Annotated in this window: 180 protein-coding genes and 22 pseudogenes (2 of these 202 cut by a window edge); 103 read left to right on the top strand and 99 right to left on the bottom strand. The window is 69.3% G+C overall.

All coding sequences use genetic code 11. The features are described 5' to 3' along the window. The 9 genes in view from STRVI_RS22250 to STRVI_RS22210 are tightly spaced (at most 37 nt apart) and all read right to left on the bottom strand, a layout consistent with a single transcriptional unit that may run on beyond the window. Nucleotides 1-1,333, bottom strand: the 5' portion of a protein-coding gene (locus STRVI_RS22250; RefSeq protein WP_014057886.1) for a dihydroorotase. 137 nt of this gene lie to the left of the window's left edge; the window shows 1,333 of its 1,470 coding nt (coding positions 1-1,333); it begins with the start codon at nt 1,331-1,333; its stop codon lies off the left edge, out of view. A 32-nt stretch (nt 1,334-1,365) separates the two neighbouring features. After that, entirely contained in the window at nt 1,366-2,175 is an 810-nt protein-coding gene (locus tag STRVI_RS22245; protein ID WP_014057885.1) for an ABC transporter permease, read from the bottom strand. Continuing rightward, nucleotides 2,172-2,954, bottom strand: coding sequence for an ABC transporter ATP-binding protein (locus STRVI_RS22240; protein ID WP_014057884.1), 783 nt, complete (start codon nt 2,952-2,954; stop codon nt 2,172-2,174). Before STRVI_RS22240 ends, STRVI_RS22245 begins: the two co-directional genes overlap by 4 nt. 37 nt (nt 2,955-2,991) lie before the next feature. Further along, the gene (locus tag STRVI_RS22235; RefSeq protein WP_014057883.1) at nt 2,992-4,098 is read right to left on the bottom strand and encodes an ABC transporter substrate-binding protein; all 1,107 of its coding nucleotides are present in this window, start codon (nt 4,096-4,098) and stop codon (nt 2,992-2,994) included. After that, nucleotides 4,095-5,393, bottom strand: coding sequence for a glycosyltransferase (locus STRVI_RS54695; RefSeq protein ID WP_014057882.1), 1,299 nt, complete (start codon nt 5,391-5,393; stop codon nt 4,095-4,097). Before STRVI_RS54695 ends, STRVI_RS22235 begins: the two co-directional genes overlap by 4 nt. Next, entirely contained in the window at nt 5,390-6,433 is a 1,044-nt protein-coding gene (locus STRVI_RS22225; protein WP_014057881.1) for an ABC transporter ATP-binding protein, read from the bottom strand. Before STRVI_RS22225 ends, STRVI_RS54695 begins: the two co-directional genes overlap by 4 nt. Further along, nucleotides 6,430-7,167, bottom strand: coding sequence for an ABC transporter permease (locus STRVI_RS22220; RefSeq protein ID WP_251982713.1), 738 nt, complete (start codon nt 7,165-7,167; stop codon nt 6,430-6,432). The genes STRVI_RS22225 and STRVI_RS22220 overlap by 4 nt, the downstream gene beginning before the upstream one ends. 29 nt (nt 7,168-7,196) lie before the next feature. Beyond that, nucleotides 7,197-8,036 carry an ABC transporter permease gene (locus tag STRVI_RS22215; RefSeq protein ID WP_251982712.1) on the bottom strand — a complete coding sequence of 280 codons (840 nt, stop codon included), beginning with the start codon at nt 8,034-8,036 and terminating at the stop codon, nt 7,197-7,199. 35 nt (nt 8,037-8,071) lie between these two features. Beyond that, nucleotides 8,072-9,154 carry a polyamine ABC transporter substrate-binding protein gene (locus tag STRVI_RS22210; RefSeq protein ID WP_014057878.1) on the bottom strand — a complete coding sequence of 361 codons (1,083 nt, stop codon included), beginning with the start codon at nt 9,152-9,154 and terminating at the stop codon, nt 8,072-8,074. Nucleotides 9,155-9,509: 355 nt separating this feature from the next. Here STRVI_RS22210 and STRVI_RS22205 point away from each other — a divergent pair, with 355 nt between their 5' ends. Together STRVI_RS22205 and STRVI_RS22200 are read left to right on the top strand one after the other, a co-directional pair. Continuing rightward, on the top strand, nt 9,510-10,676 hold the full coding sequence (locus tag STRVI_RS22205; RefSeq protein WP_014057877.1) for a DSD1 family PLP-dependent enzyme: 1,167 nt from the start codon (nt 9,510-9,512) through the stop codon (nt 10,674-10,676). A 324-nt stretch (nt 10,677-11,000) separates the two neighbouring features. After that, entirely contained in the window at nt 11,001-11,375 is a 375-nt protein-coding gene (locus STRVI_RS22200) for a hypothetical protein (protein ID WP_014057876.1), read from the top strand. 48 nt (nt 11,376-11,423) lie between these two features. On the opposite strand, the gene STRVI_RS22195 is transcribed toward STRVI_RS22200, so the two are convergent. Further along, nucleotides 11,424-12,161: an SDR family oxidoreductase gene (locus tag STRVI_RS22195; RefSeq protein WP_014057875.1), complete on the bottom strand. Its 738-nt coding sequence runs from the start codon at nt 12,159-12,161 to the stop codon at nt 11,424-11,426. 147 nt (nt 12,162-12,308) lie between these two features. On the opposite strand from STRVI_RS22195, the gene STRVI_RS22190 reads away from it, so the two are divergent. Together STRVI_RS22190 and STRVI_RS22185 are read left to right on the top strand one after the other, a co-directional pair. After that, nucleotides 12,309-12,881: a TetR/AcrR family transcriptional regulator gene (locus tag STRVI_RS22190; RefSeq protein ID WP_014057874.1), complete on the top strand. Its 573-nt coding sequence runs from the start codon at nt 12,309-12,311 to the stop codon at nt 12,879-12,881. 237 nt (nt 12,882-13,118) lie between these two features. Continuing rightward, on the top strand, nt 13,119-13,457 hold the full coding sequence (locus STRVI_RS22185) for a hypothetical protein (RefSeq protein WP_014057873.1): 339 nt from the start codon (nt 13,119-13,121) through the stop codon (nt 13,455-13,457). Nucleotides 13,458-13,552: 95 nt separating this feature from the next. Here STRVI_RS22185 and STRVI_RS22180 read toward each other — a convergent pair whose 3' ends face one another. Then, entirely contained in the window at nt 13,553-13,954 is a 402-nt protein-coding gene (locus STRVI_RS22180) for a RidA family protein (RefSeq protein WP_014057872.1), read from the bottom strand. Nucleotides 13,955-14,057: 103 nt separating this feature from the next. On the opposite strand from STRVI_RS22180, the gene STRVI_RS22175 reads away from it, so the two are divergent. Next, a complete protein-coding gene (locus STRVI_RS22175) occupies nt 14,058-14,441 on the top strand; it encodes a winged helix-turn-helix transcriptional regulator (RefSeq protein WP_014057871.1) in 384 nt (127 codons plus the stop codon). A 262-nt stretch (nt 14,442-14,703) separates the two neighbouring features. Then, nucleotides 14,704-15,339, top strand: a complete 636-nt coding sequence (locus STRVI_RS22170; protein WP_251982711.1) for a GDSL-type esterase/lipase family protein — start codon at nt 14,704-14,706, stop codon at nt 15,337-15,339. A 50-nt stretch (nt 15,340-15,389) separates the two neighbouring features. Here the strand turns inward: STRVI_RS22170 and STRVI_RS22165 are convergent, their stop codons facing one another. The 4 genes from STRVI_RS22165 to STRVI_RS22150 all read right to left on the bottom strand — a co-directional run bounded on the left by STRVI_RS22165 (nt 15,390) and on the right by STRVI_RS22150 (nt 19,712). Continuing rightward, nucleotides 15,390-16,298 carry a class I SAM-dependent methyltransferase gene (locus STRVI_RS22165; RefSeq protein WP_014057869.1) on the bottom strand — a complete coding sequence of 303 codons (909 nt, stop codon included), beginning with the start codon at nt 16,296-16,298 and terminating at the stop codon, nt 15,390-15,392. Nucleotides 16,299-16,417: 119 nt separating this feature from the next. After that, nucleotides 16,418-17,527, bottom strand: a complete 1,110-nt coding sequence (locus STRVI_RS22160; protein WP_014057868.1) for an NAD(P)-dependent alcohol dehydrogenase — start codon at nt 17,525-17,527, stop codon at nt 16,418-16,420. Further along, entirely contained in the window at nt 17,524-18,927 is a 1,404-nt protein-coding gene (locus tag STRVI_RS22155) for an aldehyde dehydrogenase family protein (RefSeq protein WP_014057867.1), read from the bottom strand. Before STRVI_RS22155 ends, STRVI_RS22160 begins: the two co-directional genes overlap by 4 nt. An 8-nt stretch (nt 18,928-18,935) precedes the next feature. Beyond that, on the bottom strand, nt 18,936-19,712 hold the full coding sequence (locus STRVI_RS22150; protein WP_014057866.1) for a (5-formylfuran-3-yl)methyl phosphate synthase: 777 nt from the start codon (nt 19,710-19,712) through the stop codon (nt 18,936-18,938). Nucleotides 19,713-20,247: 535 nt separating this feature from the next. On the opposite strand from STRVI_RS22150, the gene STRVI_RS22145 reads away from it, so the two are divergent. Further along, nucleotides 20,248-20,580 carry a hypothetical protein gene (locus STRVI_RS22145; protein ID WP_043236327.1) on the top strand — a complete coding sequence of 111 codons (333 nt, stop codon included), beginning with the start codon at nt 20,248-20,250 and terminating at the stop codon, nt 20,578-20,580. Beyond that, entirely contained in the window at nt 20,534-21,106 is a 573-nt protein-coding gene (locus tag STRVI_RS22140; protein ID WP_014057865.1) for a hypothetical protein, read from the top strand. The genes STRVI_RS22145 and STRVI_RS22140 overlap by 47 nt, the downstream gene beginning before the upstream one ends. A gap of 6 nt (nt 21,107-21,112) precedes the next feature. On the opposite strand, the gene STRVI_RS22135 is transcribed toward STRVI_RS22140, so the two are convergent. Then, nucleotides 21,113-22,306 carry a right-handed parallel beta-helix repeat-containing protein gene (locus STRVI_RS22135; protein WP_014057864.1) on the bottom strand — a complete coding sequence of 398 codons (1,194 nt, stop codon included), beginning with the start codon at nt 22,304-22,306 and terminating at the stop codon, nt 21,113-21,115. A 271-nt stretch (nt 22,307-22,577) separates the two neighbouring features. Between STRVI_RS22135 and STRVI_RS48350 the strand changes: the two are divergent. Next, nucleotides 22,578-22,769, top strand: a pseudogene (locus STRVI_RS48350) (hydrolase); the annotation flags it as partial. 111 nt (nt 22,770-22,880) lie between these two features. On the opposite strand, the gene STRVI_RS22125 reads toward STRVI_RS48350, so the two are convergent. The 5 genes and pseudogenes from STRVI_RS22125 to STRVI_RS56425 form a co-directional block, all read right to left on the bottom strand. Continuing rightward, nucleotides 22,881-25,808, bottom strand: a complete 2,928-nt coding sequence (locus tag STRVI_RS22125) for an alpha-glucuronidase family glycosyl hydrolase (RefSeq protein WP_014057863.1) — start codon at nt 25,806-25,808, stop codon at nt 22,881-22,883. Between the two features lie 266 nt (nt 25,809-26,074). Further along, nucleotides 26,075-27,214, bottom strand: coding sequence for a serine hydrolase domain-containing protein (locus STRVI_RS22120; RefSeq protein ID WP_014057862.1), 1,140 nt, complete (start codon nt 27,212-27,214; stop codon nt 26,075-26,077). Further along, the gene (locus STRVI_RS22115; RefSeq protein WP_014057861.1) at nt 27,211-28,044 is read right to left on the bottom strand and encodes an IclR family transcriptional regulator; all 834 of its coding nucleotides are present in this window, start codon (nt 28,042-28,044) and stop codon (nt 27,211-27,213) included. The genes STRVI_RS22120 and STRVI_RS22115 overlap by 4 nt, the downstream gene beginning before the upstream one ends. Nucleotides 28,045-28,095: 51 nt before the next feature. Continuing rightward, nucleotides 28,096-28,452: a RidA family protein gene (locus STRVI_RS56430; RefSeq protein WP_435532619.1), complete on the bottom strand. Its 357-nt coding sequence runs from the start codon at nt 28,450-28,452 to the stop codon at nt 28,096-28,098. After that, nucleotides 28,435-29,325, bottom strand: a pseudogene (locus tag STRVI_RS56425) (ABC transporter substrate-binding protein); the annotation flags it as partial. The gene STRVI_RS56430 and the pseudogene STRVI_RS56425, both read right to left, overlap by 18 nt. Before the next feature lie 15 nt (nt 29,326-29,340). Here STRVI_RS56425 and STRVI_RS22105 point away from each other — a divergent pair. Beyond that, a pseudogene (locus STRVI_RS22105) lies at nt 29,341-29,724 on the top strand (helix-turn-helix domain-containing protein); the annotation flags it as partial. A gap of 202 nt (nt 29,725-29,926) precedes the next feature. Further along, nucleotides 29,927-30,367: a VOC family protein gene (locus tag STRVI_RS22100; RefSeq protein ID WP_014057859.1), complete on the top strand. Its 441-nt coding sequence runs from the start codon at nt 29,927-29,929 to the stop codon at nt 30,365-30,367. Here STRVI_RS22100 and STRVI_RS55615 read toward each other — a convergent pair. From STRVI_RS55615 to STRVI_RS22085, 4 genes are all read right to left on the bottom strand, one after another. After that, the gene (locus STRVI_RS55615) at nt 30,336-30,671 is read right to left on the bottom strand and encodes a DUF6192 family protein (protein WP_286012059.1); all 336 of its coding nucleotides are present in this window, start codon (nt 30,669-30,671) and stop codon (nt 30,336-30,338) included. The genes STRVI_RS22100 and STRVI_RS55615 overlap by 32 nt on opposite strands. 117 nt (nt 30,672-30,788) lie before the next feature. After that, entirely contained in the window at nt 30,789-32,036 is a 1,248-nt protein-coding gene (locus STRVI_RS22095) for an alginate lyase family protein (RefSeq protein ID WP_014057856.1), read from the bottom strand. Between the two features lie 29 nt (nt 32,037-32,065). Beyond that, nucleotides 32,066-35,398, bottom strand: a complete 3,333-nt coding sequence (locus tag STRVI_RS22090; RefSeq protein ID WP_014057855.1) for an alginate lyase family protein — start codon at nt 35,396-35,398, stop codon at nt 32,066-32,068. After that, nucleotides 35,395-36,924: a glycosyl hydrolase family 28 protein gene (locus STRVI_RS22085; protein WP_014057854.1), complete on the bottom strand. Its 1,530-nt coding sequence runs from the start codon at nt 36,922-36,924 to the stop codon at nt 35,395-35,397. The genes STRVI_RS22090 and STRVI_RS22085 overlap by 4 nt, the downstream gene beginning before the upstream one ends. Before the next feature lie 687 nt (nt 36,925-37,611). Here STRVI_RS22085 and STRVI_RS22080 point away from each other — a divergent pair. The 6 genes and pseudogenes from STRVI_RS22080 to STRVI_RS48340 all read left to right on the top strand — a co-directional run. Continuing rightward, a complete protein-coding gene (locus tag STRVI_RS22080) occupies nt 37,612-38,625 on the top strand; it encodes a hydroxyacid dehydrogenase (protein ID WP_014057853.1) in 1,014 nt (337 codons plus the stop codon). A gap of 140 nt (nt 38,626-38,765) precedes the next feature. After that, nucleotides 38,766-39,851 (top strand): LacI family DNA-binding transcriptional regulator, encoded by a 1,086-nt coding sequence (locus STRVI_RS22075; RefSeq protein ID WP_014057852.1) that lies wholly within the window; start codon nt 38,766-38,768, stop codon nt 39,849-39,851. A gap of 442 nt (nt 39,852-40,293) precedes the next feature. Then, on the top strand, nt 40,294-41,634 hold the full coding sequence (locus tag STRVI_RS22070) for an ABC transporter substrate-binding protein (RefSeq protein WP_014057851.1): 1,341 nt from the start codon (nt 40,294-40,296) through the stop codon (nt 41,632-41,634). Nucleotides 41,635-41,644: 10 nt separating this feature from the next. Then, a complete protein-coding gene (locus tag STRVI_RS22065; RefSeq protein ID WP_014057850.1) occupies nt 41,645-42,529 on the top strand; it encodes a carbohydrate ABC transporter permease in 885 nt (294 codons plus the stop codon). Further along, on the top strand, nt 42,529-43,455 hold the full coding sequence (locus STRVI_RS22060; RefSeq protein ID WP_014057849.1) for a carbohydrate ABC transporter permease: 927 nt from the start codon (nt 42,529-42,531) through the stop codon (nt 43,453-43,455). Before STRVI_RS22065 ends, STRVI_RS22060 begins: the two co-directional genes overlap by 1 nt. Continuing rightward, a pseudogene (locus STRVI_RS48340) lies at nt 43,452-44,630 on the top strand (family 43 glycosylhydrolase); the annotation flags it as partial. The gene STRVI_RS22060 and the pseudogene STRVI_RS48340, both read left to right, overlap by 4 nt. 129 nt (nt 44,631-44,759) lie before the next feature. Here the strand turns inward: STRVI_RS48340 and STRVI_RS22050 are convergent. The 3 genes from STRVI_RS22050 to STRVI_RS22040 are packed head-to-tail and all read right to left on the bottom strand — an operon-like array spanning nt 44,760 to nt 47,444. Then, entirely contained in the window at nt 44,760-45,236 is a 477-nt protein-coding gene (locus tag STRVI_RS22050; RefSeq protein ID WP_014057848.1) for a winged helix-turn-helix transcriptional regulator, read from the bottom strand. Further along, nucleotides 45,220-46,275 carry an LLM class F420-dependent oxidoreductase gene (locus STRVI_RS22045; protein WP_014057847.1) on the bottom strand — a complete coding sequence of 352 codons (1,056 nt, stop codon included), beginning with the start codon at nt 46,273-46,275 and terminating at the stop codon, nt 45,220-45,222. The genes STRVI_RS22050 and STRVI_RS22045 overlap by 17 nt, the downstream gene beginning before the upstream one ends. Beyond that, nucleotides 46,272-47,444 carry an acyl-CoA dehydrogenase family protein gene (locus STRVI_RS22040; RefSeq protein ID WP_014057846.1) on the bottom strand — a complete coding sequence of 391 codons (1,173 nt, stop codon included), beginning with the start codon at nt 47,442-47,444 and terminating at the stop codon, nt 46,272-46,274. Before STRVI_RS22040 ends, STRVI_RS22045 begins: the two co-directional genes overlap by 4 nt. Nucleotides 47,445-47,569: 125 nt before the next feature. Between STRVI_RS22040 and STRVI_RS22035 the strand changes: the two genes are divergently transcribed. Continuing rightward, nucleotides 47,570-48,610, top strand: a complete 1,041-nt coding sequence (locus STRVI_RS22035) for an NADP-dependent oxidoreductase (RefSeq protein WP_251982709.1) — start codon at nt 47,570-47,572, stop codon at nt 48,608-48,610. Nucleotides 48,611-48,706: 96 nt separating this feature from the next. Continuing rightward, nucleotides 48,707-49,201, top strand: a complete 495-nt coding sequence (locus tag STRVI_RS22030) for a flavin reductase family protein (protein WP_014057844.1) — start codon at nt 48,707-48,709, stop codon at nt 49,199-49,201. Nucleotides 49,202-49,380: 179 nt separating this feature from the next. Here the strand turns inward: STRVI_RS22030 and STRVI_RS48335 are convergent. From STRVI_RS48335 to STRVI_RS21990, 8 genes and pseudogenes are all read right to left on the bottom strand, one after another. Beyond that, a protein-coding gene (locus STRVI_RS48335) for an IS5 family transposase (RefSeq protein WP_251982923.1) occupies nt 49,381-50,177 on the bottom strand; the annotation gives its coding sequence in 2 pieces (ribosomal slippage) (nt 49,381-49,841 and nt 49,841-50,177; 798 coding nt in all). 65 nt (nt 50,178-50,242) lie between these two features. Then, nucleotides 50,243-50,412 (bottom strand): annotated as a pseudogene (locus STRVI_RS54690) (IS5/IS1182 family transposase); the annotation flags it as partial. A gap of 228 nt (nt 50,413-50,640) precedes the next feature. Continuing rightward, nucleotides 50,641-51,471: an alpha/beta fold hydrolase gene (locus tag STRVI_RS22015; protein ID WP_014057841.1), complete on the bottom strand. Its 831-nt coding sequence runs from the start codon at nt 51,469-51,471 to the stop codon at nt 50,641-50,643. A 66-nt stretch (nt 51,472-51,537) separates the two neighbouring features. Next, on the bottom strand, nt 51,538-53,088 hold the full coding sequence (locus STRVI_RS22010; RefSeq protein WP_014057840.1) for a bifunctional 3-(3-hydroxy-phenyl)propionate/3-hydroxycinnamic acid hydroxylase: 1,551 nt from the start codon (nt 53,086-53,088) through the stop codon (nt 51,538-51,540). A 51-nt stretch (nt 53,089-53,139) separates the two neighbouring features. After that, complete coding sequence (locus STRVI_RS22005; RefSeq protein ID WP_014057839.1) at nt 53,140-54,072, bottom strand: NADP-dependent oxidoreductase; 933 nt, start codon at nt 54,070-54,072, stop codon at nt 53,140-53,142. A gap of 54 nt (nt 54,073-54,126) precedes the next feature. Then, the gene (locus STRVI_RS22000) at nt 54,127-55,209 is read right to left on the bottom strand and encodes an alpha/beta hydrolase (protein ID WP_014057838.1); all 1,083 of its coding nucleotides are present in this window, start codon (nt 55,207-55,209) and stop codon (nt 54,127-54,129) included. Then, complete coding sequence (locus STRVI_RS21995; protein WP_208949161.1) at nt 55,209-56,198, bottom strand: fumarylacetoacetate hydrolase family protein; 990 nt, start codon at nt 56,196-56,198, stop codon at nt 55,209-55,211. Before STRVI_RS21995 ends, STRVI_RS22000 begins: the two co-directional genes overlap by 1 nt. Continuing rightward, the gene (locus STRVI_RS21990; protein WP_014057836.1) at nt 56,189-56,767 is read right to left on the bottom strand and encodes a VOC family protein; all 579 of its coding nucleotides are present in this window, start codon (nt 56,765-56,767) and stop codon (nt 56,189-56,191) included. The genes STRVI_RS21995 and STRVI_RS21990 overlap by 10 nt, the downstream gene beginning before the upstream one ends. Nucleotides 56,768-57,152: 385 nt before the next feature. Between STRVI_RS21990 and STRVI_RS21985 the strand changes: the two genes are divergently transcribed. The 4 genes and pseudogenes from STRVI_RS21985 to STRVI_RS21975 all read left to right on the top strand — a co-directional run bounded on the left by STRVI_RS21985 (nt 57,153) and on the right by STRVI_RS21975 (nt 60,867). After that, nucleotides 57,153-57,911, top strand: a complete 759-nt coding sequence (locus STRVI_RS21985; RefSeq protein WP_014057835.1) for an IclR family transcriptional regulator — start codon at nt 57,153-57,155, stop codon at nt 57,909-57,911. A gap of 104 nt (nt 57,912-58,015) precedes the next feature. Then, nucleotides 58,016-58,227 (top strand): annotated as a pseudogene (locus STRVI_RS48325) (transposase family protein); the annotation flags it as partial. A gap of 103 nt (nt 58,228-58,330) precedes the next feature. Further along, nucleotides 58,331-58,762, top strand: a complete 432-nt coding sequence (locus STRVI_RS53570; protein ID WP_208949160.1) for a hypothetical protein — start codon at nt 58,331-58,333, stop codon at nt 58,760-58,762. A gap of 485 nt (nt 58,763-59,247) precedes the next feature. Next, nucleotides 59,248-60,867, top strand: coding sequence for an amidohydrolase (locus STRVI_RS21975; protein ID WP_014057833.1), 1,620 nt, complete (start codon nt 59,248-59,250; stop codon nt 60,865-60,867). Nucleotides 60,868-61,153: 286 nt separating this feature from the next. Here STRVI_RS21975 and STRVI_RS51775 read toward each other — a convergent pair whose 3' ends face one another. Then, nucleotides 61,154-61,321: an Lrp/AsnC ligand binding domain-containing protein gene (locus STRVI_RS51775; protein ID WP_435532586.1), complete on the bottom strand. Its 168-nt coding sequence runs from the start codon at nt 61,319-61,321 to the stop codon at nt 61,154-61,156. Nucleotides 61,322-61,507: 186 nt separating this feature from the next. Continuing rightward, nucleotides 61,508-62,407, bottom strand: a complete 900-nt coding sequence (locus STRVI_RS21970; protein ID WP_014057832.1) for a LysR family transcriptional regulator — start codon at nt 62,405-62,407, stop codon at nt 61,508-61,510. A gap of 83 nt (nt 62,408-62,490) precedes the next feature. On the opposite strand from STRVI_RS21970, the gene STRVI_RS21965 reads away from it, so the two are divergent. Then, entirely contained in the window at nt 62,491-63,414 is a 924-nt protein-coding gene (locus STRVI_RS21965) for an EamA family transporter (RefSeq protein WP_208949159.1), read from the top strand. Nucleotides 63,415-63,444: 30 nt separating this feature from the next. Here STRVI_RS21965 and STRVI_RS21960 read toward each other — a convergent pair whose 3' ends face one another. Continuing rightward, nucleotides 63,445-64,218 carry a TIGR03084 family metal-binding protein gene (locus STRVI_RS21960; protein ID WP_014057830.1) on the bottom strand — a complete coding sequence of 258 codons (774 nt, stop codon included), beginning with the start codon at nt 64,216-64,218 and terminating at the stop codon, nt 63,445-63,447. Between the two features lie 135 nt (nt 64,219-64,353). On the opposite strand from STRVI_RS21960, the gene STRVI_RS21955 reads away from it, so the two are divergent. Then, nucleotides 64,354-64,827 (top strand): nuclear transport factor 2 family protein, encoded by a 474-nt coding sequence (locus tag STRVI_RS21955; protein WP_014057829.1) that lies wholly within the window; start codon nt 64,354-64,356, stop codon nt 64,825-64,827. Nucleotides 64,828-64,915: 88 nt separating this feature from the next. Here STRVI_RS21955 and STRVI_RS21950 read toward each other — a convergent pair whose 3' ends face one another. Both STRVI_RS21950 and STRVI_RS21945 read right to left on the bottom strand, forming a co-directional pair. Then, entirely contained in the window at nt 64,916-65,956 is a 1,041-nt protein-coding gene (locus tag STRVI_RS21950; protein WP_014057828.1) for a vWA domain-containing protein, read from the bottom strand. Nucleotides 65,957-66,256: 300 nt separating this feature from the next. Then, entirely contained in the window at nt 66,257-67,219 is a 963-nt protein-coding gene (locus tag STRVI_RS21945; RefSeq protein WP_014057827.1) for an SDR family NAD(P)-dependent oxidoreductase, read from the bottom strand. Nucleotides 67,220-67,350: 131 nt separating this feature from the next. Between STRVI_RS21945 and STRVI_RS21940 the strand changes: the two genes are divergently transcribed. The 3 genes from STRVI_RS21940 (at nt 67,351) to STRVI_RS21930 (ending at nt 71,655) form a co-directional block, all read left to right on the top strand. Beyond that, a complete protein-coding gene (locus STRVI_RS21940; RefSeq protein WP_251982708.1) occupies nt 67,351-68,544 on the top strand; it encodes a sensor histidine kinase in 1,194 nt (397 codons plus the stop codon). Next, nucleotides 68,541-69,194, top strand: a complete 654-nt coding sequence (locus tag STRVI_RS21935; RefSeq protein ID WP_014057825.1) for a response regulator — start codon at nt 68,541-68,543, stop codon at nt 69,192-69,194. The genes STRVI_RS21940 and STRVI_RS21935 overlap by 4 nt, the downstream gene beginning before the upstream one ends. A gap of 328 nt (nt 69,195-69,522) precedes the next feature. After that, on the top strand, nt 69,523-71,655 hold the full coding sequence (locus STRVI_RS21930; protein WP_014057824.1) for a glycoside hydrolase family 31 protein: 2,133 nt from the start codon (nt 69,523-69,525) through the stop codon (nt 71,653-71,655). 84 nt (nt 71,656-71,739) lie between these two features. On the opposite strand, the gene STRVI_RS21925 is transcribed toward STRVI_RS21930, so the two are convergent. From STRVI_RS21925 to STRVI_RS21910, 4 genes are all read right to left on the bottom strand, one after another. Continuing rightward, nucleotides 71,740-71,991, bottom strand: a complete 252-nt coding sequence (locus STRVI_RS21925) for a transporter (RefSeq protein WP_014057823.1) — start codon at nt 71,989-71,991, stop codon at nt 71,740-71,742. A 6-nt stretch (nt 71,992-71,997) separates the two neighbouring features. Further along, nucleotides 71,998-74,790 (bottom strand): hypothetical protein, encoded by a 2,793-nt coding sequence (locus tag STRVI_RS21920; protein WP_014057822.1) that lies wholly within the window; start codon nt 74,788-74,790, stop codon nt 71,998-72,000. 58 nt (nt 74,791-74,848) lie between these two features. Beyond that, nucleotides 74,849-76,420, bottom strand: a complete 1,572-nt coding sequence (locus STRVI_RS21915) for a purine-cytosine permease family protein (protein ID WP_014057821.1) — start codon at nt 76,418-76,420, stop codon at nt 74,849-74,851. A 178-nt stretch (nt 76,421-76,598) separates the two neighbouring features. Then, nucleotides 76,599-76,844 carry a hypothetical protein gene (locus STRVI_RS21910; RefSeq protein ID WP_014057820.1) on the bottom strand — a complete coding sequence of 82 codons (246 nt, stop codon included), beginning with the start codon at nt 76,842-76,844 and terminating at the stop codon, nt 76,599-76,601. A 157-nt stretch (nt 76,845-77,001) separates the two neighbouring features. Here STRVI_RS21910 and STRVI_RS21905 point away from each other — a divergent pair, with 157 nt between their 5' ends. The 12 genes from STRVI_RS21905 to STRVI_RS21850 all read left to right on the top strand — a co-directional run bounded on the left by STRVI_RS21905 (nt 77,002) and on the right by STRVI_RS21850 (nt 89,886). After that, complete coding sequence (locus tag STRVI_RS21905; protein WP_014057819.1) at nt 77,002-77,973, top strand: LacI family DNA-binding transcriptional regulator; 972 nt, start codon at nt 77,002-77,004, stop codon at nt 77,971-77,973. Nucleotides 77,974-78,503: 530 nt separating this feature from the next. Next, complete coding sequence (locus tag STRVI_RS21900; protein WP_014057818.1) at nt 78,504-79,535, top strand: hypothetical protein; 1,032 nt, start codon at nt 78,504-78,506, stop codon at nt 79,533-79,535. A gap of 73 nt (nt 79,536-79,608) precedes the next feature. Next, nucleotides 79,609-80,877 carry an FAD-dependent monooxygenase gene (locus STRVI_RS21895; RefSeq protein ID WP_014057817.1) on the top strand — a complete coding sequence of 423 codons (1,269 nt, stop codon included), beginning with the start codon at nt 79,609-79,611 and terminating at the stop codon, nt 80,875-80,877. 115 nt (nt 80,878-80,992) lie between these two features. Continuing rightward, nucleotides 80,993-82,390 carry an MFS transporter gene (locus STRVI_RS21890; RefSeq protein ID WP_014057816.1) on the top strand — a complete coding sequence of 466 codons (1,398 nt, stop codon included), beginning with the start codon at nt 80,993-80,995 and terminating at the stop codon, nt 82,388-82,390. Nucleotides 82,391-82,453: 63 nt separating this feature from the next. Beyond that, nucleotides 82,454-83,302, top strand: a complete 849-nt coding sequence (locus STRVI_RS21885; protein WP_014057815.1) for an FAD binding domain-containing protein — start codon at nt 82,454-82,456, stop codon at nt 83,300-83,302. Beyond that, the gene (locus STRVI_RS21880; protein WP_014057814.1) at nt 83,299-85,671 is read left to right on the top strand and encodes a xanthine dehydrogenase family protein molybdopterin-binding subunit; all 2,373 of its coding nucleotides are present in this window, start codon (nt 83,299-83,301) and stop codon (nt 85,669-85,671) included. Before STRVI_RS21885 ends, STRVI_RS21880 begins: the two co-directional genes overlap by 4 nt. Continuing rightward, entirely contained in the window at nt 85,668-86,201 is a 534-nt protein-coding gene (locus tag STRVI_RS21875; protein ID WP_014057813.1) for a (2Fe-2S)-binding protein, read from the top strand. Before STRVI_RS21880 ends, STRVI_RS21875 begins: the two co-directional genes overlap by 4 nt. A gap of 3 nt (nt 86,202-86,204) precedes the next feature. After that, on the top strand, nt 86,205-86,912 hold the full coding sequence (locus STRVI_RS21870; protein ID WP_014057812.1) for an SRPBCC family protein: 708 nt from the start codon (nt 86,205-86,207) through the stop codon (nt 86,910-86,912). Continuing rightward, complete coding sequence (locus STRVI_RS21865) at nt 86,909-87,571, top strand: isochorismatase family protein (protein WP_014057811.1); 663 nt, start codon at nt 86,909-86,911, stop codon at nt 87,569-87,571. Before STRVI_RS21870 ends, STRVI_RS21865 begins: the two co-directional genes overlap by 4 nt. A 37-nt stretch (nt 87,572-87,608) precedes the next feature. After that, nucleotides 87,609-88,469, top strand: coding sequence for an alpha/beta fold hydrolase (locus STRVI_RS21860; protein ID WP_014057810.1), 861 nt, complete (start codon nt 87,609-87,611; stop codon nt 88,467-88,469). A 74-nt stretch (nt 88,470-88,543) separates the two neighbouring features. Further along, nucleotides 88,544-89,026 carry a MarR family winged helix-turn-helix transcriptional regulator gene (locus STRVI_RS21855; protein WP_014057809.1) on the top strand — a complete coding sequence of 161 codons (483 nt, stop codon included), beginning with the start codon at nt 88,544-88,546 and terminating at the stop codon, nt 89,024-89,026. A gap of 80 nt (nt 89,027-89,106) precedes the next feature. Further along, a complete protein-coding gene (locus STRVI_RS21850; protein ID WP_014057808.1) occupies nt 89,107-89,886 on the top strand; it encodes a maleate cis-trans isomerase family protein in 780 nt (259 codons plus the stop codon). 101 nt (nt 89,887-89,987) lie between these two features. Here the strand turns inward: STRVI_RS21850 and STRVI_RS21845 are convergent, their stop codons facing one another. Continuing rightward, nucleotides 89,988-90,497 (bottom strand): SRPBCC family protein, encoded by a 510-nt coding sequence (locus STRVI_RS21845; protein WP_014057807.1) that lies wholly within the window; start codon nt 90,495-90,497, stop codon nt 89,988-89,990. A gap of 139 nt (nt 90,498-90,636) precedes the next feature. On the opposite strand from STRVI_RS21845, the gene STRVI_RS21840 reads away from it, so the two are divergent. Then, nucleotides 90,637-91,548, top strand: a complete 912-nt coding sequence (locus tag STRVI_RS21840) for a helix-turn-helix domain-containing protein (protein WP_014057806.1) — start codon at nt 90,637-90,639, stop codon at nt 91,546-91,548. 191 nt (nt 91,549-91,739) lie between these two features. Then, complete coding sequence (locus tag STRVI_RS21835) at nt 91,740-92,705, top strand: hypothetical protein (protein ID WP_014057805.1); 966 nt, start codon at nt 91,740-91,742, stop codon at nt 92,703-92,705. Between the two features lie 195 nt (nt 92,706-92,900). Here STRVI_RS21835 and STRVI_RS21830 read toward each other — a convergent pair whose 3' ends face one another. The 3 genes and pseudogenes from STRVI_RS21830 to STRVI_RS21820 all read right to left on the bottom strand — a co-directional run bounded on the left by STRVI_RS21830 (nt 92,901) and on the right by STRVI_RS21820 (nt 111,861). Further along, nucleotides 92,901-94,145 carry an ATP-grasp domain-containing protein gene (locus tag STRVI_RS21830; protein WP_043236316.1) on the bottom strand — a complete coding sequence of 415 codons (1,245 nt, stop codon included), beginning with the start codon at nt 94,143-94,145 and terminating at the stop codon, nt 92,901-92,903. 56 nt (nt 94,146-94,201) lie between these two features. Continuing rightward, nucleotides 94,202-105,328 (bottom strand): annotated as a pseudogene (locus STRVI_RS21825) (SDR family NAD(P)-dependent oxidoreductase); the annotation flags it as partial. Nucleotides 105,329-105,447: 119 nt separating this feature from the next. After that, nucleotides 105,448-111,861 carry a type I polyketide synthase gene (locus STRVI_RS21820; protein WP_078505343.1) on the bottom strand — a complete coding sequence of 2,138 codons (6,414 nt, stop codon included), beginning with the start codon at nt 111,859-111,861 and terminating at the stop codon, nt 105,448-105,450. Between the two features lie 132 nt (nt 111,862-111,993). On the opposite strand from STRVI_RS21820, the pseudogene STRVI_RS48320 reads away from it, so the two are divergent. Beyond that, nucleotides 111,994-112,359 (top strand): annotated as a pseudogene (locus STRVI_RS48320) (transposase); the annotation flags it as partial. Nucleotides 112,360-112,388: 29 nt separating this feature from the next. Here the strand turns inward: STRVI_RS48320 and STRVI_RS21810 are convergent. After that, nucleotides 112,389-113,000, bottom strand: a complete 612-nt coding sequence (locus STRVI_RS21810) for a TetR/AcrR family transcriptional regulator (RefSeq protein ID WP_014057801.1) — start codon at nt 112,998-113,000, stop codon at nt 112,389-112,391. 110 nt (nt 113,001-113,110) lie between these two features. Here STRVI_RS21810 and STRVI_RS21805 point away from each other — a divergent pair, with 110 nt between their 5' ends. The 3 genes and pseudogenes from STRVI_RS21805 to STRVI_RS53545 all read left to right on the top strand — a co-directional run bounded on the left by STRVI_RS21805 (nt 113,111) and on the right by STRVI_RS53545 (nt 123,310). Further along, nucleotides 113,111-113,779 carry a peroxiredoxin-like family protein gene (locus STRVI_RS21805; RefSeq protein WP_014057800.1) on the top strand — a complete coding sequence of 223 codons (669 nt, stop codon included), beginning with the start codon at nt 113,111-113,113 and terminating at the stop codon, nt 113,777-113,779. Between the two features lie 1,063 nt (nt 113,780-114,842). Then, nucleotides 114,843-121,826, top strand: a pseudogene (locus STRVI_RS54680) (amino acid adenylation domain-containing protein); the annotation flags it as partial. Between the two features lie 77 nt (nt 121,827-121,903). Continuing rightward, nucleotides 121,904-123,310, top strand: coding sequence for a condensation domain-containing protein (locus tag STRVI_RS53545; RefSeq protein WP_078505339.1), 1,407 nt, complete (start codon nt 121,904-121,906; stop codon nt 123,308-123,310). Between the two features lie 276 nt (nt 123,311-123,586). On the opposite strand, the gene STRVI_RS21785 is transcribed toward STRVI_RS53545, so the two are convergent. Together STRVI_RS21785 and STRVI_RS21780 are read right to left on the bottom strand one after the other, a co-directional pair. After that, entirely contained in the window at nt 123,587-123,871 is a 285-nt protein-coding gene (locus STRVI_RS21785; protein ID WP_014057797.1) for a hypothetical protein, read from the bottom strand. A gap of 86 nt (nt 123,872-123,957) precedes the next feature. After that, nucleotides 123,958-124,851: a Ku protein gene (locus STRVI_RS21780; RefSeq protein WP_014057796.1), complete on the bottom strand. Its 894-nt coding sequence runs from the start codon at nt 124,849-124,851 to the stop codon at nt 123,958-123,960. Between the two features lie 102 nt (nt 124,852-124,953). On the opposite strand from STRVI_RS21780, the gene STRVI_RS21775 reads away from it, so the two are divergent. Continuing rightward, on the top strand, nt 124,954-125,424 hold the full coding sequence (locus STRVI_RS21775; RefSeq protein ID WP_043236309.1) for a DUF6233 domain-containing protein: 471 nt from the start codon (nt 124,954-124,956) through the stop codon (nt 125,422-125,424). A 62-nt stretch (nt 125,425-125,486) separates the two neighbouring features. Beyond that, a pseudogene (locus tag STRVI_RS48310) lies at nt 125,487-125,621 on the top strand (IS21-like element helper ATPase IstB); the annotation flags it as partial. 52 nt (nt 125,622-125,673) lie between these two features. Here the strand turns inward: STRVI_RS48310 and STRVI_RS50800 are convergent. Then, entirely contained in the window at nt 125,674-125,856 is a 183-nt protein-coding gene (locus STRVI_RS50800) for a hypothetical protein (RefSeq protein WP_150112907.1), read from the bottom strand. Between the two features lie 436 nt (nt 125,857-126,292). Beyond that, the gene (locus STRVI_RS21765; RefSeq protein ID WP_251982706.1) at nt 126,293-126,874 is read right to left on the bottom strand and encodes a LysR family substrate-binding domain-containing protein; all 582 of its coding nucleotides are present in this window, start codon (nt 126,872-126,874) and stop codon (nt 126,293-126,295) included. A 125-nt stretch (nt 126,875-126,999) separates the two neighbouring features. On the opposite strand from STRVI_RS21765, the gene STRVI_RS52830 reads away from it, so the two are divergent. The 8 genes and pseudogenes from STRVI_RS52830 to STRVI_RS54675 form a co-directional block, all read left to right on the top strand. Beyond that, the gene (locus STRVI_RS52830) at nt 127,000-127,152 is read left to right on the top strand and encodes a hypothetical protein (RefSeq protein ID WP_162953233.1); all 153 of its coding nucleotides are present in this window, start codon (nt 127,000-127,002) and stop codon (nt 127,150-127,152) included. Nucleotides 127,153-127,358: 206 nt separating this feature from the next. After that, nucleotides 127,359-128,837, top strand: coding sequence for a UDP-N-acetylmuramoyl-L-alanyl-D-glutamate--2,6-diaminopimelate ligase (locus tag STRVI_RS21760; protein ID WP_014057794.1), 1,479 nt, complete (start codon nt 127,359-127,361; stop codon nt 128,835-128,837). A 279-nt stretch (nt 128,838-129,116) separates the two neighbouring features. Further along, nucleotides 129,117-129,703 (top strand): annotated as a pseudogene (locus STRVI_RS21755) (DUF4232 domain-containing protein). 426 nt (nt 129,704-130,129) lie between these two features. Next, a complete protein-coding gene (locus STRVI_RS21750) occupies nt 130,130-131,212 on the top strand; it encodes a S1 family peptidase (RefSeq protein ID WP_043236303.1) in 1,083 nt (360 codons plus the stop codon). 36 nt (nt 131,213-131,248) lie between these two features. After that, a complete protein-coding gene (locus STRVI_RS21745) occupies nt 131,249-132,295 on the top strand; it encodes an IS630 family transposase (RefSeq protein ID WP_167543197.1) in 1,047 nt (348 codons plus the stop codon). Between the two features lie 366 nt (nt 132,296-132,661). Further along, nucleotides 132,662-133,105 carry a MarR family winged helix-turn-helix transcriptional regulator gene (locus tag STRVI_RS21740; protein ID WP_043236301.1) on the top strand — a complete coding sequence of 148 codons (444 nt, stop codon included), beginning with the start codon at nt 132,662-132,664 and terminating at the stop codon, nt 133,103-133,105. A gap of 25 nt (nt 133,106-133,130) precedes the next feature. Further along, complete coding sequence (locus tag STRVI_RS21735) at nt 133,131-134,012, top strand: SDR family NAD(P)-dependent oxidoreductase (protein ID WP_014057791.1); 882 nt, start codon at nt 133,131-133,133, stop codon at nt 134,010-134,012. Nucleotides 134,013-134,117: 105 nt separating this feature from the next. Continuing rightward, nucleotides 134,118-134,420: pseudogene (locus STRVI_RS54675) on the top strand (MMPL family transporter); the annotation flags it as partial. Nucleotides 134,421-135,773: 1,353 nt separating this feature from the next. On the opposite strand, the gene STRVI_RS21725 reads toward STRVI_RS54675, so the two are convergent. Continuing rightward, nucleotides 135,774-136,619, bottom strand: a complete 846-nt coding sequence (locus STRVI_RS21725) for an oxidoreductase (protein WP_014057790.1) — start codon at nt 136,617-136,619, stop codon at nt 135,774-135,776. Between the two features lie 107 nt (nt 136,620-136,726). On the opposite strand from STRVI_RS21725, the gene STRVI_RS21720 reads away from it, so the two are divergent. Together STRVI_RS21720 and STRVI_RS56420 are read left to right on the top strand one after the other, a co-directional pair. Then, a complete protein-coding gene (locus tag STRVI_RS21720; RefSeq protein ID WP_014057789.1) occupies nt 136,727-137,641 on the top strand; it encodes a LysR family transcriptional regulator in 915 nt (304 codons plus the stop codon). Nucleotides 137,642-137,824: 183 nt separating this feature from the next. Further along, nucleotides 137,825-138,034: pseudogene (locus tag STRVI_RS56420) on the top strand (hypothetical protein); the annotation flags it as partial. A 121-nt stretch (nt 138,035-138,155) separates the two neighbouring features. On the opposite strand, the gene STRVI_RS55610 reads toward STRVI_RS56420, so the two are convergent. Further along, entirely contained in the window at nt 138,156-138,284 is a 129-nt protein-coding gene (locus STRVI_RS55610; RefSeq protein WP_286012092.1) for a hypothetical protein, read from the bottom strand. 119 nt (nt 138,285-138,403) lie between these two features. After that, nucleotides 138,404-138,820 carry an IS200/IS605 family transposase gene (tnpA, locus tag STRVI_RS21710; RefSeq protein ID WP_014057787.1) on the bottom strand — a complete coding sequence of 139 codons (417 nt, stop codon included), beginning with the start codon at nt 138,818-138,820 and terminating at the stop codon, nt 138,404-138,406. Nucleotides 138,821-138,848: 28 nt separating this feature from the next. On the opposite strand from tnpA, the gene STRVI_RS21705 reads away from it, so the two are divergent. The 6 genes from STRVI_RS21705 (at nt 138,849) to STRVI_RS21685 (ending at nt 144,728) form a co-directional block, all read left to right on the top strand. Beyond that, nucleotides 138,849-140,198 carry an RNA-guided endonuclease InsQ/TnpB family protein gene (locus tag STRVI_RS21705; protein WP_014057786.1) on the top strand — a complete coding sequence of 450 codons (1,350 nt, stop codon included), beginning with the start codon at nt 138,849-138,851 and terminating at the stop codon, nt 140,196-140,198. Continuing rightward, nucleotides 140,173-142,509: an amino acid adenylation domain-containing protein gene (locus STRVI_RS21700; protein WP_014057785.1), complete on the top strand. Its 2,337-nt coding sequence runs from the start codon at nt 140,173-140,175 to the stop codon at nt 142,507-142,509. The genes STRVI_RS21705 and STRVI_RS21700 overlap by 26 nt, the downstream gene beginning before the upstream one ends. Beyond that, nucleotides 142,467-142,964, top strand: a complete 498-nt coding sequence (locus STRVI_RS21695; RefSeq protein ID WP_014057784.1) for a phosphopantetheine-binding protein — start codon at nt 142,467-142,469, stop codon at nt 142,962-142,964. Before STRVI_RS21700 ends, STRVI_RS21695 begins: the two co-directional genes overlap by 43 nt. Then, complete coding sequence (locus STRVI_RS54665; RefSeq protein ID WP_251982705.1) at nt 142,957-143,553, top strand: hypothetical protein; 597 nt, start codon at nt 142,957-142,959, stop codon at nt 143,551-143,553. Before STRVI_RS21695 ends, STRVI_RS54665 begins: the two co-directional genes overlap by 8 nt. An 80-nt stretch (nt 143,554-143,633) precedes the next feature. Further along, the gene (locus tag STRVI_RS54660) at nt 143,634-143,969 is read left to right on the top strand and encodes a TauD/TfdA family dioxygenase (RefSeq protein WP_251982704.1); all 336 of its coding nucleotides are present in this window, start codon (nt 143,634-143,636) and stop codon (nt 143,967-143,969) included. Nucleotides 143,970-144,002: 33 nt separating this feature from the next. Further along, entirely contained in the window at nt 144,003-144,728 is a 726-nt protein-coding gene (locus STRVI_RS21685) for a thioesterase II family protein (protein ID WP_251982703.1), read from the top strand. Here the strand turns inward: STRVI_RS21685 and STRVI_RS51770 are convergent. Further along, a complete protein-coding gene (locus STRVI_RS51770; protein ID WP_123060288.1) occupies nt 144,708-144,959 on the bottom strand; it encodes a condensation domain-containing protein in 252 nt (83 codons plus the stop codon). The genes STRVI_RS21685 and STRVI_RS51770 overlap by 21 nt on opposite strands. A gap of 190 nt (nt 144,960-145,149) precedes the next feature. After that, nucleotides 145,150-145,311, bottom strand: a complete 162-nt coding sequence (locus STRVI_RS54655; protein WP_251982702.1) for a hypothetical protein — start codon at nt 145,309-145,311, stop codon at nt 145,150-145,152. 134 nt (nt 145,312-145,445) lie between these two features. Here STRVI_RS54655 and STRVI_RS54650 point away from each other — a divergent pair, with 134 nt between their 5' ends. After that, entirely contained in the window at nt 145,446-145,628 is a 183-nt protein-coding gene (locus STRVI_RS54650) for a hypothetical protein (RefSeq protein WP_251982701.1), read from the top strand. Nucleotides 145,629-145,705: 77 nt separating this feature from the next. Here the strand turns inward: STRVI_RS54650 and STRVI_RS46485 are convergent, their stop codons facing one another. The 5 genes and pseudogenes from STRVI_RS46485 to STRVI_RS21665 form a co-directional block, all read right to left on the bottom strand. Continuing rightward, nucleotides 145,706-145,912, bottom strand: a complete 207-nt coding sequence (locus STRVI_RS46485) for a hypothetical protein (RefSeq protein ID WP_050993723.1) — start codon at nt 145,910-145,912, stop codon at nt 145,706-145,708. Further along, the gene (locus tag STRVI_RS21675; protein ID WP_050993722.1) at nt 145,897-146,280 is read right to left on the bottom strand and encodes a cytochrome P450; all 384 of its coding nucleotides are present in this window, start codon (nt 146,278-146,280) and stop codon (nt 145,897-145,899) included. Before STRVI_RS21675 ends, STRVI_RS46485 begins: the two co-directional genes overlap by 16 nt. A 187-nt stretch (nt 146,281-146,467) precedes the next feature. Beyond that, nucleotides 146,468-147,382, bottom strand: coding sequence for an NADP-dependent oxidoreductase (locus STRVI_RS21670; protein WP_014057782.1), 915 nt, complete (start codon nt 147,380-147,382; stop codon nt 146,468-146,470). 219 nt (nt 147,383-147,601) lie between these two features. Then, nucleotides 147,602-147,748 (bottom strand): annotated as a pseudogene (locus tag STRVI_RS53540) (IS5/IS1182 family transposase); the annotation flags it as partial. 216 nt (nt 147,749-147,964) lie between these two features. Further along, entirely contained in the window at nt 147,965-148,567 is a 603-nt protein-coding gene (locus STRVI_RS21665) for a 2'-5' RNA ligase family protein (protein ID WP_043236291.1), read from the bottom strand. A 268-nt stretch (nt 148,568-148,835) separates the two neighbouring features. Between STRVI_RS21665 and STRVI_RS21660 the strand changes: the two genes are divergently transcribed. Beyond that, a complete protein-coding gene (locus tag STRVI_RS21660) occupies nt 148,836-149,795 on the top strand; it encodes an alpha/beta hydrolase family protein (protein WP_014057780.1) in 960 nt (319 codons plus the stop codon). Between the two features lie 222 nt (nt 149,796-150,017). Here the strand turns inward: STRVI_RS21660 and STRVI_RS21655 are convergent. After that, a pseudogene (locus tag STRVI_RS21655) lies at nt 150,018-150,766 on the bottom strand (transposase family protein). Nucleotides 150,767-151,011: 245 nt separating this feature from the next. Further along, a complete protein-coding gene (locus STRVI_RS21650) occupies nt 151,012-151,878 on the bottom strand; it encodes a helix-turn-helix transcriptional regulator (RefSeq protein ID WP_014057778.1) in 867 nt (288 codons plus the stop codon). 221 nt (nt 151,879-152,099) lie between these two features. On the opposite strand from STRVI_RS21650, the gene STRVI_RS21645 reads away from it, so the two are divergent. Both STRVI_RS21645 and STRVI_RS21640 read left to right on the top strand, forming a co-directional pair. Next, entirely contained in the window at nt 152,100-152,981 is an 882-nt protein-coding gene (locus tag STRVI_RS21645; RefSeq protein ID WP_014057777.1) for an SDR family NAD(P)-dependent oxidoreductase, read from the top strand. Between the two features lie 326 nt (nt 152,982-153,307). After that, nucleotides 153,308-154,056: pseudogene (locus STRVI_RS21640) on the top strand (transposase family protein). A gap of 213 nt (nt 154,057-154,269) precedes the next feature. Here the strand turns inward: STRVI_RS21640 and STRVI_RS48285 are convergent. Together STRVI_RS48285 and STRVI_RS56040 are read right to left on the bottom strand one after the other, a co-directional pair. Next, a protein-coding gene (locus STRVI_RS48285; protein WP_251982700.1) for an IS5 family transposase occupies nt 154,270-155,099 on the bottom strand; the annotation gives its coding sequence in 2 pieces (ribosomal slippage) (nt 154,270-154,799 and nt 154,799-155,099; 831 coding nt in all). Between the two features lie 197 nt (nt 155,100-155,296). Further along, nucleotides 155,297-155,746, bottom strand: a complete 450-nt coding sequence (locus STRVI_RS56040; RefSeq protein WP_167543219.1) for a DUF6192 family protein — start codon at nt 155,744-155,746, stop codon at nt 155,297-155,299. A 216-nt stretch (nt 155,747-155,962) separates the two neighbouring features. On the opposite strand from STRVI_RS56040, the gene STRVI_RS21615 reads away from it, so the two are divergent. Beyond that, on the top strand, nt 155,963-157,153 hold the full coding sequence (locus STRVI_RS21615) for an alginate lyase family protein (protein WP_014057775.1): 1,191 nt from the start codon (nt 155,963-155,965) through the stop codon (nt 157,151-157,153). A gap of 64 nt (nt 157,154-157,217) precedes the next feature. On the opposite strand, the pseudogene STRVI_RS21610 reads toward STRVI_RS21615, so the two are convergent. From STRVI_RS21610 to STRVI_RS52815, 5 genes and pseudogenes are all read right to left on the bottom strand, one after another. After that, a pseudogene (locus STRVI_RS21610) lies at nt 157,218-158,489 on the bottom strand (IS256 family transposase). Between the two features lie 77 nt (nt 158,490-158,566). After that, entirely contained in the window at nt 158,567-158,704 is a 138-nt protein-coding gene (locus STRVI_RS52820; RefSeq protein ID WP_167543218.1) for a hypothetical protein, read from the bottom strand. A 227-nt stretch (nt 158,705-158,931) separates the two neighbouring features. After that, on the bottom strand, nt 158,932-159,573 hold the full coding sequence (locus STRVI_RS21605) for an FMN-dependent NADH-azoreductase (RefSeq protein ID WP_014057772.1): 642 nt from the start codon (nt 159,571-159,573) through the stop codon (nt 158,932-158,934). A 263-nt stretch (nt 159,574-159,836) separates the two neighbouring features. Further along, nucleotides 159,837-160,514, bottom strand: a complete 678-nt coding sequence (locus STRVI_RS21600; RefSeq protein ID WP_251982699.1) for a DsbA family oxidoreductase — start codon at nt 160,512-160,514, stop codon at nt 159,837-159,839. Further along, on the bottom strand, nt 160,502-160,654 hold the full coding sequence (locus STRVI_RS52815) for a hypothetical protein (RefSeq protein ID WP_014057770.1): 153 nt from the start codon (nt 160,652-160,654) through the stop codon (nt 160,502-160,504). The genes STRVI_RS21600 and STRVI_RS52815 overlap by 13 nt, the downstream gene beginning before the upstream one ends. Before the next feature lie 77 nt (nt 160,655-160,731). Here STRVI_RS52815 and STRVI_RS21595 point away from each other — a divergent pair, with 77 nt between their 5' ends. Continuing rightward, nucleotides 160,732-161,112, top strand: coding sequence for a winged helix-turn-helix transcriptional regulator (locus STRVI_RS21595; RefSeq protein WP_014057769.1), 381 nt, complete (start codon nt 160,732-160,734; stop codon nt 161,110-161,112). 437 nt (nt 161,113-161,549) lie between these two features. Here STRVI_RS21595 and STRVI_RS50040 read toward each other — a convergent pair whose 3' ends face one another. Then, the gene (locus tag STRVI_RS50040; RefSeq protein ID WP_043236283.1) at nt 161,550-161,909 is read right to left on the bottom strand and encodes a hypothetical protein; all 360 of its coding nucleotides are present in this window, start codon (nt 161,907-161,909) and stop codon (nt 161,550-161,552) included. A 413-nt stretch (nt 161,910-162,322) separates the two neighbouring features. Next, nucleotides 162,323-162,706 (bottom strand): peptidoglycan-binding domain-containing protein, encoded by a 384-nt coding sequence (locus tag STRVI_RS21585; RefSeq protein ID WP_014057767.1) that lies wholly within the window; start codon nt 162,704-162,706, stop codon nt 162,323-162,325. Between the two features lie 329 nt (nt 162,707-163,035). Between STRVI_RS21585 and STRVI_RS21580 the strand changes: the two genes are divergently transcribed. The 4 genes from STRVI_RS21580 (at nt 163,036) to STRVI_RS54640 (ending at nt 166,642) form a co-directional block, all read left to right on the top strand. After that, the gene (locus STRVI_RS21580; RefSeq protein ID WP_251982698.1) at nt 163,036-163,764 is read left to right on the top strand and encodes a peptidoglycan-binding protein; all 729 of its coding nucleotides are present in this window, start codon (nt 163,036-163,038) and stop codon (nt 163,762-163,764) included. Continuing rightward, complete coding sequence (locus tag STRVI_RS21575; protein ID WP_014057765.1) at nt 163,761-164,636, top strand: helix-turn-helix domain-containing protein; 876 nt, start codon at nt 163,761-163,763, stop codon at nt 164,634-164,636. Before STRVI_RS21580 ends, STRVI_RS21575 begins: the two co-directional genes overlap by 4 nt. A 636-nt stretch (nt 164,637-165,272) precedes the next feature. After that, on the top strand, nt 165,273-166,325 hold the full coding sequence (locus tag STRVI_RS21570) for a fatty acid desaturase family protein (RefSeq protein WP_014057693.1): 1,053 nt from the start codon (nt 165,273-165,275) through the stop codon (nt 166,323-166,325). A 152-nt stretch (nt 166,326-166,477) separates the two neighbouring features. Continuing rightward, nucleotides 166,478-166,642: a hypothetical protein gene (locus STRVI_RS54640; protein WP_251982691.1), complete on the top strand. Its 165-nt coding sequence runs from the start codon at nt 166,478-166,480 to the stop codon at nt 166,640-166,642. A 199-nt stretch (nt 166,643-166,841) separates the two neighbouring features. On the opposite strand, the gene STRVI_RS54635 is transcribed toward STRVI_RS54640, so the two are convergent. Next, complete coding sequence (locus STRVI_RS54635; RefSeq protein WP_251982692.1) at nt 166,842-167,405, bottom strand: hypothetical protein; 564 nt, start codon at nt 167,403-167,405, stop codon at nt 166,842-166,844. A gap of 1,312 nt (nt 167,406-168,717) precedes the next feature. On the opposite strand from STRVI_RS54635, the gene STRVI_RS52810 reads away from it, so the two are divergent. Beyond that, the gene (locus tag STRVI_RS52810; RefSeq protein WP_014057694.1) at nt 168,718-168,864 is read left to right on the top strand and encodes a hypothetical protein; all 147 of its coding nucleotides are present in this window, start codon (nt 168,718-168,720) and stop codon (nt 168,862-168,864) included. A 12-nt stretch (nt 168,865-168,876) separates the two neighbouring features. On the opposite strand, the gene STRVI_RS21560 is transcribed toward STRVI_RS52810, so the two are convergent. The 3 genes from STRVI_RS21560 to STRVI_RS21550 are packed head-to-tail and all read right to left on the bottom strand — an operon-like array spanning nt 168,877 to nt 171,442. Continuing rightward, nucleotides 168,877-170,040, bottom strand: coding sequence for a hypothetical protein (locus STRVI_RS21560; RefSeq protein WP_014057695.1), 1,164 nt, complete (start codon nt 170,038-170,040; stop codon nt 168,877-168,879). After that, complete coding sequence (locus STRVI_RS21555; RefSeq protein ID WP_014057696.1) at nt 170,037-170,366, bottom strand: helix-turn-helix domain-containing protein; 330 nt, start codon at nt 170,364-170,366, stop codon at nt 170,037-170,039. The genes STRVI_RS21560 and STRVI_RS21555 overlap by 4 nt, the downstream gene beginning before the upstream one ends. Continuing rightward, the gene (locus STRVI_RS21550; RefSeq protein WP_014057697.1) at nt 170,363-171,442 is read right to left on the bottom strand and encodes a tyrosine-type recombinase/integrase; all 1,080 of its coding nucleotides are present in this window, start codon (nt 171,440-171,442) and stop codon (nt 170,363-170,365) included. Before STRVI_RS21550 ends, STRVI_RS21555 begins: the two co-directional genes overlap by 4 nt. A 160-nt stretch (nt 171,443-171,602) precedes the next feature. Here STRVI_RS21550 and STRVI_RS56035 point away from each other — a divergent pair. The 7 genes and pseudogenes from STRVI_RS56035 to STRVI_RS50770 form a co-directional block, all read left to right on the top strand. Beyond that, nucleotides 171,603-171,776: pseudogene (locus tag STRVI_RS56035) on the top strand (DUF6245 family protein); the annotation flags it as partial. A 124-nt stretch (nt 171,777-171,900) separates the two neighbouring features. Further along, nucleotides 171,901-172,284: an effector-associated constant component EACC1 gene (locus STRVI_RS52125; RefSeq protein WP_014057698.1), complete on the top strand. Its 384-nt coding sequence runs from the start codon at nt 171,901-171,903 to the stop codon at nt 172,282-172,284. Further along, the gene (locus STRVI_RS46475) at nt 172,284-173,723 is read left to right on the top strand and encodes a caspase family protein (RefSeq protein WP_014057699.1); all 1,440 of its coding nucleotides are present in this window, start codon (nt 172,284-172,286) and stop codon (nt 173,721-173,723) included. The genes STRVI_RS52125 and STRVI_RS46475 overlap by 1 nt, the downstream gene beginning before the upstream one ends. A gap of 641 nt (nt 173,724-174,364) precedes the next feature. Next, nucleotides 174,365-174,475: a transposase gene (locus tag STRVI_RS48260; RefSeq protein WP_078505316.1), complete on the top strand. Its 111-nt coding sequence runs from the start codon at nt 174,365-174,367 to the stop codon at nt 174,473-174,475. After that, complete coding sequence (locus STRVI_RS48255) at nt 174,472-174,663, top strand: hypothetical protein (RefSeq protein ID WP_078505319.1); 192 nt, start codon at nt 174,472-174,474, stop codon at nt 174,661-174,663. The genes STRVI_RS48260 and STRVI_RS48255 overlap by 4 nt, the downstream gene beginning before the upstream one ends. 70 nt (nt 174,664-174,733) lie before the next feature. Further along, complete coding sequence (locus STRVI_RS50775; RefSeq protein ID WP_150112905.1) at nt 174,734-175,231, top strand: IS3 family transposase; 498 nt, start codon at nt 174,734-174,736, stop codon at nt 175,229-175,231. A gap of 72 nt (nt 175,232-175,303) precedes the next feature. Next, entirely contained in the window at nt 175,304-175,558 is a 255-nt protein-coding gene (locus STRVI_RS50770; protein WP_167543214.1) for an integrase core domain-containing protein, read from the top strand. 243 nt (nt 175,559-175,801) lie between these two features. On the opposite strand, the gene STRVI_RS21520 is transcribed toward STRVI_RS50770, so the two are convergent. Continuing rightward, nucleotides 175,802-178,279: a DEAD/DEAH box helicase gene (locus STRVI_RS21520; RefSeq protein WP_014057763.1), complete on the bottom strand. Its 2,478-nt coding sequence runs from the start codon at nt 178,277-178,279 to the stop codon at nt 175,802-175,804. A gap of 510 nt (nt 178,280-178,789) precedes the next feature. Between STRVI_RS21520 and STRVI_RS48245 the strand changes: the two are divergent. From STRVI_RS48245 to STRVI_RS21480, 7 genes and pseudogenes are all read left to right on the top strand, one after another. Then, nucleotides 178,790-179,793, top strand: a pseudogene (locus tag STRVI_RS48245) (IS5 family transposase). Nucleotides 179,794-179,863: 70 nt separating this feature from the next. Beyond that, nucleotides 179,864-180,154: a hypothetical protein gene (locus STRVI_RS21505; RefSeq protein WP_208949157.1), complete on the top strand. Its 291-nt coding sequence runs from the start codon at nt 179,864-179,866 to the stop codon at nt 180,152-180,154. Beyond that, a complete protein-coding gene (locus STRVI_RS21500) occupies nt 180,151-180,831 on the top strand; it encodes an ATP-binding protein (protein ID WP_014057760.1) in 681 nt (226 codons plus the stop codon). The genes STRVI_RS21505 and STRVI_RS21500 overlap by 4 nt, the downstream gene beginning before the upstream one ends. Before the next feature lie 232 nt (nt 180,832-181,063). Continuing rightward, nucleotides 181,064-181,690: a hypothetical protein gene (locus STRVI_RS46470; protein ID WP_014057759.1), complete on the top strand. Its 627-nt coding sequence runs from the start codon at nt 181,064-181,066 to the stop codon at nt 181,688-181,690. A 13-nt stretch (nt 181,691-181,703) separates the two neighbouring features. Then, nucleotides 181,704-182,060: a hypothetical protein gene (locus tag STRVI_RS21490; RefSeq protein WP_014057758.1), complete on the top strand. Its 357-nt coding sequence runs from the start codon at nt 181,704-181,706 to the stop codon at nt 182,058-182,060. Between the two features lie 228 nt (nt 182,061-182,288). Further along, nucleotides 182,289-182,654 (top strand): hypothetical protein, encoded by a 366-nt coding sequence (locus STRVI_RS21485; protein ID WP_014057757.1) that lies wholly within the window; start codon nt 182,289-182,291, stop codon nt 182,652-182,654. Between the two features lie 698 nt (nt 182,655-183,352). Further along, nucleotides 183,353-184,216, top strand: a complete 864-nt coding sequence (locus tag STRVI_RS21480) for a hypothetical protein (protein ID WP_043236276.1) — start codon at nt 183,353-183,355, stop codon at nt 184,214-184,216. 96 nt (nt 184,217-184,312) lie between these two features. Here STRVI_RS21480 and STRVI_RS48240 read toward each other — a convergent pair. Beyond that, nucleotides 184,313-185,244, bottom strand: a protein-coding gene (locus tag STRVI_RS48240; protein WP_435532578.1) for an IS5 family transposase whose coding sequence is annotated in 2 segments (ribosomal slippage) — nt 184,313-184,864 and nt 184,867-185,244 — 930 coding nt in all. Because the reading frame shifts where the segments join, the coding sequence is not laid out codon by codon here. Between the two features lie 199 nt (nt 185,245-185,443). On the opposite strand from STRVI_RS48240, the gene STRVI_RS21465 reads away from it, so the two are divergent. Then, nucleotides 185,444-185,848 carry a YunG family protein gene (locus tag STRVI_RS21465; protein WP_014057755.1) on the top strand — a complete coding sequence of 135 codons (405 nt, stop codon included), beginning with the start codon at nt 185,444-185,446 and terminating at the stop codon, nt 185,846-185,848. An 11-nt stretch (nt 185,849-185,859) separates the two neighbouring features. On the opposite strand, the gene istB is transcribed toward STRVI_RS21465, so the two are convergent. Next, the gene (istB, locus tag STRVI_RS21460; RefSeq protein WP_014057754.1) at nt 185,860-186,699 is read right to left on the bottom strand and encodes an IS21-like element helper ATPase IstB; all 840 of its coding nucleotides are present in this window, start codon (nt 186,697-186,699) and stop codon (nt 185,860-185,862) included. A 74-nt stretch (nt 186,700-186,773) separates the two neighbouring features. Beyond that, complete coding sequence (gene istA / locus STRVI_RS21455) at nt 186,774-188,315, bottom strand: IS21 family transposase (RefSeq protein WP_043236273.1); 1,542 nt, start codon at nt 188,313-188,315, stop codon at nt 186,774-186,776. A 585-nt stretch (nt 188,316-188,900) separates the two neighbouring features. Between istA and STRVI_RS46465 the strand changes: the two genes are divergently transcribed. Next, nucleotides 188,901-189,524, top strand: coding sequence for a GIY-YIG nuclease family protein (locus tag STRVI_RS46465; RefSeq protein ID WP_106685927.1), 624 nt, complete (start codon nt 188,901-188,903; stop codon nt 189,522-189,524). A 222-nt stretch (nt 189,525-189,746) separates the two neighbouring features. Here the strand turns inward: STRVI_RS46465 and STRVI_RS48235 are convergent, their stop codons facing one another. Together STRVI_RS48235 and STRVI_RS52805 are read right to left on the bottom strand one after the other, a co-directional pair. Beyond that, nucleotides 189,747-190,316, bottom strand: coding sequence for a transposase (locus STRVI_RS48235; protein ID WP_014057751.1), 570 nt, complete (start codon nt 190,314-190,316; stop codon nt 189,747-189,749). A 38-nt stretch (nt 190,317-190,354) separates the two neighbouring features. Then, entirely contained in the window at nt 190,355-190,525 is a 171-nt protein-coding gene (locus tag STRVI_RS52805; RefSeq protein WP_167543217.1) for a metallophosphoesterase family protein, read from the bottom strand. Between the two features lie 589 nt (nt 190,526-191,114). On the opposite strand from STRVI_RS52805, the pseudogene STRVI_RS56030 reads away from it, so the two are divergent. Next, nucleotides 191,115-191,447 (top strand): annotated as a pseudogene (locus tag STRVI_RS56030) (transposase); the annotation flags it as partial. 39 nt (nt 191,448-191,486) lie between these two features. On the opposite strand, the gene STRVI_RS21440 reads toward STRVI_RS56030, so the two are convergent. Together STRVI_RS21440 and STRVI_RS21435 are read right to left on the bottom strand one after the other, a co-directional pair. Further along, on the bottom strand, nt 191,487-192,830 hold the full coding sequence (locus tag STRVI_RS21440; protein ID WP_014057749.1) for a hypothetical protein: 1,344 nt from the start codon (nt 192,828-192,830) through the stop codon (nt 191,487-191,489). Then, nucleotides 192,827-204,088 (bottom strand): type I polyketide synthase, encoded by an 11,262-nt coding sequence (locus STRVI_RS21435; protein WP_106685696.1) that lies wholly within the window; start codon nt 204,086-204,088, stop codon nt 192,827-192,829. The genes STRVI_RS21440 and STRVI_RS21435 overlap by 4 nt, the downstream gene beginning before the upstream one ends. Nucleotides 204,089-204,709: 621 nt before the next feature. Between STRVI_RS21435 and STRVI_RS54620 the strand changes: the two are divergent. The 8 genes and pseudogenes from STRVI_RS54620 to STRVI_RS52120 all read left to right on the top strand — a co-directional run. Further along, a pseudogene (locus STRVI_RS54620) lies at nt 204,710-204,901 on the top strand (IS5/IS1182 family transposase); the annotation flags it as partial. Between the two features lie 232 nt (nt 204,902-205,133). After that, the gene (locus STRVI_RS54615) at nt 205,134-205,286 is read left to right on the top strand and encodes a hypothetical protein (protein ID WP_014057747.1); all 153 of its coding nucleotides are present in this window, start codon (nt 205,134-205,136) and stop codon (nt 205,284-205,286) included. 518 nt (nt 205,287-205,804) lie between these two features. Beyond that, nucleotides 205,805-207,769 carry an FAD/NAD(P)-binding protein gene (locus tag STRVI_RS21430; protein ID WP_014057746.1) on the top strand — a complete coding sequence of 655 codons (1,965 nt, stop codon included), beginning with the start codon at nt 205,805-205,807 and terminating at the stop codon, nt 207,767-207,769. Next, nucleotides 207,766-209,055 carry an MFS transporter gene (locus STRVI_RS21425; protein ID WP_014057745.1) on the top strand — a complete coding sequence of 430 codons (1,290 nt, stop codon included), beginning with the start codon at nt 207,766-207,768 and terminating at the stop codon, nt 209,053-209,055. The genes STRVI_RS21430 and STRVI_RS21425 overlap by 4 nt, the downstream gene beginning before the upstream one ends. Nucleotides 209,056-209,265: 210 nt before the next feature. After that, the gene (locus STRVI_RS21420; RefSeq protein ID WP_043236271.1) at nt 209,266-209,553 is read left to right on the top strand and encodes a hypothetical protein; all 288 of its coding nucleotides are present in this window, start codon (nt 209,266-209,268) and stop codon (nt 209,551-209,553) included. Further along, on the top strand, nt 209,544-211,049 hold the full coding sequence (locus STRVI_RS21415) for an MFS transporter (RefSeq protein WP_050993718.1): 1,506 nt from the start codon (nt 209,544-209,546) through the stop codon (nt 211,047-211,049). The genes STRVI_RS21420 and STRVI_RS21415 overlap by 10 nt, the downstream gene beginning before the upstream one ends. A 262-nt stretch (nt 211,050-211,311) precedes the next feature. Beyond that, nucleotides 211,312-212,049 carry a 2OG-Fe dioxygenase family protein gene (locus STRVI_RS21410; RefSeq protein ID WP_014057742.1) on the top strand — a complete coding sequence of 246 codons (738 nt, stop codon included), beginning with the start codon at nt 211,312-211,314 and terminating at the stop codon, nt 212,047-212,049. Between the two features lie 856 nt (nt 212,050-212,905). Further along, complete coding sequence (locus STRVI_RS52120; protein WP_014057741.1) at nt 212,906-213,190, top strand: Lrp/AsnC ligand binding domain-containing protein; 285 nt, start codon at nt 212,906-212,908, stop codon at nt 213,188-213,190. A gap of 211 nt (nt 213,191-213,401) precedes the next feature. Here STRVI_RS52120 and dxs read toward each other — a convergent pair whose 3' ends face one another. Further along, on the bottom strand, nt 213,402-215,300 hold the full coding sequence (gene dxs, locus STRVI_RS21405) for a 1-deoxy-D-xylulose-5-phosphate synthase (RefSeq protein WP_014057740.1): 1,899 nt from the start codon (nt 215,298-215,300) through the stop codon (nt 213,402-213,404). Nucleotides 215,301-215,679: 379 nt separating this feature from the next. Between dxs and STRVI_RS53535 the strand changes: the two are divergent. Continuing rightward, a pseudogene (locus STRVI_RS53535) lies at nt 215,680-215,919 on the top strand (transposase); the annotation flags it as partial. A 120-nt stretch (nt 215,920-216,039) separates the two neighbouring features. After that, nucleotides 216,040-216,687, top strand: coding sequence for a peroxiredoxin-like family protein (locus tag STRVI_RS21400; protein WP_014057739.1), 648 nt, complete (start codon nt 216,040-216,042; stop codon nt 216,685-216,687). Nucleotides 216,688-216,740: 53 nt separating this feature from the next. Here the strand turns inward: STRVI_RS21400 and STRVI_RS21395 are convergent, their stop codons facing one another. The 3 genes from STRVI_RS21395 to STRVI_RS21385 are packed head-to-tail and all read right to left on the bottom strand — an operon-like array spanning nt 216,741 to nt 219,993. Beyond that, nucleotides 216,741-218,258 carry an FGGY family carbohydrate kinase gene (locus tag STRVI_RS21395; RefSeq protein ID WP_014057738.1) on the bottom strand — a complete coding sequence of 506 codons (1,518 nt, stop codon included), beginning with the start codon at nt 218,256-218,258 and terminating at the stop codon, nt 216,741-216,743. Between the two features lie 5 nt (nt 218,259-218,263). Continuing rightward, a complete protein-coding gene (locus STRVI_RS21390) occupies nt 218,264-219,640 on the bottom strand; it encodes a cation:proton antiporter (RefSeq protein WP_014057737.1) in 1,377 nt (458 codons plus the stop codon). Further along, complete coding sequence (locus STRVI_RS21385; RefSeq protein ID WP_014057736.1) at nt 219,637-219,993, bottom strand: antibiotic biosynthesis monooxygenase family protein; 357 nt, start codon at nt 219,991-219,993, stop codon at nt 219,637-219,639. Before STRVI_RS21385 ends, STRVI_RS21390 begins: the two co-directional genes overlap by 4 nt. A 488-nt stretch (nt 219,994-220,481) precedes the next feature. Here STRVI_RS21385 and STRVI_RS21380 point away from each other — a divergent pair, with 488 nt between their 5' ends. Then, nucleotides 220,482-221,543 (top strand): AraC family transcriptional regulator, encoded by a 1,062-nt coding sequence (locus STRVI_RS21380; protein WP_014057735.1) that lies wholly within the window; start codon nt 220,482-220,484, stop codon nt 221,541-221,543. Here STRVI_RS21380 and STRVI_RS21375 read toward each other — a convergent pair. From STRVI_RS21375 to STRVI_RS21340, 8 genes are all read right to left on the bottom strand, one after another. Further along, a complete protein-coding gene (locus STRVI_RS21375; RefSeq protein WP_106685926.1) occupies nt 221,491-222,813 on the bottom strand; it encodes a cation:proton antiporter in 1,323 nt (440 codons plus the stop codon). The two genes, STRVI_RS21380 and STRVI_RS21375, sit on opposite strands and share 53 nt — an antisense overlap. 11 nt (nt 222,814-222,824) lie before the next feature. After that, nucleotides 222,825-224,396: an FGGY family carbohydrate kinase gene (locus tag STRVI_RS21370; protein WP_014057733.1), complete on the bottom strand. Its 1,572-nt coding sequence runs from the start codon at nt 224,394-224,396 to the stop codon at nt 222,825-222,827. A gap of 118 nt (nt 224,397-224,514) precedes the next feature. Further along, a complete protein-coding gene (locus tag STRVI_RS21365) occupies nt 224,515-225,279 on the bottom strand; it encodes a pyridoxamine 5'-phosphate oxidase family protein (protein WP_014057732.1) in 765 nt (254 codons plus the stop codon). A 36-nt stretch (nt 225,280-225,315) separates the two neighbouring features. Continuing rightward, nucleotides 225,316-226,704 (bottom strand): NAD(P)/FAD-dependent oxidoreductase, encoded by a 1,389-nt coding sequence (locus STRVI_RS21360; RefSeq protein WP_014057731.1) that lies wholly within the window; start codon nt 226,702-226,704, stop codon nt 225,316-225,318. 42 nt (nt 226,705-226,746) lie between these two features. Further along, a complete protein-coding gene (locus STRVI_RS21355; protein WP_014057730.1) occupies nt 226,747-227,940 on the bottom strand; it encodes an alpha-hydroxy-acid oxidizing protein in 1,194 nt (397 codons plus the stop codon). Next, nucleotides 227,933-229,447, bottom strand: a complete 1,515-nt coding sequence (locus tag STRVI_RS46455) for an FAD/NAD(P)-binding protein (protein ID WP_014057729.1) — start codon at nt 229,445-229,447, stop codon at nt 227,933-227,935. Before STRVI_RS46455 ends, STRVI_RS21355 begins: the two co-directional genes overlap by 8 nt. Nucleotides 229,448-229,475: 28 nt before the next feature. Continuing rightward, nucleotides 229,476-230,528, bottom strand: coding sequence for an iron-containing redox enzyme family protein (locus tag STRVI_RS21345; protein ID WP_014057728.1), 1,053 nt, complete (start codon nt 230,526-230,528; stop codon nt 229,476-229,478). A gap of 24 nt (nt 230,529-230,552) precedes the next feature. Next, nucleotides 230,553-230,686, bottom strand: partial view of a HalD/BesD family halogenase gene (locus tag STRVI_RS21340; RefSeq protein ID WP_014057727.1) — the 3' end only. It continues 631 nt past the right edge of the window; the window shows 134 of its 765 coding nt (coding positions 632-765); its start codon lies off the right edge, out of view — the gene reads right to left on this strand; its stop codon occupies nt 230,553-230,555.

Genomic DNA, 230,686 nt, shown 5'->3' with positions numbered 1-230,686 from the left:
ACTGCTGCGTCGATTCCGATTCGGCGGCGCGCACGGTCCAGGTTCGGCCCGGGTCGACCAGGGCGATGTCGGCGTCGAAGCCGGGGGCGAGGCTGCCCTTGGTGCGCAGTCCGTAGCGCCGGGCCGGGTTCCAGGAGGTCAGCGCGGCGATCCGGCCCAGTGGCAGGCCGCGTTTCGTTCCCTCGGTGAGCAGGCCGGGGAGGAGGTACTCGGCGCCGCCGAAGCCCGCCTTGGCGAGGAAGACGTCGTCCTCGGGCACGCCGAATTTCACCTCCTCGCGGCAGCACGCGTGGTCGCTGACGACCCAGTCGACGGTGCCGTCGAGCATGTACTCCCAGAGCGCCTCGACGTCGTCGCGGGGCCGCAGCGGCGGGTTGACCTTGCCGCCGAGGCCGTGTGCGGTGGTGATGTCGGCGAGCAGATGCCCGACGGTCACCTCACGGCGGAAGTCGATGTGCGGGAACGCCCGGCTCATCCGCACGGCCGCGTCGACCGCCTTGCGGGACGACAGGTGCAGCAGGTTGATCGTGGGCAGCCCGGTCTCGTGCGCCAGGTAGGAGGCGACGGCGACCGCGAGGCCCTCGGAGTGCTGCGGCCGGGAGGCGCTGTAGGCGGCGAGCCCGGTCAGGTCTCCCGCCTCCTCGACCAGCCTGGTGTACGCGGTCATGATCTCGGCGGTCTCGCAGTGCAGGGAGAGGGAGATCTCGTCGGCGAGGTCGGGGAACCGCTCGCGGGCGGCCTGCACCCCGCGCATGACGAACTCGAAGTGCGCGTAGTCGTACCGCTCGTCCTCGGGGAGCATCAGGAACGCGTTCTGGTCGGCCGACCTGCCGTGGAGGCCGTGGCTGCCGTAGAACATGAAGACCTTGAACGAGGTGACGCCGAACCGCTCGATCAGGTCGGGAATCTCGCCGATGTGAGCGCGCGAGATGGGCGCGAGGTGGAAGCCGTAGTCGACGTGGGCGCGGCCGGAAGCGGCGGCCAGCACCTCGGGGAAGAAGTCGGCGTACGCACCGGCCTTGTTGAGGTAGTAGCGGCCGGTCCGGGTGTAGGTCAGGGCGCTGGTGACGCCTCCCTGTGCGCACGCGCGGCTCTCGCTGGCCGCGTCCTCGGGCAGTGGGTGGTAGATCCCCCAATGCTGGTGGGCGTCGACGACACCGGGGAACGCCAGCCTGCCGTCGGCGTCGACCACCCGACGGGCGCCTTCCGTGGCGATGCCGGAGGCTACGGCGGCGATCCGGCCTCCGCTGACGGCGATGTCCGCAGGGCGCGCGTCATCGTGGTCGTGTGCGACGACACGGGCGTTCTTCACCACCAGGTCGTATCCGGTCATGCGGGCCTCCTTCCTCTGCTGTCCTCAGCTCGTCATGCGCCGATCACCCGGTTCTCCTCGGCCCAGAAGACGAGCCGCTTCTGGGCGAACCGGATGATGAAGTGGGCGATCAGCCCCAGTACGGAGAGCACCACCAGCACGGCGAACATCCCGGCGATATCGAAGTTGTAGTTGGTCTGCAGCAGGAGGTATCCCAGGCCCTCCTTCGCGCCGATGAACTCGCCGACGACGGCGCCGAGGATCGCGAAGACGATCCCGATGTCCAGGCCGGCGAAGAGGAAGGGGAGCGCGCTCGGCAGCCGCACCATCCGGAACACCTGGAACCTGCCGGCGCCGAACACCGTGAGCATCTGGATCCGGTCGGCGTCGGCCGAGCGCAGCCCCTCGATGACATTGATCAGCACGGGGAAGAACGAGATCACCGCCGCCATCACGACCTTGCTCGTCATGCCGAAGCCGAACCAGACGACGAACAGCGGCGCGAGCGCCACTTTGGGCACCGTCTGGAAGGCGACGACATACGGCATGAAGGTGCGCTCGATCAGCCGCACCTGGGAGATCGCGGTGCCCAGCACCAGCGCCGCCGCCACTCCGAGCAGAAAGCCGTACAGCGACTCCAGGACCGTCACCTTCAGATGTCCCCAGAACAACGGGTCCGCCAGCTGCGTGCGGAGGGCGTCGAAGATCTGCGAGGGGCGCGGCAGCACGTAATCGTCGATACCGAAGGCGGGGACCGCGAACTCCCAGGCCAGCATGGTGACGACGAAGACGGCGGGAGCGAGCAGCAGTTCGGGGCGCGCTCGCAGGTCCACGCGGAGCCGCCGCTTGCCGAGCCGCCTCATGAGTCGATCACCCAGGCGGCGTGGAAATGCCTGCGGATCCGCTCGACGAAGACCCCGGCGCGGTCCGAGGCCATCGCGCCGAGTGTGCGCGGGCGCTCGAGCTCGATGTCGACGATCTCGGCTATGCGGCCCGGGCGGGGGCTGAGCACCACGACCCGGTCGGAGAGGAAGACCGCCTCGGGGATGGAGTGGGTGACGAACACGATGGTCTGGCCGCTGTTCCGCCAGATCCTCAGCAACTCGACGTTCAACGACTCGCGGGTCAGGGCGTCGAGCGCGCCGAAGGGCTCGTCCATCAGCAGCACGGCCGGGTCGTGCACCAGGGCCCGGCAGATTCCGGCGCGCTGCTGCATCCCGCCGCTCAGCTCATGCGGATGTCTGCTCTCGAAGCCGTCGAGGCCGACCATGGCGAGCAGCCGCTCGGCCCGCTTCCGGTACACCGAGGCGTCGAGCTTCTGTACCTCCACGGGCACCATCACGTTCTGCAACACGGTGCGCCAGGGCAGGAGGGTCGGCGTCTGGAAGACCATGCCCACCTCGGGCAGCGGCCCCGTCACATCGCGACCGGCGACGCGGACCGCCCCCTGGCTCCTGGAGACGATCCCGGCGAGGATCGTGAGCAGGGTGGTCTTGCCGCACCCCGACGGGCCGACGACCGACAGGAACTCGCCGCGTCGGACCGTGAAGGTGACGTCCGAGAGCGCGTGGGTCGGCTCGGACCTGCGCGGCCGGTAGGTCTTGTGCAGTCCGGTGACCTCGATCCAGCGGTCTTCGTCCACGGTCTCCCCGCTCTCCTGTTCTCCTCGCCTTCCCGCGTCACCCGGCGGCCTTCGCCTTCGCGATCACGGCCGCCGGGTCGAAGTCGTTCGCGCCCCCCAGCAGGCTGCCGTCCCATAGCTCCGGGAGGGGGACGTCCTTGGTGATCTGGCCGGCCGTCCTGGTGTAGGCGACCGTCTTGTCCCACTCCACGTCGCTGATCGCACCCCAGTCCTCGAAGTTCTCGGGCTCACCGGTGGCGGGGACCGCGGTCTCGATCCACGCCTTGAGGGTCCTGGTGTCGTCGGCGATGCGGTCGTCGGCCTTCTTGCCGGTCAGCAGCTTGGGGAAGGTCTGGTACCCGTCGCGCATCGCGGCATCGGGATTGACGGCGGAGAAGAGCAGTGCCTTGTAGGAGGCGCGCAAGTAACGCGTCAGAACCTCCTTCTTCTCCTTCAGGGTCTTCTCGGTCACCGTGTAGGTCAGGGAGCGGATGCCGTCGAACGCCTCGGAGTTGTCGAGATAGCGCAGCTCGGTGCCCGTGTTCTCGATGGTGGTGTATGCCTGGGTGTACAGGGCGAGCACATCGACCCTGCCGTCCTCCAGAGCGGCCAGGGCCTGCGCCCCCACGCCGACCGGCAGCAGGTCGACGTCCTTGGCCGCGTCCAGCCCGGCGTCGCTCGCGTACGCACGGGCGTAGATGGCCGAGCCGGAGGCGAGGCTGATGACCCCGATCTTCTTGCCCTTGAGGTCGGCCGGGCTGCTGACCTCACTGCCGGGCCGGACGGCCATGCGCCACGGCCAGTTCCGTACCAGGCCCCCGATGACCTTCACCGGGACGCCCTTCTCCCGTGCGGCGAGGATGGCTCCCGCGTCGGCCGGCGCGATGTCGGCGCTGCCCGAGGCGACGGCCTGGACCGCTGCCACCGACCCGTCGGTGTTGATCACCTCGACTCTCAGCTTCTCCTCGGCCAGATAGCCCTCGGCGTCGCCCACCGCGTGGGTGGCGACCTCTTCCTTGGGGGCGATCACGGCCGAGGGAACGGCGAGTTGGAGCGTGGCCCGGGCGCCCGAGTCACCGTCGGAGGACGACGAGGGCCCGTCCGCGCAGGCGGAGAGCGCCGCGAGGACGGCGACGCCGAGGCCGAGCCGTAAGGACAGCTTCATGTTTCCTGCCTTTCGTGGCCGTGCCGCTCGATGAGGTCGGCGGCGGTGCGCAGCCCGTCCCGGGCCCGGATGGTCCTGGAGGCTTCCGTCAGCCTGTTCCGCAGGCGGATGTCGTCGAGCAACTCCGCCATCGCGCCGTGCAGTTGAGCGTCGGTGAAGCGGTACGGGTCGAGACGGACGCCGTAGCCGAGTTCGGCGATCCGCTGTGCGTTGTCGTACTGGTCCCAGAACAGCGGGAGCACGATCATGGGCTTGCCGAAGTGGAGGCTTTCGGTGGTCGTGTTGTTGCCGCCGTGGGTGATGACGAGGTCGACGAGCGGGAGGATCCGCGTCTGCGGGAGGAACTCCGCGCCCCACATGGTGGGAGGCAGCTCGATCTCATCGTGCAGCGGCCCCTTGGAGACGATGTAGCGGTGCGGGGTGCGCGCCAGGGAGGCGATGATCCGGCGCATGAGGCCGACGTCGGCGGAGCCGAGGGAGCCAAGGCTGAAGTAGATCAGCGCGCTGCCCTCGGGCCGTTCGGCCCACTCCGGCGGCAGGGTGAACTCCTCGTCGGTCTCGCGGACCGAGGAGTCCAGCCGGTGCCAGGCAGGGCCCAGCGGGCGGGCTTCGGCGTAGTCGGCGATCTCCGGGTAGACGTACAGGTTCAGCTCGCCGTCGTGGATGAACTCCAGGTCGGGCAGCGGCCGCGCGCCCTGGTCCACGACCCAGGCGTTGAACTCGGCCCACAGCTCGCGGTGCGTGCGGTCGTACTCGGCACGGAACTCGTCCCAGCCGGCGCGGTCACCGGCCGGGTACCCGGAGAAGGGCGGGGGAATGTGTTCGCCCTTCACTTCCAGCGGGTTGCAGGAGACGATCCGCACGAAGGGCACGTCCGCCGTGGTCAGCGCGGGGAAGCAGACGACGTTGTCCTCGACGATCACGTCCGGCCGGACCCGGCCGACGATTTCCTTGAGCCGAGGTTCGCAGTACCGGGCGCCGGCGACCAGCTCCTCCCAGACCGGCCTGACCCACGTGCCCAGCTGCTCGATCGTGGGCTTTTGGAACTCGGGGGCGGTGTCCCGTACGAAGTCCTTCCAGAACTGGCCCGCCTCCTGGGGCTTTTCGGGCGGCGGGGCGAGGTCGACCAGGTCCTCCTCGAAGCCGAGCGGGGCGAGCCTGCCCTTCCAGGACGCCTCCGCCGCGAACACCACGCGGTGGCCCCGTCGGCGCAGTACGTCGCCTATGCCGACGCAGTTGTTGGTCGGGCCGTAGGCGCTCTCCGGCGCGAAGAGGATGGTCAGGGGTCCGCTCAAGGGGGGTCTCCCGTCGTCTCGATCAGTACCGTGCTCTCCGGGTCCCACGACAGCGCGACGCGGGCCCCGGAGGTCACCGTGGCCGGGCCCGCGACGGTCAGCAGGACCGGCGGGTCCAGACCGGGGACCGTGACCGCGATCCTCGAGGAGCCGCCGAAGTAACTGATGTCCAACACCGTGCCGTGCAAGGAAGCGTCCGCGTCCCCGGCGGCGAGCCGTATGCTCTCCGGGCGTACGCCGACCAGCCCCGCCGTGTCACCGGCCGGGGCGGGCAGAACGCCGACGCCGGGTACGTCGAGTCCGCCGGAGGGCAGCAGCCGTCCGCAGAAGACGTTGTTGGCGCCGACGAAGCCCGCGACGAACCGGCCCCGAGGGTGCCGGTAGAGCTCGACGGGGGTGTCGACCTGCTGGACGCGCCCCCGGTCCAGGACGGCGATCCGGTCGGCGAGCGACATGGCCTCCTCCTGGTCGTGGGTGACGACGAGGAAGGTGATGCCCACCTGGTGCTGGAGGCGCTTGAGCTCCAGCTGCATTTCGGCGCGGACCTGTTTGTCGAGCGCCGACAGCGGCTCGTCGAGCAGCAGCACACGGGGGCGTTTGACGATGGCACGGGCGAGGGCGACCCGCTGCCGCTGCCCGCCGGACAGCTGGTGCGGCCGTCTGCGGGCCTGCGCGGCCAGCCCGACGGTGGCAAGGACGGCCGCGACCCGTTCGCCGATCTCCGCCCGGGCGAGCCCTTCCCGCGCCAGCCCGTACGCGATGTTCCTCTCCACGTTCATGTGCGGGAACAGCGCGTACGACTGGAACATGAGGTTGACCGGCCGCCGGTGCGCGGGCACGCCCAGCAGGTCCCGGCCGTCCAGGGTGACCGTGCCGCTGTCCGGGGCCTCGAATCCGGCGAGGACGCGCAGCAGGGTCGTCTTCCCGCAGCCGCTCGGCCCGAGGAGGGCGAAAAACTGGCCCTCCTCGATCTCCAGGCTCACCCCGTCCAGGGCGGTGACCTGGCCGAACCGCCGGGTGACGGCATGGATACGGATCACAGCGCCTCCGTCAGCCGGCTGACGCGCTGGGCGGCGATCACCACGGTGAAGCTGACCGCGAGCAGCAGGGTGGCGAGCGCGTTGATCTCCGGGGTCACACCGAACCTGATCATCGAGTAGATGACGATCGGCAGAGTGGGATCCTTCGGCCCCGCGGTGAAGAAGGCGATGACGAACTCGTCGAGCGAGAGCGTGAACGTCAGCAGCGCGCCCGCCACGATGCCGGGGGCGAGGGTCGGCAGGGTGATGCGGAGGAACGTGGTGACCTCGCCCGCGCCGAGGTCGCGTGAGGCCTCCTCCAAAGAGGGGTCGACATGGGCGATCCGGGTGCGCACGACGGCCGTGACGAAGGCGAGGCCGAAGACGGTATGGGCGAGCAGCACCGAGTGCAGGCCGAGGGTGGCCGAGACGAGCGAGTAGAAGGCGAGCAGGTCGATCGCGAGCACGATGTCCGGCAGGACGGCGGGCAGCACCGACAGGGCGGGCAGCAGCCGCGACCGGCTCGCGTGGCGGGCGAGCCCCACGGCGAGCAGTGTGCCGAGGACGGTGGACAGGGCGGTCGCGCCCGCGGCCACGATCAGTGTGTTGGCCAGGCCCCGCAGGACCTCGTCGTCGCCGGCCAGCGTGCCGTACCAGGCGGTGCTGAACCCGGACCACTCGTAGGGGCTGTCCGAGCGGTTGAAGGACATCACCACGAGCACCACGACGGGCGTGTAGAGGAACGTGTACGTCAACCACAGCGGGAGGAGCGTCGCCCGGCGCATCAGCGGCCGCCCAGCCGGCGCCCGGCCCAGGCCTGCGCCATGAGCAGCAGGACCAGGAACGCCATGAGGGCGAGGGCGAGCACCGAGCCGAACGGCCAGTCCCGTGCCGTGAGGAACTGGTCTCTGATCAGGTTGCCGACCATGACCGTGTGCCCGCCGCCCAGCAGTTCGGGGACGACGAAGTTGCCGAGGCTGGGGACGAAGACGAAGACGCAGCCGGTCAGCACGCCGGGCAGGGTGTGGGGGAGGGTCACGCTCCAGAAGGTGCGGGCCGGGCGGGCGCCCAGATCGGCCGAGGCTTCGAGCAGCCGGCGGTCGACCCGCTCGATCGCCGAGTACAGCGGCAGCACCATCAGCGGGAGATAGGCGTAGAGCAGTCCGAGGACGACGGCGGGTTCCGTGTAGAGGAGCTTCAGCGGCCGGTCGATCACCCCGATGCCGGTGAGGGCCGAGTTGACCACACCTCGGCTGGACAGCAGCACGATCCAGGCGTAGGTCCGGATCAGGAAGTTGGTCCAGAACGGCAGCACGACCAGGACCAGGGCGACCGTGCGCCATCTGCCGGGCAGCCGGCTGATCGCGTACGCGGTCGGGTAGCCGAGGAGGAGCGCCAGCAGCGTGGTGACGGCGGCGATGCGCAGCGAGTCGGTGAGGACACCGACGTAGAGGGGGTCGGTGAGCCGCGCGAAGTTCTCGCCGGTACGTCCGTCCTCGTACGCGATCCCGCCGAAGCGGCCGCGCCGGAAGACCGTATAGCCGATCAGCAGGGCCAGCGGCAGCAGGAGCAGGACGGCCAGGTAGGACAGGCCCGGGCCGAGCAGGACGAGACGGGCTCGCACGTGTGGTGCTCCGGCCGCCTTCCCCCGGCGGGCCATCAGCCCGCGGTGACTTCCGTGACGATCCGGGTGTACGCCGTCGCGGCGTCCCCGAGGTCGACGACGGACTCACCCTTGAGCAGTTGCTCGGGGGGCATGGCGAGTGCGGGGTAGCTCTTCAGCAGGGCCGGATCGAGTTCGGCCATGGCGGCGGTGTTGGGGACCTTGTAGAAGATGTTCGAGGCGACCCAGGAGTGCACCTTCGCGTCGAGGACGTAGTCGATGAAGGCGTGCGCCGCCTCCTTGTTCTTCGACGATTTGAGGATGACCATCGTGTCGGTCCAGAGGTCGCTGCCCTCCTTGGGTACGACGAAGCCGATCCTCTTGTCGTCGGTCGGGCACCAGCCGTCCCAGGCCTCCGCCAGTACGGCCTCCCCGGACGTGAGCCGGTCGCCGAACGTGGTGTCGTCGTAGGCGAGGAGCCCGTCCTTCGCGGTGAGTAGCAACTCCTTGACTTGGGCGAGCTGTTGCTTGTCGGTGGTGTTCACCGAGTAGCCGAGTGCCTTCTGCGCGGGGAGGAAGAGCCAGCGTTCGGTCTTCAGCATGGTGGCCTTGCCCTTGACCGCGGCGCGCGGCTTCAGCAGGTCGTTCCAGCTGTCGGGGGTGTAGCCGACGAGGTCCTTGCGGTAGCAGAGCCCGGTGGTGCCCCAGGTGTACGGGACGGAAATGACGTTGCCCTTGTCATGGGCGAGCCGGGCGGCGAGCGGGTCCAGGTTCTTGAGGTGCGGGACCAGATCGTGGTGGATGGGTTCGAGCAGCCCCTGCGCCGCGAGCGCCTGCGCGTACTGGCCCGATACGAACGCCACGTCGATGCCGCTGTCGGCGGAGGCGGTCAGTTTGGCGACGATCTCCTCGTTGGTGCTGTGCTTGGCGACCGTCATGGGCGTGCCGACGGCCGACTTGAACCGGGCGGGGAGGTCCTTCGGCATATAGCCGTCCCAGTTCGAGACGGTGAGCCGCTGCTTGCTCAGATCCGCCTCGGGGTCGAGCGACGCGGAGGCGGCGGGGCCGCTTCCGCCCGGTTGGCCGTCGCCGCCGCATGCGGGGAGAAGGAGCGCGAGGACGGCCGCCGTCGCCGCCATGGACACGTGCCTGAACCTCAGTGCGCCTAACACGCCACTCCCTTGCTGTCGCTTGCTGTCGAGATCAGCCGGCTGAGCGTGGGTCGTGCCCGGTGCGCCGAACGGCTCGCGGGCAGGCATCGGTTTCCGGAGTTTCGCACTATTGGCATGCACCGGGCAAGACGGCCGTTTCGTCCGGCCTCGTTCTTGTCCTGTGCGGACGGAGGAACCGCACTCGGGCGCGCAAGCTAGCGCTATTGTCTAGAAGTGGAATTTTAGTTGATGATGTGAGCGCGGGACGCGGGCCATGCCCCAGGGCGACGGTGTGCATGCGATCCGGGCGACGAACAACCTTCGAGAAAACGGACCTCACCCCATGACCACCAACCCCTCCACCACTACCGGGACGCTCGCCGACCCCGACACCCCCTTCGCGGTCGTGGACGTACACAAGGCGCTGCGCAACATCGACCGCCTCGCGGCCAGGGCCGACCACCTCGGCGTCGCCTTGCGGCCGCACGTCAAGACGGCCAAGAGCCTTGAGGTCGCCGCCCTTGTGCACGGCGGCTCGCCCCACCCCGTCACCGTCTCCACGCTCGCTGAAGCCGAGGCATTCGCCGACGGCGGCTACACCGACATCACCTACGCCGTCGGCATCGCCCCCCACAAACTCCCCCGTGTGATCGCCCTGTTGCGCCGCGGCGTCACCCTCCGCGTCCTGCTGGACAGCACCGAGCAGGCCGACTGCGTCGCGGAAGCCTCCCGCCGGGAGGGCATCAGCATTCCCACCCAGATCGAGATCGACTGCGACGGCCACCGTGGCGGCCTCAAGACCGACGCCCCCGCCCTCGTCGACATCGCTCGCACCCTGCACGACGCCGGATGCCTGGACGGTGTGCTGACCCACGCGGGCGAGTCCTACTTCGCCTACTCCGCGGAGGAGCAGCGGCTGGCGGCGAAGAACGAACGCGACACAGCCGTCGCCGCCGCCGAGAAGCTGCGCGCCGCCGGGCTGCCGGTGACCACCGTCAGCGTCGGCTCGACGCCCACCGCGCACGCCGCCGAGGACCTTACCGGCGTCACCGAACTGCGTGCGGGCAACTACGTCTTCTTCGACCTGGTGATGGCCGGTCTCGGAGTGTGCCAGGTCGACGACCTCGCGCTGTCGGTCGTCGTCACCGTCATCGGACAACGCCCCGAGTACGGCTGGATCGTCACCGACGGCGGCTGGATGGCGATGTCCCGCGACCGCGGCACGGCGGCCCAGCCGCGGGACCAGGGGTACGGCCTGGTCACCGACCTGGCGGGGCATCTGATCTCGGGTCTGGTCATGAGCGCCGCCAGCCAGGAACACGGCACCATCATCGCCCGCGACGGCGCCACCCTGCCCGATCTGCCCGTCGGCACCCGTCTGCGCGTCCTGCCCAACCATGCCTGCGCCACAGCCGCCCAACACCGCGGCTACCACGTCATCGACAGCGGCCCGACGGCGACGGACGCACCCGCCGTCCAAGCCGTCTGGCACCGCATCAGCGGCTGGTGACCCGTCGGCAGCCGGGCGCGAGACCGAGGGATCAGCGGCGGGCGAGGTCGGGGGAGCGGTGGCGGACGGGACTGACCGACTCGAGTGCCGCACCCAGCCGCAGGACGGTCGTCTCGTCGAACCAGCGGGAGACGGTGGGCAGAGCGACGAGCGCGGGAGCCTGGATGGCAGGGCGGGGGCGAGCATCGCGGGGTGCTCAAGCTTCCCTCTCCGTCGTCCCCTCTCAAGTCCTGGTGCTCCAGCGGAAGTTCTGTAATCAAGATCGAATAGCTGCTTTAATTGGGGTAGCTGATCGTGAGTCCCGGCCCTCGGAAGGCAGCGTTGATGTCCCCCGTCCTCTACCAGTCCCGCTCCCGTTCCGATGTCCTGTTCGAGGCTGCTGCCGACGCGGGCGTTCTCCGCGTCATGTCCGATTCCCGTACTCCGGTGTTTCTCACCGTGCATGCGCGTGGACGACGCCGGTACGGCTACTGGCAGCCGTACGACCGCGTCTCCGGCAGGGGAGGCTGCTACGTCGCTCTGCCCACCTCCGTATGCGACAGGCTCTACTCCCAGGGGCGGATCGCCCTCGGTGATCCCCTCGTGGACCCGGGCAAGACCACGTACCGCGTCTGGCTCGCCTCTGACCCGGTCGCGCCGGTACGCATCCCGGTGGCACCCCTGCCCGCGGTGGCGGCGGCACAGACGCTTGCTGCGTGAAACGCCAGCGTCTTCCCTGTCGGCCCGCCCGGTCGGAAACGTTGGTCGTCAGGCTTGCACGGTGGGCCGGACGACGATTTCGCTGATGTCGACGCCGGCGGGCTGCTGGATGGCGTAACAGATCGCCGACGCGATGGCGGAGGGTGGGATGGCAATCTCGTCGCGCTGTCGGGCTGCCGCCGCCGCTGCCTCGGGACTCGCCCCCTTGCCCACGCCCTCGGTGTTGGTGAACCCGGGCGAGACCAGGGTGACCCGCAGGTGGGGTCCCGACTCCTGCCGCAGTCCCTCGGTCAGCACCTTCACTGCCGTCTTGGTGGCGGCGTAGACGGCCTGCGGGGATTTCACGACGTAGGCCGCGGTGGAGGCGATGTTGACGAACTGACCGGAGCGCTGCCGCCTGAAGACGGGAAGTGCCGCCCCGATACCGTTCAGCAGGCCGGTGATGTGCGTCGCGACCATCGCGTCCCAGTCGTCCTGGCGCAGCTCGTCAAAGGGTGACACCGCCATCGTGCCGGCGTTGGACACCAGGACGTCGAGCCGGCCGAACCGGGCGACCGCCGTGTCCGTCAGGCGCTCGAGGTCCTCGCGGCGCGTCACGTCGATGACCGTCCCGACGGCCGAGCCGCCCCGCGCCGTGATCTGGTCCACTACCGCGTGCAACCGGTCTTCCCGTCGGGCCCCGAGCACGAGCCGGGCGCCCTTCTCGGCGAGGTAGATCGCCGTCGCCGCTCCGATGCCGCTGCTGGCACCTGTGATCGCCACGACCTTGCCTTCGACACCTGACATGATCAACGTCCTTCCAAGGGGGATGTGTACCGGTCGGACCATGGCCTACAGTGGAACTGGGGATGTCCCCACTTACGGGACGAGAGGCTAAGTGGGCGGCCCTCCGTTTAGCAAGTGAAGGGGACCGAAGGGGAATGGGGACCGCTGATGGCCGACAGTGCACAACGCCCCTTGCGAGCTGACGCGCGGCGTAACAGAGACAAGATTCTCGCGACTGCGGTGCGCGTGTTCGCCGAGGAGGGGCTGGACACGCACCTGGAGCGCATCGCCAAGGAGGCGGGCGTGGGCAGCGCGACGCTGTACCGAAACTTCGCCACCCGTGAGGCTCTGATCGAGGCGGTCTACCGCAACGAGGTGGCTCAGCTGTGCGATGCCGTCCCCGACCTGCTCGAGCAGAAGCCGCCCTACGAAGCCCTGCGCGCTTGGACACGCCTCTTCCTGGACTACGTCACCGCGAAATTCGGCATGGTCGACGCTCTGCGTGCCATCGCCGCCGCGGGAAACAACCCCTACGGCCACAGTCGGGAGATGATCCAGGCGGCCATCACCGCCCTGATGGACAAGTGCGTAGCCGCCGGGACGATCCGCACCGACATCAGCCCCACCGACATGGGCGCCGCCCTCGAAGGCATCGCCGTCACCTCGGGCATGCCCGAACACCGGGAACGGGCCGAACGACTGCTCGACCTCACGCTGGACGGGCTGCGGGCCCGTTCGTGACGCCGCGGCTTGGAGTCGGCCCCGCACGCGCCAACGGAGATGATCGTCGGCCGAACGACTGGAAAGACGCTCGTCAGCCTCGGCTGACTCGATGCGCCGGCGGTTCGGGAGGCACCACGCCGTCCCCGCCCAGTCCGAATGTGCACGAGTTTCGACAGCACAGATCCATGCCCTAGGGTGCAACGCGCTGCGCCCTGGCGCGAATATCTTTCCGACCCACCATCACGGGGATCTCTCATGCGTTTGGCAACCACACTCCTCCTGATCGGCACCCTGCTCGGGGTGGCACCCGCCGCGGCCCACGCGGCGCCGGCGCGTGACTCCGTCTCGTACGTCGCGCTGTCGTCGAAGCGAGGCGGTGGCACCAGCGGCGGCGGTGGCGTCAGCAAGGTCGGCGGCAATAAGAAGTCGAAAGGCGGCGGCTACTCCTCCCGCAGCAACGGCGGCCGCTCGTCCAGCGGAAAGAAGAAGATGCCCCTGTGGCAGGCGATCCTGTTCCTGCTCCTCCTGGGAGCCCTCATCGTCTGGGCCGTCGTCAAGCTCGTACGCAAATTCCGGAAGTTCGTCAGCGCCTGACGGTCATTCGGCGGGCCGCTCCTTTGGGCGAGGACTGGACGTCCGCTGGACACGGCCGCGCACCGGCGCGCGATGTGCGGCCGTGATGGACAAGCTCAGGCGGGCAGCTTCGTGTCGACGACGAAGCTGATCTCGATGACCTGGCCGGGGAAAGTCAGCTCGGTGACGCCGAGGACCGTGCTGGTTGGGCGGTGGTCGCCGAAGTACGCCAGGTTGCCCTCCGCTGTCGCCGCGGCACGCTGCAGCAGGTTCACCACGTACAGGGTCTGCGAGACGACCTGGTTGCGGGTGACGCCGTAGTGGTCCAGAACCTTGTCCATGTTGACGTAGGTCTGCTCGAGCTGGGCGGCGAAGTCGTCCGCGTAGAGGAACTCACCCGCCTTGTCGAGCGAGAGCTGTCCGGAGACATGGATGAGATCGCCGGATCTGATCGCCTGCGAGTAGCCGAAGTCGCTCTCGGCCGGCACGTTGTGGTTGAAGACGTCGATGGTGGCCAATGCTGTTCGCCCTTTCTGCCTTGCTCTCTTGTAGTTACTGGGGAACTGTAGGAGAGTGGCAGCCAACCTGGAAGAACGCACTTTTCGGTGACTGGGGAACCTGATGGTGACCAAGCAGCTACTCACGGGCCTGCCCGAGGACGCGGACCTGAGGCGCGCGGACTCTCTGGCGCGGGAGATCTTCTCGGACGTCGCCAATAAGTGGGCGTTCCTGATCATCGAGGCGCTCGGTGACCGCACCCTGCGCTTCAGCGAGTTGCGGAATGACGTCGAGGGCATCAGCCATAAGATGCTCACCCAGAACCTGCGCATGCTGGAGCGCAACGGTCTGGTCGAGCGGAAGGTGCACCCCACCGTGCCGCCCCGGGTCGAGTACACCCTCACCGAGCCGGGCCAGGCCCTGCGCGCGACGGTCGATGGCATGTGCGGCTGGACCCACCAGTACCTCGGTCGCATCGAGGACGCGCGCCGTCGCTTCGGCGCCTGACGGGCGCCCAGCGCCATGCCCCCGGTGGCGTAGTGGCAAAGCTCTGCTTCGAATTCGCCCAGGGGTGATCGGGTGGCGGGGCCGTGGTGTCGGTGGCGCATCGGGGACTTGTCGGTCCGACGTCGGTGGGGTCCGACACCTTTCGAGAGGTTCTGGCGGGTGCTCATATCGCCGGGATATCACCGTTCGCATTCGGTTTCCTCTCCTCACCCGAGTTCAAGGAGCGCGCATGACGATCACTCTCCGACCGGGAAGCACCGTGATGTTCACCGGTGATTCGATCACCGACTGCCAACGGCTGGAGAGTGAAGACGGTCTGGGGTTCGGCTATCCGCTGCGCGTCGCGGGCGAGTGGGGACTCCGGCACCCGGACCGGCCCGTGACCTGGCTGAACACCGGGATCGGGGGCAACAAGGTGATGGACCTCGAGGCCCGCTGGCAGACAGACGTACTCGACGCGCGCCCGGACATCGTGTCCATCCTCGTCGGAGTCAACGACATGGGCTGGCACACGCTGGACCCGAAGGGCTACGTGATTCCCGTGAAGGAGTTCGAAGCGGGTTATGACTGCCTGCTCGCGCCGCTCGCCGAGGCGGGCACGAAGCTGATCCTCATCGAGCCGTTCCTCCTGTCGATCCACGGCGTCGTCGAAGCCGGTGCCGGTGTCGTGCGCATCGGAGCGGAAGAGCGCAAGGAATGGCGCACCGACCTGGACCCGAAGATCCAGGTCGTGCGCGGGCTCGCCCGCAAGTACGGCGCGCGGCTGCTCGCCGCCGACGGCATGTTCGCCGAGCTCGCCGCGACGACCGGGCCGGAGTACTGGGCCGCGGACGGCGTACACCCGACGCCGGCCGGTCACGCCGCGCTCGCGGCGGCCTGGCTGCGCCTGGTCGCGTGACCGGGCCGCGGGATCACCCGCGACACCGGCGATCGCGAGGAGCGGCAGCCTTACGGCCGTGGCTTGTTCGCGAACACCCACCGGTTGCCCGCCAGCGCGTCGTTCTGCTCGGGCAGCGGGCCGCGCCCGTGGCGGCGGGTGAAGTCGAAGGGAGTGTGGACCGATGTGGACCAGCCCTTGCCCGCCAGATCACCCGCGGAGTCGGGCCGCGGCTCGCTGTCGAACAGGTTGAGCAGGTCGATGCCGATCTGGTGTTTCGTAGAGGTGTAGAGCGGGCTGTCGCGGTATGCCAGCAAGTCCTTCTCGAGCTTGACCTCGAACGCCAGGGCACTGCCACCCGTGCTCAACAGGTCCACCGTGTCGATGAGATACCTCTCTAAGGCGCCTGGCAGGTAGAACAGCAGCCCCTCGGCCAGCCAGACGCTCGGTGCGGCCTTGTCGAAGCCGGCGTCGGTGAGCGCTCCGACCCAGTCGGCGCGCAGATCGATCGGGATCGGTACGCGCGCCGCCTTCGGGGTGGCCGACAGTCCGCCGAGCACCTGGTGCTTGAAGGCCAGCACGCCTTCCCTGTCGATCTCGAAGATCACACAGCCGGAAGGCCAATCGAGCCGGAACGCCCGCGTATCCAACCCGGCCCCGAGCAGGACCACTTGGCGGGCGCCTCCCGCCTGCACCGACCGGAGGAGAAAGTCGTCGAGGACCCTCGTCCGCAGCCCGAAGTAGCGCGCGAATCGCCCCCACAGCGGATCCGCGTCTCCCTCCGGAACTTGTTGTATGCGGACCGGCCAGCCCGTGGACGCCGGTGCGGCGAGCACGAAGTGCTCCGCGAAGACGTCCCGTGCCAGGCTGTCGTGGCGGTGGGTCTCGATCGCCCGTGCCGCGGCGACCAAGAGAGCGGTCAGGCCCACACCCCCTTCCACGCCTTCCACACCGGCGCTCCGATGCGCTGTGCCGACCATGTGTCCTCCCTTGGTGCGAGCAGAGACTACGAACAGCGAGGAATACGAGCGATACGAGGAGTACGAAGTACGAATGATGTGGCGGTCGATCGGATGGGCAGTGGCGCTGAACGCCTCGCTCATCGGCCCGTCCCCGCCGGAACCAGGACGGGTTTGACCACGCGGCCCGCGTCGCAGTCGCGTTCGGCCTCGTTGATATCGGCGAGCGGGTACGTACGGATCAGCCGGTCGAAGGGAAACCGCTCGGCCTGCCACAGCCCGGTCAGCCGCGGAATCAGCAGCCCCGGCACCGCGTCCCCCTCGCAGATGTGGGAGATCCTCCGGCCCCGGTCCAGCGTGCCCGGTTCGAGTGGCAGCGCCGTGTGGAGCCGTGCCACCAGGCCGAGGTGGCCGGTCGGGCGCAGGGCCCGGAGCGCGTCGTTGATCAGTTGGGCGGAGCCCGTGGTGTCCAGCGCGTACTGCGCGCCACCGTCGGTGAGTTTCCGAATGCGCTCAGGGAGACCGGCGGATGCGGCGTGCAGCGGGCTCGCGCCGAGCCGCTCGGCGAGGGCCAGCCGTTCGGGGTGCCGGTCGACGGCCACGGTCACCGCCCCGGCGACGGTGGCCGCCATCACCGCGGCCAGGCCCACCGCTCCCGCGCCGAAGACCGCGATGGTGTCGCCGGGACCGGCACCGAAGGAGTTGAAGACCGCTCCGGCGCCGGTGAGGAAGCCGCAGCCGAGCGGTCCGAGCAGTTCGATGGGCAGCGAGGAATCGACCCGGACGGCGTTGCGGGCCGGGACCATCGCGTACTCGGCGAACGAGGACTGGCCGAACCACCGGGGGGCCAAGGCGACTCCGGCCGCGTCGGTGAACCGTGCCGCGTTCTCCGTGCGCCCTCCGAAGAGGTTGAGCGAGGCGAAGGAGTCGCAGTAGGCGGGGGCCGCGCCCAGACAGTTCCGGCAGTGTCCGCAGGAGTCGAAGCTCAGCACGACATGGTCGCCGACGCCGAGGCCGGTGTCCGGGCCGCCCGTCTCCATCACGACCCCGGCCCCCTCGTGGCCGAGCACCGCCGGCAGCGGTGAGCGGCCCGCCGAACGACGGACCGCGAGATCGGTCCGGCACATCCCGCAGCCCGCGATCCTGACCAGGATCTCGCCGTCGGCCGGCCTCGCGTTCAGGATCACCTCCTCGACGGCGAATGGGCTCTCGTACGAGCGCAGTACCGCCGCACCGAACCTCTTCGTCACGCCTCCTCCGGACGGTGCACGACAAACGGCCTGAGGTTTCCGTAGAACCCCCACGGGCCGCCCGCGACGCCGACACCGCTGTCCTTGATGCCCGCGAAGGGCTGGGCGAGGGACAGTTCGGCGTGGTGGTTGATCCACGCCGTCCCGCACTCCAGCCGGTCGGCCACCGCCTCGGCCCGGTCGAGGTCGGTCCCCCATACCGAGCCGCCCAGCCCGAAGCCGGTGCCGTTGGCCGCCTCGACGGCTTCGTCCAGGCGCCCGTACGGCAGCACCGGCAGGACCGGACCGAACTGCTCCTCCGTCACCACTGGGCTGCCGGAGGGGGCATCGGCCAGGATCGTCGGGGCGAAGAAGTAGCCCGGCCCCTCCAGCCGGTGACCACCGGCCGCGGCTCTGGCACCGTCGGCCAGCGCCTGGGCCGTGCAGCGCTCGACCCGGTCCAGCTGGGGGGCGTTGCTGACCGGCCCCAACTGCGTGCCCGGGTCGATGCCGGGTCCGACGACGACGGTCTTCGCGCGCTCCGCGAGGGCCTCGACCACCTGGGAGTAGAGCCGGGCGGGGGCGTAGACGCGCTTGACCGCCATGCAGACCTGCCCGCAGTTGCGGAACGCCGCCCAGAACAACCGGTCCGCGATCCGCTCCACCTCCACATCCTCCAGCAGGATGGCGGCGTCGTTGCCGCCCAGCTCCAGGGTGACCCGGGCGAGCGAGGCCGCCGCGCCCTTGGCGACGGCCCGTCCGGTGGCAATCGAACCGGTGAAGGTCACATGGCGGATCCCCGGATGGGACGCGAGGCGGGCACCGAGGGGCTCGCGACCGGTGACGATCGTCAGCACGTCCTGGGGGAGGGCGGCGGAGAGGACGGACCCCAGCACCCGCGTGGCGAGGGGCGTGAACGGGGAGGGCTTGAGCACCATCGTGTTGCCCGCGGCGAGCGCGGGCGCGAACTTCGCCGACGCGAGCTGGAGGGGAAAGTTCCACGGGACGATCGCGGCGACGGGCCCGAGCGGTCGCCAGCGGAGCTCGGTGCGTACCGGCCTGCCGTCTGTGATCGGCTGGGGCGCCGGGTCCAGTTCGGCGAAGTAGCGCAGGCGGGCCGCCGTGCGGGCGATCTCCGCGTACGACTCGGCCAGGGGCTTGCCCTGCTCACGGGTGAGCAGCGGAGCGAGATCGGCCCCGGCCGCCTCCACGGCGTCGGCCGCCGCGAACAGCGCCGTGGTGCGGGCGACGGGGTCGGCCCGCCAGTCGCGCCAGGCATCGTGGGCCCGGTCGACGATGGCATCCAACTCGTCCGGCCGCTGGTCGGGAGCCTCGTCGAAGGCCTCGCCGGTCGCCGGATCGAGGACGGCGAAGGGCTCGCCGCGGGGCCCCGGCGTGCGACGGGGCTGAGGTGTCGGCATGCCCGCGGTCAGCTCGCGGTGGCGACGGTGGCCGCGTATTCCTGGGCGTGCCGGTCCATCTCCGCCTTGAAGGCGGCCACCAGCCGCGGCTGAATCCTTCCGGCGTTGCGGTCGCCCCCCTCGCAGACCGCCCCGCGCACCCCCACGATGTCCGTGCCGATGCCGGTCAGTTCACCGAGGTCGCCGACTTTGACGCTGCCCGCGAGGGCGGCGAGCAGATCCGCTTCGTGGGCCAGCCGGACGAACTCCGCGCAGACGTCCGGCGGAACGTGGTCGAACAGCCGTGTTCCGTCCTTGATCGCGGTGTCGAGCATGGCCGCGTCGGAGCCGGAGCGGCGGGCGATGTCGGGCAGCGCGAGCGGGTTGACACAGCCGATCCGGTGGGCGTCGGCATAGCCCGAGGCGACGACGAACGCGTCCGGCCGGTAGTCCTTCACCGCCCGGACAACCCCGCGCATGACATCGATGGCCTGTTCGGGCGTCGTGCATCCGTAGAGGCCGACCTTGATGTATGTGGCTCCGGAGACGGCCGCACCGAGCGCCGCCTGGGCCACCGTGCCGGGCTTGTACGGCACGTCTCCCACGGTGGCGGACACCGGCTTGTCCGCCGGGACCGCGTCGCGGATCTCCCTGATGACCCACGGGAAGTTCGCACCGAGCGAGCCCTCGTCGGGCTTTTTGACATCGACGATGTCGAGGTGCTCGGCAGCCTTCGCGCAGTCGAGGGCCTCGTCGACGCTGTCCGGGGAGATGAGAAGCAACAACGTACATTCCTTCCACCGCATGTCCACCCGCCACAGGGCAGGTGTGCGGAGTCGTGGATTACGTGCGGTCCGCTCATCATTGCCGCGGCCCGTGGTCACCGGCAGGGCGCGCGGAGTCCGAACGGGTCATTGCATGACGCACTCGCGCCCCCAAGGCACGGTCCACGCCGTTTCGAACCAGCCGTGCGCGGATGCCCCGTGGTCCGGTGACCTCGCCGATCGACGTCGTCCGCACGGGTAACGCGGCCGGTATGCGCGAGAGTCCGCCAACCGCGAGCGGGGTCGGGACGGTTGTGTCCTCGTGAGCCTCGGCCGGTTGTGAGATGACGCACTGGCGGCCGCCTCGCCTGAGAAGATCTTCAGAATTTACGCGATGTTCCCCGAGTGGATAAAGCCGGTGGGCCACCGGAACGACAGATGTCCGACCGTCATGTCCACGGGCGGGATCGGGCGTTGGCGGTGGGAAGCGGTACGGCGGAATGATGGTAAATCGGATATCCCACCGGGATCTCGCTCCCTCATCACTTACCGTTGATCAGTAAATTACCGACCGGTATTGGGTCGCGGGCCGGACGTCGGACAGGCCCTGGTGCGCGCCTTCGCCAAGGGCTATCTCGATGTGCCGTACTGTCTGCACTCCGACAACCACGGACGCTCCCGCGGCTATATCGACGAGGCGGGGCGGCTGCGCTGGGCATCCGTCGGCTCGATGCCCATCCGGGGCATCACCGGCGGCACACGCGAACACACCGTCGGCAGCTCGGAGTTGCTGTCGGCGCTGTCGTACGTGGAACGCACACACGATCTGCTGGCCCTGCGGAGCCAGGACACGAGGACAAGCGATGCACTGGACGCTGGAACGACTGCTGCCGACCTTCGACAAGCGTGAACACCACAACCGCCGGAGCGACGCCCCGCCGGAGCGGGTCTGGCGGGAACTCATGGACCTGCGGGTCGGCGAACTCGCCGTCACCCTCGGCCTGATGCGGGTGCGCGGCGGCCCCAAAACCTGGGTGAGCGGTGTCGACACCGGCGCCCACCAGGGCATGGACCTGCGGGTCCTGGAGTCCATGGCACCCCGGGAGATGGCTGCCGACCCGCCCCATGAGGTGGTGCTCGGCGACATCGCCCGCTACACCGCGCTGCGCCCCACGCGCCCGGACATCGAACGCGGCGATCCGGAGGCGTTCGCACACTTCGACGAGGCGGGCTGGTCCAAGGTGGTGATGAACTTCCGCCTCACCCCCGAGGGCGACGGCACCCTGCTGTCCACCGAGACCCGGGTCCTGAACACCGATCCCGCCACCCGCCGCGCCTTCGCCCTGTACTGGGGCTTCATGCGGGCGGGCAGCGGCATGATCCGCCATGACCTCCTCCGGGCCATCGCGAAGAAGGTGGCCACCACCGCGGGCTAGGACGGCCTAGCCGCCGAAGGACACGCGGAGGCTGCCGTCCGCGGCGAAGGACCACTTCAGCGCGCCGGTGTACGACGAGCACCGGGATCCGTTCGTACCGGACCAGAACTGGTTCGAATCGTCGGCGTCACCGATGATGCGGTCCTTCGTGCCGCTGCTGCCGCCGCGGCACGACACATTGTCCCGGAACACCGAAGTGCCGCCGTCGAACGAGAAGTTGCGCTGCCCATTGTCGATGCCGACGTTGCCCGACACCGACATATGGCCGGGATTGCTGTTGTAGGTGAACCCGTGCTTGCCATTGTGGTACGCGATGCTGCGCCGGATGACGTGGTCGACGGTGATGTCCGAGCCGCCGAGCTTGTAGCCGTTGCGGTCGCCGTTGGAGTTCTGGGTGCCGTCCGAGAGGGTGCCGTTGCCGTAGGAGAGGGAGTCCTCGATGGTCACCGGGCCGATGGGGCCGGTGTCCTTCTTGGTGTAGAGGTCCCAGCCGTCGTCGATGTTGTGGTGGGACACGTCGTAGCGGAACACGTTCCCGGGGCCGACCGTGAGCTTCGCCGCGAATCCGTCGGCGTCCTCGCCGTCGGAGTCGGCGTTGTCGTGCGACTCCGAGCTCAGGACGAGGTTGTTCGACGGCCACTGGTCGTGGGGAGTACTGGAGGCGATGCGCGAGACCTGGAGCCCCGTGTCACGGTTGAAGCGAGTCACCGTGCGCTCGATGACGTTGTTGCTGCCACCGACGAAGATCCCGTTGTCACCGGCCCGTTCGACGGTGAGGCCGGACAGGTGCCAGAACGACCCGTTGAGGGCGAGCCCGCGGTTCGCCGGATCCTCGCTCATGGCCGAGAAGTTCAGCACCGGGGCCTCGCCGGGGTAGGCGATCAGCTCCTTGCGGGCGCTCGACGTGCCGTTGTTGCCCGGTGCGATGGTGACCGTCTGCGAGAGGCTGTAGGCCCCGCCGCGCACGTAGATCGTGCCGCCCGGGGTGATGCGGGTGATCGCCGAGGCGAGTGTGGTCGGAGAGGACTCCGTTCCGGGGGCGTCGGCACTGCCCTTCGGTGACACGAACAAGTCATCGGCGTCGAAGGCCGCGGACTGCGCCCGCGAGACGGGCGGATGGACGGCGAGCAGACCCGCTGACGCGACCACGGCCGCCGCCGCGGCGACGAGGGCGCGGGGGAATGTCCGAGAGTGCTTCATGGCGCTGAGACCTCCTGATGTGGGGGAGCTGCCGTGGAGTCGACAGACAGCACATGAGAGCGATTGCTGAATGTCTCTCATCAACAAAGACCAGGGATACATGGACCTGATGTGTGACGGAGCGTCATGCGAATCGGCAAGCTAGCAAGCGCTTGCGGTGGCGTCAACGCCCCTCGTGCCCCACGCCCGCGGCTCCCTCATCCGAGACGGCGTCCGGCCTTCCGGGTTTGTCATGCGTGGGCTACAGTGCCGAGTGGGAGCGCTCCCAAGCCCCGACATCAACGACAACGGCATGGACCTGCACATGGGTGGTCAGAACAAGGCGTTGCAGTGGAACCGCGAGTCGGACGACGCCACCCTCCCCGCCCAGAGCCCGGCGGGCGTCGCGCTCAGCACCCCGCTGTCCGTCAACATCTGGAGGTGTCCGGAGTTCCGCCTCGACCGCACCGCGGGCCGCCTGGAAGGCGCACACCCGGCGCGGCGGCCGGCGCTCAACCGGCCCAGGCTCCGAGAGGCCGGCGACACGCGCCAAAGGGCCCGTCAGCAAGCCGACGGGCCCCTGTGAGCAGCGAGGCTAGGACGGCCGCTGGTCGTCCGCCACTACCACGCAGGCGCTGAGATGCCAGGTCTCGTCCTCCTTCGCGGACAGCTCCAGGTCCACCTCGCGTCCGGAGGACCCGCCGTCCAGCGGGATCCGGAGCCAGGCGAACTCCCGGCCGTCGAGCTGCTCGCTCCGGGCCTTCTCGCTGCCGTCCACCCGGACGATCAGCGACCTGTTGAGGGTGTTGGGGTCGCCGGTGAGCAGATGGGCGGTGCAGCGTCCGGCGGGCAGCTTCAGCCGCAGCACGGTCGGGGCGCTGTCGCGGACGTAGTCCCGGCGGACGACATCGAAGAGCCCGGTGTCCGTGGCGTCGGGCGTGTTGCCGACCCAGCCGAAGCCGGCGCCCTCGTGCCAACTGCTCGACGGTGAGAGCCGCGTGTAGTCCTTCAGCAGCGGCGCCGAGTCGGGCCCGGCGTCCAGTGCGTGTACGCATCGGGCGGCGGGCGGCACGACGACGGCCCTGGCCAGGCTGCGCAGCGAGGAGTCGAGCACCGGCACCACGCCCGACCTCGGGCGCGCGTGCAGGGTGGCGAGCGCGGGCGTCGGCGGCGGCACGACGGGCATCTTCACCGTCGCGCCCTCCCGCGAGGCCACGTAAGCGGTAGCCTCCTCGGACCGCCAGCCCTCGGGCACATCCAGTGTGGTGACCGTGCGCAGCCCGGCGCCCGTCGCGTTGAGGACCTGCACCGGAAGCTCGTTGCGCTCCCCGCCCAGCAGCACGGTGTCGGCCGGGGCGACGATCGCCTGGAGCCAGGCGCGGCGCTCGTCGCGGATCCGGCTCAGGTCGAACCAGTAGGCCACCAGCGTGTCCCGCCACTTGGCGGCCTCGGTGATCTGCTCCCCGAACCGGCGGTGCACAGCGGTGAACCGGCGGTGGTCGACGCGGCGGCGCAGCCCCTCCCAGTCCGTGCGCATGTCCGCCACCCGCGCAGCGCCGGAGAAGTGCGTGTCGTAGATGTGCTGGATCACGGTCGTGCCGCTGTCCAGCCGGTGGGTGTACGGGACATGGTGGAGGAAGAGGAGCAGCTCCTCGGGGCAGTTCTCCAGCGACTCGTAGGTGTCCCGTGTCGCCTGCGCGTACAGCTCGGTGTAGCCGTTGCCGGTGGCGGCGGTGCGGTCGTAGCCGATGCCCGCGCGGTCCGACTTGTGGAACTGGGAGGTCGTCGTCGGGCTGGGGTCGAAGTGCCCGGTCACCGAGGCGTCCGGCGGATGAGTGAGGTATCCCGTGCCCAGCGGCGAGGTGTAGTCCTCATAGGTGTGCCAGGAGTCCAGCAGCAGGGTGGAGACCGTCTCGATGACGTGCGGGTCGTTGCCGAAGGTCATCCGGGTCCACTCGGCGGCCAGGTCCTGCGCGGACAGGTCCGGGTTCCAGGCCAGCCGTCCGTAGCCGTGGGTGTTGGCGGCGGCCAGGTGTGAGCCGGTCCAGTTCCTGGCATCGCCGAAGTTCATCACCCCGGCGAATCCGAAGTGCGTGTAGGAGTGCACCCGGCCGGTCACGACATGGGCCACGGTGCTGCCCTCGCCGGCCTTCAGCGTGTCGAAGTCCAGGACTTCCTTCCACTGCGGAACCAGATAGCACAGATGGGTGGCGTGCCCCGTGTACTCCTGTGTCACCTGGAGTTCGATCATCGAGTTGGTACGTGGCAGCGAGCCGAAGAGCGGGTGGGCGGGTTCGCGGACCTGGAAGTCGATCGGCCCGTTCTTGATCTGCACCACGGCGTTGTCCGCGAACTTCCCGTCCAGCGGCGTGAAGTCGAGGTAGGCCTGCCGGTCCCACTTCTCGTCAGTGTCGTGCACGAACGCCCGCCACATCACGATCCCGCCGTACGGTCTCAGCGCGCCCGCCAGCAGGTTGGCCCCGTCGGCGTGGGTGCGTCCGTAGTCCAGCGGCCCGGGGCGGCCCTCGGAGTTGGCCTTCACCAGGAAGCCGCCGAAGTCCTCGATCTTGCCGTAGATCTCCTCGGCCTTCTTCGTCCACCAGCCGCGCACTCCGGGGTCGAAGGGGTCGGCGGTGTTCAGCCCGCCCAGGTCGATGGGGGCGGCGAAGTTCGCCGTGACGTACAGCGCCACGCCGTAGCGGCGCAGCACCCCGGCGAGGGCGGCCAGCTTGGTCAGGAACGGCTCGGCGAGGTAGTCCGCCGGCGTGTTGACATTGTTGATCACGGCGCCGTTGATGCCGAGCGAGGCCAGGACCCGTGCGTAGTCCGTGTACCGGGTGTCGAGTTGCGGCAGCTTCTTCCAGTCGAAGAAGGACCGGCCCGCATAGCCGCGCTCGATCGAACCGTCGTCGTTGTCCCAGTGGTCGGCCATGCGCAGCGGGGCGGCCGGGCGCTCCGTGAGATCGACGTGCTCCAGCGGCCGTCGGGTCTGTACGAGCCGCAGCAGGTGGAACGCACCGTAGAGCACACCGCGGTCGGCGTGGGCCGCCACCACGGTGAAGTCCCTGCCGCGCCGGGTGACCCGGCGGACGACATAGCCCTCGTCGCCGAGCTCGGCCACGTCGGCCGCGGGGACGAGCTCTCGGATCAGGGGGGAACTCGTCGGAGTGCCCACCACAAGTGCCGCGTGCAAGGGGGCGCTGGTGCGTGGCGCCACCCGGGTACCGAGCAGCCCGCTGAGCCCGCGGACCAACTCCTCCACCGCCGACTGCTGGAGCGGGCCGCCTCCCTGCCGGACCAGGGTCCCCAACGCGGCCCGGTATCGCTTGAGTTGACCGGGATCCTCCACCCGCCGGTAGCGCAGCCACAGGTCGTACCCGTCCTCGGCGGGCAACGTGGCCGCGGACGGTTCGGCGCCGAGGACCGGCTGTGCCGACGCCGGGACCAAGAGACCGAGCGAACCGGCTGTGCTTCCCAGAGCGGCCGCGGACAGAAGGCTGCGGCGCCGTATTCCTGAGCTCATGCGTCTCACTTCCGTTGAAGAACGAACAGTGCACATCCAGGCCAGGACCAAGCTCCGCCACCGTCACACTCATCACGACATGTGTCAACACAACGAACCACAAAGCCACATGGTGCTCCGGGGTATTCAGCCGCCGTGGTTCATGGCTGTATTGATCACGCCGTGCCTACGAGCGGGTTCAGTACGGTTGTGAGGCAGACAGCTCTACGTACATGAACGCCAGGCGCGTATGTCACCTATCAAAATCCAACAAACCTGAGCCTGAGTCAGAGCGTGTCCATTGCGCAGGCGAGCGCCGCAGCGTGGTGGTGGAAGGCGCGGCGGACCGCCGGGAAGCGGCGGGGCTCGCGGCTGGGGTGGACGCGGTTGGTGAGGAGGACGTAGTAGCGGCCTTCCGCCCCGTCCGCCCCCGGCTCCACCCACAGGCTCGTCCCCGTAAAGCCCGTGTGGCCGTACGAGGACGGGCCCATCGCCGTACCGACCGGCGAGCCCACCGCGTCCTGCCCCTGCCAGCCGAGGCAGCGGCGCAGCGGGAGACCCTCCGTATGGCAGGCGGTCATCCGGGCGAAGCCGGGCGCGCTCAGCAGACCGCCACCGCCCGCCGCGAGCGCCCGGCCCAGCCGGTCCACGTCGGACAGTGACGCGAACAGGCCGGCGTGGCCACAGACTCCGCCGAGCACCACCGCGTTCTCGTCGTGCACCTGGCCGGTCACCAGGCGGCCGCGCCAGGTGCACAGCTCCGTGGAGACCGCGCGCTCGCGGGCCGCCGGGCCGGGCGCGAACACCGTCTCGCGCATGCCCAGCGGCGCGCACACCTGTTGTGCGACCAGCTCGTCCAGACCGGTGGCGGCGGCCCGTTCGAGGATCAGGCCGAGCAGGATGAACCCCGCGGACGAGTACTCCACCACCGTGCCCGGCGCCCCGCGCATCGGCAGCTCACGGAGGGCCGCCAGCAGCCCGTCCCGGTCGGAGTGCGCACGCCACAGCGGGGTACCGCCGGGCAGTCCTGAGGTGTGGGCGAGCAACTGGGTGAGGGTGATGTCCGCCTTGCCGGGCACGCGGCGGTACTCCGGCAGATACGCGCCGACCGTGTCGTCGAGGCGCAGCGCTCCCGCCTCCGCCAGCCGCAGTGCGGCCAGACCCACGATCGGCTTCGTCACCGAGGCCAGGTCCCACAGCTCGGTGCCGTTCAGCTCCGCCCCGCCCCAACTGCGGGTCCCCAGATGCCCGTGGACCGTCCGCCCGGCCGCGGTGCCGACCGACCAGGCGGCCGCGGAGTAGATCCCGGTCCGGCGGCCTGCTGCCAGGAGTCCTTCGAGCAGCGCGGGTTCGTCTGGTGGGCGCGGTCCGGCTGTTCCCGTCCGGTCCGCCCCCGGGGTGGTCCGACCGCTAGCGGCCCCGCTCACTCCCGCCCCCGCACGATCCCCAGCGTCCCCGCGCCGCCGCGCAGCGCCGCCGACACCGCCCCGGCGGCGGCGCGCACCATCGGTCCCAGCATCGCCACGCTCCCCTCATCCAGCGTGAACGTCAGCCCGACAATGCCGACCGCGCCGGCGACCTGCCCGCCCGGTCCCAGCACCGGGGCGGCGATGGCGCGGACGTCCTGCTCCGCGTATTCGTCGTCGACCGCGTAGCCCTGTTCGCGCACGGCGGGCAGAGCCGCGAGCACGGTCCCCGGATCCGTCGCCGTCCGCGGCGTACGGGCCGGGAGAGGCTCGCTGCCCAGAAGCTCCGCCGCCATCGGCGACGGAAGGGCCGACAGCATCGCCCATCCCACCGCCGAGCAGTACAGCGGGACTTCGCCGCCCGCGGTCGGCGCCATGTGGTACGCGGACGACGGCTCCGAGTGCGTCACATGCACCGCCACGGCCCCGTCCCGCACCGAGAAGTGGGCCAGATGGCCGGTGCGCTGCCGCAGGTCGTCCAGGACCGGGCGGGCCAGCCGCAGCTCGCGGCTGGACGCCATCGTCGTGGCGGCGAGCCCGAGCAGACGCGGTCCGGCCTGGTAGCTGCCGCCGGGGCCCGGGATCGCGTATCCGGCGTCGGCGAAGGTCTGCAGCAGACGGTGGACGGTCGGCTTCGGCAGCCCCGTGCGGGCGGCGAGGTCGGCCAGGCGATGCGGGGCATCGGGCTGGACCAGTGCGTCCAGCACCTCGAGTGCCTTGTCCACAGGGCCCTTTGCGGCGGCACGCGGATCCTCGCGGTGGCTCGCGGGGGTATTGACCGGCTTCGGCATGTCACTCAGCTTAACCCATCACCGTTCCATTATCCGGAACGAATAGACGATTCAATGGAACGTCCCGCCCGTGTCCGGTACGACGGCCACGACGTCGATCTCCACCAGGATGTCCATCAGATCCGACCCGACGGTGGTGCGCACCGGACAGGGCTCGCTGAAGAACTCGCGGTAGGCGGCGTCGTACCCGGCGAAGTCCCGCTTCAGATGCTGCAGATGTGTCGTCACCTTCACCACGTCCCGCAGGGTCAGCCCCTGTTCGGCGAGCACGGCGGCGACATTGCGCAGTACCTGTGCGGTCTGTGCCCCGACGCCTTCCGGAATCTCGCCCGTCACCGGGTCCTGCGGGCCGAAGCCCGCCGTGTACAGGAACCCGCCCGCCACCACGCCCAGGGTGTTCAGGGACAGATAGGACGTGCGGATCCCCGTGTAGCCGTCCAGCGTGACACCGGAGTAGCCGTCGAGCTGCTGAGCGGCGTCCGGGGTGAGTCCGGCGACGAGGTCGACGCCGCCGCTCTGGAGGGCGGCGAGGGAGGACGAGGCGTTGGGCGCGGGGCTGAAGACGAGACCGTCGACGCCCGGCCGTCCGTTCCAGTGGTCGGCGTAGGCGCGCATGCGCAGTTCGTGGTCGCGCCGCCAGCCGACGAAGGTGAAGGGGCCGGTGCCGACGGGGTGTTCGGCGAACGCGGCGTCGCCCGCCTCCGCAAGGTGGCGGGGCGGCAGGACCACTCCGCCGAACAGGGAGAGCTTGGCGGGCAGGATCGGGTCGTGCACGGTGGTGTGCACGTCCACGGTGAGCCGGTCGACCACGGTGACGCCCTTGACGTAGCGCAGTTCGACGATCGGTGACTTGGTGGCGGGGTCGAGCAGCCGCTCGATGCTGAACGCGACGGCCCGCGCGTCGCACGCCTCACCGTTGTGGAAGGTCACCCCGGGGCGGAGCGCGAAGCGCCAGGTGCGCGCGTCGGTGGCCTTCCAGGAGAGGGCGAGCCTGGGGTGGAGCTGGTTGTCGCGGCCCCGGGTGGTGAGTGTGTCGAACATGTTGATCAGGACGTTCATGGACACCATGTCGCCCTGTTTCTGCGGGTCCAGCGTCTTGGGGTCGCCGGGCTGGGAAACCCGCAGGACGTTGCCGGCCCCGTCCGCGGCGGCCGTCGTGCCGCACGCGCTCAGGAGCGCCGGAGCGCCGAGGGCTCCGAGCAGCAGACCACCGGTCCGCAGGACGTCGCGTCGAGTGGGACGGCCGCGGTCCACCGTGCGCCCCTGACGAATTCGTTCCATTGAACAACAAGCGACATGGTGGAGGCGGTCAACACCCGGTCGGTCAGCCAGGAACTCGTGAAGGGCCCCGTCGACAAGGCCATGGAGGTCCTCGAAGCGCTCGTCCAGCCCGGCGGCCCCCATCGGCTGGGAGCCGTCGCGCGCCGCACAGGGGTGACCACACCCACCGTCCACCGGAGTCTGCGGGCGATGGCGGAGCACGCCGGACACGTCGCGTCCTGCGCCGTGCGCCACGCGTCCGAGGCCGTGTACCTGGAGCAGTCAGAGCCGGCCCGCGAGTACCGAGTGAGCACGCGACCGGGCCACTGATCGCCCCTGTACGCCTGCGGCGTGGGGCTCGCCATGCTCTCGGTACTGCCCCTGAAGGAAGCCACCGCCGCCCTCGACGCGTCGAACCTCAGTGAGTGTTTGAATACCTCGGAAGGCCAGGTCAGAGGGGGTGCGTGAAGTGGGGTGGGAGTTACCGTTCCGAGAAAGCGTCACGGTGACGGAAGCTCTTTCGGAGTTCGGCGGTCTGCGGATGTCGAGAACGTGCCACCGGCTCCGTCCCAGGGACATCAGCGGCCACCACCGGCCGCACGAGGAATAGGGAGAAACCAGCATGGCGATTCAGCGGATGGACAACGTCGGCATCGTCGTCGAGGACATGGATGCCGCTGTCGCGTTCTTCGTGGAACTCGGTATGGAGCTGGAGGGCAGGGCGGAGGTCGAGGGCCTCTTCGCCGACCAGTGCACCGGACTCGACGGCGTCCGCTGTGACATCGCGATGGTCCGGACCCCGGACGGTCACAGCCGGCTCGAGCTGGCGAAGTACCGCAGCCCCGCGGTGATCAGCGCCGGGCCGCGCAACCGGCCGCACAACACTCTGGGCACGCACCGCGTCATGTTTGCCGTCGACGACATCGAGGACACCGTTGCCCGCCTGCGCTCTCACGGCGCCGAACTCGTCGGCGAGATCGCCCGGTTCGAGGACAGCTATCTGCTCTGCTACCTCCGCGGCCCGGAGGGCATCATCGTCGGACTGGCCGAGCAACTGCGCTGAGTGTTTGCTGAGAACCCAGGTATTCGATGGTGTGCTCGATCTTGCGGACCGCCGGGACGCGGTCGCGGATCTTTTCGCGGGTCTCCTCGGAGTTGTCGAACTGAGCCCGGTTGACGGTGAAACGGGTGTCGTCGTTGCGCATGGCCTGCCGTGATGCCGCCCAGCCCGCTGTAGCGGGGGCCCGGGACAAGGCCCCCGCTACAGCGGTGTGTTGCCGACGCCGAGTACGCGTACCGGTGTTCACCCCCGGCCATGCGGGCCTGCCGTTCGAGGTCTGTGCGCACGATCGGCTCCGCTCTCGCATCCGCGCCTCGCACGTGCTTGTGCATGGCGCCGACGAGCCCGTCTTCGTCGGCAATTCGATTGCGGGGTATGCGGTGCGGAACTGGCGGGGGAGAGGCAGCACCCTTCGCCTCGGCGCCTACTTGGCGTACATCAGCGTGCCGAAACCGAGCTGGTCGTAGCCGCCGCTGTCAGTGCCGTAGTCACCTCCTCCTCCCTCCGGAGCGACTGAGAAGCACATCTGCGAGATGTACTTGTCGTCCAGGTTGACGCGCCGGTTGTAGTGGTAGTGGAGCATGGCCCACACCGGGCGTGCCTGGCCGCGGGACGCGGAGGAGATGACTGTCTGTGCGGACTGGGAGCAGTTCTGCCCGGTGCCCCAGGTATAGGTGGTGAAGGGCACGTCGTTGCCCAGGTTGTACTTGGCGACGTACTGGGCGGCCTTCATGAAGCGGCGGTTGTCGTAGGAGTACAGGTCTTCGCCCTGGTTCCAGGCCATCTCGCAGAACGCGCCCATCTGACCCATGCCCATCAGGGTGTGGCCCTGGTCGCGTCCGGACTCCTGCCACTGGCCGAGGCCGTATCCGTCGGAGTCGGTGTACAGGTACGGCACCGCGTGCGCGATCGAGCCGTTGCCCCCACCCGACGTGAAGTAGGTGACGGCCTGCTCGTACTTGGCGCTGTCCTCGTTGAGGATCCCGATGGCCAGGATCGAGGCCATGTTGCACAGGTCCCAGTTGGCCCAGTAGTTGGTGATGCAGGCGTCGTTGTGGTTGTTGAGGAACTGGTTGTTGAGCGGATAGAAGATGTTGGCCATCATCTCCTGGAAGCGGCCGAGGTCGAACGCGGGGTAGCCCCGCATGAGTTCCGCCGCGTTGGCGAACTGCCAGCCGTAGAGGCCGGCCGCGAGGAACCGGTCCGCGTTGCCGGTGACGGTCCTGAGGGTCGACGACCAGGCGTTGAGGATGTTGGCGGCGCACTGAGCGTTCGCCTCGGTGCCGCCAACCCGCCAGCGCAGTGCGTTCTGGTAGGCGGCTGCGATGTCGTTGTAGAGGAGGCTGTAGTTCTGCCCGGTGCCTCCGCGGATGATCGTTGCCGTTGCCCTGGGCGTCCAGGTCGGCTGGGAGTGGGAGTTGGCGGTCAGCCTGTTCCAGCCGGACAGCCAGGGGTCCGTGCCCGCGGCGACCCTGACCTTGGCGCGGTTGATGTCACCCGCGTTGTGCAGCATGCCCGGGTGGGTGAAGGCCGCGGGGGCTCCGTTCGCGCTGACAGCGGCGAACGTGGAGCCCAGCGCCACGGCGGCGGTGAGGCCACCGCCCGCCTTCAGCAGACCCCGGCGGCTGAGCACACCGCTTCGGTCTTGCCTGTGGGAGGAAGTACGGCTCATGCTGTGCTTCTCCAATCGGTGTGGGGGGATCAGCTCTGGGTGGTGCTCACCTCGTCGAACTCGGAGGTGCTGCGGGTCAGGGGGTCGCGGGAGCAGACCACGAGGCCCACGTAGTAGGGGGCGTCGCCGAAGCCGGGGATGTCGCCAGAGGCGAGGGAGGTCCAGCTGACGCCGTCATCGGTGGAGGCGTATGCGGTGAAGGCGGTCCCGGTGCGCTTCAGCCGCAGGTGACAGGGGGTGGTGACGGGAGCGGAGCCGGAGAAGGCAGAGACGCCGGCCACCTTTGTTCGGAGCATGAGCCGCGCCTCGGTCCCACCGGAGACGATGGCGCCCGCCGCCTGGTCGAAGGGGTTCAGGGACTTGGCCATCAGCAGGCCCACATGGTCGGCGGGGGCTCCGGTGCGGGAGAGGAGCCGTGCGGTCACCTCGCAGTCGCCGGTAACGGGCCGGCGGACGAACTGCCCGGTCATGCCCTGACCGTTGACGTTGAGGTCGGTGCCCGAACCGCGCACGGCGAACGTTCCGCCGTCGTACGCCGTGCTGCCGGGTGTACGGATCGACACCACTCCGAACGTGCCGTAGGCGCGCGGGGCCTGGATCACGTCGCCGAGGTCGCCGTAGGTCCACGGCTTGGGCGGGGGAGTGCCGACGGTGAGCTTCAGAGAGCCGCGCGCGGTGCCCGCCGCGTTGCCCGCGGTGGTGGTGACGGTGAACTCCCCCGTCTGTCTTGGCGTTCCATGAACGAGCCCGGTGCGAAAGTCGGTCGTCAGGCCCTTGGGCAGGCCGTGGGCGGTATAGCGCACGGGTTCGTGGGAGGCGTCCAGAAGCAGCCGGAAAGGCTCACCTCGGTTGGCGAACGCGGCCCCGTCGGCGGTGAGTTCCGGTTTGTGGGGTCTCGGCATGGTGGCGCTCGCGGGCTTCGCGCGGGGGCCGCTTCCGCTGCTGTTGGTCTTCGCGACGGTGTAGTGGTAGGTCCGGCCGGGCTTGCCCGTGGCATCGGTGTACCGGACGCGCGTGCCGAAGCCGACGGAACCGACGTCGGTGGCGAGTGTGCGGTAGGGGCCGTGGGCGGTCTCGGCGCGCAGCACTGTATACCGTGCAGAGAGGTCCAAGTCTGTCCAGGACAGCTCGATCGCGTCGGCGCCGGTGACCGCACGCAGGTCGGCGGCGGCCCGGATGGGGCGCGGCACGGCCCACACGGCACCGGACCCGGAGGTCACGCGGACGTTGTCGAAGGCGCCGGTGCCGGTCTCCGCGTACTCCTCCTCGACGCCCAGACACGAGGTGAGGACGAGCCCCGCGTACACGGTGTCGCTCAGCCGCACCTCGCTGGAGCCGACCTCGGTCCAGCGGATGCCGTCCGGGGAGATCGCCCCGGTGCAGCGCCGGCCCTTGCGGGTGACGCTTACCCAGTACGGTGCCCGCAGTCGGTAGCCGTCGCCCGCGCCCTCGACGTACGGGGCTTCCAGCGGGGTCGCGGACTCGGGCAGGGCACCGAGATCGGAGATCGGGAACGACGCCGCGGTGGTGATCGCCTGCTGCTGTGAGGGCGGCACCGGAGTGCCGCCCGAGGCCGACACCTCCGCCCCGGTCGACGGGCGTACCGTCCACACACCGCTCCAGGTATGCAGCGGCAACCCCTGGATCACCATGGCGGCGTGCGCGGCATCCGCGTCGGGGGAGTCGCGGAGGGTTACCCCGATTTTGGCGTACTGGGAGCTGAGCGGAAACACGATCCGCGCGGTGACGGTGCCGTCGCCGCGCAGAGGCAGGTAAACCAGCTGACCGGTGTCGGACGTGCCGCTCGCCTCCAGAACGAAGCGCTCGCCGTCGAAGACCGCCGCGCCGGGGATGCGTACGTCCCCCACGTCCTGGGACCTCCAGGGCCCGGGAAGCCCCGCGACCGCGGTGGCTTCGGCCGAGGTGTCGCTGCGACCCGTGGAGTTGGCCGCGCTGACGCGGTAGTGATAGGTGCGGCCCCGGTGCACCTCCCGGTCGATGTACCCGACGGACTCGACGCTGGAGGTGAGCGGTGTGTACGGTCCCTCGGGCCGGGTGGCGCGGTGAACGGTGTAGCTGGTCGCCCATGCGGACGCCAGCCAGGAGACGGTGACGGCATGGTTGTCGCCGACCGCGGTGACCGTGGCCGGGACGGATGGCACCGTCGCCTCCGGCGCCGTGGTGTCGGCGTAGGTGAAGGTGCCGAAGCCCGGCAGGTCGTCGTTGCTGCCCTCCACCACGCGGGCCCCGCCGGTGCCGCGGAAGACGGCGTCCCTGGTGTACGGAGCCTGGAGACCGTGGACACCCGCGTAGTGCGCGTACGCCATCTCGTAGATAGGCGGGAGGGTGCCACGCTGCTTGTCGGAGACGGCCGTCTTGAGGTACTTGCCGGTGCGGTCCAGGTCGGGCACGAACGGTACGTCGCCGCCGAGGTTGTAGCGCGCGGCGTACTCGAAGTTCGCCAGGATGCGGTTCCCGTCGAATCCCCACAGATCGACGCCCTGGTTCCAGGCGACCTGGGCGGTGTCGGCGAGGAGACCGGCCGCGAGCTGTTCGTGGCCCTGATCGCGGCCGCTCTCCTGGCCCTGGCCGACGTCAGTGACGATGCGGTGTGCGACGCTGCCGTTGCCCGCGCCGACCGCCGTGAAGCGCAGGGCGTCCTCGAAGAGGGTGCGTTCCTCGCAGAACACGCCGATGGCGGCGATGGTCTGGACGGAGGTGAGGTCCCAGTTGCCGTTGGCGTACAGCGAGTAGCCGGAGACCGCCGGATACCAGACGGTGAGAAAGGACTCCTCGCAGCGTGCGATGTCCGCGTTCGTCCAGCCTTCGTAGTCGCTGTAGCGCAGAAGCTCGGCGGCGTTGACGAACTTGAACCCCTGGAGCCCCGCGCCGAGTGGACCGTCCGCACCGGTGATGCCGGTCAGCGAGGCGGACCAGACGTTGAGGATGTCGCGAGCTTTGTCGGCGTGGGCGCGGTCGCCGGTCACGCACCACATCAGGGCGTTCTGGTAGGCGGCGGCCGAGTCGGCGACGGCCTCGCTCATGTGGTTGCCGGGGCCGCGGCCCCAGGTGGTGATCTGGCCGGTGTTGCGGACGGCGTACGTCGCCTGGGAGCGTGAGTGGGCCGCGAAGGACAGGTAGCCGTCGTGGACGGGCGGCTCCTCGGCGGCGACTGCAGCCTTCATGCGGGCGAGGTCGGCCGCGGTGTGCAGGAGTCCGGGGTGCGTGAAGGAGCGGGACCCCGTCTTGTCGCCGGCGGCCCGGGCTGAGCCGGGCGCGAGCAGTCCGCTCGCTCCCGACGCCAGCAGCAGGGCCGCCGTGCCGCCGAGGAATCCTCGGCGGCTGGGGGCAGGTGCGGTCATGACGCGGTGGCCGCCTCGGCCTCGGCGGTGGTGAGGAACCGCAGGTTCGTCACGTGCTCGTTGGCGTGCATCGGGACGAAGTCGGTGGTGAGATACCAGCTCGGCTTCTTCATCGAGTCCGCGATGACCGTGCCGTTCACGACAAGATTCTCGAACGTGACGTCCTTGACCGGGTGGTCGGCGTCGTAGCCCAGCACCATGCAGGTCGCGAGCGGCTTGCCGCTGTAGGAGACGTCCTTGACGTACACGTTCTCGATGCCGCGGCCGACGGAGGTGTTGTACTTCCTGTTGTACATGACCCGCATGTGGATGAGCTGGCCCCAGCGGAAGTCCTCGACCCGGACGCTGTCGACCCGCACGTTCCTGATCAGGTTGCTGTCACCGGCGTTGAGGGCGATACAGCCCTGGTAGCCCATCTGGGGCTCGCGGTGGTCGCAGATGTCGAGATTCTCGAAGACGAGGTTCTCCACGACCTCGGGATTGTCGGTGTTGCCATGTGTGCCCACGTTGACGGGGTGGGCGACGTCCGCCCAGAGGGTGGAGTCGCGCACGGTGATGTTCTTGGTGTCGCCGTAGTACTCCCAGCGGTGGGCGTAGATGGCGATGCAGTCGTCGGAGTTACGCATGAAGACGCCGTCGATCGTGACGTCGGTGCTGGAGAAGACGTCGATACCGTCGCCCCAGCCCTTGGAGCTGAAGGCCGCCATGTCCTTGATGGAGACGTCGGAGGACTGGCCGACCTGGACGGCATAGCCGTTCGGGTTGAGCATGGTGACGCCGCCGACGGAGATGCCGCTCGACCCCTCCACGAGTACCCCGCCCGCGGTGGTCCCGGCGAGCACCCCGCGGCCGGCGAGTCCGGCGTCCCGTACGTCCTTGAAACGGACTGTCGCCTTGAGGACCGCGCCGCCGTGCACGTAGACCGTCTTGCCGGAGGGTACGTCGAGGTAGCCGTCGGCAGTGGTGTGTACGCCGGGGCCGAAGTAGAGCACGTCGGGGTCGTGCTCCTTCGGCCGGCGCCGCTCGATCTCGCGGGCGAACAGATGGAGGCAGTCGAAGAGGTCGTCGTTGACCTGGATGACGACCTTGCGCGGTCTGTCCAGCGTGAACCGCAGCGTGTCGCCGCGGACCTCCGGCTCGATGCCGTAGGAGTCCGGCCGCACCCGCACCGGCTTCACACCGCCCTTGATGTACGTCACCTCGACCTCCACCTCGCCCGAGAAGTCGAAGCAGGCGAGGGAGGAGTTGAACTGCTTCTTGCTGCCGGTGGTGGGGTTGATCTCGGCGAGGGTGGGCCGGTAGACGCCGAGGGTCTGCCAACTGCCTCTGGCAGTACGTACCTTGACAGCAAAACTGTCCGTTTTGACCGGGGCTCCGGCCGGTACGGGATAGGTGACCAGCCGGGCCCGGCCGCCCGCGGGTTCCTGCGCCCCGGCCGCTGTGGCAGTGAGCTGGGTGAGCCCCGCCGCGAGGGCGGTGGCGCCGGCCGCTTGGAGGACGGCACGGCGGGACTGGGGCGTGTTCATGCGGAACTCCGATCCGAGAAAGGGCAAGAGGTGGTGGCGGCACCACGGCCGGCAGGTGGAGCAGGACGGGTTCAGAGGGCGAGCGAGGTCGTCGGGCTCGGCCATCAGCGTGACGGTTTCGCCGGGCCCACCGACGCCCTGTGGACACCTGCACCGCGCAACCGCTCAGGGCCGCAGCCCCCGCTGCGGCCCCGTCAGCCGACAGCGCGGGGAACTTGCGGCGGCTGCGAGGGATACCGGTGTGGGCGCGCATGGGTGTCTCACCTTCGTTCAGGGAGCGGCGCAAGACCGGGGGAGGGCTCGTCCATCCAGATGTTTGGGTAGCAAACGATTTCTACGAACGACGGCCCAGAGCATCCAGCCGTGAGTCGGCGACGTCAAGGCTTCCGGTCAACTTTCCGGGAACCTGTGAGAAGCGGGCGGTCCTTGGTTCGAGGGCGGGCCGGCGCACTGAAATGCGCTGATTACGCAGGTCGAAGAGGGCGCGGGCCGAGTCGGACGGCCGAGTCGGACGGCCGGGGCGGCGGTGGGCGTGAGGGTATGGGGCGGGCCGGCAGTTCAAGAGGAGTCGGCGCGTGGACAAGGCGGCGTAGCTGCCCGCCCAAGATTGACCGACACGCGGGCACGGATCTACGGTGGAATGCGCTTTCAGAAAGGGTTTCTTGCCCGTTACGCGTCAGGAGCCTCATGCCCAGTGCCCAGCCACTCAGGGCCGTCTTCGCCATGGACCCCGTACACCTTCCCCTGCTGTTTCCGCCGCCGTTGATGGACCGGCTGCGACAGTCCGCGCTGATTGACACGCAGCTCGTCGTACGAGACTTCGCCGATCCCGTCGCGGCCCCGGCTCTGGCGCAGGCCGAAGTCCTGATCACCGGTTGGGGCTGCCTCCCTCTCGACGAGGGCGTCCTGGCAGCCGCCCCCCGGCTGCGTGCCGTGCTGCACGCCGCCGGCTCCGTCCGATCCTTGGTCGGCGAGGCGCTGTGGCAGCGCGGGGTCGCTGTCTCCAGCGCCGTGGCCGCCAACGCGCTGCCGGTGGCGGAGTACACGCTGGCCATGATCCTTCTCACCGGCAAGGACGTCCTCGGTCACCGGGAACGATTCCGCGCCGTTCGGCTGCCGCCCTCGTCCGGCCAGACCGCCGGAGTCGGCAACCTCGGTCGCCGGGTGGGCGTCATCGGCGCCTCGCGCGTGGGCCGGCGTCTGTTGGAGTTGCTGCGGCCGTTCGACTTCGCGGTCTCCCTGTACGACCCGTACGTGGACGCCGCCGAGGCCGCCACCCTGGGTGCCCGATCGATGGAGCTGGAGGAGCTTCTGCGGCACAGCGACATCGTCAGTCTCCACGCACCCGACATCCCCGAGACCCACCACATGCTCGACCGCGCCCGGCTCGCACTCATCCCGGACGGCGGTGTGCTGATCAATACGTCCCGGGGGGCTCTGGTGGACCACGACGCACTCACCGACCAGTTGATCTCCGGCCGGATAGGGGCGGTTCTGGACGTCACCGACCCCGAGCCGCTGCCCGTACAGTCACCGCTGTACACGCTGCCCAACGTGTTCCTGACACCGCACGTCGCCGGCTCGCTCGGCAATGAGCTGGAGCGCCTTGGCCGGACGGTCGTCGAAGAGCTGGAACGGCTGGTCGCGGGCGTCCCCACGGTCTGCGAGGTGCGTCGGTCGGACCTGGCACGGGTCGCCTGAGTCGGACCTGGCACGAGTCGCCTGAGCCGCCGGTCGACCGGTCGGGCGTGAGGAAGCAATGGGATACGGTTTCAGCGCAGGCGGGGCCCGGGCCGAGGCCCGTCCGGAGAAGGAACCGCTACGGTGAAGGAGCTCACCAAGTGAGTCAGCGCAGGACGTCGGCGGACGCCGGACCGGCCACGATTCGGGACGTCGCGGAGCGGGCGGGCGTTTCGGTCGCCAGCGTCTCGCGCGTACTGTCCGGCAACTATCCGGTTTCCGACGACCTGCGCCGCCGGGTGATGAAGGTCGTCCGTGAACTGGACTATGTCACCAACGCGCACGCTCGGTCTCTGGCCGGCGGAGGCACACCGACAGTGGCCATCCTCATCAACCACATCACTGGCGCCGCCTTCGCCCACGTGGCCAAGGGCGTCGAAGGCGCCGCCTCCCTGCGCGGCTGGCTGACACTGGTCGGCACCACTGGCGATGACCCCGAACGGGAACTCGCACTGGTCAACCTCATGCGTCGGCAAGGAGTCACTGCGGTCGTCCTGCTCGGGGGAGCCTACGACTTCGAGGAGTACCAGCTGCGCATGGCCCGGTTCGCCCGTTCCCTCGACTCGGCGGGCTCTCACCTGGTCCTCGTGGGCCGACCCGCCCTGAAGGGAGACGCCCCGGCGACGACAGTCGACTACGACAACGAGGGCGGAGCCTACGCAATGGCCAGCCATCTGCTGTCGGCGGGCCACCGGCACGTCCTCGTACTTCCCGGACCTGCGGAACTCACCACCGCACAGGGGCGGTTGAACGGGGCGCACCGGGCCTTCGAGGCGTACGGCGTGCCGTTCCGGCAGGACATGGTGCACCACGGACCGTACGACTTCGAGCACGGCCTCCGGGCGGTCGAGCACAGCCTGGAGCAGGGGCCGCCCTTCACGGCGATCCTCGCGGGCACCGACGTGGTCGCCGCCGGCGCCATGCAAGCACTGCGCTCGGCCGGGCTGCGGGTGCCCGAGGACATCTCCGTCGTCGGCTACGACGATATTCCGCTGGCTTCCCAGCTGACCCCGAAGCTGACCACTGTGCACGTGCCGTACGAAGAGATGGGCCGCGTCGCACTGCGCGCGGTGGCCGACCGGCGTGAGGGCGGCGCCGGTCGCCGGGGCGGCGACGGTGACCAATTCGTGCTGGGCACACACGTGGTCGTACGGCAGTCCGTACGTCCACCAGAGCGGCAGGGATGACTCCGGGGCAAGGCCCCCTTCGGAAGGGCGCGAGGTCCCGAGCGGTCGGAAGGGACGGCCGCTCGGGCCAGGAAGCTTTGTTTCGGAAACGATTTCTACCCCCTTGCGATTCACTTCTGTCGCCGTGTCAGGCGCCTGGACGGCCTTGGCTCTTCTCCCTGTAGATCGCTCTCGTCTGGGCAAATGTGGTCCGAGAGACCGCGACTTCGGACATCCGCAACTCACTCTGCCGACAGGCCGGCGTAACAAACTCATCGATGCCTCTTGCTCGGCGTTCCCGTACCGCCTACCGTCTCACGACAACCGGTTACTACAGCTTGAGCCTGGCCATCTCCACCGCTGCGAGCAGCCGACGGTTCTCCGGCCGCCGCTTCAGGCCAGCACCTTCCGAGCCTCTGTCCTCTCGTTCTGAGAACGCCTATTTCCAAAGGATCACGGTCAGATGAACTCGCACAGCACCCGGAGAAGGTTCGCCTCTGCCGCCGTCGCGGGCATCGCGCTGGCAGGCTTGCTCACCGCCTGCGGTGGCTCGGATCCTGGAGACGATGGGCCCTCTGGCGCCTCTGGCCCGGTCACCCTTCCCTTCTGGGGCTGGGCGAACGGCCAGGAGGCCGTCGTGAAGGCATTCAACGGCTCCCACAAGGACGTCCGGCTGAAGTACACGAAGGTCACCGATCAGCTGACCATGCAGAAGCAGCTGACCAACGCGGTCAAGGCCGGGAACGCGCCGTGCCTGGTACAGAACACCGCCGAGTATGTGACCAGTTGGGTCTCGCAGGGCGCGCTGGCCGACATCACCAAGTACGTCGATGCCGACAAGGACAAGTTCAACCCGGGTTCCTGGCCGGGCGCCCAGGTGCAGGGCAAGCTGTACGGGGTCCCCACCGGCTCGGCGCCGCAGTTCACGATCTACCGCACCGATGTCTTCGAGAAGTACGGGCTGAAGCCCCCCGTGACCTGGGGCGAGTTCGTCACCGCGGGCAAAGAGCTGAAGAAGCACGGCATCAAGATCACCAACTTCGCTGGTGAGGACCCGAGCACCCTTGAGGTGCTCGCCATGCAGGCCGGGGCACACTGGTACGCCGTCGACGGCGACTCCTGGAAGATCGACTTCCAGGACGAGGGCAGTCTGAAGGCCGCCGAGGTGATTCAGAAGATCATCGACAACGATCTCAACGCCAAGCTGTCCTTCGCCGACTACGCGGCCGTGCAGCGCAGCTACGACAACGGCGACACCGTGACCCGGCAGATCTCCACCTGGCAGATGGCCGGCATGGTGCAGAACTTCAGCAAGTCGTTCGGTGACTGGAATGTGGCTCCGTGGCCGACCTTCCAGGGCGAGGCGCCGAAGACGCCGGCGGGCACCAACCTGACCGGGGGCGTCACGCTGGTGACCAAGGGCTGTGCGCATCAGGAGCGGGCGGCCGAGGCAGCCCTGTGGATGTCCACCAACGCTGACGCGGTCAAGACGATGGCGAGTCCGGAAACAGGCAACGGTGTGATGCCGGCGCTGGCCGACGGCGACGCGTACGTCGGCGAGTCGATCTCCCAGAAGCTGCTGGGCGAGAACTACGAGCCCGCGCAGAAGGTCGTCTCGGACAGCCTGGGGACCGTCACCACCGACTGGACCTTCGGCCCGAACTGGACCGCCATGTTCACGGAACTGCAGGCCGGCTGGGCCAAGGTGGTCAACAAGGAGCAGAAGGCCACCGATCTGCTGGCGCACATGCAGAAGTGGACGGTCGACGACCTGAAGTCCCGCGGCATCAGCGTCAAGGGCTGAGGCACCACTCATGACTCGTTCTCTGCGCTGGAAGGGCGCCGCCTTCACGTTGCCCTTCCAGCTCGGCTTCGCTTTCCTGTACCTGCTGCCGATCGGCTACGCGATCCACCAGTCGCTGTTCCTGGAGAAGCAGTCCGGGCTCGGCCTCGGGGGCGGGACCACGGAGTTCGTCGGCCTCGACAACTACGCACAGGGCCTGACCGACTCCGCGTTCATGAACTCCGTCCTGCGGGTGGTGGTCTTCGCCTGCGTCCAGATTCCGGTGATGCTTGTCGTCAGCCTGGTGCTGGCACTGCTTTTGGACGCGGTCACCTCCCGAGCGGCCGGCCGGTTCCGGATCCTGCTGCTGGTCCCCTACATGATCCCCGGCGTGGTGGCCGCGATCGTGTGGATCAACCTCTACAGTCCCCGGGTCGGCCCGCTCACCCCGCTCGGCGAGTTCTTCGGCCTCGGCTGGAACTTCTTCGCGCCGTCGATGGTGTGGCCGTCCATCGGCAACCTGCTCACCTGGCACGGTATCGGCTACAACATGGTGATCATCTACTCCGCACTGCAGGGCGTGCCCCGCGAGCTGTTCGAGGCGGCCCGGCTGGACGGCGCCTCCGAGATCCGCATCGCCCGCAGCATCAAGATCCCGTACGTGCGCGGTGCCCTGGTCCTGACCGGGCTGCTGTCGATCATCCAGATGCTGCAGATCTTCAATGAGCCCGCGTTGTTCCGCAATGTCACCCCGCAGACGGTCAGCGACAGCTTCACCCCGATCATGATCATCTACAACCAGGCGTTCAACGCCGGCAACTACAACTACGCCGCCGCCCTGTCGGTACTGCTCGCCCTGATCCTTGGCGTGGCCTCCTTCCTCTTCTACCGGTTCACTTCGAAGGAGGCCGACTGATGGCGCTGACCGACGACCGCAAGGACACCACCACCAGGCGGATTGCCGCCCGGGGTGTGCGGCGCATGACCCGTCCGGACGCGGCCTCCCGTGGGCGGGGCGGTCAACGCTTCCTGCTGATCGGCCTGGTGCTGGCCAGTGTCTACAGCCTGTTCCCGGTATGGTGGCTGGTCGTCGCCGCGACCAAGGACCGCACCGGGCTGTACCAGAGCACCGGTCTCTGGTTCTCCGGCTGGCACTTGTGGGACAACGTGCGGCAGCTGTTCACCTACGAGGACGGCATCTTTCTGCGCTGGACGGCCAACTCGTTGCTGTACGCGGGCGTCGGCTCCCTCGGTGGCACTCTGATCGCACTGGCCACCGGCTATGGCCTGGCACGGTTCGACTTCCCCGGCCGCAATGCGGTGTTCGCGTGCGTGGTGGGCTCGTTCCTGATCCCGATCGCCCTTCTCACTCTCCCGCTGTACCTGCTCTTCTCGGCCATCGGCATGGTCGACACCCCGTGGGCGATGCTGATCCCCTGCCTGATCAACCCCTTCAGCGTCTATCTGGCAAAGGTGTACACCGAGGCGGTCGTTCCCTTCGAGCTGCTGGAAGCGGCCCGCATCGACGGTGCCGGCGAGCTGAGAATCTTCTTCAGCATCGTGCTGCGCATGATGACGACGGGTGGCGCGACGGTGTTTCTGCTGGCCTTCGTCAACACCTGGAACGCCTTCTTCCTTCCGCTCACCGTACTGCGCGGCGAGGAGAACTGGACCCTGAACCTGGGCCTGTACAACTGGTCCGGCAAGCGCCTGGAGTCCGGAGTCGACCTGACGAGTCTGGTGCTGACCGGAGCGCTGCTGTCCATCCTCCCGATGGCGATCATGATGGTCGCGATGCGCCGCTACTGGCGCACCGGAGTCACACTGGGGGCCCTCAAATGAGTGAGAGGGCACAGCGGGCGGTGGCCCGCAACCCCGTGATCCGCGGCTTCGCGCCGGACCCCTCGCTGGTGCGTGCCGGTGACTGGTACTACGTGGCCACCAGTTCCTTCGAGTGGTTTCCGACCATTCCCCTCCACCGGTCGCGTGACCTTGCGCACTGGGAGTACGCCGGTCATGTTCGCGGGGCGGCCCCCGGCGACTCGCTCGCCGGAGTTCCTGACTCGGGCGGAATCTGGGCGCCGTCGCTGAGCTGGGACGGAACGCGGTTCTGGGTCGTCTACTCGATCGTGCGCTCAGTGGGCACCCCGTACTTCGACCTCGATACCTACGTCACCACCGCAACGGATGTGGCCGGACCGTGGACGCCGCCGCGGCGCCTGCCCAGCCACGGCTTCGACCCGGCGCTCTTCCACGACGATGGCCGGCTGTGGCTCTTGAATCTGCAGAACGACCACCGCCCGGGCGGACAGCGCTTCGCCGGGATCGTGGCGACGGAACTGGACCGTGACACACTCGCCCCGGTCGGCGACACCATGCTGCTGCTTCAGCACGACCGACTCGTCGAGGGGCCGAAGATGCTGAAGCGGGACGGCTGGTACTACCTCGTGCTCGCCGATGGCGGCACGGGGTTCGAGCACGGGGTGTTGACAGCGCGCAGCCACCAGGTGAGCGGCCCGTACGTGATGGACGACCGCCCCCTGCTCACCTCTCGCGACGACCCCTCGCTGCCGCTCCAGAAGGCGGGACACGCCGAATTGGTCCGGACCGGCCAGGGCCAGTGGTTCCTCAGCCACTTGGCGTCACGCCCGCTGCACACTCCGCACGGTCCGCGCTGCACCCTCGGACGTGAGACGGCGATCCAAGCTGTGACGTGGGATGCCGACGGCTGGCCACGGTTGCGGCACGGAGGGTGGCACCCCGCTGTGGACGTCGAGACACAGCGGGCTGACTCCCTGGAGCCGCTGACCGGCTTCCCTGCCTCCGACGCGTTCCCATATCCCTGGAGTTCGCCACGCGGTTACCCCACACGGGACTGGGCCGACACCGGCAGCCGCCCGGGCTGGATCCGCCTGCGCGGTCGGCACGGTCCGGAGTCACGCTGGGCGCACAGCCTGCTCGCCCAGCGCATCACCGAGCATGCGGCCGAGGCCGAGGTCACCCTTGAGGCCCGTCCGCGTCCACGCGGCAGCCCGCGCCCGCCAGGCGGATACGCTCCGGACCGCATACGCTCGCCCGGCCCTGGGCGGGCCGGTCGGGCCGGCCCCGTACCCGGACGCAGAGGTTGCCGCTGCGGCGAGGTCACCTCACGGCGTATCGCCCGTGAGATGCACATTGTGTGCGGTGACCGGTTCCCCGCATTGGTCGCAGGTCAGCCTCGGGTGTGTGGGCGATCCGCACACGTCGTGCGTCCAGGCCACCGTGGATCCGCTGCCCGCCGGGTCGTCCGGGAGGTAGGTGTTGCCCCATTCCATCAAGATCTGGATCGCCGGGAAGAGATCGAGGCCGGCCTGGGTGAGGCGGTATTCGTAGTCGCTGCGGATCGGGCCGCCCGCGTAGCGCTCCCGGATCAGCAGGCCGACGTCGACGAGCTTGCCGAGCCGGTTCGACAGGGTGGGGCGCGGAATGCCCAGGTTCTGGGCGAACTGTCCGTAACGCTGCACACCGAAGAACGCTTCGCGGAGGATCAGCATCGTCCATCGCTCGCCGACCAGGTTGAGTGTCCGCGTGACCGAGTCGTCGCCGCGCGAATCCGGTGGCTGCGCCTCAGGGGTGTCCGTCACCGAGTGATCGTATCCCGTCTCCGTTGACCGGCTGCTTCGCCCCGATCGGCCCTGAGACGAGGTCCGGGGCGTGTTCCCTGATGAAGCCCAAGGTCTTGGCGCCGTCGGGGTCGTCCGCCGTCGTGGGGACCAGCCCGATGTGGTCGGCGCCGGCGTTGAAGTAGCTCTCGATACGTCGCAGTACTTCAGGTCCTGAGCCGATCGCGCCGACGGCCGCCGGAAGCTCGGGGGGAATCTCTGGGACGAGCGTATGGCGTCCAGCGGTGGAACGCGCCTGGCGGACGAGGCTGCCGAAGCCCAGTTCGGTGAACATCTCGCCGTATCCCGGTGGGCGGAGGTAGACGGCCAATTGCGAGGCGAGCTGATGGTGGGTGGCCGGATGCGGCTCGACGGAACAGGTGACCCACACCGCGAGCCGTGGTGAGGGCAGCCCGCGGGCCTCGGCGGAGGCGTCGATCGACGCGCGGACCTCGGCGATGTGTTCCGGCGGCACCAGGTTCAGCACGACCTCGTCCGCGGTCTCCGCCGCGACGCGCGTCATGCGGGGTCCGAACGCCGCGACGCTGATCGTGGAGTCCGGCTGCGGCTGGCGGAGCCGGAAGCCCCGCGTGCGGATGTGCCGGCCGGAAAATGCGGCCCGCCCTCCACCGAGGAGTTCACGCAGCACCGTGACCGATTCCCTGGTGCGCTGCGGGTTGCCGCTCCAACTGCGGTCGTGCCAGTCGGAGACGATGTGCGGGCTGGAGGCTCCCAGTGCCACATCCACGTGTGTGCCCGTCAGCGTTGCGACGCTGGCGGCCCCCATGGCGATGGCGACGGGGGAGCGCACACCGACGGCGAGCGGGCCGACCGTCAGCCGGGGGATCGAGGTGCTGTTGGCGACCGCGGTGGCGAGGGCGAACACGTCGAAGGTGGCCATCTCGCCGAGCCACAGCCGCTCGAAGCCGCATTCACTCGCCTGGTGGGCGATCCCGAGGGCTTCCAGGTCGGGCCGGTCCAGCCAGTACGGAAGCACCACGCCGAGCGATCGCCGCCTCACAGCGCCGCCACGTTCGTCGGGAGGCCGAGCAGGATGCGGCCGGTCGTCTCCCAGGTGGCCGGGCTCACCTGGAGGTGGGCGGTGGCGGTGGTCGCGTCCCGGAAGCGGCGCTGGAGCGGCGAGCTTTCGTAGACCGCCGATCCGCCGCCGAGGTCGTACATGGCGCGGACAACCTCCGCCGAGGTGCGAGCGGCGTGGGCCGCTGCCAGGCGCAACCCGGTGCGAAGGCCGAGCGCCACCTCGTCCGCGGTGCACGCCGCCTGCCAGGCGTCGTCGATGGCGGAGTAGAAGAAGGCGCGCGCGGCGCGCAAGGCGGCCTCCGCCTGTCCCACGGCGGCCTGCGTGGTCGCCTTCTCCGCCAGGGTTCGCCGCGAGCCGGTGGCGACCTTGTGGCCCGCGAGGTCCATGAGGTCATCGATGGCCCCGCGTGCGTTGCCCAGCGCGGCCGCGGCGATGGACAGCGCGAAGTATCCGTAGATCGGAAAGCGGTACAGCGGAGCGTCGATCAGCGGACCGTCGTCCAGCGCCAGTACGCGGTGCGCGGGAACGAACACCTCCTCGGCCACGACGTCATGGCTGCCCGTCGCGCGCAGGCCTGACGTGTGCCAGGTGTCGACTATCCGCAGCTCCTCGGCCGGGATCCCGACCGCGCGGAGCGTCGGCGCACCGTCCTTGTCGCCACGGCCGTCGTCCAGGACGCAGCCGCCGAAGAAGTAGTCCGCATGCGTGATCCCGCTGCAGAACGACCAGCGGCCGGAGACGACCACGCCTCCGTCGACCGGGCGGGCCTTGGCCCGCGGCGCCCATACGCCCGCCGCGATCGCGCGCGGGTCACCGAAAGTCTCGGCGGCGCCCTTCTCCGGAAGGTACGCCGCGAGCAGGCTGCTGGTGAGAGCGATCGAGACGCACCAGCCGGTGGCGGCGTCGCCGCGTGCGATCGTCTCGGCGCATTCAAGTGACACAGCGGGCGGGGCCTGCGCGGCTCCGAGAGCCTCGGGCGCTCCGCAGCGCATCAGCCCGGAGTCACGGAGCGCATCGATCAGCCCCGGCCCCAGCCGGCGCTCCCGTTCGCTGTCGGCGGCCATGGCCTGCGCTTGGAGACGGATGCGATCCGCCGCCTCCCTGAGGCTTTCCTGGTTCGGGTCCGCCTCGTGAAGCGTGTGGGGCATGGGAGACCTCTCTTCGGCGCAAGTGCTTGGGCTGCGTCCACGTGCGGCTCAAGTAGTTCATTTGCTTTACTAGTTCAGTCGTTATACTTTCGCTCCGTGCCGCAGCCGTCAAGTCGGGGGGCATCATGCGGTCGGCGGACGTGACAGACCATCACCGAAGGGAAACCATGGACATCAATCACCAGATGGTGCTCGCCGCACGCCCCGAAGGCGATGTGAAGGACACCGACTTCACTCTCACCACCGCTGAGATACCCGAACCGGGCGAGGGGCAGGTCGTCGTCAAGGTCGATCTCATCTCCATCGACCCGGCGATGCGGAGCTGGATGAACCCGGGCGCCTCCTACGTGCCACCCGTGGACCTCGGCGCCGTCATGAGGGCCGGCGGGATCGGCACGGTGATCGCGTCCCGGCATCCCGGATACGCGGTCGGCGACGAGCTCTACGGAGCCTTCGGCGTTCAGGAATACGCGCTGTCCGACGGCACGGGCCTCCACAAGATCGACACCTCGATCGCACCGAAGACCACGTACCTCGGTGCGCTCGGCATCACCGGCCTCACCGCCTACTTCGGCCTCTTCGACGTCGCCCGCATACAGCAGGGCGACACCGTTGTGGTGTCGGGCGCGGGGGGCGCCGTCGGCAGCATGGTGGGTCAGATCGCCAAGATCACCGGCTGCCGCGCCATCGGTATCGCGGGCGGCCCGGAGAAATGCCGGACCCTGGTCGAAACGATCGGCTTCGACGCGGCCATCGACTACAAGAATGACGACGTGCGGAAAGCCTTGCGCGAGTACGCCCCCGGTGGCGTGGATGTGTACTTCGACAACGTCGGCGGCCCGATCCTGGACGCGGTGCTGACCAGGCTTGCGCGCGGGGCACGCGTCGTCATCAGCGGCGCGATGTCCCAGTACAACGACCAGCGCCCGATGGGTCCGGCGAACTACATGTCGCTGCTCGTGAACCGGGCATCGATGACCGGCATGGTCGTATTCGACTACGAGGACCGCTACCCCGAGGCGACCCGACAACTTGCCCAGTGGCTTGCGGAAGCCAAGTTGACCTCGGCCGAGCACGTAGTGGAAGGCAGCCTCGGGGACTTTCCGAGCCTGCTTCGCGGCATGTTCACCGGAGCCAATACCGGAAAGCTGATCCTTCAGCTGTAGGACCAGCGGAACACCGAAGATTCCTGTCTGTCGGCGGACAGAATGTGTCGCCCAGCGCCTCTGTGCACACCGCCATTTTCCATCCAGGGAGCTGCGATGGCCGAATCCGAGAATGCGCTGCTGATGTCTTCCTTCCGCGAGGTGATGGCCGGTGTGGCCACGCCGGTGACCGTCGTCACCGCGATGGACGGAGGACGGCCGCACGGCACCACGGTCAGTGCTTTCGCGTCGTTGTCGATGCAGCCGCCCATGGTTCTGATCGCCCTCGACCGCCGTTCGGAGCTCTTGGCGTTGATCAAGTCGTCGCTGCGGTTCGGGGTCAATGTCCTGGGACACGGGCAATCCGCGCTGGCGCTGGCCTTTGCGCGCAAGGAGGGCGCCGGAAGGTTCACCGGCGTGTCCTGGGAGGTGGATCGGGACGTCCCCCGGCTATCCGCCGCCCTCGGCTGGCTGGCCTGTGAGGTTGCGGAAGTGGTCGAGGGAGGAGACCACGTGATCGCCCTGGGCAACGTCCTGGCGACCCAAGCCGCCAAGGGTGCCCCGCTCACCTACCACGCCCGGGCCTTCGGCACCCATGTCGCGCTGGCATGAGACCTCGGTGGCGGCCGCATCACACCGAACCCTGGACCTGGCGCCATGTCAGTTGTCGGCACCACGGAAGCTGGTGCTCCGCCGGGCACCGCTCGGCATCGTCCGGTGAGAAGGCCTGATGAGGTGTGGGGCAGCGGCGGGTCGGGCAGGGGCCCGGGGTGACGCCGCTTGAAGTCATCTCATTTGGCGAGTCTGCGGTAGCAGATGAGGGTGCAGGCGATGCTGGTGAAGGCGAGGAAGTGCTCGCCTTTGTGCTCGTAGCGGCGGTGTAGTCGGCGGCATCCGGCGAGCCAGGGCATCGTGCGTTCGATGGTCCAGCGGTGGCGGCTCAGGCGGGTCGAGGACTCGATGCCCTTGCGGGCGATGCGGTGCCTGCTGCCGCGCCCGCGTAACCATCGCCGCAGGTGGTCGTAGTCGTATCCCTTGTCGGCGTGGAACTTTCCCGGCCTGCGTCGTCGGCGTCCGCGCCGGGAGCGGATCGGCGGGATGCCCTTCACTAGCGGGATCAGCGCCTGGCTGTCGTGCAGGTTCGCCCCCGAAATGCCGACGGACAGGGGCAGACCGGTCCGCTCCGTGATCAGATGGATCTTCGAGCCGTACTTGCCGCGGTCGACAGGATTCGGACCTGTCAGGTCCCCCTTTTCAGGGCCCGCATGTTCACCGAGTCGATCGCGCAGCGGGACCAGTCCAGCTCGCGGCGGGCGCCGAGCTCGTCGAGGACCAGGCGGTGGAGCTTGGCCCACACCCTGGCCTTTGTCCACTCGGCAAAGCGCCGGTGAGCCGTCGCTCCCGACGGCCCGAATGACGCGGATGGCAACTGCTGCCACGTGCAGCCCGACGTGGCCACGAACACGATCGCAGCCAGCACCTCCCGGTCACCGTGCCGACGTCGGCCGCCTCCCTGAGGTCGCGACGGAGCCTCCGGGACCGCCCGCTGGAACAGCTCCCACAACTCATCCGGCACCAGCCGCTCCACGATCGAAACCACGACCGACAGCCTACCGATCCAAATGAGATAACGTCTTATCCGGCCGCCCCAGGCCGGGTGTAGGTGTCGCCGCAGCGTAGAGGGGCGAGGGCAAGGAGGGCCTGCCGTCCCGGCGTCAGGCGCCGCCGCGGCCGCCGATCCGGGGCCGGTGGACGGCGAGTTGGCGGGCGAGGAAGCGTAAGGCCGAGCTGGACAGGTCGATCGCTGACGGGTACACAAGCACCGAGGCTTCTGGTGTTGCGGTTGCTCTTGGTCGACAACCCGTCTACCAGGAGCCTCGCCACGTCCACCAGCCGGCCCTCGAGCCTCACCCACCGCCAGGACGGAGGGCTCAGTGCGACCAAAATGCGCGAGATCCCCACCTTCCGCGCAGTCGCGGAGTCGTGCGGCGGATCTCCTCCGATACCTTGCGGTGGGCATGCCCGTGGGGGTGAAGCAGCGAAAGGCGTCTCTATCTGATCGGCCGTGCGCTGGTCGAGGATCTAGGCGCGGAACCCGCGCCCGGCGACGGCGTGTTCGCGTAGCGGCTGACGAACTCGCGGATCTCCCGGGCGACGAGCTCGGGAGACTCGTAAGGGGCGAGGTGTCCCGCGTCCGACAGGAAGACCAGCCGGCCTCCGGGCATCGCACGGACGTCGGCGATCAACTTGTCCTGTGGGGCGATGGTGTCTCTGCCGCCGATGACGTAGCACGCCGGCACGGCGATCCCGGACAGCTCCTCGAACATGCTCGTGTAAGCACCGCCACCGGTTCCGAGCCAGCTGCGCCAGAACTGCTCTGTGACAGCACTCGTCATCGTGCGCACGACATCGGTCGTCTTGCTCGGCTCCAGCGAGATGGCCCCAATGGCCTGCGTTATGGCTTCGACGTCACGGAAGGACTTGTAAAACCCTTCGATGACTGGATCGCCCGCCTCGGTACCCCCCGCGTTCCACGGCATGAGCGCCATGACCGCGCACACCTGGCCGGGCCGGTTCAGAGCGATCCGCACACTGAGCGCGCCACCGAAGGAGAGACCGACGAGGGCGAAGCGTTCGAGGCCGAGCTGATCACAAGCATCGATCACCGTTTCGGCGATCCGGGCGAGGCTCGATCCGTCGGCAGGCGCATGGATGGAGCCCGCGTGGCCCGGCAGGTCCATGAGAACGAGGCGATAGCCGTCGAGTAGGGGTGCCACCTCGGACCAGCACTTGAGTGAGCACCCGAGTCCGGGCAGCAGAACGATCGCGTCCGGCCCGTTTCCCCGCTCCTCGTAGTGGATACCGTTGTTCGTCTTCGGCATGAGGTTCCTCCGTGTGTCAGGTGATCCGGGCTGTCGTCGGTCGCCGCGCGAGCGGGTGTGACGTCGCTACACCAGCGACAGGCACGCGCGAAGTGAGGCGAGCAGACCCACCACCTCGGAGAGCCCGGTAGCAGTGCCGAAGACGTAGAAGTCCGGGCGAACCAGCACGGCCACGACACCGGACTCCTTGAGCCAGTCATTCAGCGCCTCGCCCTCTTCCTGGACCCCCTCGGCGCCGACCACCACGGACCGCAGCCCAATCGCGCGCTCGAGGTCCGAGACGGCCGCGGTCGTCGCCGCGTCCGGTTCGACCAAGCTGAAGAGGGTGAACCCGTGGCCAAGCACGTCGTCGGACCGCTCGGTCTTCCCGCCGCTCGTACGCAGAAAGGGCTGTACGGCCAAGTGGCCGGCCAGTGGTTGTCCGTCTCGGAAGCCTGCGCCGACAGGCGGCTCGAACGGTGGCGGAAGCTCGGTCGCCGACCGCATCTCCTCACGACGTTGCGCCGCACGAACGGGGTCGGTCTCGCAGACGACGGTCCCGACCCGCACCGACTCTTCGATGTAGTCGATGACCTGTGGCCTTCTCGAGAGCGTGTACAGGTCCAGCAGCTTCGGGTCCGCGGCGCCGGTCAGCACGAGGTCGAGCATCCAGCCGAGGGTTGCGGCGTCTCGGATGCCGGAGCTCATGCCCTGTCCGAGGAATGGCGGCATGACGTGAGCAGCGTCACCGGCAAGCAGAACCGACCGGTGGCGGAACGTATCGGCCACGATGGATCGGAACTGGTAGACAGTCTGCCGGATCACCTCCCCCTCCTGTGGGCCGATCCAGGGCCTGAGCAACTCCCAGACGCGTTCCGGCTTCACCATCTCGGTGGGATCGTCGCCCTCGACGAGCATGAACTCCCAGCGGAAGTACCGCTGAGCCACCCGGCCCATGTGGTTCGGCCTCGCGGGGTCGAGTACCTGGCCGGTGTCCGGGATGTCCAGGGTCGGGGCGCCAGGCCGAGGCCGGACGTCAACGACCAGCCAGTCGCCCCGGAAACCGAGATCTTCCGTCGGAATGCCGCAGAGCGTGCGTACCGCGCTGTTGGCGCCGTCTGCCCCGACCACATAGCGAGCGGTGACGACGTCGCCGTCTGCCAACGTCACCACCACGTGGTCGGCCCCCTGGCGCAGGTCGACCAGCTCCGCACCGAAACGAACGTCCGCAGTGGATGCTCCGCGGACTGCCGCGTCCAGGGCATCCTCGAGTTCCGGCTGGTAGAAGTGGTACGACGCGTCCCAGCCGGAGGGAGCGCTCCATTCCCTCGGCAGCCGAGAGATCACGCCTCCGTCGGGATCGAGGAATTCATACACACGAGCTGGTTCGGCAATGCGCCTTACATCGTCGGCAACGCCCAAAGACTGAAAGACGCGCATGATTTCGTGATCGAAGTGTCCGGCCCGCGGCGTCTCGTAGCGCCCGACCCGCCGTTCGCACACCAGCACGCGGTGCCCCGACGCCCCCAGTAGAGCAGCCAGGGTCTGACCGACCGGGCCGTACCCGATGATGAGGACATCCGCATCCACGGCATCCGGCGTGGTCGTGGATGTGCGGGGTTCATCTGCAAGCTTCATGTGTCCCAACCCTTCGCTTACACCGGAGCGTGTGCGTGCCGGAAGATCACCTCAGGTGGCGTCGATGTCCAGTACGATCCGGCCGCGGGCGCGGCTGTCCGCGTGGAGCATCCGCCAGGCGTCGGCGGCCTGCTCCAGCGGGAAGGAGCGATTCACGGGGACGGACAACTTCCCGGACTCGGCGAGCGCAGCCACCTCCGTCAGTTCGTCGGCGTTCGCGCGTGCCCACACCAATTGGCCACCCTGTTCGGGAGCGGTGATGTCGGCCACGGAGGCGACCCGGGCGGGATCCTTCAAGACCTTCCGCGAGACGGCCACCGCGTCCCCGCCGTAGAAGTCGAGCGCCGCGTCGACGCCCTCTGGCGCGAGCTCGCGCACCCGGTCGGCCAGTCCTTCTCCGTAGGTGATCGGTGTGGCGCCGAGTTCACGCAGGTAGTCGTGGTTGCGCTCGCTGGCGGTGCCGATGACGTGTGCGCCCCGGATGGCGGCGATCTGCACGGCGAGCGAGCCGACCCCACCTGCGGCCCCGTGGATCAGGACGGTGTCGCCCTCGCTGATGTTGATGCGTTTGATGGCCTGGTAAGCCGTCAGCCCGTTCAGTGGCAGACACGCCGCATGCAGCCAGTCCCAGGACTCCGGCTTGCGTGCCAGCGTGCGGACCGGGGCTGAAACCAGTTCGGCGTAGGCGCCGTTCTGCGCCCAGTCCTTGAGGACGAAGCCGATCACCTCGTCGCCGATCTCGAACTCGGTGGCGCCGAAACCGCGAGCCTCGACGACGCCGGCCATCTCGAAGCCCGGGATGAGGGGAAAGTGGGTCACCATGATGCCGTCGAGATTGCCCACGGCGATCTTTTCGTCGGCCGGGTTCACTCCGGCTGCCTTGACCCGGACCAGGAATTCCCCGGGCGCGACCGCCGGTGTCGGCTGTTCCGTGAGCTCCAGGTCGTCCGCGCCGCCGTAACGCGGGAGTGCAATAGCTTTCATGGTCACCTCAATGGTCTTGTGAGCTGTTGGGAGTCGGATGTGTGGTCGCCTGGGTCACGCGCGGCCGAGCTGGGCACGGAACCAGTCACAGACAAACTCCGTGCGCTCGGCCGAGTGGTTGTACATGGTGTGGTCGCCGTCGTCCCAAACCCGCAGGGTGGGATGCGCCGACAGGTCGAGGAACACCTTCTGCTGATCCAGGCTGACCAGCGGGTCGTTGCCGCCGTGCAGCACGAGCATCGCGGCGCTCGTGCGCTCGACCGCCGGGTCGAGCCACAAAGTGCGGAAGACGGCCGCGGCTTCGTCGTCGGTGTCGACGCCCAGGAGCGCCCGCGATTGTTCGCGTGCGGTCCGGAACGGCAGTGGCTCCGGCTTCGCGTCGGCCCCGTTGACGCAGCACGCGCCGAAACGGCTGTCGTGCACCGCGGCACGGGCGGCGAGCAGTCCACCGAAGCTGTTTCCCCACACCCCGTACCGGCCGTCGTAGCCGGTACGGGCACGCACGGCGTCGAGGGCAGCGCTGAAGGCTCGGTCGACGTTCCCGTCGAGGTGGAGTCCGCCGGCCATGCGCGTATCACCCTGGCCCGGTGTCTCGAGCAGGACAGCGGACAGTCCCCGCCGGGCCAGGGCTTCGGCCTGCCGATGGAAGGCCGGGCCCCAACCGCTCTGCCCGCCGACAATGACCACCGTGGGGCCAGGGCGAGCGCCGGAGCGACTCACGAACCAGGCGGTGCAGTGGCTCTGCCGGAACGGGATCGACAGCCGTTCCACGCGCAACTCGGTGTCGAGCTCGGCCGCGGCCTGGTAGGCCCGGGTGAGCCGGACGTAGAGCGCGCGTTTGGCCGGGTGGTCGGTGTTGAAGGCCATCTGCGCGAAGATCAGGGAGGCCGTTGCCCGGCGATAGCACGCGACCGCGGTCTCGACATCACCGCGGTCGGCGGCCGCCTCAGCGCGGGTCAACTGCGCCTCGGCCAGGCGAGTCGCGACTTCGTGCCACGGTTCCGAGACTGCCGCATTGGCCAGGTGGACGGCGTCCCCGTGGTCCATGCCGTAATCGAGCATTCGGGACAACGGCATGGCACGCAGCAACGCGGCCCGAAGCTTGGCCGGGTCCTCCGCCGATATGGGAGCGTCCATCAGCGCGCGACTCCGTCGGTGAATCGCGGTCGTGTTCCGTGCTCCTGCCCTGTCGCGCCGCGGGTTCGCAACGGAATGACCGGTGCCGCCCCGGTGACGGTATTGCGCAACTCGCCGAGACCTTCGATCGCCGCGACGACCTCGTCGCCCGGCTGCAACCAGGGGTAGGTCGCCGAGTCGTGAGTGCGGGAGAGCTCCAGGATGCAGCCGGTGCCGCAGGTGCCGGAGCCGATCACATCGCCCGGCCTCACTTCGGCGCCGCGGGAGGCGTAGGCGATCATCTCGCCGAACGACCAGTGGATGTCTGACCACAGGGCGCGGGAGTAGGGGGCACCGTTGACCGTGCAGGTCATTTCGAGACGGTATCCGTTGCTCTCGCGGAAGTCGGCGATCTCGTCGGGGGTCACGAAGTACGGGCCGAGGCTCGTCGCGGTGTCCTTGCCTTTCACCGGCCCCATCGACAGCTTCATCTCGCGCTGCTGAACGTCCCGGCCGCTCCAGTCGTTGAGCACACAGTAACCGGCGATGGCGTGTTCGGCGTCCTGGGCGGTCAGGTCGCGGCCGCCGTGCCCCACCACCGCGGCGACCTCCAGCTCGAAGTCGAAACGCTCCGCACCCGGCGTCATCGGCACCGGCCCGCAGCCCATCACGGCGTAGGGGCTGGAGAAGTAGAAGACGGGCAGCTCATACCAGTCCGGTTCCATCTCGAGGCCCCGCCAGGCGCGCCCTGCCCGGACATGCTGTTCGAAGGCGTAGAAGTCGCGGACGGTCGGAGGCGTCGCGATCGGCGACAGGGGAACGATGTCCGGAAGCGGCACGGTCGCGCCACGCCGCAGCGCGGTCCGTCCGGCAGCGAGCAACTCGGCCTCGCCGGCCTCGATGAGAGGCAGCAGGTCCGCCAGACCGTCGACGACCCGGAGCAGGTCACCGTCCACCACGCCGACGCGTGAGGACGTGCCGTCCGCGTAGCGCACGAACTTCACTGCCATACCTCCTTGGCTGCGGCGCCATCGGCTGGCATCGCTTGTTCGCGCGTCCAGGCGCGATAACTCTCCTCGGTGAAACCCGTCGCGCCGTGGCGCTCGACCGAAGCCCGGATGGCGTCCAGAAGCTCCTCAAGATCGGTCTCGATGTCGATGTGCTCGACGAAGGGCTGTCGTGCCACGAACCCGGTCTGCCAGTAGACCTCACACCGGTTGCCCTCCGGATCGTAGAAGTAGACGCCGACGGCATTGCCGTGCGAGACGATCATGTCGAGCCGGACGTCGTGCTCCCGGAAACGCCGATGGAAGCCGAGGACGTCCTCGAAGCGCGCGCACCGGAACGACACCTGCTGGATGAGTTTGATGCCGACCGGCGCGTCCCGCCCCTCGGCCAGGAGCAGCTCGTGATGTTCGGTGTCCGGCCGGGCGGACAGGAACCAGATGCCCAGCCGCTCGTCGTGGTCGGTGACCGTCAGTCCGAGGACTTCGGTGTAGAACGCGAGTTGCCTGCTCACGTCGTGACAGCGCAGGCCGACATGGCCGAGTTCCGCGACGGACGGTGTCGGAGTCGTCACGGCGCTCCTCCGTGGCAGCGTTCTGCAAGACAGATCATGTTCTGCACAGTAACCCGACCCCCGTACGTGGTCAACGGTGATGTTCTCCTGGACGGCAGGCGCTCTGCCCAGCAGAACAAGATGAGGTGGTACATCGGCGGGATGGCGGCCACGGCGGTGACGCCGACCGGCGGAAAGGACCCGCTGCAACCCGCTCGCGGAAGTTGCTCGAAGGCGGCTCCGGCGCCTCCGGCGGCGCCGTGACGCACCACCAACACGGCTGCGGACTGATTCGCGAGATCCGCCGAGACGTCGAGGGGGGACTGCGGTTATTCTGGCAGGCGAAATCCAAATTCTGATCACCAGAACAGCCGCGCCGCAGTGACGACGGCGAGATGGAGGGGTTGTGGCAGTGCCGGCCGCTTACCCGGTGGAATCGATCGACAACGCCGCGCGGATCCTGCTGATGCTGGTGGACAACCCGTCGTTGCGAGTTGCCGACGTGTCCGCCGAGCTCGGAGTGGCCAGGTCGACCGCTCATCGGATGCTGACCACCCTGCAGGCCCGCGACCTGCTCCGCCAGGACGCCCAGACCAAGGGTTACGGACCTGGGCCCGCCCTGGCCAGGCTCGGCATCGCCGTGATGGGAGCAGTCTCCCTCCGCGACGAAGCACGTCTCCTGCTGGAAAAGCTCGTCGAAGACACCTCCGAGACCGCGCATCTGCTCGTACTGGAAGGCACAGAGACCGTCTTCATCGAAGGCGTGGAGAGCCAGCAGGTGATCCGTGCAGGGCTGCGTACCGGGCAGCGAGGACCGGCGCACGCGTCTGCCGCAGGGAAAGCTCTGCTCGCCGAGCTTTCCCGCGAAGAGCTGCGGCGCCGCTATCCGGGCGCGCGGCTGCGAGGCGGAACCGAGCGCGCGGTGAGCACCCGCCGGGCGCTTGAGGCCGAGCTCCAGAAGGTAAGGGAGACCGGCTACGCCACCAACATGGAGGAAAGCGAATGGGACCTCTGCGCGGTGGCCGCCCCGGTACGGAACCGGCAGGGCGTGGCCTGCGGTGCGCTGTCCGTATCCGGCCCGGCGAGGCGGGCCGACGCCAAACTCGCCCTCCTCAGCGGCGCTGTCACCGCCGCCGCCACCGAACTCGGCGCGCGGCTCGGTTAGGGAGCAGACTGAGCCCTCCGCCCTGGCGGTGGGTGAGGCTCGAGGGCCGGCTGGTGGACGTGGCGAGGCTCCTGGTAGACGGGTCCGCAACACCAGGAGCCTCGGTGCTTGTGTACCCGTCAGCGATCGACCTGTCCAGCTCGGCCTTACGCTTCCTCGCCCGCCAACTCGCCGTCCACCGGCAGCGGATCGGCAGCCGCGGCTGCGCCTGACGCCGGGACGGCAGGCCCTCCTTGCCCTCGCCCCGCTACGCTGCGGCGACACCTACACCCGGCTCGCCGCCGGGTTCGGCATCGGCCTGGCAACCGTGTGCCGCTCTCCGCCAGCTGCCCGAACGGCATCGTCTGTGCCCCGAGCGCGGACAGCACCTGGTCCCTCATACCGAGCAGATCCCGCGCGGGCCGGCGGCGCGACGACAGGTGATCCAGCACGCTGAAGACGTGCTGGCGCCAGCCGGTCACCACCCAATAGCGCCATCCGCAGGCAGCCGCCGTCTCCCGGGCCGCCGCGAACTTCAACGCATCGCTCGCCTTGACCAGACGAGCCGGACGCACGTCCAACAGCAACATCCGGCCATCAACCACCGCCAGGAAATCCGGGACATGCCAGGACTTTCCGTCGACATGCTCGAAGTCCAGGCGGAACAGCTGCGACAGCACCTCCGACGCCTTGAGGAAGTCGAGCGCGACCAGCAGACGGGACTCCTCGATCGACTCGAAACCATGAGCCCGCCCGGTCGTGACCATGTACTGCAGTCCCGGGTGATGCCGCTGAGCCCGCCGCCAGGTGAAACCGTGGGCCGGCTGCGTCGACAGCACTGGAACGTGAGCCATGTCCCGCACTGGCCATGAGACTTCGCCGCCGTCGATCCGCCACGTCGTACTCCACCGGCGCGGCCACTCCGAACCGAGCCGGAGCCGTGCCCGCGTCTCCGCATCTTCGTTGAACTGCGCGATCAGATCCTCCAGCCCACACAGATCCGACGCGATCAGCACCTCCGCCGTTGCCCTCACACACCCACGGCAGCAGAACGGGCTACCGGAACGGGCTCAATCTCCGAACTTGACCGCAACTCAGCGTCACTCGATCGAGATCCGCAACGTATGGATCCCATCCGCAAGGTAGAAATCCCGGTCACAGCGACCAGGGCGGCCGCAATCCGCCGATCGGTTACATCGAGCACCTGTCGCATATCTGCACGATAGGCCGTTGCACTGGCGTATTTTCTGCGCACATGCCGTCAGCTTGGCGGTGAATGACGGCACGGCTCATACAAAAGTCTCGTCCCCGAACGACACGTTCGGGATCCGACACCTGCGACAAGAGGGAGAAGACGATGACTGATCACGGAGCCGACCTGCTGATCCGCGCCGGCGCGGTGCACACCCTGGTGCCCGGTCAGGCCCCACAGCGGGCACTGGCCGTGCGAGGCGACCGTATCGCGGCCGTGTCTGCCGACCCCAACGGCCTTGACCACCTGGTGAGCGTGGACACGCAAGTCCATGACCTGCCCGGTGCCACCGTGCTGCCCGCCTTCGACGACACGCACACCCACCTGATCTTCGCGGCGCTCGGTGCCCATGACGTCCCCGTCCACCGGGCCCGGAACATCCCCGAGTTCCTTGACCTGATCCGGCAGCGGGCCGCCGTCACCCCCGACGGCGAGTGGATTCGCACCACCACCAACTGGCAGGAACTCAACCTGGCCGAGCGCCGCATGCCCAGCGCGGCCGAACTGGACCGGGCCACCGACCGGCACCCGGTCCTGGTCAAGCGCGGCGGCCACAACGACGTCGTCAACACCTACGCGCTGCGCCTGGCGGGCATCACCGAGGACACCCCCGTACCGCCTGGCGGCACCATCGGCCGCGGAGCCGACGGCAAGCCGGACGGCCGGCTGATCGACAACGCCCTGTACCTGGTGGAGCACCTGGTCCCGGCCCCGGACCGGGCCGAACGCATCGACGGACTGCGCCTGGCCAGCCGCGACTACGCCGCCACGGGCATCGGGACCGTACGCGACTGCGCGGTCACGCCTGAGGACTACGCGGTGCTCCTGGCCGCCCGTGAGGCGGGGGCGCTCAGCACCCGGGTACGGGCGCTGATCTCGGCGCTCGGACTGACCAGCGCGGCCCAGGTGGAGGACCTGCTCGACGTCATGGAGGAGTGGCGTGACGACTTTGACCCGTGGCTGTCGGTGTGGGGTGTGAAGTTCGGCCTCGACGGCGGCCTGGAGGCCGGGGCCACCGAGGAGCCGTACGCCTGCGACCACTCCTTCTCCGGGATGCTGATCTGGGAGAAGGACGCCCTGGTCGACGCGGTCGAGGCGGTGGTCCGGCGCGGCTGGCGGGTCGGCACGCACGCCTACGGCGACCGCGCGGTCCGCACCCTCCTGGATGTCTACGAACGCGTCCTCGACCGCAATCCCGGGCTGCCCGCCGGCACGCTGGTGATGGAGCACGGCGGCCTGGCCGGCCCCGAACAGCACGCCCGCGCCGTCGCGTTGGGTGTTCCCATCACCATCCAGCAGCCGCTGCTGCACGACACCGCCGAGGTGGAGGAGGGCTTCTGGGGCCCGGAGCGCGTCGCGCGGCTCTTCCCCGCCCGCGGCTGGGTCGACTTGGGCGCCCAGGTCAGTGCCGGGTCCGACTTCCCCGTCGGCCAGTTCGGGGCTATGCGCTCCGTGTGGGGCATGACCACTCGGCAGACCGTCATCGGCGTCAAGGGCCCCGAGCACGCCATCACCTACGACGAGGCCCTCACTCTGCACACCACCAACGCCGCCCGCCTCACCGGCGAGGAGCACCTGCGCGGCACCCTCACCCCCGGCCGTCTCGCCGACATCACCGTCTGGGAGCGGGACCCTGCCCGCTGCCCCGGCGACACCCTGCGCGACTTCAACCCCACGCTCACCTTCGTCGGCGGCCGCCTGGTCACATCCACCGGCACGCGGTAAGCCGGACGGTGCGGGTGTCGGGACCGAACGCGTGGCTACCGTGGGCGCGAGCGCCTGTGGTAGTCGGCCGAAACGCCTTGTCCTGGACCACTGCCGATGTACGCCGCTTCCTCATGTCCCGGCCGGTCAGTCCACATTTTTGTTACTGGCCCTGTCCTGGCCGCGCGGGCGTCGGTTGCGATGGACCTGCTTACGCCGACGGGTGGGACTCGCAGAATCAGCCGCAGCTGCTGCCGAACGGTTGTCGATGAACAGGCCACGTACCCGCCGGGGTGGCGCGGCCCGGTCAGACGGGGTCGGCGGAGAGCGTCTTCAAGGTGACGTAGCTGGTCACCGTGGCCACGCCGGGCAGGCTGGCCAACTGGTGGGCGTGGAAGTCCTCGTAGGCGGACAGGTCGGCCACCTCGACCCGGTCGCGGATGAACGGCCGCGCCGACTGCCTCGACGCGCACACCAGGGCGGCCCCGCGCGGGGGCGAGTCGGCGCAGCGGCTGGGAGTGCCGGGCGCCTGGCGGGAGGGCGGCGGCCGGTCTCACCGGCAAGGTGAGCTCTCGGAGAGGCCCTGGAACAGGCGTTCCAGGCGGAGGGACAGGCAGCAGCCGCCGACGCGGCCGAGGCGTCGCCGTACTGCACGTCGAGACTATGCGCTCTGCGCTGACTGCCGAAAGATCAGGTCGGTCAGCAGGGCCAGCGGAGGCCAGCCGTCGCGACCCCGGCGGGCGACGGCGAAGGCGCGCAGGACAACGTCCGGCGCGGTGAGCGGCACCAGGTGGACACCGGGCAGCGTGGAGGTGCCCATCGGCAGCAGCCCCACGCCCATCCCTGCCGCGATCATGCCCTGTACGAGGTCGAGGCTGTCCGCCTGGTGAGTGAGGTGGGGGGTGAAGCCGGCCATGGAGGCGAGTGTCCGGATGACGGTCTCGTCGCCGGTGTTGCGCGAGTTGCCGATCCAATCCGCCGTGCGGAACCAGCGGAAGACCTCCGGGGTGCCCGGTGCCGAGGGACGGGCGACGTTGTCAGGAATGCCCAGACCCCAGGGAGCGGTCCACAGCGGGGTGATCGCGACCGCGGGGTCCGGCTCGGCCGGTGCCAGGTTGTAGTCGTAGGTGAGCGCGAGGTCGGCCTCGTCGTTGGCCAGCAGCTGGAGTGCTTCTGCGGGTTCGTGCTCACGGACCAGGATGCTGAGCTGGGGATGGCTGGTGGACAGACCGCTGATGATGGGCAGCAGTTGGGCTCGGATGGCCGTGGCGAAGCCTGCGACGCGCACTGTGCCGGTCGGCGGGGCGTCGGGACTCAAGTCCCGCTGTGCGGCCTCGACTGCCGCAAGGATCGTCACGGCGTGTTCCGCCAGACGGCGGCCCGCCGACGTGAGCCTGACCCTGCGTCCATGCGGCTCGATCAGTGCCGTGCCCATGTCCTGAGCCAAAGCGGCGACCTGCTGAGAAACCGTCGAGGTGGTGGTGCCGGTGGCCTCGGCCACGGCGCGCATCGAGCCTCGCCGGGCCAGCTCGGCCAGCATCTGCAGGCGGCGTGTTTCCATCCCTCCATTGTTTATGAACGTCGAACGAATCATTCAGGATCGACACGTGGACGTGAACAGTGTCGAGGATCTGTACTGAGCCCATGAACGTTCCCGAACCGCCTGAGGCATTTCCTTCCCCTCGCGCGCGCCATCCTGGCGCCGCGGCCGGTGTGCTCATGGCTGCCACCTCGATGTGTACCGTGCAGCTCGGATCGGCTCTGACGGTTCCGCTGTTCGGACAGCTCGGCGCGCTGGGAACCGCAGGGCTGCGCCTGGGCTGCACGGGGCTGATTCTGCTGGTCGCCATCCGCCCCCGGCCTCGTGACTTCAGCTCCCGGGATCTTCTTGCCTGCATGGTGCTCGGTCTCGTGACCGCCGGAATGATGGTCTTCTTCATGCTGGCCATCGCCCGTCTCCCGCTGGGGACCGCAAGCGCACTGGAATTCCTGGGACCGCTCACCGTCTCCCTCTTCGGCCCGAGGAAGGGACGCCTCGTCTGGGCGGCCGCGGCGGCGACGGGCGTCGTGCTGCTGACCGAACCCTGGCATGGCGGCGCCGACCCGGTGGGGGTAGGGAGCGCGCTGCTCGCTGCGGGGTGCTGGGCCGCGTACATTCTGCTGACCCAACGGGTCGGTGATCGCGTCACCGGGCTGAACGGACTGGCTGTCTCCATGCCGGTCGCAGCGGTGCTGGGGCTAACCCTCGCCGCCCCGGATCTCGCCGAACGTCACACGTGGTCAGCGCTGTGGACCATGCTGGTTCTGGCGGTGCTCAGTCCCGTCATCCCCTTCGCTCTCGAGTTTCTCGCCCTGCGTCGTCTGACCGCATCCGCGTTCGGCACTCTGATGAGCCTTGAACCCGCCATCGCCCTCATGGTCGGTCTGCTCGTTCTCGGCCAGCGCCCCGGGACGGCTGCGACACTTGGCCTGGTTCTCGTGGTCGTGGCCAGCGTCGGCGCCACCCGCTCCGGTGCCCGTCCCGCGCCATCCTCCAAAGAGGCATTGGCTTCCTCATCCTGCGCTTGATCACACAGCCGGGAACATGCTCTTGTCCCTTCAGAGGAAAACGCGAGCAATATCAAGCCACTTCTGCGCATCCTTGCCGACCGCCGTGAGGTCGGTCTCGGCTCGGGACCTGCGCTGGGTGACGCGAAGGCAGAAGTCGAGGGCACTGCCCCGAACCCGCTGCATGGCGTCTTCCGGACCCCACGCCCAGGTCTGGCCGTCGGGACCAGTCAGCTCGACACGGAAAGGCTCTTCCGGCACAGGCAACTGGGCAGCATAGAAGGATAGCTCTCGCCCTATCACTCCCAACGAGGCCACATGCCGGAGCCGCCCCGTGGGACGGCGTGAGACACCCAGCGCATCGAAAATGTCCTGCCCGTGGGCCCACGTTTCCATGAGTCGAAGCGGCACCATGAGCGCCGCGGTCAGCTGCGAGCCGTACCACGGAAACCCATGGTCCAGTGGAATGTCACGCAGCGCCGCCGCCACCTCGGTTCGGCCGGCGCGCCATTGTTCCAGCAGCGCTGATCGCGGTTTGGCCGCTCCGGCGGCAGCGTCGATATCGGCGTATTGGCTGCCTGCGGCCTCTGCCTGCTTCAGCACGGCGTCGAACGCATCCGGGGTCCGTATGGCGATGAGAACGTTCGCATCCGCTGAAGCAAGATGAGCGATCTGGTGGGCGATCGTCCACCCCGCTGCCGGTGTGGGCTTCGTCCAGTCGGTCTGCCCTGATACCAGCGCGTCGAGTTCATCTCCTTCAGCCACCAAGTCGGGCAGAGCAAGGTCGTGCTCTATGCTGGACATGTCAAGGCCGTAGTCCAACATCAGTGTCACCTTCACACATTGACGACAACGGGTCTGTCCCGTTGGGAGGGCGAAGTTGATCTCGTGTGATCAGGCTACCTGAGGTTGATTCATATCAACTTCTGTCTGTCATCCGCTGTTCGCTTGGAGGGGACCATGTCCACATCCATCGGCATGCCCGCCGATCCGAGGTTGAGCTACCGGGCTATCGAGAACTTGATCGCACGTTACGCCGAACTCGTGGACGACGGTGATTTCGCCGGACTCGGAGTACTTCTCGCCGAAGCCACCTTCACGGGCGTTGGCGAGCCGGTCAGCGGGCGCGACGCGATCGAGAAGATGTTCCAGGACACTCTGATCGTCTACGCCGACGGCACGCCGCGAACCCAGCATGTCACCACCAACGTGGCCATCGAGGTCGACGAACAGGCGGGCACGGCGGTCTCGCGTTCGTACGTCACCGTGTTCCAGGCGCTGCCCCATCTGCCGCTGCAACCCATCGCCGCCGGTCGGTACCGTGACCGCTTCGAGCGCCGTGAGGGGCAGTGGCGCTTCGTGGAGCGACGGGTCCGCATCAACCTGATCGGCGATGTGAGTCGCCATGCGCACCAGGCTGCCGCACAGCGGTAGTCGCTTGGAGGGGCCGCGCCCCCGACAACGGGGTCGCGGCCCCTCGCTCACCTCGATGGGCCGGGCTCGATTCCCAGCCCGCGTCGCCTCAGATCATGAGCAGCAGCCGCGTGTGCGGTACCAGCTTCCGGTTCACGCTGGTGCTCTGCACGAATATCGTGAAGTCGTCGTTGTGGTCCGGCTTCACGCGAACTTCCGTGTCCGGCAGGCCGAGCAGGGATCGGGCCTCCGGCCCCGCGTACACCCGGTCCGTCTTCTTCTCCAGCACCGCGATCTGCTTCCGCGCCTGGATCTTCTCCGATTTACTGAGCTGATAAAACGCACCACCGGTACGGTAGGTGTGCCCGCATTCGATGACCCATTCCCGGATCGCCGCTTCGCGAGCCACCGGAATCAGCTGGTACTCCGACGCATTCACCGGAGTGAGACCGGCCGCCTTGATGGTGTCCTTGTTGACCGCCTCCGCACCGGTGGAGAACACCGCCCGCGATCCCCGGATTCCCTGGGCCCGACCCATCATAAAGTTCTCGGTGGCCTGCTGGATAACCTGCCCTGCCTCCTCCAGGCCCTGTGTGCTCGTGGCGTCCCAAATGGCGATGTTGTCCTTCGGGAAGCCGCACTGCATGGCCTCGCGCTTGCCCATCTGGTCCGGCACAAGGACGGCCAGCGTCCAGTTGTCCTCCTGCGTCTGCATCAGCTTGGCCACGGCCTGCACGAGTTCGCGTGGGTTTTTGGTAGGGGCATCCGGGCAGCGATGACTTGCGTTCTCCTGGCCGTCGGTCAGTACGAACGTCAGGAAGCTGTGGTCGCCGTACAGTTGAGCGGTCTGCGCAAGCTCCCGCTGCGACTTCAGTGTGGCCGCCAGCAGAGCCGTCATTCCACCGACTCGGTAAAGCTGCTTCAGGGACGGCATACGCAGCACGTCCTTGTCGTAGATGACGCACTCCACCTTGTCCGCGAAGACGTAGACCGTGACGCGGGTTTCCTGGTCCAGTTCCTTCGATCGTCGGGCCAGATACGCAATCTGCTGGTCGGCGACTTCGACGACCTTGCCGCTCAAATGTGACATGGACGAACTCGCATCCAGCACAAGAGCAACGTGATTGATGTAGTTCTGGGTTCCGGACATGGACGCTCCCCCTTTTTCCTTTTCGATGCTCCTACCTTCTCACCCACCACTGACAATCGATGTGGCCAGCATGCCCCGTGCAGACGATCCGCCCCGCGAGCTCGCCGCCCCTCGAGCAACCCCGCCGACGACCCGGAACAACAGGGCCCCAGGAACCGCTCGGAATGGGGTCGCACCGCCGAGCTACCAGGAGGCCCTGCCTTCATGCGCGCACCGCCGGAAGATCACCCCAGGGATTTCCGTTTAATCTGCACGTTCCAAGATCGGTTGAGATATGGCTTCTCAGCCAGGCAACGGACGTCAGGCGCCGCTCGGCTGGATCATCTTCCGGCCGGCGGTGGCTCCTCCGTCCACGGCGACCGACGCTCCCGTCATGTACGGAAAGTCGTCGGAGGCCAGCCCGAGCACCGCGTGTGCGATCTCCTCGGCCTGGGCCATCCGCTCGAGACCGTCGATGTTCAGTGGCCCGAACGCCTGCTTGTACTTCGCCCAGTCCGCGTCCGGGATGTCCGGCGGGCGGACGAAGGGGGTGTCGGTGGTGCCGGGCAGCAGAGCGTTGACTCTGATTCCCTTGGGCCCGTAGGCGAGCGCTGCTGACTTCACGATGCCCTGCACCGCCCGCTTGCTCGCGGAGTAGGCGGCACCGTTCGGCCGCGCCTGTTCGGCCGCCGACGACGAGGTGCAGATGATGACGCCGCCTGCCGCCCTGAGCATGTGCGGAATCTCGTACTTGATCGCCAGGAACACGCCTCGGGCATTGGTGGCCTGGACGTCATCCCACTCCTCGACGCTCATCTCATGGGGCAGCTTTCCGCTGCCGATGCCGGCGTTGTTGAAGGCCACGTCGATGCTGCCGTAGCGGCTCGCGACCTGGTTCACAAAACTCTCCACCTGGGCGGCTATCCTCACATCAGCCTGGATGTAGCTGGCTTCGCCACCCGCCTCCCGGATCTCCCGTTCCACCTGGCGCCCCAAACCCTCTCGCCTGCCACAGAAACCGACCCGGGCGCCCGCCGCGGCGAACGCCTTCGCCGTCGCCCTGCCGATACCCGAGGTGGCACCCGTGATAAGCACCGCCTTTCCCTCGAAGCGGCCGCGATGGGTGCGGGAACCGGACTGAGCGCCGGCCGCGTGGGCGGTGGTACCGAAGGCCGCGCCCGCCACGCCCAGGGCGATCGCACCGCCGAGGAGGGACCTCCGTCCCGTGGCCGCGACCTTCGTATGCGCGTTGGTACCCGTGTCCGTGTTCGCGTTCGTATCCATGCCGATCACACTCGCAGCCCGCCTTGGCGCCCGACTCCGTCCGCAGGCCGGACATCGCGGCCGGTGGAAGGACTTGTCCTCCTCCCACGGCAGGACCCCCGGCACACCAGCGTCCGTCTATCGTGGGCCGCGTGAACCGATCTTGGATCGAGCTTGCCTTCGACAGGAGATTCGCCGTCATACGCGTCCTGGTGATCACGGGCGTCCTGCTCGGTGACTTCCTGCTGGTGCAGCGGCCATCCGGGGCGCGGGACTGGGGCCTGGCCACGGCCGGGCTCGTGCTGTGCCTGGCCTCGGGCAAGTGGACGTTCAGCGCGCTCCTTGCGCAGTCGGGTCTGCTCGTCGCCGCACACGCGCTGGGCACGGGCGTCGTTTCCTCGTTGAAGGCGCTGGCCGCCGTGACTCTCTTCGAGCTGGCGGTACGGCAGTCCGCGCGCCGCCTCGCTGCCGGGGCGGTGGCACTGGCACTCGCCGTCGCCGCGAACCGCCTTGCCGATCTGCCCGGCGACCTCCTTTCAGTGCTCTACAAGATGGGCATCGTCGCAGGCTTGCCGCTGCTCATGGGCGCGTACGTGCGAGTGACCCGCAACGCCGCACGCCACGCCCGCGAGCACGCGGAACAGCAGGAGCTCCGCGCGGAGCAACAGCTGTTGGCCGCCCGCGCGGCGGAGCGCACCGCCATCGCGCGCGAGCTGCACGACCTTGTGGCCCACCACGTCTCCTCCATGGTGCTGCGGGTCGGAGTCGCCCGACATGTCGTCGCCGCCACGAGCAACACCGACCCGCGGATCACCGATGTCCTCGACGACCTGCACTCCAGTGGCAACACGGCACTGGCCGATCTGCGCCGCCTGGTGGCCGTACTACGCATCCCGGACGGTACCGGCCCCGACACCGGCTCCCTGGTCACGCCCGGGGCACTGCCGGCCGCTCTGGAGTCGGTCGTTGAGCGCAGCCGCCGAACCGGTCTGGCCGTCACCGCTTCCGTGGACCCCGGTGTCGGGCGGCTCGACGCGGTACGCGGCCTGGCCGTGCTCCGCCTGGCCCAGGAGGGCCTGGCCAACGCGGTCAAGCACGCCGGGCCGGGCGCACACGCCGAGTTCGCCGTTCGGGTGGCCGACGACGTCATACACATGACGGTCCACGACGATGGGGCCGGAAGGGCCCGACCACCGGCCCCGGGCCCTTCCGGACATGGGTTGACCGGCATGCGTGAACGTGTGGACCTGCTCGGCGGCCGACTCGATGCGGGACCCACGGCCCGGGGCTGGCGGCTCACAGCCGAACTGCCCGCCATCGCATCCACCTTGGAGCCCCAGCCGTGATCCGCGTCCTCGTCGTCGACGACCAGCAGCTTGTCCGCATGGGGCTGCGCATGCTGTTCGAGCAGGCTGCGGACATCGAGATCCTGGGCGAGGCAGACAACGGCGCGGAGGCGGTACGACTGGCTGAACGCCTCGCTCCGGACGTCGTCCTCATGGACCTGAGAATGCCCGGCATGGACGGCATCACGGCCACCCGCCGGATCCTGGCCGCTCGCCCCGCTGCCCGGGTCGTCGCTCTCACCACGTTCGACGACGACGATCACCTGTATCCGGTGCTTGGCGCCGGAGCTTGCGGTTTCCTCGTCAAGGACACCCCACCCGCCGAACTCCTCAACGCCGTACGCCGGGCCGCTGACGGGGAGGCGCCCTTCAGCCGGGACACCCTGGACCGCATCGTCGCCCAAGCGGTTCACACCCGTTCCGCCTCCGACGCCGGACCGGACATCCCGGCGCCGGCCATCACCCCGCGCGAGCGGGAGGTACTCGGCCTGCTCGGCGTGGGCCTGTCCAACAAGGAGATCGCCGACCGGCTGCACCTGGGGGTCACCACGGTGAAGACACACGTGGCGAGCCTGATGACGAAGACGGGCCGAGACAACCGCATCCGCCTCGCCGTCCTCGCCGTCCGGGCCGGCATCACTCCGGACTGACCCTCCCGCTCACGACGCTTTCAGGAGGCCAGCAGGTCTGAACCCGGTCCGCCCCGCGCGCTTGACTCGCTGAGGGAGCGAAACCGCTTGTAACGGGCGTGGTTCACGCAGAATTTACCATTGCCCCTTCCCAGTTCGCGGCCTGGTGAAGGGGTTCGCAGCCTCGGAGAGTCCCCTGTCACCAGGGGGGACGGGGACCGATGGTGAAGCCGGGAAATCATGGAGGCGAGTGTTGACAGATGATGGTTGTCGCTCGAACATGAGCTGAAATAATCAAGATTTTGCAGTGCAGCCCCACGACGTCATGCTCGCCCGCAGGAGGACGTGAGTGCGCACCCACCCGCGCAGACCGCGCAACACCCGTAAACTTGTCATGTTCCCGGCCGTTGCTCTCGCTCTGACGCTCATGCCGTCCGTGGCCGGCCCTCTCGCCACACCGGCGCGGGCGGACCCCGCTGCCCGGGTGACGGTGACCCATGACCCAGGTGTCCTCGCCGTGTCCGTGCCGGCCACCAGGAAGACCCCCGGCTACACCGTCGATATCGCCACCGATGAGCTCGCCCTCACCACCCAGCGCGCCGGTGAAGTTGCGCTCAGCACCGCGCGCGGTGACACGGGGGGCCTGCGCTTCCGGTCCGGAGGCCACTGGCAGCACGCGACCGAGGTCACCGACTGGACATGGAAGGACGGCGTCCTCACCCTCACCGCGGACACCACGCTCGACGGCGCCACCGTCAGGGCGCGGCTGACGCCCACCGTGGACCGCTACCAGCTCGACTGGGATGTCGAGGGAGGCAGCCCCGACCAACTCGGCCTCGCCTACGACCTGTCATCGGGCGGCCACTGGTACGGTCACGGCCAGGCGGAGACCCCGCAGGGCGGCCCCGGTGTCAACCAGCCCTGGCCGCTGGACACCGGCGAGGTCGACCACGAAACCTTCGGCCCGGCCTCGTACAACATGATCGACCCGTTCTGGTACACCTCCAAGTCGACCGGCCTCCACGTCGACACCGGGGACGTCATGGACGTGGCGCTCAACAAGGGCGGGGACGGCCTTGGCACCTTCACCGTCGAATCGCCCGGCACCTACAAGGCCACCGTGTTCGTCGAGTCGACCCCGCTGGAGGTCTACCGCGACTACATCGGCATCGTCGGCAAGCCGAGCAAGAGCGATGCCACGTACCAGCAGTACGCCAAGCCGCTGTGGAATTCGTGGGCGCAGTTCTACACCAAGGTCGACCAGGAGAAACTGCTCGACTACGCCACCGATCTCCACGACAACGGCCTGGACGGGCACACCATCCAGCTCGACGACAAGTGGGAGTCGAACTACGGCAATCTGACCTGGGACCCCACGACCTTCCCCGATCCCAAGGGCATGTCCGACAAGATCCACGACATGGGGTTCGACTTCGGTCTCTGGGTCACTCTGTGGATCAACCTCGACTCCACCAACTACCAGTACGCGGCCGACCACGGCTATCTGCTCATGGACGCCAAGGACACGAGCAAGCCGTGCGAGGTGACCTGGTGGAACGGCCAGGCCGGGATCATCGACCTGGCGAACCCCGACGCCAAGGCCTGGTACGAGGGCAACCTCAAGAAGCTCATGGACACCTATGATGTCGACGGGCTGAAGTTCGACACCCGCTTCTTCGACGAGAAGTGCGCGCCGCGCGAGGGGCACCAGGCCACGGACTACCAGGAGCTCGGCACACGGCTCGCCGACGAGTTCGACCTCCAGGGCGCGGGCATCCGGGTGCACTGGAACCGGACGGCCCACGAGGCCGGCTTCGTCACCCGACAGGTCGACAAGGGGACCGGCTGGGACTCCCTGCGGGCGGCCACCACCCAGAACCTGGCGATCTCCACGATCGGCTACCCGTTCGTCGAGTCCGACATGATCGGCGGCTCGGGCGGCCAGCCCCCACCGTCCAAGGACGTACTGGTGCGATGGGCGCAGTCCGCCTCGCTGATGCCGCTGATGTACGCCTCGACATCACCGGTGGACACCAATGACACCACCACCCGCCAGAAGGTGGACTACGACCAGGAGACGGTCGACCTGTACCGGCAGGCGATCGAGACGCACGAGAAGCTCGCCCCGTACATCTGGGATCAGGTCCGGAGCACTCTGAGGACCGGCGACCCGATCATGCGTCCCCTGTTCTTCGAGTTCCCGAAGGACAAGCAGAGTTACACCGTCACCGATGAGTGGATGCTCGGTCCGGCCGTACTCGCCGCACCCAAGCTGAGCACCGGCGCCACCCGCACCGTCCATCTGCCACCCGGCACCTGGTACGACGTCAACCACGGCACGGTGATCCACGGCCCGAAGAACCTCAAGGGGTACGCGGCGCCGCTCGGCGTCACCCCGGCGTTCGTCAACCTCGAGGCCAAGGGCGCCGCCAAGGCCGTCAAGGCCCTGAAGCGCGCCGACGTCCCGGCCCCTCCCTCCTGATCAGCCCCGACGTCCCGGCCACGGGCTCCGGCATGCCTTTCGAGGTGACCACCGAGGTGACCAACTGGTCCATGGGGACCGGGTTCATGCCGGGGGCCGTGGTGACGGGCAGAGGGTGCTGCTGTCCGGCTCGGGTTCCCGGCCGACCCTCCTCGGCACCAGCGGGCACTGCCGGCCCGCCGAGACGACGTCGGTGCCGTCCAGCCGAATCACACGGTCGTTCAGGGGGTGCGCGGGGAAGTTCCTGTCGACGATGGCGATCGTGTCTCCGTGCCCCATCCGCGCGAGCGCGTACAGCAGGTCCGGGGTCAGGAGCGGGTCGAGTCCTTTGAGCAAGGTGGATCAGCCTTCCGGGATCGAGGATGAGCGGGGACCGGAGTCGAAACCGTCCGGGGGCGCACCCAGGTTCGCGGCCGCGAGCGCGTGGCGCAGCAGCGGCGGCGCGAGCAGCCCGCACGGCTCGGGCCCGGCGCGGAGCCCGGTCCCGGCGTAGTAGCGGTTGGCGGCAGACGGCGCGACCCGGACGCGGAGTTCGTTCCCCCCGGGCCGCAGGGCTTCGGCGGGGATCGTGACGCGGTACGGCGCCCAGGCGCGCGCACCCGCACGCACGCCGTTCACGGACACGATGACAGCTCCGGCGACAGCCGGGAGCGTCAGCTCCAGGGGGACCGGCGCGTCGAGCTCGATCTGCCGCACATAGTCGGCGGTGCCCGCGAACGCCGGCAGGCCCTGGCGCTCCCAGCCGCACGTCACCGCGATGTCACGGCGGGTGCCCGCCTCCTCGTACGAGTCCTCGGCGACCTCGAGCAGCCAGCCGGACTCAAGCGCCTCCGGCGCCGACCATTCCGGTGCGCCGTGACCGCCCGCCGCCTCGGAGTCCTCCGTGACATCCGCCCAGCCCGAAGCGGGCTCTGCGCCCCGGTACACACGCAACAGGCGCAAGGCGTTCTGCTCCAGCCGCAGCGCGACCGGGTTCTCGGCTGCTTCGAGGGTGCGCACGGTACCGTCGGCGGCCTCCCACTCCTCGATATGCCAGGGCCCGTCGGGCAGCAGGAGTTCCACTGTGCCCTCGGTCTCGGTGAAGCACGCGAAACGGAAGCCGTCGGCCGCGTCCGGGCCGCCGCGCCAGCGCACCGCCGAGCCGGCGGGCACGCGCAGTGTCGGTTCGGCCCGCCCACGCTGCGCGACGAGCCCGCGCAGGACCGCCTCCTCGGGGACGGCAGCGAACACCTCCGCGGCGGGGGCGAGGTCCGCCCAGTCCTCGGCGGCGGTCTGTGGGCCCTCCTGGTAGACGGTGGGCGTCGCACCGCCGGCCAGCACCCGTACCCCCGATTCGGCCAGCCGGCGAAGTCGGCGCAGCGACGCGGCCGAGCGCAGCGTTGTCACGGCGGGAAGCACGAGCGCCCGGTACCGGCGGTTCCCGAAGCACACCGCGCCCTCCTCCACAGCGGCCGCGTCGAGATCGCGTTCGTCCACCAGGTGGAAGCCCACCCGGGCTTCGGTGAGCGCGCGGGCCCACTCACCCATCGCCGACGCCTGCTCGCCGAGCTGACCCGCGGTCCACACCGTGCGCAACGGGTACAGGACCGCCACGTCGTTCTGTGGTGACACCGGTTCGAGGAATTCGCTCAGCCGCGCGCTCTCGAGCGCGAACCGCCGGTGATGATCGGTGAACCACGGCTCGAAATTGATGCCCGGGGGGAAGTCGAAGCGCGGATTCCGCAGCGACTCGTGATCGTCTCCATGGCCGTGTGTCTGGTAGAAGCCATGAAAGATCATCTGTCGCATGCCCTGCAGATGGTGGTTGATCGCCGTGGTGCGCAACTCCTGCAGGGTCAGCCCCCAGTGGCCGGACCACGGGGTCCCGCCTTCGGGCGGGGTGACGAAGTACTGCTCGACCATCGTCCCGCCGCGGCCGTGGTGGCGGGCGACCGAGTCGCCGAACACGGGGCTGAGCTGCACCAGGGCGTCCTGCGCGTCCACCGCGGTGAGGTCGCGGTAGCCGTCCACACCGAAGTGGTCGAGTCCGAAGTTCACGCGCAGGTCCCAGTTCGCGAACGCGGTGTCCAGAGCCCAGCCGCCGACGTGGCCGAGGACTTCATGGCCGGACTGACGCAGGCCGTGGGCGTGGCTCCAGGCGCGCAGCTTGCCGAGGAAGGTTTCCATCGCGTAGCCGCTGAAGTGCTCGTAGAACTGGGCGCGGAGGCTCAGCCGCTCCGGGTCGTCCCCGTCGAGCACGGCGGCGAGCACCTGGGGGGTCCGCCCGCCCCAGCGCTCCCGGATCGAGCCGGCCAGGCTCTCGTGGAACGGCATCGCCGAACGCAGGTCTCCTGTGCGCTGCGCCCAGTCGTAGTACACGGCGTGCGGCTGGTCGAAGAACATGTAGGCGACGGTGGAGCCGAAGAAGTCGCCCAGGGCGTCGGCGAAAGGCTGGTAGCCGGCCTCGATGAAGCGATCGACCGCGACCGGGTCGACGGGGTTCACCAGCCGGGAGGTCGCGCAGCGGGCGGAGACGAACACGATCGCCTCCGCGCCGTCGGGCACGGGCTCGACGAGGCGGACACGGCACCTGTCGGCGGCGCCGTCCACGCGGTCGACGAGTTCGGGCCGCTCGGCGGCCGCGCCCTGCTCTCCTTCCACGACGAGCGCGTACTCGAGCCGCCAGTCGGCCCAGGCGACGACGCCGCCCTCGTAGTGCCAGTCCATCGCGGCCGGGCCGAGGTTCTCCGTCGCCGAGCGGATCCCGCTGAGCGAGCCGTCGCCCGCGCCGGCGGGGATCCGTAGCCAGAACAGGTGCCGTTCGCGCAGCTCGTCGTGCCCGGTCACGGCCCGGCCCGCAGCGTGACCGGTCTGCCAGTTGTAGTCGTCATAGATGCCGACGACCATGCCGAGCTCGGCGGCCGTCCCGACCGCCGCACGGCACGCGGCGAGGTAGTCGTCGTCCAGGTAATCCTCGATCGGGTACGACAACCGTGCCTGCACCTGGAAGCTCCGGATCCCGGCGTCGTACATCTGCCGCACCTGGGCGCGGATCGTGTCCTGGTCGGGGAGTCGATGCCAGAACCAGTAGGCGGCGGGCGCATGCCACGGGTCCGGGTTCCGGAATCGCCGCAGCGCGGTCTCATGTGCGGACAAGGGTGTCAGCTCCTCGAGCGGCGGCGAGTCCCGCGCGGGCCTCGCCGCCACGGGTCGGTCAGCGTTCCGTGCGGTCGGCAGCGTGCCTGCCGGCCGTGTCGGGAGTCGGTGCCTGGAGCCCGCCCTCCCCGCGAGCGGTGTCTCCCGCGGTCACGAGCGAGTAGTCGGGCTTCGGGTCCAGCCGGAGTCCGAACGTGAGGATCGCGTAGAGCGCGGCGCCGAGCGCCAGGGCGATGACGATGCCGAGCCCGCTCGACCCGAACACGCCGGTGCGGCCCTTCTCGGTGAGGAGGAATCCCGTGATCTTCCCGAAGTTCGGGTCGGAGCTCGTCACGAGGCCGAGACCGACGACGGTTCCGGTGATCAGACTCACGATCGCCGTCCAGCGCCCGTCGCGCCCGCCGTAACCACGGGGGTTCGCCATATCGGTGTTCCAGCCCATGCGGCGCTGCCGGATGAAGTCGACGAGCTGGATGCCGCCCATGGGGCCCATCATCACGGCGATGAGCGACAGGAACGACTGGAACGTGGCGAGGAACGAGGTGGAGATGAACAGCAGATAGAAGGCGCCCGCCGCGATGATGATCGCGTTGATCGCGGTCGTGACGGAGCGGCGTAGCGGTACGCCGACCGCCATGAGCGCGAGGCCGGAGCTGTACATGCCGGTGATGGCGGCCGAAACGAGCGAGGTGACGATCACGATGGAGAACGGGACGAAGAACCACATCGGCAGGAGCGTGGTGAGCGCCCCGATCGGGTCGGACGCCGCGGCGGCACCGAGCTTCGAATCCCCGCCGACGAGAAGCGCGCCGACGGCGAGGAGGATGACGACCGGCAGGCTGAGCCCGGCGACCGTCCAGGTGATCACGCCGCGCGCCGGGGTGTCACGCGGGAGGTAACGGGCGAAGTCGCCGCCGTAGTTGAGGAAGCCGAGGCCGACGAGGGTCATCGCCATGATGATGCCGCCGGTGAACACCAGCGGTCCGCCCGCAGAGGTGTCACCGAGGTGTGCCCACTCGATCTCGGGCACCATGAATCCGAGGAACGCGACCGTCATGATGCCGGTCACCCACGAGATCCAGACCTCGACCTTCATGATGAGCTCGTGGCCGAGGACGGAGACCGCCATTGTCACGGCGAGCACGAGCACGAACCACAGCACGATCGTGGACGTGGCGCTCGACCCGTCCGGGTCGGCGAACACCGAGGGCCACAGTTTCGCGAACAGGTTCGCACCGGTGGTCGAGGCAAGGGTGATGATCGTCACTTTCCAGCCCATATTGGACAGGTAGGCGAAGAACGCGGGGATTCTGTTGCCCTTCATGCCGAACGCGAAGCGCGTCTGGGCGAGGGTCGGCAGTCCCGTGCGGGGCCCGCCGACCGCGAGGACGCCGACGAGGGTGGCCGAGATGAGGTAGCCGGCGGTCCCGGCGACGATCGTCTGCCAGACGTTCAGGCCGAGGCCGAAGACGAAGATGCCGTAACTGATGCCGAGGATCGAGATGTTCCAGGCGAACCACACGGCGAACAGGCCGCGCGGCTTCCCGCGCCGTTCGGCATCCGGAACGGGATTGACGCCGTTCGATTCGACGGTCGTGCCTCTACGACCTTGCTGAGCCTCAGTGCTCATGGAAGGGCGCCTTTCGACGTATGGCGGTGTGGGGAGGGGCGGGTGGTCGAGTGCGGGGAAGTCGTGGGTTCGCGTCCGAGGAGCGGGTCGACCGCGTCCGGGGTCGATGCGGCTCTGCGGAGTGCGGTGACGGCCACCGCGGTCGCGGCGGACCCGTAAACGGCGGTGAGGCGGACCGCTAAGCGGTGGGGTGGACCGCTAATCCACCGGTGAGAGGGGCGGCGGGCGCGTCGGTGAACGCGTCGTCGGCGCCGGGGGCGGCCGGGGCCGGGGCGAGGGCGAGCAGAAGACCGGCGGGGGACTGGTGCGCGCCCTTGTCTCCGCCCGCCTCCGAGCGCCCGGTGGTGCGAATCCGCTCAGCACCGTGCGGCAGGCGCGGCAGTGTGCGGCCGAGGCAGAGGTTCACCGATCCGGCGACAAGCACTCGCCCGCCGCCCCCAGAGCCTGCGGCGGGCCATCATGCCGTACTCTCCCCGTCGGGAAAACCATTTCCGAACCTAAGCACGCTGGCCCCCGCCGCGTCAACGGGTCGCCGAAACCGCCCTGATAGCATCGACGGGCAGGAGCCAGGGGAGATCAGGATGGGCGCGCGCATCGGCTTGAAGGACGTGGCGTCGCGCGCGGGGGTGTCGGTGCCGACGGCGAGTCGTGTGCTGTCCGGTGTTGAGCGCAATGTCGATCCGGAGCTGGCGCTGCGGGTACGGAACGCATGCGAGGAACTGGGCTACAGGGTGAACGCGGCGGCGCGGGCGCTGCGGATTCAGTCGACGGATTCGTTGGCGCTTGTCGTTCCCGCGATCGCGAACGCGTACTTCGCGGAGCTGGTGTCGGCGTATTCGCGCCGCCTGGATCTTCAGGGCAAGCGGCTGGTGACGATCGACACGGGCGAGAGCCCGGAGACCGAGCAGCGCCAGCTCGGCGCCATGGATCGGGTGCTGGTGGACGCGATACTCGTGGTGCCCGCGGCATTCGAGCGGAGCGGCGCGGCGATCACGGAGCTCGCGCGGTCCAACCGGGTCGTGCAGGTCGACCGCCGTGCACGAGGCGTCGAAGCGCCGTCGGTACGGCTCGACAACGCGGCGGGGGTCCGCCTGCTCGCGGATCACCTGCGGGCGCGGGGCCGCCGCGGCATCCTGATGGTCGACGCCCAGGAAGACTCCTCGTCCAGCATCGAGCGCACAACCGCGTTCCGCGCGCTCGCCGGGCCGGACGACCGGGTTCTGGAAATGCCGAACTTCACCGTGGCGAGCGGCATCGAGGCGGCCAGGCTCCTGCTCGCGAATCCCGGCGCGACAGACGCGATCATCTGCACCGCCGACACTGTCGCGCTCGGCCTGCTGACGGCGCTTCAGCACGCCGGTAAACGGGTGCCCGCCGAGTACGCGATCACGAGTTTCGACGGTACCTACATCTCCGACACCGCCGCGCCGGGGCTCACCACCCTGGGCTCGACCGCCGAGCGCATGGTCGAGGCATCGCTCGCCCTCCTCGATGGCGGCAGCGGTGATGTCGTCCTGAAACCCGAGCTTGTGGTCCGCGGTTCCAGCGGCTGACCGCGAACCCGAAGTCGCCGGCCCGGCGGTTGACATGCCGCGTCCACTTCGCCGGCCGGCGCCGCCGCCGTTCCTCCGTGCCGCCCATGACGGCAAATCTCCCGTGCCGGCGGCCCGGGCATACCCATCGCACAGTGGTGTGGCCACCTTGGCGGTGAACCATTTCTGGTGTGACACCTGACGGTAAATCCACGTAACACGCGAGCCGAGGCGGCGTGGTATCGGATGCGAACGTTCCACCGCAGGTCAGGGCCGTAACGGTAACGGCCCTCCCCGGGGCCGCCGCAGAAGATCCGTGTTAACTCCGGGACCACCCCTTGCCAAGCGGAGATAGTACGTGTTCGGATTATCTCCATCGGCCGGACACCACAACCGGCCCGAGTCCGCTGTTCGCCATGGGCGGCGAGGGGCCCCGCGCCCTGCCCGCTCTTCGCCATTCCCCTCGACCGCCGCCTTCAGAGCCTGGCCGCGGCATGCCCGCCGCCACCACAAGGCCACGGTCGGTACCGCAAGCGACCTGGGAGGAAAACGTGTTCGATCTCTCTTCCGCCGATCTGCTCGACGCCTTCACCCGCGAGTTGCGACTGTGCAAGGTCCGCGAGGGCGAGCACGTGGTCGTACTGTCGGAGCCCGGCAGCCGGGGCGACTACGTGGCGGCGGCCTTCGGCGCGGCCAAAGCATGTGGTGCACACGTCATCGCGGCAACCGTTCCCGGGGGCAGCCCCGCGCCGATGCCGAGCACACACACCGGCGCGGGCCCCGGGCTGCTGTCCGTCCTCAACGACAGCGCCGCCCAGGACCTGCTGAAATCCGCGGACCTGGTCGTCGACCTGACCCGCGAGGGCTTCATCCACGCGCCGGTCCAGCAGGAGATCCGCCGGGCCGGCACCCGCATCATCTTCATCTGCGACGCGCCCGACGTGCTCATTCGCAATCTGCCCAAGGAAGACGACAAGGCGGAGGTGCAGGAGGGCGTCGACCTGCTGGAGAGGTCGTCCGTCATGCGGGTCACCTCGGACGCGGGCACCGACCTGACCGTGCAGCTCGCGGGCGCCAAGCCGGAGTTCCAGTGCGGCTTCGCCGACGATCCGGGCCGCTGGGACCACTGGCCGAGCACCATGGTGCTGTGCTGGCCGGAGATCTCCAACGGGCAGATCGTCCTGGATGAGGGCGACATCCTGCTGCCCTTCAAGGAGTACGTCAGCAGCCCCGTCACGCTTCAGGTATCCGACGGCCACATCGAGAAGGTCTCCGGCGGAGCCCAGGCCCGGATGCTGTCGACGTTCTTCGACGACGCACAGGACCGCTGGGCACGCAGCCTGTCCCACATGGGCTGGGGGCTGATGCGTACGGCCGACTGGTTCGCCACGGCGATGTACGGCAAGGACGAGCTGATGGGCATGGACGCCCGCGCGTTCGCGGGGAACTTCCTGTGGTCGACCGGTCCCCACCCGGTCCTGGGCCGCGAGTCGTACGCCCACCTCGACATCGCCATGCGGGGCTGCACCGTCTCCGTGGACGGCACCGAGGTCGTCACCGCCGGGACGCTCACCGACCGCTGAGCGCCTTCGGGGCGAGCCGCCGTACCGCCGCGCCGCACACAAGACCATGACGCGCCCGTACTTTGGAGGAAGAGTGGCGTCCAGTCAGTCGTTCGAAGTCACCGTCGTCGGGGGAGGACTCGGCGGTCTGACCGCCGCCCTGGCGCTGCGCCACCGCGGCCTGCGGGTCACCGTCCTGGAACAGGCCGCCGAACTCGGCGAGGTCGGCGCGGGCATCCAGACCGCGCCCAACGCCAGCCGCGTCCTGATGGGTCTCGGGCTGCGCCGGCAGATGGAGGCCATCCGCACGGAACCGCTCGACCAGGTGCGGCGCCGGTGGACGGACGGCCGGATCGTCGGCCTGACCTCGCTCGGGCAGCGCTGCAAGGACGAGTTCAACGCCCCGTACTGGCACTACCACCGGGCCGATCTGCACCGCATGCTGCTGGACGCCTGTGCGGACCCCGCGGGCCCCGGGCCCGTCGTGGCGGTCCACACCTCCAGCAAGGTCGTCGAAATGGACCGCACCGATCCCGTGCGGCCCGTGGCGGTCACCGAGGACGGACGGCGCCACGGCGCCGATGTGATCATCGGCGCCGACGGCGTCCGATCCCGGGTGCGCGACCTCATGGGCGCCCCCGACACGCTGCTGTTCTCCGGCGAGATGGCCTACCGGGCCCTGATCCCCGGTGACCTCATCGCGGCCGACCCGGCCACCCGCTGGCTCGTGGACCGCTATCAGAGCACCATCTGGTACGGGCCCGACCGGCACCTCGTCCACTACATGATCCGGGGCGGCGACTACCTGAACGTCGTGGCGTGCGTCCCCTGCACGGACGCGGTCCGCGAGAACTGGACGCTTCCCGCCACCGCGCAGGACCTCGTCGAGGCGTTCCCCGGCTGGGACGACCGTGTCCCGGCGATGCTGTCCAAGGCGAAGGAGGACGTCCTGGCCTTCGCCCTCTACTACCGGCGCCGCGACCCCGTATGGCTTGACGGCCGCGTCGCCCTCCTGGGCGACGCCTGCCACGCGATGCTCCCGTACCAGGCGCAGGGCGCCTCGCAGGCCATGGAGGACGCGGCCGTACTCGCCGAGGAACTGGGTGCTGTCACCGCCTCCGGCATAGAAGGGGCGCTGCGCCGCTACGTCGACCGGCGTGCCAAGCACGCCGGGATGGTCCAGGACGCGTCGCTCGCGAACAAGACCTTCTACCACCTGGCCGACGGCCCGGAGCAGCGGGCCAGGGACGAGAAGCTCACGAATTTCGACGGCGAGTCGGACGTGTCGTACGACTGGCTGTGGAGCGGAACCCCGCTCAACGACCCGGATCTGGGGGCGTTCTCCTACCAGTTCGCCCGCTGAGCCCACCGCCAGTGACGGGAGCCCCCGCGCACTGACGACCCGCACGCCCGAGCTGTGCGTACCACACCCGCAATGGCGCGGCATGCACCCGATACGCGACCACCGTGGAGCGAACATGAAAACCGGTGATCAGATCGTTGAGGAACTTCCCTGGAGATGGGGCGTCCAGGGACGCATTTTCATCATCGGAGGTCTCGGCTACCTCTTCGACGCCTACGACATCGCCCTGAACGGTTTCCTCATGCCGCTCCTGGGTTCGCACTTCGGCCTCTCGCTCGCCGGGCGCGGGCTCGTGGCCACCGCCAACCTCGTCGGCATGGCCGTGGGGGCCGTCGCCTGGGGCGCGGTCGCGGACCGCATCGGACGCACGAAGGCGTTCAGCGTCACACTGCTGATCTTCGCCCTGTTCTCGGTGCTGGGCGCCCTCGCGCCCACGTACCCACTCTTCCTGGCCCTGCGCTTCCTCGCGGGTGTGGGGCTCGGCGGCTGCATCCCCGTCGACTACGCCCTGGTCGGTGAGTTCTCGCCGCGGGCGTACCGCGGCCGGGTGCTCACCGCGCTCGACCTGTGGTGGCCGGTGGGTGTGACGCTGTGCGGTCTCGTCTCGACGGTGATGGTCCCTCTCGACGGCAACTGGCGCTGGATGCTGGCGACCATGGTGCTGCCCGCGCTCCTGCTGTTCTGGGTGCGCCGGGGCATCCCCGAGTCACCGGTCTACCTGACGAAGAAGGGACGCGAGGCCGAGGCCAGGGTCGTCATCGACGACCTCGTCGCCCGTACCGGCGCTCCAGCCGAGCCGTACGTCATCCCGGAGCCCGTCGCCGGGAACGGCCGGCGCGGTGTGACCGCCGCCGCGGAGCAGCTGCGCGACATATGGGCGCACAGCCCGCGCGTCACCTCCGTGGCCTGGTCGCTGTTCGCCACCGTGATGCTCGTGTACTACGCGGCTCTCAGCTGGATGCCCTCCATCCTCAAGGAGGAGGGCCTGGGGGACACCGCCAGCTTCATGAACACCACCGTGATGAGCGGCGTCGGCATCCTCGGCGTCCTCGTCTCCACCGCCCTGGTGGACGTGGTCGGCCGCAAGTGGCTCATCGGGGTCTCGGCTCCGGTCGCTGCCCTCGCGCTGGTGGCGTTCGCGCTGGTGATGAGGGCGCCGACCGGGTCCGTCGTGGCGATCGCCGTGTTCGGCTTCGTGATGCAGCTCGCCATCCCCGCCATGTACGCCTACGTCTCCGAGCTGTACCCCACGCCTCTGCGGGCCAGCGGCTTCGGCTGGGCCTCCTCGGTCAGCCGGGCACTCACCGGGTTCGCGCCGCTGCTGTTCGGGTCGGTGATGTGGCCGGCGCTCGGGCTCGCCGTGACGTTCGCCGTGCTCGGACTCGCGGTGCTGGTCGCCGTCGTCTGGATGGCCGTCGCGGCGCCGGAGACGAAGGGCCGGGCCCTGGACGGGGACACCGCGGACGTCCGGGCTCAGGACCCTCGCGCGGTCCGCGAACAGACGGTGGTCTAGGCCGCCGGGACACGCACGGAACCGCACACGAGGCGACCCCACGCAAGGGAGGACAGGAAACCCATGAAGCCCGCGCCCTTTCAGTATCACCGGGCCCGTGACGTCACCGGCGCCGTCCGGCTGCTGGCCGAGCTGGGTGACGACGCCAAGGCCATCGCGGGCGGACAGAGCCTGGTCGGAATGATGAACTTCCGGCTGGCCCGTCCGCACCACCTCGTCGACATCGGCGGCCTCCGGGAGCTCGACCGCATGCACCGGGATGCCGCCGGGGCGCTGCGGATCGGGGCGCTCACCACCCACCACACCGTGGAGAGAGACCCGGCGGGCACACTCGCGCAGGGCTTCGAGGTGATGCGCCGGGCCATGGCCTGGATCGGGCATCTGCCGATCCGTACCCGCGGCACGGTCGGGGGCAGCATGGCACACGCGGACGCCACCGCCGAATGGTGTCTGCTCGCGGTGCTCCTGGACGCCGAGTTCGTCGTACGCGGCCCCCTGGGCGAACGCTCGATCGCGGCCGGGGACTTCTTCCTCGGCTACTACACGACCGCCCTCGCCCCGGACGAACTCCTGGTGGAGATCGTCTTCCCACGGACGGCGCCGCACGCGGCGCTCACCGAGTTCGCCGAGCGACGTGGCGACTTCGCGATCGTGGCGGCGGCCGTGGACCTCGACGTCGTGGACGGCGCCGTACGCGGCGGCCGGGTAGCGCTCGGTGGTGTGGCGGCGGCGGCCATCCGCGTTCCGGAGGCGGAGGCGGTGCTGACCGGCGGCGGCTCCTTCGACGCCTGCGCGTCCGCCGCGGCGGCGGCCGCCGACCCCGCGGGCGACGCGTCCTGCGGCCCGCACTACCGCAAGGAACTGGTCCGGACCCTGGTCCGGCGCGCCTGTGAGGAGGCGATGTCCCGATGACACGTCAGGAAAGCGGGCGGCCGCTGGTGGGCCGGTCGGTCCCGCGCCGGGAGGACCGGCGGCTGGTGTCCGGGCGCGGCCGGTTCGTGGACGACATCGCCCTGCCCGGCATGCTGCACGCGCAGTTCGTGCGCAGCACGGTCGCGCACGGCGAGATCATGTCCATGGACCTGTCGGCGGTACGCCGCGTCCCGGGCGTCGTGGCGGCGTTCACCGCGGACGACCTGGCCATCGGAGACATCACCGCTCAGTTGGCACGGCCCCAGTCGCAGTTCGTGCCGACCGCCATGCCGGTCCTCGCCCGCGACAAGGTCCGCTACGTCGGGGAGCCCCTCGCGATCGTCGTGGGCCTCGACGCCTACGCCGCGGAGGACGGCCTGGAGGCGGCGCATGTGGAGTACGCCCCGCTGCCACCTGTCCTCGGCGAGGAGACGGCGCTCGCCGACGACGCGGTGCTCGTCCACGACGAGGCCGCCCGCAACACCCTCGTGGACGTCTCGCTCTTCGCGACCGACGGGATCGACGACATCTTCGACGCGGCACACCGCGTCGTCGAGGTGGACGTCACGACCGGCCGGCAGAACGCGCTGCCGCTGGAGACCCGCGGCGTTGTGGCGCACTGGGACGACCGCGAGGAGCAACTTCTCCTCCAGACCTGCACCCAGGTCCCACACCAGGTGAGAACGGTCGCCTCGCGCTGTCTGCGCCTCGACGAGCGAGCCGTGCGGGTCGTGGTCCCCGACATGGGCGGCGGCTTCGGCCAGAAGTGCGTGGTCGGACGCGAGGAGATCGCGGCCGCCGCGGCCGCGCTGAGACTCGGGCGGCCGGTGAAATGGATCGAGGACCGCAAGGACGCCCTGTCCGCGTCCTTTCTCGCCCGCGAGCAGCACTACCGGGCGCGCGCCGCCTTCGACACCGACGGCCGGATCCTCGCTCTCGACGCGGACGTGGTGTGCGACATGGGCGCCTACTCCTGCTACCCGTTCACCGCGGGCATCGAGCCGCTGATGGCGTCCGCCGAGATGCCCGGGGTGTACAAGGTGCCCGCCTACCGGGTCCGCGGCCGGGCCATCACCACCAACAAGGCGCCGACCGCACCGTACCGGGGCGTGAGCCGCCCGCAGTATGTGATGGTCGTCGAGCGGCTCTTCGAGCGCGCCGCCCGCGAACTCGGCCTGGACCCGGTGGAGATCCGCCGCCGCAATGTCATCACCGACTTCCCCTACACGGGCGTCAACGACATCACCTACGACCCCGGCTCGTACCTGGAGTCCCTGAACCTGTGCGAGCGGGTCGTCAGGGACGAGGGCTGGTACGACACGCGGACCGCGGCGGCGGCCGAAGGACGGCACATCGGCATCGGCTACGCCTGCTTCAGCGAGCGCACCGGATACGGCTCCTCGGCCTTCGCGCAGCGCAAGATGCAGGTGGTGCCGGGCTTCGACATCTCCGAAGTACGGATGGACACCAGCGGCGCGGTGACGGTCACCACCGGCACGATGAGCCATGGGCAGAGCCACGAGACGACAATGGCGCAGATCGTCGCCGACGCACTCGGCCTCGACATCGCCCGGGTCAGGCTCCACCAGGGCGACACCGACCGTGTCACCTACGGCTGGGGCACCTTCGCGAGCCGGTCCATCACCGTCGGCGGCAGTGCGGTGCGCCTGGCCGCCGAGCGACTCGGCGACAAGCTGCGCGCCATCGCCGCCGCCCTGTGGGACACCGAGCCGGAGCAGGTGGAGCTGGCGGGCGGCCATGTGCGCCGCCGAGGCGGCGACAGTGCCCGTGACGTGCTCACCCACCAGGAGATCGCCGACGTCGCCTACCTCCGGGCGGACCTGCTGCCCAAGGACATCGAACCGGGGCTGACCGCGACCGCCACCTTCGACGTCTTCAACGACGGCACGTTCTCCAACGCCACCCACGGTGTGGTCGTCGAGCTCCACCAGGACACCGGGCAGGTGGAGATGCTGCGATACGTGTGCGTCGAGGACTGCGGCGTCGCGATCCACCCGCAGGTCGTGGAGGGACAGTGCCGGGGCGGGATCGCGCAGGGCATCGCCGGTGCCCTGTACGAGGAGGTGACCTACGACGCGGCCGGCGAGCCGTCGGCGACGAGCTTCATGGACTACAAGGTGCCCACGGCCCAAGAGATCCCCGAGGTGTCGATCCACCACCTCGAAACCCCTTGCGCGTTCACCGCCACGGGAGCGAAGGGCGCTGGTGAGGGCGGCACCATCGGGGCGCCCGCCGCCGTCCTCAACGCCGTCAACGACGCCCTGCGCCCCACCGGAACCGAACTCGACCACACGCCCATCACGCCACAGACCGTGCACCGCGCCCTGAACCCGGAGCCCGTTCCATGACCGATGACACCCTCATGACGCCGCGGGAGCCACAGCTCATCGCGTTGAATGTCAACGGCGAGCAGCACGAGGTGATCACCGAAGCCCGCCGCACCCTCGTCGATGTGCTCCGTCACGAGCTACGCCTTACCGGAACCCACGTCGGGTGCGAGCACGGCATCTGCGGCGCCTGCACCGTACTCGTCGACGAACGGCCCGTACGTGCCTGCCTGATGTTCGCGGCACAGGCCGAAGGCGCCCGCATCCGTACGGTGGAATCCCTCGCCGACGGCAACCGGCTGAGCGACCTCCAGCGGGCGTTCAGCGAGCACCACGCCTTGCAGTGCGGTTTCTGCACACCGGGGTTCCTCATGCTCGCCGAGGGCTTCCTCGCCGAGCGGCCCGAGGCGACCAAGGAGGAGATCCGGGAGGTCGTCGCCGCCAACATGTGCCGGTGCACCGGCTACCAGACCATCGTCGAGGCGATCGACGCCTGTGCGACGGCCCGCCGCCGGGCCTGCGCACGGGCGTGCCCCAGCAAGGAGGACTGACCTGTGCAGCTCACCAACTCCATTCCGGTCAAAGCCTCACCCGATGACGTCTTCACCTTGATGAACGACGTCGAACGGGTCGCCTCGTGCATGCCGGGCGCCGCGCTCGAAGGGCAGGACGGCGACACCTGGAAGGGCAGCGTAAAGGTCAAAGTGGGGCCGATCACAGCCTCGTACGCCGGCACGGTCCGCTTCCTGGAAGTCGACTCCGAGCACCGGCGGCTGCGAGTCCACGCCCGCGGCGCCGACACGCACGGAAGCGGCGACGCGGAGGCCGAAGTCGTCCTCGATGTGCTGGGCGCACCCGAGGGCGCGCTGCTCCAGCTCGCCACGGATCTGGTGATCCGGGGCAAGATCGCTCAGTTCGGCAAGGGGGCGATCGGCGCCGTGTCGGAGCGGATCCTGCGGCAGTTCGCGCAGAACCTGGCCGGTCTGCTCGATCAGGACCATGCCGCCGGGCAACCCGGTCCGCTGTCCGCGGTGCCCGCCGCCCCTTCAGCCACCGCTCCCGCCGCCGCGCACCCCGCCCTCGCGCCGGCCGCTCCCGCTCGGCAACCCGAACTCGACGGCGTCTCCATGGTGTTCGGCCCCGCCGCCGCCAAGTACGGGATGCTCGCCGGGGCGTTCGCGCTCGGTCTCGTCCAGGGCTGGCTCGTCGGCCGGATGCGCGCCCAGTCACGCGAACTGCGCACCCTGCGGAGGTCGTTGTGAGCGAGGCGCCGTACGGACTGGACACGGAACGCACCTACGAACGGGCGGGCTTCGGCGCGCCGGTCCGGCGCGGCGACCGGCCGGCGATCGTCGTGGTCGATCTGACGCGCGGGTTCACCGAGGACCGGTTCCCGTCGGGGGCCGACCTGACCGAGGTGGTCGGTGCGACGTCCGCGCTGATCGAGGCAGGCCGTCCCGCCGGAGTGCCGGTCGTGTTCACGACCATTGCCTACACCTCGGCCGAGGCGACCGGAGACGCGGTGACCTGGCTGCACAAGGCGCGAGGCATGCGAGCCCTGGTCGAGGACAGTGAGGAAGTCACGATCGATCCACGGCTGCCGCGTGGGGCACGGGACCACATGATCGCCAAGAAGGGCGCTTCCGCGTTCTTCGGCACGGCGCTGGCCTCCTTGCTGACCGGGCTCGGCCGCGACACCGTGCTCGTCTGCGGGGCGACGACCAGCGGCTGCGTGCGGGCCACCGCGGTCGACGCCGTGCAGTCCGGGCTCTCGGTGCTGGTGCCGCGTGAATGCGTCGGCGACCGCGCGGCGGGTCCTCATGAGGCCAACCTGTTCGACATCCAGGCCAAGTACGGCGACGTGATCCACCTCGAGGAGGCCATCGCCTACCTCTCGGCGCTCCCGGTCGCCGCGCCATGACCTTGCCCTGCCCGCACCACCCGCCCCTGGAGGCCGCATGACCCCGCACCCGTCCCCGGCTGCCCGTAGCCTGCCGCAGAGCGCGCTCGCCGATCTCGCCGATGTGCCCGCCACGAGCCGCTGGGTGTGCTCGGGCGCCACTCGCCTGCATGTCCTCGACTACGGCGGCCCTGGTGTCCCGCTCCTCGTCATGCCCGGCATCACCAGTCCCGCGATCACGATGGACTTCGTCGTGCGTGAGCTGACCGACCTCGTACGTCCGGTGGTCGTCGACGTCCGTGGGCGCGGGCTGTCCGACGATGGCGGCGGGTATGGCCTGGAGGAGTACGCCGAGGACACGGAGGCCGTCGTCATGCGGCTCGGGCTCGACCGGCCGGTGCTGTTCGGGCATTCCATGGGCGCGCGCATCGCCGCGGTCACCGCGGCGCGGAACAAGGTCCCGCTCCGGGGCACGGTTCTGGGCGACCCGCCCATGAGCGGCCCGGGGCGCGGACCTTACCCGACACCCGTGGACGCCTTCCTGGACCAGCTGGCGCAGGCCGTACGCGGCACCACCGCCGCGGAAGTGGCCAGGGCGTGGCCTCGGTGGCCGCACCGGGAGCTGGAGTTGAGGGCCCGGTGGCTGGCCAGTTGCGGCGAGGAGGCCATCAAGGCCACCCACCGCGGTTTCGAGAGCGAGGACTTCTTCGACTGGTGGTCCTCCGTCCCCGGCCCCACAGTGCTGCTGTACGGCGCGGACAGCCCCGTGGTCACCGAGGTGGGCGCGGCAGAGGCGGCCCGGAAGAACCCCACGGCCGCACTGAGCCGGATACCGGACGCCGGCCACATGCTGTTCTGGGACAATCCTCCCGCGGCCCTCGCGAGCCTGCGGGAAGCACTGCGCCCGATGCTCGCCTGACCGGTGGCTCCTCGATTCCCAGCCCGCTCCATCCCCGCGCGGGGGCGATGACGTGGCGTGCTTAAGTAGGCGCCATGGCTGACGAAACCGCACCTTCGACCTCCGCGCGGCCCCGGCCACCCGCCGCGCTGACGACCGCGCCCGGGTACCAGGTCCGGCGCCTGTACCAGGCATACCTCGCCGTCTGGATCAGGGCGGTCGACCCGCTCCTGACCGGGCCGCAGTTCGCGGTGCTCCAGGTCGTGGACGCGAGCCCGGGGCACGACCAGCGATCGCTGGCGTCAGCGGTCGCCCTCGATACGTCGACCATGACGGACGTTGCCCGCCGACTGGAGAAGCGCGGCCTGATCGTCCGCAGAACGGCCGCCGACGACGGCCGGCGCAAACTGCTCTATCTGACCGAGGAAGGCAAACACACCCTCGACGACGCGAACCGCCGCGCCCGCCTGCTCGACGAACAGCTCCTGGAGCCGTACGGAACACAGCAGCGCGACGACATCACGCACATGCTCGCATCCCTCGCCGACCACTGGGAGCAACTGACTCAGGACGGGTGAACCGCCGTGGCACGGCAGGCCACGGGAACGGGCCCGCGGCTCGTCGGCGAGTCCCGTACACCGGACAACCGGAGGATTCCGTGACCGATCACCACGTCGGCCTGATCGTGCCCAGCTCGAACCTCACCATGGAAAAGGAGTTGCCCCGGATCCTGCGGCTGCGCGAGTCGGCGCTCCCCGAGGACCGGTTCGTGTTCCACACCAGCCGGATGCGCATGCAGCAGGTGACCCCCGAGCAACTGCGCGCCATGAACGCGCAGACCGAGCGTGCCGCGCTGGAACTCGCCGACGCACGACCGGACGTCGTCGCCACAGCCTGTCTCGTCGCGATCATGGCCCAGGGCAAGGGGTACCACTGCACGGCGGAGGACGAGATCACCACTGTGCTGCGAGCGCAAGGCGCCCAGGCACCCGTGGTGTCCAGCGCCGGTGCCCTTCTCGACGGCATCAAGGCACTCGGGGCCAAGCGGGTCGCCATCATCACGCCCTACATGAAGCCGCTCACGGGGCTGGTCGCGAACTACATCGAGGACGCGGACATCGAGGTCGTGGACGCGCTGAGCCTGGAGGTACCGGACAATCTCGCCGTCGCCCGGCTGGACCCGGCGGATCTGCTCGACCACTGGCGGCGCCTGGACCTGTCACGTGCCGACGCCCTCGTACTGTCGGCGTGCGTCCAGATGCCGTCACTGCCGTCGATCCAACCGGCCGAGGACGCGGTCGGCCTGCCCGTCCTGTCCGCAGCCACCGCCACGGCGTACCGCATCCTCGTCGAACTCGGCCTGCCCCCGCATGTGCCGGGCACCGGCAGTCTCCTCGGCGGCCGCCTTCCCGTCCCCGCCCGTAGTGCTCCGGAATAGCTTTCCGCGGCGATGCTGATGCACCGGCACCGGTGCGAGGCACCAGCGGAGCAGGGCAGTGCCAGGCTCCGATCAGAATGGCCGGTGTGGTGTTTGGCGCGTCACCTCGAGCGCTCTTCGGCGAGCCATTGGGCGAGGGCGGTGAGTGTGGTTTCGACGCTGCCCGCCATGTAACGACGGAGCGCCTCCAGGTCGGTGCGTGTAGTGCCCAGCACCGGGTCGAGGCGGAGCAGTTCCCAGGACTGCTGGACGACCGTTCCGCGCCCCCGGGGGGTGAGGGTCCATTCCCAGCGGACGATGCCGTTCTCCGCGCCGCCGACGACAAAGCCGAAAGCCGCCCCGGGGTCGGCTCGCACGATCTGGGAGCGGGTGGTCCACTCCTTGCCGTTCCTGCGGTTGCGGCCACCGAACCAGGCGCCGGCCCAGGGGCCGGCGCCTGGTTCGAAAGCAACGTCGTCGGCGTTGGGGCTCCAGCGGCCGATCGCGGACACATCACTGACCAGCCCGTAGACGCGGGCGGGCGCGGCGTCGACCCAGGCGCGCCTGGTGAAGGCGTAGTCGGCCGCGTCCAGAGCCTCGAAGGGGTCGTTGTCGGTGGTGGTGGTACTCAAGGCGGCCTCCTGGGTGCGGCGGGGTGCCGGATTCGGCTGCCACCACTTCATCGACGATGCCGGCGGGGAACCAGACCCGCCGTTGCCTATCCACAGCTGGGTCAGGCTGGGTTCCGCGAGGCGGCCCATACTCAAAGCCATGGACGGAAAAACACGGCTCGGGGACTTCCTGCAGGCGCGGCGCTCCCAGCTGCGCCCGGAGGATGTCGGGGCGCCCACCTATGGGGAGCGCCGGCGTGTGCCGGGTCTTCGGCGCGAGGAGTTGGCGCTGCTGGCGGGGGTGAGCACCTCTTACTACACCCGGCTGGAACAGGGGCAGTCACTGAGCGCGTCGCCCGATGTTCTGGATGCGATCGCCGGGGCTCTTCGGCTGGACGAGTCCGAGCGGCGGTACCTGCACGACCTGGCCCGCGTGGGCAGGCAGCGCGCCCGGGGCCGGCGGCCGGCGCCGGAACGGGTGACGGAGGCGATGCGCCAGTTGCTGGACGTGCTGGGCGACGTTCCCGCCATCGTGCTCGGCGGGCGCAGCGATGTGCTGGCGTGGAACCGCCTGGGCCATGCGTTGTTCGCCGGGCATCTGGCCCCCGGTGCCCCTGACCTGCCGGCGCAGCGTCCCAACATGGCCAGGCTGGTGTTCCTCGACTGCCACGTCCGTGACCTGTACGCGGACTGGCCGAGCAAGGCCAGGGCGGTGGTCGGGAATCTGCGCCTGGTGGCGGCCCGGCAGCCGCAGGACGCGGCACTGCACGCGCTTCTGGGCGAACTGTCCGCCAAGAGTGCCGAGTTCGCCTCGATGTGGGCCGACCACCGTATCCAGGCCTGCACCGTCGCCGACTATGAGATGCGCCATCCGCTGGTCGGGCCCCTGACCGTCGTCCAGCAGACCCTGAGCAGCGGGCCGGGTCCCGTCGTGGTGGTCGCCACCACGGAAACGGGCTCGCCCTCGCGGGCCGCGCTCGCCCTGCTCGCCCAGGCCACCAGCGAGGCCACCACGCGGGCCGGGCTCTCCTCCGACGCGGCGCGGACGCGGCCCCGCGCCGGCAGGGACTGACCCCCCCACAACGTCACCGGGCGCTCCTGCCGCGAGGAGTAGGCGCGCGTCCCACCCGTCCCGCCCGGGTACGGCCGCAGTCCACCCTGTCGCGGGTCAGCCGCGGGGCGCCGCCCCGCCGCAAGAACCCACGTATCCCAAGCCATGCGTCGGCGTGTTGCTGCCGCATGCCCGAAAGCGAGAAGGAAACCATGTCCAAGAAGCTCTCCATGTCCGCTGTGGCGGCGGTCGCCCTGGCCGCGGCCGCTGCCTCGGCGCTCAGCCCCGCTCCGGCCTCGGCCGTCTCCGCGCCGCTGAGCAGCGCGCGGATCGCCGCGCACTTCGACCTGGCCGGCGGCCAGACGCCGGAGAACCTCGCCCTGGCATCGGGCGGCCGCGCGTACGTCACCTTCGCCAAGGGCCGTCAGGTCGCCGAGGTCTCCCCCCGGGGCACTGTCCGGATCCTGGCCACCCTGCCCGAGCCCGCCGACGGCGGTGTCCACACCCCGGCCATGGGCTTCCCGCTGACCACCGGCATCGCCCGGGCGCACGACGGAACCTTGTACTTCCTGTACGCCACCGGCACCGGCGACCTCACCGGCGTATGGCGGATGCGTCCCGGCGGCCGACCGGAGCGGATCGCCCCGCTGCCGGCGGACGGCCTGCCCAACGGTCTGGCGCTGGATGCGCGCACCCACACCCTCTACGCCGCCGACTCCGTGCTCGGCACCATCTGGACGGTGCCCACCACCGGCGGCACCCCGACCGCCTGGTCCACCGGCTCCGAACTGGCCCCCGCCGGCTTTCTCGGCGCCAACGGCCTGAAGATCCACAACGGTGCGGTCTGGGCCACCAATCCCGACCAGGGCACCATCGTGCGCATCCCCGTCCTCCGGGACGGACGCGCGGGCACAATCCAGACTCGGGCAGGCGGTATGCCGGGGATCGACGACTTCGCCTTCACCGGCCACGGCGACCGGCTCCTGGCCGCCCTGGACGGACCGAACGAAGTCGCGCTCGTCCAGCCCGACGGCAGCCACTCCACCGTGCTGACCTCGGTGGACGGTCTGCAGAACCCCACGTCCATCGCCCTGCGCGGCGACACCGTCTACGTGCTGAACGCCGCCTGGAACACCGCCGAGGACCCCAACCTGATCCTCGCCCACCTGGCCAGGTAGGGCCGCGGGCACAAGCACGGATCCAGGGGAAGCACACCCGGCCCGGGCCGACGGATTCCGTCGGCCCGGGCCGATCGGTCACACCACTCTCAGGGCCCCGACAGCCACGCCGCACGGAGAGGTTCTCCATGCAGGACACCGGTCCCGGCCAGTGAAACCGGGACGCTGCCGGTGAGGCGCGGCGGAGCCGGCCGCTCAGGTGCTCTGCGGCTTGCTCCGCAGTGTGACCAGGTCCTCCGCGCAGTCCAGGTCTGCCGCTACCTGACCGGCGTCCGCGCCGACCGCGATGACGTGCCCGTATCGGGATCGCGTCTGGTAGGCGTGTGGCGGCAGCCAGAGATGCGTCCCCGTAGCGACGGCGCCGAGGGCTTCGCGGATCGTGGGGCCGAACCGGTCGTCGTGTACGACGGTGTCGACCACCTCGCAGTCGGCGGCCGGGTAGAGGAATCGGATGGCGGCGGTGCGTCGAAGGACCACGCGCGGCGGTGGGGTCTGCCCGACGGCGATCTGCGCCGCCGCGAGGATCGGGTCGCTGCCGCCGGCCAGCACGCCCAGCCGTGGAATGAAGTCCCCGCCGCTGCGGGCGTTGATCTCGACCAGCCTCGGACCGCGGTCGGTCAGTTTGAATTCGGTGTGAGTGGCGCCCTCGGTGAGGCCGATGCCCTTGTGTACCAGGCCGAGTTGGCCGAGCAGCGCGGCGTCGTTGAACAGCGGGTCGTCCGCGTCGACGGTGTGCCCCGTCTCCTCGAAGAAGGGGGCGAATCCGGTCCTCTTGTGCGCGATCACCAACGGTGTGCAGACGCTTTGGCTGATCACCGCGTCGATGCTGATCTCCGGTCCGGTGAGGAACTCCTCGACCAGGACGTCCGCCTCGTACCGGGGAATGCCGGGCCAGACCGCTCCGCTCGCGGTCGCGTACGCGTCGGAGACCGCCGTCGGGTCGTCGACGCGCAGCACGCCGAGGCTGCCGGCCAGTCCGCGGGCCTTGACCACGACCGGGTAGCCGATCTCCTCGGCCGCGGCCACCGCCTCTTCGGCGGAGCCCACCGTGCGCGAGATCGGCTGCGGTACTCCGGCGGCGTCGAGGGCCGCTCTGCTGGTGGCCTTGTCCCGGCAGGCCTGTACCGCCTCCGGCGGACTGCCGGGAAGGCCGAGTTCCTCGGCGACCCTTGCGACCGGGTACACCAGCGACTCGTCGAAGGTCAGCACGCCCCGCGCCGGGAACGACGCCGTGACCTGGCGTGCCACGGCGATCAGGGCGTCCGCGTCGAGGGTGTCCGCGACCGTGACGCCCTCGACGTAATCGTGTGGCCAGGTCGAGTCGGCCGAGTCGATCAGCCACAGCCTGAAGTGTGGTCGTAGGGCGGCGAGCAGGTATTCGCGGTAGTGGCGATTCCCGCCGCCCACGAGCAGCAGAGGCGGGCGGTTCGGTGCGGTCATGGGGTCCTTCCCAGTGGCAGGGCCGGGGCTCACTCTTACGGTCAGGGCGGTGCCGGTCATCGGGTTTGTCGTGGGTCGAACGTTTCACGTAGCCACTCGCGGATCCCGGTGGTGAACGCCTCCACCTGTTCGTAGGGCAGCTCTTCGTGGTTTCCGGGGATGTCCACCGCGTCGTGCGGCTGTGGCCAGGTCGAGCGCCAGCTGTCGGTGGCGCCGTCGGTGCGCATCAGCGGCATCGGGTCCAGCGCTCGCACCAGCAAGGTGGGAACCGGCAGCGGACTCGGCCGCCAAGCGCTCTGCACCAGCATCCTGTTGTAGGCGCCCATGGCCGCCAGGGGCGTGTCGCCGGTGAGTTCCTCGAACTGCACGCCGGCTCGCGTCACCCGGCTGGCGGGCAGGTCCAGCAACCACTCCTGCGACACGTTCGCCTCCGTCACCGGATAGGTGTCGCCCAGCACCAGGCCGGCGGGCGGGCTGCCCAGCTCGATCAGCTTGGCGGCGACGGCCTGCGCGGTGCACCCGCCGATGGAGTGCCCGAGGAGCACGATCCGCCGGTCGCCGAACTGGGCACGTACGGTCTCGGCGTGCATCGTGACGAGCGTGTCCCAGTCGCGCGGCACCACCTCACCGGCGACCAGACCCGGGTACTGGATCTCGAACATGTCGCGCTCGCCGTCGAAGCGGGGCGCGAACTTGCCGTACGTTCCGAGTCCGGCCGGGGGGAAGAAGCTCGGGAAGCACACCAGCGCGGGTCCGTGGGGGCCTGCGGCCATGCGAACGGGCAGGGGAGCGTGTTCCCGGCTGTCGGCGGGCCCGAACGCCGGCAGTGCCAACGACGCGGAGAGCAGCATGTGCATCGCCGAAACCGGTTCGCCCGCCTCGCACAGCCGTCGGTAGAACGAGGCCAGCCGTATGCCGGACGTGGCGGCGGGCGGCGCAGCCGGTTCGGAACCGGCGAGTCCCTCGTCGAGGTGGTCCGCCAGCTCGTGGTCGCTGCGCACTTCGAACGCGATCGTCGCGGGCAGCCGCACCCCGGTGAGCGCGCTCAGCCTGTTGCGAAGGGTCACGCTGGCCAGCGAGTCGAATCCGAGTTCGGCGAAGGTATGGCCGGGGTTCATGTCGGCGGCGTCGCGGTGGCCGAGCACGGCGGCCATCTCACCTCGGACGAGGTCCACGAGCGCGGCCTTGCGTGCCGGGCCGGACAACGCGTTCAACCGCGCGCGAAACGCCTCCGGCGCGGCTGGGGAACCCTGGCTGCCCTCGCCCGCCGTTACCGGCCGCTCGCGCGTCGCCGTATGCGACAGCGGTGTCCGCAACAGCGGCGGGACCGGGGTACGTCCGCCGCGCAGTTCGGCGCGGTCCAGCCGGATGGGGGCCAGGACCGGCAACTCGCTGTCGACAGCCGCGTCGAACAGGGCCAGGCCCTGCTCGACGGTCAGCGGGGGCACCAAGCCGCCCCGGATCCCGGTGGCCATGCCTTCGCCATGTCCCCAAGGTCCCCACGCCAGGGACGACGTCGGCTTGCCGTGCGCGCTGCGACGGCGGGCCAGCGCGTCCAGGAACGAGTTCCCCGCGGCGTAGTTGCCCTGTCCCGCGCTGCCGAGCAGTCCCGCTATGGAGGAGAACAGCACGAAGGACGGAACGTTCAACCGGTCCACCAGTTCCTGGAGCCGCCAGGCGGCGTCCACCTTGGGGCGCAGCACATCCGCCATCCGTTGCGGGGTGAGCGCCTCCACGACACCGTCGTCGAGGACGCCCGCGGCGTGAATGACCGCGGTGAGCGGCGGGTCCAGGCTGTCGGCGAGCTTCGCCAGGGCCTCGCCGTCGGTGACGTCGCAGGCGACGATGCGTAGGTGCGCGTCGTGCTCGGCGAATGCGGCGAGTATCTCGTCGTTGCGGCGGGCGTCGCCCCCGCTCCGGCTGACCAGCACGACGGACCTGGCATCATGCGCCGTCACCAGGTGACGCGCGATCAGGGATCCGAGTGAGCCGGTACCACCGGTGATCAGGACTGTGCCGGTCGTGTCGAGTGATCCCGCCGGGCCCGGTTCCACGGAGGTGAGTCGAGGCACTGACACCCTCGCGGCCCTGACGGCCAGTTGGGCTTCGCCGGACGCGATCGCCGCGGACATGACGTCCTCGGATTCCGGTGTGCCGTCGAGGTCGACCAGCACCACACGGCCGGGGTATTCCGCCTGGACGGTGCGCCCGAGGCCCCACACCGCCGCGGCGGCGAGGTCCGGGGTCTGCGTCGTGGCGTTCCGGGTCACCAGGATCAGGCGACCGCCGAGATGGCTTCGTTCTGTACTCCAGTGCTGTACCGCTCGCAGTGCCGTGACCGTCTCGGCATGTACCGCCGCGACCGGGTCCGCGTGTCGATCCATGCCGGCGACACGAACCACCGAGTCCGCCTCGGACAGCGGCCCGCCGTCGCCCACGGGAATGTCCGTCCAGGTGAGGCCGTAGAGACCGGCGGATGACGGGCTGTCCGCCGAGGAGGCCGTCTTGGTGGTGACCGAACCCACTCGGGCGACCGGTGTTCCCCACTGGTCGGTGAGAGTCAGTGACAGCGTCGTGGCGTCGATCTGGTGCAGGCGGACTCGCACATGATGTGCGTCCGGCACGAACACCTGAACGTCGTTCCACGCGAAGGGCAGCCGGACCGCACCGTCTTCTGCGGCGTGTCGGGGCGAGGCGACGATGAGCGAGTGAAGCGCGGCGTCCAGCACGGCTGGATGCAGCCGGAACCCCTTGTCCTCCCTGATCCGCTCGTCCGGCAACCGGACCGCGGCGAAGATCTCGGTTCCCCGCTGCCAGACCTGTGTCACGTTCCGGAAACCGGGCCCGTACTCCATGCCCATCTCCGCCAGCGCCGGGTACGCCCCGTCCAGGGTCAGTTCCACGGCTCCCCGTGGTGGCCAGTGCCCGGACTCGTCCGGGTCGGCCGGAGCCGGAGCGCCGGGCCGCACCGTACCGGTCGCGTGCGCGGCCCAGTCCTCCCTCGTGCCCCTCCCCGCGCGGCAGGCATGGACCTCCACACCTCGGGTGCCGGACTCGTCGGGTTCACCGACGAGAACCTGGACCAGCACCTCGGCGGAGTCCGGAATCACCAGTGGGGTGTGGACCACGAGTTCCTCCACAGCCGGACAGTCCACCTCGGCGCCCGCCCGCCCCGCCAGTTCGACGAAGGCCGTGGCGGGCAGAATGGCCCGGCCGTCGATCACATGGTCGGCGAGCCAGGGATGGATCTTCGCCGACAGCCTGCCCCAGCACAGCAGTTGGCCGGTGCCGGGCACCGGGCCCGCATGGCTCAGCACGGGATGGCCGAGACCTCCCGTGTCCACCGCCGCCGGTCGCCTGTCCAGCCAGAACCTGCGGCGCTGGAACCGGTAGGTGGGCAGATCGACGACCTGTTCCCCGCTGTGCGCGAACACAGCCGTCCAGTCGACCTTGACACCGCGTACGTGCAGACGAGCCACCGCCCGCATGATCTCGTCGGCCTCGTTCCCCTTCCGCCTGATCGCGGCCGTGACCAGCGCATCCTCCGCCGTGACGCTGTCGCCCGCCATGGCCGCCAGCGCACTGCTCGGACCCACTTCGAGGAAGGTCGAGACATCGGCCCGGTCGAGCGTGCGCACCGCGTCCGCGAAGCGGACCGTTCGCCGCGCCTGACGTACCCAGTACTCGGGATCGCGCAGTTCCTCCGCGTCGGCTCGCCGGCCGGTCACCGTCGAGACGATCGGCAGCCGCGGGGCGTCGAAACGGATACCACGTACCACCTCGCGGAATTCGGCGAGCATGGGATCGAGCAGAGGCGAGTGAAAGGCGTGGCTCACCTGGAGCGCGCGCGTCCTGCGTCCCATCCGGTCGAAGACGGCCCGTACGGCGGACACCGCCGCCTCAGCACCGGAGACGACCACCGAACGGGGGCCGTTGACCGCCGCGACGACGACGATGCCGTCCTGGTCGGCCAGTACCCGGGTGACTTCCTCCTCACCGGCCTCCACCGCGAGCATGCCTCCGCCGGCGGGCAGGCCGTTCATCAGCCTTCCCCGGGCGCAGACCAGTGCCGCCGCGTCGGGCAGAGTCAGCATCCCGGCGACGTGGGCCGCGACCACTTCCCCGATCGAGTGGCCGATCAGGTGGTCCGGGCGGACGCCCCAGGACTGGAGGAGGCGGAAGGCGGCCACCTCGAAGGCGAAGATGCCGGCCTGGGCGAAGTCGGTGCGATCGAGCAGGGCACCTTCCTGCGCCACGACCTCCACCAGCGGACGCTCCAGATGAGTGTCCAGATGGCGGGCCGCCTCGGCGAACGCCTCGGCGAAGACGGGGAACGCGGCGCCGAGTTCACGTCCCATGCCCTGCCGCTGGGAACCCTGGCCGCTGAACAGCAGGGCGAGCTGCGAGTGCCTCGCCGAGCCGGAAACCACCGCGGGGTGGTGCACATCCTTGGCGAGCGCGTCCAGCGCGGCCAGGTCACCGGCTGGGACGGCGGCGCGGTGCGCGAGCGCGGACCTGGCCGTGGCCAGTGTGAAGGCCACGTCGTTGACGTGCGCCGGGGCCGCCGCGAGCAATGCCGCGGCCTGGGCCCGCAGCGCGGCCGGTGTCATGCCGGAAAGCAGCCAGGGCGGCGGCGCCGGGAGCCGTGCGGCGATGGGCTCCCGATCCTCGACGGCGGGTGCCTCCAGGATGACGTGCGCGTTGGTGCCGCTGATTCCGAAGGCGGAGATCCCGGCGCGGCGCGGCCGTACCGCCGTGTCGGGCCAGGGCTGTTCCTCGGTCACCAGGCGTACGGCGCCTCCGGTCCAGTCCACGTGCGGCGACGGCTCGTCGACGTGCAGCGAGGGCGGTACCGTGCCGTGCCGCATGGCCTGCACCATCTTGATGACGCCCGCGATCCCCGCGGCGGCCTGCGTATGACCGATGTTCGACTTCACGGAGCCCAGGAGCAGCGGTGTGTCCCGGTCGCTGCCGTACGTGGCCAGCAGTGCCTGCGCTTCGATCGGATCCCCGAGGGAGGTGCCGGTGCCGTGTCCCTCGACGACATCGACGTCCTTGGTGGACAGACCGGCGTCCGCGAGCGCGTTGACGATGACCCGCTGCTGTGCCGGTCCGTTGGGTGCCGTGAGGCTGTTGGAGGCGCCGTCGGAGTTGACCGCGCTGCCGCGAAACAGTGCCAGCACCTGGTGACCGTGACGGCGGGCGTCGGACAGCCGCTCCAGCAGCAGCGTGCCGGCCCCCTCGGCCCACCCGGTGCCGTCCGCGGCGGCGGCGTAGGACTTGCAACGCCCGTCGGGGGACAGGCCGCGCATTCTGCTGAACATGACGAACGCGTTGGGCGTCGACATCACCGTCGCGCCGCCCACCAGCGCCAGCGAGCACTCGCCCGACCGTAGGGCACGCGCGGCGGAGTGCATGGCGACCAGTGAGGACGAACACGCCGTGTCCACGGTGCTGGAGGGACCGTGCAGCCCCAGCGTGTAGGAGATACGGCCGGAGGCGACGCTGGCCGTCGAGCCCAGGGACACCTGTGCCTCGAGGTCGTGGGCGTCGTTGACGAACCTCGCCGCGTAGTCGTTGTACATCACGCCGACGAACACGCCGGTGTCGCTGCCCCGCAAGGACTCCGGCGATATGCCGGCGCGCTCCAGGGCCTCCCACGAGGTCTCCAGGAGCAGTCGCTGCTGGGGGTCGGTGGTAAGTGCCTCCTTCGGCGACATACCGAAGAGCGTCGCGTCGAAGTCGGCCGCGTCGTGCAGGAATCCGCCACGGCGCGCGTAGCACTTTCCGATCGCGTCCGGGTCGGGGTCGTAGAGCTCGGCGAGGTCCCAGCCCCGGTCGACGGGGAACGCGGACGTCGCGTCGAGCCCGTGGGACACCTGGTGCCACAGTTCGTCCGGGGAGGAGATCCCGCCGGGGTAACGGCAGGCCATTCCCACGATCGCGATCGGATCGTCGTGCACGCGCGCGGGCGCCGCCGCGGGCACGGCTGCCGGGATCGTGGGATTCCCCTCGTCGAGGACGAACCGGCCGAGCAGGTGTCCGGTGAGCTTCTCCGGAGTCGGGTGGTCGAAGACGAGGGTCGGCGACTGCCGTTGCCCGATCAGGCTCGTCAGCCGGTTGCGGAAATCGATCGCCGCCAGCGAGTCGAAGCCCAGCTCCTCGAAGGTGCTGTCGGGGTCGATGGACGACGCGTCGTGCTGGGGCAGCGCTGTGGCGAGCGCGCCGAGAACGATGCCGAGCAGGTGGCGCCGTCGTTCGTGGGGAGTGAGCCGCAGAAGTGTGGACCTGAGTGTGCTGTCGGGGAGTTCGGGGCGGGCGTCGCGGCTGCCGGAGGCGGCGACCAGCTCGGCCAGCAGTGCGGGTGCGGCGTCGCCGGCCGCGCGGAGGGTGTCCAGGTCCAGCGGGGTGGCGACGACGGCGGGATGATCGACTGCCAGCGCCGTGTCGAGGAGGCCGAGACCGGTCTCGGCGGTGATGGGCAGGAGCCCGTCGCGGGCGATGCGCCGGAGGTCGGCGGAGGTCAGACCACCGCTCAGGGTGCTGGTGGGCTCCCACAGTCCCCACGCGATGGAGCGCGCGGCGAGTCCCCGCTGTGCGCGGTGTTCGGCGAGGGCGTCCAGGAAGGAGTTGGCGGCGGCGTAGTTGGCCTGCCCCCGGCCGCCCAGGACACCGGCGACCGACGAGAACAGGACGAACATCGAAAGACCGAGGTCCCGGGTCAACTCGTGCAGGTACCAGGCGGTGTCGGCCTTGGGGCCCAGTACCGACGCCACGGCGCGTTCGTCGAGCGACCCGAGGACACCGTCCTCGGTGACACCGGCCGCGTGGACCACCCCGATGAGCGGATGCCGGGTGGGGATGCGGCCGATCAGGTCGGCCAGGTGGTCGCGGTCGGACAGATCGCCCGTCTCGACGGTGACCCGGGCTCCCAGCTTTGTCAGCTCGGCCAACAGCCGGTCCCCTCCGGGGCCGGCGAGGCCGCTACGGCTGGCGAGCACCAGGTGCCGGACGCCGTGTGCGGTGACCAGATGCTGTGCGACCAGGGATCCCAGGGTGCCGGTGCCGCCGGTGATGAGCACCGTACCGTCGGGATTCCAGCGTCGTGATGTCTCGGCGCCGTTCGGGGCGTCGATCCGGGCCAGTCGAGGTATGCGTACCTCCTGCCCGTGCCGCAGGGCGAGTTGCGGTCGCCGGGCCGCCGCCGCCGTCGCGACGACGGCGGGCAGGTCTTCGGGGTGTCGTGTGCTGTCGACAAGGACGATCCGGCCCGGATTCTCCCGCTGCGCGGTCCGTACCAGTCCCCAGACAGCCGCACCCACGAGGTCCGGACTCTCGTCCTTGGTGACGGCGACCGCGTTGCGCGTGATCACCAGCAGGGTCGAGTGCGCGAATCTCTGGTCGGCGAGCCAGGACTGCAGCGATTTCAGGACATCGGACACCGTCTCGCGCGTCTCGGCGGTCAGCTGTGCGGGGGTTCCGGACATCCCGACCGTGAGGACGGTCAGTTCCGGCACCGGTAGGTCCGTGTCCACCAGCTGGGCGAATTCGGCGAACTCGGGGGCCGCGTGGTCGCCGGACAACGGCAGCGACGCCCACTCGACGCGCAGCAGCCTGTCGTCCGCGACCGCCTGGGTGAGGAGCGGCCGGTCCGGCGAGACCGGTCGTAGACGTAGTGCCGCGACGGAGAGAACGGGGTTGCCTTCGGCGTCCGATGCCTGGACGGACACCTCTCCCGACTCCCCGATCCGTACCGCCGCCCGCATCGCCGTGGCGCCGGCGGCCCAGGTCCGCACCCCGCGCCAGGCGAACGGAAGCAGCGTGACGGGCTCGTCGGCGGCACAGACGCCGTGGTGGCCGGCCACGTGCAGGGCGGCATCCAGCAGAGCCGGGTGCATGCCGAACTGCGGGGCGTACGCCTGCTGGCCGGGGGCGAGGGCGACTTCGACGAAGTAGTCGTCTCCACGACGCCACGCCCCGCGAAGCGCCCGGAACGCCGGGCCGTAGTGCAGGCCGGACTCGCCCAGAGCGGCGTATACGGCATCGATGTCGAGCCGAGCCGCGTCGGCGGGCGGCCAGGACAGACCGGCCGGAACGGACTGCCGGTCCACGGTGGTCAGGATCCCGCGCGCGTTGCGGTTCCACCCGGCGTCCGGCGGGTGCTCGCCTCGCGAATGGATGGTGACCGGCCGGCCGCCGACGCTGTCCGCGGGGCCGAGCGTGACCTGCACCTGGACCCCACCCCGATCCGGCAGGACGAGCGGGGCCTCGATGACCAGCTCGTCGAGGACGAGCGCCCCGGAGCCGGTACCCGCGTGCAGCGCCAGTTCCACCAGGGCGGTGCCGGGAACGACGACGGAGCCGAGCACCTGGTGATCGGTGAGCCACCGGTGCGACTGCCGGGAGAGCCTGCCGGTGAAGATCGTCTGCTCGCCGTCGGCCACCGTGATGGCCGCGGCGAGCAGGGGATGGCCGGTGGTCCCCTGCCCCAGGTCGGTCGCGATGGACCCGCCGCCGGACGGGGCGTCGAGCCAGTAGCGGCGGCGCTGGAAGGCGTAGGTGGGCAGATCGGTCCGACGGGAGTCCGTCCCGGCGAAGACGGCGTCCCATTCGACCGGCCCGCCGTGGACATGGGCGTGGCCCAGAGCGGTGAGCACCGTTGTCGTCTCGGGCTCGTCGGAGCGGAGCACGGCCACGGGCAGCGGCTTGTCCTCGTGCTCTCCGCCGACCCGGGCGTGGCGCGCGCAAGCGGCCAGGGTCGCATCAGGTCCCAGCGTGAGAACCGTGGCGAGATCGTGGTCGTCCACGGTGCGCATCGTGTCCTGGAACCGAACGAGCTCCCGCAGTTGCCGGACCCAGTGCTCCGAGGTGCGGAGCGTGTCGAGTTCGAGGATCCGGCCGGTGCGGGTGGACACGACGGGAATGGACGGCTCGCACCTGGGCAGTTCCGAGACGATCGCCCGGAAGGCGTCGAGGATGCCGTCCATCCGCGTGGAGTGCGCGACACGACCGACCGCGGGCCGGCTCAGCCCGCGTCCCAGCCCGGCGAAATGGTCGGCGATCTCGGTCAGGGCCTCCACGGTGCCGTAGGCCAGGACCGAGGCCGGTCCGTCGACCGCGACGACCTCGACCTCGGCGCCGTGTTCGGCTGCCGCCGCGAGCAGCTCCTCCTCGCCGGCTTGAACGGCCAGGCAGGCGCCGTCGGCGGGCAGGGACTGCACCAACCGGCCGCGGGCCGCGACCAGGGTCGCCGCGTCCTCGAGGGAGAAGATCCCGGCGGCGTGGGCGGCCGCCATCTCGCCGTGGGAGTAGCCGGCCACGAGTTTGGGTCGCACCCCCCACGCCTCGAACAGCCTGAACAGGGCGATCTCCACCGCGAAGGTGGCGGGCAGGGCGTAGACGGCCTCGTCGAGCAGCTCGGCCGGGACGCCGTCGACTCCGAACAGCACATCCCGGATCCGGTGCTCCGCGTACCCGGCCAGCCGCCGGTCCAGGCAGTCGCAGACGGCGTCGAACGCCTCGGCATACGTGGGGAACGTGTCGTAGAGTTCCCGGCCCGTACCCTGCCGTCGCACACTGTCTCCGCCGAACAGGAAGGCGATTCCACCGCTCCGGGTCGAGCTGTGAACAGGGTTCCCGTCGGGATCCTCCCGTGCCAGTGCCTCGAGCCCGGCCTGCGCCTCGTGCCGGTCACCGGCCAGCAGTACCGCCCGGTGCCGCAGCCCGGCACGGGTCGTGGCCAGCGAGTAGGCGATGTCCTCGGCCCGCACGCCGGGGGACTGCCGCACGTGGGCGAGCAGGCGCTCGGCCTGCTCCGCCAGTGCTTCCCGGGTCTTCGCGGACAGCACCCACGGCAGAGTGCGGCCACCGTCCGCCGCCCGGTCCGGCTCGGCGACGCTCGGCGCGGCTTCGAGGACCACGTGCGCGTTCGTACCGCTGATGCCGAACGCTGAGACGGCCGCACGGCGAGGGTGCGCGGACCGCGGCCAGGGCTGAGCGTCGGTCGCGATCCTCACCGCACCGGAGTCCCAGTTCACATGGGGTGTGGGACGGTCGACATGCAGGGTTCGGGGGAGTACGCCGTTGCGCATGGCCATCACCATCTTGATGATGCCCGCGACGCCCGCCGCGGCCTGTGTGTGGCCGATGTTGGACTTGAGCGAACCGATCCACAGCGGACGCTCCGCGGGCCGGCCGCGCCCGTAGGTGTCCAGCAGGGCCCGCGCTTCGACCGGGTCGCCGAGCACAGTGCCGGTGCCGTGCGCCTCGACGGCGTCCACGTCGGACAGTTCGAGCCCGGCGTTGGCCAGCGCCTCACGGATGACCCGCTGCTGGGCCAGCCCGTTCGGCGCGGACAGTCCGTTGGAGGCGCCGTCGGAATTCACCGCCGTGCCGCGTACGACCGCGAGGACGCGGTGGCCCCGGCGCCGCGCGTCGGAAAGCCGTTCAAGGGCCAGCACACCTGCCCCTTCGGCCCATCCGGTCCCGTCGGCACCGGCGGCGAACGACTTGCACCTCCCGTCCGGCGACAGACCCCCCAGCCGGGAGAACTGGACGAAGACACCGGGGCCGCACATCACGGTGACGCCACCGGCGAACGCGAAGTCGCACTCCTTCACCCGCAGCGAGCGCACAGCCAGGTGCAGTGCGACGAGCGAGGACGAGCACGCGGTGTCCAAGGTGACCGCAGGCCCCTCAAGACCGAGGGTGTAGGCGATGCGTCCGGAAGCCACGCTGACGCTGGTGCCGGTCAGTGCGTGCCCGTCACCGCCGGAGTCCAGCCGGGGACCGTAGTCCTGAGCGCCCGCGCCGATGTAGACGCCGGTCCGGCTGCCCCGCAACGAGCCCGGATCGATCCGGGCGTGCTCGCACGCCTCCCACGTGGTTTCCAGCAACAGGCGTTGTTGCGGGTCCATGGCGAGGGCCTCGTGCGCGGAGATACCGAAGAACTCCGCGTCGAACCGGTCGGCACCGGTCAGGAAGCCGCCGTGCCGGGTGTTGCTGCCGCGCACGTCGTCCCCAGGATCGGACAACGCCTCCACATTCCAGCCGCGGTCCTCGGGAAGTTCCGAGACGACATCCTGCCCCTGGGCGACCAGGTCCCACAGCTCGTCGGCAGTGCCCACCCCGCCGGGAAACCGGCAGCCGATGCCGACGACGGCGATCGGCTCGCTGCCGGCTGCCTCCACCTTCTGTAACTGGTCGCGGGTGGCCCGCAGTTGATTGGTCGCCTTGACAAGGTATTCACGCAGCATGGCGTCGTCCGTCATCGTGGTGCTCCGCGGGGAATGTGGTGCTCGGGTCAGGAGGTCAGTTCGTCTACGGCTTTGAAGAGCTCGGCGTCGGTGAGGGACTTGGCGTCGAGCTGGGAGTCCGGGTTCGCGTCGGAGTTCGCGGCGGAGCGGGATTCACCGTTCGCGTCGAGCGGGGAACCGCCGCGCATGTCGAGCGGGGAAGCGCCCTTCACGTCGATCCGCAGCCGGTCCGAGAGGTCCCGCAGCCACGCCGCCACCCGGTCGCGCCGCTCGTCGTCCAACACCATCTCGGACGCCGCCGCCAGCGCCGCTTCGAGCAGATCAGGCTCATGCGGCGGCGATGCCTGGAGGCTCACCAAGTGCTCGGCCAGCGCCGCGGGAGTGGAGTGGTCGAAGACGACGGTGATCGGCAGCTCAATGCCGGTGGCCTCGCTCAGTTGCAGGCAGAGGTCCACCGATCCCATCGAGTCGAGCCCCAGATCCCGGAACGACCGGTCGGGATCGATGTCGCCGGGGTCGGGGAAGCCCAGCACCGCCGCGACGTGGGTGCGGACCATCGCGTGACTGCCCGACTGCGGCTCGCTGGTCCCGGACGACCGTTCGCCCACCTTCGGCGCCGAGCCATGCGGCCCGGAGAATGTCGCCGAGCCGTGCAGCCTGGAGAGCATCGGCCGATGCCGTGCCGCCGAATTGGCCGGCACGAACCGTGACCAGTCGACGTCCGCGATGAGGAGCACGCCGTCGTCCCCGGCCATCGAACGTCGCAGAGCGGACAGGGCACGGTCCGCGGCCATGGGCCGAACGCCGTCGCGGCGCGGCCGGTCCGCATCCTCAGCCGCGCCGCCCATGCCGGGCCCCTCCCACGTACCCCACTCCAGTGAGATGGCCGGAAGCCCGCGTTCGCGCCGTCGTTCGGCCACGGCGTCGATGAACGCGTCGGCCGAGGCCTGGGCATGTCGCCCGGGGCCGCCGAGCACCGCTGTCATCGACGAGAACAGCACGAACTCCACGGGCTCGTCCTGGAATATGCGGTCCAGCTGGGCTGCCGCGGCCGCCTTGTCATGGATTTCGGCGAACCCGGCCGTCGTGCAGTCCGTGAGGCTTGCGTGACGATCACTACCGGCGGCGTGGACCACGGTCCGGATGGGCCCGTACGCCTGCTGTTCCTGGCGGACCACGGCGGCCAGATCCTCTTCGGACGCCATGTCGCAGGCGACGGCATGCGCGGACACACCCAGTTCTTCGAGTTCGGCGATCTGCCGTGCCGCGCCGGGTGCCCGCGGTCCACGCCTGCTGAGCAGCACCAGCCGGTCGACTCCGGTCTTCGCCAGCTCCCGCGCGACGTGGCTGCCCAGCGCCCCGGTGCCGCCCAGGACGAGCGCGGTACCGGTCGGCTGTCCGCGTTCGGGGACCGAAGCGCGGACAGGGGCGGGCACCAGCCGGGGCGCGCGAACGCCTTCGGGCCGGATCGCAAGCTGATCCTCGTTCCCGTAGCCGTTCAGCGCCTGCCGTAGCCACGACGGATCCACCGGCGTGGAGGCCGCCGGCAGATCGATCAGGCCTGCCACGAGGTCGGGGTGCTCCGCGGCGACGGACCGGCCGAATCCCCAGATCCGCGCCTGGAGCGGATCGATCCGCTCGTCGCCGTGGCCTGTCTTGACAGCGCATCGAGTGACCAGCCGCAAGGGCGCGGGCAGAGCGGCGTCGGCGAGCGCCTGGGCGAGAACCAGCGTGGTCAGTCCCGGGCCCAGGCCGGCACGACTGCCGCGCCCGGCCGGGTCGAGGGCCAGCAAGGAGAGCACACCCGTGACGGGCCTCCCCAGGTCGGCGGCCTGCTGGTCCAGCATGGCCGCCAGGGTCGCGCGGTCGGCCGGTGCCTCGTCCAGCCTCAGTATCCGGGCGTCGGCGAAGTCCTCACCCAGCAGCTGCCGACAGAGACCAGCCAGTTCACGATGTTCATCGCCCCCCGGCAGCACTACCAGCCACGCTCCGCGCTCACCAGGGTCCTCGACCGGTGAAGCCGGTTCCCACTCGATCCGGTAGCGCCATCCGTCCACCGTGGTTTCCTCGCGCTCCGGCGGTCGTTCCTGCGCGCGGTCTCGCATGAGCCAGTACCGGTCGCCCTCGAACGGGTACGTCGGCAGGTCGAGGACCGCCGGCCTGGCCGGCGCGTACACCGCTGGCCAGTCGACCTCGGCCCCACGGGTCTGGGCGACCGCGACGGCCGTGAGCACCGAGCGGGTCTCCAGGTGGCCCCGACGCAGGGTCGCGACTGCGGCGGCGCTGCCGCGACGCGCGGAGTCACCGCCTGCGCCGAGGATGTCCCGCACACTCGCGGTGAGCGCCGCTCCGGGGCCGAGTTCGATGAAGGTCGTGACACCCGACTCCATCAGCGTGCGAATCCCGTCATGGAACCGGACCGGGCGCCGCACGTGCTCGGTCCAGTAGTCCGGTGTGCGGATCCGGTCCGCCGAGACGACCTGGCCGTCCAGATTGGACACCATGCGAATCCTCGGAGCCCCGAGGACGACCCTGCCCACCGCCGTGTGGAACTTGTCCAGCATCGGATCCATGTGACCGGAGTGGAACGCATGGCCGACCTGCAACCGGCGGGTGATGACTCCTCGCTCGGCGAAGCGCCGTGCCAGGTCGGCCGTGGCCCGCTCGTCGCCGGAGACGACCACCGAGGACGGACCGTTCACGGCGGCGACCGTCACCGCGCCCTGGTATTCGGCCAGGCGCGCGAGTACGTCGTGCTCCTCGGCTTGAACGGCGAACATGGCGCCGCCGGGCGGGAGTTCGTGCATCAGCGCGCTGCGCGTGGTCACCACCGAGGCGGCGTCGGCAAGGGTGAGTACGCCGGCCACGTACGCTGCGGAGATCTCCCCGAGCGAGTGCCCGATCAGGTAATCCGGAACCACGCCCCACCGTTCGAACAGCCTGACCAGAGCGGCCTCCACGGCGAACAGCGCGGGCTGCGCGTAGAGAGTGGAGTCCAGCAGCGCCGCCTCGCGACTGCCCGGCTCCGCCCACATCACCGTGCGCAGGGGCTGAGGGAGGTGCCGATCGAGTTCGGCGCAGACCTCGTCGAGGGCCTCCGCGAAGGCGGCGTCGGCCTCGTACAGCTCCCGGCCCATGCCCAGCCGCTGGCTCCCCTGGCCGGGAAGGACGAAGGCCGTGTGCCCCGCGATGGTGGCGTCGCCCGTGACAAGGCGGGCATGCGGGCCGCCGTTGCCCAGTGCCGTCAGGGCGTCGCGGAGATCACTGGCGTCGTCGGCCACGATCACGGCCCGCCGGTCCAGCGCCGCCCGGCCGGTGGCCAGGGAGTGCCCGAGAACGACGTGGATGTCCTCCTGAGCCTGATCGGCACTGTCGAGACAGCCGAGCAGCCGCGCCGCCTGGGCACGCAGCGCCGACTCCGACGCTGCGGTGACCGGGATCGCGACCGGTCCGTACGTCGTGGCAGGAGCCTGCGGGCGGAGGGACGCGTCCTCCGGCGCCTGTTCGAGGATCACGTGTGCGTTGGTGCCACTGATGCCGAAAGCGGACACGCCCGCACGACGCGGCCGCCCGGTGCCCGGCCAGGCCTGCCGGTGGGTCACCAGTTCAAGGCCGCCCGCCTGCCAGTCGACGTGCGGGGACGGTTGATCCACGTGCAGGGTCCGCGGCACGAGGCCATGCCGCATGGCCAGCACCATTTTGATGACGCCGGAGAGTCCCGCGGCCGCCTGGGTGTGCCCGATGTTCGACTTCATGGATCCGACAAGCAGTGGCCGGTCATGGTCTCGCCGGTCGCCGTACGCGGCGAGCAACGCGTTGGCTTCGATGGGGTCACCCAGTCGTGTGCCGGTGCCGTGTGCCTCCACCACGTCCACGTCACCGGGCCGCAACCGGGCGCCGGCGAGTGCTTGGCGGATCAGGTTGCGCTGTGACGTCCCGTTGGGAGCGGTCAGTCCGTTGGCCGCGCCGTCCGAATTGACGGCGCTCCCGCGGAGCACGGCCAGTACGTCGTGGCCATGCTGCCGGGCGTGGGACAGCCGCTCGACCAGAACCATCCCGATGCCTTCGGCCAGGCCGAATCCGTCGGCCTGTGCGGAGAACGCCTTCGACCGGCCGTCCGGGGCGAGAGCGCCCTGCTTGTCGAACTCGGCGAACATGCCGGGAGTGGACAGGACCGTGACACCGCCGGCCAGGGCCAGATCACATTCCCCGGACCGCAGCGCCTGAGCGGCCAGGTGCAACGCCACCAGCGACGAGGAGCACGCGGTGTCGACGGTGAGTGCCGCCCCCTCGAGGCCGAGCGTGTAGGCGACGCGGCCCGAGAGCATGCTGGTCGTGGTTCCGGTCAGCAGGTGACCGGCCATGTCGGAGCCGGCGTCCAGCGGCGGTCCGTAGTCGGCCGGCATCGCTCCGATGAAGACGCCCGTTCTGGTCCCGCGCAGCCCGTGCGCGTCGATTCCGGCACGTTCGATCGTTTCCCAGGCGGTCTCCAGCGACAGCCGCTGCTGGGGATCCATCGCGAGTGCCTCGCGCGGCGAGATGTGGAAGAAGCCTGCGTCGAACCGGTCCGCGCCGGTGAGAAACCCGCCTCGCCACGGGCCGCGCCGAACCGCACCGTGCCGATCCTGGCGCTCCCATCCACGACCAGCGGGAAAGTCGGTCGTCGCATCGACGCCCTCGACCAACAACCGCCACAGGTCCTGCGGGCCGCTCACCCCGCCCGGGAGGCGGCAGGCCATGCCGACGATGACGACAGGGTCATCGCGGTCGTCCGTGCCGGACCGGCGGCCGAGCCGACCGCCCTGCGGGCCGTCCTGTCCCCAGAGCTCCAGGTCTATGTGCCGGGCCAGGAGCTGAGGAGTCGGGTGATCGAATAACGCGGTCGCCGCGAGCGGCACCTCCAGGTTCTTCGCGATGCTGTTGACCAGGTCGAGACCGGTCGCCGAATCGATGCCCGCGTCGCGGAACTCCCGCCGCGGATCCATCGGTTCGGTCGAGGCCGCCCTGTTCACCACCTCGTGGCAGATCAGGTCCGCGAGCGCGCGCCGACGGGCGCTCGGGCCTAGTCCGTTCAGCTCCGTACGCACCGTGTCCCGCCCGGAGTCGCTCGGCGGAGGACTACCGAGGTCGGGCAGCGATATCGGTTCGACCGGGTCGCGGGTCAGTTCGCCGACGTCGATCGTCGCGCCCGCGACGAAGGCGCTGCCCAGGGAAGCCAGGAACCTGGCCGGGCCTCCCTCGTCACGGCGCAACGAGCCGACCGCGATCGCGTCGACACCGCCGTCCTGGAAGTTCTCCTGCAGAGCCGATGTCAGCACCGGATGCGGACTGGTTTCGACGAACAACGAGTGTCCGTCGGAAACAGCGGCCTCAACGGCTGCGCGGAAGTCCATCACACCGCGCAGCACCTCGAACCAGTGGTTCCCGTCAAGCAGTGAGGTGTCTTCGACGCGACCACCGGAAAAGCTCGAATAGAGCGGTATCCTTCCCCGCTCGGGTCGGATGGATATCAGATCCCTCTGTATCGCCTGCCGCAACTGGTCGATTTGCGGGGAATGCGCGGACAGATCCATCGCGACCCGCTTCACCACCGTTCCTTCGGCGGTGAGACGGGTCTGTAGCTCCTGTAAGGCGTCAAGTTCCCCGGCGACCACCACCGACCTGGGCGAATTGACGGCGGCGATCGTGACCTCGCCGTCGTAGGAGGCGAGCCGCGAGCGGATGTCGGCCACCGGCGCCATGACCGAGAGCATGCCGCCCCGGCCGGTCAGGGTGGCCTCCGCATGTCCCCAACTCGTCACCACACGCGCGGCATCGTCCAACGTGAGCACGCCGGACACCGCGGCGGCGGCGATCTCGCCGATGCTGTACCCCATGACGGCATCGGGTTCGACCCCGCACGATCGCCATGTGGCGGCCAGCGAGATCATCACGGCGAACAGGGCCGGCTGGGCGACATCGGCGCGGTCGAGAGGCAGCCCGGAGTCCGGGCTCAGCGCGTCGAGGAGGGGCCAGTCAAGATACGGCTCCAGCGCCGCGGCGCAATCGTCCATCGTGGTGCGGAACGTGCGCGACCGTGTGGTCAACTCCGCCGCCATGCCGGGCCATTGCGGCCCCTGGCCGGGGAAGACGAACGCGGTGCGCCCACTTGTCGGGCGACCGTGTACGAGGCCGACGGCGCCACGCCCGGAGGCCAATGCGGTCAAACCGGCACGCAGTTCGGATAGTTGGCGTCCCGTCACCGCCGCCCGGCGCGACGACAACGTTGCCGGACGTCGCGACGACGAGAGCCGCCGACTCAGTGCAGCGCCTACTTCGGCAGGCGATAGCCCTGGACTCTTCGACGCGAAGTCTAGTAGTATTCCTACCTGGTCCCGGAGTGCCGTCGGCCCATCGGCCTCCAGAGTCCACAGCCACGTGTCGGAACGCCCATCGTCCGACGCTCCCTGTCGCTCAGTCATGCTCACAATGATTCAATGTACTTGAGGGCCAATGCCATGGCTGGCCCGTTCTCACTAGTCTCGATCGTTCATCGGGACTCCTTCGTGGCTGAGGCGTGACGCGGCAGGTCAAGCGGGCGTTCAAGTACCGCTTTTTTCGTCTCCCTGCTCGTCGAGGACACCATCACCCCTGCCCCCGCCACGAGTGCGGCGGTCGGCCTGGACGCCGGGGTCACCTCCCTGGTGACCCTGTCCACCGGGGAGAAGATCGCCAACCCCCGGCATGAGCGCCGCGACCGGGCCCGCCTGGCGAAGGCGCAGCGGGAGATGTCCCGCAAGGCGAAGGGCTCGGCGAACCGGGAGAAGGCCCGCCGGAAGGTCGCCCGCGTGCACGCGCGGATCGCTGACCGGCGCCGGGCGCGCGCCATCTCGGATGCGGCGTGGACGGATCTGCGCATGCTGTACGGATCAGCGCTTGTTGCCCCCTCCCCCCGAGCCGCCGGGCGCCTGGGCGGCGTCCGCGGTGTCCGTAGATTCGGGCAGGGCGGTCAGGCGGTGGTGCGGTGGGCGCGGATGAGCGCAAGGGCTCCGTCGAGGGCTTGGCGCAGCATGCCGGGGTCGCGGCGCGCCTGGGTGAGCATGAGCCCGCCCTGGACGCTGGCGAGGGTGGAGGCGGCGAGCCAGTCGACGTCGGCGTCGGGCCGTAGTTCGCCGGCGGCCAGCATGGCGGTGAGGCCGGAGCGGATCTCCGCTTCCCACCGCTCGAACCCGGAGGCGAGCACGGCCCGGATCTCGTCCTCGTGTTCGCCGACTTGGCCGACGAGGTTGGCGATGGGACAGCCGCCGCGCCCGCCGCGCTGGTTCTGGAATTCGACGAGGGCGTCTGCCCATTGCTCCAGGCCCGTCCAGGTGCCGAGCCCTGCGAACAGGGCGCGTTGACCGTCGAGGACGGTGTCGTTGGTGGCTTCGGCGACGGCGCGCAGCAGGTCTGTCTTGTTGTCGAAGTAGTGGTAGAGCTGGCTGCGCGAGGCCGCGGCGCGGGCGCCCACTTCGTCCAGGCTGGCCCCGAGGGCGCCCTTCTCGGCCACCACGTCGGCGGCCGCGGCCACGATGCGCAGGCGGGTCCGACGTCCTTGCTCGGTGACGGGAGAAGCTGCCATGAGCCTGAGTATGCCGCCACTGGACTTGACAGTCCAGTGGCCGAGTGCTCGGATATTCCAGTGGACTGTGCGGTCCACCGAATCGCCGTCACGTCACCTAGGGGAGATCCGTGTCTGTCACCATTCGTGATCAGTCCGAGCAGCTCAAAGCCGCCTCCGCCGAACGCCTGCCGGCCGAGGTCGTCGCTGTGTTCGACCAGAGCATCCAGGACCTGCTCGAGCAGGGGGTGCCCGCCGACGCGATAAAGGTGGGCGACACGCTCGAGTCCTTCTCGTTGGACGACGCCACCAGCACGCCGGTCACCTTGGACAGCCTGGTCGAGACCGGCCCTGCGGTCATCGTCTTCTACCGCGGCGGCTGGTGCCCGTACTGCAACCTGGCGTTGCGCACATACCAGCGTGAGCTCCTGCCCGAGTTGGCCGGTTTCGGCGCCCGGCTGGTGGCCGTCAGCCCCCAGTCTCCCGATCAGTCGCTGTCCACCGTCGAGAAGGCCGCGCTCGAGTTCACCGTCCTCTCCGATCCCGGCAGCCGCGTGGCCCGACGCGTCGGCATCGCCTTCCAGCAGGCGGACGAGGTCCTCGACGCACAACGCAAACTCGGCCTCGACCTCGCCCAGGTCAACGCTGAGGGCTCGGTCAGCCTGCCCAGGCCAACCGTTCTGATCGTGGACGCGGACCGTACGGTGCGCTTCGTCGAGATCCAGCCCGACTACACCGCTCGCACCGAGGTCGCCGAGATCCTCTCCGCTCTCGCCGGAATGGCGAACGACCGCGCGTGAGCCGGAGGCCCCCTCAGGGGCCAAGGAGCGCAGGTTTACGGCTTGCGGGCTCGTTTTGCCCAGGACGCGCTCGGCAAGTTCCGCCGGTGTCTCACTTCCCTCCCCCTTCGCTGAGTCGCGGACCGAGGGCCGGCCGACGCCCCTGCGCTCAACAAGCGGAGAGGGCCGGTGGTCAACCAGGTCCACGTCGTGGTGGTCCAGATGAGTTAGGAGCAGGTGGGCCAGGGACCGGCCGGAGTCGCTGATGCGCAGGTACGCGTTGGCGTCGGTGCCCTCGGTGAAGCCGAAGGTGGCCTGGCTGGAGCGCAGTTGCACGATGGCCTGGCCCTCTCCGAGGAAGCCGAGCTGGCCGGGGAAGGCGATGGCGAGGGTGAAGAGTCGTCCAGGACGCCGGACAGGTCCGGGCCCGGACGGCCCGGCTCGCAGTCGCCCATGGCGGTGAGGGCGGCTTCCAGGATGGCGGTGAGGAACCGCCGGCGGGCATCCTCATGCTGCCGCACCCTGCTGGACAGGCTCTCCTTGGTCACCTGCACCATCCGGTACATGCCGCGGTCCCCGTACAGGCCGTCCGGCTGTGAGTTCCCGGTTCTTCTCTGAGGAGTCGAGAGGGTTGTGACCTGTGACTCCCGAACTTCATCTGGACGAAGTGGGTCGCCACTGTCGCACGTCACCCGAAAGGGACGGCTCTCCTTCACCTTGCTGAAAGCACCACCGCGTCACCGCCCTTGTCCAAGTCGTCCTCACCGCCCGGCTGTCCTGCTCGAACTGAGGCCGAAAAGGGTGCCCTTCTCGGCGGTGGAGATCAATCGGCCACCGGGGTGACTTTTTGGTCGAGTTCTCGGAGAGGAAGGTAAAGCGGCCTCAGGTGCGACTGAAATTCGTCCTTCTGTCTCCCGAGACCGTACCCACCTGCATCTTTGCTGTTACCTGATTAATCGTGAGATCTATCACATTGCCAACGCTTTACTTGTTCATTGCCTCTCGTGTTTCCATGATGTGCATCGTTTTTTGATCGACACGTACACATCGGACGGCAGTCGTCGGAATACCACCGACGGGACGGATGGGAACGCTCGCTCATATGCCAGACAACCGTGTTCCACTGCCACTCACCGACGCGCAGCTGGGGGTATGGCTCGCCGAACGCGGGGGGTTCGGCGGGCCGGACGCGTACCAGTGGGCGGAGTACCTCGAGCTGGACGGCCCGGTCGCCGTCGACCTGCTGGCGACCGCGGTCGCCAGGACGGCCGCCGAGTGCGAGGCGGTGAACGTCCGTATGGGAGCGGCCGGTTCGGTGGCCCCCGTGCAGTGGCTCGTCGCCGATGTCGAGCACGCCGTCGAGACGGTCGACCTGCGCAAGACGCCCGACCCGGATGCCGCGGCGCTGAAGTGGATGCGGGCGGCCATGGCCGAGGCGGGAGGCTGCGACGCGGGGCCGTTGTTCTTCGGCGCGGTGCTGCGCGTGAGCGACGACCGCACTCTGCTGTTCCACCGAGTCCATCACATCGCCCTCGACGGGGCGGGCATGGCACTGTTCGCCGAACGGGCCGCTGAAGTCTACCGTCATCTGTACGAGGGCAGCCCGGTGCCGCCAAGCGGCTGGAGCGGGCTTCGGGCGCTGATCGACGCCGAGACGGCATACCGCGGTTCCGCCGAGCACGACGCGGACGGCGGCCGGTGGAGGGAGCGGTTGGCGGGCCGGTCGCACTTCCCGACGCTCGGAGCGGGTCCGGCGGCGGCGTCGGACCGGTCGATGCGCACCAGCAGGGGGCTGCCGGCGGCGGAGTTCACCGAGCTGAGGGACGGCGCGCGACGGCTCGGGCATCGCTGGACCCGGTTGTTCGCCGCGGCCACAGCGATCCAGTTGCACGCGATGACCGGTGACCGGGATGTCGTGCTGAGCCTGCCGGTCGCCGGCCGGTCCGCCGAACTCGTCCGCCGCGTCCCGGCGATGACAGCCAACGTCCTGCCGCTGCGGCTCCGCGTCGACCCGGCCGCGTCCGTCGGCCGCCTGCTCGAGGAAGTGGCCGAAGAACTGCGGGCGGTGCGCCGGCACCAGCGCTACCGGGGCGAGCGCCTGCGCCGGGAGGTGGACCCTCCTGACGACGGACGCAGGTTCTTCGGGCCGGTCCTCAACATCCAGCGGTTCGACCGGCCGCTGCGCTTCGGTTCGCTCACCGCGACCGTCCGCAACCTCCAGGCGCCGCCGTCCGAGGACCTCTCATTCTTCGCGCACGACCGCGGTGATGGCGAACTGCGCCTTGACTTCGACGCCAACCCCGCCAACCACGGCGAGGACCTCCTGCGAGGCGTCGCCGACCGCTTCCCGCACGTGCTGAGGCAGGTGGCGCGGGCCGAACGCGGCACGCCCCTGGCGCGAGTCGCAACCACCACCACGGGGGAGCGCCGCCGTCTCGTCGCCCTGGGTACGGGCGCGCCCACCTCGGCCGCATCCGCCGACACCGCCGTCGACCGGTTCGCGGACCGGGTACGCCGCGCCCCGGACGCCTTCGCGGTGCGCTGCGCAGGAACGGGTCAGCGGCTGACCTACCGCGAACTGGACGGGCGTGCCGCTGCGTTGGCCGGTGCGCTGGTCGCCGCCGGTGCGGGGCCGGAGCGCACTGTCGCCCTGCTTCTGGAACGCTCGGTGGATCTGATCGTCGCCGCTCTCGCTGTGGTGCGGGCGGGCGCGGCATACGTACCCCTGCATCGGGACGACGCGTCGCCACGGCAGGAGACCGTCCTGTCCGACGCGGACGCGCGGCTGCTGGTCACCGACCGGCACACCGGGGGCGACGCCATCGTGACATACGCCCGTGACCGTGGTCTGAGCGTGCTGGACGTGCGAGCCGACTCCGACGCGGACGGCGATGATGCGCCCGCCGGGGTCGGGACGTCACCGGACGCTCTCGCCTGCGTGATGTTCACGTCCGGTTCCACGGGCCGGCCCAAAGGGGTTGGCATCACACAGAGCGCCCTGGCCTCGCTCGCCGCCGACCGCTGGTGGTCCGAGGGTGGCGCGGACAGGGTCCTGCTGCACTCGCCGCACGCCTTCGACGCGTTCAACCTGGAGCTATGGGTGCCGCTCCTGACCGGCGGTGAGGTGGTCGTCGCCGCGCCAGGACATCTCGGCCCGGCCGAACTGGCCCGGACCGTGGCGGAGACCGGGGTGACCGGGCTGTGGCTGACCGCCGGACTCTTCCACGCCATCGCCGCCGAGGACCCGGCCTGCCTGGCCGGTGTCCGCCAGGTGTGGACCGGAGGGGACGTGGTGTCCCCGGACGCCGTCCGCGCGGTGCGGCAGGCACTGCCGGGTCTCACCGTCGTCAACGGCTACGGGCCCACCGAGACCACGGTCTTCGCGACCCGGTACGCGGTCCCGCAACTGCCTGCGGACGCCGCGTCCGTCCCCATCGGCGGCCCGCTGGATGGCAAGCGGGTGCTGCTTCTCGACGACGCGTTGCGGCCCGTGCCGCCGGGGTCGGTGGGGGAGCTGTATCTCGGGGGAGCGGGGGTGGCGCGCGGTTACGTGGGGAGGGCGGGTGCGACCGCGGAGCGCTTCGTCCCCGACCCGTCGGGGCCGCCGGGGGCGCGCGTCTACCGCACGGGCGATCTGGCCCGGTGGAGTGCGGACGGTCGGCTGGAGTTCGCCGGTCGTGCCGACGGGCAGATCAAGCTGCGCGGTCACCGGATCGAGACGGGCGAGATCGACGCCGTGCTACGTGCCGACCCGCGGGTCGGGCAGGCCGCGACCGTTGCTCAGGAGCGCCCGGGAGGGCGGCGGCTCGTCTCCTACGTGACCGTGTCCGGCGGTGCGGCGGACGGTCTCGACACGGCGGCGCTGCTCGACCGGCTGCCCGCTTACATGCTGCCGACCGCAGTGGTGGCCGTGGACCGGTTGCCCCTGACCCGCAACGGCAAGCTGGATCGGGCCGCGCTGCCCGCGCCGGAGTCCGCGGTCGCCGCTCGCAGCGCCGGGAGGGGCGCGGCCCCGCGCACGCCCGCCGAGAAGCTGCTCGCCGAGCTGGTGGGCGAGCTGCTCGGCGTGCCGGACGTCCCCCTCGACGAGGACTTCTTCCGGCTCGGCGGGGACAGCATCCAGGCGATCCAACTCGCGGCGGCGGCGCAGCGCGCCGGTCTGGCGATCACCACCCCGGACGTCTTCCGCACCCCCACCGTCGCCGGACTCGCCGCCGCACTCGCGGACGACAGGCTTCCCGCGCATCGGATCGCGCTGGACGACGCGGACGACTCCGCGGTGCCGCTGACGCCCGTCATGCACTGGCTGCGTGAACGCGGCGGCATACTCCACGGGTTCGTCCAGTCCCTGACGGTGCGCACCCCGGTGGGCAGCACCGAGGATCAGGTCCGCGCGGTGGTGCAGGCCCTCGTCGATCACCACCCCATGCTGAGGCTCTCCCTGACCGTCACGGGCCCGATCTGGTCGCTGGAGGTGCTGCCCACCGTGCCGGTCGAGCTGAACCGGCCGGGCCCGCCGACCGTCCCGGAGCGCGGCCGGATGGTGCACGCGCGCTGGCGGGACCCCGGGCCCGGGACGGCGGGCGCTTTGACCCTCACAGTGCACCACCTCGGGGTCGACGGTGTCTCCTGGCGCATCCTCCGGGACGACCTCGAAACCGCCTGGGACGCGGTACACCGGGGCCGGACCCCGACGCTGCAACCGACCGGGACTTCCTTCGCGCAGTGGGCGAAGGCACTGGTGGGGTACGCCCATCACCCCGCCGTGCTCCACACGTTCTCGCACGAGCGGCCGGAGCCCGTGGAACCACCGGTCGCCGCGCGCCCCCTGGATCCCGCGTCGGACACTGAGGACACCCGGCGCCGCCACACCGCCACCCTGCCCGGCGCGCTCACCGCGCGCCTGCTGAGCGACGCGACCGCGGCTTTCGACTGCTCGGTGCAGGACCTGCTGCTCACCGCGTTCGCCTTGGCCGCCGCCGACTGGCGGGACGGCCCGGACGCGCTTGCCGTGGACCTGGAGTGCCACGGACGTGAGGAGTTCGCGGACAACCTTGACCTGTCCCGCACGGTCGGCTGGTTCACCACCCTGTATCCCGTGGTACTCGACCCCGGCTGCTCCTGGGCCGAGGCGCGGACCGACCCGATCGCCCTGGACGGCGCGGTCGCCCAGGTGCGCTCCCGCACCCGTGACTCCGGCCGCGCGGGACTGACCCACGGTCTGCTGCGCTATCTCAACCCGCAGAGCGCTCCCGCCCTCGCCGCCCGCCGCACGCCGCAGTTCGCCTTCAACTACCTGGGCCGCTTCGGCGTCGGCGGCGAAGGCCCCTGGTCGGTGCTGGCCGACGTGACCGCCGCCGGGGTCCCGTCGGATGGCGGCCTGACCACCGCGGCCGGGCCGGCCATGAGCCACGCCGTCGAGCTGGACACGGTGATCACCGACCGCCCGGACGGCCCTGAACTGGTCGCCCACTGGTCCTGGCCCGGCGGCCTGCTCGACGCGACGCGCGTCGCCGGCCTGGCCGAGCGATGGTTCGACGTCCTGCGCGCGCTGGTCGACCGGGCCCGGTCCCGCGCCACCGGTGAACTGCCACTGCCGCCGTTGGCCCAGGGCCTGCTCTTCCACTCGCTCTACGACCACGATGGGGTGGACCCCTACCTCGTCCAGTTCGTCTTCGACCTCGACGGGACACTCGACGCCGACGCGTTGCGGGACGCGCTGCACCGCCTGCTGCGCCGCCACCCGCAGCTCTCCGCCGGTGTCCGGCCCGGCGCGTCGGGCCGGCCCGTCCAGGTGGTGGTACCGGGCTCCGTCGTGGAGTGGCGCGAGACGCCCGCACCGGAGGACCTGGAGGGCTTCCTCGCCGCCGACCGCCGGCGCCGCTTCGACCTCGCCGACCCCCCACTGATGCGCGCCGCGCTGCTGCGCAGGTCCGCCGACCGGCACACCTTCGTCCTGACCACGCACCATCTCCTGGTCGACGGCTGGTCCATGCCAATCCTGATCAGGGAACTGTTCTCGCTCTACGCCGGTCACCCGCTGCCGCCCGCCACTCCGTACCGCGACTTCCTCGACTGGCTGGCCACCAGGGACGCCCGCGCGGACGAGTCCGCCTGGCGCGCGCTGCTGGCGTCCGTGGACGGCCCGACCCTGGTCGGCGGCCCCGGCCGGCGTGGCGCGACCGGGGCACGTCGCCGCACGACCGCCGAACTGGACCCCGAGTTCACCGCCCGCGTCGAGGCCCTGGCGCGGGAAGGCGGCCTGACGACCAGCGTCGTCCTGCGACTGGCCTGGGCGATCCTGCTCGGCGCCCTGACCGGACGGGACGACGTGGTGTTCGGCGCCACGGTCTCCGGCCGGCCCGCCGAACTACCCGGCGCGGAACGGATCGTCGGCCTGCTGATCAACACCGTGCCGGTCCGGGTCCCCCTCGACCCACGCCAACCGGTCGCCGACTGCCTGGCGGACCTGCGGGCCCAGCAACTGTCCATGCTCGACCACCAGCACGCCGACCTGACGACCCTGCAGACGGTCACCGGGCACGCCGAACTCTTCGACACCGTCGTCGTCTTCGAGAACTATCCGGTCGACGACGAGGAACTGGCCACCCTGGTACCCGACCTGGAGCTGCGGGAGGTCCAGGGCCGCGACGGCACCCACTACCCGCTGACGCTGATCGCCGTGCCCGGCGACCGGCTGCGGCTCCAACTCGATCACAACACCGACCTGTTCGACGGCGAGGCGGCCGGCCGTCTGCTCGACCGCCTGCGCGTCGTCCTCGACCGGATGGCCGACGACCCGGCGGCGCCCCTGGGACGCGTCGACCTGCTGCTGCCCGACGAGCGCGCCGATCTCGAAGCCCCCGCGCCCGCCCCGGACCGGGACACCGGGCCGGCCACGCTGACCGCCCTGTTCGCCGCGCAGGTGCGCCGCCGGCCGGCGGCCCCGGCCCTCACCCACGGCGGCACTACCCTGTCCTACGCGGAGGTCGACGCGCGCGCCAACCGTCTCGCCCACCTCCTGATCGAGCGCGGCGCGGGACCGGAGCGCCTGGTCGGCCTGGTGCTGGAGCGTTCGGCGGACCTCGTCGTCGCGATCCTGGCGGTGCTGAAGTCGGGCGCGGGCTATCTGCCCCTGGACCCGACGTACCCCGAGGAGCGTATCCGGGGGGTGCTCGCGGAGGCCGGCCCCGTGCTCGTCGTGACGGGCGCCCCGCTGCCGGTCCCGCAGCCGCAGATCCTCTTCGACGGCCCCGACACGGCCGCCACCCACCCGGCGCACCCGCCCGCCGTGACCGTGGACCCCGAGGCGGTCGCCTACGTCATCTACACCTCCGGTTCCACCGGTCGGCCCAAGGGCGTCCTGGTCACCCACCGCAATGTCGTACGGCTGCTGGCCACGACCGACGAGTGGTTCCGGTTCGACGCCGATGTACACGCCCTGTTCCACTCCTACGCCTTCGACGTCTCCGTCTGGGAGATGTGGACGGCTCTCGGCCGCGGCGGGCGGCTGGTGGTGGTGCCGGACGACGTGGCCCGCTCGCCCAGGGACCTCTTGGCGCTGCTGCGCCGGGAGCGAGTCACCGCCCTGAACCAGACTCCCTCGGCCTTCTACCAGTTCCTGCGGGCCGAGGAGGAGGCCGGCGCGGACGCGTTGCCCGACCTGCGGGTGATCGTATGCGCGGGGGAGGCTCTGGAACCGTCCCGCGTCCGCTCCTGGCACGGCCCGGGCCGGGCCGCCCTGGTCAACATGTACGGGATCACCGAGACCACCGTCCACGCGACGTACATCGAGCTGACCGACCCCGAAGAGACCGCGAGCGTCATCGGAACCGCGCTGTCCGACCTCCGCCTGCGGCTGCTGGACCACGCGCTACGACCGGTGCCGCCGGGCTGCCCCGGCGAGATCCACGTGTCCGGCCCCGGCGTGACCCGCGGCTATCTGGACCGGCCGGCGCTCACCGCGAGCCGGTTCGTCCCCGACCCGTTCGGTGTGCCCGGCACCCGGATGTACCGGTCCGGGGACCTCGCGCGGCAGCGGCCGGACGGCACGCTGGAGTACCTCGGTCGGATCGACCAGCAGGTGAAGATGCGCGGCTACCGGATCGAGCCCGGCGAGATCGAGCGCTCGAACAGCATCCTGCCGTGGACCGGGCCGTGGTGCTCGCCGAGACCGGCGCCGACGGCGGCCGCCTGCTCTGCTACGTCGTCCCGGCCAGGCGAGCGGCCGGGACCGGCCCGGCCGAGACGCCGTCGGCCGCGGAACTGCGCGCCCATGCCCGCACGGTGCTGCCCGCGCACATGGTGCCCGCCTTCGTCGTCCCTGTCGACGAGATCCCGCTGACCGGGAACGGCAAGCTGGACCGCGCCGCCCTGCCGCCTGCGGAGACCGCGCTGCCGGTGAGCCGCAGGCCGGAGAACCCGGAAGAACGGCTGCTGTGCGACCTGTTCGCCGAGACCCTGGGACTGGCCGAGGTCGGCGCCGAGGACAACTTCTTCGACCTGGGCGGACACTCGCTGCTCGCCACCCGTCTGATCAACCGGCTGCGCGCGGAGACCGGCCGTGAGTTGAGTATCCGCACCCTGTTCGACGCCCCGGTCGTCGCCGACCTGGCACGCCACGTCCCGCAGGGCGCTGCCGTGGCTCCCGTCCGGGCGGCCGCCGCCCCGCGACCGGAGCGCGTACCGCTCTCGCCCGCGCAGCGACGGCTGTGGTTCTTCGACCGGTTCGCCGGCCCCAATTCCGTGTACAACATGTCCTTCGCCGTCCGGTTCACCGGGCCGCTGCGTGTGGAACCCCTGCGGGCGGCCCTCGGCGACCTGCTGGACAGGCACGAGAGCCTGCGCACCACCGTGGTGGAACACCACGGCGAGCCGTACCAGCGGATCCGCGACGCCGAGGGCCTGCCGTTTCGGACGGTGGTCACCTCGGAGGCGGCACTGCCCCAACTGCTCGCCGCCGCGTCCGCGCACGTATTCGACCTGGAGACAGAACTCCCCGTCCGCGCCGTGCTCCACGAGACCGCACCCGAGCACCACGTACTCCTGCTCCTGCTGCACCACATCGCCGCCGACGGCTGGTCGCTCGGTCCGCTGGCCCGTGACCTGTCCACCGCCTACCGGGCCCGCGCCGCGGGCGACGCCCCGCAGTGGACGAGCACACCCGTGCAGTACGCGGACTACACCCTCCGCCTGCTCGACCGCGACCCGGACACCGGCGTCGACCACTGGGCGCGGATCCTGCACGGCGCCCCGGAGGTGCTGCAGCTGCCGCTGGACCGTCCCCGGCCGCCGGTCTCCGCACACCGCGGGGAGACCGTCCCCTTCACACTCGACGCCGCGCTGCACGCCCGCCTGAACCGGCTCGCCGCGACCACCCGGACCAGCCTGTTCATGGTGGTGCACACCGCGGTCGCCGCACTGCTGCACCGGGTGACGCTGGGCCGCTACGCTGCCGACTGCGTGTCGGTGCTGGGGATCCTTGGCATCAGCGCAGCCGCGGAGACTCTCACCGAGCTGGAGACCACCGTCAGGGAGTACGCCAACAGCTGATCGGCACGGCGCCACTCGCGGCGCACACGCCGTCGCTCGGCGGGCTGCTCCTGGACGTTACGGGCTGGGACGCCAGAGCGGCTGGCCCATTTGGTCCTACGCGGCGTCGCCGTGGCGGCTGCTGAGGCGGGCGTCGAGGTGGTGCCGGCCGACGCTGAGGTCTCGGTCCGGGCCTGGACCGGGACTGGCATCCTCCCTTGGATACGAGAACATCGCCCACATCGCCTGGCCGCCAGCCGAGCTCGCTCCCTGACAAGTGCAGGGTGGGACGTCGTGCTACGGGGTGCCCGCCATCTGCCGCTGTCGTTCCCCGTCGGCGTGCGCCTTGCCCATCAGCGAGCCTTCTTCCTGCTCGTAGTGGGACAGGGCGAGGCCGAGGCAGAAGAAGGTGGGCGCCCACTCACCGACGAAGATGCCCCACCGGTCGGCACGGTCGAGGCCGGTACCGGGTTCGGCACGGAGGGAGGTGGCCCAGGTGAGGACCGACAGGCCGATGGAGGCGACGGCGGCGGTGTAGGCGTGCTCCGAGCGCAGGCCGATGTCGTGCAGCTTCTTGATCACGGCGGTGCTCCTTCGGGAGGTCCCCCCTCAGGTCCACCCTCGTATGCCCACGCTTCGGCGAGTGACGCAGGGAGGAGGTGAGGAGGTCAGGACGCGGGCCGCTTCTTCGCCGGAGCCTTTTTGGCGGTCTTCTTCGTCGCCTTCTTGGCGGGGGCCTTCTTCCTGGGCCGCATCTCCCGGACCTCGCCTTCGCCCGCTTCCTCGCCGCGGCTCTGCTTGGCGGCCCGCACGCTGTCCTGGAGGGCGGACATCAGATCCACGACCTTGCCCTTGGGCTCGGCCGGCGCCTCCATGTGGGGTGGCTCGGCGCCTTCGGCTTTGGCTCGGATGATCGCTTCCATCGCTTCGCGGTACTGGTCCTTGTACTGGCTGATGTCGGTGGGGCCGATGGCGTCCATCAGGGCCATGGCCTCGTCAACCTCGGAGTCGGAGACGTCAACGCCGCTGGGCGCGATTCCTTCGGCCGATCGGATTTCGTCGTCCCAGTGCATGACCTGGAGGACGATCGCGTCGCCGACGACCCTGAGCGCGCCAAGGCGCTCGCGCCCGTGGAAGGCGAACTTCGCCACGGCCACCTTGTCGCTCCTTTTGAGCGCCTCGCGCAGCAGCACATACGGTTTGGTGGCGACGGCCCCGTCCCGCTCGAGGTAGTAGGGCTTGCCGTAGCGGATGGCGTCGAGCCGCTCGTCGGGCACGAAGGCCTGCACGTCGATAGCCTTCGCGGTGGGCAGGGGCAGCTGGTCGAGGTCTTCGTCGGTGATGGGGACGAGCTGGTCGGGCGAGACCTCGTAGGCGCGGCCGATTTCGTCCGGGGCGAGTTCGCGGTCTTCGATCTCGCAGATCTTGCGGTTTCGGACGAGGCCGTGGTCGGGCATGTGGATCTGCCGGAACCGGATCGAATGATCTTCGGTTGCCGAATACATCTTGATCGGAATCGTCACCAGACCGAACGACACCGCACCGCTCCAAACGGGGCGCATGGCTACCTCCACAGGCACCCCCCTGGGGTTTCTCAGGGTATGCGAGGTGTGGCGGTGATGCCCTGGTCAGCCCGAACCCCGTAATCGAACTAGAATCGAACGGTGGATGCGGAGGAGTGGCGGTCGAAGGCCGGGCCGTGGGCCAGGGCGACGATGCCGGACGGTCAGGAGCTGGATGTCGTGGTCACTGCCCGCCATCGCTCGAGGGACGGCCGCTGGTGGTATGAGTGCGAGGCCATCCTCCCCGCGCGGCACGAAGGGGCTGATGGCACCACGAAGATGATGGGAGCCCCCACCCCGATCAGCGTCGAGTCCGAGCGGATCGCCAAAATTCCGGGCGAGGACTACTCGCTCCTGCCGACGGACGGGGCGATCGCGGGTCGCCAGTGGGTGGTCGAGAGGCTTCACCAGTACACCGAGGATGCCCCCTCCCGCCGCCTTCACCGCCGCGACTGCTGGCAGGTCCGCAACGAGCACGCGCTCATTCCCACCCGCGAAGCGGCCGAGAGTCAGGCCCATCCGGACATCGCGATATGCGATGTCTGCCGCCCGGACAGGGCGCTGCCACGCTAAGCCCCAGCAGTCTCCTCTGAGTGCCGTGCCGCCTTCTTCACCGCCCGCCCCACCTCGAACCGTTCACGGACCCCCGCCTCTGCGCGGCCATCGTCGACCGCCTGACGTGCAACGGCACGATCATCGAGACCGGCACCGACTCCTATCGCCTCGCCAGCACCCGGGCCCGAGCCGAAGATCCCGCTAAGGCCGGCTGAGCCGGCGTCCGCGTTCACCCATCGCGCTGGTCAGCAGGCAGGCCCAGCGACGTCACCGCTCGCCGTTCAGCACGACGCTGGTGGCCACGCTGTGCCACGTGCGGCAGACGGAGATCACCGACTCGCTGGTGGACCTGTTCATCCAGCTCGTACTGAAGATCAACACCCGCGCGGAGCGGAAGGTCGACAAGGAGCTGAACGCAGAGCTGAAGAAGATCCGGGGCAAGGAGGGCATGCTGCTGGGGGTCGCGGAGGCGGCGTTGTCCGAGCCGTCCGGCACCGTGCGGCGGGTGATCTTCCCGGTGGTCGGCAGCGAGAAGGCGCTGGCGGGCAGCGGTGCTGGACGACACGGGCCGCGTCGAGTGCATCCCCTACTAGCTATGCGTGCTGGTGGCGCTTCGGGACGGCGGTGCGGCGCCGGGAGATCTGGCTGGTGGGCGCCGACCGGTGGCGCAACCCGGAGGACGGACTTCGAGGACAACCAGGACGTGCGCTACGCCGCCCTGGGACAGCCGCAGGACGCCGGCGAGTTCATTACCGCCCCCAGAGCAAGCTCCGGGCCTCGCTGGACCGATTTGACCAGGCCCTCGCGGAAGGCACCACGGGCGGGGCGACCGATCGCCGGGATGGGGACCGAGGGGACACGACACCGACGCCGGCACATCCCGTCTCTACCGCCCAGTTGCGTCCCCGCAGTCCGTCGCCGCCTCGGCGAGTGCACGTACCAGTGGGGTCGCGCGGTCCGTGCGCCAGATCAGGGCCCACTGGACGGGCGGGGCATCGTGGAGGGGGAGGTAGACCACGTCGGTCTGCGCGTTGTAGCGCCGCCCCTCGTCGGGGACTGTGCACACCGCGTCGCCTGCCGCGACGAGGGCAAGGATCTCGTAGAAGGTGGCGACGGCCGGGCCGCGGCGGACGGGGCGTCCAGCCGGTGTGCGGGCCGGCAGGACGGCGCTCTCCCAATAGGCGGGAAGAAGGCCGTTCAGGCGCGGAACGATGTGGTCACCGAGCACCTCCAGGCTCACCGACTCCTGCCGGGCGAGTGGGTGGTCCGCGGCCACCACCAAGTGGAGCGATTCCTCGCGCAGCACCACTCCGACGGTCAGGTCCGGCTCGCGGACCGGCAGCCAGGTGGACACCGCATCGACCTCACCGGCCCGCAAGGCTCCGAACGGATCGCTGAAGAACACCTCCCTGAACCGGAGTTCGACGGACGGGTGCAGGGCCCGGAAGCGGGTCAGGACCGGACGCATGTCATGCATTTCGGCGCCGGTGTCGAGGTGCGGCCACGGCTGTCAGACGGTGGCGAGCGGGCCACCGGCCCGGCGGCGCCCCGGAGGTGGGTTTCGAGCCGCTCGAGTGAAAGTACACTCGGCCCATGGGTCGTACACGTGCCGTGAGGGAGTGCCTGCAGCAGGCCACCGGTGCGCTGTGTCCGGCCGCTTCGGGTCCGGCAGCCGTCGGCTTGGCGACCGCGGCTGACGCCCGGGCGCCGCAGACCGGCCGCAGCGCGCTGCACGGCCACGGCTAGCGATTCTCACGGCCCCTGCCCTGGCTCGCTGCACTTCCGAGAACACGTAGGACGTCGCCTGCTGGGCTGAGCCGTCGCGTCCGGCTCTCATCGGGCATGTCCCCGCCCCCTGCTCCACGTCATCACCGCAGCTTCCGGCGCTCCGTCGGTGCTGCCGCCTGGCGACGGCCGCGCGACCGGGCCGCGCCACCTTCGAAGGGATCATTGTGAAGCTGAGCGAGCTGCTGGCCGGGCACGACCACCACATTCTCCAGGGTGACCCGGAGACGACGTGGATTACCGCGGGAACGACCTTCGACGTCGGCCGGGTGACGCCGGGTTCGCTGTTCATCGCGGTGCCCGGGCACGGTGAAGGCGGTCCCGGCTCTGTCGGACCGGCCCTTGCACGCGGTGCGGCGGCGGTACTCGTCGACGGCGGGGCACCCGATCTTCCGATGTCGGCGGCGGGCGTGTGCGCCGTGTCGGTGCCGGACACCCGGACGGCAGCCGCGGTCGTCGCCTCCCGCTATTTTGGTGCGCCGGGGCGGCAGATGGACATGGTGGCGATCACCGGCACCAACGGGAAGACGTCGGTGTCGTACATGGTCGAGTCAGTGTTGCGACTCTCCGAGGGCGCGACGGTGGGGGTCATCGGGACGGCCGGCAGCCGGATCGGCGACGAGCCGATCTTGATGCCGAGGTCGGTCCTGACCACGCCTGAGTCGCCGGACTTGCAGTACCTGCTGGGCTGCATGCGCGACCGCGGGGCCGGCAGCGTGGTGCTGGAGGCCACGTCGATGGCTCTGCTGACGCACCGGGTGGACTGCGCGTTCATCGACGTCGGGGTCTTCACCAACCTGACGCAGGATCACTTGGACGATCATGGAACGATGGAGAACTACCGGGACGCCAAACTTCGCCTGTTCCAGGGCCTGTGCCGGCGCGCGGTGGTCAACGCCGACGATCCGGTGGGCGCCGGGATCCAGGCGATGATGCCCGGCGCGGTCACCACCTACGGCCTCGACACCGAGGCGGCGGACTACCGGGCCACCGAGCTCACCGTGGATGCTTCCGGCACGCGGTTCGTCCTGCACCATGACGGCCGCAAGTATCCGGCGGCGATTCCCGTACCGGGCCGGTACTCGGTGGCCAACGCGCTGGCCACCGTGGCGGCCTGCCACGCCCTGGGGCACGACCTGGGCGGCTTGGTCGCCGCGCTCGACCGGATGCCCCCGGTCCCGGGCCGGTTCGAACGCTTTCGGACCCCGCGCGGCACATCGGTGATCGTGGACTACGCCCACTCACCGGACTCCCTGGACAAGGTCCTGACCACCATCCGGGGCTTCGCCCCCGGCCGTGTCATCACCGTCTTCGGCTGTGGCGGGGACCGTGACACCACCAAGCGGGCCGAAATGGGCGAGATCGCCGGGACCCACTCCGACCTGTGCATCCTCACCTCCGACAACCCCCGCAACGAAGACCCCGAGGCGATCCTGGACCAGATCACCCCAGGTCTCACGGCAACCGGCACACCGTTCGAACGGTTCACCGACCGCCGTCGCGCGATCGCCTTCGCCCTGTCGGCCGCGGGCCCGGACGACATCGTTCTGATCGCCGGCAAAGGCAGCGAGCCGCACCAGATCGTCGGTGAAAAACTGCTCCCCTTCAGCGACATGGCAACAGTGCGCGAACTCGCCCGGGCATAGCGGAGTCTGTCCCGCGTCAGGACACAAGCTGTCTGGCGGCGGGTCTGGGACCAGGTGGACGCAGTGGTCTGTGAGGCTGAGACAGAGCCTCACGCACGCCTTGGTCCGGCCCGCGGCCGCGCAGGACCATGGCGACAGGGGCGAGCAGGACGAGGACCATGACGAGGTCGCCCGACCGACGAGGCCGCTGCTGACCGCTGCGCGGGCCCGCGCGATGACGGAAGCGTGCCGGGGGGTTGGCGTACGTACTGGGTGCCTGGGAGCGCCGAGTGGCGCGGGATCAGCGGGTCCATCGGGGGCGGTCCGTTGTGGGCGCGTTCGTCGTCCGCGTCGAGTGCGAGTTCCTCGGGCGGCGGTTCGGGCTCGGGCGGTTCGGATCAGGGCGGCGGGAAGGACTCCGGCGGGCAGGGCACGGCCGCCGGGACCGGCTCCGACGAGAACGGCAAGGTCGGCAAGTGCCGCACCGACGAGCTGGAGGTCACGGCGGCGGACCGCACCATCGACGGCGACGGCGAGGGCACCGTCGCGGTGACGCTGAAGAACGGTGGCGGCCGGGACTGCACGGTCTCCGGGTTCGCGGGCGTCGATCTGAAGACCAGCGAGGGGGCGCTGTCCGCGAAGCGCAGTGGTGAGCCGGCCGACCCGCACGTTCTCAAGGACGGGGAGTCGACGTACTTCGGCGTCACTACCCGATCAACGAGTCGGGCGGCTCCGGCGTCCGCGTCACGGGGCTGGTGGTGACTCCGCCGAACGAGACGAAGTCGGTCACCCTCGACTGGCCGGGCGGCGGCACGCTGCCCGTGACGGACGGCGCCGGCTCCCCGGTGAAGGTCGGCCCGATCGGGGGCATCGGCCAGGGCGGCTGACCCGCACGTCCCAGAGTGCTCGGGCCGCACCGCGCCGCTGCCCGAGCACCCGCCAGTACGGCCTGTCCCAGCGGGCTCTGATCGCCGTCTGGGGCCGCATCGCCTCACCGTGCTCGCCCGCAGCGGCCTCCAGAGTGGCTTCATTCACGTTCGGCAGCAGCGTTTGTCGTTGAGTTTCGGTTCTGGCTCGCTTCTGTGCAGCGGCGACTCCGCATTTTACTGATGGGGTTTTTCGGCCGAACTCGCTAAATTCAGGCCAACATGCCATCAGTAAGCGGAACTTTCGTATCCAATTCACCGACTATTAATCTTCTGTGCCAGCCTCGCCCGGAGCGCGTCGATCAACAGGAATGCACTTCGACTTCGGAAATATGAGGGGCATACGTGCGAAGACGTCATCACGCGTATCGGGGGATAGTCGCGGCGGTGGTCGGCGGATTACTCACTCTCACCACCCTGACCGCCGCCCAAGCAGCGCCGGCACCACTCACCGATCCTGCCAAGGCGGCAGCGATTGTCGATCAGCTGGGCAACAAGCGCACAGCCGGCATCTACTACCGGAACGAACGACTCGTTGTCGCCGTCACCGATCAGGCCGCGGCAGAAACCGTGCAAAGCGCTGGGGCGGTAGCGGAGGTCGTCCTGCACAGCACGACTGAGCTCAGCTCTGCCAAGGCAAAACTGGATCAACTGGAAGGGGTACCCAACACTGCCTGGAGCATCGACCAGACCAGCAACCGGGTGAACGTACAGATCTACGACGGGGTTTCTGACGCCGACAGGTCTCGAATCGAGAAGGCAGTTTCCGGATACGGAGACGCGGTCGACATAACCGAACACTCTAGCAAGATCGAATCGACCGCCTATGCCATGCGCGGCGGCCTGGGCATCACATCGGAATGCACCTCGGGCGGGTCGGGCTGGATCACCACTTGCACCGCCGGGTTCAACGTGCAGAACGCCAGCGGCAAGAAGTACATGCTCACCGCTGGCCATTGCATGGAGGACGGCGCTGTCACCTGGCATCGCAGGACCGGGGACATTCCCCTCGGAAGGGCCACCGACTGGGTCTTCGGGAACGGCACGGATCAGTCCGACTACGGGGTGGTGGGGTACTCCAACAGCAACGTCACGCCGTACGGGACGATCCAGTACAAGGACGGCTCGGAAGGGCAGATCTCGCGTTCCGCCTCTGCGTTCGAGGGGGAGAAGGTGAAGCGCGTGGGGACCATGAGCCAGGACCTGGTGGGCATGGTGCTGGCGACGGACGTGACGGTCACCTACACCGACGGCATCACGCTCCGGCACATGATCGAGGTGAGTAACTGCTCGGTGCATGGTGACAGCGGAGGACCCCTCTTCAGCGACGAGACCGCTCTGGGCATCCTGTCGGGCGGCAGTTATGTCGATGAGCCCTGCGGGGATTCCGACCCCCAAGCGGACCGTTCCAGCTTTTACGAACCGGTATACAAGGTGCTCCTCTGGGAAGGCCTGAAGATCTACTATTGATCCGAAACGCTTTGGGTTCGGGCTCGTTGACGGTGTGTGAGTGATCTGGTGGGGGACGCGCGGACCTGGTCGCCGGACGCGCAAGAGGCCGTGCGGTTGCTGGCGGTATCCGCGCTGGTGGAGGGCCGGGACCGGGTAGAGGTTGCCGCCTTGTTCAAGGTGTCGGTCAGGGCGGTGGACAACTGGTGGGCGAGGTGGCGGGCCGGCGGACGGGACGCGCTGCTGTCGCGTCCTCGAGGCCGTTGTGCGGGTGAGCATCAGGTCCTGTCCGAGGCCGAGCAGGCCGCCGTGCGGCAGGCTGTCCTCGATCACACTCCCTCCGGCCTGGGGCTTTCCGGTCAGCTGTGGACGCGGGGCCAGATAGGCCGACTGATCTTCAAACTGTACGGGGTCCGCTTCACCGAGCCCGGGGTGGGCAAGTACCTCAAGCGCTGGGGGCTGACCTTCCAGCGACCGGACAAGCGAGCCATCGAGCAGGATGCGGAAGGGGTCCGGACCTGGCAGGAGGAGACCTGGCCGGCGATCCGGGCCCGGGCGAAGGCCGAGAGGGGCGAGATCCTGTTCGCTGACCAGGTCGGGATCCGCTCGGACCAGGTCACCGGCCGTACCTGGGGCGTCAAGGGGCAGACTCCGGTGGTCCGCCGAACCGGGAACCGGTTCTCCGTGAACGCGATGTCCGCGATCAGCACCAAGGGCCGGATGCACTTCATGGTCTTCACCGAGTCGTTCGACGCGACGGTCATGTGCCGCTTCCTCGCCAGGCTCGTCGGGCACTTCGGCCGGAAGGTCCACCTGATCGTCGACCGGCACTCGGCCCACCGTTCGAAGGCCGTCCGGGCCTGGCTCGCCGACCACGAGGAGAAGATCGAGCTGCACTTCCTGCCCTCGTACTCACCCGAGCTGAACCCGGACGAGCTGGTCAACGCCGACCTCAAGCGCAGCCTTCCCCACAGCCACCGGGCCAGGAACCAGACCGAACTCGCCAGCGAAACCCGCAGGTTCTTCCACCGCCGACAACGCCAGCCCCATGTCATCACCGGCTACTTCAAAGCCCCGCACGTCCGCTACATCATCGACGAGTGAACCCCATGAGTTTCTGATCAATAGGCACACCGGGGTCGGTCCTGGGCTGTGGCGCGGAGGTGTCGAGGCGTCGGGACTACGGCAGGGCGGTGGCCGACTTGCTCGCCGCATGGTTTGTCGATGACAACACCTGGCGGGTTGTTCCGGTCCTCATCTGCGTCACCTTGCGGCGAGTGACTTTCAGGTGGGTCGGCCTGGAGCTGCGGGTTGCCGGACCGTCCCGGCACGTCAGGCAAGAACGACTCTTCGGGCGGGTGTGGGTTTGTGCCGCTGGGAAGCGGGGGCGGGTACGTGCTCCTGTGGGCGGGGTCGGCCGAGTATGCATGGGAGTTCCAATTATTGGAATTTCCATGTACTTTGGTTGTTGTGGATGATGCCCGGCTCAGTGAACAGTTGATCGATTACCTCTTCGCGGTCCGTACCCAGGTGCACGGTGAGTTGAAGGATCTGGCCCGCGAGGCGGGTCTGACCGACACTCAGACTGATGTGCTGTGGCGGCTGAGCCGGGAGGAGGAGACGACCGCCCGCCGTCTGGCTGATCGGCTGCAGTGTGACGCGTCGACTGCCACGTCGATGATCGACCGGCTGGAGAAGCGGGGTCTGGTGCGCCGCGTCCCTCACCCCGGTGACCGGCGCGCAAAGTTCATTCAGCTCACCCCTGAGGGATGTGACCTGCGCGACCGCGTCGTGGAGCACACCCTCGAGCACTCACCGTTCGCCCGCCTCGACCGAGAGAGCCGGCTGCGCCTGCACGCGCTGCTGCGCGAAGTCGTCGACGGCGCGGCATCGGCCGGCGAGGCCACCCAGTGACGGAGCACCCGGACAAGGAGCGGCAATGAACAGCACGACCACGGTCATCACCGGCGGCGGTTCGGGCCTGGGCCTGGAGACGGCACGCCGCCTGGTCAGGCTGGGCCAGAGCGTCGTGCTCGTCGGCCGGGACGAGGCACGCACCCGTGCCGCGGCCGACAGCCTGGCGGCCTTGGCCCCCGCCGGCGGCAACGCCGCGCCGCCCAAGACCTACACGGCCGACTTGGAGCAGTGGTCGCAGGTCCGCTTCCTGGCCGCGAAGCTGGCGGCCGACGGCGTCCCTGTGGATGTCCTCATCAACAATGCGGGCGCGGCCTTCCCCGGGTACCGGCAGACCGCGGACGGTGTCGAGCGCACCTACGCCATCAACCACCACGCCCCGTTCCTCCTCACGCACGCCCTGCTGGCCGAAGGGGCGCTCACCGACGGAGCGCGGATCATCAACATGTCCTCGTTTGTGGAGAAGCGCGGCAGGCTCGACGCCAACGACCCGGACGTGGCCGGGACTTCGTGGGGCAACCGTTTCTACAACCAGCCGAACGTCTACGCCACCAGCAAGCTGGTCAGCCTGCTGGCCGCCCGCGAGCTGGCCCGCCGCCTGCCGGACGGAATGTACATCTACAGCGCCAACCCGGGGATGGTGAAGGGCACCGCGATCAACAGCAATGCCGGTGGCCTGATGCGGCTGACCGCGCCGCTGTTCAAACCGTTCGCCATCCCGGTCGAGGAGGGCGTGAAGACCCCGGTATGGCTCGCTGGCGCCCTGCCGGCGCCGCAGCCCAGCGGCGGCTACTTCACCCAGTCCAAGGCGGACATGCCCTCGCGCCCGGCCCAGGACGAGGCGCTCGCCCTCCGCGTCTACGACAAGACGGCAGCCCTCCTCGGGATTGAGCCCCTCAAGAAGTAGGCCGACCGGGCCTGTTGAACGTTGAACTCCGCTGCTCCGCCGCATTCCGCGCTCACCGGCCTGGAATTTCTCCGGTACATACCCCGCACCGTCGAACCGGAGCCATCGCGGCGACGACCCGAGACGGTGCACGACATCCGTGCACCGGCAGGCGGCCGGCCTGGGGAGACGAGTGCGCAGATCTGCCTGTCCGGCACCACGGCCATCAACACCGGCTTCTCGCAGGTTCCCAACGATGCGATGCTGCCCTACCTGGCGCTCGTGGTCGGCTTGGCCTTCATTCTGTTGATGCTGGTGTTCCGCTCGATACGGGTGCCGCTCAGGACGGCGCTCGGCTTCCTGCTGTCGGTGTTCGCGGCGCTCGGCGCGGTAGTGTCGGTGTTTCAACTCGTGTGGGCCTCCGGCCTGTCGACTACGCCCGACCTGCGCGAATGGTTGCCAAGTAGTCTCTGGTTTGCTGCGGTTGACCTCCACCTCAATGTGGCGGTGTCCGTGTCGTCTACCGGGTGCCACGTAGGTGGTTCTGGCGGGTGGTGACCAGGGCGCGCCAGCGTTCTCGGACGGTGTGTGTCGTCATGCCACAGGACGGTGCTCCCAGTGGGCTGGGGCCAGAGAAACGCCCCACCGAGCGCGAGGAGGACCGAGACGGAGGAGAAGAGCCACCGGCGCCGCGACATGATCGGCATACTGCCAGGCCGCAGAGGTACGTGGGGTCGTCTTTGCCGAGCGGGCGGGTGCAGCTGAAGCGACGAGCTCGCGTGCGGTCGCGCTGCGCCCAGTCGTGCCACCACCAGCATGCCGAGCCCGGGTGCGAGCCCGCACGCGGCCGGGGCCGGCGCGAAGCGCACCAGGCCGCCGCCGTACGCCCTGCCGAGCCCCGAGGCGGTCGGAGGGGGCACCTGCGGAGATCATCAGGACGGCGGAGATCGGCGTGTATCCGTCCACGACCCACTGCGGGCCGGACATGCCGCGGCCGAGGCTGCGGTCGATGCCGGGCAGCGCGACGGTGCGGATCAACGCGTCCAGCCAGATGAGGAGGAAGCCCAGCAGGGCGGCAGCGAGCACCATGGTGGATCCCCCCGGGCCGTCTGCGGCGTATCGGCCGCGGCCCGGAGGCAGAGGAGGACGTGAGCAGATCAGGCACTCCTGAGATCTTCTTGAAGGTGTTGCCGTCGAGATGGGAGGTCAGGGGCGAGCGCTGACAGGCCAGCTGGTGGCGGGGGCACCTTGGGGCGGTGGGAGTGAGCGAATGCCGGGCGGCGGGAACATGGCCGCCCGGCGTAGCGGTAGGTGCGTGTCAGCCGGCTGTCTGTGCGGGCGAGTCCTTGTGGCCGCATTCCTCAGTGGCCGTCTCGCCGCCGAGGTGGTCGGCCGAGCGGGCAGGGTCGCTCGGCCGATTTCCCGGGCCTGTTCTCATTGGATGCCGCCCATGCGAGGCGTGCGGATTCGTCCGGCAGCCCGCCGGGGAGAGGGCCTCAGCCTGGGTCTGTGGTGATCGGGGTGGCGTGTTCGGCGGCAACCGGTCAGCTGCAGGGGGTGCGGTGGCCGGTCCGGGGTGTGCGCGTCGCGTCGCGTGGGTGGCGCGGGAGGCGCTCTTGAGGGGTCGGCGTGGTCTGGACACTGATCGGGCGGGCGGCCGCGGTCCCTCACCGGCGTGGGTCTCGCCGGGCTTTCCCACTGGCTTGGGGGGTGATCGAGTCAGGGGAGGGGTGGCCCTGGTGGATTCCGGGGGATTCCCGTCGCCCGCGTCGCGCTGGACTGTCACTGTGTGCCGAAGTCCGTTCCTCGGGAGATGTTCTCCCAGGTGGCGAGTTCGGCCCGTACCGAGTCCAGGTGTCCGACGAGGGAGTCGACCGCGTCGCTGCCGAGGGCGAGCCGCAGCGGGGTGTTCTGGGCGTCCAGGGCCAGCCGGATCGCCGCCGCTGCTTTCGCCGGGTCCCCGGGCTGGGTGCCGTCGCCGTCCTGCAACAGCTTCCGGGTGGCGCCGACTTTCTCCGTGTAGGCGGGGTGCTGCTGGGAGAAGTGGGCCGCGTCCTTGCCGAAGAGGTTGGTGCGGAACGCGCCGGGCTCCACGATCAGCACCTTGATGCCGAACGGTGCCACTTCGTCGGCCAGGCCCTCGGAAAGCTGCTCCAGTGCGGCCTTGGTCGCGCTGTACGCGGAGAACCCGGCGAAGGACAGCTGTCCGCCGAAACTGCTGATGTTCACGATCGATCCGCTGCCGCGCTCCCGCATCTGCGAGAGCAGTGCCCGGGTCAGCCGGGCCGGGCCGAACACGTGCAGTTCGAACAGGTCGCGCAGCTCCCGGTCGGTGGTCTCCTCGAACGCTCCGACCTGCGTGCGCCCGGCGTTGTTGACCAGCACGTCCACCCGGCCGTAGCGGGCCAGGACGTCAGCGGCCACCACGTCGATCCGCCCGCCGTCGGTCATGTCCAGGCCGATCGCCTCCACCCGGTCGGGGTGCGCGGCGACCAGGTCGGCCAGCGCTTCGGTGCGTCTGGCCGTGCCGACCACTGTGTCACCGGCGGCGACCGCGGCCTCGGCGATGGCCCGCCCGAAACCGCTGCTCGCACCGGTGACCAGCCAGACCTTGCCGTTCTCGGTCATCTCTTCGTCTCCTTGGTCAACTGTGTTCGGGACCTGCCCGCCGGCAGCTCCCATCCTTCGCCGGGATCCGGGACCGTGTCCAAGTCCTGTTGTGATAGCTATGAGTTATGGACGTCCATGGGCGCGATCTGCGCTACTTCGCCGCGGTCGCGGAGGAGTTGAACTTCACACGGGCCGCCGAGCGGCTGTTCGTCTCCCAGCCCGCGCTGAGCAAGCAGATACGGATGCTGGAGAAGCAGGTCGGCGCGCGTTTGTTCCACCGGGACCGGCGGGTGGTGCGGCTGACGGTGGTGGGGGAAGCCCTGCTGCCGCACGCCCGCGGGATGCTGGCCGCCTGGGGGGCCGCCGAGGCGGCGGTGGAGGAGGCGAGGGCCGCCGAGCTGCACACTCTGGTGATCGGCATGTCCACTAGTCCGGGCCGCGGGCTTCTGCCCGCCTTGCGGACCCGGCTGGTCTCCCGGTTTCCGCATGCACGGCCCGTCCTGCGGCAGGTCAACTGGGCTGATCCCAGTGCCGGGCTGGCGGACGGGTCCAGCGATGTCGCTTTCGTCTGGCTGCCGCTGCCGGACGGCGACCGCTACCGGTATGCGGTGGTGGCCCGGGAGCCACGTCTTGTGGCACTGCCGCGGGGGCACCCCCTGGCGGCGCGGGCCGCGGCCGATAGCCAGGGGGCGGTGGACTTCACCGATCTCCTGGACGAGCCGATACTCGCCCTGCCTTCCGAGGCTGGTCCGCTGCGGGACTACTGGTTGGCCCTGGACGCCCGGGGCGATCGCGCGCCACGGATAGGCGGGGTGGTGGGCAGTGCCGAGGAGACCCATGAGGCGGTCGCCAACGGCCAGGGCGTGGCACTGCTGGCCACCGGCAACGCCCCGCTGGTCGTCCGGGACGGGGTGATCGCCGTGCCAGTGCGGGGCATCTCCCCCTCCCAGCTGGCGGTAGCCGCCCGCCGGGTGGACGAGCGGCCCTTGGTGCTGGCCTATCTGGCGGCGGCGGCAAAGGTGGGAGCCGGACCCTCCTGAACCGGGCCGCCCCATGGCACTTCGCGCGGCCGTCCGGCCGCCTGCCAATCGAAGCTATGACAACGTGGCAGCGGTTGTCTTTCCGCACCCTGAGGGTGCGTGTTTTCGCTGGTCGGGCATAGGGCCGGTGATTGCGGTGGGAGCCCCGTGGCCTGTCGTGTCGTCGCTCATGGGAGGTCGCGGATGCCGTCGGATGTCGGAGTACTGGAACAGCGTGAGGTTGCCGCACGCCGTCGTGTCGACGGGCTGCGGGAGGAGGCCGGCCGCGTCCAGGCAGAGCTGGCCGCGGCCGAGCGGGAATGGCAGGAGTGGGCGATGGCCCGCCGGCGGGTCGATACGGTGCTGGTTCCGGATGACGGCAACGCCGCCGAGGCTAAGGACGCCCCGGATCCGCAGGATACCGATGCGCACTCGGTGCGCGGGGATTATCCACCGCTTGGGCAGCACCACGAACCCCTTGTGGTCGTCGCTGCGTTTGACGATCGAAACGATCAGGGCGAGCGTGGTCAGGCAGTTACTCGACGAGACTGGCGGTGTAGCGGCCGTCAGCGCAGACCAGGGTCAACAGGTCTTGTTCGCCTGCCACTTGCTCACGCAGCACCTGGGCGGCGGTGCGGTCACCGGTGCGCGCGGCGGTGACCATCCCCCCATCAGCAGGCCGAGCGTGTCGACCACGACATGCCGCTTACCGGGACTCTTGCAGAAAGTCCCGGCGTTCACGCCCGGGGATGAATGCGTCTCAAGACTGCTCTGAGGTGCACTTCAGAGCGGACGTTTTTGCTGCTCGATGTACTGACGGACGATCGCCAATGGTGCTCCGCCGCACGATGCGGAGAAATACGAGGGCGACCACAGGTGCCCGTGCATGATGGCGCGGTTGATCCGGCCGGTGAACTCCTGACGTATCCGGCGGGCAGAGACGCCCTTGAGGCTGTTGACCAGCTTGGATACGGCGACCCTGGGCGGGTAGTGCACCAGGAGGTGGACGTGGTCGTGTTCGCCGTTGAACTCCTTCAGCTCCGCTTCGAAGTCCTCGCACACCTTCCGCATGATCTCCTCGCAGCGTGTCAGCATCTCGTCGTTGAACACTCCGCGCCGGTACTTCGTCACGAAGACCAAGTGCACATGCATCGCCGAGACGACGTGTCTGCCACGCCTGTAGTCGTTCTGCCTGTCCATGAGACCAACCGTAGAAGGATCTTTGGTCATGCAGCTCCGCTACAACTACCGGGCCTACCCGGACGCTGCCCAGCGCCGTGCGCTGGCGAGTGCGTTCGGGTGCGCCCGCGTGGTGTGGAACGACTGCCTGCGCGACCGGAAGGAAGCACACGCGGCAGGGCTGCCATACGTGAAGTCGGCCGAGCTGTCCCGGCTGCGCATCACTCAGGCCAAGCGCACCGAGGAACGGGCCTGGCTCGCCGAGGTGTCAGCGGTCGTCCTGCAACAGTCCCTGCGGGACCTGGACACCGCCTACAGCAACTTCTTCAACAGCCTGAAGGGCAAGCGGCGGGGCCGGAAGGTCGGCCCGCCCCGCTACAAGTCGAAGAAGGACACCCGGCAGTCGATCCGCCTCAACACCAACGCCTTCTGTCTCCAGGACGACGGCAGGGTGTACGTGGCCAAGGTGGGCAACCTCAAGGTCACGTGGTCCCGCCGCCTTCCGGCGGCCCCGACTTCCCTGACCGTCACCCAGGACAGCTCCGGCCGGTACTTCCTCAGCTTCGTCGTGGACACCGAGCCGGACACCCTCCCGCAGGTGGAAGCGGAGTCCGGCATCGACCTCGGCCTGTCCGCGTTCGCGGTCCTGTCCGACGGGACGAAGATCAGTGCCCCGCGCTTTCTGCGCCGGGCGGAGAAGAAACTCAGGCGTCTTCAGCGGGAGCTGTCCCGCAAGGCCAGGGGATCGAGGAACCGGGCCAAGGCCCGCATCAAGGTCGCGCGCCAGCACGCCAGGGTGGCGGACCGGCGCCGGGACTTCCACCACAAGGCATCGACACAGATCATCCGCGACAACCAAGCGGTGTATGTGGAAGACCTCGCGGTGTCCGGCCTCGGGCGCACCCGGCTCGCCAAGTCCGTGCACGACGCGGGATGGTCCGCGTTCGTCGGCATGCTGGAGTACAAGGCGGTCAAGCACGGCCGCACCTTCGCCAAGGTGGACCGGGCCTTCCCGTCCTCTCAGGTCTGCTCGGCCTGCGGATACCGGGACGGACCCAAGCCCCTGCACGTCCGGGAGTGGACCTGCAGGGCCTGTGGCACCGTGCACGACCGCGACCACAACGCAGCCCGCAACGTCCTCTTCGAAGGAGGCCGTATCGTCGCCGCCGGACGGGTGGAGACGCTAAACGCCTGTGGAGCGCCGGTAAGACGGGCACACGTGCCCGCGCAGCGCGTTGAAGCAGGAAGCCCCCGGAAGGGTCAGACGACCCAGGCCGGAATCCCTGGACTTCAGGCCAGGGAGCACGTCAAGGAAGGGTGCAACACTGACATTCGCCGAGCTGGACGCTCAAGTCGCGTCCTTAGCAGGACGCTTGTGCCGCTGCGGTGTGGTCGCTGAGGTGCCGGTCGCGGTGTGCCTGCCACGCTCAGCCGACAGCATCGTGGCCCTGTTGGCCGTCATGCGGGCGGGTGGCGTCTATGTTCCCCTGGCCCCGGAGTGGCCCGCCGACCGCACCGCCTACGTCCTCGACGAGATCGCGGCCCGCATCGTCATCACCCGCGACCTGCCCGCCGATCCTGGTCGAGTCCACCTTGACCCCCGACCGACCCCGTCCGACGACCCGGAGCCTGTGCCGCGTCTCCACCCCGACCAGGCCGCGTACATCATCTACACCTCGGGCTCCACCGGCACTCCCAAGGGCATCACCGTCCAGCACCGCTCGTTCAGCCAACTCTTCCGCCATGTACGACAGATGGCGGACGGAATTTCCCGGAGTAACGTCGCGCACACCACCGAGATGACCTTTGACCCGTCGCTGGAGCAGTTTTTGTGGCTGGTCGCCGGACACACTCTGCACGTGGTGCCTGAGGATGTGCGCCGCGACCCTGAGGCGCTGGTGGGCCTGGTGCGGCGGGCCGCGATCGACGCTCTCAACGTCACCCCCTCCCATCTGGGCATGCTGATCGAGGCCGGACTTCTTGAGGGTGACCGGGTTCCGGGGACGGTCCTGGTGGGCGGTGAGGCGGTGTCCGCAGCGCTGTGGCGGACGTTGCGAGAGCGGGCCACCGACACACGCTTCTTTAACCTGTACGGCCCTACCGAAGGCACCGTCGACGCTACCTGTCACGACCTCTCCGCGCCCGTTGACGTCCCCGTCATCGGCGCTCCCTTGCCGCATGTGCGGGTCCGTGTACTCGACGCACACCTTCAGCCGGTGCCCGTCGGTGTCGCCGGGGAGATCTACCTCGGCGGCCTGGGACTTGCCCGCGGCTACGTCAACCGCCCCGGTCTCACCGCCCAGCGCTTCATCGCTGACCCCTACAGCAGCACCCCCGGCAGCCGCCTCTACCGCACCGGCGACCGGGCCCGCTGGCGCCCCGACGGCACCCTCGAATACCTCGGCCGAACCGACGACCAGATCAAACTCCGCGGCTTCCGCATCGAACCCGGCGAGATCGAAGCCACCCTCACCCAGCACCCCACCGTCAAGGAAGCCGCTGTCACCGTCGCCGCCGACAACAATGGCGCTGCCCGGCTGATCGCCCTCGTCGCCCTCGCCCCCCGTGCCATGCACAGCAGTTCGCCCGGAAGCGGCCAGAACGCCCAGGTCGAGGACTGGAATGCCGTCTTCGAGACGACCCACATCGACGCCGCCGACGGCGAACTCACCTTCAACATCAAGGGCTGGAACGACAGCCTCACCGGTGCGCCGATCCCCGCCGAGCACATGCGGGAGTGGGTCGACACCACTGTCGGCCGGCTCCTCGACCGGCCGGCCAAGCGCGTCCTGGAGATCGGCTGCGGCACCGGGCTGCTCATGTGGCGGCTGCTGCCGTATGTCACCGAGTACACCGGCACCGACTTCTCGCGGCCCGCCGTGGAATGGCTCCGGGACGGGCTGCGGCGTCGCCCCGCGCACCAGGCGAGGCTGCACCACCGCGAGGCGACCGACTTCACCGGCGTCGACGCCGCGTCGGCCGACCTCGTCGTCATTAACTCGGTCGTCCAGTACTTCCCCGACCGCGACTATCTCGACGCCGTCCTGGACCGCGCCGTTGACGCCGCGGCCGACCAGGGGCGCATCTTCGTAGGAGACGTACGCAACCTCGCTCTCGCCCCGCAGTTCTACGCCCGCCAGGCCCTCGCCCACGCCGATCCCGGCGTATCGGCGCAGAACGTGGCCCGCACGGCGCGCGCATTCGAACACCGCGACAGCGAGTTGCTCATCTCTCCCGAGTATTTCACCGCGCTCGCCGCTCGCTCACCCCGCGTCACCGGCGTCGAGATCCTGCCCCGCAGGGGACAGCACCGCAACGAGATGAGCCTGTACCGCTACGACGTGGTGCTGCACGTGGGCGACCTTCCGGCGGCCCCGGAGGTGGAGGTGGTCACCTGGGGCGAGCAGGTGTACGACCTCGGGGCGCTGTCAGCCCGCCTGGACCACGGGGGCCCGGACGCCCTGCTCGTGCGCGGCGTGGCCAACGACCGACTGACCCGAGACAACGAACTGCTCGAAGCACCCGTACGCACGGTAGCCGTCGACCCCGAGGATCTGTGGGCGCTGGCGGACTCCACCCCCTACCGGGTGTGCGTCAGCTGGGCTGCGGCCGACCCGATGCGATGGACGTTCTGCTGGTCCGGCAGGACGCCCACGACGACCGCCCGGTGCTTGTCCCCTACCGTGCACCCGCGCCATCGGCCCGGCTGACGAACGCGCCTACCCGACATCGTCGCGCCACCAAGGAGGGATCCGCCGCCGACGGGCTGCGTTCCTGGCTCGCTGAACGGCTCCCCTCCCATCTGCTGCCCGCGCGGATCGTCGAGGTGACCGCGCTGCCCCGCACCGGCACCGGCAAGCTCGACCGGGGTGCACTCGGCGGGCTCGTCACCGCGGGCCGCACCACCAAGCAGAGCGACAGCGCCGCCGCGACACCCCGCACCGGCCTCGAACGAACCGTGGCCGACGCCTGGGCGCAGGTGCTCGGTCTCCCTGAGGTCGGCGTAAACGACAACTTCTTCGCCCTGGGCGGGGACTCCCTCCTCGCCATCAGGGCCGTCGCCCAGTGCCGCCGGGCCGGCGTCCAGCTGACCGTCCGGCAACTGCTCAGCGAGCCGACCGTCGCCGCGCTCGCGGCAGCCCTCGACGAGGAGAACCATGACTGACACTCATTTGCGTACCGTCGCCCTCACCGAGGAGGAGAACGCCGAGGTCGACGACCTGCTGCGCTCCCTCGCCAATGTGCCGGTCGACTCCACCATGGAACTCCTGCACCGCACCCGGCTTGCCGCACAAGAACTGCCGCTGCGCATCCGCACCGAACTGACCGGGATGCGGCTCTACGACACTCCGCGCGCCCTCGTCGTCACGGGCTTCGGTATCGACGACCACCAAATCGGCCCAACCCCTGCGGCCCGTCCCACCCCTGAGCCCGAGCGAACCCAAGCCGAGGAACTCCTCCTCCTACTGCACGCGGCCCTGCTCGGCGAAGCCTTCGGCTGGGCCACCCAGCAGAACGGCCGGCTCATCCACGACGTGCTGCCCATCCCCGGCGAGGAGACCGAGCAGATGGGCTCCAGCAGCAAATCCGAGCTGTTGTGGCACACCGAGGACGCCTTCCACCCGCTGCGCTGCGACTACGTGGGGCTGCTGTGCCTGCGCAACCACCAGCGTGCCGCGACCACATTGGGCTGGCCTGACCTGTCCCGGCTGCCCCCGAGGACCAGGCCACGCTCCTCGAGCCCCGCTACCTGATCCGCCCCGACACCTCGCACACTCCCCAGCAGAACACAGCGGGTACTCAGTCCGCCGATCGGTTCGCGGCGATCGCCGCAATGGACGACGACCCGAAGCGCATCGCAGTGCTGTTCGGTGCCCCCGATGACCCGTATCTGCGCATCGACCCCGCCTATATGAGCCCGGTGCCGGGGGACGCGCCCGCTCAGCGGGCTTACGACACCATCGCCGCGCTCATAGAGGACGGTCTGCAGCACGTCACGCTGGACGCGGGCTCGCTGCTGCTCGTCGACAACTACCAGGCCGTGCACGGCCGCAAGCCATTCGCCGCCGCCTACGACGGCCGCGACCGCTGGCTAAAGCGCGTCAACATCACACGCGATCTGCGCCGCTCCCGGTCCGCCCGGCAGTCGGCCACCTCGCTGCTGGTGTGAGGGACTGCAGCAATGGACCTCACATTCACCCGTATGAATCCCTGGTACAGCCGCTCCTGCGACGGCCCGCCCCGGATTCGGCTCTGCGCGCTGCCGTACGCGGGCGGCACCGCCGCTGTCTTCAAGGACTGGGTAGCCGCACTGCCTTCCGGCGTTGAGTTGCTCACGGCACATCTGCCGGGCCGCGGCGACCGGTTCGCCGAGCCGCCCCTGGCCACCCTGGAGGATACTGCCGAGCAGCTGTGTCAGGCGCTGCCGCCCAGCGACCTTCCCACCGTCGTTCTCGGCCACAGCATGGGCGCCCTACTGGGATACGAACTCTCGGTGCGGCTCACGGCGCGGGGCCGCGCCCCGAGCCTGCTCATCGCCGCAGCTTGCCGCCCTCCGCATGTCGCGCCAGGCGACGCTTCCCCCGTGACCGAGGACGAGCTGACCACCGCCCTGCGGGACGAACGTCCCTGGGACAACGCCCTATTTGACGAGGAACTCATGCAAGCGGTGCTGCCCACTCTGGTCGCCGACATCGCGGCAGGTGACCGCTACCACCGTCCGCGGCCCCCCACGCTCGACCTGCCCCTGAAGGTCTACTTCGGAGCCAGCGACGACGGGACCGACTGGCAAACCACCCTGGACTGGCGCGCGTGCACCGATCGCGACTGCGAGGTGGTCGTCATGCCCGGCGGCCACTACTTCGTGGAGACCGACCGCGCGGCGGTCCTCGCCCGCGTCGCCGCAGACCTAGAAGCGGTGGTGGCATGACCACTCACGTCGATCGCCGTTCTCCTCGAAGAACCGGCGATGCAGCGCATCGGATTCCGCGACGGCCCGGCGCAATGCCGACTCGAAGCGGACCTCATCGACCAAGCCACTGATCTCAATATATTCGCCGACGCGATAGATCGGGCTTTTCGGACTCCATTGCTGAGCGCGCCAGATCTCGCGCTGAGCAGACGACACCGAAACAGCATCCGGGCACACCATAAAAGACACCCCAGGCTCCCGGCGCAGACATGCGAGGATTGAGCGTGTAATGTCAAAAACTCATTAATGCGACAGCATTAAACCGCCCCGTTCATCTTTCTGTGGCGCCTCATGCTCACGTCGGCTGATGGAATGGGTTACACGGTGCAATTCGGAGTAATTTGGAAAAGGCTCTACCGCTTGTGCGGGAACATGAAGGTCAGCGCAGCCGGTCGGCCACCTGCTCCAGGCCCTTCTTGATCATCTGCCCGTACTCGTCATCGCCGAGCACGTGGATCGTGGCCTGCGCACGCTCGAGATGCTCACGAGCGCTGTCCAGATCGCCCAGCTTGCGGTAGCACTCGCTCAGGTTCAGGTGCAAGGAGGGGTACAGTCCCGGCCGCCGAAACCGACACCCCGGCCTCCTCGATGCGCGCCTCGGTGATCAGGTCGGCGGCCACCAACGCCCGCTGGTAGCAGTTCCTCGCGCACGTCGTCCTGCGCATCGGCCATCGCGTGCGCGAGCGTGCAACGCTGCAGGGGATCCCCCTCCTCGCCGCCGATCTCCTCCCAGATCTCTTCGAACTGGAGGCGAGCGGCCTCCCGCTCACCCTGGTGGGTGAGCTGCACGGCCTGACCGATACGGGTGATCGTGGGATCTTGATCATCTTGTGGTTCCTTCCCGGCGCCGTCTCATGACGGCCTGTATTGCCGCTCCTGGGATCGGACAACGGTGGCGCCGAGGCTACAGTGGATCTTGATGTCACCGTCGGCGGTTACCGCGTCCCGTCATACAGCCGTACCGACAACTCGATGATCCGGCTGGATCCGGGCCGCATCTCCCGTTCGGCCCCCGATCCGGCCAGCGTCAGGCGCGGGAACCGGGTGAACAACGTGCGCAGCGCGATCTCGAGTTCGTCCCGGACCGGCGCGGCGCCCAGGCAGTAGTGCGCGCCCTGCCCGAAGGTCAGGTGGCGCTCCACGGGCCCGATGTCTCGACGCAGGTCCAGCTCGTCGGCGCGGTCGAACTCGCGGGGTCGGTGTTCGCGGAGAGCAGGCCGGGCATCACCGGCTTTCCGGCCTGGAGTACCGTCCCGCCCAACTCGACGTCGGTGGTGGGATAGCGCACCTGGCCGAACACCGGCCCACGCATACGCATGAGCTCTTGCACGGCCTCGGGCCAGCGCCCGGGGTGCTCGGTCAGTGGGGCGAGCTGATCCGGGTGCTCGAGCAGCGCTTGCACCGAACTGGCGAGCAGTTGCGCGGTGGTGTTGTGCCCGGCGATCACCAACGCGATGACCATGGTGACCATCTCGCGGTCGGAGAGCCGGTTGCCGTCGTCATCACCCATCGACAACTCGGCTCATGGTGTTAGCCGTTGTTAGCGGTGTGGGTTACCTCCGCCGTGGCGGCTGCGGCGCGGCCCCGGCGTGAGCCTCGCCAGCACCTCCTCGGTCGCCCCCTCAGCCTGACGATTTCTCGATCGCGCCTGGCGGGCACCGTGACCCAGCATCGGGATCGGGCGGTGCCCGGTCGGGTCATGCTCGGGTGAGCACGATCTTCTTTCCGCCGGCCTGTCCGGTAACCACGCGGGCGAACGCAGCCGGTCCCTCACTCAGCGGCAGCGGTTCCGGTGCGAGTTTCAAGGTTCCCGCGGCGACCTGCTCCGCCAGCTGGACAAGCTGCGCGGCGTTGGGCTGGACGTAGAGGTCCCAACTCGTGATGCCTCGTTCCTCCGGAGGCGCGTCCGAGGTCAGGGAGCACAGTCGCCCGCCGTCCCGCACCAAGGGCAGGGCGTCGTCCGCCGTGCTGGTGGCGATGATGAGGGCGGCGTGGAACCCGCCGCGTACCTTGGCCGACCAGTTCGGGTCGTGGTAGTCGACGACCTCAGTCGCTCCTAGACCGAGCAGGCGCTCTGCGGCGGCAGCGGAGGCGGTCGCGGTCACCACGAAGCCCTTGGCTGCGGCGAGCTGGGTGGCCAGGGCTCCGGTGGCCCCGCCTCCGTTGGTGATCAGGAGCCGCTGTCCTCGGCTGAGATCCAGCTGCACCAGGGCCTGCAACGCGGTGAGTCCGTTGACTGGCAGTGCTGCCGCGTGCACGGCGTTCAGCCCGGGTGGGCAGGCTGCCGCGTGATCCGCATTGATCAGAACGCGTTCGGCCCAGAAGCCGCTTCCCCCGGGCAGCGGGGCCTCGTGCGCGAGTACCCGATCGCCTACGGCAAACCCGGTGACACCCGCGCCGACGGCCAGCACCTCGCCCGCGCCCTCCACTCCCAGCGCCGCCGGCGGGCGCAACCCCACATCCCACCCAGCGCCGTTGAGCAGTTCGTCCCACGGGCCGACCCCGGCCGCCTCAACCGCCACCAGGATCTGACCGGGCCCGGGAGATGACGGTTCGGGCAACTCCAGCAGGGCGACTTCCTTCTCGGCCCCGGACACTCCGCACGCCTTCACAGCAGATCCTTGTCCTCTCGCTCAGCCGGCCGACCGGGGGGTACGGGCCGGAAACCCAAAGCAGGGCACCAGTGTCGACCTCGGGATCCCCTACGGAGGTCGCTTGTGGTCTCAGTCGCATTGGTGTCGAGCCTATGCAGCTGGTGACCCGGACATGTGGTCCATTTGAAGAGTGACTAACTGGGCCAATCGTGGAATAGATCTGCACCTGGACCTTGGGTCGGGTCGGGGGTACGTCATCGTGTTCGAGTAGCGAAAGCGCCGCTCACGCTGCGGCAGCAGCGGTTCCAGGTGGTCCCACAGCTCATCCGACACGATCCACGGCGACGTTCCCACATCGAACCGAACGCGCAACTCCCGCCTCAGACAGGGCGATCAGCGCCCATCCACCTTATTGTGTCAGCCGTTGTAAGCCCCGCCGGCGTGCCGACGGCACCATGTCTGCCGACCGGGGCAGCTTCGCCCAGCGGACCAAGATCATCCCATGACCCTTTTTGGGCTTACTCGGGATACGCGTACATCACCCATTGCATCCCGAATGGTCGGGCGCCAGCGCTTCGGACACGATGGATTCGAAAGGCATCAGCCAAGTGCCGCTGTCGCGTACGGCTCCCACTCGTACATGTGGTTGTCCCGGTGGATGACGATCAGCTCTGCCGTGGTGATGCGGGCGTGCGCGGGCCGGGCGTCGAGCGCGGCGAGGGTCTTGGAGATCGGCGCGATGGGGCCGTCGGCGGCGGAGTAGGCGACCGATACGTGCGGCCTGAATCCGTTGGCGTTCTCCGGTACGACGCCGAGGGTGTCGCTGATGGCGGATCGGATCACGTCCCTCACGGACTGGACCGGCTCACTGGGGTGGGCGGGCAGGAGTACGGCTTCGGGATCGATGACCTCCGGCCCGAGCTGGAGGTCGAAGGCGGGCACGGCGGCCAGACGGGCACGTGCCGCTTCCAGAATGGCCCTGACGTCCTTCTCCGGGACCTCGTGGACGAAGCCGATGCCCTGCATGGTGAGGTGCAGCCACTGATCGGGAATCAGGGTGAGGGCGGGCCCCAGCGGCGCGAGCGCGGCTCGGTACTCGGCGGCCAGGCGGTGCACATCGTGCTGGCCTTCGAAGGTGAGGTGCCAGGTGTAGAAGCGGCGACCCACGCTCCAGCCCGGCCGCCGCCACCAGTGGTCTCGCATGCTCCTGGGCACATTCGTCATGTCCTGGCGAGAGGGCAAGGCGCCGCGGCTTCGGGCCGGCGCCTTCCCGGTGGGACTCTCGGTGGGCATGACGCCTTCCCCTTTCTCCCCATACAGCTTGACAAAACGGAGCGGCGTTCCGAATACTAAATGGAGCAACGCTCCATTTCAGGTTGGTCGAAGCGGAACGCTCCTGACCGCCCTCGTCATGCGCCGGCCGAACCAGACCGCAGGGCGGCAGGGTCCACAGAAGGGCAACCAACGCATCATGACCACATTTACCGCCACCGCCGACACCTCGGGCTCACCCGCCCCGGTCCTGTCCTACAGCCCGGTGGTGCTGTCCGTACCCGGACGTCCCGTGGACCTTCAGGTACGCGTCTCCGCACCCGGGACCGGAACCGGCCTGCCCGTCATCCTGCTCTCCCACGGTCAAGGCCCCTCGAACAACCTCTCCTCGCTGAACGGCTACGCGCCGCTGGTCAACTTCTGGGCCGCACACGGATTCGTCGTCATCCAGCCCACCCACCTCACCTCCAGGACCCTGAGCCACCTGGTCGCCGACGCCCCCGGAGCGCCCTTCTTCTGGCGCTCGCGCGCCGAGGACATGACCCACATCCTTGACCGGCTCGACGAGATCGAGAAAGCTGTGCCGCTGCTGGCCGGGCGGATCGACCACACCAAGGTCGCCGTCGCCGGACACTCCTTCGGCGGCTTCACCTCCAGCACCCTGCTCGGAGCCAACCTCACCGACCCCGACACCGGCGAGGAAGTGAACCTCCTCGAACCCCGGATCAAGGCGGGCGTGCTGCTCGCCGCGCCCGGCAGGGGCGACGTCCTCGACGGACCCATGGCCGACATGCTGCCGGTCTTCTCGACCATCGACTTCTCCACGATGGCCACCCCCGCGCTGGTCGTCGCCGGCGACGAGGACGACTCCCGGCACTCCACCGACATGGGGCCGGACTGGCACGCCGACCCCTACACTCTCGGCCCCAGCCCCAAGTCCCTGCTCACCCTGTTCGGCGCGGGGCACGCACTCGGCGGGATCCCCGGATACGACGTTGCCGAGACCACGGACGAGAACCCCGAGCGGGTCGCCGCGGTCGCGCGCCTCACCTGGGCCTATCTGCGCAGCGAGCTCTACCCCGAGGACTCCACCTGGCAGACCGCGCGTGACGCGCTGGCCTCCGGCCCCGACCCGCTCGGACGGGTCGAATCCAAGTAGCCGGTCTCACGTGTCAGTGCCGCCGTTGTCATCGTCGTCCAGCCCTGCCACGTCCGGGTCGCGTAGTGGCCTTACTGATCGTTTCAGAATGAAGCGCTTGGCCAGAGAGTTACGCGCTGCGATGATGCGAACTCGACTGGGCGGTGGGGGATAGGGACACTAGATGACGCGGTGGCAGCTCTTGCAGGGAGACATCCTGGTCGGTGAGCTCAGTGAGCGTTTTCAGCGTTGCCTCTCCAGGGTGAGGACCGCCTTGGCGATTGACGTCATTCGCTTCGAGCTGCGTCGCGATCTTCGGAAGATCCGCCAGGACTTGAGGCGTGCCGTGCCGCGTTCACGGGTGCTCGGGAGGTGGCCAGTGCCCGGTTGAGCGTCCGTTCTGTCGGGGTCAGCTGCCCGCCGGGTGGGCGTCTGCGTCCGGTGGTGACCCAGGGGCCAGCACCCGTGTAGGCGCGGTCGGCCAGGACGGGGACGCCCTGGCGCTCGCAGATCCGGATGATCCGGTGGGTGCGGGCGGCGGTCAGGTCGTGACACCGGCCTGGCAGGGCCGGTGGGATCCACAGGATCTGGCCGGCCGGGTCGGTCATGACCTGCACGTTCACGCCGTGACGGCGGTGCTTGTGGGAGTAGTCGGCCCGGCCGTCGCCAACCCGGTCGCACTCGGCCAGCATCCCGTCGAGCAGGACGTACTCCGGGTCGGTCTTCCGCAGGACCCTCAGCAGGCCCGGTGCCCGGGAGGCCAGGAGGTCGACGACCGCGGTGGTGTAGGCGTGGGCGGTGCCGACCGGTATACCGAAGCCAGCGGCGATCTGGGCCAGCGTGTCGTGCTTGCGCAGGTACACCAGAGCGACGAGCGTACGTTGATGCGGCGCGAGTTTGCGGCGGCGGTCACCCTCGCGGGTGACGATGAGCATGGTGACCCACTTGACCAGCCCATGGGGCAGGTCCAGTGCGGCAGGATAGGGAACCAACGAGGCAGTTGCGCTGACGAGTTGAGACTTCGAACATCTCCCTCAACAGCACGGGTGCCTCGTGCGTTGCGGCCTCACCACCGTCACGCCATCCGTGGCCCCTCTGCAAACGCACAGTCAGTCTCCGTCCAGGCGGAGGCGAAGCTGCCGCGCGTCGCCGGCGGCCGGGCGAATCGTCTGTGGCCGGAGAGGAACATCATGAGTATAGGGTTGTTTTTTGAAGGCCCGTCCGGCGGTTGCTCGAGTCAACTCGTCTCGCTCCGGTCCGCCAGACCGCTGGACAGTTGCTGATTTCCGATAACCGCCAGGAGTTGCAGCTTGTCATAGCTTTCCGTGCCCGGCGTCGCCGTGAAACTGAGGAGGGAATGTTCCTGGTCGGGGTCGAGGAGTATCTGGCAGTGGAGGGTGAGTTGTCCGACCTCGGGGTGGACCAGGCGTTTCTCGTTGGTGAAGGTGAGGCCGACCTGGTGGTCGTTCCAGATGGCTGCGAACTCCTCGCTCTCGTCGAGGAGCCGACGAGCGAGGGCGGCGGCTGGACCGTGCGGGCCTTGCTGGGTCGCAACGCGGCGCAGTTGGGCAGTGAAGACGCGCCCGTTGGCCGCGTGGTCGGCTGCGGGGTAGATCTGCCTCGATGAGGGGTCGGCGAACCACCTGTAGACATTGCTCCTGGCCAGGCCGGTGTACTGGGTCTGTTTGCCGAGGAGCGCCACAGCGGGCGGGGTCTGGACGATAGTCTCGCCGAGGCTGCCCATGATCTGCGCGGGGGTGTCCTGAAGCCGGTCGAGGATGCGCATGAGCCCTGGACTGACGTGATCGCTGCGAAGGGCGCGCCGGGGTGTGCCATGGCCGGCGAGCAGGAAGAGGTGATCGCGTTCCGCCAGGGACAGCCGCAGTCCGCGTGAGATCGCCGCGGCCATCTGCTCTGAGGGCTGGGGGCTCTTCCCCCGTTCCAGGCGGGCGTAGTAGTCGGTGGACATGCCGGACAGCTCGGCGACTTCTTCCCGGCGCAGTCCACGAGCCCGTCGCCTGGGGCCCCGCCGCAGCCCGACGTCTTCGGGTTGCAGGGCCTCGCGGCGGACCCGGAGGAATTCCGCGAGTTCCAAACGGTCCATGATCTCTCTTTCCCGCTGCGCTGAGGTGCTGCTGTCTCCACTGTCTCCATGACCAGTATCGCGGTGGGAGTCGAGGGGTATCCACGGCCTGCCGATCAGTGGATAAGCGGGCCCTTGTTCCGCGCCGCCGAGCCGCGTCGACTGAGTGCCGACGGCCCAGAGGCCGTAGAAGGCGAGCGCGGCCCAGTGGACTGGCCTGCGCCGGAAAGATGGGAAGCACCATGACGAAATGGACCGCAGCTGATCTGCCCGACATGTCGGGACGCACCGTGGTGATCACAGGGGCGTCGGGCGGTATCGGCCTGATCACCGCGCGAGAACTCGCCCGAGTGGGGGCGGACGTCGTCCTCGCCGTCCGAACAGTGTGCAAGGGCCAGGAGGCCGCCGCCAAGATCCCGGGACGCACCGAAGTCCGCGAATTGGACGTGTCTGACCTCGCCTCCGTTCGGCGATTCGCGAACGAGTGGACGGGCCCGATCGACGTCCTGATCAACAACGCGGGAATCATGAACGTACCGCTGACACGCACGGCCGACGGGTTCGATGCGCAGATGGCGACCAACTACTTCGGGCCGTTCGCGTTGACCAACCTGCTCCTGCCCCACCTCAGGGGCCGGGTCGTCTCCGTGTCCTCACAACTGCACCGGCTGGGCAAGCCTCACCTGGAGGACCTGACCGGACGGAGCCGGCCCTACAAGAGCCTGAACGCCTACTACGACTCGAAGCTGAACATCGTCCTGTTCTCCACCGAACTGCAGCGGCGCCTCACCGTGTCCGGCAGTACGGTCAAGTCGATCGTCGCGCACCCCGGGATCGCCTCCACGAACCTGGTCAGTCACACCTTCTCTGGCAGAGTGATGTTCGGCTCTCTGAGGTTCCTGCTCAACGATGCCGAGCACGGTGCCCTGCCATCGCTTTTCGCCGCAACCCAGGACATCCCCGGCAACTCCTACGTAGGCCCGAACGGGCCCGGCAGCGTCAAGGGCTACCCCAAGATCCGCAAGCCTGCCACCGCCGGCCTCGACCCCAGGACGGCCATGGAGCTGTGGACCCTCACCGCCCAGCTGACCGGCACTGGATCGCAGCTGCCCATCCTCGCCTGACGACGCACTCCGGGCACCGCCCCTCTACGACTTCCGTAGGGAGGGCATGGAAGCGGGCGCTGTTTCGCTGTCGGGGTCGGCCGGCATAGTGAAGATGGCGACCCTGTCGGCCTCGGAATGGGCGAGGCGGCATCCCGTCTCCAACCAGGGGCCCTCGTTCCAACGGGCCAGTAGCTGTTGTTCCGTGAGCCTGCCCGGGGCGCCGGTCACTGTGCGTTTGCAGAGGGGCCACGGATGGCGTGACGGTGGTGAGGCCGCAACGCACGAGGCACCCGTGCTGTTGAGGGAGATGTTCGAAGTCTCAACTCGTCAGCGCAAGTGCCTCGTTGGTTCCCTATCCTGCCGCACTGGACCTGCCCCATGGGCTGGTCAAGTGGGTCACCATGCTCATCGTCACCCGCGAGGGTGACCGCCGCCGCAAACTCGCGCCGCATCAACGTGCGCTCGTCGCTCTGGTGTACCTGCGCAAGCACGACACGCTGGCCCAGATCGCCGCTGGCTTCGGTATACCGGTCGGCACCGCCCACGCCTACACCACCGCGGTCGTCGACCTCCTGGCCTCCCGGGCACCGGGCCTGCTGAGGGTCCTGCGGAAGACCGACCCGGAGTACGTCCTGCTCGACGGGATGCTGGCCGAGTGCGACCGGGTTGGCGACGGCCGGGCCGACTACTCCCACAAGCACCGCCGTCACGGCGTGAACGTGCAGGTCATGACCGACCCGGCCGGCCAGATCCTGTGGATCCCACCGGCCCTGCCAGGCCGGTGTCACGACCTGACCGCCGCCCGCACCCACCGGATCATCCGGATCTGCGAGCGCCAGGGCGTCCCCGTCCTGGCCGACCGCGCCTACACGGGTGCTGGCCCCTGGGTCACCACCGGACGCAGACGCCCACCCGGCGGGCAGCTGACCCCGACAGAACGGACGCTCAACCGGGCACTGGCCACCTCCCGAGCACCCGTGAACGCGGCACGGCACGCCTCAAGTCCTGGCGGATCTTCCGAAGATCGCGACGCAGCTCGAAGCGAATGACGTCAATCGCCAAGGCGGTCCTCACCCTGGAGAGGCAACGCTGAAAACGCTCAGTGAGTACGGCTGTGATCAGCCCTTCCTGGCGCGCTTCACCCCGGGACCTGGCTGGGACAGCGTGAGGCCGTTGTTCGAGGCATTGGCGGCCTACAGGGGCCCGGACCCGGATGGGCTCAGGTTCGTCGCCCTGGCCAAGCCGTTGCAGGATTTGGGGCTCACGCTGGCTCCGGTTGACGGCCAGCAGACTCCGTTGCAGCTCTTCAAGGACTGCATGGTGCGTATCTATGGGGCTGAAGCTCGCCTCCGCTACTGACCGAGCGATTGGCCGTTCGTTGGAGCCGGCGCAGACATATCAGGCTGCAGGCCAGTTCGAGCAGGCCCTGGTGGAGATCGGCGCGTCGTTCGTAGCGGGTGCGGAGCCGTTTGAACTGGTGCAGCCAGGCGAAGGCGCGCTCGACCACCCAGCGCACCTTGCCCAGTCCGGAGCCGTGGGCGACGCCGCGTCGGGCGATCAGCGGTTTGATGCCGCGTTTCCACAGCAGGCGGCGGTACTTGTCGAAGTCGTAGCCCCGGTCCGCGTACAGGCGCCGGGACCTGCGACGAGGGCGTCCCCGCTGGCCGCGAATTGACGGGACGGCGTCGAGCAAGGGCAGGAGCTGGGTGACGTCGTGCCGGTTCCCGCCGGTCAGCGTGACGGCGAGCGGGGTTCCGTGACGGTCGACGATCAGGTGGTGCTTCGAGCCAGGACGGGCCCGATCGACGGGCGAGGGACCGACGTGATCCCCCCTTTGAGAGCCCGGACGTGCGACCCGTCCACGGAGCAGTCGTCCAGGTCCAGCAGGCCGGCGCGACGAAGCTCGGTCAACAAGGCGGCGTGCAGGCGAGGGCAGAGACCGGCCTCGGTCCAGTCCCGCAGGCGGCGCCAGGCGGTCACACCGGAACAGCCCACGGTCTCCGAGGGGACATCGCGCCACGCGACACCGGTCCGCAGCACGTACATGACGCCGGCGAGCGCCGCTCGGTCGGGAATCCGCAGCCGCCCCGGGTGGCGGTGGCGCCGTTCGGGGGCGGGCGGCAGCAGCGGGGCCACCCGCTCTCACAGCTCGTCAGGAACAAGATCAGCACGCACCCCGAACACCCTGCCGACCAACCTCGTCGAACGCAAGACCCGCAGCTCGACTCATTCTGAAACGATCAGTTAGGCGTCAACTGGCACGGCGAGGACTTCAGCCAGGGAACGAGTGGACGGTCGGGGCGTGTACGGCACTTTGTGTCAGTCCCCGGCTTTCACTTGGTGTTGAGCTGGTCCTGGTAGAGAGCGCGGCTCGATCCTCGATCTGTCTTGGCGATGGACTTGATCGCACGCCCCGCCTGCGCCGAGGCGACTTTGATGTGCTGGTGTCGGGTCTCGCCAGGAGGTCGTGTTCTCTCCGGATGAGAGGGCGAGCCATCAGGTCGGTCGTGGCCTTGAAGGCGACGTCCGGCCGCCGCAACAGGCCTGGCCGTGGTGGTTGCCCCCGACTTGTCGTGGTGAACTCCTCTACCACCCGGACCTTGTCCTCCAAGGGCACTTTTGGCCGCGATCTGCGGACGCTGCAGGAAGTCGGTGGTCACCGCTGCGGCGATCTCCTCGTCCCGGGCCGGTGAGCGGATCGCCGTGATCTTCTCGCGCGGCGTCTCGGGGTTCTCGACCTGGCGGCCGACTTGCCGGTTGGCTGCATCCGGCGTCCGCCTCACCGTGATCGAGGGCGACGTTGAGGTCGGCGGGCTGGGCGGCCCCGCGGAGGTCGGCACCGCGCGGGAGCAGGACCAGGAGTGCTCGGCTGGGCTCGAGAGGACTTCCCGGCCATCGCACACAGGCATTGACATGTTCACGGGCGGTCCTTATGGTCCAGGCCATCCTGTCCGTATGTGGGAACTATGTTCTTATACATGAACGGAAGAGGTCATCGGATGGCACGAACCAGAACCGCGTTACTCAGTGTTCTCGCCCTGCTGGCCGGTCTGCTGAGCCTTCAGCTCAGCGGACCGGCCCCGCGGGCCACGGCCGCGCCGGCCGCCTTCACCCACCCCGGGGTGCTGGTGAGCCGGGCCCAACTCGACTACGCCCGTTCGAAGGTGCAGGCCGACCAGCAGCCCTGGAAGGCCGCCTACGACGACATGATGGGCAGTTCCTACGCCTCGCTGTCGCGCACCCCCCGACCACGCGCCGTCGTGGAGTGCGGCTCGTCGTCCAACCCCAACCACGGGTGCACCGAGGAGCGCCAGGACGCCATCGCGGCCTACACCGACGCGCTCGCCTGGTACTTCACCCGGGACAGCAAGTACGCCAAGAAGTCGATCGAGATCATGGACGCCTGGTCCTCCACGATCACTGATCACACCAACAGCAACGCCCCGCTGCAGTCCGGCTGGTCCGGCGCCACCTGGCCGCGCGCCGCCGAGATCATCAAGTACACCTACGACGGCGGCTGGCCGGGCGCCGGACGCTTCGCCACCATGCTGCGGAACGTGTACCTCCCCGAGGTGATCAACGGCGCCGCCACCAAGAACGGCAACTGGGAGCTGGTGATGACCGAGGCGGCCATCGGCATCGCGGTCTTTCTCGATGACCGCTCCGCCTACGACAAGGCGGTCAGCACCTACCTCGACCGCGTCCCGGCGTACGTATACCTGACCGGCGACGGCGACCTGCCCAAGCCGCCCGCGGACAGCAGCATCGACACCGAGGCCGAGATCATCAAGTACTGGCAGGGCCAGAGCACCTTCGCCGACGGCCTCGCCCAGGAGACCTGCCGCGACTTCGGGCACACCGGCTGGGGCATCGCCTCCATCGCGGACATCGCGGAGACCAGCCGCATCCAGGGCCAGGACCTCTACCCGAAGATCCAGGACCGGCTGCGCTACGCACTGGGCTTCCACACCGCCTACGAGAACGGCACCACCGTGCCCTCCTGGCTGTGCGGCGGCACCGTCAAGAAGGGTCTGGACCAGGTCACTGAGGTCGGCTTCAACGCCCTCCACAATCGCCTCGGCATCAGCATGTCCAACACCCAGAAGTACACCGAGGCCCACCGCCCGTCCGGCACGGACAACTACTTCAACGCCTGGACGACCCTCACCCACGCGGACAATCCGTCCTGACCGAGCGGCACCCCGGCCCCCGCTGCCGCGGGCGTGTACGGAACTTTGTGTAAGTCCTCGATTTTCACTTGGGGTTGAGCCGGTCCTCGAAGAAGAGTGAGAACTGGTTCAGTGCCTTCTTCCAGTGTGCCGCGACGTGGTTGACATCGCGCGCTCTGGGGGTGACCTGCTCACGGATGGCGAGGTAGAGCACCTTCAACGCGGCCTGCTAGGAGGGGAAGTGTCCGCGGTTGCGGGTGGCTTTCCGCAGCCGTGCGTTGATCGACTCGATCAGGTTCGTCGAGTAGACGACCTTCCTTATCTCCGGCGGGAAGGCGAGGTAGGGGGTGAATTCGCTCCACGCGGCCTGCCAGGTTCGCACGATCGCGGGATAGCGCTGGCCCAGCTCGCCTGCGGTGAAGTCGGCGAGGGCCTGCTCGGCGGCCTGCTCGGTCGGGGCGGTGTAAATGGCCTTCAACTCCGTGACCAGCTTTGCGTGGTGCTGTTTGGAGGCGAATCTCAGCGAGGCACGGATCAAGTGGATCACGCATGTCTGAACGGTGGCTTTGGGCCAGGTCGCAGTGACCGCGTCGGGCAGGCCCTTCAGCCCGTCGCAGGCGACGATGCACACGTCCTCGACCCCGCGGTTACGGAGCTCGGACAGCACGGTCATCCAGGTCGTGGCGCCTTCGCCCTCGTCGCCGGCCCACAGGCCGAGCACGTCCTTGCAGCCGTCCATGTCCACCCCGACGGCCAGGTAGACCGGCCGGGAGGCCACGGATCCGGAGCGGATCTTCACCCACAGCGCGTCGATGTAGATGATCGGCCAGACCGCGTCCAGCGGTCTGTTCCGCCATGCGTCGAGCTCATCGGTGACAGCGTCGGTGACCTTGCTGATCAAGTCCGGTGAGACCTCGACGCCGTACATGCCGGCCAGGTGCGAGCGGATGTCGCGCACCGACATGCCGCGTGCGTACAGCGACAGGACCTGCTCGTTGAAGCCCGCGAGCCGCCTGGCGTGCTTGGGCACCAACTGCGGTTCGAACGACCCGTCACGGTCCCTCGGAACGGCCAGTGTGACCGCCCCCGCATCGGTCAGCACCGTCTTGCGCGATGTGCCGTTGCGGCTGTTGCCCGAGCCGTGGCCCGCGGGATCGTGTTTCTCGTATCCGAGGTGGTCGGTCATCTCCGCGTCCAGGGCCCGCTCCAGCACGGCCCGGGTCACCTCGGTCAGCAGCCCGCCTTCACCCAGCAGGGCAGCACCCGAGGCGTCGGCGCGGTCCATCAACCGCTCGACGACCTCATCCACGAGCTCGTCCTCGACCGGTCCGACGGCCAGGATCTCGTTGTCGTTCATGTCCGTCCGTCCCGGCTGGTCAAAGGCCCAGGTCAGAGCCACGGCCAGCCTGCCACATCACGGACTTACACGATCTTTCAGACACGCTCGCTGCCGCCGGGGCCGGGGTGCAGGAGCGGTAGACGACTCATGGCGGTGGCGGTGAGCCCGGCGAGCAGGACGGCGGCAAGCCGCACCGGCCTCGCCGGCAGCCCGCCGTAAAGCACCGCGGCCACGGCTGGCAGGGGTGTCCGACAGTCGTGGGGCGCCCACCGCCGCCAGTCCCTGCGACACGATTCCGGTCGCCCGCTTGGTTGTTGTCCCCGGCGCCCCGGCGTGTGGCACCGAGCTGTGGTGGTGCGCGCCGAGGCTGATCGCGGCGGTCGGCACGGTGGCGCCGGGGTGGGTCTGCGCTGGGGCGGGGGTGGTGGTCTGCCGCTGTTCTCGTGTGGGTGGGTGTGCTTCAGGCGGCGAAGTGTTTGGTGAGGAGTTTGCCTTGCTGGGCGGCTTGTTCGTGTGCGGTGGCCAGGGCCGTTTCGTGGAGGGGGATGAGGTGGGCCATTGCGGGGACGTGGGGGGCGTGGGTGAGTTCGGGCTGGATGATGTGCAGGTGCAGGCCGAGCATGCGGTTGAGGATGGTTTCGAGGGTGGGTATGAGGTGGTCCATGCCGTGGTTGGGGGTGCCGGGTCCGAAGCTGCCGCCGCGGGCGGTGATGACGGTGGCGGAGCGGCCGGCGGTGGGTGGAGTGGTTCCGGTGGTCAGGGTTCGGCCGAAGATGATGATCTGGTCCAGCCATGCTTTGAACACGGAGGGCATCGTGAGGTTGTACAGGGGGACGGTGAAGAGGTAGGCGCTCGCGCCGAGGAACTCCTCGATGAGTTCGTCCTGGAGGGCCTGTGCCTTGGCCTGCTCCGGGGTGTGGTGGGCGGGGTCGGTGCTGCGGGCGGTGATGCTCTCGGCGGTGAGGTGGGGGACCGGTGCCAGGCCGAGGTCGCGGTGGATGACGGGGCCGGTAAAGGAGGCACGGAAGGACCGGGCGACCTTGCGGGAGACGGATCCGTCGCCGGGAGTGGCCGAGGAATCGATGTGGAGCAGATACGACATATCTGTGTGGTCTCTTTCGGTTTCGGTGGGTGTCAGGACGGATGGACGGGCAGGCGCGTTGGCACCCGGTGCGACGTTCATGCAGACCGTGCGGCTCTCGGGCTCGCGGACGGTGCGGACCCGCGGGGGACTGCCTCAGGAAATCGGGCGGGGTGCCGGCTTCCCGGCCGGGAAGCGGCCGGTGACGGGGTGCCGGAGGTGGTGAACGCGTGCGGGGGCGCCCCGGCGGCGCCGGGGGCCTGCCCGCTGCGGCAGGTGGACGCTCAGCGAGTTGCCGTGCCGGGTGTGGCAGCGGCCTTGTGCAGCGCGGACAGGAAGGTGTCGACCGGCTGCGCGCCGGAGAGGCCGTATGTGCGGTTCAGGGCGAAGAACGGCACTCCGCCGGCGCCGAGCGCCTGAGCCTGGCGGGTGTCCTGCAAAACGTCGGCCGCGTAGGCGTCGCCGGCGAGAACCGTGCGTGTCTCCTCGGCCGGGATCCCGACGTCGTTCCCGAGCCGGACGAGGGTCTCGGTGTCGTCGAGGATCTCGCCCTCGGTCAGGTGGGCGCGCATCAGCCGCTCGTGCGTCTGGGTGCCGAGGCCGTGGGCACGGCCCAGCTGATTGAGGCGGTGGGCATCGAAGGTGTTGACGAGGACGGCCCGGTCGAAGTCGTAGGCGAGTCCCTCTGCGGCCCCCAGCTGCGCGAGCTGTCCGGTCATCGCACGGACCTGGGCCGGTGAGCCGCCCGTCTTCCGGGCAAGGGCGTCGTACACGGCCTCCCGCGCGCCTTCACGGTGAGCGGGGTCGAGCTGGAAGCTGCGCCACACCACCTCGACTTCGTCTGCGTGTCCGAACTGGTCGAGTGCCTTGTCCAGCCGGCGCTTGCCGATGTAGCACCACGGGCACACGACGTCCGACCACACCTCGATCCGCAGTCGCTGCTGCCCGTTCACAGCGGGCACACCCCGTCCGGGCGGACGGGAGCGTCGCCGGCGCCGACGACGGCCAGGGCGGGGACGGGGACGGGTGCGGGTTCCTCGTCGGTCGGCGCGGGACCGGGCTGCGCCCCGGGTCCGGGGGCTTCATCCAGTGAGGTGTTCACGGGATCCTCCTTGGGTTACTTATTGTGCGTAACCTCAGTCTGCGGCAGCATGGGAGGAACCGGAAGGAGGCACTTTGATGTCAGTCACGAACATGAATGTGCCCGAGACCGTCAAAGCGACCGACGACTGTGCCGTGCGTGAGGTGCTCGACCTGGTGGGCGACAAGTGGAGCGTGCTGATCGTCGTCCTCCTCGGCCGGCGCACCCACCGCTTCTCCGAGCTGCACCGCGCCATCGAAGGGATCAGCCAGCGCATGCTCACCCTGACCCTGCGCGCGTTGGCCCGCGACGGCCTCATCACCCGTACCCCGCATGCGACTGTCCCGCCCCGGGTCGACTACGAGCTGACCGACCTCGGCCGGACCCTGCTGGACCCCCTGACGGCGCTGGACACCTGGGCCAACACCCACCGCGAAGAGATCCGGGCCGCCCGCCGACGCCACGACCAGGCCTCCTGAAGCGTGCCGTGGAAGCGTGCGTCCGGCCAGGACGGCACGCGGCAGCCGCAGCGTTGAGGGCAGGAGCCGTCACCGGGGACGGCCGTCTCCCGAACGGGACGGCCACAAGGCCGGCCCCGTCCGCTGCCGGCCGGCCGACGGGGATTCCCCCTCGCCCCGCCTTCGGCCGTGCTCTCCACGAGAAGCAGCAACGCGGCGCCGTCCCCTCGCCGGCCCCTGCACCCGATGTCCCGTCTGCCCGGGCCCGCCCCGCTCCGCCTGCGGCGCCCCCTGCGGTCCCGGCAAAGGAGACGCCTGTCGGGCCTGTTCCGGCCTGTTCTGGCGGATGAGGAGCGCGGCCGCGCCTATCAGTACCGGGGGTGCCGCGATGCGGCTCGACCGGACCGCGGCGGCCCGTGGAGGCAAAGAGCGTCTGTTCTTCTGCGGGTTCCGGCCTGTCAGGGGCGGACTGGACGGCGGAACCAGTGACCGGACCGCCGCTGGGACAGCAGGATCACGATGGTGACACCGACCGCGCACAGGACCAGCCCGACGGGTTGCCCCTGCCCCATGGTGCCGAACCCGATGAAGAGCATCAGCGAAGCGAGGAAGATCGCTGTACCCCGTGAGTTGGGCTTCCGCCTGGGAAAGCGCAGAGCGCAGATCAGGCCCAGGAACGCCGGGAGAGACGTGACGGAGATCGAGCCGGCCGCTTGCGCATCGCCCCTCGCGACGGCGAGCACCATGGCGAGCAGGCCGAACCCGCCCATCACGAAGAACAGCACCTGCGCGGCCCGGACCTGCCCCGGCATCGCCATCGGCTGGAGGTGGTGGTATCCGCCCGGGGCCCCGGGCCCGTCCGGATACGACTGATAGGGCGGCTGCGCCTGATACGGGGCGGGATCGTACCCGGCGGATCCTCCTTGACCAGCGCCGTTCCACCCTGGCTGTTGTTGACTGGACATGATCATGACCCTACCAGCGTCTCCAAGGACGCACCGATGTACGGCAATTACCCCTCTGGGCGGTCAGGACGGCGCGTCACACCTGAAGCCGGGCACCCCTCGGCCCGGCGATACGGCGCCGGCCCCCGCGAAGCTCGAACTCCCGCGCCGTTGACGGTCCGCCCCTCGACGCGTGACCCCGCCCGCGTAGCGCCGCCGCATTCACGGAGCACCTCAAGCTGCGTAAGACGTGCGGCCTCGCCGGTCACGAGGAGACGCTCACCCGCTTAGGGGTGTGACCCGTGGGGCACGTATGCCTTGCAGTAGTTGCTGTAGTAGCCGTCGTCGGTGATTATCCAGAAGCCGGTGCTCTTGCCGACGACGCTGTCGGCGTGGAGGCCGTACCGGCCCTGGTACCAGGCCACCCAGTCGGCGGTGCTGGTGCCGAATGCCGCGTCCTCGGTGAGCGGGCCGCTGCTCTTGCCGTAGTACGTCTTGTAGTAGTTGTTGACGGCGTGCTGGACGCACCAGACGCCGTGTCCGGTGTCTCCTTTGCTGATGGTGCTGGGCGGGGTGGCGGCTGTGGCGGGCGGGGCGAGCAGGGAGCCGATGCCGAGGGCGGCGGTTGCGGCGAGCAGGCCGGCCCGCACGCTGAGGGTCTTGAGGCGCATGTGGTGTCCCTTCGTGGATGGTCGGGGCGGCACGGGGTGGACCGCGCCGCCCGGTGTGCGTCACCGAGTCTGCTGGCCCTTGCCGGTGGTCCGGCAGCAACCGCGGGCGACTGAGGGGTTCGTGGGACGTCCCGTGCTCTGACCTGATGGGATGTCGCCGGGCATGACGTGACGCCGGGACGCCGGCGGGCCGGGCGGTGGCGTGAAGATGTCCGAAAGGTGTGTACGGAGGCGCGCGCGCCAGGAGCCGGGGACCTCGCACAGGCGTATAACACCACCCAGGGGGCGTTTGCGTAGCCTCCGGCGAGTGAACGCGGATGGGGTGGAACGTGTCGCGTTGGAAGGCGTTTCCGGATTCTCTCGACGACCGGGTGCAGCAGTTGGTCGTCCAGCTGCGGCGGCTGAAGGACCGCAGCGGATTGAGCCTGTCGTCGATGGCGTCCAAGACCGGCTACAGCCGCTCCTCCTGGGAGCGCTACCTCAACGGAAAGGCGCTGGCGCCGCGAGAGGCAGTGGAGGCACTGGCGCGGGTGTGCGGCGTAGGGACGGCACGGCTCCTGGTGCTCCATGAGCTTGCTGAAGAGGCCTGGCGGATGGAAGACGCAGCCACCGCAGCGGCGGACATCCCGACGCGGGGCGGCGCCCGCCGGGCAGTGCTGATCGGTGTCCTCACGACTGTGCTGCTCGGCGCACTGGTCGTCGGCCTGCTGGTCGCGGCGCCGTGGAGCGACCACGGGAACAGTGGGAAGGGCACGGCGGCCACGGCCCATGGGGTCTTCGCCTACCAGCCGGGAAAGACCTACCCTTGCGCGGTCAGGCGGAAGAACGGACAGCTGTACGCGGGGTACAGCACCACCCGCACCGCCGTGCTGAGCCGGCCGGGATGGGACGTGGTAGAGGCCCAGTGCTTGCTGGATCATCTGGGTTTCGACCCGGGCGGTGTGGACGGCGTCGACGGGGAGATGACGACGCGGGCCGTCAAGCGGCTGCAGGAGAAAGCCGGGCTGGCGACGGACGGCCTGGTGGGTCCGCAGACCTGGAAGGTGCTTCGGGGGTGAAGGACGTCGAGGCGGGCACCGCGGCGCTCGCATGTGCACGGCTTGCTCAGGAGCTGCGCCGGCTGAGAGTGCGTACGGGCCTGAGCATGGCCGCGTTGGCCAAGGAAACCGCGTACAGCAAGTCCTCCTGGGAGCGCTATCTCAATGGCAGGCAACTCGCTCCGCGCCAGGCCGTCGAGTCACTGTGTGCGATGGCGGGGGAACCGCCCGAGCGCATGGTGGCGCTGTGGGAACTGGCCGATCTGGAGTGGAGCGGGCGGGCCCGGAAGGCAGTGCGCCCCGCAGCCGAAAGAGCGGTGGCGCGGCCGGACAGCGATCAGCGGGACGAGGGCGGCCCGCCCGCTGATCGTGCCGGACAGAGTCCGGAGGGGGGCGTGCGCACCAGGCTGCGCGTGCGGGCCCTCGCCATCGCTGCCGTCTGCGCGGTCGGCCTGGCGACGGCGGTGTGGGCGGCCGTGCTCTCCGGCACGGGGGCCGGCGAGCGGGCGGGGCGGGCCTCGCCTCCCGCGGCAGTCGCCCCTGGATGTCGCGCGCAGATGTGCACGGGCAAAAGCCCGGAGCTGATGGGCTGCGGCAGGCCCGGGCGAGTCCGGACACTCGGCCCGCAGCGCACCACCTCCACCGGTGCACGGCTCGAAATCAGGTACAGCGCGGAGTGCAGCGCCGCATGGGCACGGATGTGGCGCTCACACGCCGGCGACACCCTGGAAGTGTCGGTACCGGGCGGCCGGCCACAACGGGTCGGGGCCGCCGACACATACGACGAGGAGAACTTCCTCTTCACTCCCATGGTCGGCGGCCGGGATCTCACCGGCCTCCGGGTGTGCTTCGAGCCGGCGGCCAGCGGACGCGAGGAGTGCTTCCGGCGCTGACCGGCCGGATTCACCCGCTCCCGCTCCCGCTGCCCGGCTGGGCGGGCCAGCCGCCGAGCCGGGCGAGTGGGCCCCGCCGTTTGGCCCGGACCTTCGCAGGGCTTCGCGGCCGTATCCCAGGGGCTGATGGGCGACCGGGCCTGGGAGTTCCCGGCCGCCGGCGGCTCGGTGCCCGCCCCCCGGGACGTTGCTTCCGGCCGCTCGCTGCGGCGGGCCCGTGCCGAGCGGACTGGCTCGGCGCCGCCGGCCTGTGCCACAACGGGCCTTACTCCATGGTGTGGTTCGGGCTGAACGGGGGGCTGGCACGCTCGTGGCCGGTGGGGGCCGGGGCATCTTCGCGGTGGGCCGTGTCCCGCACCACCGGCATGGTGGCCGGCGCGCAGCGGTGATCGTGGTGCGGTGGTGATCGTGGTGCGGCGTGGCAGGAGTGGTTCCTCCAGGACGCCGGCGTGGCGCGGGTTTTCCGGCGTGGTGGTCTCTGGGAGCTGGGGTGGGGGGTGTTGCTGGCCCCCTTGGGGGTGCTGGGGTTGGCCCCCGGTGTGGCGGGGGTGTTGGCGCCATGGCGCAGCATGACCCCTGGTCCGTACGTTTGAGCAGGTCAGTGCGTTGTTGGCCGATTCAGGACCGGAGTCTTCCATGTCTGAGACCGTCGCGCTGTCTGTGTCCACCGCACCCGGTGGCGCCGCCGGGCAGCGGGGGAGTGAGTTCACTGCGCTGCTGCGGAAGGTCAGGGGGCGGGGGCTGTTGGAGCGTCGCAGGGGCTGGTACGCGCGGATGATCGCCGTGAACCTCCTGGTCCTGGCCGCGGTGGTGACGGGGTTGGTCCTGGCCGGGGACACCTGGTGGACGCTGTTGTTGGCTGTGCCGCTGGCCGTCTGGTCTGCCCGCACCGCTTACGTCGGCCACGATGCCGGGCACGCCCAGATCGCCGTGGGCCGCCGGGCGAATCGCGCTATCGGACTGCTCCACGGCAATCTGCTTCTGGGCATGAGTTACGCGTGGTGGAACGACAAGCACAACCGGCACCACGCCAACCCCAATCACATCGAGAAGGACCCGGACGTCGGCGCCGGCGCGCTGGTGTGGACTGCGGAGCAGGCGGCTGTGCGCCGCGGGTTCGCCCGTTGGGTCACCCGCCACCAGGCGTGGCTGTTCTTCCCGATGCTGCTGCTGGAAGGCATTGCCCTGAAGGTGAGCAGTGTGAAGGACCTGTGGCGGCAGCCGGTGGGCGGGCGGGCTGTGGAGGGCGTGCTGCTGGCGCTGCATGCGGCCGGTTACGGTGCCCTGCTGCTGACCTGCCTGCCGGTGGGGAAGGCGGTGGTGTTCGGGCTGCTTCATCAGGCGCTTTTCGGGCTCCATCTGGGAATGGCTTTCGCGCCCAATCACAAGGGCATGGAGATGCCCGGCCCGGCGGGGGAGCGGTGGGGTCATCTGCGCCGTCAGGTCCTGACTTCGCGTAACGTGCGGGGCGGGCCGGTCACGGACTGGCTTCTGGGCGGGCTGAACTACCAGATCGAGCACCATCTCTTCCCGAACATGCCCAGGTGTCACCTTGGGCTCGTACAGCCTCTGGTGCGGGAACACTGCCGCAGTCTCGGGCTCCCGTATGCCGAGACCGGGCTGCTGGACTCCTATCGGCAAGGGCTGCGGCACATGCACGCGGTCGGCGGTGCGGCCCGGCCCGAGTGAGAGCGCGGGCGGCTGCGGGGACACCGGAGCCGGTCCGGGCGCGTGGCGGCCGGCGCGGGGTGGACGGGGTGACCACCACGGCGCCGTCCTCGTCCGCCCGGACGTGGCCGGCGGGTTGAGCGATGACCTGTCCGGGCTGGAGACCCGCTCGGGTGCAACGGGTCACGCAGCCCGTCGTGTTCGCGGTTTTGCCACGTGGCGGCAAGCCATTCGTCGAGAAGTTCCTGCAGCTGGGGCAGCGACCAGAGCGGTTGCTTGTCCAGGTTGCGGCCGCGGTGGTCGGCACTGCGTCCGGTGTGGCCCGCGCGGCGAACTGAGCGAAGAGCGTGCCGACGGAGTCAGGCATCTTCTCCACGTGCCCCTTCTGGAACGGGGACGCCGTGTGCGTGGGCTGGAAGTCGGTCTCCAGGAAGCGGCAGGACGCCTTGACGTGCCGGGGAGATGAACGCTTTGCCGTGATCGCAGACGATCATCTCTGGCACGATCACCGGCCTCGCGGCAGCGTGTTCCAGGCGTTCATCGATGTCCAGCAGCCGCCGGTGCGGCAGCACCGATCGCGACATCCGCAGGGCGTCGGCCCGGCCCGGCCGCATCAGTTCCGGGGTGACCGTGCGGGCCGGCGGCACGCTTGTGTCGACCGCCTTCGTGGTGGGCCGCAGCACCGCTGCGGTCACCGTCCTGGTCGTGACATCGACCATGCCAGTTGAGTTCGACTTTTCCGACCCCCCCGTCATCGAGGCGGACCAGCACGTCCAGCGGAGTGGAGTCGATCTGCACCACCTCGCCCGGCGCGAACACCGTCCACTGCCCGAACGGGGCCTTCGCCCCGTGGGCGCGCGAGCGCCGGTCGCGGGCCGTTCCCGAGACGGGACTGCCCTGCGACAGCTTGGCCAGCAGTCGGCAGAGCGTTGCTCGAGACGGCAGCCCAGCCGTCTCACCCTTCTCCCGCAGGATTTCGCCGGTCCGCCAGATGATGTAGGTGCCGGTGCGGGTGGAGTCGTCCTCGCCCTCTTTGATCGCCTTCCGCATGGCCTCGACCACCGCGTCATCGACTGTGCCGGACTGCGGCTTCCTGCGCACCGGGCGCCGGTCGGCCGGCCCCAGCAGCCCTTCGGCCTGGTAGCGACGGCGGAAGTTGCCGACCGTACTCCTGCACGCCGAGCTCCTCAAGGCCATCGCCCCGGAGTGGGCGTCCTTGCTCGCGCTGCCCTCCAACCGGCGCGGCCAGGACCTGTACGCCCGGCTCGGCTAGGAGTATGCCGGCCCCTACCGCAACACCGCCGACGGCCCCGAGTTCGGCCTGCTCCTCCTCAAGGTCGAGGACGCAGCCTGACCCCCTCCAGTACCGATGTTCACGAGAGGCGCTTCACCGCGGGCCGGGCGGCCCCTGCCGGTCCAGCTCCTCCTGGAGCCAGTCAGGCAGCTCAGCGCGGTCGGCCGGAGGGCTGGGGCTTGCAGTGTGCTGCGCGGAGAGCTCCCGCCCGGCACGGGGAGCTGGGTGGGAGCGGTACCGTCCCCTCCAGCCGTTCTTCAGCACAAGGGGACAGCGTTGCCTTCCAGGGAGGTCACCGGGCCCAATGAGCACACCGCCCTTCTGCGCACGCTCATCCAGTAATCGGCCGGTTCCAGTGGTGCCGGTGCCTTTCAGGCCTGACGGTCAGTGGAGGCACTCCCACTCGACGATCATCGCGCGCAGGTCGGCGCGATCGGTCCGTACCGGAAGGCTCGTGCCCGGCCGGACCTCGGCGGCGTGGTTGAACGGCACGCGCACGTGCCGGGTGACCCAAACTGGACTCTCTGCATGGCTCCTACTCGACCCCGAAGAGCCCCGTGAGTTCAGCGAAACTGAAGCCTGTTCAGCGGGAACTCGCGGGTCGGTCCGTGTGCATCAGCTGGGAGTGTCGGCCGGTTCGGTGGGAACGCGGGAGTTCATAGCTGCGAGGTGGCGGCCTTCCACGTGAACTGCGAGTGCTCGTGCCGCGGCTTCCTGGCCGACATCGCTGGCGGTCGCATAGAAGTTGAGGCCGAGCTCCTCCAGCGCTTCGGGAGCAACTCGTGCAGGGTCGTAGCCTGCTTCGGCGCAATGATCGAGCCAACTTTGCGATGTGATGGCGCATTTGTGGCTACATGCTGCTCACAGCCCCATAAACCTGACACCGCTGTGACCTGCGAGATCGCCAAAAGCCTGCGAAGAAAGTTACAGGAACCAGCGAGGGATTCACTGGAACCCGCGACATTTTCGCAGGTGAGAGGCGTATTGAGGATTTCTCTCGCTGCCGGAAAGCAGCTAGAGCCGGGCTCGTCGCCTTCGTCGGATGGATCGACGGGACACCCGAAAACACGGCCGGGTGTCCTGCGGATCTCTTCGCCGTGCAGCAGGAGGTGGCACGCGATGCCTGAGAGTCAGCAGTCGGCCCGGGAGCCCGAGTCGGAAAGCGCAGATCAGGCGGAGCGTCGCAAGAACCGGCGCCACGAGCTGTGGCTCAAGGTGCTGGACGTGGCGGGGAAGGTTGCAGGCAAGGCCCTCGACCAGCGGTAACCCCCGGACATGTCAAAGGCCCGGAGGAAGCCGGGCCCTGACCATGCGATGCACGCAATGAGTGGGTTCGTCCCGAGTTCTCTGGTTTGCAGACCAGAGGACAGCGTACTGATATTGCCCCACCTTGATCCTGCTGGTGGGGTTGCGAAAGATCAGCCCGGCCCGCTTGGCCCAGGCGAACAGCGAACGCAGGGCGACGAGTTGATCGTGGCGCTGGCGCCCGTGCAGCGTCTGGGCGTGGGCGAGGACGTCGTCGCGGGTCACCTCTCGCAGGTGGTCGTAGCGGTTCGACCACTCCAGCAAGGCTGGTCGGACCCGGTTGAGGTGGAGCCAGACCGTGCCTGATTGCCGCGGGAGGCTGCGGGGACCGCCATCGCGTAGGACTCGGGTCCACCGCTCGGCCTCCGAGCGGATGCCGGGTGCGAGGCCCTCCAGTCTCTCGGCGAGCCAGCGTTCGAAGGAGGGTTCGCTGTCGTCCTCGAAGATCCCCATCTCCTCCAGGACTGTGACTGTGTGGAGGACGGGAAGATCGCGGGTCCGGAGCAGGGCGAAGATCTCGCTGTGTCGGATGACGTCGCCCTCGACGTACCCGGTGAGGACGAGGGCCAGGCCGCGGTTGACGGCGAAGCGGATGTCGCGTCCCCAGCCCCGGGCCTCGGCAAGCTGGTGAGCGAGGTACTTCGCCCAGGCCAGCCAGGGGCTGACCAGGTCGGCGACGGCCGGGTCGAGTCGGCTGTAGTCCCGCGGGATCTGCTCGAACAGCGGCAGCTGCCTCCAGCCAGGATTCGGCCTCCAGGCCGGTGCGGGCGGCGGCTTGCACGAGGCACCCCACCGTCCTCCGTGCGGCCGAGGGGTGGGTACCGATCCGTGGCGGTGGTGCATGCCCATGAAAAACAGCTGGTGGTGCCGGACGGCGCCGAGCCGGTCCCTCACGTCCGCCTCGTCTGCTTGTTGGCCGGCGACGGCCTTGGCACTGAAGCGGGCCTGGCACCAGCACAGACGGCAGTAGTCCCACTTCAGCGGTTGGACACGGCGGCAGCCGACGCAGGCGGCTGTCTTGTGGCTGCGGCCGAACATGTAGCAGGCAGGGCAGAGGCGTCCGCTGAAGTTCCCCCAGGCCAGACAGCTGCCGCAGGAGTCGGTGGGCTTGCGATGGCCCTTCGGATACCGGCTCATGCTGGCGGCAGCGACCGGCCGTCGCGGCGCTTGGGGACCACCGCCGGGGCGACGGTTCTGGAGCCGACCGCGGCTTGGCCGACATCCTCTCGCCCGGGGCGGTTGACCTTCTCCGGCTCGGGAATCAGCAGGTCACCGATCTCGCAGCCGAGCACGACGCAGATGACATCCAGGTCCTCCAGCTTGAGGGAGACCGGCTGACCGGACCACAGCCCGGACATCTTCCCCGCCGAGATCACCAACCCGTGTTCGGCCAGGCTTCGTTGGAGCTCGGACGCCTTCCAGATACCCTTGTTCGCGGCGGTCAGCCGCAGGTTCCACCTCATCGGACCAGCCCTTCCAGCCGCTTCGCGGCCCGCTCGGTCCCGGCGACCCAGGCGTCCTCGACCCGGGTCTGCTGGACGTGGACGTATCGCATCGTCGTGGCGATCCAGGAATGTCCCAGAACCTCCTGAATTGCGAGCAGGTCCAGCCCGTTCGCATAGAGCTGGGATGCACAGAAATGCCGCAGGACGTGCGGCGTCAGCTTCTCGCCCCAGCCCGGCAGATGCGCCTTGGCCGCCCCCTTGAGCCCGCCGCGCAGGGCGTCGTCGCCCACCCGGCGCGAGGAGCCGTCGGCGCATCTGCGCTCGGAGGGGAACAGCGGGGCGCCGGGGCGGGTGTGGTCGTCGTCGAACTGGCCCCACACGTCCTCGATGAACCATCGCAGCGTGCGGTCGGCGCCGTTGATCAGCGGCACCATGCGCTCGCGCGGCCCAGATCCGCGGGCGCCCTTGCCGTGGCGGACGTGGAGCTTGCCGAAGCGGCCCAGGTCCCACTTAATGTCGGCCAAGTCGAGCTTGCACGCTTCGCTCACCCGCAGGCCGACCTGTGACATCAGCTTCGAGGCCGTGTAGTTCCGGGCGGTCGGGGCGAACTTGCGGCAGGTGGCCAGCTCGCCGCCCCAGCCGGTGAACAGTGTCTCGACCTCCGGCTCGCTCGGAGGGATCCGCAGCTGGGCGTCCTTGGCGCCTCGCGGCCGGTTCATCTCGTCGATCGGGCACTCGACTACCCGGCCGGTCATCCGGTGGATTTCGACCTTGTGCCGCAGCTCCAGGAACATGAAGTACGTGCTCAGTGCCTGTGACCGGCCCAGCCGAGTGCCGCTGGGCGAGTGCCGCAGCACCTTCCCGAAGTACGCGTCCGCGTCGGCAGGCTCCATGTCCCACAGGGGCCGGCCGAACCAGGTCCTGATCTGGTCCAGGTGCCCGACGTCCCCGCGGATCGTGCCGTCCGCCAGGCCGGCCGAGGCCCGCGCGAGGACGAACCCGGACAGCACGTCGGTCTCGAACCGCTCCAGTTCCTCCGCCGTCGCGGGCGCCCAGCGCTCACGCAGGTCCCGTACGACTGCCAGCGCCGCCAACCCGAGCCTCCTCGCCTTCGGCCCGACTGCGGAGGTCGGACACGGTGAGAACGCTTCAAGAATCCCGAAGTTACGTCACAAGACCACAGAGCACACGAAGGAGGAAGAACCCCCTGGCCACAGGGGCAAGGACTCAGCGGGGCTCAGGGGAACTCCCGGGATGTCGCACACCATGAGGTCGGCCCGGGTCCCGCTGGCCGCCGCGCACGCGACGACGGGGCTGCACACGCTGCTCGGCGTGATCTCCGCCAGCCAGGACGCGGTCGCTACCGGAGACGTGGACACGCTGGCGGCGCAGGCGGGGCAGCTGGAGGCGGCCCGGGAGCCGTTGCAGAACGCGATGAACCCCCCTCCTGCCCCCGGGACAGCGCCGGCGGCGGTGTGGACGGCGTGGCCAGCCATGACACGAGTTGGTCGATCGCTATGCTCGGCTTGGTATGAACGGGGTGGGGGTAGGAATGGCTTCCGATGTAGAGCTGACGATCACGACGGGCACGGCGAAGTTCGCTCTGGAGGACCAGCGCTGGTTAGATCAAGTAGCGACACTGCACGCCGCCCTGCGCGGGGAGGCCGGGACAATATCCCGGCGAGGTGTCCCGGAGCCAGGCGCGAAGGGTGCTGTGGAGGCCGTGATCCTCGCCCTGGGCTCGTCCGGCGCGTTGACCGCTGCGGTGGCGTGCTTCCGGACCTGGCTGGCGCGGGACAAGACACGGGCCCTGACGGTGACGTGGACCGATGACCAGGGCGCCGAGCAGACGCTGACGGTCACCGGCAACAACGTCGATCAAGCATCATTCCAGGCCCTGGCGGAGGGCGTCGGCAGGCGTCTCGGAGCCGACTGATGCCGGCCGACCCGCACTACCGCGCGTTGCTGATCGGAAACGCTACTTTCCCTCGCGACCCCCATGCGCTGCTGACTCTGCGCGGACCGTTGGTCGACATCGAGAAACTCGGACAAGCACTGACCGATGACAAGGTCGGGCTGTTCCCTCCTGACAACGTCCTGTCCCTGCCGGACAAGGGAGTTCAGGAACTGCGGGAAGAGCTAGACCAATTCTTCACCACTGCAGGGCGCGAGGACGTGCTGCTGCTGTATTACAGCGGCCACGGCCAGCTCGATGAACACGGGCGCCTGTACCTGTGCGCCGGCGACACCACGCCGGACCGGCTCCGCGCCACGACGCTGAGCGCCGCGGAGATCAACAACATGATCGACAGCTCAGCCGCCGCGACCACTATCATCGTGCTCGACTGCTGCCACAGCGGCACGTTCAAGACAGGCGCCAGCCTGGCCTCTCCGGTGGCAGGCAAGGGCCGGTACGTCCTGGCCAGCAACAGGGCCACGCAGCTCGCACGCGATGCCGAAGTAGAGGGGCAGCCCAGCCCATTCACCGGAATGCTCGTGCACGGCCTGCGGCACGCCCAGTCCACCAGCTACCTCACGGTCCGTGAGCTCTACGACCAGGTGCACCACTGGATGACCAAGAGCACCCCCCTGCCCCCACAGCTGAGCTTCGCCGGGGAGGGCGACGTCGCCATCGCCCGCCGAAAGAAGAACCGTCCTCGGCCAAGACCCGCGATCCCCCCAGCGCCTGACCTCCTGCGCGCCCCCCTTGCCGGCATCAGGAAGAAGCCGACTGCCGAACCCGCCACCCAGACGCCCTCCCCGCGTCACCTCGAATCCGACCCGCCGCCGACCACGCGCGGATCAGTGACACTCATCGAAGGGCGCGGAAGCACAATCTGGGAGTGGGCCGGCAACTGGGGCTATGCCGGCCCCTGGAGCATCCTGTTGCTGGTGATACCCGCGTACTACCAGTTTTTGGCGTACCACATGGTGCCTACTGTGTGGGACTTTCTCGGCATAAAGTTTAATGGCCCGGACGAAAACCTGTCCGGGGGGATCGGGCTGCAAGCCGTACAGCTCGTTCTCTTCCTCACCCTGATATTTGGTCCCTGTACGGTCGTCCTGGGGGTCATTGGTGGACTCATAGGAGTTTTGGCGTCGCCGTTGAGGCTGCAGGTCGATGGTGTCGCCCTCTCCAAACTCGGGCGCGGCGGGAAGGTGGTGGACCGAAGCTGGGACGACATCACCAAGGTATACGTGAAGGCCGGCACGAAGGCACTCACCGTGCGCATCGCTCCGGGGACCAAGCAAGCAGACTTCGACAGCTGGGATATTCGCCCCGCTAACCCGCTGGCGGCGAGAGAGTTCATCCGTCTCGTCCGGTTCTATGCCTCCTCGAAGTTCGAAGACCCAAAGCCGGACAGCAGCAAGTAGGCCCCGGATTCCGCCCAGTCGTGCCGGGGCCCCTTGTGAGAATGCTCGCCGTGCCGACGCCCCGTCCCGGGGCCAGCTGTTGGAAACGCGCTCAGTGCTGCACCTGGTGACCCTCGGCGCCGAAAGCGGCGAGTACGGCAAGATTCATACCAACTGGGGCCTTGAGTACGGCGCCGTCACCACTGCCCAGATCATCCGCGGCTGACCCCTGCCCTCACCCGCGGCGCCCTGCCCCGATTCAGACACCCGGGGGCAGCCCTTGGGACAGCAGCAGTCCGCCCTTCAGGGTGATGCCGCGGCGATCCGGTCGGAGTATGTGCGGTGCGCCTTGCGCCCGGCCGGGGTGGAGCTGTCGTCGGCGAGGGGATGCACTGCTCCAAAGCGGCATGGTGGAGCGCGAGCGAGGCGGTGACACGCACCGAGTAGCCCTGCCCCTGGTGCTCACCGCCGAATGCATCGCTCCTACCCCAACACCAAGATCAAGGAGTTCCGGAGGACAGGCCGATGGCCCGAACGCCGGCGGGCACCACGATGAGCCTCAGGCAAGCAGGCCCTGTGAGAGGCCGGGGTGGGGTGAAGCTTCCCCTGGTGACTGGACACCTGGAGACTGGAACATGAGGTTCCGGAGGAAGTAGTGCCAGGTGGGTAGTCAGTACTCGAAGCGGTATTCGGAGGAGTTCAAGCGGGACGCGATCGCGTTGGCCCGTTCCTCCAGCAAGACGATCACGGAGGTCGCGCGGGATCTGGGGTGAGCCCTGAGAGCCTGCGCGGCTGGGTCAAGCGTGACCGGATCGACCGTGGTGAGAGCGGGGCGGGTGAGCTGACCAGCGCCGAGCGCGAAGAGCTCAAGCAGTTGCGCAGGCAGAATGTCGAGCAGCAGAAGACGATCGAGATCCTGAAAAAAGCTGCGGCCTTCTTCGCCCAGGACAGCGACCGGTGAACGAGGTCTGCCGGTTCATCGCTGCGGAGAAGGCCACGTATCCGGTGGCCCTGCCGTGCCGTGCCGTGCCGTGTCCTGGCTGTGGCCCGCTCCTTATGCCTGGCTGGAGGCCGAGGAGGCGCGGCAGGAACGCGAGCGCGCGGATGAGGCCCTGGCCCACGAGATCACAGTGATCCACCTCGCTTCGAAGGGTGCCTACGGTGTCCCGCGCGTGCACGCCGAGCTGCGGCGACTGGGCCGGACCATCAACCGCAAGCGGGTTGAGCGGATCATGCGCGAACGCCGGATCACCGGTGTCACGCGCCGAAAACGCCGCTCGCTGACCCGCCCCGACCGGCAGGCACGGCCGGCCCCAGACCTGATCGGGCATGATTTCACCGCCACCCGGCCAGGCACCCGGCTGGTCGGGGACATCACGTACCTGCCCACCCGCGAGGGCTGGCTGTACCTGGCCTGCTGGCTGGACCTGGCTACGCGCGAGGTGGTCGGCTACGCGATGGCCGACCACCACCGCGCCTCCCTGGTAGTCGACGCGCTGCGGACGGCCCACGGCCGGGGCGACCCATAACCCGGCCGCATCATGCACAGCGACCGCGGTAGCGAATACACCTCGGCTGAATTCCGGGCCGAGATAAGCAGGTTGGGACTTCGGCAAAGCACCGGCCGGACCGGCTCATGCTTTGACAACGCCGCAGCCGAGAGCTTCTGGGCCGTACTCAAGGAAGAGATCGGCATCCGGCTCTGGCCCGACCGGGCCACCGCCCGCGCCGAGGCCTTCGCCTTCATCGAGACCTTCTACAACCGGCGCCGCCTCCGCAAGCACCCTCTCTTCGGGTACCTCACACCCCACGAGACGCGACAGCGGTTCCGTAACGACCACGTACTCGCAGCGTAGAAGAAGAGTGTCCAGGACCAATCCGAGCACTTAGCCTGGTTAATTTCCTGCAACTCTGTTTATGGCTAGGGTGGTTGGAAAGGTTCCCGCTCCGCGGTCACCTTTGGACTGGCCAGAGTGAAGTCCTCCCCGTGGCGCTGAATCAGGTAGGAGTCGACTCAACGTCAGGATCGTTTCGGCCTGCCGGGGTTCCTGAGTTACTGGCTCCATGTGCCTTTCTGCTGCTTCCATAGAAGCGGAAAACTATGGAAGATTCGAGATGTGGGTGTCCCCCTTTTCCGTAGCTGCCGGGACGGTGTCGCGCCAGTCGCCTTGAAGGATCTCTTCCATCAACTGATCTTGTTTTTGGGTGAGTTGGCCGGTGGTCTGTTTGGTTCGGACCTTGCAGAGCCACGGGCCGATCATGATCCGGTCGCCGTCGGCTTCGATCCATTCCCGAGCGCCGGGCGGGCGGCCCCAGCGTTCCACGAACAGCCGGAGGATCTCCGCGGTCTGCTGGAAGGTACGGCGAGTCCGCTTCGACACCGTGCCGATCATCATCCCTGCGGGAAGCGGGGTTTGGTTGGGGGTCAGCTTGAGGCGGGTGAGGAGATCTCGTTGTCCAGGGGCCAGTTGGTCCCAGGAGGTGTGCTGACGGTGCAGCCAGCTCCCGGCCTTCACTCCCTCAATCACGGTGTCGCGGCGCAGTGTTGCGGGGTCGTGGCCGGCTTCGAGGTGGCGTTTGAGGAGGTGGTACTTGCGGTGCCAATCGGGGCCGTACGGAAGGGTCCAGTCGGGGTCGAGGGCGGTGAGCTCGGCGTCGCGTTCGGGGGCAAGGCGGTTTTTTCGGGCCAGGGCGCGTTGGTCGACGAGGAACTGGCCGCCGGGTTGGTGGGCGGGGATGGCGAGGTGACCGTGCTCTGTCTGGTAGGCGGTGACGGTGGTGAGGTGGCCTTGCCAGGTGGCTTCGTGGTCGTCCCAGATCATGCCGAGTGCGTCGAGTTCAGCGATCCACTCTGGGGTGAGGGTTCCTTGCTGGTGGGCTGTGCGTTGGCCGGTGATGAAGGTGCCCAGGTGGTAGCCGTAGGCGTCCTCGTAGTCTGCGGGGACGCGCAGGTGCTGGTGTTCGGTGTAGAAGCGGGTGGCGGCGGCCAGGCCGGCTCTCCGCGGGGCGGAGAGGGTGGTTCCGTCGGCGGGCCAGGAGAGGAGGTCCATGGCTTGAGCGATGGTGTTGGGATCGAGGGTGAAGTCGAAGCGGAAGCGGCGGGCGATCAGAGTGTGGGTGTCGCGTTCGAGGCGCTGGTTGGGGTTTTTGCGGGGTGCGCGGGCGGCGATGGTCTGGTCGTGGTGTCTGAGGGCTGCGGTGACCAGCCACAAGGCTTCGTAGGGGGTGGCGAGCAGGTCGGTGGGGTCGGCGCGGGGTGGGATGTAGGCAGGGATGATGAGGCTGGCTGTCTTGGTCTCGAGGGTGGGGGGTTTGCGCAGTGCGCGGCCCAGGGCCTGGACGATCCGGCGGACGCTGGCGGTACGGTCGGCGAATACCACTCCATCCACAGATGGCAGGTCGATGCCCTCCCCCAGGACCTGGGCGTTGGTGAGGACGGCACGGTCGGCGTCGGCGAAGTCGGTCAGGATGTCGTGGCGCTGGCCCGGGGTGTGGGTGCCGTTGATCGACTGCACGACCAGGTCCTCGGCCCAGTCCGGGCGCTGCTCGCGGGTGAGGGTGCGCAGGGTGTGGGGGAACTGGCGGGCGAAGTCCGTGGCATCGGCGATCTGCTGGAAATAGATGATCAGGTGATGGAGGTCGTGTTCGGCCATCGCCTTGAGGACGGCGAGGTGCAGGGCTGTCGTCCGGCGGGCGGTTGGGGCGAAGCCGGAGTGGGCGTCTGGGTCGGCGAGGGCGGTGCGCAGGGTGGTGTCGGTGATGGTGGGTACGACCAGCTGGTAGTCCGCGAGGACTCCGTCTTCGATGGCCTGGGCGTGGGAGTAGGTGTGCAGGCGTGGGCCGAAGGTTTTGATGTCTGCCATGGAGGCGACCAGTGAGGGTGCATCCCATTCTGGGGCCGTGGCCGCGGTGCGCTTGGGTACCGGACGGGACGTGGGTGCCTCTGTCAGACGCGGCGGCTCCCACTCGTAGGGGGTCGCGGTGAGGTAGAGACGGCGGTCGGCCGGGATGCGGGTGTTGTCGTGCAGGGCTGTCCACTCTTTGTCCCAGCTGCCTGCGGTGCGGTGTGCCTCGTCCACGATCAGCAGATCGAAGACTGGGGCCGGGGCGCGGGTGTGCTGGCTCTGCTCGATCTTCGGCAGCGAGTCGAGGGTGACGAAGACGGTGGCGTGCTCGTGCCGGGCCAGCCACGACGCCAGCCTCTCCCCTGAGTTCGTACTCGTGACGGCTGCCCCGGCGAGCAGCGGGTGCTTGTCTGCGCGCAGCGAGGACACTGCGATCATCGGCTCGCGGCGTCCGTCTCTGCGGGCGGCTTGGGCCCATTGCGCGATCAGGTCCAGGCTCGGCACTGCGATCAGAAGATGCTGGACGGTCAGGGCTTCGGCCGTACGCAATGCCGTCACGGTCTTGCCGGTACCGCACGCCGAGACCGTGTGCCCACGCGTATGCGGGCGCGCGAGATGACGTGCTGCGCTGTCGACCGCCTGCTGCTGATCCGGGCGTAGCGTGAGCCGGATCGGACGGGCCCGGGTCGGAGTGGCTGAAGCCTCAGCCACGGGCTCAGGGCTGGAAGACATGACGTACAACCTCAACTCACGAAAGGGGCAGTCAACGGAATTCATCCTCCCGCACGTGAGCGAGCTGGCGCGGGGTAGACCTCACACATTTGACGCTCGACGTGCTCCCTGGCCTAAAGTCCGGGGATCCCGGCCTGGGCCGTCCGGCCCTTCCAGGGGCGGCGCCCGGAGTGGGGCCGCAGGATGTGCTAAGCCCTGTACAGCGGTTGGGATCCGACGCTACGCCGAAGGAACGCGCACACGGATGTGCTCCCGGCACGCCGAGGGCTCGCCGCGCCGGGAGCCGTTCTCAGACACAGGGAGCGAGCAGGCCCTCCAGCGCCGAGCGCTCGTCAGTGTCGACGGTCAGGCCGTACACGTGCTTCACCGAGATCCAGGCACGGCTGTAGGTGCAGCGGTAGCTGGCCAGCGGAGGCTGCCAGCTAGCGGGGGCCTAGGGCGCGTATCGAGTCGTGATCAATCTGCGGTATTCGCTCTCGCGGCGGGTTCTGGTCCGGTAGATCTTCTTGTGTGACGCGAGTGCAACTGACAGACGCAGAGTGGGAGTTCATCGGGCCGTACCTGCCGATCGGCGAGTACGGCCCGTATCCCGAGCGGTTGCGGGAGCAGTTCGAGGGTGTGATCTGGCGGTTTAAGACCGGCGGGCAGTGGCGGGAGATGCCGCAGGAGTTCGGCGCCTGGTCGACCGTGCACAACCGCTTCCGGCAGTGGCGTGACGCCGGCGTCTTCGAGGCCCTGCTGGAGTGCCTGATCGCGGAAGCGGCGAAGCGGGGTGAGGTGGACCTGTCCCTGGTCAGTATCGACTCCACCACCGCGCGGGCACACCACGAGGCCGCCGGGATGCACCTGGGCGAAGACATCCTCAGCGCACTGGAGAAGGCTGCGGCCGAGGCGGAGAAGGCCAGGTCAAAGGGGGCAGCCTCGAAGAACAAAGCGGGCAGGACGTCACAGCAGATCCCGGGCGGGAGGAGCGACGACGCATCCGGTATCGACGAAGAGTCCGTCTGAAGGCCGCTCTTCTCGGACGCTCCAGGGGCGGGCAGACCAGCAAGGTCCATCTGGCCGCCGACCGCAAGTGCCGCCCGCTGGCATTCGTGCTGACCGCAGGCCAGGCCGCGGACAGTCCGCAGTTCATCCCGGTACTCAAGAAGTTACGGGTCCGCGGCCCCGTCGGCCGCCCCCGCACCCGGCCGGACGCGGTCGCCGCCGACAAGGCCTACTCCTCCCGCGGCAACCGGGCCCACCTGCGCCAACGCGGCATCAAGGCCGTGATCCCGGAGAAGAAGGACCAAGCCTCCAACCGGAAGAAGAAAGGCTCCGGGGGCGGTCGACCCGTCAGCCACGACGCCGCTCTCTACAAGGAGAGGAACACCGTCGAGCGCCTGATCAACAAGCTCAAGGCCTGGCGAGGAATCGCCACTCGATACGACAAGACCCCGGACAGCTACCTCGCCGGCCTCCACCTACCAGCCTCGATGATCTGGATCAAAGACCTCACCCGGACCACCGATTGATCACAACTCGATACACGCCCTAGGGGCCGCTGTGCTGGCCGAGGCGGCCAGCGAGGAACAGGTCCGTCAGGTGCGTAACGCCCGGAAGGCCAGGGCGCGGCGGCTGCGCGCGGACCTGAAGGCCGCCGCGAAGCTGCGCCGCTCCCGCTTCCAGGCTGTCACCAGCGCCGTCGCGCCCGAACGGCTGGGGACGCTGACCGCGGCGGAAGCCGAGGCCGAACTGCGCGCGCAGCCTGCCTCTAACCGCCGCGAGACCAACCCCGGCTACATCCCGCCGCCGCCCGTTCCCGAGGGCTGGGCACGCCCGGTGCAGCCGCAGGACGCTCCCTCGGAGCCCGGTACGCCCCAGAAGCACGCATGATTGACCTCGACTTGGAATACGGCCGACTCCCTGCGGAAGACACAGATCACTTCCACCGCCTGGATGCCCACCTGGTGGCCACCGAGCCCCTGATGACCACCCTGGACAACGTCGAAGCCACAATCGAGGCCAAGGCCATGATGTGCGCCTTCGGGCCGGCCGGCTGCGGAAAGACGATGTCGGTGAACTCAGCGCTGCGCAAGCTCGCCCCCGAGCACACCTACCGTTTGGAACTGCGCTCCGGCCCCACCCCCCGCGACATCCGCCACGGCCTGTTCCACGCACTTGGACTGCCCGGCGAACCGCCCACCCGGCCCATCGAATTCGACACCCTGCTGAAGGAAACCCTGGCACAGACGTTCCGAGTGCTGGTGTGCGACGAAGCCCAGTGGATGGGCCGCAGCTCATTCGAGTACTGGCGGCACCTGTGGGATGACCGCAAGACCGACATCGCGGTGATCTTCGCCGGCGGCGACAACTGCTACAAGGTCCTCAAACGGGAGCCGATGCTCGCGTCACGGATGTTCATCTGGCAGAAGTTCCAGCGCATGCCCGAAGACGAGGTCGTCGCCAATGTGCCCGCCTCCACTCGATGTGGCAGAGCACCGACCCGCAGAGGATCCGCGACATCGACCGCGCTGCGGCGCACGGCAACTTCCGCAACTGGGCCACCTTGACCAAGCACATGCTCAACGGCATGAAGAGGAAGGGGCTGAGCGCAATCAACGACGACCTGATCCAGTGGGTCTACAGCAAGGTCGCCGGCATGTAGGAGAGGCGCACGGTCCGCGGGCGGCCCGCTCCTTCTCCGTTCGCGGACCGCCCGCACCACACCGGGCTGCCAGGCAACCCCGGGCCAGCGCCCGCGGGGACGGTCAGGGGCAGCCGAGAAGATCAGGAGTGAGGCGCATGTACCGGGGCGAGGTGAGGGTCGTGGTGGACGAACAGGACGACCTGTTCTCCACACGGGTGGCGCTGCAGGCGCACCGCCCCGCCGAGGGCTGCATCACCGTGCAGCCCACACCCGCCAGCGCCCTTCCGGCCGCGCTGGCGCACGACGTGCTGTACGCGCTGGGCAAGCGTCTGGCGCCAGCTTCCGGTGCCGCTGATGCCCTGCTGGACTCGGTGAAGGCGGCGTGGCTGGCCGCGGCCGCCTGGAGCGTCGCAGAGGGCATCCGGCACGTGGTGCTCCTGCGTGCCCACCTGCTGACGACCCGGCGGGTCGAGCAGTTGTTGGCCTGGCGCGATATGGCGGGAATCCATCTGACCTTGGTGTGGCAGGCCGCCCCGCGCCGGATCCCGCCGGCCCTTGCCCCGCTGATGCACCGTGTCAGCAGCCGGGAGCAGTTCGAGGCCGTGCTGTCCGGGCCGGGGCCAGTGCCTGCCTACCCGGCGTATTCTCCGGGCCCGGGCAGCCCCGGCGGCCGCCGGGGCTGCACGACGCCGGAGCCGTCGTGCGCGGGCGGGTCAGGAACAGGAAGGGTGTTCCTCGGCGGCTGCGACGGCGGTCTTGGCCGAGGCCGCCCCTCCTGTTGAGATCACGCCGGAGATGGCCGCCGCGCTGGCCACGCTGGCGCATCCCCTGACCGCGGGAGGGTTGAGCGTGCCGGCCTTCACCGACAGCGCGCTAGGCCGTCTGCGGTGGATCCGGGACCTGGACCTCACCCCAGACATCAGCGTCCTGAAGACACACACGCCCAGTCACCGACAGTGCCGTTTGCACTCCGTCCCCGCCTGGGCACGCCCCTTGCTGGCCGCTGCCCGTGCCCACCACCGTCTGGCGCCTTCGCCCGGGGGGTACGTGTTCGCCCCCTTGTTCCCGGCCGAGGCGAAACATCTGCGCGCACACGCCCAGCGCCTCGCCGAGACGGGCCTGCCCCTGGCAGGCAGCTTCCTGGCCTGCTGAGCAGTAGGCCCTGCCTGCGCGCCACAGTCCACAGGCAGGTGTCGTAGGCGCGTCCGTCAAACAGTTGGTTTCGAGGGTTGAGAACGGCGAGAACGCCGCCCCAGTGTTGCGAACCGTCGCAGCAGCAAGGCGGGGGTAGCAGGAGGAACTGCCGCACCAGGCCGAAGAACGAGAGCGAGCCGCACGTACTCGCGGACAATGCTCAGGACAAGCAGAGGATGGGGAAGTATGAATCAGGTGGACCGTGCCGTGCTGGTCACTGCCGTCTCGGAAATGGCAGTGTTGCGCGCGCTCCAGCTCGCAGGGAACCGGCTCCTGGGCAAGCGAGGCCGCTCCGTTCGCGGACCGATGAAGGCCGTGGAACCCTGGTCGATCCATGTCCACCTGCAAGTGCAAGAACACGAGTTCGACGCTCTGCTCACGGACGCCTGGCAGATTCCCGTCGCGGTCGGCCTGCCGGACGACCTCCTCGATGCACTCGACAAACACGTGCGTAACTTGCTGGCAGCAGGAATCGAGTTTCGCCGCAACGACCTCCTGCTGACCTTGTCCCGGCTCCCCCAGCAACCTGTGCTGCCGTGGGACTCGCAATGACCCATGCGTACCGCCATGATGCTGGCGAAAGCAGCCACAGCGCACGCCTCGCCCGGGGTACCGACAGCACTCGCTCACTGGCCCAGGTCGCCTGACGACCGACCAGGTACTCATGGACGGCCCGGGTGCTTTGTATGACGCGCCGCATCCTGTCTTCTTTTCCGAGGCGCCAGGGCGCACAGACACCTTCGATGGTCGGCCAGAGGAGCCTGGCGGGTGGGGCAGTTGAGGCACGATCGAGGTATCGGCGCCCTCGTCGGTGAGCAGCCATCAAATAGGGATGGGTAGGACGCGCCGCTGCGGTGCGCCGGGAGGAGCGAAGCGCGCGGGCAAGAGAGCCCTCATGGGGCTCGTGCGCGCGTGCCTCGCGGTGGTGATCGTCTGTCCTTTTGCCGGCCCGGTGGCAGGCCGACGCGCCACGAGAGGCGGGACTGCGGGATGCCCCAGTCGGGCCTCAGCGTTGGATGAGGCCGCTGCCCTGGCACATCTCGCACGGTTCCTGCGTGACCGGGTGGCGTCCGTTGCCGTCGCAATCGGGGCAGCTCTGTGTGTTCGTCGTCATGCAGACCAGGCTGGCGAGAATCGCTTCAGGCTGCTGGCCGACAAAATCGGGGTAGTTTCCAGGTCGCCGGAATGCAAGCCGTGTCCGACAGTGCTGCCATGCTTGTCTGGTGCGGCAGAGATTGATGAACGTTCAGATGGATCTGACCGAGACGGGCGTCGTCCTACAGAATCTCTACGGATGGCCGGATTGGACGGTCGAGGTCGACATGGACTGGCGGACCTGGTCCGCCGGGGACGTCCGTGCCATCCCGCCACCGGGCACCCGTCGCAACGCCCGCAGGCCCACCGATGACCTCGAGCTGGTCCGCCGGATCAAGATGACGGCCGAGGCGAGCCAAGAAGCGCCCCGCAGCTCGATCTGGCTGGCCTCACTCGCCCTCCCCACCCCCCATGGCAAGAAGCCGGACGGCGTGCGATTGCGCGCCGAGACCTTCTCGATCATGTACAGGTACGCGGTGCGGCTCGGGCTGTCTCCCAAACGCGCCATCCACGCCGTCTACGGCCTCAAGCTGGTGGAAGCTCCGAATGAGCGTGCGCTGCCCCACCGCACGTACGAGCGGTGGAAAGCGCAGGCCCGCAACACCATCAACCCGGCCACGGGCCGGCCGTACCTGCCGGAATTCGACCTCGAGCGTGACGGACCGCGGCGGTGGCCGATCGGCCGACACCCGCTTGAGCCCCGAAAAGCCCCTCCGGCAGTGCCGAAGCCAGTCCGGGAGGGGCCATATGCCGGCCGCACGTTGCGCCTGACCGTGACGCGAACACCACCACCGGCATGCGCGGTGCGCGAGGCCCACGAGGGGCGACACATCATCGGTCCGGATCTCGTCATCGAGGGACGCTGGACCAAGGGCAAGGAGCAGGTGCCGGAGCTTCCGTTGCTGCAAGCGCTCAGTCCCATCGAGACAGTCCGTCGGGTGCAGTCCCTGGTCAAAGAGCTGGAAGAACGCTACCCCGGGGCCGAGGTCACAGCGACGGTCACCAACAGAACGGCCTGACAACATCGGCGGTCCGGACCGTACCCGGACCCAGTAGCGCAGCTGAACAAGAAGGAGCCACACGGACGCAAGGCCAGCTAGGACTTGTCCGGGCGATCATGTGCGAAGCCAAATGACCAGCGCGGCTGTGGTGGCTGTGCCGAGGAAGACGTAGCCGCGTTTGTCGTAGCGAGTGGCCACGGCCCGGGACTGCTTCAACCTGTTGATCGCCCGCTCGACCGTGTTGCGCTTCTTGTACCGTTCCTCGTCGAAGCCGGGTGGCCGTCCGCCGCGTGAGCCTTTACGCAGGCGGGCGGCCTGACTGTCGGACTTCTCCGGGATGATGTGCCGGATGCCCCGTCGTCGCAGGTAGTCGCGGCAGGGCCCGTTGCTGTAGGCCTTGTCAGCGGCGAGGCTGTCGGGCTTTGTGCGCGGTCTGCCCGGCCCCGGCCGTGGAACGCGGATCTTCTCCAGCACCGGCTGGAACTGGGTGCAGTCCGCCCGCTGTCCACCGGTGACAATCAGGGACAGCGGGCGGCAGCGGCCGTCGGCGCTCAGGTGGAGCTTGCTCGTGAGTCCGCCGCGCGAGCGGCCCAGTCCCTCACCTCCTGCACCACCTCCACCAGCCGGGCGAGCAGGCTCTGCCACGGAGGCTCGTCCTGGTGTTCTGCTGTTTCGGCCCCCTTTGACGCGGCTGCCGGCGGCGGATCTGTGCGAGCACCGGCCGCGTGCTGATGAGCGCGCACGATGGTCGAGTCGACCGCCAGGTCCCAGTCGATGTCGCCCGCGGCGTCGGCCGCGGCTTGGACCTGCTGCAGCAGGCGTTCCCAGGTGCCGTCGGCCGACCATAGCCGGTGGCGTTCATAGACGGTCTTCCACGGTCCGAACCGTTCGGGCAGATCACGCCACTGCACCCCGGTGCGCACGCGGTGCAGGATCCCGTCGATCACCTGTCGATGATCCCGCCACCTGCCACAACGTCCATTGCTGACCGGCAGGAACGGCCGCAGTCGTTCCCACTCCGCATCCGTCAGATCACCCCGCCCCATGCCACATCAACGATTTGTCCACGGACAGCGGTCCGTCCGGGTGAGCGGACTTTTCAGGTCCCTGTGGGCGGACAGTTGATCTCCCTGTCCGGTACTACTTTTCGTCCCTCGCGTGGGCGATGGTTGGGGCGGGGCGGCAGGAGTGCAGCTCAGGTGCCGCGCCAACTTCGGTGTCAGTGGTGACTGCGATGCTGTCGGCATGATCCCTTGGAACCTGCTCGACCTGGACAGCGCCTTGCGTGCCAGCTGGGCCGCTGACACCTGCTCCCCGGACGATCTCGCTCGCTCTGGCTGGCAGCCAGAGAACCCGGCCTGGGGGCACTGTGACATCACGGCTTTGATCGTCAATGACGTCTTCGGTGGCGACCTCATGGCCGGCGAGGTGCACTCCGACGGGGTCCAGCACGGTTTCCATATGTGGAACCGGCTGGCCAGCCGCATCGAGATCGATCTGACACGCGAGCAGTTCCAGCGGGGCCAGACCGTCACCGAGGGCCATGTTGTGAAACGCCCGCCGGGCCCTTTGCGCCGATGGGACGAGTACCTCCTCCTTCGTAACCGGGTCATCGAGCACCTCGGGTTTCTGCCGGAGCCTGCTGCCTGAGCTGGTCAGGGTCAGCCCGGCTGGTGCAGTGGGACGACGCCCTGGCCGGTGGTGGCCTGGGTCAGCCGCAGCGAAGAGCCCTCGGTGAGGACGACGTGGGCATGGTGCAGGAGCCGGTCGACGGCGGCGGTGGCGAGCGTCTTGGGCATGATCGAATCGAATCCCGAGGGATGAAGGTTGCTCGTCACGATCACCGACCGGCGTTCGTAGGCGGCATCGATCACGCGGTAGAACGCCTCGGCGGCGGCCTGGCCGGAGGGCAGCATGCCGATGTCGTCGACGATGATGAGGTCGGACCGGGTGATCTTCGCGACGGCCTTGGAGACCGTGTTGTCGACGGTCGCGCGTCCGAGGTGGGCGGTGAGCGATTCGAGGGTGAACCAGGAGACCTTCATCCCCTCGTCGATCGCCTTGTTCGCCAGCGCCTCGGCCAGGTGGCTTTTCCCCGTGCCGGAGGGGCCCGCGCAGGCCAGGTTCTCCGCGCGGGAGACCCATTCCAGGGTCATCAGCGCGTGCAGGGTCGGGGCGGGGATGGAGGAGTCCTCCTCCCGCCAGGAGTCGAAGGTCTTGCCCGAGGGGAGCTGGGCCTGTTTGCGGTGGTTACGGCGGGTGGCGTCGTCGCGGCCCTTGATCTCTTCTTCCAGCAGGATCCGCACGACTTCGGCCGGGTCCCAGCGTTGGGAGCGGGCGGTGGCCAGCACGTCCGGGGCGGCTCTGCGCAGATAAGGGAACCGCATCCGCTTGAGTACGGCTTCCAGCTCGGCCGGGATCGGCGGTGCGGTCGGCGCCGGAGGCAGGGGCGAGGGTGAGGGGACGGTCCCGGGCGGATCGGCAACGGCAGCGGTGGCCATCGTCAACTTCCTTTCGCTGGTGTGCTGTTCGGGCTTGCCCGTCCCGGGCCGCGAAGCGGCCCGGGACGGGTGGATCAGGTGGCCTTGCGGCCGAAGTCGGCCCAGGCGGAGGTGCCGGGCTGGATGGAATGGGCCTCGTCCGCGACGACCAGGTCGGCGGGACGGGCGCCATGGCGGCGATGCTGGACGATCGACATCAGGTCGTCCTCGGCGAAGCGACCCGCGGTCGCCGCGAGCCCGAGGGAGATGTCGACCTCGCCGACCCCGACCAGGGCGGCGAGCTCGACGGCGGCGGCCATCTTCACCCTGATCCGGGGGATGCCCGCGGCGCCCGCCTCGATCAGCCAGGACTTCGCCCCGGGACCGAGATCGAGGAAAGCCTTCTCGGCGCCGTTGGCCGGCTTCGGCCTGGGCTGACGTGGTGAACCGTCCATCTCCTGCGGGTGGTTGGGATAGTGGGACAGGTCGATGACCGGACGGCCGGGCAGCGAGAGCGGATGCCGGGCGACCTCCATCAGCCCGGCCGGTCCCTGCATCCACTCCGGGCGGTGGGCCAGGCGGGACAGGTCGACCACGACGACGAGTTCCTCGCCGTCCGCGCGGACCCAGGCTTCCTGGCCGACCAGGCCCGGCGGGGTCGAGTAGCGCACCGAGCCGAATCGGACCGTCTGGTCCCGCAGCACCTGCCGCGATTCGCCGAGCGCGAGGGTGTGCGGGGCGTCGGGCAGCGGGTGCAGACGCGTCTTCTCGATGTCCAGGGCGGAGGCCGGACTCTTGCCGGTCTCGCGGTGGGTCCGGTTGTTGACCTGCTGGCAGAAGATCGCGCAGGCGCCTCGGAGTTCGCCGAAGCTCTCGTACTTGTCCCGCAGGTTCGCGGTGGTGGGGATCAGGTCCGCCTTCGCGATGCGAACCGTGGCCTCGCTGCCGCCCTTCGATTCGGGATCGAAGGGGACGCATGTATGGACTTGCAGACCGTAATGGCGTCCTGCGGCGACGACTTGAGGGTGGCGGACCGCGACTCCGGCAACCCGGTCGATGGTCATCGTCTTCTCGTTGTCGGTCAGCACATAGGTCGGTGCCCCGCCGATCGCCCGCAGCGTCGAGTCGATGCACGAGATCACGGTGGGCAGGGTGCGGTCCCAGACCGGGATCACCACCCGGAACCGCGACCAGGCCAGCCAGGCGCAGAACAACAGCGTCTCGCGCTCGCCTCCACCGCCGGGACCAGGAACACTCGGGCCCCAGCCCCAGTCGAACTGCAACCAGAGCCCCGGCTCGGTGATCCACGGCCGATACGTTCGCCGGTGGCCGGCCCGCCAGCGTTCCTTCGCCTTCGCCACCGCGCGGCGGGTCGTGCGCTCGTCCCCGGCGAACCCCAACAGTTGCAGGCGTTCGTGGAGCTTGTCGGCCCGTACCGTGCCCTGCGAACGCTCGACCCACTCCTCGATCTTCGGCATAAACGGGTCGATGAGCTTCGGTCGCGCGACCGGGCCACCGGTCGGCCGACCCGTGTCCCTCATTCGTGCGTACCGGCGCACGGTCTTCGGATCGACCCCCGCCAGCGCAGCCGCCGAATGCGCACATTCGGTGGCGTCGAGAGCCTCGAAGATTTCCATGATCTCCCTGTCAGACTTCTTCACGATCCCTCCGGTGATGAGTTGGTTCGGCCGCCAAGCAGCACCGAGCCAACCCCCGGAGGGATCACCTGTTCGGAATCGACACGAATGGGTCCACGGAAAGGGAGATCAACTGTCCGCAGAGCAGGATCCGACTTGTCCGCCTACAAGGATCTTGCGCTGTCCGCTCTCACGATTCAGACACGAGGCAGTCACATGATCGGCCGGACAAGTCCTAGTCGGTTGTAGTCCGCAACCACAGCAAGGACCGCGGGTGACTGTGTGGCGTGGTGAGGGCAGCCTCCTGCTGCGGAACGAGGGCCGCCCAGTCCTGTACAACGGCGAGGACGTCTACCGCGTCAAGGGTGTGCGGTGTCCTTGGACATGGAGTTGGGTCGCCGACCGGTGCCAGGGACCCGCTTGGCGTGCCCGGGGAGCGGCAGGAGCCCGCACCAGTGCCGCAGCTTCGCGCCGGCAGTGGTGTCGACCGGCATCCGCGGTGTCGCCGGCCTGCTCCGTGTGTCAGTGGTCCCTGGCAGACTTCAGCGTTCCCTGGCGGTGCACGTCAACGAGAGGACATTCTTCGTGGCTCAGACCTTCACCGTGGATCTGAAAATTGGGGGGTACTCGATCCGAGGCGTCTCGCTGAACTGGGGACTATTCCACGGCAGTGAAGTACGCCGGGAGGCGCCCAGTTATGGCACAGACATCGATATCCCTGCGGTCATCGAGATCTTGGACCTGATCGCCTCTGGTGCCGTCACTGCCCAGGAGGCCCGTGACGTTCTCGACGCAGTAGCGACAAAGATCATCAAGAAGAAGGACCGCGAGTTCGAGGAAATGGAGGAGCACATGGAGGCTGCGATGCGCGTGGGTCCTCGCATTCCCAAGCAGCCAACACTCGATAGCCGTTGGGTATACGTCGTGTCCTCGAAGGACAGCCCGAAGGCCGTGAAGATCGGCGTGGCCATGGAGATCGAGAGCCGGATCAAGTCGCTCCAGAGGGGTTCTGCATCTCCCCTATTCCTGCGTTGGAGTGCTCGTGGGGGCTTTCCGCTGGAACGCCATCTGCATGACCGGTTCGGCCAGCGGCGGATTAGTGGCGAGTGGTTCGACTTTCGCCGTGTCGCGGACCCGGTGCAGGTGATTGCAGAAGCGGCGGAAGAATTTTTGCGGCAGTTCGGCGAGTTCGACCCTGCCCACGAATAAATCAGATGTGGGACCGGTCCGATTGTCCCACTGCGGCGCAGGAGCTGGCACGCGGCGTACCCAGTCCGCGGCACGCGCTCGATCGGGGCGACTGGAGCATGGCCGAGGAGTGTGGCGTCGAGAGATCCGGCAGCGACCTTCGGCCTCGGCCGCGCTGGCGAGTGGGGACGCGGCGCCGGGGGCAACGGAGGCTGCCAGGGTGCGCGTAGCGGCACCGGCTGATCAAATGAGCCGTTCAATGCGTTTGCGGCCGACGTGGATGCCTTCACGCCGGAGGACGGCGTGCACGCGGGGTGAGCCGTAGATCCCGCCGGAGTCGGCGTGGACCTGCCGGATCTTCCCGGTGAGCTCGGCGTCCTGGCGGCGTCGCTTGCATGGCTCCTTCTCGGCCTGGCGCCAGCGGTAGTAGGTGGAGGAGGGGATGGAAAGTTCCCGGAGTACGGGCTCGACCCCCAGGTGCGGGTGCGCATCGACGAGCGCGGTCACCTGGGCCGGGTCGGGTCGAGCTGGGCCGCGAAAAAAAGCTGAGGCCGTCCGCAGGACCTCGTTCGCCCGCTTGAGCTGGGCATTCTCCTTCCGCAGAGCAGCCAGCTCCTCACGCTCGGCGGTGGTGAGAATGTCGCCTCGCTCACCGGCATCAGCCTCGGCCTGACGGATCCAGTTGCGCAGAGCCTCGTGATGCACCCCGAGTTCCTCTGCCATACGGCGGATGACGGGCTTCGGCTCGGCGGCGCGATACATGCGGACCGCGCGGTCACGCAACTCCAGCGGGTATTTCCTCGGGGCAGGCATCGTCTGGGCTCCTCTCGTGAGACCCATCTGACCCTCTGTCACCCCTCCCCGCATCTCGGGGGAACCTCACCCGCGATCAACAGAGCGTCGACCTGTTCGGTGTGGGCGGTGGCGCAGATATGGGCCAGGACTTCGCGCTGACGGTTGATCAGGTCTTCCCCGTGGAACCGGCGGCCCAGATGCCAGTCCGAGGTGTGCAGGAACCTCATGACATCAGAACGTAACGGCTGAAGTGACAGCAGTGGATGGTTTTCAGATAAAAGTGCTACTTCGGGTGTCCGAAACAGCTTGCCGGGATAGCTGTGCCGCCAGGGCATGAAAGGCAGCCAGAAGTGCGACCAGCACCTCACGGTGAGGGGGAGTACCGGTGCGCCGGTAGTGATGTCGGTGAGCAGTGCGGGAAGGAGGTGCATCCTGCGCCGGGCCTTGGAAGGCCGGCTGCCCACCCGGCGCACCACGATCGCGTTCGCCCGGGCTCCGGCGCCAACGAGGAGACAGCCGAGCAGCTACGGAAGGCCACTGCGGGCAGTGTATGCCAGCCGCCCGCTCCCCCTCGCGTGCCGTACGTGCCGGACCCGGATCACTACCCGATCTGGACTGGTCAGGGCCATGCGACGCCTGCGGGAGGCGGCCGGCACTCCGTCCTTGCGTAGGCTCACCGCCTCGCCCGAGGCTGCGGGCCATTTCTCGCGCAGTGCGCTCCGCATCGCCCTGACCGGCCAGCGGCTGCCCAGCGAGCAACTGCTGGCCGCCTGCGGCGCAGGTAAACAGACCGCCGACGCGTTGCTCGCCGCCCGCCTGAAGCCCATGGTCGAGGGTCACCAATCGAGACACGACCCTCACCGCAGGCGGTACTTCAAACCCCGGCGCCTGCACGCAGACAAAGCCTACGATCGGCCCGACCTGCATAGATGGCTTCGCTGGAGGCGCATCGGAGTGCGCATTGCCCGCAAAGGAATCGACTCGAGCGAGCGGCTGGGACGCTGGCGGTGGGTGATCGAGCGCACGATCTCCTGGCTCACCGGCTACCGCCGGCTGTCACCCCGTTACGAGCGTCACCCACGGAACTATCTGGCGTTCCTCGGCCTTGCCGCCGCCCTCGGCTGCTATAAACGCCTCCTCAAACTGACCATAGGACACGGTGCAAAGGCCGCGTCCTTCCCGGACCTTTCAGTTGCCGGGCTGCTCGCTCAGCGCCGTGAGGCACTGTCTGGCTCGCTCCGGCAGGAAGTACTCCCCCTCCTTCGCGATGCGGTCGTACAGGGCCTCGACCCGCTCGTAGTGGTCGTCGAGGTTCTGGTCCAGCAGGTGGTATTCGGACTTGTTGTAGATGCCGAACTGGAGGTCGGTCATCAGGCCGAACGGATCGATGTCCGCTGCGCGCCGGGTGCCGCCGAACACCAGACGCAGGAACTCATCGACACTCTCGTAGCCGAGCGTGGCAAGGAGGAACTCGATCGACGCCCACTTGCGCCTGGCTTGGTAGGCGCGCTCGTCCGGATCGACGATGAAGTCCAAGCCGCTGGTCATGCCCTTCGGGTAGAGCACCTTGTTGAAGCAGCGCAGGTCGATGGTGAGGCGGTCCTTGGCGGTCCGGGGCAGGGTGCTGTCGGCGTGTGCCCGGTAGTTGTCGAAGACCAGGGCGTCGCCCACCCGGCTGTCGCAGTAGTAGCCGGGAGACGGCTTGTCGGCGTACGTCTTCGCCCAGTACATCGCCATGAGGAAGTCCCGCACCGAGGGCAGGTCGATCTCGGACAGCTGCCCTTCCAGGAAGAGGTACAGCGCCTTGTCGACGGCGTCCTTCTCCTCGCCCTCAAGGCCGTACTCCAGCGTCTTCTCGTAGACGAACGGGAGGTTCGGGGCCTCCAGCTCGGCCTCCTCGAAGATCACGAAGGGTTGCCGGCTCAGGGGAGTCGGGGTCAGCGCGGTGTGGAAGCTGCGGTACTCGGTGGGGAAACCGAGCTGCTTCTTCACCAGCGACGGGATCTGAAGGGCGATCGAGCTGGCCGCGTGGGTGCCGTACGGTCGCTTCTCGGCCGGCACGATGAAGGCGTTGACCACCGCGGTCTCCACCTCGGGGAAGTGCTCCTGGACGATGTCCTGGTTCAGGTCGTAGAAGCGCTTCGCCGAGGGCACGAACAGCACGCAGTTCTCGAACATGGTGGAGACCGGGAAGTAGCTGCCGATCGAGGCGGCGGCGAAGCTCTCCTGGATCACCGCCTGGCAGCGCAGCTGGCGTGCCAGGTTGTCCGCCAAGTCGTCGTCCAGGTTCATCCGGACGACCTGGGTGGGGTGTGCCTCGGGGCGGAAGCAGCTCGTGTTCAGCTTCCGGTGCGGAGGCAGCCTCGACTCCATCTGCCCTTTGTGCACCTGGTACTTGTCCAGTACCGGGGACAGTTGCCCGGCGTGCACCGCCGCCGAGGAGTGCAGGAAGGTGCCGGTCTTCTGGTAGGTGCCGGTGACAGTGGCGTCGTCGTCCACCGTCGCGTCTGGTGCCTGGTTCGCGTCGCTCATGACGTCGTGTTCTCCGCTCGGTCCGAAGTGTTGATGCGGTGCACATAAGTGCGGACGAATTCCTCGTCGATGGGCGGGGACGGGTAGTCCTCCGCGCCGAAGACGGCGCCTCCCACGGGGAGCGCGGCGAACATGTCCACCAGGCCCTGCGCCGTCAGGCCGTCCACCAGGGCGGCGATCCGGGCCAGGGGGCTCGCCGGGTGCCCTGCGGCGAACTCCAGCGCCCGCTGCCGCCATTCGTCGAAGGGCACGATCTGCGCCCCGCCGCCGGCGGCACCGACCATCTCGAAGAAGCGGTCGAAGGCCGGGGCGCCGGAGTTGACGAAGTCGTAGTCCCTGCCGATGCGCGCCAGGTCGCTGGTCATCGCCTCGGCGACCGTCCGGCACAGGTAGTCGACCGGCAGCACCGCCGTGAGGTCGGCGGCCAGCGACGGGAAGCTCCCCATCGCGAGGCAGCCGGTGATCAGGTTGTGCAGGAAGTCGCCGCGGTCGAGCCGGAACTGCCCGGTGCGGGTCGAGGCGCCCACGTACGGCAGCCGGTACGTCGACGCCTTCGCGCCGCGCCAGCGGGCGGCGGCCACCATCTGCTCCGCCTGCCACTTGGAGGTCTGGTAGCCGTACTCCGGGGCGTCCTCGGTGACCGAGTATCCCAGGTACCTGGGCAGCGTGGCGAAGGTGGAGATGAAGTGGAACGCCTTGCCGCGACCGCGCGAGGCCAGACGCAACGCCTCGTGCGTACCGACCATGTTGGGGCCGATGTATTCCGCCATCGGCCGCATCCAATTCAGCAGGGCAGCGGAGTGGCAGATGGCGTCCACCTGGTCGGCCAGTTCGTCGAAGCGCTTCTCGTCCAGGCCGAACAGCGGTTGGGTGAGGTCGCCCACCACCGAGTTCAGCAGCGGCGCGAACTCCTCCTTCCACAGGCCGTAGTCGTCGAGGGCGGCGACCAGGCGCTCCATGGCCTGGTGGGCGTCGTCCGCCCGCACCAGGCAGTAGGCGACCACCTTGGAGGCGAGCAGCTCGTGCAGCAGGTGTGCGCCGACGAATCCGGTGGCGCCGGTGACGAAGACCGCCTCCGGGCGTTCCGGTGCCGCGATGGCGTTGTCGAAGCGGAGGTCGGGGTGCAGGCAGCCCCTCCGGGCCACGGACAGGTCCGTGCCCGCGGCATCGGCCGCCTCGGTGGCTACCGCGCCGGTGCCGGTGCCGGGCCCGGGTGCCGCGTCCAGCCCCGCCTCCAGCAGCTTCGCCAGAAGGAAGTCGCTCAGTGAGATGAGGTTGGGGTGATCGAAGGCGATCCTCGCGGGCAGGGCGAGTCCGGTCAGGTGCGCGAGCTGGTTGCGCATCAGGACCGCGGTCAGCGAGTCGAAGCCGATGTCCGGGAGCGGCAGGTCGACGCCCACGGCCTCCGGCGAGGCGAAGCCCAGGGTCTTCGCCACCTCCGTGCGGACCGTGCTCAGCAGCACGGCCGGGTACTCCTCCGGCGAGGCCTCGCCCAGCAGCTTGCGCAGGTCCGTTCCGCCACCCGCCTGGGAGCGTCCGCCGGCGTTGCTGCCCAGCAGCACGCGGAACAGCGGCGGTATGCCGCCGCGGTCCTCGAAGTAGTGCTGAACGCGGTTCAGGTCCAGCGCGGCTGCCATCGTCAGCGCGAGGCCGCTCCTGACGGCGAGCTCGAGGAGCTCCAGGCCCTCGTCCGGCGCCAGCCGGTCCAGCCCGAGCTGGGCGAAGCGGGCTCGGTCGAACTCGCTGAGCCCCGCGGCCATGCCGTCGCCCTCCCAGGGGCCGAAGGCCACCGAGGCGGCTGGCAGGCCCTTGGCGCGGCGCAGGTGGGCGAGCGCGTCCAGGAAGGCGTTGGCGGCGGCGTAGTTGCCCTGACCAGGTGTTCCCATGACGCTCGAGATGGAGGAGAACATCACGAAGAAGTCCAGCTCCATGTCCTGGGTCAGCTCGTGGAGATGCCACAGGCCGTCCACCTTGGGCCGGAAGACCGCGTCGAGCCGCTCCGGTGTCAGGTCTGTCAGGACGCCGTCGTCCAGCACACCTGCCGCGTGGACCACGCCGCGCAGCGGGCGCTTCTCACTGAACAGTGCCATCACCGCGGCGACGTCGTCGCGGTCCGCCGCGTCGCAGGCCACCACGGTGGCCGTGGCGCCCAGCTCGGACAGCTCGTCCACCAGGGACTGCGCGCCGGGAGTCTCCATCCCACGGCGGGAGGTCAGCACCAGGTCGCGTACGCCGTGGGTGCCGGCCAGCCACCCGACCACGCGTCGGCCGAGGTCGCCGACGCCACCCGAGACGAGCACCGCGCCGTCCGGCCGCACGAATTGCCGCTGCTGGGCCGGGACCGACGCCTTCTCGCCCGCCCGCAGCAGCTGCGGCACCAGCACCTCGCCGTCGCGGATGGCGCACTCCGGTTCGGCTTCCAGCATCAACGCGGCGGGGAGGGCCTTGCGGTCTGCCTCCTCCTCTCCGATGTCGATCAGGCGCAGGCTCAGTTCGGGGTGCTCGTTGCGGGCGGTCCGCATCAGGCCCCACAGCGGACCGGCGCCCGGCCCGGATACCATGTCGTCGGCGCCGGTGCCCACCGCGTGGCGGGTGACCCAGACCAGCGGGGTACGAAACTCCGTGCCGATCGCTTCTTGAAGCTGCTCCAGTGCTCTGGCGGCGAACGCGTGGGCCTGGTCCGGCACCTCCGCGTCGGAGTCCCACAGGCAGACCAGGCCGTCCAGATCCTCGGCGTCCTCCAGGTCCTGGACCTTGATCATCTGGATGCCGGCCCGAGCCAGGAGGGTCTTGACCTCCCGCGCCCACGGCACGTCCCCGGCGGGGGTCAGCATGCCCCAGGAGCCGCCCAGCTCGACATTCTCGGTGTCGACGTGGCGCCAGTCGACGTCGAACTGGAAGCGGTCCACTCCCACCGCGGCCAGGCGGCGCAGCACTGCCCGGTCCATTCGCCGTGCATGGAGGCGGTGCAGGTGGCCGACGTGGCTGCCGTCGCTGTCGTGGATGTCGAGCGAGCCCCAGAACTCGCCATCACCCAGCTCGAATTCGGCGACCCGGACCCAGATCTCCGCCAGGCCCTTCACCCGCACCGACAGGCGCTCGGCCTCGAACGGCACGAAGACGTCGTCGCTGTCCGGGTTCCGCAGCCGCTGGGTCATCAGCAGCGATTGCATGGCCGAGTCCAGCAGGGCCGGATGCAGGACGTAGCCGGCGGCGGACTGCTGCGTGCTCTCCGACAACGCGACCCTGGCCCACACCACCCCCTCCGTCTGCCAAGCCTCCTTTATGCCCCGGAATTTCGGCCCGAAGCCGTAACCGACGGAGTCCAGCTCGCGGTAGAGGGCGGGCACGTCGAGGGGCTCGGCGCCCCGGGGTGGCAGCGTCCCCGCGGTGGCGGTAGCGGCGCCGGCTGCCTCCGCGGGTGTGAGCGAGCCCTCGACGTGCAGCTGCCATGCGCCGTCCTCACTCTCGGGCGCGCTGTAGACCTTGACGGGACGGGTTTCACCGATCGCCGGACCCACGGTGACCTGCATCCGCACCGGCGCCCCGGGGGCGATCACCAGCGGCCAGGCGAACACCACGTCCGACACGTCCCATTCGCCCTCGTGAGCCGCGTCACCCGCCGCCCGTATGACCTCGAAGAACGCCGTGCCCGGCAACAGGACGGTGTCCATCACCCGGTGCTCCTGCACCCACTCGGGCTGGTCCGTCGCCACCACGTTGGTGAACAGAGACAGCTCGGTGCCGGCGATCTCCACACCGCCGCCGAGGAGCGGGTGGCCGGTGGGGTTCAGACCGGCGCCGACCTCGCGGGAGAGCGGCGGCTCGAACCAGAACCGCTCCCGCTGGAAGGCGTATGTCGGCAGGGCCACCCGGCCGCCGCCGAAGGGCGCGAAGTAGCCGTCCCAGTCGACCGGGACGCCCCGCACGTGCAGCTCGGCCAGGCTTCGCTGGATGACCGAGGCGCCGTTCTTGCCCGGGGTACAGGACGGCACCCAGGACATCGGTCCCTCGTCGGCCAGGCAGAACGCCCCCAGGCCGGACAGCACGGGCTGCGGGCCGAGCTCCAGGAAGGCGTTCGCACCCTCTCGGCGCAGGTTGTGCATGCCGTCGCTGAAGCGGGCCGCGTGGCGCACCTGGCGGACCCAGTAGTCGGCGTGCCCCAGTTCGCCCGGCGCGGCGCGCTCGCCGGTGAGGCTGCTGACGAGGGGGATCACCGCAGGGCGGAAGCGGACGGTCTCCGCCACGGCCCGGAACTCGACGAGCATGCCGTCCATGTGATGCGAGTGGAAGGCGTGTGACACCGTCAGCCGCTTGGCCTTGCGGCCCTGCTCCGTGAAGTGGGCGGCGATCGCCTCGACGGCGTCGGTGTCACCGGACAGCACGGTCTGCGTGGGCGTGTTGAGTCCGGCGACGTCCAGCTTGCCGCGCAGTCCGAGGGCGTCGATGGCGGCTTCCGCCTCCTGGCCGCCGGCTTCCAGCGACACCATGGCGCCTCGGGCGGGCAGGGCCTGCATCAGGCGGCTGCGGGCCGCGACCAGCCGGCAGGCGTCGTCCAGGTCGAACATCCCCGCCACGTGGGCGGCGGCGAGTTCGCCGATGCTGTGGCCGAGCAGCAGCTCCGGCCGCACACCCCAGCTCTCCCACAGCCGCCACAGCGAGACCTCCAGGGCGAACAGGGCGGGCTGGGTGAAGTCGGTGCGGTGCAGCAGGGCCGCGTCCTCGCCGGCCGGATCGGCCCACATCACCTCCAGGAGAGGCTTCTCCAGTTCGGTGAAGCGGGCGGCGACCTCCTCCAACGCCTCGCGGAAGACGGGGTAGACGTCGTAGACGTCCTTGCCCATGCCCGGAAGCTGGCTGCCCTGGCCTGTGAAGAGCAGGGCCAGCCGGGGTTCCTCGGCGTGGTTCCCGGTGCGCACCGACTCTACGGGCAGTTCCCCGGTGCGGGCGAAGGAGGCCAGCTTGTCGAGGAGTTCGGCATTATCGCTGGCCGGGAGCACAAGCCGGCGACGGAGGTGGCTGCGGGTGGTCGCCAGGGAGCGGGCCACGTCACCGAGGTCGTCCTGGATGTTCATGCTCATGTGCAGGTGCAGGTTCTCCACCTGCTGGCGCAGGGCGGAGTCGTTTTGGCCGGACACCACGAACGGCACCGTGGACGGCAGCGGCGTGGGCGTGCCCTCCTCGACGGCCTTCGCGGCCGGTCGCGGCGGCTCCTCGACGATCACGTGGGCGTTGGTGCCGCCGATGCCGAACGAGCTGACACCCGCGCGGCGCGGCACGTCCTTGGCCGGCCACGGGCGCTGCTCCTGGACCAGCGCCATGCCGGCGCCCTTCCAGTCCACGGCGGGGGTGGGCTCGGCGACGTGCAGGGTCCGGGGAAGGGTGTCGTGGCGCATGGCCAGTACGACCTTCATCATGCCGGCCAGACCGGCGGCGGCCTGGGTGTGGCCGAGGTTGGACTTGGCCGAACCGACCCACAGCGGCGCCTCGTCCGAGTGGCTGCGGCCGAAGACCTCCGCGAGCGCGGTGCCCTCGATGGGGTCGCCCAGCTTGGTGCCGGTGCCGTGCGCCTCCAGGTAGTCGATGTCGTCCGGCTGGAGTCCGGACGCGGCCAGGGCGGCGCGGATGACCCGCTGCTGGGCGGGGCCGCTGGGTGTGGTCAGGCTGGCACTGTGGCCGTCGTGGTTGACGGCGGTGCCGCGCAGCACGGCCAGGATGGGGTCGCCGTCGCGCCGGGCGTCGGACAGCCGCTTGAGGACGACCGTGGCGGAGCCCTCGCTCCAGCCCGTGCCGTCGGTGTCGGAGGAGAACGACCGGCAGCGGCCGTCCGTGGACATGCCGCGCAGGCGGCTGAACTCGACGTGCAGTTCGGGGGTGAGCATCAGGCTCACCCCGGCCGACACCGCGAGGTCGCATTCGCCGTTGCGCAGTGCGTTGCAGGCCAGGTGGGTGGTGACCAAAGAGGAGGAGCATGCCGTGTCCACGGTGAGGGTCGGGCCCTCCAGGCCGAAGATGTACGACACCCGTCCGGACATGGTGCCGCCCATGGAACCCGAGCCCACATAGCCGTCGAGGTCGCTCAGCCCGCCGGCCGTCGTGAGGCCGTACTCGCGCCACGCCGAGCTTTTACCGATGCCGATGAACGTGCCGGTCTGGCTGCCGCGCAGCCGGTCCATGGTGTAACCGGCGCGTTCGAACGCCTCCCAGGTGGTCTCCAGCACCATGCGCTGCATGGGGTCGAGCGAGCGGGCCTCGCGCGGCGAGATACCGAAGAAGGGGGCGTCGAAAAGGTCGATGGGATGGACGAACCCGCCCTGGCTGCAGTACGAGGTGCCGGGCATCTCCGGGTCGGCGCTGTACAGGGCCTCGGCGTCCCAGCGGTCCTTGGGGACGTCGACGATCCCGTCTCCGCCGCGCTCCAGCAGCTCCCAGTACTCCTCCGGGGTGTTGGCGTCGCCGGGAAGGCGGCAGGCCATGCCGATGACGGCGATGGGCTCGTCCTGGACGGCGCGGCGGCGGTCGGGTACGACCTCCTGGCGTGTCCGCGTGCCGCCGGCCAGGTAGGCGGCCAGGGTCTTGACGGTGAAGTGCTCGAAGAGCTTGGCCTCGAAGACGGGCCGTCCCAGCAGTTCCTCCAGCCGCGTCTGGACCCGGACGACCCGCAGCGAGTTGCCGCCGATGTCGAAGAAGTTCTGGTTGACGCCGATCCGGTCGTGGCCGAGCACGTCCGACCAGATGGCCATGATGTCCCGCTCCAACTCGGTGGCGGGCTTGGCGGTGGCGTCGACCTCCACCACGGGGTCCGGCAGCGCGTTCTCGTCGATCTTGCCGTTCGGGGTCAGCGGAAGCTCGTCCAACTCCACGAAGAACGCCGGCACCATGTACCCCGGCAGCCGCTCGGCCAGCCAGGGGCGCAGCACGCGGTGCAGCGGGGTCCTGGGCGGCTCGCCGACCGCAGGGGTGTTGGCGTACTCGCTGAGAGCGTCGCGGTCCAGCGCTTCGGCGGGGTGCGAGCTGAGATCAGGGGTCTGGCCGGACCGCCATAACAGGGCGTCGCACCGCCAGGTGCCGCCGGAGCGGCTGGGCAGCAGAGCCAGTTCCAGGCCTGCCTCAGCGGCGACGCCGGCGAGGTCGGTGGGGTCGATCCAGGACGTGGGCACCACCGAGGTGCTCGCGCCCCTGGTCTCCAGGGCTGAGGCGACCCGGCCGCACACCTCGCCCAGCCGGCCGTTGGGGATGCCGTTCAGGCGGAGCGGGCGGTCGGCGACGGAACCCAGCTGGGCGCGGAGCGCGGCCAGGTCGAGACCGTCGGCCTGCCAGTCCTTCTCCGCCGCCGGGGTGGCGGGTTGGGCGTCCTCGCCGATGTGCAGGGTGACGTCGTAGCGGTAGCGCGTCATCTCGTTGACGTAGCGGCCGTCGCGCAGGGTGATGTCGACACGGCTGATCTGCGGGAACAGGTGCGGCAGGTTGGCGAAGTAGGCGTGGTTGAGCACCAGTTCGCGCTCCCCGCGCATCCCGCGCTCGGTGCGGCGGGCCAGTTCCTCGGTGGAGTTCCCGCCGGCCTTCCCCTCCGCGCGGAAGTGCGCCACGTCGGCGTGGAAGACGTCCAGCAGTGACAGGTCGCGTACGTCACCGAGGAACACCCGCCCCCTGGTGACCGCCTTGGTCGCCCACTCCAGCACCGAGGTCAGGTAGTCGACGCTGGGGAAGTACTGGGCCACCGAGTTGATGACCACGGTATCGAAGGCGCCCTCGGCCACCTCGGGGAGCGCGTGGGCGGCGCGTTGCTCGCAGGTCACGTGCGGCAGGGAGGCCAAGTGCCGCCGGGTCATCTCGACGGCTGCGGCGGAGGCGTCCACGGCGTAGTAGCTGCGGCAGTGCGGTGCCAGGCCGAACAGCATCAGGCCGCTGCCGGAGCCGATCTCGAAGATGTTCTGCGGTGCGTGGGAGAGGACATGCTGGACGGAACTCCGCTGCCAGTCGCGCATCTCCCCCATCGAGAAGGGGAGACCGTCGTAACTGTTATGCCAGCCTGCCAGGTTGAACGTGGCGTCGGCGCTGCCGGGATCGGTGCCGGTTTCGTAGGCGCGGTCCCAGGCCGCGGCCCACTCGGCCAAGGCGGTGCTCTGGTCCACCGGAGCAGGGACCGGATCGCTGGCCGGAGCCACGTCGCGGACGCAGTAGGCGACCAGGTGCTCGTCACGGCCGACCACCACGGCGCGGCGGACCGACTCATGGCGGCTGACGGCCGCCTCGACATCGGCCAACTCGATGCGGTGGCCGCGCAGTTTGATCTGACGGTCGTTGCGTCCCAGCAGCGTCAGCCTGCCGGGTTCGACGAAGCGGGCCAGGTCGCCGGTGCGGTAGAGGGTACCGGGGTGGAAGGGGTTGTCCGGGAAGCGGAGCCGGGTCTGCCCGGGGTCGTCGCGGTAGCCGCGGGCCACTCCGGCGCCGCCGATGCACAGTTCTCCGGGGAAGCCGAGCGGCACCGGCGAGAGGTTCTCGTCGAGGACGTAGACCTGGGTGCGGTCGATCGGGCTGCCGATGAGGATGCCGCCTTCCTCGGTCTGGGCCGCCACCTCCCAGGCCGTCGACCACACGGTGGTCTCGGTGGGGCCGTACATGTTCCACACCGAGACCGGGGCTCGGGCGGCGAGCAGCCGGTCCGCCAGGTCGCGGGACAGCGCCTCACCGCCGCAGAGGATCTTCTTCAGCGTGGGGGTGCCCTGCCAGCCTCCGTCCAGCAGCAGCTGCCAGGTGGAGGGGGTGCCCTGCATCATGGTGATCGCATGCCGCTCCATCAGCCCGCTCAGGGCCTTGGCGTCCAGGGTCTCCTGGGCCTGGGCGATGACCGTGGTCGCGCCGCAGAGCAGCGGCAGGAACAGCTCCAGTACGGAGATGTCGAAGGACACGGTGGTGATCGCCAGCAGCCGGTCGGCGGCGGTGCACCCCGGGCGTTCGCGCATGGCGGCCAGGAAGTTGCCCACTGCCCCGTGGGTGATCTCGACTCCCTTGGGGCGGCCGGTCGAGCCCGATGTGTACAGGACGTAGGCCAGGTCCCCGGCGCCCACCTCGACCGCGAGGTCCCCGTCAGCGCTCAGCTCGGCACCCAGGTGGACGCTCACGCAACGGGTGTCCCAGGCGGCGAGGACGGCGGGCACGGTGGCGGGCGTGATGATGAGGATGGGATCGGCGTCGTCGATCATCTGGCGGATGCGTTCCGCCGGGAACCTCGGGTCGACGGGCACGTAGGCGGCGCCTGTCTTCATGACCGCCAGGAGGGCCACAATGAGGTCGGTCGAGCGGCCCAGGGCCACGCCGACCAGGTCGCCGCGGCCCACGCCCCGGTCGGTCAGCGCGTGGGCGAGCCGATTGGCACGGGCGTTGAGCTCGGCGTAGGTCAGGCTGGTGTCCGCGCAGACCAGTGCGGTGTCCTCGGCATGGCCGCGTGCGGCCTGTTCGAAGAGTCGGTGCAGGCCCTGCTCGGGGAGGTCTGCGGCGGCGCCGGTCGTGTCGTTGAACTCCTCGATGAGGACTGCGCGTTCGTCTGCGGTGAGAAGGCCGGCGGTGGCCGGAAGCTGCTCCGCGGCGGCGAGAAGACGGCCGCACCACGCGGTGAACTGGCCGGCCAGCCGGGCGACGTCCGGGGCTGGCAGGCGCGTGGCATCGTAGTGGAAGGTGACGAGCGCACCCTCCTGGGCGCCGTCCTGCTGGATGTGGAGTTCCAGTTTCGGACGGTGGCCATCCTGGCCGCCGGGGCCGTGACCGGCGGCATCGCGGGTGCCCCAAGAGATCAGCACGTCCGGTGTCAGTGCGCCGCTGTTCCAGCGTTCCCGAAGCGCTTCGTCCCGGCCGACGGCGTCGCGGCGAATCCATCCCCGTTCCTGGCCGCGGGCGAACTCCCGCCGTACCGCCCGCAGGTTCTCCGAGATCGTCGCGTCGGCGTCGACACGGCACGGCAAGGGCAGCCAGGCTGCGAACAGGTCCCGGTGCGCGGCGTCGACGCCATCGCGAGGGGCCGCCATCGCGAGGTGAACCTCCCGTCGGCCGCTCGCCCGGCCAAGGAAGATGCCCAGCGCACCGGCCAGGTGGGCGGCGGCCGCCGCAGACGCTTCCAGGTCGCCGTCGCCGCCGGCCTGGAGCGGGACGTGGCATCGCACAAGGACGGGATCCGACTGTTGTCCGCTCTCGGCGCGCGCCCGGGTCCCCGGGCGGGGCTGCGGATAGGGAAGGCGGTAGGGGTGGTCGCCGCCCCCGATCAGGCGCTCACGCCATCGGCCGGCGGCCTTGGAGGCTTTGACGCCCGCCTCGGTCAGGCGCGCGCTCGCGTCCTGGCCGGGGACATCCAGGATCGTGCCGGGCCGGATCCCATGGGCCGCCGCGATGGCGCCGGCAGACCATTCCTCGCCCTCCAGGGTGCACAGCCGGGCAAGGGCGACGCTTCCGGCACCTGTGGCCACCCGCAGGCCCGACGCGTCGTCGCAGGAGAGGACCGTACCGGGCGCGGCGGCGGCGTCATCTGCGGCGGCGCCGGTCTGGGCGCGGGCTGCCCGGACGGCGTGGAAGTGCCCGCCGAGGTTGACCTTGGGCCACACCAACGGGCTCGCGAACGGGCCGTAGTCAGTGGCCCGGACCATGGCGGCGATGCGCTCGGCCGGAAGGTTCCAGTCGATCAGCCCCTCGCCGGCGAACTGGGTGTGCCGCGAGAAATAGCGGCGAGTCGCGGAGTTCTGGGGGGCCGAGGTCTCGCGGCCCTCCGCGATCTCGTCGATCAGTCCGGCCAGGCTGGCGACGGCCGCCTCGTCGCACTTCAGGCCCAGCGACAGCGCGGTGTCCTCGGGCTCGATCGCCACCGGTACCCGCCTGAGCACCTCACCGCCGTCGACCACCTCGGCCATGCGGTGCCAGGTGATGGCGTACTCCCGCGCCCCGTCCGCGATGGCCCAGGACGGCGTGTGCAGGCCCGAGTACTCGGGGAGCGGGCCGTAGTGGTAATTGACGGCAGCCCGCGTCGCACAGCCCAGCAGCGCTTCGGGCACCACCGCGTAGTTGCCGACGCTCAGCAGGAGGTCGCAGGATAACCGTGGTGCCAGGGCCACGGCCTCGGCGAGTTCATGGTGCGGAATACCCGCCTTCACCGCCCAGGACCGGGCGGTGGCGTCACCGGTCACCACGGCTGCGATCCGGTGCCCTTTCGCCACCAGTGCCTCGCCGCAGCGAGCGAGTACGCTCCCGCCACCGATCAGGACAGAACGCATAGAAGTCATTGCCGTGCCTCCCCGTAATGACCCGCGACGCGTCCGGTGACCGCCGCCGGTTTGGGGGCAGGGACAACGGCCCCGAGACAGCCCTATGAGGGCCCGCGGGTGCCGGATCCACGCACGCGCACGGGCTGGTACCGCGTGCACCCGTGCAGGTTCTCCCCGTTATCGACGGGCGTCTGCCTCACGAGCAGTCGTGCAAGCCGCTGCGCCGCGAGCCGTCCGCGCTGTCAGGATTGCCAGTACGCCACGTGTTGAACTGCCGAAGCGCAAGTGCTGTTTGTGCAGACGTGCAGAAGTACCGGGCTGGATGCCGTTACGCGAGGGCGGGCGGTAGCGGTCTCCGCCGCTGCGCTGGCTTCCCCGGGTCCCCCGACCCATCATTGGCCTGCCGCGAAGGCCACCGCAAGGTATGACAGCAAAGATCTTCGCGTGCACCCTGAGTGATGGTCATCACATGCATTGATCGCACAATTCGCCCCCTCGTTGACGGGGGGACGCCTCATGCTCCGCCATCCCCACCCCGCGCGACGGCGGCATCGCCGCCCTCCTCAAGACCGCGTCCCACGTGGTGAGGCGTCTTGGACCCCGGTATAGGGGCGGGGTACGTGGAGCGGGATTGTTCCGGACGGACTGCAGGAGATCGAAAAGCCACTGATCCCCGCGCCGAGGGTGCGGCCGCAGGGCGGGGTTACGCAGAACACACGTGATGAGACGCTGTTCGCGGCCCTCATCCACGTGCTGGCCGGCGGCTGCTCCTGGCAGGCCGTGCCGCCCTGCGGACGCGTCGCCCGCCACACCTGTCCCCGGCACCAAGGCCGAGCACGAGCCGGCGGGCCACGGCGCCCTGCTGTGCGCCGCGGACGAGCCGATCCTCACCCCCGGCGCGAGGCGCGCCACGCCCACCGCGACCCGTCGGGTGAAGCAGGCCGTCGCCGAGTGGGTACGTGCTGCAGATGCCGGAGCCGTCCTGGGACGGCTTCATCGAACACACCCAGCAGGGCCGCAACAGCGGTAAACCCCGTAGGGCTACCTTGTCTCCATGGTTCCCCACCCCGTTCCCGCCCACCGCGCCGAGGGCCGCACCGGACACCGCCTCACCCCGACCCGCTCGGATCATGGACCGTGCAGGCTGTCCCCCGGCTACTGCAACGGCCCCGCCCTGACCAAGAGCTTCGAGCTGAACGGCTACTGACTGACCGGCGACGTGGCGGTGCGCAAGCCCGACGGCCGCATCCACCACCTGGACCGGACAGCCGGCGTCATCCACACTGCTGACGCGACCGTGCACAGCCTGCCCCTGGAGAAGGTGTTGATCGCCGACTGCGCCGAGCTGGTCCAAGACTGCGCGGTGGCCGGTGTGCCCGGGCCCGCAGGCGGCGGCCAAGCCCGAAGCCGCCGGGCTGCGAGCCCTCGCGGCGGTGTTCGTGGCCGAGGGCGAGGGCGACTTCCCGGCCGGCCCGGCCGGCTGGGGGAGGAGAGCGGGGAAGTGGACGAGAGAGCAGTGGAATACGAGGAACGAACCAGAACCATCGGCGTGATCGGCGCGGGACCGCACGGTCTCTTCGTGGTCGGGCGCCTGTGGGCGAACGGCGCCGGGCCCGGGCAGCCGACCGTGACCCACATGAACACGGTGGCCTCGCACATCACCGTGTTCACCGACCCGAGCCTCGCGTGTGAGGGGCCGGCCCGACCCGGGCCGGACCTGTACGAGTGGGCCAAGTCCGCGGTGCCGGTGGCGCGTTCTGGCTCCCCGCCGGACCGGGTCCGGCGGGAGACGGCGGCCCTTGGCCCACACGCCTGTCCTTCCCCGACCTTCTACGGCGCTACCTCGCGCGGGTCCTGGACGAGCCGGTTCGCACCGCGCCGGAGAACCTCTCCATCCGGCTGCACCGCAACCGCGCGGTGCGGCTCGCGGAGACCCAGACGCGGGCGCGAGCCGTCACCCTGGACGAGCGGACCAGCCTCCTGCTGGACTGCGTCGTCCTCGCGCAGGGCCATACGGACATGCCGCTGTCCGCGGGCACCGAGATGTCCGGCCTCCGCGAGTACGGCTTCGGCTCTCTCCCGCCGGGCAACCCGGCGGAGGCCGACCTGGCCTCCCCCGGGCCCGGCGAGCGGGCGGCGCTGCGCGGGCTCGGGCTCAACTTCTCCGACCTCCCCGCCCTGCTGACGGTGGGCCGGGAAGGAGAGTTCCACCGGGAGGGCAGCGAGGGCGGCGCGCTGCGCTGCTGGCCGTCCGGTGAAGAGCCCGGGATCTTCGCCGGTTCCCGGCGAAGCGTCCCCTACGACGAGCTCTGGGACTGGGACCGCGTCGCCCACCCCTACGGCGACCGGGTCTTCACCGGCCCTGCCGCGTACCAGAGCCGGCTCCTCGACTGTCCGCACGAGGACCTGGCCGGGGACGGGGACGGCAACGTGGCCGGCCCCCTGAAGGCCGCCCTCGGCGACCTGCGCGACCTGCGCGACGAGGTGCGGCCCACTCGGGGCCACGCAGGGATCACCGGCGAGTCCTACCGGGACGGGCTGCGGTCCTGGTACACGCCGCTGGACGTCTTCGTGTCCACCGGCCCGCCGCACGGCCGCATCGAGGAGCTGATCGCGCTGATCGCGGCAGGCGTGGTGGAGATGGGCGGTCCCGGCCCGCACATCGCGGCCGCGCCGGACGGCTCCGTCGTCAGCCGCGTAAAGTCCCCGGCTCCGAGCGGCGAGTGCCCTCGCTCATCGAGGCCCGGCTGCCCGACCTCGACATCCGGCGCACCTCCGACCCGCTCCTGCGGGACCTGCGCGAGCGCGGGGCCTGCGCCCCTACCTCATCCCCACCGGCACGGACGGGCACGTGGAGACCGGCGGCCCGGCCGTCACCCCGCGTCCCAGCCGCTCGGTGGACGCGGCGGAGCGGCCGCGCCCCTACCGCTTCGCGTACGGGGTGCCGAACGAGACGGTGCCCTGGGCCACGGCGGCGGGTATCCGGGCCGGAGCCGGCTCCGTGATCTTCGGAAGACGCCGACGCCATCGCGCGCGAGTGCCTCGCCGTCGGCCTGGAGCGGCGCCGCCCGTCCGCCGCCCTGTCCCCGTCGCCTCCTGGTAACCCACCCCCGGCACACACAGAAAGAGAGATACCCCATGCCTGTTCACTCCCCAATGCGCGGCACAGAGACCGGGACGGACTCCGGCCTGCCCAACCCGGTCCGGGCCACCGGCCAAGCTGCGGCGGCCCTCAGCGAGCAGGCCTGGACCGCTGCCATGCCCGAGACCGAGGACGAGCGGGCGCCCGGCGCCTGGCACACGGAGTGGCAGCCGCCGCGCGAGGCGCCGCGGCTCACGGCGGGCGCCGCGCGGACGGCCGCCGAACCCACCGAGGGCCTGGAGGTGTTGCCCGCCCCCATGCGGCGCAACCTGGAGCTGACCGAGGGCCCCGTCGTCTCCGAGCGCCCCAACGCCGTGCCCGCCCCACCCCTGGACACGGCTGGTACCAAGCGCGTCCTGGCCGCGCGTGCCCGCCGGGCCGCAACCGGCGAGGTCACCTTCGCCCAGGCGCTGGCCGACCACCCTCAGATACAGAGCCGGCTGCCCGCCGGCGCCGAGCAGTTACCGGCCCCCGAGGAGTACCTCGGCGCGGCCGATGAGCTGGATTCCCGGGTGCTCGCCCGGCTGGCCCGAATGGAGTCCGCATGAGCCGAATGAGCCAACTTCCGCGACTCTCCCGGGGGTTCACCTTCTGGCTGATCGCCACGGTCCAGGCCCTGCTGCTCTTCGCCTCGAGCGCGCCCTCGCCGCTGTACGGGGTGTACCAGGCCGAGTGGGGCTTCTCCGCCACCATGCTGACCGCCGTCTTCGCGGTGTACGCGATCGCGCTGCTCGCGGCGCTGCTCGTGGTGGGCGGCATCTCCGACCATGTCGGCCGCCGCAAGGTCCTGGGGGCGTCTCTGGTCGTCGAGGTGGTGAGCATGCTGCTGTTCCTCACCGCCGACGGCGTCGGCCCGCTCCTCGCGGCGCGCGCCGTCCAGGGGCTGGCCACCGGCGCCGCGACCGGGGCGACCAGTTCCGCCCTCCTTGATCTGCAGCCCCCGGACCGGCCCCGTTTCGGCCCGCTGGTCAACAGCCTCGTGCCCCTCGTCGGCCTGGCCTTCGGCGCGCTGGGCTCCGGGGTCCTCGTCGAGTATGCACCCGCGCCGAAGACCCTCGTCTACGCGCTGCTCCTGGTGACGTTCGTGCTCGCGGCGCTCGTCGTCCCGCTGCTGCCGGAGACCTCGCCGAGGAGGCCGGGTACGGCGGCCTCGCTGGTGCCGCGCATGGCGGTGCCGCGCCAGGTGCGGCCACTGTTCCTGACCGTGGCACCCTGCCTGTTCGCGGTGTGGGCGGTCGGCGGCCTGTACATGTCGCTCGGCCCGTCCATCGCAGTCCGCACGCTCCACCTGAGCGGCCACCTCGTCGGCGGCCTGGTCATCTTCGCCCAGACCGGATCGGGGGCCCTCGGCTCGCTGCTGCGCCGCAAACATCCGCCGCGCCGCACCATGGCCCTCGGCTTCGTGGCCTTCCCCGTCGGCATCGGCGCCACCCTCGGCGCCCTCGCCATCCCCTCCCCGGCGCTCTTCTTCACCGGCATCGTTATCGCCGGTTACGGCTTCGGCACCGGTTTCCTCGGAGCCTTCCAGACAATCGCGCCGCTGGCCGGTCCTGACGAGCGCGCCGGGCTCGTGGCCGGCATGTACGTCGTGTGCTACCTGGGCTTCAGCGTGCCCGCGGTGGTCGCGGGCCTCGCCGTGCAGAAGTTCGGGCTCACCGCCACCACCACGGTGTACAGCATCGCGGTCATGGTCCTCGCCGTCGTGGCCTGCGCCGGACTCCTCGTACAGGAACGCCGGGAGAAGCGTGCGGTTGCCGAGGCACCCCGCCTCCGGCCGCCCGGGGCGCAGCCTGCCCCGCCCGTCGCCCGAGCCGCCGACTCCGATCAGCGCTGACCTCCGGAGAACCCAGCCATGCCCGGCACCCAGACCCCGAGGGACGGCGCCGAAGCCACGGGCTGACCGCTCGCCGTCAGCCCGTACGCCACTGCTCCCCGTATCCACGGCGCTGTGTGCGGCACCGCCCGCCGCACACAGCGTCCGTTCCCTCCGGAGATGGCACCCGCGCGCCTCGCAGCCCCACCGCTGCCGGCTCACCGACTGTGCGTGTTCCGGCTCCAAGCCGGACTGCCAGTACTGCTCGCCGTACTGTGCGGCCGCCTCGCCATCCTCCTGCCCCGGGGCGCCGGGCAGTTTCACCTGCTCGGCGCAGTCGGCCGGATCGGGGTTCTGCCGTTGGTCGGCATCACGGCCATCGAGATGGCCCTCGCGCACTCCGTCAGCGCGCTGCCGGTCATCGCCAACGGGCCCCCGTGGCGGGTTCGGCCGAGAGTCTCCCCGTCGCCACCCGGACCGGGCAGACTCGAGGCGACATTCGACAACGCATGGCGGTGATCTCACTGGGAGCACGTCGCGTCGTGGTGGCCGACACCGCGCAGACCGATTCAGCATGTTCGCGGCTCGGCCTCGGCATCATTCTGACCGGTGCGTTCGTCGCCATGATGGATACATTCATCGTCAATGTGGCGGCGCCGAGCATTCAGGCGGATCTGCATGCGGATACCGCAGACACCGAGTTCGTGATCGCCGGTTACACGCTGACCTACGCGGTCGGGCTGATCACCGGTGGACGCCTGGGGGACATCTACGGTAGGCGGCGGATGTTCGTCGTGGGTCTGGCCGGGTTCACCGCGGCCTCGCTGGCGTGCGGCCTGGCCGACAGTGCTGGAGAGCTGATCGCCGCTCGGCTGGCGCAGGGCACTGCCGCCGCCATGCTGTCCCCGCAGGTGCTGGCGATCATCCGGACGTCCTTCGTGGACCCGCGGCAACGAGCCCGGGCGTTCGGGCTGATGGGCGCGGTACAGGCTCTGGCGAGCGTGTTCGGGCAGATCCTGGGCGGCGCCGTGACGCAGGCCGACTTGCTGGGGCTGAGCTGGCGTCCAGTGTTCTTGATCAATGTGCCGATCGGCATTGCCGCGCTGCTGCTCATCCGGCGCGCGGTACCCGAATCCCGGTCTCCCCTCGCCGACGACATCGACTGGGGCGGCACCCTGTTCGGTGTGGTGGCGTTGATCCTTTTGTTTGTTCCCCTGATCGAGGGGCAGCAACTCGGATGGCCCGGGTGGCTGGTGGGAATGTTGCTGGTCGCGGTGGTGGCGCTCACGGTGTTCGCAGCCGTCCAGATCCGCCGGACAAGAAGCGGCACAGCGACCCTGCTGAATGCCGAACTGTTGGCCAGCCGCGCCTTCACCGGCGGTGCCACGGTGGTGCTGCTGTTTTCCACCACCATGACGCCGCTGTATCTCGGCTACACGATCCTGCTCCAGGACGGTTATGGCGACTCCCCCCTGCATGCCGGGCTCGCTTTCGCCCCGCTCGCGACGGCGGTCGCGGTCAGTTCGTTCATCGCGGGCCGGGTCATCCGCCGGGTCGGAGCACGCGCGGTACTCACCGCAGGAGCTGTACTGCACGGCATCGGCAGCGGTGTCGTGCTCTGGGTCTGTCTCGCTGCGCCAGCCGGTCTGCCCGACTCCCTGCTGCCATGCATGGCGGTCATCGGCATTGCACAGGGGCTTTTTGTGACTCCAAGCTTGAACGCCGTGCTCGATGGCGTCGGCGAACAGCACATCGGGGGCGCCTCCGGGATTCTGACCGCGATGCAACGGCTCGGCAACGCTCTGGGCACGGCGGTGCTGATGCTGCCGTTCCTGGCGGCCTACGATCAGGCGCGGGCGGTCGGCGCGACGTCGGCCAAGGGGTACACCGAGGCTTTCGCCACTCTCTGCGGTGCCGTCATGCTCGTATCGTTGCTCACTGCGGCGCTGCTGTACTACGTGCCCCTCGGAAGAGACGGCCCAAGGCCCCGGGCGACCTCACCCGCAGATCGCTGACGGGCCGTCGCCGGGGAGGCGTGCCCCCTTGGCTCAAGGCATGTGGGGGCCTGCATTCCGTTGACGGTCCCGGGGTGGACGGCCGATTCAGCGTCGGTGGTGCGCGTTGTGCTGGTCTGGCCTGTGGCGGCCGCAAAAGACTGAGGCCCGGACCGCGGTTGCTTCCCGTATCCGTATCTCAGGTGCCCGCGCCAGTCCGTTCATGGGAGCCTCATACGCATACGCGGGAGTGTGCCCAAGACCCTTCCTGGAGGAGCCGGACATGCTGCACAGCGACGCCCGGGAAGAACTACGCACCAACGGGTACGCGTTGGTGCCGGCCAGGCAGTTCCCCATCGACCCGGAATTGCGTCCACGGGTGAAGGAACTGGCGCACGAGTGGGAGCACCTGGAGACCGACCGATACCTGCAGAACGGCTCCCGTTTCCGCGAGCGGGCTTACGACCGTCTCTTTTTTCTGCCACGCACCGGAGAGATCCGGCTGCGCCCTCACCAGCCGTATTTCCAGTCCGAGAGCGCCAACGACTATGCCGGAGGCATCCGGCGTGATGTGGCTCCGCTGAGCCGGTCCACCCTGCACAACCCGCTGCTGACCCGGCTGCTGCGCAGCAACTTCGCCCGCTTCCCGGTGGAGGACGGCCGGCTGGACGAGCCTTGGGACGTCCAGTGCCACCAGTTCCGGATCATCGGCACCCCCGGCGAGATCGGTCAGCCGACACCGGAGGGGCCGCACCGCGACGAAGTCAACTACGGCGCGGTCCACCTGATGGGACGGCTCAACACCACAGGCGGCGAGTCCCAGGTCTACAGTCAGGACAAGGCGCTCCTCACCGAGTTCTGTCTGACAGAGCAGATGGACACCATGTACTGGGCGGACCAGCAGGTCCTGCACGCGGTCCGACCGATCAGGCCGCAGGACGCCGGCCGCCCCGCAGTGCGCGATGTGCTCATCATGGGCTACAAGTACTCCCCCGGCCTGCAAAGATTCGAGCGAGTCTGAACCGACCACGGTGAGGGCCGCCCCGGGGAACCCGCCACGGCCGAGCGGCAGGAACGCAAGCTGGTGTGCCGGCAGAGGCCGGGTCGTTCTTCACCTGCCCGGTCGAGGCCATGGCCGTCCTTCGACGGCAGGTGCGGCAGCATGACGGCAGGTGCCGGCATGTGAACGCGCCGTCTGCTCCACGAACGTGCCGATCGCGGACCGGCCGGTGCCGCTGGTGAGGTCCCCCTCCGAGCAGCCCCGGACCGTCCGGTCCGCAGGCCCCCGACCGCAGCGCCGGACGCGCCGTCGATTTTGTCATCCAATACCGGCCTTCCCGCGCAACACCTCCGTGATCAGTACAGCAAGGACCAGTTGAATTCGTCGAATACAGGTCTGAGCTCCGGCGGGCGATAAGCTATTTCGGTCTGCGGCAGAGCCGCGGTCGTGCCGGATCATGTTTCAACAATGCGCCGCGCCAGTTCCTGGGCCCTGCTCAAAGAAGAGAAAGCACCCGTATATGGCCCCGCCGGGCGGCCGCCCGAGCCGAGGTCTGCGCCTTCATCGAGACCTTCTGCAACCGCCGCTGCCTGCACGAAGATCTCGGGGTAACGTCACTTCTGCACAACGGGCCAACACTTCGGACGCCTGCCGGACGGGACGGCGTTCCGGTGATCGCGATAGAGGGTCCTGACGCCGCGGACGCTGCGCGAAGGAATCAACACCGGTACCGTGAAGCGGCAGGAATTGAACCCGAGCCCTCATCGAGCCCTCGTCGAGGTCCGATGTGCCCTGGTCCGGCTTGAAGGGATGTGCGCGCCCGAGATCCTCTGTCCTCATAGACACCCGCAGGCAGGGTGCACGTTAAGGGGCCCCCGTGATTCACGCAGTCGTCTTGATCAGCGTGCGAGACGAGAGTGCTATAGGCGCCGTGGCCCGGAGAGTCGAAACCAGTGTCCACGTCAATTACGTCCAGGCTGTGCGCGGGAGCTACAACGTGATGGCGTTGGTCAACGTCGCAAGCCATGCCGAGCTCGCGTTCCTCACAGGCATCGAGTGCGAGCGCACGGAGGGTGTGAAAGACATCGTGACGCATATTGTGAGCTGTTCGCTCGAAGGTTGCGCATGTGAACCGGAACTGGGCTGGCTATTTCGTGACTGAAAGTCCCTGTGTGCACTACCGGGTTTGGTACCGGCACATCACAGACAGCGAGGTCACACGCCCCAGATGCGGTTGCGGCCGGTGAAGCGGCACCTGTGCGACGTCGTCGCAGGAGGGCAACCATCTGGGGCAATGTTCCTCGGGGGAAACGTCGGTCTCCGGATCCGCTCGGGGTCCGGAGACCGGCGCCGGGTGTGCGCCGCCCCGCGGCTCAGCCCGGAAACACCATCTCGTCCCGCCCCAGACCGGCGAAGACGCCCGAGACCCGGCGAGCGATGTCCGCCGCGGTCAGGCCGACGCGTGCCAGCACCCGGCTGCGCTCGGCGTGGTCGAGGAACTCGACGGGGATGCCGAAGTCACGGAGTGGGACGTCTACTTCGGCGTCCCGCAGCGACTGCGCGATGGCGGCGCCGACGCCCCCGGCCCGCACCCCGTCCTCGACGGTCACCACGAGCCGGTGCCGGCGGGCGACGGCAGGGAGTGCCTCGTTTACCGGTTTGACCCACCGCGGGTCCAGCACGGTGGTGCTGATGCCCTGTTCGGCCAGCCGATCGGCGATCTCAAGACACATGGGAGCGAGCGCTCCGACGGAGACGATGAGCACGTCGGCCTCATCCTCCGCACAGCCCCTGAGGACGTCCATGCCCCCTACCGTGCCGACGGCGGCCACCTCGGGACCGACCGTGCCCTTGGAGTAGCGCACGACCGTGGGCGCGTCATCCACCTCGACGGCCTCGCGCATCTGGTTCCGCAGCTGATCGGCGTCACGCGGCGCGGCGATCCGCAGTCCCGGCACCACCTGCAGGACGGCCATGTCCCACATGCCGTTGTGCGAGGCCCCGTCGTCACCGGTGATGCCCGCGCGGTCCAGTATGAAGGTCACCCCGCAGTGATGCAGGGCCACGTCCATCAAAAGCTGGTCGAAGCACCGGTTCATGAAGGTCGCGTACACCGAGACCACCGGGTGCAGTCCGGCCGTGGCCAGCCCGGCCGCGGAGGCCGCCGCGTGCTGTTCGGCGATACCGACGTCGAAGAACCGGTCAGGGAACCGTTCGGCGAACGGCGCGAGCCCTGTGGAGCGCCGCATCGCGGCGGTGATCGCCACGATGTCCTTGCGCTCAGTGCCAAGCCGCACCATCTCCTCGCCGAAGACGGTGGTCCAGTCTTTGCCCGAGACGGAGACCGGCTTCCCGGTGTCGGGGTCGATCACCTTCACCTGGTGGAAGCGCTCGTCGGACTCCTCGGCGAAGCTGTAACCACGTCCCTTCTCGGTGATGCAGTGAACGATCACCGGGCCACCGAAGCCCTGAGCGCGACGCAACGCGTTCTCCACGGCCGCCACGTCGTGGCCGTCGATCGGCCCCACGTACTTCAGACCCAGGTCCTCGAACAGGCCCTGGGGCGCGATGAAGTCCTTGAGGCCCTTCTTCGCCCCGTGCAGCGCGTCGTAGACCGAGCGGCCGACGAACGGCGTGCGGTCGAGTGCGTTCTTGGTGCGCTCCAGGAAATGTTCATAACCGTCCGTCGTACGGAGGGCGGCCAGATGGGTGGCGAGTCCGCCAATGGTGGGATTGTAGGAGTGGCCGTTGTCGTTGACCACGATGACCAGGGGAAGTTTCCTGTCGGCGGCGACGTTGTTCAGCGCTTCCCACGTCATGCCCCCGGTCAGCGCCCCGTCGCCGACCACCGCGACCACGGAGCGGTCGCGTCGGCCGGCCAGCCGGTCGGCCTTCGCGATGCCGTCGGCCCAACTGAGCGCCACGGAGGCATGTTGGTTCTCGATGATGTCGTGCGGTGACTCGGCGCGGCTGGGATACCCCGAGAGGCCGCCCTCCTTGCGTAGCTTGGAGAAGTCCTGGCGGCCTGTCAGCAGCTTATGTACATACGTCTGGTGGCCGACGTCGAAGACGATGCAGTCCTTGGGAGAGTCGAAGACTCGGTGCAGCGCGATGGTCAGCTCCACCACACCCAGATTCGGCCCTAGATGTCCTCCGGTGCGGGAGACGGCGTTGATGAGGAATTCACGGATTTCCGCAGCCAGTCTGCCCAGCTCACCGGCGTCGAGCTTCTTCAGGTCCTGCGGCCCGCGGATCGACTCCAGAATGCCCATGCGTCATTCTCCTTCGGCCCTGATGATAGGGAGGGTTTTCGCTTCGGTGCATGCACAGGACCCACAGCTTCCCGGCCATCGGATCCATTGAGCAGTTCACATTGTCATTGGCCGATTGACAACAGTTCATCTCCACGCCGAACGCGACGGCGACGGGGCCCCGGTGCCGATGCGGCGGGGTGCCACCCAGGAAGCGAAAGCGGATTCATTTATTGAATCGCCGGACCCAAGAACCGGGCCGCGGCACCGTATGCCAGACTCCCGCCGTGATCTCTCAGAGGGCCGGAGCGGGGGGACCGCGAGGAGCGGCATCAGCCCATACGCCTTTGCCACCGGCAATCGCCTCCCTATGCACGCGGAGGTGACAGGCTATCAATTTCTGCGGATATGCGCAGCACTGGCGGGTGGAGGCCGGTCGCCGATCGCGAAGCCGCCGATCCCCGCGCCGAGGGGTGCGGCCGCAGGGCGGGGTTACGCAGAACACGCCTGATGAGCCGTTGTTCGCGGCCATCATCCACGTGCTGGCCGGCGGCTGCTCCTGGCAGGCCCTGCCCCGCCCTGCTCCGGCATATCGAAGTCGACGGCTCACTACCGCTTTCCACTCCAGTCCTTCCCGGGGGAACTCCGCTTCCGGGCCGGCGGGGGCACGCTACGTTGGAGCGCATACTGTACGGCCACCGTGACCGCGGTCCGACTGCCGGTCTCCCCCGCTGTCGAGTCAAGGAAGGTCAGGGCAACCATGAGCCTCAACGACGAGTTGCGCGCGTTCCGCGAAGTCCAGCAGAGGCAGGATCCGGCCGGGGCCCGCGCCATCAAGGAGCGGGCGGCCCGGGAACTGGCCGAGTCCGGTCAGGGGAAGCGTGCGCTGGCTGTCGGTGCGCGAGCTCCGCACTTCAGCCTGCCGTCGGCCACGGGCCGGACCGTCACGCTGGAGGCCCTGCTCTCCCGCGGCCCCCTGGTGCTCACCTTCTACCGGGGTGCCTGGTGCCCCTACTGCAATATGACGCTCCGTTCCCTCCAGCAGCACCACGGGGACATATCTGCCCGTGGCGCCCAGCTCGTGGCCGTGTCCCCGCAGACACCCGACGAGTCGCTGTCCCACAGCGAGAAGCAGGAACTCGACTTCGACGTGCTCAGCGACATCGGCTCGGCCACGGCGCGGCGGTACGGCCTCGCCTTCCAGGTGCCCGACGAGCTGGCGGCCCACTACGCCAGGTCGGGGCTCGACCTGGAGCGGGTCAATGACGGTCACGCGCGCGTTCTGCCGATACCCGCCACCTACGTCATCGACCGGTCCGGTACGGTCCGATGGGCCTTCGTCGACACGGACTTCACCGTTCGCGCCGAACCAGCCGACGTCCTCACCGCTCTCGACGCCCTCGGCTGACGCTGATACGCGCAGCGTCTGGTGCCCGTGCCGGCCGGCACGGGCACCACATGCTACGAGGGTGCCTCACCGTCCGCCCCGGCCAGGGGACCGGTGCGGTCCACCGCCCGGCGCCAGTCCGCCAGCGCGGCCCGCCGCCGCCCGCTCTTCCAGCGTGGTTTCCAGCGGTCCTGGGGCGGCCGGTGTACGGGGAGCTCCTCGGTGCCCTTCCAGTACCCGACGCCGAGACCTGCCGCGTACGCCGCGCCCCGCGTGGGCGGCTCGGCGATCGCGGCTCGGCTCACCGGTATCCCGGTCACATCGGCCTGGACCGCCAGGCTCACGTCCGAGGCCGCGGCCGCCCCGTCGACCGTCAGCCTGACTGGTGCCACTGCGGAATCGTCGGTCATGGCGGCGAGCACCTCGTGCATCCGGAATCCGATCGACTCCAAGGCCGCTCTGGCGAGGTGGCCCTTGGTGTGCCCGGGCGCCAGGCCGATGAGCGCACCGCGGGCCTGCGGCTCGGGGTCCGGCACGCCGAGACCGGTGAACGCAGGCACGAAGTACAGGCCCTCGGCTCCGGTGACCGAGGAGGCGGCCGTCTCGAACGCCTCCGGGCTGGACAGCGAGCCGAGGTCTTCCACCACCCAGCGCGCCGCGTCGCCTGTGTGCGGGATGTTCCCCTCCAAGGCGTAGACCGCGGGTGTATCCGGCAGCTGGTAGGCGATCGTCGTGTGGAGGCCGTGCCCGGACTGCACTGGTTCGCTTCCGATATTGAGCATGACCAGGTTGCGGTGGGTGTTGTTGCACCATGCCGCGCCGGTGGCCGAGCAGCCGTTGCCGAACATGGCAGCCTGCGGCCCGCCGAGCACGCCGCTGATCGGCACGCCGTCCTGTGCGGTGGTGCCGAAGCCGTCCGGGCTGACCGAGGAGTGGATCTCGGGCAGCATGGCACGGGGCACGCCGAAGAAGTCCAGCAGTTCCTCGTCCCAGTCCAGTGTGGTCAGGTTCATCAGCATCGTGCGACTGGCGTTCGTCACGTCGGTCACATGCCGGCCGCCCGCGGCCCCGCCTGTCAGCTGCCAGATCAGCCAGGTGTCCGTGCCGCCGAACAGGGCGTCGCCCCGTTCGGCGGCCGCGCGCAACCCGGGCACGTGCTCCAGCAGCCATTGGATCTTCGTGGCGGAGAAGTGAGGGTTGCTCACCAGACCGGCCTTGCGGTGGATCGTTTCGGCCCGGCCGTCCGCGGCCAGCGCGGCAGCCAGTTGGTCCGTACGGGTGTCCTGCCAGACGATGGCGTGGTGGTAGGGCTCGCCGGTACGCCGGTCCCAGACCACGGTGGTTTCGATCTGGTTGGTGATGCCGATGGCAGCCAGGTCCGTGGCGGTCAGCCGGGCTTCGCCGAGCGCGTCGGCCATGACGCCCTGGGCGTGGTCCCAGATCTGCGCCGCGTCGTGCTCGACCCGGTTGTCCGCGGGCCGTAGCTGGGTGTGTTCCCGTGCGCCGGCGCCCGCCTCGACGCCGTCCGCGTCGACAATGGCGAACCGGGTGCCGGTCGTGCTCTGGTCGAACGCTCCGATGAAGTCCGCCATGGTGCTCACCTCTGCTTCGCCGACGGGGCCGCGCCGCCCGGTGCCGCCATCGCCGGCGGCGCCGTGGTCTGCTGGGCCATGTTGATCACCTGTTTACGGAAGACATGCAGCCACACGCCGGCGATCTGCGAGGTGACGATCGACAGCATGGCCAGCACCGTGTAGAAGTCCTCGTTGATCACTCCGGCCGCGAGCGTCACCGTGGCCAGCACGATGCCCGGCCCGCCGCGCGCGTTCAGGGCAACCGCGAAGTGCTGGGCGGATCTGTTGTCCTCCCCGGCCAGCCTGGCCGCCGCCCAGACGCTGACCAGCTTGACCAGGCAGGCCATGGCCAGAAAGGCGACAAAGAACAGCAGCGGGAAGTGGTGTGCCAGGTCCAGCTGGACGCCGACGTTGGCAAAGTACAGGGGGACGAAGAAGGCGAGTGAGAACCTCTTCAGTGTCTCCCACGCGCCGTCCGCTGGTGCCCGCTGCTCCGGCTCGGTCACCCGCATGTCCGCTCCGGCGGCGGACGCGCCGGCCAGCAGGGCACCGAAGACCGGGTTGATGCCGAGGCCGACGCAGGTCAGGGCCATCCCCAGCATGAATACCAGCCGGAACCCGGTGGGGCTGCGCTTTTCGACGAAGCTTGCCGGGCCGATGGCCAGCATGCGGAAGAACCATGGGCCCAGCGGCAGGAACACCGCGAAGAAGACCAGGCTGGCCACCACGTAGTAGATCGTGCTGGGCAGGGCATCGTTGTTGTCGAACAACGACCACAGGCCGTAGGAGGAACCGGACTTCGCCTGCGCCAGGCCGAGCACCACGGACAGCATCACGTAGAGCACCAGGTCTTCGAACACGGCGATGGAGAGCACCACGCGTGCGAATCCGGTCCGCAGGATGTCGAGGTCGAGCATGATCCGGGAGATCACCGGGATGCTGGTCACGGCCACACCGATGCCGAAGACCAGTCCCACACTCGTCCGCGTGCCCTGCGGCCCGGACAGTTCGGCGATGTCGAGGAACCGGGCGGTGAACAGACCGACCGCGAACGGCACGACGATACCGATCACCGCCATCGCGGCGGTGGATTTCCCCCGGCCGCCGCTGCGGTGTTCGACCATCTCCCGGCCGGAGAGGAACAGCAGCAGGAGCAGCCCGGCCTCGTACAGCACGCCCAGGCCCGCGGCCGCGGGGCCCGTTGAGGGGAACAGCCACCTTTGCGCATCAGGCGCGAACGCACCGAGGACGGTTGGGCCGAGCAGCAGGCCCCCGACTATCTCGCCGATGACCGGCGGCTGGCGCAGCAGCATGAACAGATGGCCGGCGGTGTGAGCGACGACCAGCAGTACCGTCACCGCGACGAACAGGTGCATGAGGTCAGGTGACTGCAGAGTCATGATGGGTCTTCCTGTTTCGGCGTGGCCGGGTCTTCGTCGTGGCCGGTCACGGTGTCGAGGACCACGGTCTCGTGCCTGACCTCGGTGTCGTAGTCGGTCATGAGGTCCGCGACCGCCGGTGACACCACTGCTGTCAGCGCGTCAGTGCCTGCGAACCCTTCGACCGCCGCGGGCGAGTTCCACAGGCTGAGGACCTGGATGTGGACCTGGTCGTCCTCCTCCCGGCGCAGCAGGTAGCAGCCGCGATATCCCGGAAAACCTTCCATATGCGGCAGAATGCTGCTTTTGAATGTGTCGAGGAAGGCGGCCGTGTTGCCGATGGGCGCACGCGCACTCCATGACCTCAAGATCATTGTGGGGCCTTTCTCTCGTTACGGATCAGGGCCTTTCGTGAGCGCGGCGGGCCGGGGCTCATTGATTCACCCGCACCGGGTCGGCCGCGGCAGACCGGGGGACGGCAATCCGGTGGCTCTTGGCCGGATCGAGGAGTTGACACGCGGGGGCGGGATCCTGTGCTGTCCGGACTTTCCGGTCACGGAAAACAGCGAGAACAGGACATTCGGAAGCATGGATTCACCCCCTACCTCACCATCCTCGGCCCGGTCCGTTCGACGGAACCACGGGCCCTCACATCGCTGACCGCGTGGTCGATAGACCTGAATGCTCAGTTCCTTTCCGCTTACAACAATGACCGAAAAGGCGCTCGAATTGATCATTGCGTTACCGCTTCAGGTCCGTCATTATTATCAAATTATGACGCCGAGGACCTTGGCCGTCGCCCGCCCTCCCGGAAGCCACCATTCCGCTCCGAGTCGCCATGATCTGGCGCGAGGGAGATCAGATGTCCGCAGCACCGCTGTTGGCCAACCATGCTGTCCTGCACACCGAAGATGTCGCCGCCACCGAAGAATGGCTCACCCCCGTGCTTGGCCGGCACGAATTATCGGTCGCGGCAACCACACGTCCCGATATTCGCTTCCACAGTTATCAGTTGGGTTCACTGCGGCTGAGCTATCTGTCGCTCGGCGCCAGCGCGCGCTTCGAACTGGCCGGTGCGCGGTCCGGTTACCTGGTGCTGGTGCCGCTGACCGGGAACATCTGGCTGTGCGGCACGCAGCAGATGCGCATCGCCCCTGGCCTGGGCACGGTGCTCGGACCGAGCGAGCCTGTCAGCGCCCGGTGCTCCGCGGACTGCGGGCAGCTGATCGTCGAACTGAACCAGGCGGTGCTGACCGCCCACGTCCATAGCCTGCTGCACAACTCCTCGGCGGAGTCGCCCGTCTTCGAGCCCCTCATGCGGTTCGACTCCGGCAGTGCCATGAGCTGGTACGAGTCGCTGATGTTCCTGGCCGAACGGGCCAACGAAGCCGACAGCTCCGGGGAACCGATCCACCCGCTGGTCGCCACGGAGCTGGAACGGGCCCTGATGACGGAACTGCTGGTCACCCAGCCGAACACCTACAGCCCGGCGCTGGTCCGCGACCAGCCGTCTCAACCGGTCAGCCCGGTCGAGAGAGCGGTGCGGCTGATCAATGAGTACCCGGAGGTCGGCCACACCGCGGCCGACCTCGCTCAGGCCGCCGGCGTCAGTGTGCGCACGCTGGAAAAGGCGTTCCGCCGTCGCTTCGGCCTGCCACCCTGCGGATACCTCCGCCAGGTCCGGCTGAAGCGGGTCCGAGCGGAACTGACTGCAACCGGCGCCGCGAAGAAGACGGTGAGTGAAGTGGCGGCACGGTGGGGGTTCAGCCACTTCGGCCGATTCGCTCAGGAATACCGGAAGAAGTACCATGAGAATCCTTCGGAAACAGTGAGGCGGCATCGCGCAATGCCCAGGCTCGAGGCTCAGAGTTTCAATTCAGAAGAGGCTCCATCGCCCGGCGCCGCGATTCCTCCTGGGCGGTGATTTCGAGGCGTCGCATGGCAAGCCTCAGCAATGGCGGCGCCATGACCGAGGTAATCACCGCGGTGAGCACGATAATTGTGTAGGACTGGGTGTTCAGCACGCCCAGCCGAAGGCCGACCGCGGCCACGACGAGTTGCACGACCCCGCGCGCGTTCATGCCCGCGCCGAGCGCCAGGATCTCCCACCGATTGAGGCGCCCGGTCAGCCCGCCGAGCAGCGCGCCGGCGAACTTGCCAAGGATCGCAACACCCAGGATGAGCAGCGCGCCGCCCAGCACCGCGGGTTGTCCCAGCGCCCCCATGTCCATGCGCAGCCCCGCAGTGGCGAAGAAGACCGGCGCGAGAGTTGCGGACAGCCCATTGTTCAGCGGTGCGAGCGAGCCGAGGCTGACGGCGCTGCTGGTGCCGATCAGTATGCCGCCGAGAAACGCGCCGAATACCGGTTCGAGGCCCAGCGCCGCGGTGCCGGTCGCACACATCAGGAGGACCGCGACCGCCGTCACCACCACCGCGGCCGAGGATTGGGAACGCTGCGCCCAGCGCATCGCCCCGCGGACCAGGGGCCGGCCCAGCACGGTCAGCACCAGCAGGAGTCCGGCCAGGTGCAGGATCGGCCCGAGCACGGTACCCGTGTGCAGGCCATCGGCCGCCATGGCGGACACCACGGACAGCAGCAGCCAGCCGACGATGTCGTCCATCGTCCCGGCGGCCAGGATGAGCTGACCGACGTTGCGGTGGATCAGCCCCATGTCCAGAAGGGTCTTGGCAATCACCGGGATCGCGCTGACGCACAGCGCCACTCCGAGGAACAGTGCGAACACCGTGGGCTGCGCATGTTGGGGGCGCAGCACCCCGGGCAGCAGCTTCATCGCCACCACGGCTCCCAGGCCGAACGGGATGACCAGGCCCAGCAGGCTGATCCAGGCGACGGTCCCGCCGCGTCGGCGTACCAGGGTGAAGTCGAGGCTGATCCCGGTCACCCCCACCAGAACCAGCACGCCGAGCAGGGCGACACTGTCCAGCAGGTGGAACTGCCCCGCCTGCTGAGGGAAGACCCAATCACTCGCCCGCGGGACGAACTGCCCGAACACGCTCGGCCCGAGTAGCACACCCACACCAAGCTCGCCGACCACCGCCGGCAGGCCCACCCGCTTGGCCAGCCGCCCCAGCAGGTGCGCGGAGACGACCAGCACAGTGAGCTGCGTGAGCAGCAGCACCGCCGAGTGACCGCCCAGGGGGGCTACGGGTGCGGCCGCGGTCAGCGGACCCACGTGGGCCGTTGTCACCGTGATCCGTCGGCGCGCCACTCAGCCGCGGTCAGCGTGGCCAGCCAGTCTCCCTGCGGCAGGGTGGCCTCGTCGACCCAGCCCACGGTGCGCTCAAGGGCCGACCGCCAGCCGGCGTAACCGCGTTCCCGGTCCTCGGGCATCCACTGCGCAGACCAGCGGTGGTTCTCCTGGCGGGTGCCGGCCACCTCGGCGAGGTCCGCCCACACGCCGACGGCCAGGCCAGCGGCGTGGGCCGCGCCGAGGGCAGCGGTGTCGGCGACGTCCGCCGGGCGGCGGAGCTGGATGCCGAGGATGTCCGCGTGTATTTGCATGCACATATCAAACCAAGCGCCGTTGCCGTCGACCCGCAGCTGGGCCGGGGCGTACCCCGTCCCTTCCTGCATGGTCTCGATCAGGTCACGGAGCTGGTAGGCGAGGGCCTGGAGAGTAGCTCGGGCCACATGGTTCTGGTTGTGGTGGGTGTCCATGCCGAGGATGGCCCCACGGGCGCCGCGTTCGGGCCGGGGCAGCGCGAGCCCGGTGAACGCGGGTACGAAGTAGAGCCCTTCCGGGTCATCGGCCCGCCGGGACATTGCCTCGATCTCCCCGACGCCCCGGATGATGCCCAGTCCGTCCACCAGCCACTGCACCGTGGCGCCGGTGTAGGGGACGAAACCCTCCAGCGCATACACCGCCGGTTCATCGGCCAGCCGGTAGGCGATGGTACCGAGCACCCTGGAGTCGGTATCCGCCCGCGCGGTCCCGGTGTTGACCAGCAGCGCACTGCTGCCCTCGAAGCCGTAGCGGGCCTGACCCGGAAGGAAGCAATGCTGGCCGAAGAGGGCTGCCTGGTGTTCACCCAGCACCCCGGACACGGGCAGTTCCGTGCCGAACAACCCGGACCCCGATGTGCTCCCGAAGCGGTCCGGGGTCGAGGACGGCGCCACCTCAGGCAGCATCGCTCGCGGTATGCCGAGCAAGGCCAGCAGCTCGTCGTCCCAATCCTGGGTGTCCAGGTTCAGCAGCATGGTGCGGCTGGCGCTTGTCACATCGGTGACGTGCCGTCCGGTCAGGTTCCACACCAGCCAGGAATCCATGGTGCCGAACAGGGCGTCGCCCCGCTCCGCGTCCGCGCGCAGGCCGTCAACGTGTCGCAGCAGCCAGCTCAGCTTGCCGGCGGAGAACAGCGCGTCCGGCACCAGACCGGTCTTCTTGTGGATCAGTTCGGTCTGGCCGTCCCGCGTCAGATCGGCCATCTGCCCGGCGGAGCGCCGGTCCGGCCCGGCTATGGCCGGAGCGTAGGGCTGTCCGGTGCGCTTGTTCCACACCACGGTCGTCTCGCGCTGGGCCGCGATACCGACGGCTGCCAGCGCGGAACTGGGACGGTCCAGTTCGGACAGGGCCATGCCGACCGCGTCCTGGGTGTGCCGCCAGATTTCCACGGGATCGTATTCGAGCGTGCCGTCCCGGGAAGCGGACGGGGAGAGCTTCACCCGCTGCCCGGTCAGCTTGTTGCCGTCCCGGTCGTAGACGATGAGTCTGGTGTCGGACGCGGACTGGTGCAGGGCTGCGATCAAGTCGGCCATAGCAGGTGCTCCGTAAAGTCTCGGTGGGCTCGGGAGTGCCGTGTGCGGCTGATCGGTGTCTGTGCGATCAGGGCTGCCGCCCGAGGCTGCGTGTGGGACCGGACGGCAGCTCCCTCGCCTAGGCGCCCGGCTTGGTCGGCGGGCTGGGAACGGCGGCCATGGCCTCCTCCGGCACCAGGAAGGGCCCGCTGTACTTCTCCACGATGGGCGGTACCACCACGTCGTCCGGCAAGTCCGGCGCGGACCTGGGATCCAGTGCGACCTGGCGCAGCGGCACGTACCCGGCCCAGCAGCCGCCCTGAAGGTCCGCGGGTTCGTACTTGCTCTGCTCCTCCCGGCGCACCTTGGTCGACACCTCCTCCAGATCCAGCGCGACCACGGCCACGCTGGCGAACTCCTGCCGCGTCGGCGGCCTGGCTTCCGAGCTGCGGCCGGTGGCGATGTGCTCCAGCAAGGTGGCCAGGGCACGCATCCGCTCTTCGTCATCGGTGATCAGGCGCAGCCGGCCGTGTGCCATGACACTGCGGTAGGCGGCCGAATGGATCAGCCAGGCCCGGGCGAACACCAGGCCGTCCAGCAGGGTGACCGTCACGCACACCGGTGCGTTCTCCGCCCCGAGCTGGGCGAACCGGCCCGCACGCGAGCCGTGGAAGTACAGGGTTTCGCCCCGCCTGGCGTACACCGCGGGGAGCACCACCGGGTAGTCCTCCCTGTTGAACGCGATGTGTGCCACGAGGCCCTCGTCCAGAATGGCGTGTGCCGCCTCGTGGTCGTAGCGGATGCGCTCCCGGTAGCGGATCGGCACGGTGCGCGGGGTCACCGGATAGGAATCGTCATCGGCTGATTCCATGAGTTCCGCCGCGATACGGTCGATGTTGGCCACTGCCTTCTCCTTGTCTGCCCGTTGTCTCCCGGTCCGTCAACGCTGTGTGTCGCGCAACCGCACGCTGGGCTCCATCTCCAGGTACATCCCCTCGATGGCGTTCGCCGGGGAGTTGGGCATGATCGTCCATTCCCGCGACTGGCTGTGTACGCGCGTGGGCGGCGTCGTGCCGGGGTCCCTGCCGTGCAGGCTCTTTTCGATGACTTGGTAGGCGTCGACCGTCGTCGCGTCGGACAGGTCCTCCACGCCGGCGATGATGCTGAGGAACGCCTCATGGATGTGCAGCCGCTGCTGCTCGGCGCGGGTCATGGCCTGTCCGCGGTAGAAGTAGTCGTCCTTGCCGCGGTAGCTGTCGTAGAAAACCGAGACCAGCACCAGCAGCCGTTCGTAGGAGTACCGGTAGGCCACGTCGTAGAAGTTCAGTGCCCGCTCCTCGGCCACCGTGCCATCCACCATCGAGGACACCGAGGCGGCCGCCAGCATGGCGCTGAACGTCGCCAGGTGCACGCCGGTGGACAGCAACGGGTCCAGGAAGCATGCGGCGTCCCCGGAGATCAGATGGCCCGGCCCGCTGAACCGGTCCGCCACGTAGGAGTAGTCGGTCTCCGTGCGTATCTTCGACACCTTTTCGGCGTCGGCGATGGTCCGCCTCACCAGCGGATGCGCGTGCACGGCCCGGTCGTACAGCGCCTCCACATCGGCGGGGGAAGAACACTGCTCGCTGAACCGCTTCTTGTCGGTTACCAGGCCGATGCTCGTGATCCCGTTGTGCAACGGGATCACCCAGATCCAGCCTGCCGGAACGCTGCACACCGTCACCGCGCCGTCCGGGCCTTCGGGGATGTCCTTGGCGTCCTTCCAGTACGTCCAGACACCGACATTGCGGAACACGTCGTGCATCCGCCGCATGTCGAAGTGGCGCTTGGCGAGCAGGCCGGTCCGGCCGGAGGCGTCGATGACGTAGTCGAACCCGATCTCACCTTCGCGTCCGTCGTCGTTGTGCCAACGCGCCGCCACCGCCCGGTCCCCGGAGAACCGGATGTCGCGGACCCGGTGACCCTCGAACGCCTCCACTCCCTCTTCCCGGGCATGATCGAGAAGGATCTTGTCGAAGTCGGCCCTGGTGACCTGCCAGCTGTGCTTTCCGCCGGGCACATCAGTAAACGGCAGGTCCCACTTCTCCTTACCCCACTCGTAGTAGGAGCCGTCCTTGTGCCGGAAGCCGAATTTGTCCAGCTTCTCGGACACGCCGAGCAGGTCCATCATGCGCACGACCGACAGCGACAGCGACTCGCCGACGTGGTAGCGCGGAAAGGTGTCCCGCTCCAGAAGCGTCACGTCAACACCGTTGCGTGCCAGGAACGTCGCCGCGGTGGAGCCGGAGGGTCCGCCACCGATGACAAGCACCTTGCTCTGGGATCGCATCTGGTTCTCCCCTTCACACATTCGGTTGATCGAAGACCCGGCTCAACGCTCATCCGCCCGGCCAGGGGCCGGGGACACCATGTGCCGCAGATCCTCGACCGTCGCGGCGCCGGACATCAGCATGGTGAGTTCCAGTTCGGCCAGTACGCAGCGCAGTACGTGCCGCACTCCGTCGGCACCGTCGATGGCCAGCCCGTACAGCCACGGCCGGCCCAGCAGCACCGCGTCGGCACCCAGACCCAGCGCGATGGCGACGTCCGCACCGCTGCGCGTCCCGGAGTCGAACAGCACGGGGACCCGGCCGGCCACCTGCCGGGCGACGGCGGGCAGGGCGTCGAGTGCAGCCTTCGAGCGATCCAGTTGCCGGCCACCGTGGTTGGAGACCACAACACCTGACACGCCGTGCGCGATGGCCTGCTCCGCGTCGTCCGGATGCAGGACACCCTTGATGAGGACCGGCAGGTCGGTGGCCTCGCGCAGCTTGTCGAAGTACTCGTAGGACAGGCCGGAGTGGCCGAAGACCGCACGCCACCGGGCCGCGGCGGCCGCGAGCCACAGCTCGCTGCCGACCGCCAAGTCCGCGGGCAGCGACCGTCTGAACAGCGGATCGGCCAGGAACGTTCCCATGCCGTGCCCGCGCAGGAACGGGTCGTACCCGTGGTCGAGGTCGGCAGGCCGCCAGCCCCGGGCCCAGGAGTCGACGGTGACCACAATGGCCTGGTAGCCCGCCTTCTCCGCCCGCCGGACGATCGATGCGCCCAGCTCATCGTCCTTCGGCGGATGCAGCTGGAACCACAGTCCCGCTCCGGGTGCGGCGCCCGCCACCTCCTCCAACGACAGCGAGGAGGAGTTGGACAGAGTCATGGTCAGTCCCAGTTCCCGGGCCACCCTTGCGGCGGCGGCCTCGCCATCGGGGTGGGCCAGGCCGGCCAGGCCGATCGGAGCCAGCAGAACCGGTGCCGCCATGCTGGTCCCCAGCAGTTCGGTGCGCAGCGTCAGTGGCTGAGCCGCATGCATCATGCGCGGGGTGAGTTCCCACTTGTCGAAGGCGGCCCGGTTGGCTGCCAGAGTGCGCCCGCCTCCCGCGCCACCTGCGACGAACGACCACAGGCCGGCGGGCAAGTGCTGCCTTGCCACCTCCTCCAGCCGGGCCGGATCAGCAGGGAGCCTGGGCACCCGGCCGCGCAGTCCATCGGCGAATACCTCGTCACGCATGGTGTACCAGGACTCAGCCATCGAGCCGTCCCCCGATCGTCAGCGTTGAAGACGTGGCCAATGTGGTGGTGCCAGTGGTCGAGCCGCGCCGGATCCGGGCCACGATGCGTTCGGCCCGTGCGCTGATGCCCAGAAGTGAGCCGGCGTTGGCGTAATAGATGTCACCTGCGGCCGGGTGGCCGAGAGCGTACAGGCCGGAGGCCGGCCCCAGGACCCGGTTCGTGGTGAAGTCGACGTACACGCCACCGCATGGATGCGGACGAGCCAACCCCCTGGCGGCCAGTCGGCCGAGCAGCCGCCCAGCCGGCTCCACGGGGTCGTAAGGCGTGGCCCGGGCGGCGTTCAGCAGCACACCGGCGCGATGGTTCTTCCCGGCTGCCGTCACCATGAAACCGCCGCCCGGCGAAGCGTTGACTGCAGTGATCCCCGAGTGCACTTCCAGGGCGCCGGTGCGCAGCGCCTCCAGCAGCAGGGCCGCTGTCGCCGGTGGCATCGGGTTCAGCACAGTGGCGATCGAGGTGTTGTGGCGGCGCAGGAACGACTCCCTCATACGCAACGGAAGTCGCTGCCAGAACAGTTCACCAACCGGATCCAGCAGAGGCAGCAGCACCGCTCGCCAGCAGTCCGCAGCGTCCGTCCGCCCGAGCTGGCGGGCGAGCCGGCCCGCGGCCGGCTCACCCGCCGCCAGGTCCAGGGCCATTTCATGGGCCGATCCCCCGTGCGCGACCAGCCGCCCGTGCAGCAGCCTCCGGACGGTCGTCCAGAGCGACGCCGGGGGCGTGAGTTGCACCGCTTCGGCCAGCTGCCCGGCCTCCGCCGGGTCAATGGCAGCCGGCTGGCAGCGCACACTGGGCAGCAAGCCGTTGCGGGAGATCAGTCGGATCGGTGCGGTGTGCCCACGGCGCAGCAGGGCAACCGCGATGTCCACCGCGGACAGATTGCTGCCCAGCACGGTCACCGGCTCCCCGGCGGGCAGCGGTTCGGACAATGGGTAGGGATCGGCGACGAAGCCGGGCCGACCCGTCAATCCGTAGATGTCGGCCGGCCGGGGCGTGCCCAGACACAGCACGACATGGTCGTGCGCTTCCGCCACGCCCGTCGAGGCGAGGGTGACCAGTCTGCCAGCGGCGGAGTACACATCCTCGACGGTGGCGGTGCACATCTCCACCGCCCCCCCGCCGACGACCAGTTTGGCAGCGGCCGCCGCGAGGCGTCGGCGCAGGTAGATGCCGAACAGCCGTCTCGGCTGGAACCGCGCTTCCGGGTCGGCCGACGGAAATTCGCCGCTGCGGCCCGCCTCCCGCAGCCAGTTCCGAAAATCCAGCGGATCGGTGTGCCTGACGGACATCGAGTCGGCGGGTCTGTTGATCAGGGCGCTGTCCGCGTCCTCCTGGTAGGGCCGGCCGGGGCCGAGCACGGCCCGGGGTTCGAAGATGCTGACCGTGATCTTTTCCCCCGGCGTGCTGCGCGCGAGGGCATCCATCAGCGTCACCGCGGATGCACCGCCACCGATGATGGCTAGCCGCATTCGCTCAGGTCCTGTCGGTTCGGCAGGCTCATCTGGCCAACTCGAGTTTCGCCTGCAGCGCATCGAGATACCCGGTGGAGGTCTCCAGGCGCATGACGGTGCCCAGTACGATCTCGGAGGCGCAGCGCGGTTCGCGGGCAATCGACGGGAGCAAGATGTTCTTGAACCAGGACGGCCCGTGGCGCGCGTCGATCTGGATGTGCTGGTCGTGGTAGATATAGGCTGATTTCGGCATTCCCAGCCGTTTGCAGCCCACGATGTAGGACCGGAATCGGCGGGGTGTCAGATACTCGGTGACACCGAAATATCCGAATGCCTTGTAGCAGTGCCGCCTTGAGAGCGCCAAGGCTGCGGAGACATTTCCGCAGACCAGCGACTCCAGCATGATGTTGCTGTCGATGAACTCCTTCGACACGCCGGCGTCCGTGAGCGTTTTCGCAAATACCGCCGTATGCACGTCGGCCGAGTTCCCGTTCCCCATCTCGTCCCACAGGTTGCTGACGAGTTCCATCTTCTCCGAGCCGTTGGTGCCCACAGTCAGGAACGACAAGATGTCGTCGAAGCGTGGGTCCAGCGACGTCTCCTGAGCCAGGTAGAACCTGATGTCCTCCGCTGAGGCCCGGTCTTCCAGGAAGTCTCGGTAGAATGGATGATTGCTTGCGTTGTGACTACTGATGAAGTTCCGGTACCAGGGCAGAAAGGTTTCCGGGTCCTGGGGCACGGAGGCCAGTGCGCTCTGGTCCATCTTTCCACGGAGATCCGCCATCATGGCGTTTTCCAGGACGCTGCGGATGTCGTCCAGGATCTCAGTCAGCAGGGAGTCGACCTGATCGATGGGAGGCAGACTGAAACACCGGTCGTAGATGTCGCCCAGCACCCAGTGCGCGGTGTGCAGCGCTGCGCGGTCGCCGCGAATGAAAGCCGCATGAGCCAAATTCTCGGCGACAGTGCGGATTTCGGCTCGGTAGACCATGTCGGTTGCCCGGGCGTTGACCGTGGCCGCGTCCTCGTCCCCGGCCAGCAGGGAAATGACCAGTTCCCGGAGGTCTGTTCCGCTGTGTAGTTCAGGAGTGGTGCTCAAGGAGTATCCCCCCTCGTGTGACGGTCAGGAGGAGAACATCGCGTTCATGGTTTCGTGTGTCGTCGGACGATCGGCGTCGGCGGCGCTGGCCCAGCACGTGTTGAGGATGATGCGGGTGGCCGGCTTGTTGAGCGGGATCGTCCGGTGGAGTGTGGTGT

The organism is Streptomyces violaceusniger Tu 4113, assembly GCF_000147815.2.
GTDB classification, from domain to species: domain Bacteria; phylum Actinomycetota; class Actinomycetes; order Streptomycetales; family Streptomycetaceae; genus Streptomyces; species Streptomyces violaceusniger_A.
Note: the sequence above shows the minus strand (reverse complement) of the source record. Positions and strands in the feature narration are given on the sequence as shown.

Coding starts and splice junctions, on each gene's coding strand:
- STRVI_RS22245 (WP_014057885.1), bottom strand. CDS start 2,175: ATGAGGCGGCTCGGCAAGCGGCGGCTCCGCGTGGACCTGCGAGCGCGC.
- STRVI_RS22235 (WP_014057883.1), bottom strand. CDS start 4,098: ATGAAGCTGTCCTTACGGCTCGGCCTCGGCGTCGCCGTCCTCGCGGCG.
- STRVI_RS22210 (WP_014057878.1), bottom strand. CDS start 9,154: ATGGCGGCGACGGCGGCCGTCCTCGCGCTCCTTCTCCCCGCATGCGGC.
- STRVI_RS22205 (WP_014057877.1), top strand. CDS start 9,510: ATGACCACCAACCCCTCCACCACTACCGGGACGCTCGCCGACCCCGAC.
- STRVI_RS22200 (WP_014057876.1), top strand. CDS start 11,001: ATGTCCCCCGTCCTCTACCAGTCCCGCTCCCGTTCCGATGTCCTGTTC.
- STRVI_RS22195 (WP_014057875.1), bottom strand. CDS start 12,161: ATGTCAGGTGTCGAAGGCAAGGTCGTGGCGATCACAGGTGCCAGCAGC.
- STRVI_RS22190 (WP_014057874.1), top strand. CDS start 12,309: ATGGCCGACAGTGCACAACGCCCCTTGCGAGCTGACGCGCGGCGTAAC.
- STRVI_RS22185 (WP_014057873.1), top strand. CDS start 13,119: ATGCGTTTGGCAACCACACTCCTCCTGATCGGCACCCTGCTCGGGGTG.
- STRVI_RS22175 (WP_014057871.1), top strand. CDS start 14,058: ATGGTGACCAAGCAGCTACTCACGGGCCTGCCCGAGGACGCGGACCTG.
- STRVI_RS22170 (WP_251982711.1), top strand. CDS start 14,704: ATGTTCACCGGTGATTCGATCACCGACTGCCAACGGCTGGAGAGTGAA.
- STRVI_RS22165 (WP_014057869.1), bottom strand. CDS start 16,298: ATGGTCGGCACAGCGCATCGGAGCGCCGGTGTGGAAGGCGTGGAAGGG.
- STRVI_RS22155 (WP_014057867.1), bottom strand. CDS start 18,927: ATGCCGACACCTCAGCCCCGTCGCACGCCGGGGCCCCGCGGCGAGCCC.
- STRVI_RS22150 (WP_014057866.1), bottom strand. CDS start 19,712: ATGCGGTGGAAGGAATGTACGTTGTTGCTTCTCATCTCCCCGGACAGC.
- STRVI_RS22140 (WP_014057865.1), top strand. CDS start 20,534: ATGCACTGGACGCTGGAACGACTGCTGCCGACCTTCGACAAGCGTGAA.
- STRVI_RS22135 (WP_014057864.1), bottom strand. CDS start 22,306: ATGAAGCACTCTCGGACATTCCCCCGCGCCCTCGTCGCCGCGGCGGCG.
- STRVI_RS22125 (WP_014057863.1), bottom strand. CDS start 25,808: ATGAGCTCAGGAATACGGCGCCGCAGCCTTCTGTCCGCGGCCGCTCTG.
- STRVI_RS22115 (WP_014057861.1), bottom strand. CDS start 28,044: ATGCCGAAGCCGGTCAATACCCCCGCGAGCCACCGCGAGGATCCGCGT.
- STRVI_RS22100 (WP_014057859.1), top strand. CDS start 29,927: ATGGCGATTCAGCGGATGGACAACGTCGGCATCGTCGTCGAGGACATG.
- STRVI_RS55615 (WP_286012059.1), bottom strand. CDS start 30,671: ATGCGAGAGCGGAGCCGATCGTGCGCACAGACCTCGAACGGCAGGCCC.
- STRVI_RS22095 (WP_014057856.1), bottom strand. CDS start 32,036: ATGAGCCGTACTTCCTCCCACAGGCAAGACCGAAGCGGTGTGCTCAGC.
- STRVI_RS22090 (WP_014057855.1), bottom strand. CDS start 35,398: ATGACCGCACCTGCCCCCAGCCGCCGAGGATTCCTCGGCGGCACGGCG.
- STRVI_RS22085 (WP_014057854.1), bottom strand. CDS start 36,924: ATGAACACGCCCCAGTCCCGCCGTGCCGTCCTCCAAGCGGCCGGCGCC.
- STRVI_RS22080 (WP_014057853.1), top strand. CDS start 37,612: ATGCCCAGTGCCCAGCCACTCAGGGCCGTCTTCGCCATGGACCCCGTA.
- STRVI_RS22070 (WP_014057851.1), top strand. CDS start 40,294: ATGAACTCGCACAGCACCCGGAGAAGGTTCGCCTCTGCCGCCGTCGCG.
- STRVI_RS22065 (WP_014057850.1), top strand. CDS start 41,645: ATGACTCGTTCTCTGCGCTGGAAGGGCGCCGCCTTCACGTTGCCCTTC.
- STRVI_RS22060 (WP_014057849.1), top strand. CDS start 42,529: ATGGCGCTGACCGACGACCGCAAGGACACCACCACCAGGCGGATTGCC.
- STRVI_RS22040 (WP_014057846.1), bottom strand. CDS start 47,444: ATGCCCCACACGCTTCACGAGGCGGACCCGAACCAGGAAAGCCTCAGG.
- STRVI_RS22035 (WP_251982709.1), top strand. CDS start 47,570: ATGCGGTCGGCGGACGTGACAGACCATCACCGAAGGGAAACCATGGAC.
- STRVI_RS22030 (WP_014057844.1), top strand. CDS start 48,707: ATGGCCGAATCCGAGAATGCGCTGCTGATGTCTTCCTTCCGCGAGGTG.
- STRVI_RS22015 (WP_014057841.1), bottom strand. CDS start 51,471: ATGCCGAAGACGAACAACGGTATCCACTACGAGGAGCGGGGAAACGGG.
- STRVI_RS22010 (WP_014057840.1), bottom strand. CDS start 53,088: ATGAAGCTTGCAGATGAACCCCGCACATCCACGACCACGCCGGATGCC.
- STRVI_RS22005 (WP_014057839.1), bottom strand. CDS start 54,072: ATGAAAGCTATTGCACTCCCGCGTTACGGCGGCGCGGACGACCTGGAG.
- STRVI_RS22000 (WP_014057838.1), bottom strand. CDS start 55,209: ATGGACGCTCCCATATCGGCGGAGGACCCGGCCAAGCTTCGGGCCGCG.
- STRVI_RS21995 (WP_208949161.1), bottom strand. CDS start 56,198: ATGGCAGTGAAGTTCGTGCGCTACGCGGACGGCACGTCCTCACGCGTC.
- STRVI_RS21975 (WP_014057833.1), top strand. CDS start 59,248: ATGACTGATCACGGAGCCGACCTGCTGATCCGCGCCGGCGCGGTGCAC.
- STRVI_RS21970 (WP_014057832.1), bottom strand. CDS start 62,407: ATGGAAACACGCCGCCTGCAGATGCTGGCCGAGCTGGCCCGGCGAGGC.
- STRVI_RS21965 (WP_208949159.1), top strand. CDS start 62,491: ATGAACGTTCCCGAACCGCCTGAGGCATTTCCTTCCCCTCGCGCGCGC.
- STRVI_RS21960 (WP_014057830.1), bottom strand. CDS start 64,218: ATGTTGGACTACGGCCTTGACATGTCCAGCATAGAGCACGACCTTGCT.
- STRVI_RS21955 (WP_014057829.1), top strand. CDS start 64,354: ATGTCCACATCCATCGGCATGCCCGCCGATCCGAGGTTGAGCTACCGG.
- STRVI_RS21950 (WP_014057828.1), bottom strand. CDS start 65,956: ATGTCCGGAACCCAGAACTACATCAATCACGTTGCTCTTGTGCTGGAT.
- STRVI_RS21945 (WP_014057827.1), bottom strand. CDS start 67,219: ATGGATACGAACGCGAACACGGACACGGGTACCAACGCGCATACGAAG.
- STRVI_RS21915 (WP_014057821.1), bottom strand. CDS start 76,420: ATGAGCACTGAGGCTCAGCAAGGTCGTAGAGGCACGACCGTCGAATCG.
- STRVI_RS21905 (WP_014057819.1), top strand. CDS start 77,002: ATGGGCGCGCGCATCGGCTTGAAGGACGTGGCGTCGCGCGCGGGGGTG.
- STRVI_RS21890 (WP_014057816.1), top strand. CDS start 80,993: ATGAAAACCGGTGATCAGATCGTTGAGGAACTTCCCTGGAGATGGGGC.
- STRVI_RS21885 (WP_014057815.1), top strand. CDS start 82,454: ATGAAGCCCGCGCCCTTTCAGTATCACCGGGCCCGTGACGTCACCGGC.
- STRVI_RS21880 (WP_014057814.1), top strand. CDS start 83,299: ATGACACGTCAGGAAAGCGGGCGGCCGCTGGTGGGCCGGTCGGTCCCG.
- STRVI_RS21875 (WP_014057813.1), top strand. CDS start 85,668: ATGACCGATGACACCCTCATGACGCCGCGGGAGCCACAGCTCATCGCG.
- STRVI_RS21860 (WP_014057810.1), top strand. CDS start 87,609: ATGACCCCGCACCCGTCCCCGGCTGCCCGTAGCCTGCCGCAGAGCGCG.
- STRVI_RS21855 (WP_014057809.1), top strand. CDS start 88,544: ATGGCTGACGAAACCGCACCTTCGACCTCCGCGCGGCCCCGGCCACCC.
- STRVI_RS21840 (WP_014057806.1), top strand. CDS start 90,637: ATGGACGGAAAAACACGGCTCGGGGACTTCCTGCAGGCGCGGCGCTCC.
- STRVI_RS21835 (WP_014057805.1), top strand. CDS start 91,740: ATGTCCAAGAAGCTCTCCATGTCCGCTGTGGCGGCGGTCGCCCTGGCC.
- STRVI_RS21830 (WP_043236316.1), bottom strand. CDS start 94,145: ATGACCGCACCGAACCGCCCGCCTCTGCTGCTCGTGGGCGGCGGGAAT.
- STRVI_RS21820 (WP_078505343.1), bottom strand. CDS start 111,861: ATGACTGAGCGACAGGGAGCGTCGGACGATGGGCGTTCCGACACGTGG.
- STRVI_RS21810 (WP_014057801.1), bottom strand. CDS start 113,000: ATGGCAGCTTCTCCCGTCACCGAGCAAGGACGTCGGACCCGCCTGCGC.
- STRVI_RS21780 (WP_014057796.1), bottom strand. CDS start 124,851: ATGCGCCCCGTTTGGAGCGGTGCGGTGTCGTTCGGTCTGGTGACGATT.
- STRVI_RS50800 (WP_150112907.1), bottom strand. CDS start 125,856: ATGCCCTCCTTGCCCCGGATCTTCTTCAGCTCTGCGTTCAGCTCCTTG.
- STRVI_RS21765 (WP_251982706.1), bottom strand. CDS start 126,874: ATGCGTCCGGTCCTGACCCGCTTCCGGGCCCTGCACCCGTCCGTCGAA.
- STRVI_RS52830 (WP_162953233.1), top strand. CDS start 127,000: ATGGGTCGTACACGTGCCGTGAGGGAGTGCCTGCAGCAGGCCACCGGT.
- STRVI_RS21735 (WP_014057791.1), top strand. CDS start 133,131: ATGAACAGCACGACCACGGTCATCACCGGCGGCGGTTCGGGCCTGGGC.
- STRVI_RS21725 (WP_014057790.1), bottom strand. CDS start 136,619: ATGACCGAGAACGGCAAGGTCTGGCTGGTCACCGGTGCGAGCAGCGGT.
- STRVI_RS21720 (WP_014057789.1), top strand. CDS start 136,727: ATGGACGTCCATGGGCGCGATCTGCGCTACTTCGCCGCGGTCGCGGAG.
- STRVI_RS55610 (WP_286012092.1), bottom strand. CDS start 138,284: ATGGTCACCGCCGCGCGCACCGGTGACCGCACCGCCGCCCAGGTGCTG.
- tnpA (WP_014057787.1), bottom strand. CDS start 138,820: ATGGACAGGCAGAACGACTACAGGCGTGGCAGACACGTCGTCTCGGCG.
- STRVI_RS21705 (WP_014057786.1), top strand. CDS start 138,849: ATGCAGCTCCGCTACAACTACCGGGCCTACCCGGACGCTGCCCAGCGC.
- STRVI_RS54665 (WP_251982705.1), top strand. CDS start 142,957: ATGACTGACACTCATTTGCGTACCGTCGCCCTCACCGAGGAGGAGAAC.
- STRVI_RS54660 (WP_251982704.1), top strand. CDS start 143,634: ATGGACGACGACCCGAAGCGCATCGCAGTGCTGTTCGGTGCCCCCGAT.
- STRVI_RS21685 (WP_251982703.1), top strand. CDS start 144,003: ATGAATCCCTGGTACAGCCGCTCCTGCGACGGCCCGCCCCGGATTCGG.
- STRVI_RS21675 (WP_050993722.1), bottom strand. CDS start 146,280: ATGGGTGATGACGACGGCAACCGGCTCTCCGACCGCGAGATGGTCACC.
- STRVI_RS21665 (WP_043236291.1), bottom strand. CDS start 148,567: ATGCGAGACCACTGGTGGCGGCGGCCGGGCTGGAGCGTGGGTCGCCGC.
- STRVI_RS21660 (WP_014057780.1), top strand. CDS start 148,836: ATGACCACATTTACCGCCACCGCCGACACCTCGGGCTCACCCGCCCCG.
- STRVI_RS21650 (WP_014057778.1), bottom strand. CDS start 151,878: ATGGACCGTTTGGAACTCGCGGAATTCCTCCGGGTCCGCCGCGAGGCC.
- STRVI_RS21645 (WP_014057777.1), top strand. CDS start 152,100: ATGACGAAATGGACCGCAGCTGATCTGCCCGACATGTCGGGACGCACC.
- STRVI_RS21615 (WP_014057775.1), top strand. CDS start 155,963: ATGGCACGAACCAGAACCGCGTTACTCAGTGTTCTCGCCCTGCTGGCC.
- STRVI_RS21605 (WP_014057772.1), bottom strand. CDS start 159,573: ATGTCGTATCTGCTCCACATCGATTCCTCGGCCACTCCCGGCGACGGA.
- STRVI_RS21595 (WP_014057769.1), top strand. CDS start 160,732: ATGTCAGTCACGAACATGAATGTGCCCGAGACCGTCAAAGCGACCGAC.
- STRVI_RS50040 (WP_043236283.1), bottom strand. CDS start 161,909: ATGGCGATGCCGGGGCAGGTCCGGGCCGCGCAGGTGCTGTTCTTCGTG.
- STRVI_RS21585 (WP_014057767.1), bottom strand. CDS start 162,706: ATGCGCCTCAAGACCCTCAGCGTGCGGGCCGGCCTGCTCGCCGCAACC.
- STRVI_RS21570 (WP_014057693.1), top strand. CDS start 165,273: ATGTCTGAGACCGTCGCGCTGTCTGTGTCCACCGCACCCGGTGGCGCC.
- STRVI_RS52810 (WP_014057694.1), top strand. CDS start 168,718: ATGCCTGAGAGTCAGCAGTCGGCCCGGGAGCCCGAGTCGGAAAGCGCA.
- STRVI_RS21560 (WP_014057695.1), bottom strand. CDS start 170,040: ATGAGCCGGTATCCGAAGGGCCATCGCAAGCCCACCGACTCCTGCGGC.
- STRVI_RS21555 (WP_014057696.1), bottom strand. CDS start 170,366: ATGAGGTGGAACCTGCGGCTGACCGCCGCGAACAAGGGTATCTGGAAG.
- STRVI_RS52125 (WP_014057698.1), top strand. CDS start 171,901: ATGGCTTCCGATGTAGAGCTGACGATCACGACGGGCACGGCGAAGTTC.
- STRVI_RS46475 (WP_014057699.1), top strand. CDS start 172,284: ATGCCGGCCGACCCGCACTACCGCGCGTTGCTGATCGGAAACGCTACT.
- STRVI_RS21520 (WP_014057763.1), bottom strand. CDS start 178,279: ATGTCTTCCAGCCCTGAGCCCGTGGCTGAGGCTTCAGCCACTCCGACC.
- STRVI_RS21500 (WP_014057760.1), top strand. CDS start 180,151: ATGATTGACCTCGACTTGGAATACGGCCGACTCCCTGCGGAAGACACA.
- STRVI_RS46470 (WP_014057759.1), top strand. CDS start 181,064: ATGTACCGGGGCGAGGTGAGGGTCGTGGTGGACGAACAGGACGACCTG.
- STRVI_RS21490 (WP_014057758.1), top strand. CDS start 181,704: ATGGCCGCCGCGCTGGCCACGCTGGCGCATCCCCTGACCGCGGGAGGG.
- STRVI_RS21485 (WP_014057757.1), top strand. CDS start 182,289: ATGAATCAGGTGGACCGTGCCGTGCTGGTCACTGCCGTCTCGGAAATG.
- STRVI_RS21480 (WP_043236276.1), top strand. CDS start 183,353: ATGGATCTGACCGAGACGGGCGTCGTCCTACAGAATCTCTACGGATGG.
- STRVI_RS21465 (WP_014057755.1), top strand. CDS start 185,444: ATGATCCCTTGGAACCTGCTCGACCTGGACAGCGCCTTGCGTGCCAGC.
- istB (WP_014057754.1), bottom strand. CDS start 186,699: ATGGCCACCGCTGCCGTTGCCGATCCGCCCGGGACCGTCCCCTCACCC.
- istA (WP_043236273.1), bottom strand. CDS start 188,315: ATGGAAATCTTCGAGGCTCTCGACGCCACCGAATGTGCGCATTCGGCG.
- STRVI_RS48235 (WP_014057751.1), bottom strand. CDS start 190,316: ATGCCTGCCCCGAGGAAATACCCGCTGGAGTTGCGTGACCGCGCGGTC.
- STRVI_RS52805 (WP_167543217.1), bottom strand. CDS start 190,525: ATGAGGTTCCTGCACACCTCGGACTGGCATCTGGGCCGCCGGTTCCAC.
- STRVI_RS21440 (WP_014057749.1), bottom strand. CDS start 192,830: ATGAGCGACGCGAACCAGGCACCAGACGCGACGGTGGACGACGACGCC.
- STRVI_RS21435 (WP_106685696.1), bottom strand. CDS start 204,088: ATGCGTTCTGTCCTGATCGGTGGCGGGAGCGTACTCGCTCGCTGCGGC.
- STRVI_RS54615 (WP_014057747.1), top strand. CDS start 205,134: ATGGTTCCCCACCCCGTTCCCGCCCACCGCGCCGAGGGCCGCACCGGA.
- STRVI_RS21425 (WP_014057745.1), top strand. CDS start 207,766: ATGAGCCGAATGAGCCAACTTCCGCGACTCTCCCGGGGGTTCACCTTC.
- STRVI_RS21415 (WP_050993718.1), top strand. CDS start 209,544: ATGGCGGTGATCTCACTGGGAGCACGTCGCGTCGTGGTGGCCGACACC.
- STRVI_RS21410 (WP_014057742.1), top strand. CDS start 211,312: ATGCTGCACAGCGACGCCCGGGAAGAACTACGCACCAACGGGTACGCG.
- dxs (WP_014057740.1), bottom strand. CDS start 215,300: ATGGGCATTCTGGAGTCGATCCGCGGGCCGCAGGACCTGAAGAAGCTC.
- STRVI_RS21400 (WP_014057739.1), top strand. CDS start 216,040: ATGAGCCTCAACGACGAGTTGCGCGCGTTCCGCGAAGTCCAGCAGAGG.
- STRVI_RS21395 (WP_014057738.1), bottom strand. CDS start 218,258: ATGGCGGACTTCATCGGAGCGTTCGACCAGAGCACGACCGGCACCCGG.
- STRVI_RS21390 (WP_014057737.1), bottom strand. CDS start 219,640: ATGACTCTGCAGTCACCTGACCTCATGCACCTGTTCGTCGCGGTGACG.
- STRVI_RS21385 (WP_014057736.1), bottom strand. CDS start 219,993: ATGATCTTGAGGTCATGGAGTGCGCGTGCGCCCATCGGCAACACGGCC.
- STRVI_RS21380 (WP_014057735.1), top strand. CDS start 220,482: ATGTCCGCAGCACCGCTGTTGGCCAACCATGCTGTCCTGCACACCGAA.
- STRVI_RS21370 (WP_014057733.1), bottom strand. CDS start 224,396: ATGGCCGACTTGATCGCAGCCCTGCACCAGTCCGCGTCCGACACCAGA.
- STRVI_RS21360 (WP_014057731.1), bottom strand. CDS start 226,704: ATGCGATCCCAGAGCAAGGTGCTTGTCATCGGTGGCGGACCCTCCGGC.
- STRVI_RS21355 (WP_014057730.1), bottom strand. CDS start 227,940: ATGGCTGAGTCCTGGTACACCATGCGTGACGAGGTATTCGCCGATGGA.
- STRVI_RS46455 (WP_014057729.1), bottom strand. CDS start 229,447: ATGCGGCTAGCCATCATCGGTGGCGGTGCATCCGCGGTGACGCTGATG.